The 230,686-nt window shown below is 57.4% G+C and carries 213 protein-coding genes, 5 tRNA genes and 1 pseudogene (2 of these 219 cut by a window edge); 99 read left to right on the plus strand and 120 right to left on the minus strand.

Annotation, left to right across the window (positions count from 1 at the left end; translation table 11 throughout):
- From GOW16_RS01985 to GOW16_RS02005, 5 genes are all read right to left on the minus strand, one after another.
- Positions 1–548, minus strand: partial view of a 2-hydroxyacid dehydrogenase gene (locus GOW16_RS01985; protein ID WP_170409730.1) — the 5' portion only. The gene continues 403 nt to the left of window position 1, outside the view; 548 of the gene's 951 nt are visible here — the first part of the coding sequence; it begins with the start codon at positions 546–548; its stop codon lies beyond the left edge, outside the window.
- Positions 548–886, minus strand: coding sequence for a tRNA-binding protein (locus GOW16_RS01990; protein ID WP_170409732.1), 339 nt, complete (start codon positions 884–886; stop codon positions 548–550). The genes GOW16_RS01985 and GOW16_RS01990 overlap by 1 nt, the downstream gene beginning before the upstream one ends.
- On the minus strand, positions 879–1,694 hold the full coding sequence (gene proC, locus GOW16_RS01995; protein WP_170409734.1) for a pyrroline-5-carboxylate reductase: 816 nt from the start codon (positions 1,692–1,694) through the stop codon (positions 879–881). Before proC ends, GOW16_RS01990 begins: the two co-directional genes overlap by 8 nt.
- A 36-nt stretch (positions 1,695–1,730) precedes the next feature.
- On the minus strand, positions 1,731–2,231 hold the full coding sequence (locus GOW16_RS02000; RefSeq protein ID WP_170409736.1) for a YbjN domain-containing protein: 501 nt from the start codon (positions 2,229–2,231) through the stop codon (positions 1,731–1,733).
- A 312-nt stretch (positions 2,232–2,543) separates the two neighbouring features.
- A complete protein-coding gene (locus GOW16_RS02005) occupies positions 2,544–2,792 on the minus strand; it encodes an accessory factor UbiK family protein (RefSeq protein ID WP_050604795.1) in 249 nt (82 codons plus the stop codon).
- Between the two features lie 97 nt (positions 2,793–2,889).
- On the opposite strand from GOW16_RS02005, the gene lgt reads away from it, so the two are divergent.
- The 4 genes from lgt to GOW16_RS02025 all read left to right on the plus strand — a co-directional run bounded on the left by lgt (position 2,890) and on the right by GOW16_RS02025 (position 7,112).
- On the plus strand, positions 2,890–3,777 hold the full coding sequence (lgt, locus tag GOW16_RS02010; RefSeq protein ID WP_170409738.1) for a prolipoprotein diacylglyceryl transferase: 888 nt from the start codon (positions 2,890–2,892) through the stop codon (positions 3,775–3,777).
- A complete protein-coding gene (locus tag GOW16_RS02015) occupies positions 3,774–4,841 on the plus strand; it encodes a class I SAM-dependent methyltransferase (protein WP_170409740.1) in 1,068 nt (355 codons plus the stop codon). Before lgt ends, GOW16_RS02015 begins: the two co-directional genes overlap by 4 nt.
- Positions 4,838–5,596, plus strand: a complete 759-nt coding sequence (gene pgeF / locus GOW16_RS02020; RefSeq protein WP_170409742.1) for a peptidoglycan editing factor PgeF — start codon at positions 4,838–4,840, stop codon at positions 5,594–5,596. The genes GOW16_RS02015 and pgeF overlap by 4 nt, the downstream gene beginning before the upstream one ends.
- A gap of 733 nt (positions 5,597–6,329) precedes the next feature.
- A complete protein-coding gene (locus GOW16_RS02025; RefSeq protein ID WP_170409744.1) occupies positions 6,330–7,112 on the plus strand; it encodes a Hint domain-containing protein in 783 nt (260 codons plus the stop codon).
- 116 nt (positions 7,113–7,228) lie between these two features.
- On the opposite strand, the gene GOW16_RS02030 is transcribed toward GOW16_RS02025, so the two are convergent.
- A complete protein-coding gene (locus tag GOW16_RS02030; protein ID WP_170409746.1) occupies positions 7,229–7,729 on the minus strand; it encodes an Lrp/AsnC family transcriptional regulator in 501 nt (166 codons plus the stop codon).
- A gap of 226 nt (positions 7,730–7,955) precedes the next feature.
- Between GOW16_RS02030 and trxB the strand changes: the two genes are divergently transcribed.
- The 5 genes from trxB (at position 7,956) to GOW16_RS02055 (ending at position 13,998) form a co-directional block, all read left to right on the plus strand.
- Positions 7,956–8,897: a thioredoxin-disulfide reductase gene (gene trxB, locus GOW16_RS02035; protein WP_170409748.1), complete on the plus strand. Its 942-nt coding sequence runs from the start codon at positions 7,956–7,958 to the stop codon at positions 8,895–8,897.
- 4 nt (positions 8,898–8,901) lie between these two features.
- Entirely contained in the window at positions 8,902–9,378 is a 477-nt protein-coding gene (locus GOW16_RS02040) for an RES family NAD+ phosphorylase (protein ID WP_170409750.1), read from the plus strand.
- A gap of 50 nt (positions 9,379–9,428) precedes the next feature.
- On the plus strand, positions 9,429–11,099 hold the full coding sequence (locus GOW16_RS02045) for an adenylate/guanylate cyclase domain-containing protein (RefSeq protein WP_170409752.1): 1,671 nt from the start codon (positions 9,429–9,431) through the stop codon (positions 11,097–11,099).
- A gap of 206 nt (positions 11,100–11,305) precedes the next feature.
- The gene (locus GOW16_RS02050; protein WP_170409753.1) at positions 11,306–13,024 is read left to right on the plus strand and encodes a bifunctional sulfate adenylyltransferase/adenylylsulfate kinase; all 1,719 of its coding nucleotides are present in this window, start codon (positions 11,306–11,308) and stop codon (positions 13,022–13,024) included.
- Positions 13,025–13,140: 116 nt separating this feature from the next.
- The gene (locus tag GOW16_RS02055) at positions 13,141–13,998 is read left to right on the plus strand and encodes a hypothetical protein (protein ID WP_170409755.1); all 858 of its coding nucleotides are present in this window, start codon (positions 13,141–13,143) and stop codon (positions 13,996–13,998) included.
- On the opposite strand, the gene GOW16_RS02060 is transcribed toward GOW16_RS02055, so the two are convergent.
- From GOW16_RS02060 to GOW16_RS02075, 4 genes are all read right to left on the minus strand, one after another.
- Complete coding sequence (locus GOW16_RS02060; RefSeq protein WP_170409757.1) at positions 13,995–14,864, minus strand: glycosyltransferase family 10 domain-containing protein; 870 nt, start codon at positions 14,862–14,864, stop codon at positions 13,995–13,997. The two genes, GOW16_RS02055 and GOW16_RS02060, sit on opposite strands and share 4 nt — an antisense overlap.
- The gene (locus GOW16_RS02065; RefSeq protein ID WP_170409759.1) at positions 14,861–15,748 is read right to left on the minus strand and encodes a PhzF family phenazine biosynthesis protein; all 888 of its coding nucleotides are present in this window, start codon (positions 15,746–15,748) and stop codon (positions 14,861–14,863) included. Before GOW16_RS02065 ends, GOW16_RS02060 begins: the two co-directional genes overlap by 4 nt.
- A gap of 97 nt (positions 15,749–15,845) precedes the next feature.
- Positions 15,846–16,070: a DUF1150 family protein gene (locus GOW16_RS02070; protein ID WP_170409761.1), complete on the minus strand. Its 225-nt coding sequence runs from the start codon at positions 16,068–16,070 to the stop codon at positions 15,846–15,848.
- A gap of 5 nt (positions 16,071–16,075) precedes the next feature.
- The gene (locus tag GOW16_RS02075; protein ID WP_058275530.1) at positions 16,076–16,489 is read right to left on the minus strand and encodes an Hsp20 family protein; all 414 of its coding nucleotides are present in this window, start codon (positions 16,487–16,489) and stop codon (positions 16,076–16,078) included.
- A 164-nt stretch (positions 16,490–16,653) separates the two neighbouring features.
- On the opposite strand from GOW16_RS02075, the gene GOW16_RS02080 reads away from it, so the two are divergent.
- From GOW16_RS02080 to GOW16_RS02095, 4 genes are all read left to right on the plus strand, one after another.
- Positions 16,654–16,878: a YdcH family protein gene (locus GOW16_RS02080; RefSeq protein ID WP_170409763.1), complete on the plus strand. Its 225-nt coding sequence runs from the start codon at positions 16,654–16,656 to the stop codon at positions 16,876–16,878.
- Between the two features lie 77 nt (positions 16,879–16,955).
- On the plus strand, positions 16,956–17,441 hold the full coding sequence (gene purE / locus GOW16_RS02085; protein WP_170409765.1) for a 5-(carboxyamino)imidazole ribonucleotide mutase: 486 nt from the start codon (positions 16,956–16,958) through the stop codon (positions 17,439–17,441).
- Positions 17,438–18,196, plus strand: coding sequence for an NAD(P)-binding domain-containing protein (locus tag GOW16_RS02090; RefSeq protein WP_170409766.1), 759 nt, complete (start codon positions 17,438–17,440; stop codon positions 18,194–18,196). Before purE ends, GOW16_RS02090 begins: the two co-directional genes overlap by 4 nt.
- Positions 18,196–19,263, plus strand: coding sequence for a 5-(carboxyamino)imidazole ribonucleotide synthase (locus GOW16_RS02095; protein WP_170409768.1), 1,068 nt, complete (start codon positions 18,196–18,198; stop codon positions 19,261–19,263). The genes GOW16_RS02090 and GOW16_RS02095 overlap by 1 nt, the downstream gene beginning before the upstream one ends.
- A 1-nt stretch (position 19,264) precedes the next feature.
- Here GOW16_RS02095 and GOW16_RS02100 read toward each other — a convergent pair whose 3' ends face one another.
- From GOW16_RS02100 to GOW16_RS02125, 6 genes are all read right to left on the minus strand, one after another.
- Entirely contained in the window at positions 19,265–20,416 is a 1,152-nt protein-coding gene (locus tag GOW16_RS02100; protein ID WP_170409770.1) for an alpha-D-ribose 1-methylphosphonate 5-triphosphate diphosphatase, read from the minus strand.
- A complete protein-coding gene (locus GOW16_RS02105; protein ID WP_170409772.1) occupies positions 20,413–21,186 on the minus strand; it encodes an alpha/beta fold hydrolase in 774 nt (257 codons plus the stop codon). Before GOW16_RS02105 ends, GOW16_RS02100 begins: the two co-directional genes overlap by 4 nt.
- Before the next feature lie 38 nt (positions 21,187–21,224).
- Positions 21,225–22,067, minus strand: coding sequence for a DMT family transporter (locus tag GOW16_RS02110; RefSeq protein WP_170410526.1), 843 nt, complete (start codon positions 22,065–22,067; stop codon positions 21,225–21,227).
- A 187-nt stretch (positions 22,068–22,254) separates the two neighbouring features.
- Complete coding sequence (groL, locus tag GOW16_RS02115; RefSeq protein ID WP_170409773.1) at positions 22,255–23,898, minus strand: chaperonin GroEL; 1,644 nt, start codon at positions 23,896–23,898, stop codon at positions 22,255–22,257.
- Positions 23,899–23,952: 54 nt separating this feature from the next.
- Positions 23,953–24,240, minus strand: coding sequence for a co-chaperone GroES (locus tag GOW16_RS02120; RefSeq protein WP_008757222.1), 288 nt, complete (start codon positions 24,238–24,240; stop codon positions 23,953–23,955).
- Positions 24,241–24,391: 151 nt separating this feature from the next.
- Positions 24,392–25,066 carry a DUF2161 domain-containing phosphodiesterase gene (locus GOW16_RS02125; protein ID WP_170409775.1) on the minus strand — a complete coding sequence of 225 codons (675 nt, stop codon included), beginning with the start codon at positions 25,064–25,066 and terminating at the stop codon, positions 24,392–24,394.
- Positions 25,067–25,181: 115 nt separating this feature from the next.
- Here GOW16_RS02125 and GOW16_RS02130 point away from each other — a divergent pair, with 115 nt between their 5' ends.
- The 7 genes from GOW16_RS02130 to GOW16_RS02160 all read left to right on the plus strand — a co-directional run bounded on the left by GOW16_RS02130 (position 25,182) and on the right by GOW16_RS02160 (position 31,552).
- The gene (locus tag GOW16_RS02130; RefSeq protein WP_170409777.1) at positions 25,182–26,162 is read left to right on the plus strand and encodes a TraB/GumN family protein; all 981 of its coding nucleotides are present in this window, start codon (positions 25,182–25,184) and stop codon (positions 26,160–26,162) included.
- Positions 26,163–26,268: 106 nt separating this feature from the next.
- A complete protein-coding gene (locus GOW16_RS02135) occupies positions 26,269–27,189 on the plus strand; it encodes a manganese-dependent inorganic pyrophosphatase (RefSeq protein ID WP_170409779.1) in 921 nt (306 codons plus the stop codon).
- Between the two features lie 336 nt (positions 27,190–27,525).
- Positions 27,526–28,401 carry an HAD family hydrolase gene (locus tag GOW16_RS02140; RefSeq protein ID WP_170410530.1) on the plus strand — a complete coding sequence of 292 codons (876 nt, stop codon included), beginning with the start codon at positions 27,526–27,528 and terminating at the stop codon, positions 28,399–28,401.
- 100 nt (positions 28,402–28,501) lie between these two features.
- On the plus strand, positions 28,502–28,945 hold the full coding sequence (locus tag GOW16_RS02145; RefSeq protein ID WP_170409780.1) for a MaoC family dehydratase: 444 nt from the start codon (positions 28,502–28,504) through the stop codon (positions 28,943–28,945).
- Between the two features lie 170 nt (positions 28,946–29,115).
- Complete coding sequence (locus tag GOW16_RS02150; protein WP_170409783.1) at positions 29,116–30,048, plus strand: bifunctional riboflavin kinase/FAD synthetase; 933 nt, start codon at positions 29,116–29,118, stop codon at positions 30,046–30,048.
- Entirely contained in the window at positions 30,045–30,518 is a 474-nt protein-coding gene (locus GOW16_RS02155) for a YcgN family cysteine cluster protein (protein ID WP_170409785.1), read from the plus strand. The genes GOW16_RS02150 and GOW16_RS02155 overlap by 4 nt, the downstream gene beginning before the upstream one ends.
- Positions 30,518–31,552, plus strand: coding sequence for a threonine aldolase family protein (locus GOW16_RS02160; protein ID WP_170409787.1), 1,035 nt, complete (start codon positions 30,518–30,520; stop codon positions 31,550–31,552). Before GOW16_RS02155 ends, GOW16_RS02160 begins: the two co-directional genes overlap by 1 nt.
- Here GOW16_RS02160 and GOW16_RS02165 read toward each other — a convergent pair.
- Positions 31,536–32,399, minus strand: a complete 864-nt coding sequence (locus GOW16_RS02165) for an alpha/beta fold hydrolase (protein ID WP_170409788.1) — start codon at positions 32,397–32,399, stop codon at positions 31,536–31,538. The genes GOW16_RS02160 and GOW16_RS02165 overlap by 17 nt on opposite strands.
- Positions 32,396–32,998, minus strand: coding sequence for a 2-hydroxychromene-2-carboxylate isomerase (locus GOW16_RS02170; protein ID WP_170409790.1), 603 nt, complete (start codon positions 32,996–32,998; stop codon positions 32,396–32,398). The genes GOW16_RS02165 and GOW16_RS02170 overlap by 4 nt, the downstream gene beginning before the upstream one ends.
- A gap of 108 nt (positions 32,999–33,106) precedes the next feature.
- Here GOW16_RS02170 and GOW16_RS02175 point away from each other — a divergent pair, with 108 nt between their 5' ends.
- Both GOW16_RS02175 and rpiB read left to right on the plus strand, forming a co-directional pair.
- Entirely contained in the window at positions 33,107–34,126 is a 1,020-nt protein-coding gene (locus GOW16_RS02175; RefSeq protein ID WP_170409792.1) for a ribose-phosphate pyrophosphokinase, read from the plus strand.
- 60 nt (positions 34,127–34,186) lie between these two features.
- Complete coding sequence (gene rpiB, locus GOW16_RS02180) at positions 34,187–34,636, plus strand: ribose 5-phosphate isomerase B (RefSeq protein WP_170409794.1); 450 nt, start codon at positions 34,187–34,189, stop codon at positions 34,634–34,636.
- A 55-nt stretch (positions 34,637–34,691) separates the two neighbouring features.
- Here rpiB and GOW16_RS02185 read toward each other — a convergent pair whose 3' ends face one another.
- From GOW16_RS02185 to GOW16_RS02215, 7 genes are all read right to left on the minus strand, one after another.
- The gene (locus GOW16_RS02185; protein WP_170409796.1) at positions 34,692–35,042 is read right to left on the minus strand and encodes an H-type lectin domain-containing protein; all 351 of its coding nucleotides are present in this window, start codon (positions 35,040–35,042) and stop codon (positions 34,692–34,694) included.
- Positions 35,043–35,158: 116 nt separating this feature from the next.
- On the minus strand, positions 35,159–35,569 hold the full coding sequence (locus tag GOW16_RS02190; protein ID WP_170409797.1) for a F0F1 ATP synthase subunit epsilon: 411 nt from the start codon (positions 35,567–35,569) through the stop codon (positions 35,159–35,161).
- Positions 35,570–35,581: 12 nt separating this feature from the next.
- Entirely contained in the window at positions 35,582–37,006 is a 1,425-nt protein-coding gene (gene atpD, locus GOW16_RS02195) for a F0F1 ATP synthase subunit beta (protein WP_170409798.1), read from the minus strand.
- A gap of 18 nt (positions 37,007–37,024) precedes the next feature.
- The gene (locus GOW16_RS02200) at positions 37,025–37,900 is read right to left on the minus strand and encodes a F0F1 ATP synthase subunit gamma (protein WP_170409799.1); all 876 of its coding nucleotides are present in this window, start codon (positions 37,898–37,900) and stop codon (positions 37,025–37,027) included.
- Positions 37,901–37,915: 15 nt separating this feature from the next.
- The gene (atpA, locus tag GOW16_RS02205) at positions 37,916–39,454 is read right to left on the minus strand and encodes a F0F1 ATP synthase subunit alpha (RefSeq protein ID WP_170409800.1); all 1,539 of its coding nucleotides are present in this window, start codon (positions 39,452–39,454) and stop codon (positions 37,916–37,918) included.
- Positions 39,455–40,015 carry a F0F1 ATP synthase subunit delta gene (locus GOW16_RS02210; RefSeq protein ID WP_170409801.1) on the minus strand — a complete coding sequence of 187 codons (561 nt, stop codon included), beginning with the start codon at positions 40,013–40,015 and terminating at the stop codon, positions 39,455–39,457.
- Between the two features lie 311 nt (positions 40,016–40,326).
- Complete coding sequence (locus GOW16_RS02215; RefSeq protein WP_170409802.1) at positions 40,327–41,061, minus strand: class I SAM-dependent methyltransferase; 735 nt, start codon at positions 41,059–41,061, stop codon at positions 40,327–40,329.
- Positions 41,062–41,122: 61 nt separating this feature from the next.
- Between GOW16_RS02215 and gloB the strand changes: the two genes are divergently transcribed.
- The 3 genes from gloB to GOW16_RS02230 all read left to right on the plus strand — a co-directional run bounded on the left by gloB (position 41,123) and on the right by GOW16_RS02230 (position 45,412).
- Positions 41,123–41,890, plus strand: coding sequence for a hydroxyacylglutathione hydrolase (gloB, locus tag GOW16_RS02220; RefSeq protein WP_170409803.1), 768 nt, complete (start codon positions 41,123–41,125; stop codon positions 41,888–41,890).
- A gap of 172 nt (positions 41,891–42,062) precedes the next feature.
- Positions 42,063–44,387, plus strand: coding sequence for an ATP-dependent Clp protease ATP-binding subunit ClpA (gene clpA, locus GOW16_RS02225; RefSeq protein ID WP_170409804.1), 2,325 nt, complete (start codon positions 42,063–42,065; stop codon positions 44,385–44,387).
- A gap of 137 nt (positions 44,388–44,524) precedes the next feature.
- Positions 44,525–45,412: a YHYH protein gene (locus GOW16_RS02230; RefSeq protein WP_170409805.1), complete on the plus strand. Its 888-nt coding sequence runs from the start codon at positions 44,525–44,527 to the stop codon at positions 45,410–45,412.
- A gap of 25 nt (positions 45,413–45,437) precedes the next feature.
- On the opposite strand, the gene GOW16_RS02235 is transcribed toward GOW16_RS02230, so the two are convergent.
- The 3 genes from GOW16_RS02235 to GOW16_RS02245 all read right to left on the minus strand — a co-directional run bounded on the left by GOW16_RS02235 (position 45,438) and on the right by GOW16_RS02245 (position 48,920).
- Positions 45,438–47,138 (minus strand): peptidoglycan -binding protein, encoded by a 1,701-nt coding sequence (locus tag GOW16_RS02235; RefSeq protein WP_170409806.1) that lies wholly within the window; start codon positions 47,136–47,138, stop codon positions 45,438–45,440.
- A 3-nt stretch (positions 47,139–47,141) separates the two neighbouring features.
- Complete coding sequence (locus tag GOW16_RS02240) at positions 47,142–48,320, minus strand: biopolymer transporter ExbB (RefSeq protein WP_170409807.1); 1,179 nt, start codon at positions 48,318–48,320, stop codon at positions 47,142–47,144.
- A 69-nt stretch (positions 48,321–48,389) separates the two neighbouring features.
- Complete coding sequence (locus GOW16_RS02245; protein ID WP_170409808.1) at positions 48,390–48,920, minus strand: gamma-glutamylcyclotransferase; 531 nt, start codon at positions 48,918–48,920, stop codon at positions 48,390–48,392.
- A 67-nt stretch (positions 48,921–48,987) separates the two neighbouring features.
- On the opposite strand from GOW16_RS02245, the gene GOW16_RS02250 reads away from it, so the two are divergent.
- Positions 48,988–49,989, plus strand: coding sequence for a DUF2125 domain-containing protein (locus GOW16_RS02250; protein ID WP_170409809.1), 1,002 nt, complete (start codon positions 48,988–48,990; stop codon positions 49,987–49,989).
- Here the strand turns inward: GOW16_RS02250 and GOW16_RS02255 are convergent.
- The 4 genes from GOW16_RS02255 to GOW16_RS02270 all read right to left on the minus strand — a co-directional run bounded on the left by GOW16_RS02255 (position 49,986) and on the right by GOW16_RS02270 (position 54,301).
- The gene (locus tag GOW16_RS02255; RefSeq protein ID WP_254429659.1) at positions 49,986–50,822 is read right to left on the minus strand and encodes an extensin-like domain-containing protein; all 837 of its coding nucleotides are present in this window, start codon (positions 50,820–50,822) and stop codon (positions 49,986–49,988) included. The two genes, GOW16_RS02250 and GOW16_RS02255, sit on opposite strands and share 4 nt — an antisense overlap.
- Positions 50,819–51,739, minus strand: coding sequence for a prephenate/arogenate dehydrogenase family protein (locus GOW16_RS02260; protein WP_170409810.1), 921 nt, complete (start codon positions 51,737–51,739; stop codon positions 50,819–50,821). The genes GOW16_RS02255 and GOW16_RS02260 overlap by 4 nt, the downstream gene beginning before the upstream one ends.
- Positions 51,736–52,821 carry a histidinol-phosphate transaminase gene (hisC, locus tag GOW16_RS02265; protein ID WP_170409811.1) on the minus strand — a complete coding sequence of 362 codons (1,086 nt, stop codon included), beginning with the start codon at positions 52,819–52,821 and terminating at the stop codon, positions 51,736–51,738. The genes GOW16_RS02260 and hisC overlap by 4 nt, the downstream gene beginning before the upstream one ends.
- Before the next feature lie 64 nt (positions 52,822–52,885).
- Entirely contained in the window at positions 52,886–54,301 is a 1,416-nt protein-coding gene (locus GOW16_RS02270; protein WP_170409812.1) for an aminotransferase class V-fold PLP-dependent enzyme, read from the minus strand.
- Positions 54,302–54,404: 103 nt separating this feature from the next.
- Here GOW16_RS02270 and GOW16_RS02275 point away from each other — a divergent pair, with 103 nt between their 5' ends.
- Positions 54,405–54,866 carry an Lrp/AsnC family transcriptional regulator gene (locus GOW16_RS02275; protein ID WP_170409813.1) on the plus strand — a complete coding sequence of 154 codons (462 nt, stop codon included), beginning with the start codon at positions 54,405–54,407 and terminating at the stop codon, positions 54,864–54,866.
- Positions 54,867–54,984: 118 nt separating this feature from the next.
- On the opposite strand, the gene rpsD is transcribed toward GOW16_RS02275, so the two are convergent.
- The 3 genes from rpsD to GOW16_RS02290 form a co-directional block, all read right to left on the minus strand.
- Positions 54,985–55,605: a 30S ribosomal protein S4 gene (gene rpsD, locus GOW16_RS02280; protein ID WP_058275494.1), complete on the minus strand. Its 621-nt coding sequence runs from the start codon at positions 55,603–55,605 to the stop codon at positions 54,985–54,987.
- 199 nt (positions 55,606–55,804) lie between these two features.
- The gene (locus GOW16_RS02285; RefSeq protein WP_170409814.1) at positions 55,805–56,305 is read right to left on the minus strand and encodes a hypothetical protein; all 501 of its coding nucleotides are present in this window, start codon (positions 56,303–56,305) and stop codon (positions 55,805–55,807) included.
- A 414-nt stretch (positions 56,306–56,719) separates the two neighbouring features.
- Positions 56,720–57,511 carry a hypothetical protein gene (locus GOW16_RS02290; protein WP_170409816.1) on the minus strand — a complete coding sequence of 264 codons (792 nt, stop codon included), beginning with the start codon at positions 57,509–57,511 and terminating at the stop codon, positions 56,720–56,722.
- A gap of 478 nt (positions 57,512–57,989) precedes the next feature.
- On the opposite strand from GOW16_RS02290, the gene GOW16_RS02295 reads away from it, so the two are divergent.
- From GOW16_RS02295 to GOW16_RS02305, 3 genes are read left to right on the plus strand one after another with little or no spacing between them, the layout of a single operon-like run.
- Positions 57,990–58,544, plus strand: coding sequence for an ImuA family protein (locus tag GOW16_RS02295; RefSeq protein ID WP_170409818.1), 555 nt, complete (start codon positions 57,990–57,992; stop codon positions 58,542–58,544).
- Complete coding sequence (locus tag GOW16_RS02300; protein WP_170409820.1) at positions 58,486–59,964, plus strand: Y-family DNA polymerase; 1,479 nt, start codon at positions 58,486–58,488, stop codon at positions 59,962–59,964. Before GOW16_RS02295 ends, GOW16_RS02300 begins: the two co-directional genes overlap by 59 nt.
- Positions 59,961–63,344 (plus strand): error-prone DNA polymerase, encoded by a 3,384-nt coding sequence (locus tag GOW16_RS02305; RefSeq protein WP_170409822.1) that lies wholly within the window; start codon positions 59,961–59,963, stop codon positions 63,342–63,344. The genes GOW16_RS02300 and GOW16_RS02305 overlap by 4 nt, the downstream gene beginning before the upstream one ends.
- Positions 63,345–63,604: 260 nt before the next feature.
- Here the strand turns inward: GOW16_RS02305 and GOW16_RS23140 are convergent.
- Both GOW16_RS23140 and GOW16_RS02315 read right to left on the minus strand, forming a co-directional pair.
- Positions 63,605–63,754 (minus strand): annotated as a pseudogene (locus tag GOW16_RS23140) (IS3 family transposase); the annotation flags it as partial.
- Positions 63,755–63,937: 183 nt separating this feature from the next.
- Positions 63,938–66,220 carry an adenosylcobalamin-dependent ribonucleoside-diphosphate reductase gene (locus GOW16_RS02315; RefSeq protein ID WP_170409825.1) on the minus strand — a complete coding sequence of 761 codons (2,283 nt, stop codon included), beginning with the start codon at positions 66,218–66,220 and terminating at the stop codon, positions 63,938–63,940.
- A gap of 115 nt (positions 66,221–66,335) precedes the next feature.
- On the opposite strand from GOW16_RS02315, the gene GOW16_RS02320 reads away from it, so the two are divergent.
- On the plus strand, positions 66,336–66,767 hold the full coding sequence (locus GOW16_RS02320; protein WP_170409827.1) for a DUF1489 family protein: 432 nt from the start codon (positions 66,336–66,338) through the stop codon (positions 66,765–66,767).
- Here GOW16_RS02320 and hisG read toward each other — a convergent pair whose 3' ends face one another.
- Genes hisG through hisS form a run of 3 tightly spaced genes read right to left on the minus strand, consistent with a single transcriptional unit; the run spans position 66,768 to position 70,033 of the window.
- Complete coding sequence (hisG, locus tag GOW16_RS02325) at positions 66,768–67,457, minus strand: ATP phosphoribosyltransferase (protein WP_170409828.1); 690 nt, start codon at positions 67,455–67,457, stop codon at positions 66,768–66,770.
- Entirely contained in the window at positions 67,454–68,542 is a 1,089-nt protein-coding gene (locus GOW16_RS02330; RefSeq protein WP_170409829.1) for an ATP phosphoribosyltransferase regulatory subunit, read from the minus strand. Before GOW16_RS02330 ends, hisG begins: the two co-directional genes overlap by 4 nt.
- 3 nt (positions 68,543–68,545) lie before the next feature.
- On the minus strand, positions 68,546–70,033 hold the full coding sequence (gene hisS / locus GOW16_RS02335; RefSeq protein ID WP_170409830.1) for a histidine--tRNA ligase: 1,488 nt from the start codon (positions 70,031–70,033) through the stop codon (positions 68,546–68,548).
- A 129-nt stretch (positions 70,034–70,162) separates the two neighbouring features.
- Between hisS and GOW16_RS02340 the strand changes: the two genes are divergently transcribed.
- Together GOW16_RS02340 and GOW16_RS02345 are read left to right on the plus strand one after the other, a co-directional pair.
- A complete protein-coding gene (locus GOW16_RS02340) occupies positions 70,163–70,357 on the plus strand; it encodes a SlyX family protein (RefSeq protein WP_170409831.1) in 195 nt (64 codons plus the stop codon).
- Positions 70,358–70,416: 59 nt separating this feature from the next.
- On the plus strand, positions 70,417–71,055 hold the full coding sequence (locus GOW16_RS02345) for an imm11 family protein (RefSeq protein ID WP_170409832.1): 639 nt from the start codon (positions 70,417–70,419) through the stop codon (positions 71,053–71,055).
- Positions 71,056–71,076: 21 nt separating this feature from the next.
- Here GOW16_RS02345 and GOW16_RS02350 read toward each other — a convergent pair whose 3' ends face one another.
- From GOW16_RS02350 to dnaE, 3 genes are all read right to left on the minus strand, one after another.
- Complete coding sequence (locus tag GOW16_RS02350) at positions 71,077–71,445, minus strand: hypothetical protein (RefSeq protein ID WP_254429660.1); 369 nt, start codon at positions 71,443–71,445, stop codon at positions 71,077–71,079.
- A 5-nt stretch (positions 71,446–71,450) separates the two neighbouring features.
- A complete protein-coding gene (locus tag GOW16_RS02355; protein ID WP_170409833.1) occupies positions 71,451–71,669 on the minus strand; it encodes a YMGG-like glycine zipper-containing protein in 219 nt (72 codons plus the stop codon).
- 85 nt (positions 71,670–71,754) lie between these two features.
- Positions 71,755–75,255, minus strand: coding sequence for a DNA polymerase III subunit alpha (gene dnaE, locus GOW16_RS02360; RefSeq protein WP_170409834.1), 3,501 nt, complete (start codon positions 75,253–75,255; stop codon positions 71,755–71,757).
- On the opposite strand from dnaE, the gene GOW16_RS02365 reads away from it, so the two are divergent.
- The 8 genes from GOW16_RS02365 to GOW16_RS02400 all read left to right on the plus strand — a co-directional run bounded on the left by GOW16_RS02365 (position 75,254) and on the right by GOW16_RS02400 (position 84,964).
- Positions 75,254–75,397 carry a hypothetical protein gene (locus tag GOW16_RS02365; protein WP_170409836.1) on the plus strand — a complete coding sequence of 48 codons (144 nt, stop codon included), beginning with the start codon at positions 75,254–75,256 and terminating at the stop codon, positions 75,395–75,397. The two genes, dnaE and GOW16_RS02365, sit on opposite strands and share 2 nt — an antisense overlap.
- A gap of 202 nt (positions 75,398–75,599) precedes the next feature.
- A complete protein-coding gene (gene xdhA / locus GOW16_RS02370; RefSeq protein WP_170409838.1) occupies positions 75,600–76,961 on the plus strand; it encodes a xanthine dehydrogenase small subunit in 1,362 nt (453 codons plus the stop codon).
- On the plus strand, positions 76,958–79,360 hold the full coding sequence (gene xdhB, locus GOW16_RS02375; protein ID WP_170409840.1) for a xanthine dehydrogenase molybdopterin binding subunit: 2,403 nt from the start codon (positions 76,958–76,960) through the stop codon (positions 79,358–79,360). The genes xdhA and xdhB overlap by 4 nt, the downstream gene beginning before the upstream one ends.
- Positions 79,360–80,295, plus strand: coding sequence for a xanthine dehydrogenase accessory protein XdhC (gene xdhC / locus GOW16_RS02380; RefSeq protein WP_170409841.1), 936 nt, complete (start codon positions 79,360–79,362; stop codon positions 80,293–80,295). Before xdhB ends, xdhC begins: the two co-directional genes overlap by 1 nt.
- The gene (locus GOW16_RS02385) at positions 80,292–81,809 is read left to right on the plus strand and encodes an ABC transporter ATP-binding protein (RefSeq protein WP_170409843.1); all 1,518 of its coding nucleotides are present in this window, start codon (positions 80,292–80,294) and stop codon (positions 81,807–81,809) included. Before xdhC ends, GOW16_RS02385 begins: the two co-directional genes overlap by 4 nt.
- 39 nt (positions 81,810–81,848) lie before the next feature.
- Positions 81,849–82,931, plus strand: coding sequence for an ABC transporter permease (locus GOW16_RS02390; RefSeq protein ID WP_170409845.1), 1,083 nt, complete (start codon positions 81,849–81,851; stop codon positions 82,929–82,931).
- A 3-nt stretch (positions 82,932–82,934) separates the two neighbouring features.
- The gene (locus GOW16_RS02395) at positions 82,935–83,855 is read left to right on the plus strand and encodes an ABC transporter permease (RefSeq protein ID WP_170409847.1); all 921 of its coding nucleotides are present in this window, start codon (positions 82,935–82,937) and stop codon (positions 83,853–83,855) included.
- A 35-nt stretch (positions 83,856–83,890) separates the two neighbouring features.
- Positions 83,891–84,964 carry a BMP family ABC transporter substrate-binding protein gene (locus GOW16_RS02400; RefSeq protein ID WP_170409848.1) on the plus strand — a complete coding sequence of 358 codons (1,074 nt, stop codon included), beginning with the start codon at positions 83,891–83,893 and terminating at the stop codon, positions 84,962–84,964.
- A 97-nt stretch (positions 84,965–85,061) separates the two neighbouring features.
- Here GOW16_RS02400 and GOW16_RS02405 read toward each other — a convergent pair whose 3' ends face one another.
- Genes GOW16_RS02405 through GOW16_RS02415 form a run of 3 tightly spaced genes read right to left on the minus strand, consistent with a single transcriptional unit; the run spans position 85,062 to position 87,342 of the window.
- Positions 85,062–85,712 carry a hypothetical protein gene (locus GOW16_RS02405; protein ID WP_170409850.1) on the minus strand — a complete coding sequence of 217 codons (651 nt, stop codon included), beginning with the start codon at positions 85,710–85,712 and terminating at the stop codon, positions 85,062–85,064.
- A gap of 13 nt (positions 85,713–85,725) precedes the next feature.
- Positions 85,726–86,958, minus strand: a complete 1,233-nt coding sequence (locus GOW16_RS02410) for an HlyD family secretion protein (RefSeq protein ID WP_170409852.1) — start codon at positions 86,956–86,958, stop codon at positions 85,726–85,728.
- A 3-nt stretch (positions 86,959–86,961) separates the two neighbouring features.
- Positions 86,962–87,342, minus strand: coding sequence for a hypothetical protein (locus GOW16_RS02415; RefSeq protein WP_170410536.1), 381 nt, complete (start codon positions 87,340–87,342; stop codon positions 86,962–86,964).
- A 204-nt stretch (positions 87,343–87,546) separates the two neighbouring features.
- Between GOW16_RS02415 and GOW16_RS02420 the strand changes: the two genes are divergently transcribed.
- From GOW16_RS02420 to GOW16_RS02430, 3 genes are all read left to right on the plus strand, one after another.
- Positions 87,547–88,614: an NAD(P)/FAD-dependent oxidoreductase gene (locus tag GOW16_RS02420; RefSeq protein ID WP_170409854.1), complete on the plus strand. Its 1,068-nt coding sequence runs from the start codon at positions 87,547–87,549 to the stop codon at positions 88,612–88,614.
- Positions 88,611–89,264, plus strand: a complete 654-nt coding sequence (locus GOW16_RS02425; protein WP_170409856.1) for a DUF938 domain-containing protein — start codon at positions 88,611–88,613, stop codon at positions 89,262–89,264. Before GOW16_RS02420 ends, GOW16_RS02425 begins: the two co-directional genes overlap by 4 nt.
- A gap of 68 nt (positions 89,265–89,332) precedes the next feature.
- Positions 89,333–89,668, plus strand: coding sequence for a carboxymuconolactone decarboxylase family protein (locus GOW16_RS02430; RefSeq protein WP_170409858.1), 336 nt, complete (start codon positions 89,333–89,335; stop codon positions 89,666–89,668).
- A gap of 38 nt (positions 89,669–89,706) precedes the next feature.
- Here GOW16_RS02430 and GOW16_RS02435 read toward each other — a convergent pair whose 3' ends face one another.
- The 5 genes from GOW16_RS02435 to GOW16_RS02455 form a co-directional block, all read right to left on the minus strand.
- Entirely contained in the window at positions 89,707–92,214 is a 2,508-nt protein-coding gene (locus GOW16_RS02435; RefSeq protein WP_170409859.1) for a GcvT family protein, read from the minus strand.
- A 136-nt stretch (positions 92,215–92,350) separates the two neighbouring features.
- A complete protein-coding gene (locus tag GOW16_RS02440; protein WP_170409861.1) occupies positions 92,351–93,598 on the minus strand; it encodes a hypothetical protein in 1,248 nt (415 codons plus the stop codon).
- A gap of 100 nt (positions 93,599–93,698) precedes the next feature.
- A complete protein-coding gene (locus GOW16_RS02445) occupies positions 93,699–95,105 on the minus strand; it encodes an FAD-binding oxidoreductase (RefSeq protein ID WP_170409863.1) in 1,407 nt (468 codons plus the stop codon).
- A 24-nt stretch (positions 95,106–95,129) separates the two neighbouring features.
- Positions 95,130–96,923 carry a gamma-glutamyltransferase gene (gene ggt, locus GOW16_RS02450; RefSeq protein ID WP_170409865.1) on the minus strand — a complete coding sequence of 598 codons (1,794 nt, stop codon included), beginning with the start codon at positions 96,921–96,923 and terminating at the stop codon, positions 95,130–95,132.
- A 67-nt stretch (positions 96,924–96,990) separates the two neighbouring features.
- Positions 96,991–97,977 carry a 2-hydroxyacid dehydrogenase gene (locus tag GOW16_RS02455; RefSeq protein ID WP_170410540.1) on the minus strand — a complete coding sequence of 329 codons (987 nt, stop codon included), beginning with the start codon at positions 97,975–97,977 and terminating at the stop codon, positions 96,991–96,993.
- Between the two features lie 192 nt (positions 97,978–98,169).
- On the opposite strand from GOW16_RS02455, the gene GOW16_RS02460 reads away from it, so the two are divergent.
- A complete protein-coding gene (locus tag GOW16_RS02460) occupies positions 98,170–98,637 on the plus strand; it encodes an SH3 domain-containing protein (protein WP_254429680.1) in 468 nt (155 codons plus the stop codon).
- 10 nt (positions 98,638–98,647) lie between these two features.
- Here GOW16_RS02460 and GOW16_RS02465 read toward each other — a convergent pair whose 3' ends face one another.
- The gene (locus GOW16_RS02465) at positions 98,648–99,556 is read right to left on the minus strand and encodes a haloalkane dehalogenase (protein WP_170409866.1); all 909 of its coding nucleotides are present in this window, start codon (positions 99,554–99,556) and stop codon (positions 98,648–98,650) included.
- 308 nt (positions 99,557–99,864) lie between these two features.
- On the opposite strand from GOW16_RS02465, the gene GOW16_RS02470 reads away from it, so the two are divergent.
- Positions 99,865–99,939 (plus strand) — tRNA-Gln (locus GOW16_RS02470).
- A 312-nt stretch (positions 99,940–100,251) separates the two neighbouring features.
- Here the strand turns inward: GOW16_RS02470 and GOW16_RS23035 are convergent.
- Positions 100,252–100,953, minus strand: a complete 702-nt coding sequence (locus tag GOW16_RS23035) for an endonuclease III domain-containing protein (protein ID WP_170409868.1) — start codon at positions 100,951–100,953, stop codon at positions 100,252–100,254.
- A 346-nt stretch (positions 100,954–101,299) separates the two neighbouring features.
- Between GOW16_RS23035 and GOW16_RS02480 the strand changes: the two genes are divergently transcribed.
- Both GOW16_RS02480 and GOW16_RS02485 read left to right on the plus strand, forming a co-directional pair.
- Positions 101,300–101,623 (plus strand): hypothetical protein, encoded by a 324-nt coding sequence (locus tag GOW16_RS02480; RefSeq protein ID WP_170409871.1) that lies wholly within the window; start codon positions 101,300–101,302, stop codon positions 101,621–101,623.
- Between the two features lie 113 nt (positions 101,624–101,736).
- Positions 101,737–102,489 (plus strand): outer membrane protein, encoded by a 753-nt coding sequence (locus GOW16_RS02485; RefSeq protein ID WP_170409872.1) that lies wholly within the window; start codon positions 101,737–101,739, stop codon positions 102,487–102,489.
- Positions 102,490–102,609: 120 nt separating this feature from the next.
- On the opposite strand, the gene comE is transcribed toward GOW16_RS02485, so the two are convergent.
- The 10 genes from comE to GOW16_RS02535 all read right to left on the minus strand — a co-directional run bounded on the left by comE (position 102,610) and on the right by GOW16_RS02535 (position 110,523).
- A complete protein-coding gene (gene comE, locus GOW16_RS02490) occupies positions 102,610–103,167 on the minus strand; it encodes a sulfopyruvate decarboxylase subunit beta (RefSeq protein ID WP_170409874.1) in 558 nt (185 codons plus the stop codon).
- On the minus strand, positions 103,164–103,670 hold the full coding sequence (gene comD, locus GOW16_RS02495) for a sulfopyruvate decarboxylase subunit alpha (RefSeq protein WP_170409876.1): 507 nt from the start codon (positions 103,668–103,670) through the stop codon (positions 103,164–103,166). Before comD ends, comE begins: the two co-directional genes overlap by 4 nt.
- A 48-nt stretch (positions 103,671–103,718) precedes the next feature.
- Positions 103,719–104,129 (minus strand): universal stress protein, encoded by a 411-nt coding sequence (locus GOW16_RS02500; protein WP_170409877.1) that lies wholly within the window; start codon positions 104,127–104,129, stop codon positions 103,719–103,721.
- A 22-nt stretch (positions 104,130–104,151) separates the two neighbouring features.
- Positions 104,152–105,132 carry a zinc-dependent alcohol dehydrogenase gene (locus GOW16_RS02505; RefSeq protein WP_170409879.1) on the minus strand — a complete coding sequence of 327 codons (981 nt, stop codon included), beginning with the start codon at positions 105,130–105,132 and terminating at the stop codon, positions 104,152–104,154.
- Positions 105,129–105,890: an SDR family NAD(P)-dependent oxidoreductase gene (locus GOW16_RS02510; protein WP_170409881.1), complete on the minus strand. Its 762-nt coding sequence runs from the start codon at positions 105,888–105,890 to the stop codon at positions 105,129–105,131. Before GOW16_RS02510 ends, GOW16_RS02505 begins: the two co-directional genes overlap by 4 nt.
- Complete coding sequence (hisD, locus tag GOW16_RS02515; RefSeq protein WP_170409884.1) at positions 105,883–107,190, minus strand: histidinol dehydrogenase; 1,308 nt, start codon at positions 107,188–107,190, stop codon at positions 105,883–105,885. The genes GOW16_RS02510 and hisD (GOW16_RS02515) overlap by 8 nt, the downstream gene beginning before the upstream one ends.
- 12 nt (positions 107,191–107,202) lie before the next feature.
- Positions 107,203–108,531, minus strand: coding sequence for a TRAP transporter large permease (locus tag GOW16_RS02520; protein ID WP_170409886.1), 1,329 nt, complete (start codon positions 108,529–108,531; stop codon positions 107,203–107,205).
- An 11-nt stretch (positions 108,532–108,542) separates the two neighbouring features.
- Positions 108,543–109,055, minus strand: coding sequence for a TRAP transporter small permease (locus GOW16_RS02525; protein WP_170409887.1), 513 nt, complete (start codon positions 109,053–109,055; stop codon positions 108,543–108,545).
- Between the two features lie 112 nt (positions 109,056–109,167).
- Positions 109,168–110,313, minus strand: coding sequence for a TRAP transporter substrate-binding protein (locus tag GOW16_RS02530; protein WP_170409889.1), 1,146 nt, complete (start codon positions 110,311–110,313; stop codon positions 109,168–109,170).
- A 24-nt stretch (positions 110,314–110,337) separates the two neighbouring features.
- Positions 110,338–110,523 carry a hypothetical protein gene (locus tag GOW16_RS02535; protein ID WP_170409891.1) on the minus strand — a complete coding sequence of 62 codons (186 nt, stop codon included), beginning with the start codon at positions 110,521–110,523 and terminating at the stop codon, positions 110,338–110,340.
- A 137-nt stretch (positions 110,524–110,660) separates the two neighbouring features.
- On the opposite strand from GOW16_RS02535, the gene GOW16_RS02540 reads away from it, so the two are divergent.
- Complete coding sequence (locus tag GOW16_RS02540) at positions 110,661–111,686, plus strand: LacI family DNA-binding transcriptional regulator (RefSeq protein ID WP_170409893.1); 1,026 nt, start codon at positions 110,661–110,663, stop codon at positions 111,684–111,686.
- Here the strand turns inward: GOW16_RS02540 and GOW16_RS02545 are convergent.
- Entirely contained in the window at positions 111,683–112,654 is a 972-nt protein-coding gene (locus tag GOW16_RS02545) for a LysR family transcriptional regulator (protein ID WP_170409895.1), read from the minus strand. The genes GOW16_RS02540 and GOW16_RS02545 overlap by 4 nt on opposite strands.
- A gap of 89 nt (positions 112,655–112,743) precedes the next feature.
- On the minus strand, positions 112,744–115,179 hold the full coding sequence (locus tag GOW16_RS02550; RefSeq protein WP_170409896.1) for a GcvT family protein: 2,436 nt from the start codon (positions 115,177–115,179) through the stop codon (positions 112,744–112,746).
- Between the two features lie 184 nt (positions 115,180–115,363).
- Here GOW16_RS02550 and GOW16_RS02555 point away from each other — a divergent pair, with 184 nt between their 5' ends.
- Positions 115,364–116,884 carry a trimethylamine methyltransferase family protein gene (locus GOW16_RS02555; RefSeq protein ID WP_170409898.1) on the plus strand — a complete coding sequence of 507 codons (1,521 nt, stop codon included), beginning with the start codon at positions 115,364–115,366 and terminating at the stop codon, positions 116,882–116,884.
- 40 nt (positions 116,885–116,924) lie between these two features.
- Positions 116,925–117,893 carry an agmatinase gene (locus tag GOW16_RS02560; protein WP_170409900.1) on the plus strand — a complete coding sequence of 323 codons (969 nt, stop codon included), beginning with the start codon at positions 116,925–116,927 and terminating at the stop codon, positions 117,891–117,893.
- Here GOW16_RS02560 and GOW16_RS02565 read toward each other — a convergent pair.
- The 5 genes from GOW16_RS02565 to GOW16_RS02585 all read right to left on the minus strand — a co-directional run bounded on the left by GOW16_RS02565 (position 117,890) and on the right by GOW16_RS02585 (position 123,696).
- A complete protein-coding gene (locus tag GOW16_RS02565; RefSeq protein ID WP_170409902.1) occupies positions 117,890–118,864 on the minus strand; it encodes an arginase family protein in 975 nt (324 codons plus the stop codon). The genes GOW16_RS02560 and GOW16_RS02565 overlap by 4 nt on opposite strands.
- Before the next feature lie 54 nt (positions 118,865–118,918).
- Positions 118,919–120,508, minus strand: a complete 1,590-nt coding sequence (locus GOW16_RS02570) for an ABC transporter permease (protein WP_170409904.1) — start codon at positions 120,506–120,508, stop codon at positions 118,919–118,921.
- On the minus strand, positions 120,501–121,538 hold the full coding sequence (locus tag GOW16_RS02575) for a quaternary amine ABC transporter ATP-binding protein (protein ID WP_170409906.1): 1,038 nt from the start codon (positions 121,536–121,538) through the stop codon (positions 120,501–120,503). The genes GOW16_RS02570 and GOW16_RS02575 overlap by 8 nt, the downstream gene beginning before the upstream one ends.
- Before the next feature lie 78 nt (positions 121,539–121,616).
- Positions 121,617–122,567: an ABC transporter substrate-binding protein gene (locus GOW16_RS02580; RefSeq protein ID WP_217354464.1), complete on the minus strand. Its 951-nt coding sequence runs from the start codon at positions 122,565–122,567 to the stop codon at positions 121,617–121,619.
- 256 nt (positions 122,568–122,823) lie between these two features.
- Positions 122,824–123,696, minus strand: coding sequence for a LysR family transcriptional regulator (locus GOW16_RS02585; protein ID WP_170409910.1), 873 nt, complete (start codon positions 123,694–123,696; stop codon positions 122,824–122,826).
- Positions 123,697–123,796: 100 nt separating this feature from the next.
- Between GOW16_RS02585 and GOW16_RS02590 the strand changes: the two genes are divergently transcribed.
- From GOW16_RS02590 to GOW16_RS02610, 5 genes are read left to right on the plus strand one after another with little or no spacing between them, the layout of a single operon-like run.
- Entirely contained in the window at positions 123,797–125,242 is a 1,446-nt protein-coding gene (locus GOW16_RS02590; RefSeq protein ID WP_170409912.1) for an aldehyde dehydrogenase family protein, read from the plus strand.
- Positions 125,242–126,219 (plus strand): membrane dipeptidase, encoded by a 978-nt coding sequence (locus tag GOW16_RS02595; protein ID WP_170409914.1) that lies wholly within the window; start codon positions 125,242–125,244, stop codon positions 126,217–126,219. The genes GOW16_RS02590 and GOW16_RS02595 overlap by 1 nt, the downstream gene beginning before the upstream one ends.
- A complete protein-coding gene (locus GOW16_RS02600; protein ID WP_170409916.1) occupies positions 126,216–127,901 on the plus strand; it encodes a hypothetical protein in 1,686 nt (561 codons plus the stop codon). Before GOW16_RS02595 ends, GOW16_RS02600 begins: the two co-directional genes overlap by 4 nt.
- Complete coding sequence (locus tag GOW16_RS02605) at positions 127,898–128,527, plus strand: DUF3726 domain-containing protein (RefSeq protein WP_170409918.1); 630 nt, start codon at positions 127,898–127,900, stop codon at positions 128,525–128,527. The genes GOW16_RS02600 and GOW16_RS02605 overlap by 4 nt, the downstream gene beginning before the upstream one ends.
- Positions 128,528–128,537: 10 nt before the next feature.
- Positions 128,538–129,560, plus strand: coding sequence for an Ldh family oxidoreductase (locus GOW16_RS02610; RefSeq protein WP_170409920.1), 1,023 nt, complete (start codon positions 128,538–128,540; stop codon positions 129,558–129,560).
- Positions 129,561–129,571: 11 nt separating this feature from the next.
- On the opposite strand, the gene GOW16_RS02615 is transcribed toward GOW16_RS02610, so the two are convergent.
- Positions 129,572–130,603 carry a LacI family DNA-binding transcriptional regulator gene (locus GOW16_RS02615; protein WP_170409922.1) on the minus strand — a complete coding sequence of 344 codons (1,032 nt, stop codon included), beginning with the start codon at positions 130,601–130,603 and terminating at the stop codon, positions 129,572–129,574.
- Between the two features lie 113 nt (positions 130,604–130,716).
- Here GOW16_RS02615 and GOW16_RS02620 point away from each other — a divergent pair, with 113 nt between their 5' ends.
- The 5 genes from GOW16_RS02620 to GOW16_RS02640 are packed head-to-tail and all read left to right on the plus strand — an operon-like array spanning position 130,717 to position 136,654.
- On the plus strand, positions 130,717–132,228 hold the full coding sequence (locus tag GOW16_RS02620; protein ID WP_170409924.1) for a tripartite tricarboxylate transporter permease: 1,512 nt from the start codon (positions 130,717–130,719) through the stop codon (positions 132,226–132,228).
- Positions 132,225–132,680: a tripartite tricarboxylate transporter TctB family protein gene (locus GOW16_RS02625; protein ID WP_170409926.1), complete on the plus strand. Its 456-nt coding sequence runs from the start codon at positions 132,225–132,227 to the stop codon at positions 132,678–132,680. The genes GOW16_RS02620 and GOW16_RS02625 overlap by 4 nt, the downstream gene beginning before the upstream one ends.
- A gap of 43 nt (positions 132,681–132,723) precedes the next feature.
- Positions 132,724–133,683 carry a tripartite tricarboxylate transporter substrate binding protein gene (locus tag GOW16_RS02630; RefSeq protein ID WP_170409928.1) on the plus strand — a complete coding sequence of 320 codons (960 nt, stop codon included), beginning with the start codon at positions 132,724–132,726 and terminating at the stop codon, positions 133,681–133,683.
- 56 nt (positions 133,684–133,739) lie between these two features.
- Positions 133,740–135,161 carry an acylating sulfoacetaldehyde dehydrogenase gene (sauS, locus tag GOW16_RS02635; RefSeq protein ID WP_170409930.1) on the plus strand — a complete coding sequence of 474 codons (1,422 nt, stop codon included), beginning with the start codon at positions 133,740–133,742 and terminating at the stop codon, positions 135,159–135,161.
- Positions 135,158–136,654, plus strand: coding sequence for a class I adenylate-forming enzyme family protein (locus GOW16_RS02640; protein ID WP_170409932.1), 1,497 nt, complete (start codon positions 135,158–135,160; stop codon positions 136,652–136,654). The genes sauS and GOW16_RS02640 overlap by 4 nt, the downstream gene beginning before the upstream one ends.
- A 61-nt stretch (positions 136,655–136,715) precedes the next feature.
- Here the strand turns inward: GOW16_RS02640 and GOW16_RS02645 are convergent, their stop codons facing one another.
- The 4 genes from GOW16_RS02645 to GOW16_RS02660 all read right to left on the minus strand — a co-directional run bounded on the left by GOW16_RS02645 (position 136,716) and on the right by GOW16_RS02660 (position 143,186).
- On the minus strand, positions 136,716–138,722 hold the full coding sequence (locus GOW16_RS02645; protein ID WP_170409934.1) for a DEAD/DEAH box helicase: 2,007 nt from the start codon (positions 138,720–138,722) through the stop codon (positions 136,716–136,718).
- A 559-nt stretch (positions 138,723–139,281) separates the two neighbouring features.
- A complete protein-coding gene (locus GOW16_RS02650; protein WP_170409936.1) occupies positions 139,282–141,135 on the minus strand; it encodes a hypothetical protein in 1,854 nt (617 codons plus the stop codon).
- Positions 141,136–141,416: 281 nt separating this feature from the next.
- Positions 141,417–141,809 (minus strand): hypothetical protein, encoded by a 393-nt coding sequence (locus GOW16_RS02655; protein WP_170409938.1) that lies wholly within the window; start codon positions 141,807–141,809, stop codon positions 141,417–141,419.
- Positions 141,810–141,869: 60 nt separating this feature from the next.
- Positions 141,870–143,186: a DEAD/DEAH box helicase family protein gene (locus GOW16_RS02660; RefSeq protein WP_170409940.1), complete on the minus strand. Its 1,317-nt coding sequence runs from the start codon at positions 143,184–143,186 to the stop codon at positions 141,870–141,872.
- A 1,410-nt stretch (positions 143,187–144,596) separates the two neighbouring features.
- Between GOW16_RS02660 and dcm the strand changes: the two genes are divergently transcribed.
- The 4 genes from dcm to GOW16_RS02680 are packed head-to-tail and all read left to right on the plus strand — an operon-like array spanning position 144,597 to position 150,671.
- Positions 144,597–145,940 carry a DNA cytosine methyltransferase gene (gene dcm, locus GOW16_RS02665; protein WP_170409942.1) on the plus strand — a complete coding sequence of 448 codons (1,344 nt, stop codon included), beginning with the start codon at positions 144,597–144,599 and terminating at the stop codon, positions 145,938–145,940.
- Position 145,941: 1 nt separating this feature from the next.
- The gene (locus GOW16_RS02670; RefSeq protein ID WP_170409944.1) at positions 145,942–147,525 is read left to right on the plus strand and encodes an ATP-binding protein; all 1,584 of its coding nucleotides are present in this window, start codon (positions 145,942–145,944) and stop codon (positions 147,523–147,525) included.
- The gene (locus GOW16_RS02675) at positions 147,518–149,728 is read left to right on the plus strand and encodes a Z1 domain-containing protein (protein ID WP_170409946.1); all 2,211 of its coding nucleotides are present in this window, start codon (positions 147,518–147,520) and stop codon (positions 149,726–149,728) included. The genes GOW16_RS02670 and GOW16_RS02675 overlap by 8 nt, the downstream gene beginning before the upstream one ends.
- Positions 149,715–150,671 (plus strand): PD-(D/E)XK motif protein, encoded by a 957-nt coding sequence (locus GOW16_RS02680; protein WP_170409948.1) that lies wholly within the window; start codon positions 149,715–149,717, stop codon positions 150,669–150,671. The genes GOW16_RS02675 and GOW16_RS02680 overlap by 14 nt, the downstream gene beginning before the upstream one ends.
- A gap of 121 nt (positions 150,672–150,792) precedes the next feature.
- On the opposite strand, the gene GOW16_RS02685 is transcribed toward GOW16_RS02680, so the two are convergent.
- The 18 genes from GOW16_RS02685 to GOW16_RS02770 all read right to left on the minus strand — a co-directional run bounded on the left by GOW16_RS02685 (position 150,793) and on the right by GOW16_RS02770 (position 162,332).
- On the minus strand, positions 150,793–152,136 hold the full coding sequence (locus GOW16_RS02685; RefSeq protein ID WP_170409950.1) for a tyrosine-type recombinase/integrase: 1,344 nt from the start codon (positions 152,134–152,136) through the stop codon (positions 150,793–150,795).
- Between the two features lie 90 nt (positions 152,137–152,226).
- Positions 152,227–152,301 (minus strand) — tRNA-Phe (locus GOW16_RS02690).
- A gap of 79 nt (positions 152,302–152,380) precedes the next feature.
- Positions 152,381–152,563, minus strand: a complete 183-nt coding sequence (locus GOW16_RS02695) for a DNA gyrase inhibitor YacG (RefSeq protein ID WP_170409952.1) — start codon at positions 152,561–152,563, stop codon at positions 152,381–152,383.
- The gene (locus GOW16_RS02700) at positions 152,560–153,582 is read right to left on the minus strand and encodes a ribonuclease E/G (protein WP_170409953.1); all 1,023 of its coding nucleotides are present in this window, start codon (positions 153,580–153,582) and stop codon (positions 152,560–152,562) included. The genes GOW16_RS02695 and GOW16_RS02700 overlap by 4 nt, the downstream gene beginning before the upstream one ends.
- Positions 153,579–154,157 (minus strand): Maf family protein, encoded by a 579-nt coding sequence (locus GOW16_RS02705; protein ID WP_170409955.1) that lies wholly within the window; start codon positions 154,155–154,157, stop codon positions 153,579–153,581. Before GOW16_RS02705 ends, GOW16_RS02700 begins: the two co-directional genes overlap by 4 nt.
- A gap of 11 nt (positions 154,158–154,168) precedes the next feature.
- A complete protein-coding gene (gene infA / locus GOW16_RS02710; protein ID WP_005978431.1) occupies positions 154,169–154,387 on the minus strand; it encodes a translation initiation factor IF-1 in 219 nt (72 codons plus the stop codon).
- Between the two features lie 91 nt (positions 154,388–154,478).
- Positions 154,479–155,354: a carbon-nitrogen hydrolase family protein gene (locus GOW16_RS02715; RefSeq protein WP_170409957.1), complete on the minus strand. Its 876-nt coding sequence runs from the start codon at positions 155,352–155,354 to the stop codon at positions 154,479–154,481.
- Positions 155,355–155,368: 14 nt separating this feature from the next.
- Positions 155,369–155,632 carry a hypothetical protein gene (locus GOW16_RS02720; protein ID WP_170409959.1) on the minus strand — a complete coding sequence of 88 codons (264 nt, stop codon included), beginning with the start codon at positions 155,630–155,632 and terminating at the stop codon, positions 155,369–155,371.
- Positions 155,629–156,222: a GNAT family N-acetyltransferase gene (locus GOW16_RS02725; protein ID WP_170409961.1), complete on the minus strand. Its 594-nt coding sequence runs from the start codon at positions 156,220–156,222 to the stop codon at positions 155,629–155,631. The genes GOW16_RS02720 and GOW16_RS02725 overlap by 4 nt, the downstream gene beginning before the upstream one ends.
- Positions 156,215–156,613 carry a ketosteroid isomerase-related protein gene (locus GOW16_RS02730; RefSeq protein ID WP_170409963.1) on the minus strand — a complete coding sequence of 133 codons (399 nt, stop codon included), beginning with the start codon at positions 156,611–156,613 and terminating at the stop codon, positions 156,215–156,217. Before GOW16_RS02730 ends, GOW16_RS02725 begins: the two co-directional genes overlap by 8 nt.
- Before the next feature lie 2 nt (positions 156,614–156,615).
- A complete protein-coding gene (locus GOW16_RS02735; protein WP_170409965.1) occupies positions 156,616–157,068 on the minus strand; it encodes a low molecular weight phosphatase family protein in 453 nt (150 codons plus the stop codon).
- A gap of 3 nt (positions 157,069–157,071) precedes the next feature.
- Positions 157,072–157,551, minus strand: a complete 480-nt coding sequence (locus GOW16_RS02740; protein WP_170409967.1) for a UPF0262 family protein — start codon at positions 157,549–157,551, stop codon at positions 157,072–157,074.
- Positions 157,552–157,636: 85 nt separating this feature from the next.
- The gene (locus GOW16_RS02745; protein ID WP_170409969.1) at positions 157,637–158,434 is read right to left on the minus strand and encodes a hypothetical protein; all 798 of its coding nucleotides are present in this window, start codon (positions 158,432–158,434) and stop codon (positions 157,637–157,639) included.
- 121 nt (positions 158,435–158,555) lie between these two features.
- Positions 158,556–159,857 carry a histidinol dehydrogenase gene (hisD, locus tag GOW16_RS02750; RefSeq protein WP_170409970.1) on the minus strand — a complete coding sequence of 434 codons (1,302 nt, stop codon included), beginning with the start codon at positions 159,855–159,857 and terminating at the stop codon, positions 158,556–158,558.
- Positions 159,858–159,917: 60 nt separating this feature from the next.
- Positions 159,918–160,385, minus strand: coding sequence for a GNAT family N-acetyltransferase (locus GOW16_RS02755; RefSeq protein WP_368039861.1), 468 nt, complete (start codon positions 160,383–160,385; stop codon positions 159,918–159,920).
- Positions 160,386–160,428: 43 nt separating this feature from the next.
- Positions 160,429–160,905, minus strand: a complete 477-nt coding sequence (locus GOW16_RS02760; RefSeq protein WP_170409973.1) for a DUF2948 family protein — start codon at positions 160,903–160,905, stop codon at positions 160,429–160,431.
- Positions 160,902–162,170: a UDP-N-acetylglucosamine 1-carboxyvinyltransferase gene (gene murA / locus GOW16_RS02765; protein ID WP_170409975.1), complete on the minus strand. Its 1,269-nt coding sequence runs from the start codon at positions 162,168–162,170 to the stop codon at positions 160,902–160,904. The genes GOW16_RS02760 and murA overlap by 4 nt, the downstream gene beginning before the upstream one ends.
- 6 nt (positions 162,171–162,176) lie before the next feature.
- Positions 162,177–162,332, minus strand: a complete 156-nt coding sequence (locus tag GOW16_RS02770; RefSeq protein ID WP_170409977.1) for a hypothetical protein — start codon at positions 162,330–162,332, stop codon at positions 162,177–162,179.
- Between the two features lie 83 nt (positions 162,333–162,415).
- Between GOW16_RS02770 and GOW16_RS02775 the strand changes: the two genes are divergently transcribed.
- Positions 162,416–162,490: transfer RNA gene (locus GOW16_RS02775), tRNA-Thr, on the plus strand.
- 154 nt (positions 162,491–162,644) lie between these two features.
- Here GOW16_RS02775 and GOW16_RS02780 read toward each other — a convergent pair.
- Both GOW16_RS02780 and GOW16_RS02785 read right to left on the minus strand, forming a co-directional pair.
- A complete protein-coding gene (locus GOW16_RS02780; RefSeq protein WP_170409979.1) occupies positions 162,645–163,148 on the minus strand; it encodes a hypothetical protein in 504 nt (167 codons plus the stop codon).
- A gap of 386 nt (positions 163,149–163,534) precedes the next feature.
- The gene (locus GOW16_RS02785; protein ID WP_170409981.1) at positions 163,535–164,485 is read right to left on the minus strand and encodes a GlxA family transcriptional regulator; all 951 of its coding nucleotides are present in this window, start codon (positions 164,483–164,485) and stop codon (positions 163,535–163,537) included.
- A 138-nt stretch (positions 164,486–164,623) separates the two neighbouring features.
- On the opposite strand from GOW16_RS02785, the gene GOW16_RS02790 reads away from it, so the two are divergent.
- From GOW16_RS02790 to GOW16_RS02805, 4 genes are read left to right on the plus strand one after another with little or no spacing between them, the layout of a single operon-like run.
- Positions 164,624–165,334: a GntR family transcriptional regulator gene (locus tag GOW16_RS02790; protein WP_170409983.1), complete on the plus strand. Its 711-nt coding sequence runs from the start codon at positions 164,624–164,626 to the stop codon at positions 165,332–165,334.
- A gap of 7 nt (positions 165,335–165,341) precedes the next feature.
- Complete coding sequence (locus GOW16_RS02795; protein WP_170409985.1) at positions 165,342–166,259, plus strand: dihydrodipicolinate synthase family protein; 918 nt, start codon at positions 165,342–165,344, stop codon at positions 166,257–166,259.
- Positions 166,260–166,262: 3 nt separating this feature from the next.
- A complete protein-coding gene (locus tag GOW16_RS02800; RefSeq protein ID WP_170409987.1) occupies positions 166,263–167,759 on the plus strand; it encodes an aldehyde dehydrogenase in 1,497 nt (498 codons plus the stop codon).
- Entirely contained in the window at positions 167,756–169,096 is a 1,341-nt protein-coding gene (locus GOW16_RS02805) for an NAD(P)/FAD-dependent oxidoreductase (protein ID WP_170409989.1), read from the plus strand. The genes GOW16_RS02800 and GOW16_RS02805 overlap by 4 nt, the downstream gene beginning before the upstream one ends.
- Positions 169,097–169,100: 4 nt before the next feature.
- On the opposite strand, the gene GOW16_RS02810 is transcribed toward GOW16_RS02805, so the two are convergent.
- The 5 genes from GOW16_RS02810 to GOW16_RS02830 form a co-directional block, all read right to left on the minus strand.
- Entirely contained in the window at positions 169,101–169,835 is a 735-nt protein-coding gene (locus GOW16_RS02810; RefSeq protein WP_170409990.1) for an SDR family NAD(P)-dependent oxidoreductase, read from the minus strand.
- Entirely contained in the window at positions 169,832–170,563 is a 732-nt protein-coding gene (locus GOW16_RS02815; protein ID WP_170409992.1) for an SDR family NAD(P)-dependent oxidoreductase, read from the minus strand. The genes GOW16_RS02810 and GOW16_RS02815 overlap by 4 nt, the downstream gene beginning before the upstream one ends.
- An 11-nt stretch (positions 170,564–170,574) precedes the next feature.
- A complete protein-coding gene (locus GOW16_RS02820; RefSeq protein ID WP_170409994.1) occupies positions 170,575–171,678 on the minus strand; it encodes a mandelate racemase/muconate lactonizing enzyme family protein in 1,104 nt (367 codons plus the stop codon).
- Between the two features lie 75 nt (positions 171,679–171,753).
- Positions 171,754–173,301 (minus strand): trimethylamine methyltransferase family protein, encoded by a 1,548-nt coding sequence (locus GOW16_RS02825; protein WP_170409997.1) that lies wholly within the window; start codon positions 173,299–173,301, stop codon positions 171,754–171,756.
- Between the two features lie 157 nt (positions 173,302–173,458).
- Complete coding sequence (locus GOW16_RS02830; protein ID WP_170409999.1) at positions 173,459–175,285, minus strand: BCCT family transporter; 1,827 nt, start codon at positions 175,283–175,285, stop codon at positions 173,459–173,461.
- 556 nt (positions 175,286–175,841) lie between these two features.
- Between GOW16_RS02830 and GOW16_RS02835 the strand changes: the two genes are divergently transcribed.
- The 7 genes from GOW16_RS02835 to GOW16_RS02865 all read left to right on the plus strand — a co-directional run bounded on the left by GOW16_RS02835 (position 175,842) and on the right by GOW16_RS02865 (position 183,542).
- The gene (locus GOW16_RS02835) at positions 175,842–176,747 is read left to right on the plus strand and encodes a LysR substrate-binding domain-containing protein (RefSeq protein WP_170410001.1); all 906 of its coding nucleotides are present in this window, start codon (positions 175,842–175,844) and stop codon (positions 176,745–176,747) included.
- A gap of 100 nt (positions 176,748–176,847) precedes the next feature.
- Entirely contained in the window at positions 176,848–178,002 is a 1,155-nt protein-coding gene (locus tag GOW16_RS02840; protein WP_170410003.1) for an aromatic ring-hydroxylating oxygenase subunit alpha, read from the plus strand.
- Between the two features lie 59 nt (positions 178,003–178,061).
- Positions 178,062–178,301 carry a hypothetical protein gene (locus GOW16_RS02845; protein WP_170410005.1) on the plus strand — a complete coding sequence of 80 codons (240 nt, stop codon included), beginning with the start codon at positions 178,062–178,064 and terminating at the stop codon, positions 178,299–178,301.
- A 110-nt stretch (positions 178,302–178,411) separates the two neighbouring features.
- Complete coding sequence (locus GOW16_RS02850; RefSeq protein WP_170410007.1) at positions 178,412–180,832, plus strand: GcvT family protein; 2,421 nt, start codon at positions 178,412–178,414, stop codon at positions 180,830–180,832.
- A gap of 103 nt (positions 180,833–180,935) precedes the next feature.
- A complete protein-coding gene (locus GOW16_RS02855) occupies positions 180,936–182,405 on the plus strand; it encodes a flavin-containing monooxygenase (RefSeq protein WP_170410009.1) in 1,470 nt (489 codons plus the stop codon).
- Between the two features lie 4 nt (positions 182,406–182,409).
- The gene (locus GOW16_RS02860; RefSeq protein WP_170410011.1) at positions 182,410–183,384 is read left to right on the plus strand and encodes an alpha/beta fold hydrolase; all 975 of its coding nucleotides are present in this window, start codon (positions 182,410–182,412) and stop codon (positions 183,382–183,384) included.
- Between the two features lie 81 nt (positions 183,385–183,465).
- Positions 183,466–183,542, plus strand: a tRNA-Met gene (locus GOW16_RS02865).
- A gap of 125 nt (positions 183,543–183,667) precedes the next feature.
- Here GOW16_RS02865 and GOW16_RS02870 read toward each other — a convergent pair.
- Positions 183,668–184,537, minus strand: coding sequence for a LysR family transcriptional regulator (locus tag GOW16_RS02870; protein ID WP_170410013.1), 870 nt, complete (start codon positions 184,535–184,537; stop codon positions 183,668–183,670).
- 97 nt (positions 184,538–184,634) lie between these two features.
- Here GOW16_RS02870 and glyA point away from each other — a divergent pair, with 97 nt between their 5' ends.
- On the plus strand, positions 184,635–185,942 hold the full coding sequence (gene glyA, locus GOW16_RS02875) for a serine hydroxymethyltransferase (RefSeq protein ID WP_170410015.1): 1,308 nt from the start codon (positions 184,635–184,637) through the stop codon (positions 185,940–185,942).
- 52 nt (positions 185,943–185,994) lie between these two features.
- Here glyA and GOW16_RS02880 read toward each other — a convergent pair whose 3' ends face one another.
- Positions 185,995–188,445: a GcvT family protein gene (locus GOW16_RS02880; RefSeq protein ID WP_170410017.1), complete on the minus strand. Its 2,451-nt coding sequence runs from the start codon at positions 188,443–188,445 to the stop codon at positions 185,995–185,997.
- Positions 188,446–188,525: 80 nt separating this feature from the next.
- A complete protein-coding gene (locus GOW16_RS02885) occupies positions 188,526–190,046 on the minus strand; it encodes a trimethylamine methyltransferase family protein (RefSeq protein ID WP_170410020.1) in 1,521 nt (506 codons plus the stop codon).
- Positions 190,047–190,139: 93 nt separating this feature from the next.
- Between GOW16_RS02885 and GOW16_RS02890 the strand changes: the two genes are divergently transcribed.
- Positions 190,140–191,039, plus strand: coding sequence for a LysR substrate-binding domain-containing protein (locus GOW16_RS02890; protein ID WP_170410022.1), 900 nt, complete (start codon positions 190,140–190,142; stop codon positions 191,037–191,039).
- Between the two features lie 108 nt (positions 191,040–191,147).
- Here the strand turns inward: GOW16_RS02890 and GOW16_RS02895 are convergent, their stop codons facing one another.
- Together GOW16_RS02895 and GOW16_RS02900 are read right to left on the minus strand one after the other, a co-directional pair.
- Positions 191,148–191,498, minus strand: coding sequence for a DUF1428 domain-containing protein (locus tag GOW16_RS02895; RefSeq protein WP_217354468.1), 351 nt, complete (start codon positions 191,496–191,498; stop codon positions 191,148–191,150).
- A gap of 148 nt (positions 191,499–191,646) precedes the next feature.
- Positions 191,647–192,180, minus strand: a complete 534-nt coding sequence (locus GOW16_RS02900; RefSeq protein ID WP_170410023.1) for a ZrgA family zinc uptake protein — start codon at positions 192,178–192,180, stop codon at positions 191,647–191,649.
- Between the two features lie 235 nt (positions 192,181–192,415).
- On the opposite strand from GOW16_RS02900, the gene GOW16_RS02905 reads away from it, so the two are divergent.
- The 10 genes from GOW16_RS02905 (at position 192,416) to speB (ending at position 203,497) form a co-directional block, all read left to right on the plus strand.
- Positions 192,416–193,684, plus strand: coding sequence for an imelysin family protein (locus GOW16_RS02905; RefSeq protein WP_170410026.1), 1,269 nt, complete (start codon positions 192,416–192,418; stop codon positions 193,682–193,684).
- Between the two features lie 140 nt (positions 193,685–193,824).
- Positions 193,825–194,118: a (2Fe-2S)-binding protein gene (locus GOW16_RS02910; RefSeq protein ID WP_170410028.1), complete on the plus strand. Its 294-nt coding sequence runs from the start codon at positions 193,825–193,827 to the stop codon at positions 194,116–194,118.
- Positions 194,066–194,551: a bacterioferritin gene (gene bfr, locus GOW16_RS02915; RefSeq protein ID WP_170410030.1), complete on the plus strand. Its 486-nt coding sequence runs from the start codon at positions 194,066–194,068 to the stop codon at positions 194,549–194,551. The genes GOW16_RS02910 and bfr overlap by 53 nt, the downstream gene beginning before the upstream one ends.
- The gene (locus tag GOW16_RS02920) at positions 194,511–196,058 is read left to right on the plus strand and encodes a di-heme oxidoreductase family protein (protein WP_170410032.1); all 1,548 of its coding nucleotides are present in this window, start codon (positions 194,511–194,513) and stop codon (positions 196,056–196,058) included. Before bfr ends, GOW16_RS02920 begins: the two co-directional genes overlap by 41 nt.
- A 3-nt stretch (positions 196,059–196,061) precedes the next feature.
- The gene (locus tag GOW16_RS02925) at positions 196,062–197,072 is read left to right on the plus strand and encodes an imelysin family protein (RefSeq protein WP_170410034.1); all 1,011 of its coding nucleotides are present in this window, start codon (positions 196,062–196,064) and stop codon (positions 197,070–197,072) included.
- Positions 197,073–197,075: 3 nt separating this feature from the next.
- Complete coding sequence (locus GOW16_RS02930) at positions 197,076–198,161, plus strand: DUF1513 domain-containing protein (protein ID WP_170410035.1); 1,086 nt, start codon at positions 197,076–197,078, stop codon at positions 198,159–198,161.
- A gap of 101 nt (positions 198,162–198,262) precedes the next feature.
- A complete protein-coding gene (gene speA / locus GOW16_RS02935; protein WP_170410037.1) occupies positions 198,263–200,152 on the plus strand; it encodes a biosynthetic arginine decarboxylase in 1,890 nt (629 codons plus the stop codon).
- Positions 200,153–200,174: 22 nt separating this feature from the next.
- Positions 200,175–201,398: a saccharopine dehydrogenase family protein gene (locus GOW16_RS02940; protein WP_170410038.1), complete on the plus strand. Its 1,224-nt coding sequence runs from the start codon at positions 200,175–200,177 to the stop codon at positions 201,396–201,398.
- Positions 201,399–201,488: 90 nt separating this feature from the next.
- Positions 201,489–202,658 carry a carboxynorspermidine decarboxylase gene (gene nspC / locus GOW16_RS02945; protein ID WP_170410039.1) on the plus strand — a complete coding sequence of 390 codons (1,170 nt, stop codon included), beginning with the start codon at positions 201,489–201,491 and terminating at the stop codon, positions 202,656–202,658.
- Positions 202,655–203,497 carry an agmatinase gene (gene speB / locus GOW16_RS02950; RefSeq protein WP_170410040.1) on the plus strand — a complete coding sequence of 281 codons (843 nt, stop codon included), beginning with the start codon at positions 202,655–202,657 and terminating at the stop codon, positions 203,495–203,497. The genes nspC and speB overlap by 4 nt, the downstream gene beginning before the upstream one ends.
- Here the strand turns inward: speB and GOW16_RS02955 are convergent.
- Positions 203,494–204,084: an HD domain-containing protein gene (locus tag GOW16_RS02955; RefSeq protein WP_170410041.1), complete on the minus strand. Its 591-nt coding sequence runs from the start codon at positions 204,082–204,084 to the stop codon at positions 203,494–203,496. The genes speB and GOW16_RS02955 overlap by 4 nt on opposite strands.
- A 100-nt stretch (positions 204,085–204,184) precedes the next feature.
- Between GOW16_RS02955 and GOW16_RS02960 the strand changes: the two genes are divergently transcribed.
- Positions 204,185–205,021 (plus strand): LysR family transcriptional regulator, encoded by an 837-nt coding sequence (locus GOW16_RS02960; protein ID WP_170410042.1) that lies wholly within the window; start codon positions 204,185–204,187, stop codon positions 205,019–205,021.
- Here GOW16_RS02960 and lptF read toward each other — a convergent pair.
- Positions 205,012–206,151: an LPS export ABC transporter permease LptF gene (gene lptF, locus GOW16_RS02965; RefSeq protein WP_170410043.1), complete on the minus strand. Its 1,140-nt coding sequence runs from the start codon at positions 206,149–206,151 to the stop codon at positions 205,012–205,014. The genes GOW16_RS02960 and lptF overlap by 10 nt on opposite strands.
- 692 nt (positions 206,152–206,843) lie before the next feature.
- Here lptF and GOW16_RS02970 point away from each other — a divergent pair.
- A complete protein-coding gene (locus tag GOW16_RS02970) occupies positions 206,844–206,984 on the plus strand; it encodes a hypothetical protein (RefSeq protein WP_174864297.1) in 141 nt (46 codons plus the stop codon).
- A gap of 150 nt (positions 206,985–207,134) precedes the next feature.
- Here the strand turns inward: GOW16_RS02970 and GOW16_RS02975 are convergent.
- A tRNA-Trp gene (locus GOW16_RS02975) sits at positions 207,135–207,210 on the minus strand.
- A 142-nt stretch (positions 207,211–207,352) separates the two neighbouring features.
- On the opposite strand from GOW16_RS02975, the gene GOW16_RS02980 reads away from it, so the two are divergent.
- Positions 207,353–208,057, plus strand: coding sequence for a lysophospholipid acyltransferase family protein (locus tag GOW16_RS02980; RefSeq protein ID WP_170410044.1), 705 nt, complete (start codon positions 207,353–207,355; stop codon positions 208,055–208,057).
- On the opposite strand, the gene GOW16_RS02985 is transcribed toward GOW16_RS02980, so the two are convergent.
- The 5 genes from GOW16_RS02985 to GOW16_RS03005 all read right to left on the minus strand — a co-directional run bounded on the left by GOW16_RS02985 (position 208,054) and on the right by GOW16_RS03005 (position 215,231).
- Complete coding sequence (locus tag GOW16_RS02985) at positions 208,054–208,299, minus strand: MoaD/ThiS family protein (RefSeq protein ID WP_170410045.1); 246 nt, start codon at positions 208,297–208,299, stop codon at positions 208,054–208,056. The genes GOW16_RS02980 and GOW16_RS02985 overlap by 4 nt on opposite strands.
- Positions 208,292–210,547: a xanthine dehydrogenase family protein molybdopterin-binding subunit gene (locus tag GOW16_RS02990; RefSeq protein ID WP_170410046.1), complete on the minus strand. Its 2,256-nt coding sequence runs from the start codon at positions 210,545–210,547 to the stop codon at positions 208,292–208,294. Before GOW16_RS02990 ends, GOW16_RS02985 begins: the two co-directional genes overlap by 8 nt.
- Entirely contained in the window at positions 210,547–211,026 is a 480-nt protein-coding gene (locus tag GOW16_RS02995) for a (2Fe-2S)-binding protein (protein ID WP_170410047.1), read from the minus strand. Before GOW16_RS02995 ends, GOW16_RS02990 begins: the two co-directional genes overlap by 1 nt.
- Positions 211,023–211,889 (minus strand): FAD binding domain-containing protein, encoded by an 867-nt coding sequence (locus GOW16_RS03000; RefSeq protein ID WP_170410048.1) that lies wholly within the window; start codon positions 211,887–211,889, stop codon positions 211,023–211,025. The genes GOW16_RS02995 and GOW16_RS03000 overlap by 4 nt, the downstream gene beginning before the upstream one ends.
- A gap of 129 nt (positions 211,890–212,018) precedes the next feature.
- The gene (locus GOW16_RS03005; RefSeq protein ID WP_170410050.1) at positions 212,019–215,231 is read right to left on the minus strand and encodes a reductive dehalogenase; all 3,213 of its coding nucleotides are present in this window, start codon (positions 215,229–215,231) and stop codon (positions 212,019–212,021) included.
- A 76-nt stretch (positions 215,232–215,307) separates the two neighbouring features.
- Between GOW16_RS03005 and GOW16_RS03010 the strand changes: the two genes are divergently transcribed.
- Positions 215,308–216,210, plus strand: coding sequence for a LysR family transcriptional regulator (locus GOW16_RS03010; protein ID WP_170410052.1), 903 nt, complete (start codon positions 215,308–215,310; stop codon positions 216,208–216,210).
- On the opposite strand, the gene gcvA is transcribed toward GOW16_RS03010, so the two are convergent.
- Positions 216,201–217,052, minus strand: a complete 852-nt coding sequence (gcvA, locus tag GOW16_RS03015) for a transcriptional regulator GcvA (protein WP_170410054.1) — start codon at positions 217,050–217,052, stop codon at positions 216,201–216,203. The genes GOW16_RS03010 and gcvA overlap by 10 nt on opposite strands.
- Positions 217,053–217,155: 103 nt before the next feature.
- Here gcvA and GOW16_RS03020 point away from each other — a divergent pair, with 103 nt between their 5' ends.
- A complete protein-coding gene (locus GOW16_RS03020; RefSeq protein WP_170410056.1) occupies positions 217,156–217,857 on the plus strand; it encodes an SDR family oxidoreductase in 702 nt (233 codons plus the stop codon).
- 2 nt (positions 217,858–217,859) lie between these two features.
- Here the strand turns inward: GOW16_RS03020 and GOW16_RS03025 are convergent, their stop codons facing one another.
- Genes GOW16_RS03025 through GOW16_RS03040 form a run of 4 tightly spaced genes read right to left on the minus strand, consistent with a single transcriptional unit; the run spans position 217,860 to position 223,585 of the window.
- Positions 217,860–219,131, minus strand: a complete 1,272-nt coding sequence (locus tag GOW16_RS03025) for an NAD(P)/FAD-dependent oxidoreductase (protein WP_170410058.1) — start codon at positions 219,129–219,131, stop codon at positions 217,860–217,862.
- 39 nt (positions 219,132–219,170) lie between these two features.
- Positions 219,171–220,205: an ACP S-malonyltransferase gene (locus GOW16_RS03030; protein WP_170410060.1), complete on the minus strand. Its 1,035-nt coding sequence runs from the start codon at positions 220,203–220,205 to the stop codon at positions 219,171–219,173.
- The gene (locus tag GOW16_RS03035; protein WP_170410062.1) at positions 220,202–222,394 is read right to left on the minus strand and encodes a dehydrogenase E1 component subunit alpha/beta; all 2,193 of its coding nucleotides are present in this window, start codon (positions 222,392–222,394) and stop codon (positions 220,202–220,204) included. The genes GOW16_RS03030 and GOW16_RS03035 overlap by 4 nt, the downstream gene beginning before the upstream one ends.
- Before the next feature lie 24 nt (positions 222,395–222,418).
- Positions 222,419–223,585, minus strand: a complete 1,167-nt coding sequence (locus tag GOW16_RS03040; protein WP_170410064.1) for a pyridoxal phosphate-dependent aminotransferase — start codon at positions 223,583–223,585, stop codon at positions 222,419–222,421.
- Between the two features lie 96 nt (positions 223,586–223,681).
- Here GOW16_RS03040 and GOW16_RS03045 point away from each other — a divergent pair, with 96 nt between their 5' ends.
- Entirely contained in the window at positions 223,682–224,572 is an 891-nt protein-coding gene (locus GOW16_RS03045) for a LysR substrate-binding domain-containing protein (RefSeq protein ID WP_170410066.1), read from the plus strand.
- A 159-nt stretch (positions 224,573–224,731) separates the two neighbouring features.
- Here GOW16_RS03045 and GOW16_RS03050 read toward each other — a convergent pair whose 3' ends face one another.
- Both GOW16_RS03050 and GOW16_RS03055 read right to left on the minus strand, forming a co-directional pair.
- Positions 224,732–225,889, minus strand: coding sequence for an acyl-CoA dehydrogenase family protein (locus GOW16_RS03050; protein WP_170410067.1), 1,158 nt, complete (start codon positions 225,887–225,889; stop codon positions 224,732–224,734).
- Between the two features lie 128 nt (positions 225,890–226,017).
- Complete coding sequence (locus GOW16_RS03055) at positions 226,018–226,581, minus strand: TetR/AcrR family transcriptional regulator (protein ID WP_170410069.1); 564 nt, start codon at positions 226,579–226,581, stop codon at positions 226,018–226,020.
- Between the two features lie 302 nt (positions 226,582–226,883).
- Here GOW16_RS03055 and GOW16_RS03060 point away from each other — a divergent pair, with 302 nt between their 5' ends.
- The 4 genes from GOW16_RS03060 to GOW16_RS03075 all read left to right on the plus strand — a co-directional run.
- Entirely contained in the window at positions 226,884–227,348 is a 465-nt protein-coding gene (locus GOW16_RS03060; protein ID WP_170410071.1) for a DUF1348 family protein, read from the plus strand.
- Positions 227,349–227,359: 11 nt separating this feature from the next.
- Complete coding sequence (locus tag GOW16_RS03065) at positions 227,360–227,995, plus strand: pyridoxamine 5'-phosphate oxidase family protein (protein ID WP_170410073.1); 636 nt, start codon at positions 227,360–227,362, stop codon at positions 227,993–227,995.
- Between the two features lie 27 nt (positions 227,996–228,022).
- Positions 228,023–228,184, plus strand: a complete 162-nt coding sequence (locus tag GOW16_RS03070) for a hypothetical protein (protein WP_170410074.1) — start codon at positions 228,023–228,025, stop codon at positions 228,182–228,184.
- A 102-nt stretch (positions 228,185–228,286) separates the two neighbouring features.
- Positions 228,287–230,686, plus strand: partial view of a heavy metal translocating P-type ATPase gene (locus tag GOW16_RS03075; RefSeq protein ID WP_170410076.1) — the 5' portion only. 81 nt of this gene lie beyond the right edge of the window; only the first 2,400 of its 2,481 coding nucleotides appear in the window; its start codon is at positions 228,287–228,289; the stop codon falls past the right edge of the window.

The following is a 230,686-nucleotide window of genomic DNA, read 5'->3' on the forward strand; positions in this document are numbered from 1 at the left end:
ACCTCTTTCGGACTGCGTGACTGATAGGCCACCTCCATTCCGAAACCGAAGTGGCACCGCCATGCAATGGCTTGGCCGATGCGCCCCATGCCTACGATACCAACGCGCTTGCCGGTCACGTGATGACCCAGCATCTGGGTTGGGTGCCAACCCTGCCAGTTGCCGGAGCGGACCAACCGTTCGCCTTCGCCCGCGCGGCGCGCGGTCGACAATAGCAAGGTCATTGCAATGTCGGCGGTGGCATCGGTAACAGCACCGGGAGTGTTAGACACCTCAATCCCTGCGGCCCGCGCAGCTGCGACATCGATATGATTGTACCCCACACCGAAGTTGGCCAGCAATTTGCAACGCGGCTGTGGCACTTCCGCGAAAATCTCCGGCGAAAACTGATCACCTAACGTCGGGACTACCACATCGAACTCGGCCAGTGCGCGCCGTATCTCTTCGGGCGACATCGGCAAGGTGCTCCTGCGGACCTCAACGTCGAACTCCTTCCGCGCGCGCGTCTCAACAGCGGCGGTCATAGGGCGTGCGATCAGAAGCTTCATCAGTGCATCCTTCCGCCGATGGGAACCTCGTCATCCGGTCCGATCAGAACGATCTCGCCATTATCATCCGGCAGGCCCAAGACCAGAACTTCGGACATGAACCGACCGATCTGGCGCGGGGGGAAATTGACGACAGCCATGACCTGTTTGCCCACCAATGTCGATGGATCGTAATGCGCGGTGACCTGAGCCGAGGTCTTACGCTCGCCAATTTCATCGCCAAAGTCGATCCACATCTTGATCGCGGGTTTACGAGCCTCCGGATATGGCTCGGCGCGGATGACCTTGCCAACGCGGATGTCGACCTTGAGAAAATCGTCGAATGAAATTTCACTCACGGGACAGCTCCTTGGATCGGTCAGTTGCGGCTTTGACCGCGCGGTGCAGCAGGTCAGGAAAGCCGAATTCTTCGTGCATCAGTACCTCAAGCGCGGCCTGCGTTGTACCATTGGGCGAAGTCACGTTTACGCGCAGTTGCGAGGGGTCTTCCTCGGCCGCTATAGCCAGCGCCCCTGCCCCTGCCACAGTCGACTTGGCCAGCTTCATCGCTAATTCATGCGGTAAGCCCTGCGCCTGTCCGGCAGCAGCCAGTGTTTCGATCAGGTGGAAAACATAGGCAGGACCCGAGCCGCTGAGCCCGGTCACTGCATCCATCTGCGCCTCGTCATCCAGACGCACGGTTTCACCAATCGCGGACAGCAGGTTTTCAGCTAGGGCAACATCAACCTCTGTGGCAAACCCGTTGCCGATCAGGGCGGTAATTCCTTGCCGGATCGCCGCCGGTGTGTTGGGCATCGCCCGCACGATAGCGGTGCCCTCGCCCAAAACGCCCTCAAAAGTCGCGATGGACGTACCTGCCGCGACCGACACAAACAGGCTGCCACCCCCTCCCAGAGCTTTGATCGCAGGCAGCGCGTCGCCCATCATCTGCGGTTTGACTGCCACCAGCACCACGGCGGGGGATTCGGGCAACGGAGTGTTGATATTGACGCCCTGCGCCTTCAGCCAGTCCGAGGGATACGGATCGATCACCCAGACGGCTGACGCAGGAAGGCCATGCTCTAACCATCCGGCGAGCATGGCCGATCCCATTTTACCGCAACCCAGAAGAACCAGCCCCTGTTCGGCGACGCGTGACATGTCCATGATTGCCCCTCTCCTCATCCGGTTCGGGGCAAAGCTTTACGCGCGGCCGTAGGCCTCTGCAATGGCGACCTGCATCGCATCCTCGGGATCGCGGTTGCCCCAAGTGACTAGCTGGATCGCGGGGTAATACCGCTCGGCGCTCAGAACCGCTGCGGTGATCATCGTGTCGATTTGTTCCGGACTAGCGGTCTGACCACCGGTCAGGACCAAACCGTACCGGTAAACCATCAGTTTCTGATTGGCCCAATAGGTGAACGCACCGGCCCAGCATTGATCATTCATCTTGTTGAGCAGCTCATACAGCTCGTTCTCGCGTTCGGCTGGAGGTTCCATTTCGAATGAGCATACCATGCGAAGTGTTTCGTCATAGTTGGACCAGGCCAAAGTGATCGAGTACGTACGCCACTGCCCCTCAACAGCCATAGCAATCTGATCATCCCCGATCCGGTCGAAATCCCAGTCGTGGTGTTCGGCAAGATGTTCAACAATGTCGATTGGATGAAGGTCTTCTTCGAGAAACTGTTCGGAAAGGGCCATAATGCCACCTCACTAATCTCTAGCCTTTTAGGGGCTGGCAGCGCCCCAGCGCTAGTTGCTTGCTCTACAAGCCGGGCTTCCCCAGTCTGCCTGTACTAAATATGGTGCGCCGCAGGCGAGGTTCTGGCAACCCTATTTATTGGGGATAACAGCAATAAGTTGTGGACAGCTGGCAACGGCGATCAAAATATTGACAGTTCACACAGCTTTGTCTTGATTAAATTCTGCAAGGCGTCAGAATACACAACACCGCACAATCCGAAGCCGGGTTGCGCGGCGGTTTTCTTTTTTCAAAATCTCAGATCTGCGGACTTATTTGTCCAGCTTGGCTTCCAGCGCCGCAATGCGCGCCTCAAGTGCGGCGTTCTCTTCGCGGGCTTTCTGGGCCATGGCACGCACGGCATCAAATTCCTCACGCGTGACGAAATCGCGGTCAGCCAGCCAGCGGTCGATCATCGACTTCATTGCATTCTCGGCCTCTTCCCGCGCGCCTTGGGCCACGCCCATGGCGTTGGTCATCAGTTGGGAAACGTCATCAAGAATCTTGTTACGGGTTTGCATGGCTTTACTCCGGTATCGCGGTTGGTCTCTATATGGGTAAAGATTGGCCCGGGCTCAAGGTTGACTTGCCCCGCAAACCCCGGGCAATGAGACGCACATGCAGGCTGTTCTGAATTTCCCCGACCTTTCGCCCGAAGTTTTCTCGATCTCGCTGTTCGGGATGGAGTTCGCACTAAGGTGGTATGCGCTGGCCTATATAGCCGGCATTCTGATCGCGTGGCGATTGGGTGCCATGGCGCTGAAACGCCCGGCGCTTTGGCTTGCAGATACGCCACCGATGAAGCCACAGCAGCTGGAGGATCTGATCACCTGGATCATCCTTGGCGTGATTCTGGGCGGGCGTCTGGGGTTCGTTCTGTTCTATCAACCAGGTTATTACCTGTCGCACCCGCTGGACATTCTGAAGATCTGGCAGGGCGGGATGGCCTTTCATGGGGGGCTGCTGGGGGTTGTTGTCGCGTCATACCTTTACGGGCGGCGGCATCAAATACCGGTTTTGTCCATGGCCGATCTGATTGCGCATGCTGTTCCACCCGGCTTGCTGCTGGGCCGACTGGCGAATTTCACGAATGCCGAACTTTGGGGACGACCCAGCGAGGTTCCGTGGGCGGTGATCTTTCCCGGCGCCGCCGCGCAAGACTGCCCCGGCGTTGTCGCCGGGATGTGTGCCCGTCATCCTTCGCAGCTGTACGAAGCCGCGTTGGAAGGGTTGTTGCTGGGTGCATTGTTGCTGTGGATGGCCTACCGGCGCAGGGCATTTCACAAGCCGGGCCTTGTGACCGGCATCTTTCTGGCAGGCTACGGGGCTTCGCGATTTCTTGTCGAGTTCTTTCGCCAGCCTGACGCGCAATTTGTCTCGCCCGGCAATCCGCTGGGGCTAGCGTGGCATGTTGGTGGGTACGGCCTGACGATGGGACAACTTCTGTCGTTGCCGATGATCGCGCTTGGCCTTTGGCTCGCGTTGCGCGCGCGATCGGCGCCATGAGTCTGAAGGATCACCTGCTAGCGCAAATCGCGCTGAACGGCCCGATGAGCGTGGCCGAATTCATGACCGAATGCCTCCTGAATCCCAAGTTCGGGTATTATTCAACCCACGATCCGCTGGGTGCACAGGGGGATTTCATCACAGCCCCGGAAATCAGCCAGATGTTCGGAGAGGTGATCGGGCTGAGTCTGGCGCAAAGCTGGTCAGATCAGGGAAAGCCGGACAAGTTCATTCTGGCCGAGTTGGGACCGGGGCGCGGCACCCTGATGGCAGATATCCTGCGCGCCACCGGCCGCGTGCCGGGCTTCCATGCGGCGGCCGAAATCGTTCTGTTCGAAGCCTCCCCAGCCTTGCGGGACAGGCAGGCCCAAACACTCAGCAATCACAATCCACGCTGGATCGATTCGCTTACCGACCTGCCCGAAGCTCCGCTGTTTCTGGTGGCGAACGAGTTCTTTGACGCCCTGCCGATCCGCCAGTTCCTACGTGAAGGTGAGGGCTGGCGCGAGCGTTTGATTGGCGCAGAGGGCGAATCGTTGACGTTTGGACTAGGGCCGAACACAAGCCAGGTTGCTCTTGCGGATCGCATAACCGACACTGAAGACGGTGATCTGGTTGAGCTCTGCCCGACCGCGATTCCGATTCTGACCGTGACAGCAGGCCGTATCGCGTCGCATGGTGGCGCTGCGCTGATCATTGATTACGGAGACTGGCACTCGCTGGGCGACACATTTCAAGCATTGCGATCACATGAACGTGTTGATCCTCTGCAGGCGCCGGGCCATGCGGATTTGACGGCGCATGTAGATTTCGAACCCCTTGCCCTGGCAGCACACGCAGCAGGTTGCGCTCATACAAAGCTGACACCTCAGGGCGTATTTCTGGAGCGGCTGGGTATTACGGCCCGCGCGCAGGCATTGGCGACGCCACTCGGCGGGTCTGAGCTTGAGACACTCATTGCTGCACATCGCCGGTTGACGCACCCCGAGGAAATGGGAAACCTGTTCAAAGTACTGGGCCTCTACCCTTCATATGCTGCACCTCCACCGGGACTGGAACCATGACTTTGGAAATTCTGACCTCGGACATCCTATCGCCTGTCCGCCACGGGTTCTTCAGCCGTCGGGGCGGTGCGTCTTCCGGTATTTTTGCGGGTTTAAACTGCGGCTATGGGTCTTCTGACCAAACCGAAGCAGTGACGGTGAACCGCCAGCGCGTCGCCGCCGCGATGGAGGTCGAATCGGACTCGTTGGTCGGCGTACATCAAGTGCATTCGCCGACTGTTCTGACGGTGGACGCACCGATAAATGGCGACAAACCCAAGGCAGATGCCGTTGTCACCGCGACACCCGGATTGGCGCTGACGATTCTCACGGCGGATTGCCAACCGGTCCTGTTCGCCGATTCTGACGCGAATGTGATCGGAGCCGCGCATGCTGGCTGGCGCGGTGCATTGGACGGCGTTTTGGAAGCAACCTTGGACGCAATGGAGGCATTGGGGGCACAACGAAAAAATACCGTCGCCGTCATTGGTCCAACAATTTCTCAAGGCGCCTATGAGGTTGGCCCCGACTTTCTGGATGAATTCGCGGCGGATTCGCCTGAGAATCTCAGGTTCTTTGCAAACGGTACTGGGGATCGGCTGCAGTTCGACCTGCCCGCCTTTGGGTTGCACAGGTTGCGACAAGCCGGAGTAGGTCAGGCCGAATGGACGCGGCACTGCACCTATTCTGACCCGGACAGGTTCTACTCCTATCGCCGCTCAACCCACGCAAACGAAGCCGATTACGGTCGCCTGATTTCCGCCATTAAATTGTAGGGCTCGCCCCAAATGTGGCAAATTCGCCGCTTTTTTGCCACATTTGTTGTGTCTGTTTGTATCGAGACATTTTGATTTTTATTGTCCGCACTCAGATGTTTATCAAATGATTTCTCAGTTGTGCGAGGCATTCCAAAAGAAGAGGACCTGCTGACCTTCAATAATGCTGCTTTAACCTCGGATCAGCCTTATCGGTGCCGCATTGACGCGTCACAGTGATCCGACACAGGAATTCGGGGTGTTCGCTCCCCGGGCACGAGCAGGAACAAAAACATGAAGGTCAAATCTCGCTTTCTCAGTGCCGTCGTTGCGGCCACTCGAGAGCAGGCACCGGAAATGCCGTGGAAACGGGTTTCCAGCTCTTCGGTCAGAGTTGCGCGCCGTTTGGCACGCCAACGTTGACCAACGCCCGCGGAACCAAGCTGCCGGTTCCAAGGGTCAAGACACACACCGGAGGGGTGCTCCGGGCCGGTGTGTGACCAACCGCTGAGTTTTCCAGCGGCTAGGTTCAGGGGCGTGTGTGCGTGGGTAATTTTCGCCTGCGTTGTAATGAGTTTGTCTGGGGGGTCAGTGCGTTGACCAAAGGAAAGCGGAAATTCATCGCGTTGCGACGCCGGGAAGGCGTGCGCCCTGAGGTCGCCATCTCATTAAAGACAAAAAATACGCCGGTCAGGTTGCCCTGTACGGAGGGCTCTACCCGTCTGAACGGTATTTTAGAAGGGACGGAATAAAAATGGCAATTCCACATTCCTTGGCCCGCGCAGCCCGAAATGCGGTCGACACTTCGGCCATGTTGCGCGAAATTCCGAGGACCAAAGCAAAACCAAAAGCGCAGTTGCGGCGCTATGAAGTCAGTACTTTGATGCCAAACGGAGATGTATCGCTAACGCGCCACATCGCCCCGGCTTTGCCCATGTTCGAAGACGCGTTCTGCGCTTTTACGCGCGGATCATTGGTGGAAACCGAACACGGCCCATTGGCGATCGAAGATCTGCTTCCGGGCGACTCGGTTCTGACACAGGATGGCGAACTGCAGACGGTCCTGTGGAAAGGGTCGGTGACATTGATTCCCGGACGCGAGGATTCGCGTGGCCGAACGCGCCCACTTACGCGGATCATGGCTGATACGTTTGGAATGCAAAAGCCGCTGTCGGGCGTGATCGCAGGACCCGCCGCGCGCTTGCTGGGCGCACCGGCGCATCTGCGCCATTTGCACGGTGGCGGTGAAATTCTGACCCCAGTCCATGAGTTCCAGGACGGCATGAGCGTTATCGAAACGCTGCCGCCGACACCGATTGAGCTGTTTCACATCTGCCTGAAACGCCATTCGGTCATCAAGGTCGACGGTCTGCAATTCGAATCCTACCATCCGGGCGTCAATGCCGTGCGTCAGGTCAGCCGATCGCTCAGGTCGATCTACCTGAACTTGTTTGCGCATATCGAATCGCTGAACGATTTCGGTCCGCTGGTTCTGCCGCGTGCAGGTGACGGTGAGGTAGATGCGCTTACGGCCTGAAAACAAAAACTAACTGCAGTGTGGGGGCATCATGCAGCTGATAATTAGTTGGGTTCTTTCTTTGACGGTCGCAGCTTTTCTGCCGCCGTCAAAGCCACATCAAAAGCGAATGATGTTCACGCCGTCCGGTTCATTCGTTCTTCGAGAACGTCAAACGGGACGCCGGGTTCGTCTTTTGCGCCGCGGATAACCAGTGATGTTTTCACGCTGGCCACGTTGGGCGTGGTTAGCAAATCACCCGTTAGAAACTGCTGGAAGCTGCTCAGGTCAGGGGCGACGCATTTCAGGATAAAGTCCACCTCGCCGTTCAACATGTGGCATTCCCGAACCAAAGGCCATTCGCGGCAGCGTTCCTCGAATGCGTTGAGTTCGGATTCCGCCTGACTTTCAAGCCCTACCATCGCAAAGACCTGAACTTCGAACCCCAGCTCGCGAGAGTTCACGTCGGCATGGTAGCCGCGGATAAGTCCGGATTCTTCCAACGTACGCACACGCCGCAGGCAAGGTGGTGCGGAAATACCGACCCGTTTTGCCAACTCGACATTTGTCATGCGCCCGTCTGCCTGCAATTCCGCTAGAATCTTGCGGTCAATCTCATCCAGTCGTATCGCGACCATGAAATGCTCCTGAATTTTCGGTTGTTATATCAGCACCCGACCAATGCGCAATTATCTTTCGCACTTGCGCAATATTCTATATTTTCAATGTTCTTTTTTTTGGCACCCTGCCGCAAATGCATAGCGGCCTGTCAAAAGGTTGGGGGTTTAAGCCCTGCGCGGTGGTCGCTATATCCATCCGTCAGGGGCCGCATGCCCCAATCAGGCAGATCGAGTTGGGGGTACTATGGCCGAAACACGACACACCAGGGTTCTGATCATCGGATCGGGACCGGCCGGTTACACGGCCGGCGTTTATGCCAGCCGCGCGATGCTGGAGCCCATTTTGGTTCAGGGCATCGAGCCGGGGGGGCAACTGACCACAACAACCGAAGTCGAAAACTGGCCCGGAGATACTGAGGTTCAAGGTCCAGACCTGATGGTGCGCATGCAAGATCATGCCAAGGCGATGGGCTGTGAGGTCATCGGTGACATAATCAACGATCTGGACGTCAGTAAACGCCCGTTCACCGCAACAGGCGACAGCGGAACCATCTACACCGCAGATGCGGTCATTCTGGCCACCGGCGCGCGCGCCAAGTGGCTGGGGCTGCCGTCGGAAGAGAAATTCAAGGGCTTTGGAGTTTCGGCGTGCGCCACCTGCGATGGTTTCTTCTATCGCGGGCAGGAAATCGTGGTGATCGGAGGCGGCAACACCGCCGTGGAAGAGGCGCTGTTTCTGACGAATTTTGCCAGCAAGGTCACGCTGATCCACCGTCGCGATGAACTGCGCGCCGAAAAGATCCTTCAGGACCGCCTGCTGAAGCATGAGAAAATCGAACCCCTGTGGTTCCACGAGTTGGACGAGGTGATCGGCACCGATGCCCCGCTGGGCGTTGAAGGTGCGCGCGTCAAGAACGTGAAGACCGGTGAGATCACCGAGATCCCCTGTAAGGGCGTATTTGTAGCGATCGGGCATGCACCGGCCAATGAACTGGTCAAAGACTCGCTGGAGACCCATATGGGTGGCTATGTGGTGACCAAGCCGGGTTCGACCGAAACCTCGGTGCCCGGTGTATTCGCGGCGGGCGATCTGACGGACCACATCTATCGCCAGGCGGTGACCAGCGCCGGCATGGGATGCATGGCCGCACTGGACGCCGAGCGCTTCCTGGCCGAGCAGGATTGATCTGATGCTGGAATTCTCCGGCTCGGTCTGGAGAATTCTGTTTCTATCACAAATGGACGCCCCTATGGCCCCTGCCCAGGCGCCAGAGGGGCGTTTTCATTACGCGGGGCAGACAGCAGTTTACGCCTCGCTAAGCGCAGAGGGCGCCGGGGTTGCCATTCGGCGATATGTCTCGGCGGGCGATCCGCCACGGGTCTTACAGCGGGCAATCGTGACAGGCGCAAAACTGGTCGACTTACGTGGACAGCGCGAGGCATCAATCGTTTGGCAGGACATTCACGCCAAACGGGGCACCTCGCCGACATGGCGGTTCTCGGACCGCGCGCGTGTCGCAGGCGCTGACGGGTTGATATACAGCTCGCGCTCGCGCCCCGACCTCAGCCATATCGTGCTGTTCGACTTGTCGCCGTCTCTGATCCGCGTGGACGGGCCGCCGACGGATTGGACACCGCCCTATCCACAACCACGGCTTGACCGCTAAGCCGCGGCGTATCAGACTCGGCCCAGACGTGGCGAATGCAGGTGAACTGATTGAAAACTGTTCTGTGGCAAGGCGGGTGGGCAACCCGGCTGAGGATCGGCAGCGGCCTGATCCTGTTTGCCTTTGCGTTCTTTCACTTTATCAACATCGGCCTGGGTCTGTTTCACACAGACTATTTGCATAACATGCAGGACGCCCGGCATGTGATCACGCGCCACAATGTCGGCAGCGTGCTTCTATATGCTGCTCTTTTGGTCCACGCAGGCCTGGCACTGCACTCGATCAGTCGCCGCCGGACTTTACGAATGTCGTTCAGCACCGGGTTGCAGATGATTTTGGGTTTGATGATCCCACTGCAGCTTATCTCGCACATCGTGCAAACGCGCTATGCGAACACGGTCTTCGATGTGAACGATGAAATGGGGTACATCATCGTACTGATGTGGCCCAGCTACGCGGTCTGGATGCAAAGCCTGCTTTTGTTGGTGGTGTGGGTGCATGGTTGTATCGGATTACACATGTGGCTGCGGCTGACCAACTGGTGGCCCAAGTTGGTGCCTTACCTGATTGGCGTGGCTGTGTTTGTCCCAACTTTTGCCCTTGCCGGAGTACTGACGGAGGGGCGCCGCATCTGGGCCGATTTTGCAGACCCGTTTTTGCGCGAACAGTATATCGAGCATTACAACTGGCCATCTCCGGAAGAATTCCAGGTTTTGTTCAGCGTAAAGGACAATGCCCTTATGGCGTTCTGGGTGGCTCTTGGCGCATCCCTGGCGGTATTCGCGATCCGTAAGCTCTGGCGTCGCCGACATTCTGTACGCGTTAAATACGTTCAAGGCCCTGAGGTTGTCGCCGAAAAAGGAATGACCTTGCTAGAAATATCCCAGGCCAACGGTATTCCTCACACGGCACTATGTGGTGGCAAAGGGCGCTGCACCACCTGCCGGGTGATTGTTGAGGATGGCGCAGATCAACTGCCTGAACCCGGCGAGGTCGAAGCCCGAAGCCTGGCCGCGGTCAGTGCCCCGAAAGGCGCCCGGCTGGCGTGCCAAATCCGCCCGATGGCTCCAATCACGGCGTTTCGCATGTTCCGCCCGGATGGCGGGCGACACCGGGCACATGCCAGTCAGGGTCAGGAACGACAACTGGCGGTGCTGTTTTTGGACATGCGTGGCTTCACCTCGCTCACCGCTGGTCAACTGCCCTATGACATTGTTTTCCTGCTGAACCGCTTTTTTGACGCCATTGTTCCCGCGATCACAGCCGAGGGCGGAGTAGTCGACAAATACATGGGCGACGGTTTACTGGCAGTGTTCGAAACCGCCGACGCCCAGAGTTCCGCACGTGCCGGGATGAGAGCGGCTGCGGAAATCAGCCTTGCCCTGCAGCATTTCAACCAGCAGTTGGAAACAGAAGGCAGCCCCCGAATTCGCATCGGAATGGGTCTGCATCTGGGCGATCTTGTTCTGGGTGAAATCGGTGCTGCAGGTCACGCCGCCCGCACGATCATCGGCGACACAGTGAATGTGGCCAGTAGATTGGAGGCCGAAACCAAAACACTGGGCTGCGAACTACTGGTCTCGGAAGAGTTGTTGCTGGCAGCAGGCTATGACGGCGATATGCGGCAGGTCCGATCGTTTGAACTGCGGGGTGTGGATCGCCCGATTCCCGCCCTGCCGGTCCTTACAGCTGCGGATTTGAACGCCAGTGTCGCAGCATAAGAACACTCGCCCTCAATTCAGTGAAATTGTTGCCCGCCCCAGGGACCAGCTTCGCAGATTGCCGCGCAAACCGGAATATCCTTCCATTCCGCAGAAAAACCGCGCATATCGTCCTTTGTTTCACCAAGGTATATGGACTTCACCCAAAAGCCGGGGCAAACGCCCCTAAATCAACGGCAAAGCAGCACTTCTACAAGAGTATTCCAATGACGATGTTAAGTAACCTGGCCCCGATCCCCGAACTGTTTGTCTCGTACGAGTCGGCGCAGAAACTGAAGGTGGAAGCCGCCGACCTGACCAGCTGGGACCTGAGCCCGCGCCAGATCTGCGATTTGGAATTGCTGATGAATGGCGGGTTTAACCCGCTCAAGGGATTTCTGAGCCAGGCGGACTACGACACTGTCGTTGAAAACATGCGGCTGGCCGACGGCACCCTATGGCCGATGCCCATCACTCTGGATGTGGACGAGGCGTTCGCCGACAAGATTGAGCTTGGCCAAGACATCGCTCTGCGCGATCAGGAAGGCGTCATTCTGGGCACCATGACCGTCACGGACCGCTGGACGCCCGACAAGGCGCGCGAGGCGGAAAAGGTATTTGGCGCCGATGACGAAGCGCACCCGGCGGTCAACTACCTGCATAACGTCGCGGGCAAGGTGTATCTGGGCGGCCCGGTGGTCGGTATTCAGCAGCCTGTGCACTACGACTTTCGCGCGCGCCGCGACACTCCGAACGAGCTGCGCGCTTATTTCCGCAAAGTTGGCTGGCGTCGCATCGTGGCATTCCAGACCCGTAACCCGCTGCACCGGGCGCATCAGGAGCTGACCTTCCGTGCCGCGAAGGAAGCCCAGGCCAACCTGCTGATCCATCCGGTCGTTGGCATGACCAAACCCGGCGATGTGGATCATTTCACCCGCGTGCGCTGCTATGAGGCCGTGCTGGACAAATACCCGGCCTCAACCACATCGATGTCGCTGCTGAACCTGGCAATGCGCATGGCTGGCCCGCGCGAGGCCGTCTGGCACGGGTTGATCCGCGCCAATCACGGCTGCACGCATTTCATCGTCGGCCGCGACCATGCAGGCCCGGGTAAGAACAGCCAAGGCGAAGATTTCTACGGCCCCTATGACGCGCAAGATCTGTTCCGTAAGTACCAGGACGAGATCGGCGTCGAGATGGTTGACTTCAAACACATGGTCTATGTGCAGGAACGCGCGCAATACGAGCCGAATGACGAAATCCTCGACAAGGACAACGTCACCATCCTGAACATCTCGGGCACCGAGCTGCGCCGTCGTTTGCGTGAAGGTCTTGAGATCCCGGAATGGTTCTCGTTCCCCGAAGTTGTGCAAGAGCTGCGCAGCCGCTTTCCACCGCGTTCGCGGCAAGGGTTCACCGTGTTCTTCACCGGCTTTTCGGGTTCCGGCAAATCGACCATCGCCAACGCCCTTATGGTCAAGCTGATGGAGATGGGCGACCGCCCCGTTACCTTGCTGGATGGCGACATCGTGCGGAAAAACCTGTCGTCCGAGCTGGGCTTTTCGAAGGAACACCGTGACCTGAACATCCGCCGCATCGGCTATGTGGCCAGCGAGATCACCAAGAATGGAGGCATCGCTATCTGTGCACCGATCGCGCCATATGCCACGACCCGACGCGCGGTTCGGGAAGAGATCGAACAATTCGGTGCCTTCTGCGAAGTACACGTTGCCACCAGCATTGAGGAATGCGAACGTCGCGACCGCAAAGGACTTTATAAGCTAGCCCGCGAAGGCAAGATAAAAGAGTTCACTGGTATCTCGGACCCTTACGACGTGCCTGAAAGCCCCGAGCTGAGCGTTGAGACCGAAAATGTCGAGGTCGACAACTGCGCCCATCAGGTTCTGCTAAAGCTGGAAAGCATGGGTCTGGTTGCAGCATCGTAGTCGCGGCGATCACAGACACTCAAAAGCGGCCTTTTGTGGCCGCTTTTTTTGTGCCGGATTGACAACCGCGCACCACCTTGGTGCAAATACAAGACCCGTTCAAACGCAAAGAGCCCATGACCCGCGACCTGCCTGCAATTGCCAGTTTCTGGTTCGGTTCAAATTTAAGCTGGCTCGAGGCGCTGTGCATTCAATCCTTTTTGGACAACGGTCACCGGTTTGTCCTGTATACCGTGCATGATGTCCAAGGCGTGCCCAGCGGTGTCGAGATGCAGCCCGCCGTTGATATCCTCTGGCCCCCGCCGTTTGACTTCCGACCGGAAGACCGATTGCGGGTGGCTGTGTTCTCGGACATCTTCCGGCTGCGACTTATGCAGAAAACCCCTTTTATCTGGGTCGACCTGGATGCCTATTGCGTCAAGCCATTCGATTTTTCTTCGTCCTACATTTTTGGCAGCTCGCAAGATGGGGCCTTTCCCAACGGCGTTCTGCGCCTGCCGGAAGATTCAGAGATACTGGCGTTGTGGATTGACTTTGTGACCTCGGCCAACCCGACCCAGCCCTGGCGCGGTGGGCGGCTGTTTCGACACAATCGCCGGCGCATCCGAAACGGAGAGACCTGGGGCATCGAAGCACTGCCCTGGGGCAGCTCGGGCCCCAAAGCACTGGAGCACTTCTTGCGTGAAACGGGCGAGGACAAGCATGCGATGAAGGCTGATGTGTTCTATCCCTTGTCCAAGGAACAGCTGTGGAAACTGCACGACCCGCGCATTTCAACAGACGAGATCGAACGCCATGGGGTGCATTCGGTCCATGTGTACGGGCATCAGAAAAAGTTCATGGCCAGCAAAACCGCCGGATTGCCAGTCAGAGGATCATACCTGCAGAGGCTTTGTCTTCGGCATGGGATCGACGCCTCGGCAAACCCAATCTTGCCTGTGGGATGGCTGACTCCGCAACCGTCGAACCATTAGGCCGCGTTTATCTGTTCCCGAAGGGTTCGCACCGCGCGGCCTTCGAAGTCACCAAACTCTGCCGCCTTGCTTTTCGCAGCCCTCAGGTGCGGCAGTCGTTCGGCATAGTCGTCGGCGGACAAGCCATTGATCGCGCGCCGAATGTCGGCCTCGGATTCACACAGGATCATACCGGATGTATCTATGAAGTCTCTGATATTCGGGCAGCCCCAGTAAATCGGAACCGTTGAACACAAGATTGCGTCTGTCAGTTTTTCCGAGAAATAGTTCTTCTCGCGCACATTCTCGATCACAACAGAGTAACGATAGGGTGCCAGCCCGTCTGATTTGCGATCAAAAGGCGTGTAGCCCCGCCCCATGATATCCACATCGGCATCCGTTTCTCGGACCCAGTCTATCACCGAATGGCGCAGCTGGTGGCCTTGCAGATCACGCTTGGCCGAGGCGATCAGCGAACAGGCTTTCGTCTTCTCAACATCCAAGTCACGCCAATCCGGCACCATCGTCACGCCATATGGCAGAAACACTGCATTCGGAAGGTTTTGCAGCAGCACATCGTGGAAAGTCATCACGCGAAAGAACCGCCGCCAAGTAAACCGCAGCATTTTGTCGTGTTTGGCGTGAATGGCCGAAGGTTCGCCCATCATTAACGAAATCCGAGCGCGGGTCCCTCGGCGCAGGCGCAGATGAACGGTTGAATTGGGGTACATAATCAGGTGGTCGGTACGCTCAAGATCGCCAACCGATTTGCCCGTCAGACGCTCGGGGCACCCTTCGGGCCAGATCAGATTGGCGACTGGAACCGAAGCCAGTCTTGGCCCCAACCGGTGCCCATAGGGCAGGATGGCGATCGCGGGTTCAGTCATGACAATTGCTCGGGCAAGTTGACCTGACCGCGCATTAACACAAAGCCACGACCCGCCACCTTGATGCCTGTCATTTCATCTGCAGGTCCGACGCGCGTCACAGTCGCCTGACCCGGGCGGCCCAGGTCATGGCCCTGTTCAGCTGTAAACGTATCCTTTGGCATCAAACCGTATTTCCAGAGATATGCCGCCATTGCTCCGGTCGCGGATCCGGTGAACGGATCCTCGGGAGGGCTGGGCGGCAACATCATCAGGCGCGAAAACGTATCTCCAGCCTCAGTCGCACCCTGGAGCGTCACAATATACGGCTCGGCCATGTCCGATCCAGAATACCCTCCGGCCTCAATGACCTTGCGAAGAGGTTCTTCAGTCAACTTTGCAGCACGCAGCGCTTCAAGATCGCGCAGAACAGTGACACAAAACGGCAACCCGGTTGAGACCATCTGAGGTGGCGAGATGATCGCATTTTCCGGCAGATTGATGGCAGCGGCAACAAGATCGGCAGGAACCATCGCACCAAATTGCGGTGCGATCTGTGTCATCTCAATCTCATCACCGTTGAGTTGGACCGATACGATCCCTGCCCCGGTTTCAAGCGTCAGAGACTCGCCCTGAAACAATCCACGCGCCCGCATCGCCGCGACAGTGGCAATGGTCGGATGTCCTGCAAAGGGAATTTCACGGCTGGCCAAAAAATAGCGCACTCGAACATCGGCCACATCGGACGGGCCGGTGAAGGTGCATTCAACCAACGAGGTCTCGCGCACATACGCGGTACAGACATCTTCTGGCAGCCCGGCACCACCATGAACCACGGCGCAACCGTTTCCGCCAAAGGCACGGTCGCTGAACGCGTCCACCCAGTCGAAATCAAACCAGCTCATTTATTGAAGCCTCCGCCCTGCGAACCTGTGTTGGTTCGCATATCTCACCCGAAGGGCGACGGATGTCACGGGAAAATCACGCGCTGTGGGGGCCGTCTCAGTGAACGGCCACCGGGGAAAAGTCATGTTCGCGCGCCAGAACAAAGGCCAGCTTGCGGTCTGCGACCAGTGCCAGCTGCTGGCCGTCGGAGTCATGTACTGCATAAAGCTGATCCAGATCACCGGCCTGTTCGCGCACTTCACGCGGCAAGTCAGCAACATCGACGGCTTTGACATAGACGATGCGGTCGCCTTCGGCGTTAATCTCAATCGGTGTATTCATTGCTCTTACCCCTTCCGTATATTGATTGTCTGCACCACGGTTTCCGGCACAGCGCGGGTCAGATCCACATGCAGCAGACCGTTTTCCATGATCGCCTCGCCCACCTCGACACCGTCCGCCAACACAAACATGCGCTGAAACTGACGTGCCGCGATGCCACGGTGCAGAAAGATGCGCCCCTCGCTATCGTCGCGTTGACGGCCCCGGATCACCAATTGGCGGTCCTCGATGGTAATCGACAGGTCTTCTTCCGCAAAACCGGCCACGGCCAGAGTGATGCGATAGGAAAAATCCGAGGTCTGTTCGATGTTATAGGGCGGGTATCCTTCGTTTCCGGCCTTTGCAGACCGTTCCAGAAGGCGTTCCAATTGCTCGAACCCCAATAGATGCGGGTATGAGCCAAGAGTAAGTTTTGACACGTATTTTCGTCCTTTATTGTCAAAGCGACGTGTGGTGCGGCCCCGTTCTGGCAACCGCGTATGATAGAATATGGGAATATGCAGGGATGTCCACAAGGTCTGGCCGGATAAACCCTGACACACTATCTTGTGTGGAAAGCACCACAATAAAGACCGAGTCGCCCATGAACGCGCCCACTGACATTTCGATGAAAACTGACGAAGTTCTTCGGGTCGAGCTGGAGGTTTTTCGCCGCCAGCACCGCGATCTGGACGAAGCGATCGAGGCGCTGCAGGCCACCGGCACATCAGATCAGCTGACGATCAAACGGCTGAAAAAGCAGAAACTGCGCCTCAAGGACATCATTCGTGTGATCGAAGACCGTTTGACCCCGGATATCATCGCCTAAAGCCCCTGTACCGCATTGCCAGATAGGCCGATTTGGCTATAGTGCGCGCTCTTTCGACAGGCAGAGGCGACAAGCGGATGAGCGATGTGAAAGTGGGGATCATCATGGGCAGCCAGTCGGACTGGCCCACGATGAAAGAAGCCGCGGATATTCTGGATGAACTGGGCATTGCGTATGAAAAGCGCATCGTCTCGGCGCATCGCACTCCGGATCGCCTGTGGGATTATGGCAAAACAGCCGTTCAGCGTGGCTTGGATGTGATTATCGCGGGTGCGGGCGGTGCTGCACATCTGCCCGGGATGATGGCCTCAAAGACGCGCGTGCCGGTGATCGGTGTGCCTGTTCAGACCCGTGCCCTGTCAGGCGTCGATTCGCTATACTCCATCGTGCAGATGCCCAAAGGATTTCCGGTGGCGACGATGGCTATCGGCGCGGCCGGTGGGGCCAATGCCGGGTTGATGGCGGCCGGCATCCTCGCCTTGCAGGACGCTGCATTGGCTGATCGGCTGGATGCCTGGCGCGAAGCTTTGTCTGCTTCTATCCCCGAGGAACCGCAGGGATGAGCCGTATCGGCTTTATCGGAACCGGACATATCGCAGCCCCCATTGCGCGTTTTCTTGCGGCCAAGGGGCACGAAATCGCCGTTACAGAGCGAAACGCCAAAGTCTCGGCTGATTTGAAGGCTGAACTTGGCGTAACGGTCACAAACCCACAAGCGGTTATCGACGCATCGGATATCGTTTTTCTTTGCCTACGCCCTCAGATCGCCCCGGAAGTTTTGGATAAGCTGAGTTTTCGCTCGGATCAGCAAATCGTATCGGTGATGGCAGCTGTATCGGCGGACCAGCTTGCATCCCTGTGCGCTCCGGCGACTGACTTCGTTCAAACGATCCCTTTGGGGTTCTTGCGACAAGGTGGATGCCCACTCGCCGCGTTTGGCAACGATGCCTTGCTGGCCGAATTGTTCGAACCCGAAAACCCGGTTGTAAAAGTCGCAACCGAGGCGGCGCTGAATGCGCATTTTGCGATCTGCGCGATGGTCCCGGGCATTCTGGACGTGATGGCAACAGGTGCCGAGTGGTTGGCCGAGCAGACAGGCGACGCGGATGCCTCTGAGTTCTACACAACACAGCTTTTGTCCGGATTCCTGCAGACGATGCAAACCGGGCAAGCCGGGCGTCTGGCCGAGGAACGGGACGCGCTGGCGACAGACGGAACACTCAGCCTGCAGATGACGCAGGCATTGCATGCGGGCAAAGCACATGATGCGCTGCGCTCGGCCCTGCAGGCGATTGGAAAAAGATTGGGGACAGACTGATGACGGACATGCTTTCTCCGGGGGCGCGGATTGGAATTCTGGGCGGTGGTCAATTGGGCCGGATGTTGTCCGTCGCGGCAGCCCGGTTGGGCTTTGTAACCCACATCTTTGAGCCAGGTGCCAACCCACCCGCCGGTCAGGTGGCGGATCGTGTGACCACTGCAGTCTATGACGACGCTGCGGCGCTGAAAGCGTTTGCCGAGTCGGTTGATGTCATCACCTATGAATTCGAGAACATCCCAACCGAAGCGTTGGACCTGTTGGAAGCAAATTGCCCGATCCACCCCGGACGCGAGGCACTGCGCGTCAGTCAGGACCGGTTGACCGAAAAGAACTTCCTTGCCGGGTTAGGTTTGAAGACGGCACCGTTCGCCGACATCACGGATCTAAACAGCCTGAAGGCAGCGATTGACCAGATCGGCACGCCGGCCATCCTGAAAACCCGCCGCTTTGGCTATGACGGCAAGGGACAGGCGCGGTTGCGCGGTCCCGAGGATGCCGAGGCTGCCCTGGCCGATATGGCAGGCGCGCCCGCAATCCTCGAAGGGTTCGTCAACTTCAGCCACGAGGTATCGGTCATCGCCGCCCGCGGTATCGACGGTCAGGTGGCCTGTTTCGACCCCGGCGAGAACGTGCACCGCGATGGCATCCTGCACACGACTACGGTCCCTGCCCGCCTCGCCCCGGCGCAGCGGACGGATGCGGTTCTGTTGGCTGCCAACATTCTGAACGCGCTGGACTATGTCGGTGTTATGGGAGTCGAGCTGTTCGTCACGTCGGAAGGTTTGATCGTGAATGAGGTTGCGCCAAGGGTGCATAACTCGGGCCACTGGACTCAGAATGGATGCGCGGTGGATCAGTTTGAGCAGCATATTCGCGCCGTAGCCGGTTGGCCGTTGGGCGATGGTCAACGCCACTCAGACGTGGTCATGGAGAACCTGATCGGCGACGATATGGACCGCGTGCCGGAATTGGCGCGGGAACGCGACGTGGCGCTTCATCTCTATGGCAAGGCTGAGGTCAAACCGGGCCGTAAGATGGCGCATTTCAACCGCATCACGCGGTAACTCAGCCCACGAACCGTGCGGCGATATCGCCGGACATGAAACTAACCCGCCCGCCAGCCAGCGTGGCGGCGACGCGGTGGGACCGAGCATCAAGGATCACTAGGTCTGCGCGTTGACCCGGGGCTAGAGTGCCCCGGTCCTGCAACCCAAGAACCCGTGCCGGACCTGAAGAGACCAACGCCCAGGCTCCGGCCAGATCCAACAGACCGGATTTGGCAAGCATCAAAGCCGCTCGCCTAGGACTGGGATAATGGTAATCCGAGGCCAGCGCATCACACAGCCCCATCGTGATCAAATCCAGCGCGCTGACATTGCCCTTATGCGACCCCCCACGCACCACGTTGGGAGAACCAAGGATGACGTGATCACCCGCAGCCCGTGCGGCCTCGGCTGCCTCTAGCGTTTCGGGAAATTCGGCAATCTGAGCACCTCTCGCACGCCAATTGGCACGAGTTTCGGCCGTTGCGTCGTCATGGCTGCCCATACGGACACCCTGCTCGGACAGCGCCGCACAGAGCGCGTCCAAGGCTGCGGGAACCTCATCCCGACGGGCATGCATGGACAGCAACATCTCAAAATGTGCGTCCGGATTGCGCCCGGCCTTAAGCGCCTGCCCCGTCAGTCGTGGCGGCTTGCGCCCCTCGGCCAACCGGTCATGCGGTAGGTGATCATTGAACACGACATAGGGCACCTGCCAATTGGCGATACGCTCAGGCAGGCTGGAGTATTCCTCCAACATGTGGGTTTCGAACCGCAACTGGGGCAACAGATCGGTCACGACGCGATCCTTGACCGATGTAATGGCATCGAACACCTGACCCGCAAATTCGGGGCCGCGCACGCCGCCTTCCCAACTCAGGAACTGGGCCAGAACCGCCGTGGTGATCCCGTTCGCAGCCAATTCAGCCTCGACCGACAGGATACCCTCATCCATCTGTTTCATCGCCCCGCGACGCGGCGCGATGTGGCGCTCGAACCCGTCACCGTGCAGGTCAATGATGCCGGGCAAGACAAGGTACCCGGTCAGGTCGATTGTTCGGCCTGGATGGTCCAGTTGCACGATCCCGTCGGAAATGGGCAAATCTGCACGCGTCATGCCCCGGTCCGGCAGCAGAACCTCTGCGCCGGAAAATGTCAGAGAGAGAGCGGTCATTGAGAGCGTTCCGAAGAGGGTTCCGAGCAATCCTGCCCGATGCAGATTTCGTCGATGATTTCCATCACCCCGTCCAGCCAAGTGATCTGCGGATCAAACTGCCCAAACTCAATGAAATGCAACGCCTGCGCCATTACGCGCGGGTTGTTCATCATGAAAGTGTGTGTCACCGGTAGGACGATATGATCCGCCATTCCTTCGACCTTGGTCGTTTCAACAGACACTTTCCCGTCATCCGAGCCATCAATCATCGAAGAAAACAGCGGGTTCAACGAATTCTCCCCTGCGATCACGCCCAGCTCAAAATCCACCGGCGGCAGTTGCCTCGGAATACCCTCGGGGCCCGTGCCCAGCGCCAAACCGGCCGGTCCATTCAGCATCCCGAACACCTCATACGCGCTAAGTTCGTCCACCAGCTGGCTGCCCTGATTGGGCGGGCCAAGCATGACCACGCGGCCCAGATTTTCAGGATGATTGTCTTGCAGCCAATAGCGCAACAGGATGCCGCCCATCGAATGCGCAACCACATTGACCCTATTGGCACCACAATCGGCAAACGCATCTGGCAGCGTCTGCGCAGCCAGTTCGGGAATAGGTAGGTCAGTGGAAGGGTACCCTGGACGCACCACAGTATATCCATGCGTTTTGAAGAGCTGCTCCATGACGGTAAATGACGCTTCGGTCCGCGCCAGCCCGTGTAGCAGGACCACGCATTTGGCCTGCGCTATGGCGGGAACAACGAGCAAAAAGAGGGCAAGCAGGTAACGCATAGCCGCCAGATAAGGCCTATCGCCCGACGAATAAACCCCTACCGCGGCGTCCTGCGCAGAACCGCCAGTGCAATTCCGCCCAATACCAGCCCGGCCCCAAGGATCAGGCGCAGGCTGGCAGCCTCACCCAATAAAATGACACCACCAACTATGGCAATGATCGGAACGCTGAGCTGAACAACAGCCGCCGTTGTGGGCGTCAATTCCCTTAGAACGTGATACCAAAGTGCATAACCCATCCCTGATGTGACCGCGCCGGACAAGGCTGCCAGCAGGTATCCATTCGTCGTCATGTGCCACACCCCTCCGGTCCCCAACAAGGCCAGCGTGGTCACAGGCAATGCCACGACGAAATTGGCGGCTGTGCCAGACAAGGCATCTGGTTCGGACTTGCCAACCAGCGAATAGATCGCCCAGCCAATCCCGGCGGCGATCATCAAGGCCGCCCCAACCGGATTGACCTGTATCGATCCGGACGGCCAAAGCACATAACCCAGCCCCAACAACGCAATTGCAGCTCCTGCGATCTGCCGGTTGGTGGGGATCGTGCCCTTCACTGATGTCACAGTGAACATCATGACCTGCACCACCCCGAACAGGATCAACGCGCCAAGTCCTGCGTCCAGCGTCAGATACGCGATCGAGAAACCGATCATATACAATGAAAGCGACCCTGCCCCGGCAATTCTGCGTCGGTCAAACAGAGGCAAATGGCCAGTCCTGGGAAGAACCAGCCCGGCCAGCATCACCGCCCCGGCAAGAACGCGCACCACGGCAAAGGCCGCGGGATCACTGGCGCCGCTGTCAATCGCCAAGCGGTTCAGGATTGAATTGGACGCAAAGGCGCACATCGTCAGGCACGTGAACAGGAACAGTTTCATATCAATCGCATAGCGGGTTACGCGCGTTTTGGACACTCACTTTCCTGCGGGGGTGGCCCATAAAACGAAACGGGGCCGCCCGAAGGCGACCCCGTCCCTAAGCACTAATGCTTCCCTCTCGGCAGCTTGGCCTTACAGCCAAGCGCCTGTCGGGACCGTCAGAATTCGCCACGGCGAATTCGACGTCTTACATCATGCCGCCCATGCCGCCCATGTCGGGCATGCCGCCGCCAGCAGGCGCGCCTTCTTTGGCGGGCTTGTCAGCAACCATTGCTTCGGTGGTGACCAACAGGCCAGCAACCGATGCCGCATCTTCCAGAGCGGTACGGACGACTTTGGCCGGGTCGATCACGCCGAACGAGAACATGTCGCCATATTCTTCGGTCTGGGCGTTGAAGCCGAATGCAGCGTCGTCGCTTTCGCGAACCTTGCCAGCAACAACCGCACCGTCAACACCTGCGTTCTCGGCGATCTGGCGCAGAGGCGCTTCGATTGCCTTGCGAACGATGTTGATGCCTGCGTCCTGATCGGCGTTTGCACCTTTCAGGTTTTCCAGCGCTTTGCCGGACTGAACCAGAGCAACACCACCGCCGACAACAACGCCTTCCTGAACGGCAGCGCGTGTTGCGTTCAGAGCATCGTCCACACGGTCCTTACGCTCTTTCACTTCAACTTCGGTCATGCCGCCGACGCGGATAACAGCAACACCGCCTGCCAGTTTGGCAACGCGCTCTTGCAGCTTCTCACGGTCGTAGTCCGACGAGGTTTCTTCGATCTGAGTACGGATCTGGGCAACGCGCGCTTCGATCTCGGCTTTCTCGCCCGCACCGTCGACGATGGTGGTTTCGTCTTTGGTGATTTCGATTTTCTTGGCGGTGCCCAGCATGTCCATGGTGACGGACTCGAGCTTCATGCCCAGATCTTCGCTGATGACCTGACCGCCGGTCAGGATTGCGATGTCCTGAAGCATGGCCTTGCGGCGATCGCCGAAGCCCGGTGCTTTGACAGCAGCAATTTTCAGGCCGCCGCGCAGCTTGTTGACAACCAAAGTTGCCAGCGCTTCGCCTTCAACATCCTCGGCAATGATCAGCAGCGGTTTTTGCGACTGGATCACCTGCTCGAGCAGCGGAACCATCGGCTGCAGCGAGGATAGTTTCTTTTCGTGCAGCAGGATCATGCAGTCGTCGAGTTCTGCGATCATCTTGTCTGCGTTGGTGACGAAGTAAGGCGACAGGTAGCCACGGTCGAACTGCATACCTTCGACAACGTCGGTCTCGGTTTCCAGACCTTTGTTCTCTTCGACAGTGATGACGCCTTCGTTGCCAACCTTCTGCATCGCGTCTGCGATCTGCTGGCCGATTTCGGCTTCGCCGTTGGCCGAGATGGTGCCAACCTGAGCAACTTCCGCCGAGTCTTTAACTTCGCGCGAGGCGTCTTTGATGCCTTCAACAACCTTGGCAGTTGCCAGGTCGATGCCGCGCTTCAGGTCCATCGGATTCAGGCCCGCTGCAACCTGCTTCAGACCTTCGCGAACGATTGCCTGTGCCAGAACGGTTGCGGTGGTGGTGCCGTCGCCGGCTTCGTCATTGGTGCGGCTGGCGACTTCTTTCACCATCTGCGCGCCCATGTTTTCGAACTTGTCTTCCAGTTCGATTTCCTTGGCAACCGAAACACCGTCTTTGGTGATGCGCGGTGCGCCGAAGGATTTGTCCAGAACCACGTTGCGGCCTTTGGGGCCCAGGGTCACTTTAACAGCATCGGCCAGGATGTTCACACCTGCCAGCATGCGGTTACGGGCATCGGTGTCGAACTTGACGTCCTTTGCAGCCATGTCGTTTCTCCTTGAGAAAATGTATTGGAGTGAAGATCAGAGGAAGCGGGTCGCTTACTCGATGATCCCCATGATGTCGCTTTCTTTCATCATCAGCAGCTCTTCGCCGCCGACGTTGACCTCGGTGCCCGACCATTTGCCGAACAGGATCTTGTCGCCAGCTTTAACAGCCATTGCGATCAGTTCGCCGCTGTCCTTGCGTGCGCCTTCGCCGGTTGCAACGACTTCGCCTTCGCTGGGCTTTTCTTTTGCGCTATCGGGAATGATCAGACCACCAGCGGTTTTTTCGTCGCTTTCGGTACGGCGAACCAGCACGCGGTCATGAAGCGGTTTCAATGCCATCTTTGCAGCTCCTTGGGCTCAAAGTTTATTATCCTCCCCTCGCCGGCTGGCGAGGCGTTAGCACTCAGGGGTACAGAGTGATAACGACGCATAGCTAGGGGGTCGGAAACTCCGAGTCAACAAGCTGTGAGGGATTTTTTTGCAGCCTGGATCAGTCGGCCTGTTCCCAGCTGTAGGCCCAGTGCTTTAATCCTTCCGCCCCCGCAGCGGACAGTGCGTAGACGCCCTTCTCGACCTTGTCGAACCACCCGTAGTGATTATCCCGCATCAAGCGCGTGGCTGCGGCCACGCCAGTGGACTGGGCGACCTCTGCCCCTTTTGTCGCGCCGCATTCAGCCAGATGCGCCGCACATTTCAGCGCGTCCTGCCGGTAGGCCGTGACGATCCCGTGCCGGGTGGCCCCGCCTGCGTTGGGATCACCCTCCAACCTGTCAAATTCGCGCAGCAGACGGACCGCTTTTGCCTTGTTTTTGCGGGGCGCATAAGGACCGGGGTCGCATTGCACCTCGACCGTTCTGTCGGCACGTACAGTGATCAATCCAAGACCTAACCTGCGGCACAGCGCAAGATTATCCTTCAACGCACGACGCGCAGTTCGTCCCTTGGGCTTGCACACACCAATATAGACCTGATCTGTCACCTTCAGCCGCGTGATCGCCTGATGAAACAGCGCCAATGAGAACCGCAGCTTGAGCTCGACAATCACAGGCTCATCGCCATCCCTAATAGCAACGATATCGGCGGCCCCCACCTCGCCTTTGACTGTGTAGCCCTGACGCTCGAACAGCGCCTTGATGGGGGGATATAAATCCTGCTCTCGGTCCATTTCGCCATGCTATGCAAATTTGCCGCGAACGCCAGACATCAGATGCACTTGGCTTGAACACATGACCGGGCCAAGGCAATGTCGCGGTCACACTTAAATTTCCGGGATGATCCTGATGCGCCTGATTGCACTGCTGATTTACTTCTTGCTGCCCGTCGCCGCACAGGCCGCATGCGAAGGGAGCGACCTGAGGCCGGATCTCAGCCCGGAGGCTAGGGCCGAACTGCAACAGACGGTCGCTGGCATCCCGTTTCCCGAAGGCAACCACTGGATAGCAACCAAGGGCGACACAGTCCTGCACCTTATCGGAACGCTGCACGCCAATGACGCGCGGATGGATGCGGTAGTCGAACGGCTAACTCCGACCCTCAGCGAGGCGGACGCGTTTTACTTCGAGGTTACACAGGAAGAAATGAATGCGTTCGAGCAGGATCTGGCGAAGGACATGAGCCCGGTAATGATCACCTCGGGACCCAGCCTGATTGATCTGATGTCCGAGGAGGACTGGTCTGCGCTGTCTCACGGGTTGTCCGAACGCGGCATTCCCGGCTGGATGGCTGCCAAAATGCGGCCCTGGTTTCTGAGTATGATGCTGGGCATTCCCCCCTGTATGATGCAGGATCCCAGTGCAAACTACGGGATGGACGCTCGTTTGGACGAACTGGCCGATGAGTTGGATATCCCGAAACACTCGCTGGAACAGATTGCCGATCTTATGAGCATGTTCGACAGCCACCCCATCGAAAAGCAGGTCCAGTCCCTTGTGCGGATGGCTGGCGCCATGGGCGGCAGCGAGGATCAACTGGCCACGATGGCGAACGCCTATTGGGAAGAGAAGCATGTCGAGATCATCCAGCTCGCCCGCATCCAGGGGTTGCAGGATTCGGGCCTGTCGCCTGAGGTTTTCGACGAGGAGTGGAATGACTTCGAGCAAAAACTTCTGGTCGAGCGCAACAGCAATTGGATGCAGAAAATTCTGAACATTCAGGATCAAACGGCCGTGATCGCGGTCGGTGCCGGGCATCTTGGGGGCGAACATGGGCTGCTGAACCAACTACAACAGTCCGGGTATACCTTGACCCGTGCCGCGTTCTGACTCACCTCGATTTCAGACCAACCGTCGCAGCGCATCTGCTGCCGGGTGACAAGCCCGGAAGACCGCCCTATAAGGCGCGCAAAATGATCATCCTCAGGACGCTGACATGACAACGCTCGTATTTGGCCACAAATCCCCCGACACCGATTCCACAGGTTCGCCGATCCTGTGGTCGTGGTATCTGAACGAAATCAAAGGCGAGAAGGCCGAGCCGGTTTTGCTGGGCGAGCCCAACACCGAAGCGGCATTCATGCTGCAGCGCTGGGACCTGCCCAAGCCGCGCATCATCGCGGATGTCGAAACCGACGCCCCGGTTGTTATCGTGGACACCAACAACCCGGCCGAGCTGCCCGCCAGCATCAACAACGCCGACATCCGCGCCATCATCGACCACCACAAGCTGGTTGGCGGTCTAGAAACCAAAGGCCCGATCGACATTACCGTGCGCCCGCTGGCCTGCACCGCGACCATCATGATGGACCTGATCGGCGACGATGCTGCCAATATGCCCGACGCCGTAAAAGGCGCGGCACTGACCTGCATCCTGTCGGACACGCTGGAATTCCGTTCGCCCACCACTACTGCGCATGACCGCAAAGTGGCTGAAAAACTGGCCGCCGATCTGGGCCTGGATGTGTCGGCCTATGCCGCTGACATGTTCGCAGCGAAATCGGACGTTTCGTCCTTCTCGGACGCCGAACTGATCCGCATGGACAGCAAGGAATACGAGGTCGACGGCACCAAGTTCCGCGTCTCGGTTCTGGAAACCACCGCTCCGGGCGTCGTTCTGGACCGCAAGGCAAGCCTAGCACGATCGATGACTGACGTGGCCAACGAAGATGGCGTTGATCAGGTTCTGCTTTTCGTCGTCGACATCCTGAACGAAGAAGCCACCCTGCTGGTACCCAACGATCTGGTCAAAGGCGTTGCAGAAAAGAGCTTTGGCGCTACCGTTGACGGCGATGCCGTAGTTCTGCCCGGTATCATGAGCCGGAAAAAGCAGATCATCCCGAACCTTAAGGTTTGAAGCCTGCACACTTCGTATCGGAAAGGCGCCTGACTGGGGCGCCTTTTTCTTTGCCGTCTATGTTTTACGCGAATGAGATCCGTTGGCAGTCTGACATCATTGACAGATGGCGAATTGGATCCCGGGTCCATGGTTGCGGCGCGGCTCCAGAACGGGCTCGGCGTGCAGGTCATCCTTGGGAACGGAAACCTCCAACATGCCCCCGATGCCGTGGCTATCTCGGAAGAAAGCCGACGGGCCACGGCGGTTATTTCGTCAAATTGCATTGCGGGATGGTCAACTGGTGAAAGCTTTGCCATAGCTGTCACAACGCCGATTTCAGATCCCGAGGCCCCCATGACCCAGATCATCCACACACTCTCCGAGATTTCAGACCGTTATAAAGCGCTGTTTGTTGACCTGTGGGGATGCGTCCACAATGGCATCACCGCCTACCCCGAAGCTGTTGCGGCTCTGCAGAATTACCGGGCAAATGGCGGGATTGTTGTGCTGGTCACCAACTCGCCCAAACCGCGTGCAGGTGTGGCGGAACAACTGGGGCAATTCAACGTCCCCGCAGATGCTTATGACACCATTGCCACCAGTGGGGACTCGGCACGGTCCGCGATGTTCCGCGGTGCGGTCGGAGAGAAAGTCTACTTCATAGGGGAATGGGAGCGCGACGCTGGCTTCTTTGAGCCGCTGAAGCTGCTGCATCATCCAATCCACATCGAACGCGTTCCGCTGGATGAGGCCGAAGGGATTGTTTGCTGCGGGCCGTTCGATCCAATGGCGGATCCGGCGGTCAATCGCCCTGACTTCCTCTATGCCAAGCAAAAGGGCCTCAAGCTGCTCTGCGCCAACCCCGACATTGTCGTGGATCGGGGCGAGATACGGGAATGGTGCGCAGGCGCGCTGGCGAAGCTGTATACCGAAATGGGCGGCGAGAGCCTGTATTTCGGAAAACCTCATCCCCCGATCTATGATCTGGCCAGGCGCAGGCTGCAGGAATTGGGTCACGACATCCCCGATGGCGACATTCTGGTGATCGGTGACGGACCGCACACGGACATTCTGGGTGGCATGGGTGAGGGAATTGATTCTCTGTTTATCTCGGGCGGACTGGCCGCGGCGGAAACAAAAACTGAGCACCACCCGCACCACGAATCCCTAAGTGATTATATTGCAAGGGAAAAGATAAACCCGACGTACACGATTGGCCGTTTGAGATAGTCAAAAAAGACTTGATTTTCTGCAACTGCGAAGTAATAAAGTTGCCAAACAGGGGCAACTTTAGTTGTTTTGTTGCCCATTGAACTCAAGTGAGGGCGACATGTTGGATAATCTTCCACGCGGCACGATCTGTATTGAAGACATCGAAATGGGCATGAGCCGTCACCTGCGCAAAGTGGTGACGGACGAAGATATCGAGATGTTCGCGCAGGTTTCAACGGATCGAAATCCGGTACATCTGGATGATGACTATGCACGCGACACGATCTTTGAAGGGCGCATCGCGCACGGAATGCTGACGGCGGGTCTGATCTCGGCCGTTATCGGTGAACAACTTCCGGGCCATGGCACGGTCTATATGGGCCAATCACTGAAGTTTCTGGCACCGGTGCGTCCCGGCGACATGGTCTATGCTGAGGTCAAGGTGATCGACATCGACTTTGCCAAGCGCCGTGTGAAACTGGATTGTTACTGTGCCGTCGATGGCAAGAAGGTGCTGGTGGGTGAAGCCATGGTTCTGGCTCCGTCGCGTAAATTCGACTGAGGCAAAGGCATCTGAATACATTCGAAGGGCGCCGGAAGCGGCGCCTTTTTTGTTGTGTGATCTTGGAATGACCATCGTACCGACCTGGATCGATACTTCAGCCCGCAGCAGTCAGCCATTACGCAAATCAGATGCTTGAACCCGGTCCTCAGTCCCGATAGGCAAGCTTCATGCAGATCATCCGGGATTTTCAGTTTGTCGAGCCAGAAGACCGCGGTGCCAGTGTGGCAATCGGGAATTTTGATGGCGTGCATGTCGGCCATCAATCGGTGATTGAACTGGCGCAACGCGTGGCTCCGGATGCACCGCTTGGTGTTCTGACCTTCGAACCGCATCCGCGCGAGTATTTTGCACCCGACGCCCCACCCTTTCGTCTTATGCGCGGAAACGCACGCGCGCACCGGTTGGAGAAACTGGGTGTAAAAAAGCTGTATGAGCTGCCTTTCAATGCCGCCCTTGCTGGCCTGACACCCGAAGAATTCGCCCGAAATGTCATCTGCGACGGGCTTGGCCTGTCACACGTAGTGGTCGGCGCGGACTTTTGTTTCGGCAAGGGGCGCAGTGGAACTGCCGAAGACATGGCTCGGTTCGGGCAGGAAATGGGGTTCGGCGTCACCATAGCGCCGCTGATGCAACGCTCTGATGACGTTGTCTCGTCAACCGCGATCCGCACTGCGTTATCCGATGGTCGCCCCCGCGACGCCGCAGCGATGCTAGGCCATTGGCACCGCGTGGAAGGCGAAGTGATCGGCGGCGAACAACGCGGACGCGAGCTGGGGTTCCCCACCGCCAATATGTCAATCGAGGGGCTGCATCCGCCGAAATTCGGTGTCTATGCCGTGCTGATCGATGTGCTCGATGGCCCCCATCAGGGCAGCTATCACGGTGCATCTTCGGTTGGCGTGCGGCCCATGTTCAACGGAGAGGTTCCGAACATCGAGACTTTCCTGTTCGACTTCTCGGGCGACCTGTATGGATCGACCCTGTCCGTCGGGTTGGTCGAATACCTGCGCCCCGAGATGACGTTTGACGGGCTGGATGCACTGATCGCGCAGATGGACGTCGATTGCGACAAGGCACGCACTCTGTTGGCCGCGCTATGACCGCCGATCCGATTGATCGCAAAGGTCTTGCCCCCCGGTTTTGGGAACGCAAACCGCTGACCAAAATGAACCAGCGCGAGTGGGAGGCGCTGTGCGACGGCTGCGGCAAGTGCTGCCTGAACAAGCTTGAGGACGAGGATACCGGCGAGGTCGCCCTGACCTGCGTCGCCTGCCGTCTGCTGGACGATGAAACCTGCCGCTGCACACAATATGACATCCGCCACCAATTCGTGCCGGAGTGTATCGTGATGAAGCCCAACAACATAGACGATCACGCTTATTGGTTGCCCCAGACCTGTGCCTATCGGTTGCTGTGGGAGGGAAAGCCACTTTACGACTGGCATCCGCTGATATCAGGTACGCCGGACAGCGTGCACGCTGCCAGAATGTCGGTTCAAGGGCGCACGGTGTCCGAGTTCGAAACCCCCATGGAAGAGTGGGAAGACTATATCATCGAGGAGCCCAACTGATGTACTTTGCCTCTGACAATTCCGGGCCGGTTCACCCTCAGGTCATGGCCGCTCTGAACGAGGCCAATCAGGGCTATCAAATGGCCTACGGCGCGGACACACTGATGAACGAAGTTCGGGATCGCATTCGCGGGGTCTTCGAAGCGCCGGGTTCCGCCGTCTATCTGGTGGCCACCGGGACGGCGGCGAACTCGCTGGCTCTGGCGACGCTCTCAAACCCATGGGAAACTGTGTTTTGTTCCCCCGTCGCGCATATCCACGAGGATGAGTGCAACGCGCCCGAGTTCTATAGTGGCGCAAAACTGACGCTGGTGCCGGGCGGGGACAAGATGGACCCCGAAGCGCTGCGCCGTTCCATTCTGGCTGAGGAAACACGTGGTGTGCACGGACCCCAGCGCGGGCCGGTGTCCATAACCCAGGTGACCGAGCGCGGGTCGGTTTATTCTCTGGCCGAGCTGCAGGCTTTGTGTGGGGTGGCGAAGGAATACGGCCTGCCGGTTCATCTGGATGGGGCGCGGTTTACGAACGCGCTTGTTACGCTCAATTGTTCTCCGGCCGAGATGACATGGAAAGCGGGTGTGGATGCGGTCAGTTTCGGCGGCACCAAGAACGGTCTGATGGGCGTCGAGGCAGTGGTTTTCTTTGACGAATCGAAAGCGTGGGAATTCGAGCTGCGGCGCAAGCGCGGTGCCCATCTGTTTTCCAAGCACCGCTATCTGTCCGCGCAAATGGCCGCGTATCTGCAGGACGATCTGTGGTTGCAGATGGCGCGACAAGCCAATGCGAACTGCGCACATCTGGCGGATGGTTTACGGGCCAAAGGAGCAACCTTTCTGCATGAACCGCAGGCCAATATGATCTTTGCACAGTTTTCCCGCGCGCGGCACAAGCAGTTGCACCAAGCCGGCGCGGTTTATCACCTGTGGGGTGCCGAGCTGGACGGCCCAGATGACGACGAAATCTTGGCTTGTCGACTGGTCTGCGACTGGTCGATCAGCACAGGCGATATCGACCAGTTCATCGGCTTGTTGTGATTTCAGGGGCGGCGGCAACCCTTACCCGAAACGTGGTTGAGGATGGGTCGCCCCAAAACTTTCTGATCACGGCGGCGGTCTGATCCGGGTGGGTGATTGGAACCATGTGGCCCGCCCCCGATATAATGCCCGTTCGAGCATTGGGCAGCCGCCGGGCAAGCCCCTCCCCAATCACAGGCATGACGGGATGCGTCTCGGATCCGCTCAAGATCAGAACCGGCATGGATGCGCTCTTCAGAACGTCGGTGTTCAACAGCCCCTTCTGATCAAGGAACAAAGCATTATCAACAGCAGGCACAACGTGAATACCGCGGATCATTCCCGCGCGGATTCGTTCGGGCAAATCAGGCCATCGCGGGCCATCCTGCGCACCCCACATCCGGTTGAACAACCGGGCGGCTTGTTCCATATCCCCCGCCGCGAATGCATCTGAAACAGGTTTGGCCTCGTCATCATGTTGCTTGACCAACTCCGGCGCATCCTGAACCGCAACCGCAAAGAATACAGGCTCAATCAAGACCGCACTGCGCACGAGCTCAGGAAACTCGACTGCCAGCCAAAGGGCCAGCATCCCGCCAAAGGAATGGCCGATCACGTCCATCGGTTCGGTTAGATGCGCGGCCGACAGCTCGGTCACGTGGTCGAAGAAATCCCCTTGCCCGTCCCAATTCGAACTGCGGCCATGGGACGGCATGTCAGGGGCCGCAAATGTCGCCTCGTCCCCCAATGCAGAGGCCAGCCCAGACCACGCGCCGGAATGCGCAATCGTGCAGTGCAGGGCGAGCACCTTGCGCGCGCCCTGCCCCAACGTTCTGACAAAGATGTCTGCTAAGGGGATGTCCCTCACCCTTTGATCACCGACAAATGGCGATCCAGATCATCCAACCGATCCTGCCCCCAGAACCGCTGATCATCTTCGGTGATGTAAAACGGCGCACCAAATACACCGCGGTCCACAGCCTCTTCCAGATTGGCGGCATAGGTTTCCGCACCCACCAAAAGGCCGCTATCGGCCAGACCTGGATCAAACCGCGCCTCTGTCAGGCAATCGCGGATCACGTCATCCTGGGCGATATCTTTTTCCTCGGCCCAACAAGCCCGAACGAAAGAGTGTACAAGTTTGCCAACATCACCTGATCCGTCCTTGATCGCCGCAATGATCGCGTAGGACGACGGTGCGGCATTGGTCGGCCAATGCGCGGGTTGCAGATTGAAATCCATCCCAAGATTTCGAGACTGACGTTGCAATTCCTGTGCCCGGTATTCGATGCGCGAGATGTGGCGGTCTTTGGGTGGAACGCCCCCCGTGCGCCCGAACAAGGCGACAATATCCAGCGGCTTGTAGTTGATCGTCGCGCCATGTTTCGCCGCGACCTCTTCCAACCGCATACCGGCCAAATAGGTATAGGGCGAGAGTGTCGCAAAAAAGTAGTCAATCTGGGCCATGTGCACTTTCTCCGCTGCGTTATCTTTGCTGGACGGTAAGGCCATGCTAAGCGGTGTCAACATCACGAATCTGTCACATTTGCCATTGCTGCCCGGGGACCTCAGCCGATGCCGACACTCAACGAACCCAAGCTTATCGCTGGGAACGCCAACCTTCCTCTTGCCGAATCCATCTCGCGCCACATGAGCCTATATCGCGGTGTCGATCAGAATCTGGTCGATGCGCGGGTAGAACGCTTTAATGACGGCGAGATTTTCGTCGAAGTGTTCGAAAACGTGCGCGGCGAGGATATGTTCATCGTCCAGCCGACGTCGAACCCGGCGAATGACAACCTGATGGAGCTGCTGATCATCGCCGATGCGCTGCGCCGATCGTCCGCACAGCGTATCACTGCCGTAATTCCCTATTTTGGCTACGCCCGTCAGGACCGCCGCACCAAGGCACGCACGCCGATCAGCGCCAAGCTGGTGGCCAACATGCTGACCGGCGCCGGGATCGAGCGGATCCTGACCATGGACCTGCACGCTGCGCAAATTCAGGGGTTTTTCGACATGCCGGTCGACAACCTCTATGCGTCGCCAATTTTTGCGTTGGATGTGAAGCACCAATTCCAGAACAATCTGGACGAACTTATGGTCGTCTCGCCCGACGTAGGCGGCGTGGCCCGTGCGCGCGAGCTCGCCAAGCGCATCAACGCGCCCCTGTCGATCGTGGACAAACGCCGCGAAAAAGCCGGTGAAGTGGCCGAGATGACCGTTATCGGCGATGTCAAAGACAAGATCTGCCTGATCGTGGACGACATGTGCGACACTGCCGGTACGCTATGCAAGGCGGCTCAGGTCCTGCTGGATAACGGTGCAAAAGAGGTTCACTCGTATATCACGCACGGCGTCATGAGCGGACCGGCCGTCGAACGCGTGACCAATTCGGTGATGAAGTCTCTGGTGCTGACCGACACAATCCAGCCAACCAAAGAGATCGCCAAAGCCAAAAACATCCGTATCGTTCCAACCGCGCCGATCTTTACACAGGCCATCTTGAACATCTGGAACGGGACAAGCGTGTCATCGTTGTTTGAGGACAAGACTCTGACGCCAATCTACGAGTCAATGTATCACATGGACTGACCAAGTCGGGCGGCGCAACAGCCGCCCTTTTTTGTCAACACAGCAAGGCAGGACATACCCGTGACAGCCTCAAAACGCATCGTTCTTTCCAGTGACCACGCGGCTATCGAGCTGCGCCAGGCGGTCGCCAATCATATCGCAGCAAATGGCTGGGAAGTCGTCGATATCGGACCCAAAACACCTGAAAGCACACATTATCCCGTCCACGGCAAAGCTGCCGCTCAGGCCGTTGCCTCGGGCGATTGCGACCTTGGGATCGTCCTATGCGGTACGGGTCAGGGCATCATGATGGCGGCCAACAAGGTTCCGGGCATTCGCTGTGGCGTGTGTTCTGACGCTTTCTCGGCCCGCATGATCCGCGCGCATAACAACGCCAACATGCTGTCGATTGGCGCTCGCGTCGTGGGTGAAGGTCAGGCCCTGGATATCGTAGATGCGTTTCTGGAGGCCGAGTTCGAAGGCGGTCGCCACGCAACTCGGGTGGACATGATCGAAGCGCAGGGCGACTAAAACGCTTTGCTATCTCACGACCTAGCATTGGACCCCATACAGGGGCCCTATAGCGTTAAGAGATGTCCCAATCGTCTTCGTTGGCCACCTCTCCGATGGCGGTCCAGGCAACCCTTATCCTGGCGATACGTGTGTCCGACCATGTGCGGAACACCGCACTGAAGCCCTCGGGTGTAATGTCTTCGGCGGTAACTTCGGCGCGCAAGGCGGAAGATGTATCTACATCCCACAGGGACACACCAATCTGAACCACCGGAATTGATCGGAACGGTTGGCTGAATGCAACGACCGACCGGCGCTGGCGCGGTCCTTCGCCCGTCCACATATCGCCGCCATCGGCGAATTCGGAAAAAATAACTGCCTCGCCTTGGTCGATACCAATCGGGTGGGTTTTAAACGTCTTCATTCACTTAGCATTATTGATAAACGCCCGGAGGTTAACCCGGTACTTCACTAAAACTCCACAAAAAAAACGGCCCCGAGCCAACGGGGCCGTTCATATACAATTGAACGCAAATAGCCTCACAGACTCATATGCGATCCAAGGGCTTCCATGTCGGCCAGCAGCTTGGCAGCATCGTCGACAATGGTCTGATCGTCGCCACCCTTGGCGGCCTCGTGCGAGGCGCGGGCGTCTTCGATCAGTTGGTCCAGATGCGCGCGTGTCACTTCTGCTACCGGAATAGCCTTTTCAGCCAGAACCGAAAGGCCGTCGCCGTTGATCTGAGCAAACCCGCCGGTGACCAGGTATTCGCTGGACCCTTCGGGTGCCTCAACCTTTAGCAGACCGGGGCGCAGCGTGGTGATGGTGGGGGCATGATCGGGCATTGCCGTCATGTCCCCGTCCGCGCCGGGAATCTGGACCGCGGTGGCCTCAAGCGAAGCAAGGCTCCGCTCGGGGCTGACGAGGTCGAATTGCATCGTGTTTGCCATCAGGTGTGCTCCTTAGGCGGCTTCTGCGGCCATCTTCTCGGCTTTGGCGATCACTTCGTCGATGCCGCCAACCATCAGGAAGGCCGCTTCGGGCAGGTGATCGTATTCGCCGGCCACAACGGCCTTGAACGACGCGATGGTCACATCCAGAGGAACCTGAACGCCGGGCGAGCCGGTGAAGACCTGCGCCACGTCGAACGGCTGCGACATGAAGCGTTCGATCTTACGCGCACGTGCCACGGTCAGTTTGTCCTCTTCCGACAGTTCGTCCATGCCAAGGATGGCGATGATATCCTGCAGCGACTTGTAGCGCTGGAGGATCTGCTGAACGTCGGTCGCAACCTTGTAGTGCTCTTCCCCAACGATGGCCGGGTCAAGCAGACGCGAGGTCGAGTCGAGCGGGTCAACCGCAGGGTAGATACCCTTTTCCGAGATCGCACGGTTAAGAACGGTGGTCGCGTCCAGGTGAGCAAACGAGGTTGCCGGCGCGGGGTCGGTAAGGTCGTCCGCAGGAACGTAGATGGCCTGCACCGAGGTGATCGAGCCCGACTTGGTCGAGGTAATGCGTTCCTGCAGGGCGCCCATGTCGGTGGCCAGCGTCGGCTGGTAGCCCACGGCTGACGGAATACGACCCAGCAGAGCCGAAACCTCGGAACCCGCCTGCGTAAAGCGGAAGATGTTGTCGACGAAGAACAGAACGTCAGTACCGGACTGGTCGCGGAACTGTTCCGCCAGGGTCAGACCGGTCAGAGCAACACGTGCACGCGCTCCCGGAGGTTCGTTCATCTGACCGTAAACCAGGGCCACCTGCGATTCCGACAGGTTGTCCGGCTTAATAACGTTCGATTCGATCATCTCGTGGTACAGGTCGTTCCCTTCACGGGTCCGTTCACCAACACCCGCGAACACCGAGAAGCCCGAGTGCACTTTTGCGATGTTGTTGATCAGTTCCATGATCAGAACGGTTTTACCAACGCCGGCACCGCCGAACAGGCCGATCTTACCGCCTTTGGCGTAAGGGGCCAGCAGGTCAACAACCTTGATGCCGGTGACCAGAACTTCCGACTCGGTCGACTGTTCATCAAAGGTCGGTGCAGGCTGGTGAATGGCACGCGCCTCAGTTGCCTCAACCGGACCTTTTTCGTCGATCGGCTCACCAACCACGTTCAGGATACGGCCCAGGGTGGCGTTACCAACCGGAACTGAGATCGGTGCGCCTGTGTCGGTCACGGCTTCGCCACGGACCAAACCTTCGGTCGCGTCCATCGCGATGGTGCGGACAGTGTTTTCACCCAGGTGCTGAGCAACTTCCAACACCAGGCGCTTGCCGTTGTTGGTGGTTTCCAGCGCGTTCAGAATTTCAGGCAGCTGATCTTCGAAGTGCACGTCGACGACGGCCCCGATGATCTGTGTGACTTTGCCTTTTGCATTCGCCATGTTTCGTCTCCGGTTATCTTACAGCGCTTCGGCGCCGGAAATAATTTCAATCAGCTCGTTGGTGATCACGGCCTGACGCGAGCGGTTGAACTGGATCGTCAGTTTGTCGATCATCTCACCCGCGTTGCGTGTTGCGTTGTCCATCGCGGACATCCGTGCACCCTGTTCCGAGGCTCCGTTTTCGAGCAGAGCCGAGAAGACTGCAGTCGCAACCCCCTTGGGCAGCAGGTCGGCCAGAATGGCCTCTTCGCTGGGCTCATAGTCGAACACGGCACCACTGTCGTCACCCTCGGTGTCCTCGAACGAGGCAGGGATGACCTGTTGTGCCGTCGGGATCTGGGTCACAACGTTGACGAACTTCGAATAGAAGATCGTGGCAACGTCAAACTCACCCCCGTCGAAGCGGGACAGAACGTCCTTAGCGATGTCCTGCGCGTTGGTGTACCCCAGACGCTTGACTTCGCTCAGGTCGACATGTCCAACGAACAGATCACCAAGATCACGCTTGAGGGCGTCGCGGCCCTTTTTGCCGACAGTCAAAACCTTGACCGTCTTGCCTTTCAGGCGCAGCTCTTCCGCTTTGACACGGGCCAGCTTGGCGATGCTCGAGTTGAAGCCGCCACACAGGCCGCGTTCAGCTGTCATGACAACCAGCAGGTGGACATCATCACTGCCCGTACCACGGAGCAGCTTGGGGGCGCTGTCGCTGCCCCCGACCGATGCCGCCAGCCCCGCCATCACGGCATTGAACCGTTCAGCATAGGGACGCGAGGCTTCGGCAGATTCCTGGGCGCGGCGCAATTTTGCAGCCGCGACCATCTGCATGGCCTTGGTGATCTTGCGGGTCGATTTGACCGACTCGATCCTGTTTTTAAGGTCCTTAAGATTTGGCATATGCCCGCCTCTCCCTTAAGCGAAGGTTGCGGCGTATTCGTCCAGCGCAGCCTTGATCTTGTCGGAAGCATCACCCTTGATCTTGGGATCTTCGTCGGTGATCCACTGAAGCAGGTCGGCGTGCTTGCCGCGCAGGTGCGCCAGCAGGCCAGCTTCATAACGGCCAACATCGGACACGTCGATCTTGTCGAGGTAGCCATTGGTACCGGCGAAGATGACGCAGACGATTTCAGCGTTGGTCAGCGGCGAATACTGCGGCTGTTTCATCAGCTCGGTCAGACGCGCACCACGGTTCAGCAACTGCTGGGTCGCGGCGTCGAGGTCGGAACCGAACTGCGCAAACGCAGCCATTTCGCGGTACTGAGCCAGTTCCAGCTTAACCGGACCGGCAACCGACTTCATCGAGTTGGTCTGAGCCGAGGAGCCCACACGCGAAACCGACAGACCAGTGTTCACAGCAGGACGGATGCCCTGATAGAACAGTTCGGTTTCAAGGAAGATCTGACCGTCGGTGATCGAGATCACGTTGGTTGGAATAAACGCCGAAACGTCACCGCCCTGAGTTTCGATAACCGGCAGAGCGGTCAGCGAGCCCGCACCGAAGTCTTCGTTCAGCTTCGCCGAACGTTCCAGCAGACGGGAGTGGAGGTAAAAAACGTCACCGGGATAGGCTTCACGTCCGGGCGGACGGCGCAGCAGCAGGGACATCTGACGATAAGACACAGCCTGTTTCGACAGGTCATCATAGATGATCAGCGCGTGGCGACCGTTGTCGCGGAAGTATTCGGCCATCGCGGTTGCGGCGTAAGGTGCCAGGAACTGCATCGGAGCCGGGTCGGACGCCGTTGCGGCCACAACGATCGAGTAGTCAATCGCGCCGGACTCTTCCAGTTTCTTCACCAGCTGCGCAACGGTCGAACGCTTTTGTCCGATCGCAACGTAAACGCAGTACAGTTTCTTCGACTCGTCGTCGCCTGCAGCGTCGTTGTAGGATTTCTGGTTCAGGATCGCGTCCAGAGCAACGGCGGTTTTACCGGTCTGACGGTCACCAATAATCAGCTCACGCTGGCCACGGCCAATCGGGATCATCGCGTCAACCGATTTCAGGCCGGTTGCCATCGGTTCGTGCACCGATTTACGCGGGATGATGCCGGGGGCTTTGACGTCTGCAACGCCACGCTTGGTTGCGTTGATCGGGCCTTTTCCGTCCAGCGGGTTGCCCAGACCGTCTACAACGCGGCCCAGCAGCTCGTCACCGATCGGAACGTCCACGATCGAGTTGGTACGCTTAACAGTGTCACCTTCTTTGATGTCACGGTCGGAACCGAAGATAACGACACCGACGTTGTCGCTCTCCAGGTTCAGGGCCATGCCCATGATGCCACCGGGGAATTCGACCATCTCACCGGCTTGCACGTTGTCCAGGCCGTATACACGGGCAATCCCGTCACCGACGCTCAGCACGCGGCCGATCTCGGCCACTTCGGCTTCCTGACCAAAATTCTTGATCTGGTCCTTCAGGATTGCAGAAATCTCTGCAGCTTGGATTCCCATTTATCCGACCTCTTTCATTGCATTCTGTAGGGAGTTCAGCTTCGAACGGATCGAACTATCGATCATTTTCGAGCCCACTTTAACGACAAGACCGCCGATGAGGCTTTCATCCACGGTCGCATTGATTGTCACGGTCTTGCCCACACGCTCGGACAGCGTTTTGGACAGTTTTTCCATTTGTGTCTTGGTCAGCGCCTTGGCCGACGCAACATCGGCGGTCACTTCACCCCGCTCATCAGCCAGCATGTCGCGCAGAACCTGCACCAGTTGCGGCACAACAAACAAACGGCGTTTCTGCGCCATCAGACCCAGCGTGTTGCGCAGGATGGCGTGCAAACCCATTTTGTCAGCGATTGCGGTAATGGCGCCTTCCTGTTCGGCGCGCGAAACCAGAGGCGATGCAATCAGGTCGCGCAGTTCGGCGCTGTCGCCCAATGCTGCTGCCAGATCGTTGATTCCGGTTTCCAGACCTGCGAGGTCGTTATTCTCTTTGGCGATCTCAAAGATCGCGGTGGCATAGCGCTCGGCGATGCCTGTGGAAATCGAAGCTGGTTCGGACACGTCCACCCTTCCGATATTTTGGGCCCCGAATTCGCGTTGCGGCAGCTACCCCGGGGGCGTGAAGAAACCCCGGCCAGACGGTCGGGGATCAAAATCACCGGGGGTCTAGCAGAGCCGAACCCAGCTAGCAATATATTATCACGGCAACAGGCTTATCCACAAAATGTTTGATTTCAGTCGCTTAAGGCGGGTGCGACCCTTTTATCCGACTTAAGCGGGCGAAAAATGTTACGAAAGTGTAGGTTTTTGCGATTCCTGTGTCCTTTTTCCCTCATTTTTTGCGATTTGAAGCGGGAAATGGGCCGCGCGGTTCAGGCTGGCTTCAGCAGCCCATCCAGCGCTTTGATTGGACGACGTTCCGCATCTTTGGTGACGCTGCCACTGGGCGGACGGATGTGTTTTGTCACCTCAACCATCAGTACACCGCCCGCCATAATCGTGGGTAGCCGTTGACCGGTCTTTTCGATTAGGTTTGCCGATTTCAACCAGAAACGGCGAAACGATGGTGGAAGGTAAAGCGCCGAGCAATGGCTTTCGGGGATAAAGTGATGCGCCTTGAGCTGGCTTTCTAGCTGCGAGGCGGAATAGGGTCGGCCAAAGCCGAACGGGGTCTTGTCGGTCCGCGACCACAACCCCGCCCGGTTGGGCACGATAAAGTACGCACGCCCCCCCGGCCCCAACACGCGCCAACACTCGCTCAACAGCTCGCTGGGCCGTTGCGAGGTCTCAAGCCCGTGCATCACGATAAGCTTATCGACGTGGCCGGTTTCAATCGGCCACAAGGTTTCTTCGGTCAGAACCGACACATTGGGCATACCAGCCGGCCAGGGCATGACACCTTGCGGGCCCGGCATCAGGCCAATGACGCGGCGGGCATCCGCAAGATAAGGACGCAGCAAAGGTACCGCGAAACCGAATCCTGCCACGGTTTGCCCTTTGGCCTCGGGCCAATGCTCAGTCAGACGCCCACGGATCGCCGCCTGCGCGGCACGACCCAGAGTGCTACGATAGTAGAAGTTCCTTAAATCCTGCACATCAAGATGCATTGCAGACACCCAGTCAATCGGCTTAGCTGGGCGCAGTCTAGCAACGAAAGGGCAAAAGACCATGCCTCTTGAGATCGTCACCATCCCATGTCTCAGCGATAACTACGCCTTTCTGGCGCATGATCCCGTTAGCGGCAACACCGCACTGGTCGACGCGCCTGAGGCAGGCCCCATTTTGGCCGAACTGGAAAAACGTGGCTGGGCTCTGACCCATGTTCTGCTGACCCATCACCATTGGGACCATGTCGATGGCCTGCCCACCATTTTGGAGAGCCACAAAGCCAAAGTGATTGGAGCGGCAGCAGATGCGCATCGCCTGCCTGCGCTGGATCAGCAGGTCAGCGATGGGGACACATTTGAATTCGGCGGTGAGCCGGTGAAGGTGCTGGACGTTTCCGGCCATACAATTGGCCATGTCGCCTATTATTTGCCGGGCAGCGCGGCGGTTTTCACAGCAGACAGCCTCATGGCATTGGGGTGTGGGCGCTTGTTCGAGGGTACAGCGCCTCAGATGTGGTCTTCTCTCAGCAAGCTGGCCGCCCTGCCCGACGACACACTCGTCTGTTCAGGGCATGAGTACACGCAGTCCAATGCAAAATTCGCTGTGACCGTCGATCCGGACAACGCTGCATTGCAGCAGCGTGTCGCCGATATCGATCGCGCCCGCGCCGCCGGAGAACCCACCGTGCCGTCATCTCTGGCGCTCGAAAAGGCTACAAACCCCTTCTTGCGAGCCGCTGACCCGTCGATACAGGCACATTTGGGCATGCAGAACGCGAAGCCCGCTGAAGTTTTTGCGGAAATCAGGGCTAGAAAAGACCGCTTCTAATACCCAAATTGCCTTCCTCACGGCCACGGTCACGTTAAATGTGACTGTCAAGAGTAAGAAAACCCTTGAAGCCGGGCCACGATCAACCAAACTCTAATAGTATGAGGACATGGTTGGATGGGGTACCGGCCGAAGCCTGCCCCTTTTCGACCCAAGACAGAGGAGCACCCGCGTGCCTTCATTCTCGAGCACATTAGAACAAGCCATCCACGCGGCCTTGGCGGCTGCGAATGAACGGCGTCACGAATTTGCCACGCTAGAGCATCTGCTTCTGGCGTTGCTTGAAGAACCCGACGCGATCCGTGTCATGAAAGCCTGCAGCGTCGATCTGGACGAACTGCGCAGCACCCTGGTCGAGTTCATTGACGAAGACCTTTCCAACCTGGTCACGGACATTGACGGTTCTGAGGCCGTGCCAACGGCCGCCTTCCAGCGCGTTATTCAGCGCGCAGCGATCCACGTCCAAAGTTCAGGCCGGACTGAAGTAACCGGCGCGAACGTGCTGGTTGCGATCTTCGCCGAACGCGAAAGCAATGCCGCCTATTTCCTGCAGGAACAGGATATGACCCGCTATGACGCCGTGAACTTCATCGCGCATGGTGTGGCCAAGGACCCCGCCTACGGCGAGAACCGCTCAGTTTCCGGCGCAGATCAGGTCGAAGAAGAGGTTCAATCCGGCTCTGCCGAGGGCGATCAGAAAGAAAGTGCGCTTGGAAAGTACTGCATTGATCTGAACGCGAAATCGCGTGCGGGCGATGTGGACCCGCTGATCGGTCGCGCCGATGAGGTCGAGCGTTGTATTCAGGTGCTATGCCGCCGTCGCAAGAACAACCCGCTGCTGGTGGGTGATCCGGGCGTGGGCAAAACGGCCATCGCGGAAGGTCTGGCGCACAAGATCGTCGGTGGCGAAGCGCCGGATGTGTTGTCTGAGACTACGATCTATTCCCTCGACATGGGCGCTCTGCTTGCAGGCACGCGTTATCGCGGTGACTTCGAGGAACGTCTGAAAGCGGTCGTGACCGAGCTGGAAGACCACCCCGACGCCGTGTTGTTCATCGATGAGATTCACACCGTGATTGGTGCCGGTGCCACTTCGGGCGGCGCGATGGACGCGTCGAACCTGCTGAAACCTGCCTTGCAGGGCGGCAAGCTGCGCACCATGGGCTCGACCACATATAAGGAGTTCCGTCAACATTTCGAAAAAGACCGCGCGCTCAGCCGCCGGTTCCAGAAGATCGACGTGAATGAACCTTCGGTCGAAGACAGCGTAAAAATCCTGCGCGGTCTCAAGCCCTACTTCGAAGAGCATCATGAGATCAAGTATACCGCTGACGCCATCAAGACTGCGGTAGAGCTGTCCGCTCGCTATATCAATGACCGCAAACTGCCCGACAAGGCCATCGACGTAATCGATGAGGCCGGAGCGGCGCAGCATCTCGTTGCAGAAAGCAAACGGCGCAAGACTATCGGGGTCAAGGAAATCGAGGCGGTCGTCGCCAAGATCGCCCGCATCCCGCCCAAGAACGTCACCAAGGACGATGCCGAGGTGCTGAAAGACCTCGAAGCCTCGTTGAAACGTGTGGTGTTTGGCCAGGATCTGGCGATCGAGGCACTGTCCAGCGCGATCAAATTGGCCCGTGCTGGTCTGCGTGAGCCCGAAAAACCCATCGGCAACTACCTGTTCGCCGGCCCGACTGGCGTGGGTAAAACCGAGGTCGCGAAACAGCTGGCAGATACACTGGGTGTGGAACTGCTGCGGTTCGACATGTCGGAATACATGGAGAAACACGCTGTTTCCCGTCTGATCGGTGCGCCTCCGGGCTATGTTGGGTTTGACCAAGGTGGCCTGCTGACGGATGGCGTCGACCAGCATCCGCATTGTGTACTGTTGCTGGACGAGATTGAGAAAGCGCACCCGGACGTGTTCAACATCCTGTTGCAGGTGATGGATCACGGTGAACTGACCGATCACAACGGTCGCACGGTGAATTTCCGCAACGTGGTTCTGATCATGACCTCGAACGCGGGTGCGCAGGAACAGGCCAAGGCCGCCATCGGCTTTGGCCGCGACCGCCGCGAGGGCGAGGATACCGCTGCCATCGAGCGGATGTTCACGCCGGAATTCCGCAACCGTCTGGATGCCGTGATATCCTTCGCGCCGCTGCCGAAAGAGGTCATCCTGCAGGTTGTCGAGAAATTCGTCCTGCAGCTTGAGGCGCAATTGCTGGATCGAAATGTGACCATCGACCTGACCCCCAAAGCCGCCGAATGGCTGGCGGACAAAGGGTATGACGATAAAATGGGTGCGCGTCCATTGGGCCGCGTCATTCAGGAACACATCAAGAAGCCTCTGGCCGAAGAGTTGCTGTTCGGCAAGCTGGCCAAAGGCGGCGTGGTTCGCGTTTCCGTCAAGAAGGGCGATTTGAACCTGCAAATCCTTGGTCCTGATCAACCACGTATTCCAGGCGACAAGCCTCCGCTTTTGACCGCGGATTAAGTCCGCTACCGCCCAACAAAATTAGTCGCCCGGTTTGTCCAACAGCCGGGCGATTTCATTTCCGCCGCAAACGATTTCGACGGAACAGCCATGCCTGTGCGTTTCAATATCACAGTTGAACCGCAAAGGAGATCTTGATGACCAGAACCGTCGCTGTTTGGAGTGTTGCTTTCGCTCTTTCCGCTGTTGCCGCCATTGCAACCGCCCAGCACAGATTTCGGTATCACGACGAAACAGAAACGCGACCGCTGCGCCTGCAGGCCGCAACGGTTGATCCAGGAAACAGCCACTCTGAGATCTCCGCGACCCACGACACTTTGCGCGTCTCGGCCAATGGGATCCCCGATCACCTTGTCGGGCGCTTTCCAAACCGGGGCAACCCGCACAGGATTTCCGAACAACGCATCAACCTGAAGGTGCCGACCAATCCGCAGTCCAATGGATCCACGACCCCGCTCGAAATGGGATGGAATTTTGGTGTGTCTCTGAACGGGGTCGTATTTGACCCGCTGGCTGCTGAATTCTGGCAGGGCAATCCCCGTTCGGGCTGGTCCTACAATGCGCTTGGGGGCGCGATTACGCTGGGGTTCGACGAGAACTATGCGCATGTTCAACCCAATGGAAAATACCATTACCACGGCATCCCCACGGGTTTTATTGAACTGCTGAACTATTCACCCAGCCGTCATTCACCGCTAATCGGATACGCCGCTGACGGCTTTCCGATCTATGCGATGACTGGTGTTGTGGACGGGGAAGTGACGCAAATGAAGTCTTCCTATCAGCTGAAAAGCGGCAATCGCCCCGGAGGGGAGAAGCCCAGCGGTAAACATGATGGCACGTTCAACGAAGACTATACCTATGTCGCGGGTGCCGGAAATCTGGATGAATGTAACGGAGCCTTTACGGTTTCGCCTGAATATCCATCGGGAACATATGCCTATTTCCTGACCGAAAGTTACCCGGTCATCCCGCGCTGCTTTGCTGGTAAGCCGGATAACAGCTTTCGGTTCGGTCGTCGCTGACCCGTACCTTTAACGAGTGCCTCGGTTACCTTTCGGTGAGTTTCAGCTCGATTCGGCGGTTTTGTGCCCGGGCCTCCGGGGTGTCCGCCGGGTTTACGGGCTGGAACTCACCAAACCCGTTTGCGGCCAGCCTGTTCGGCGGGATGCCCAGCGCATCGACCATGTAGCGCACCACTGACAAGGCACGGCCCTGGCTAAGCTCCCAGTTGTCGCGATAGCGCCCGGAACCGGCAAGTGGCACATTATCGGTGTGACCATCGACGCGGATCACCCAATTCAGACCCTCGGGGATTTCAGCCGCGACGCTGCGCAGGATATTGGCCACCTTGGCGACCTCCTGCTGTCCGACCGGTGACAAAACGGCCGAACCGGTGTCAAACAGAACTTCGGACGAGAACACAAATCGGTCGCCTTCTATGCGAACGCCTTCCTCATCCCCAAGCACGTCGCGCAGCCTTCCAAAGAACTCTGAGCGGTAGCGCTGCAGGTCTTCGGCCTGCGCTGCCAGTTCCTGATTTTGGCCAGACAAAGCTTCAGCCTCGGCTTCCAATCGGATTCGTTCAGCCTCTTCCAGAAGACGCCGTCGACGCTCTTCCGAGGCTGCGCGGGCCAAAGCCGCGTTCAGGTCCTGGCCCAGGGTCTGAATGCGAATGTCCGCAGCCGCATTGCGCTCTTCATAGTCGTCCAACAGGGCCTGCAACCCGCCAAGTTGTTGGCGGAGCGCTGCCATCTGCTGGTTTAACAATGCCGTTTCTCGCTGCGCTTTTGCGGAAATCGTTTTCTCGGCAGAAATCGTTTCACGAGCCACAGCCAATAGGTTCGCGCGTTCCTCGGCTAGCGAACGCTGCGTTTGAGCCTCAGCCTGTGCCTCGGTCTGTGCAGCCAAGGCGGCTTGTAGTTGCGCCTGCAGCTCATTCGTGTCCAGCGCACCAAATTGGCGCTCAAGCTCGGCCTTGGCCGCCTGTGCAGCGGCAAGCAGGGTCAGCGTATCCTCAGCTTCCTTGCGCTGCGCTTCCAGTGCCAATGTCATCGCCGTCAGCTCGGCATCTGCGTCCTGCAAACGGTTGCGCAGGTTTTCGGCGGCGGCGGCCTCGGCCAGTTTGGCGGCTTCTTCCGCGCCAAGCTGTTCTTCCAGTTCACTGATCCGGGTGGATTGCGCCGCATCGCTTTGTTCAAGGTCTGCAACCAAAGCCTCCAGCGCCTCGCGTTGGGCTGCCGCCAGCCGGGCGGCTTCAGCCTGTTCGTCGATCTCTGACCGGCTTTGCGCCAGTGCAAGGTTCAACGCCTCTTGGTCTTCCAGCAGTTTGGCCCGCTGAGCTTCCAATGTTGCGATTGCGCCGCGAGCCCGTTCCTGATCCGTCAGAAGCGCGGCGACCTGAGCTTCGAAATCCGTAATCCGCGCCTGAGACAGGGCCAAGTCTACTTCAGCCCGCGCCAGCGTATCCTCGGTTTGCGACAGGGTCGCGTTCAACGCCCCAAGGCGCGCCTCCAAACGGCTATTCTCCCGCTCTTCCAAACCCAATGCCCCGGCCAGCGCCGCGACTTCATCAGATAATGCGGTTAGTTCGTCTTCTTGCCCGGAAATGGTTTCACGTAACACGAACTGAACCACCATAAAGATGGTCAGAACAAAGGTCAGCACCATCAGCAACCCAGTGATCGCGTCAACAAAGCCCGGCCAAACCGAGCCCTGGAAACGCTGACCTGTGCGGCGGGACAGAGCCATAGATTACTCTCCTTCCGGAGCGGTGCGCACGGCGCCTCGGGGCAATGTCAGGGCTTTGACCAGCAATTCGATATCCTTGCGCAGCTCGCTCATGCTTTCCTGACGCCCGGCCGAGATTTCTTCGAGGATACGCAAAAGCTGAACGTCCATCGACCGCAGACGCATTCGGCTTTCGGCGTCAATTCCATCCCCTGTTCCCTGATCACGCATGTGATCCAGCAAGGCGTCTTGCCCAAGGGCCACGCGTTCCAATGCGGACGTCACCCCTTCGGATTCGGACTGGCGCACATTCATCTCACCGATCGCGTCAACCAATTGGCCCAGTTTGACCGAAACGGCAGCCCGGTCAGATTCCTGCGCCGAAAACAGGTCCTGCAGCGCGTCCATCTGTTCAGACATCGCGTCCAGAACAGGTGTGAGAACCGCAATCTCTGCGCCGCCTTCTTCTGCCGCGGCAAAGCCAACGCGGGTGATCGAGGACAACCATTCCTCAAGCTCGCGGTAAAACCGGTTTTGACCGTGTCCTGCGAACAGTTCCAACAGACCGACGATCAATGATCCCGCAAGACCAAGCAGTGATGAACCGAATGCCACCCCCATGCCTTGCAACTGGGCCTCAAGGCCCACCATCAGGCGGTTGAAAACGGCCAGTCCTTCTTCGCCTTCTTGGGGGTTCAGGCTGCGAATCGTGTCGACAATGGCCGGGACCGTGGTTGCCAACCCAAAGAACGTCCCCAAAAGACCCAAGTAGATCAGAACATTGGTGATATAGCGCGTGATCTCACGCTCTTCCTCAACGCGTTCAGCGACCGAATCCAGTATCGACCGAGTCGAACTGGAGCTGATCTGCGACCGCGCACCGCGTTCGCGCAGCAACGAGGCCAAAGGCGCCAGCAATTGCGGCGTGCGCGCGTCTTCGCGGACAACGCCGCCAACAAATGCCTCAATCCACCGGACTGAGCCAATCAGCTGTGTCACCTGATAGAAACAGGCGAAGACGCCGATAATAAATACCAGAATGATAAAACCGTTCAGGTAGGGATTGGCCTGAAACACCGGCATTACATAAGGCAGCGCCATGAAGACGCCCAAACCCGCCAACCCAATTGCGACCAACATCATCACAATCTGACGGATGGGATGCGAGAAATGGGGTCTCGCGCCCTGATGTGCCTGCGCCATGCGCGTGTTTCCCGGTTTTTGCCTGCTCTGGCCCGAATCTAGCCAAAATCCGCCGGTGACGCCAAGGATTTATGCTGTGATGCTGCGCACCCGTTGCGCTAACCACTCAAGATCGGGATCGCGCAGGTCGATCTCGGCCAGATGTTCCGCTGTATTGTACAGGTATTCCGTATTCGGACCACGCCCGCCAACCGCATGCGCAATGATCTGCGCCTGCTCTTCCAACGGCATGCCGCCGCAGTATTGGACGTGATCCGCGTCGATCACATAAGTCACGGCGGTGACCACCTCGCCAGTATTCAAATGCACATCCAGCATTTTCTCGACATAGGCGGACGAAATCAGCTCGCGCTCGCGCAAGTCATGCAAGGTGCGCTCTTCATGGCCGGCCTCGACCGCAAGTGCCAAGCCAGTGCAATTGGCATCGGCCTGTTCATCCAGCGCCAGCACTAGACCGGGGTGTTCTTCGGTTCCGCGGTGGTGAATTGAACTCATGCAGAATGACCGGGCATACCCATGCAGCGTGGCGTGTTCGCTGCGCGCCACCGGAAAGCCCGGATTCCACAGCAATGATCCATATCCGAAAACCCACATCGTCATAGCTCTGGTCCTTGCCCGTTTGGGCCTATAAACATCAATTTCAACGCGGGAAAAAGGGCCATCTGCCATGCGCGGTCTAATACGAGTAGTCATTTTCTTAATGGTTGTCTGGAGCGCCTATTGGTTCGTTGCCGGATTCGGATTGCGCAACGCAATCACCGCTTGGTTCGACAAGCAGCAGGAACAGGGTTGGCAGGCGGAGTTTTCTGATGTCTCGACGGCGGGATATCCGCTGAGCCATGTCACCCGCCTGAACAATCCTGCTTTGGCTGACCCGGTTAACGGCACCGCATGGAGTGCTGATTGGATCGAATTTCAAAGCCCAGCGATCTGGCCCGGTCGCCAAGTGCTGCGCTTCGCCGACACACCCCAGCGCCTGTCCTATTTTGATCAGACTGCAACAATCGAAGCCAACGACTTGCAAGCCGAGTTGCAACTCCAGCCCGGTGTGGCACTGGTGCTGGAAAAAATGGCTTTGACCGCTGGTCCGTGGTTGATCACCGATGACGCCGAAGCCCTGGCCGGAGGCGATACGTTGACATTGGTCATGGAGCAAACCTCCATCCCAGTGACCTATGCCATGGGTGCCCGCATCGATGGGTTTACGCCAGGGGACGGCCTGCGCGACCTGATGCGTTCGGCGACCACGTTGCCGCAGGCGTTTGAGACGCTGGAGGTGGACATGACAACCACGTTTAACAAGCCGTGGGATCGTACAGCGCTGGAACAAAGCAGACCACAGCCGGTAAAGATTGACCTGAAACTGGCGGAGATGAAGTGGGGAGCGTTGCGTCTGTTTGCAGCAGGCGAGCTCGATATTGACCACCAGGGTATCCCAACAGGCGAGATCGCAGTCAAAGCTGAAAACTGGCGCGATATGATTGCCATGGCCAATGCAGCAGGCGCCCTGCCCGATCAGGCCGTTGATCCGGTGACACGTGCGTTGAATTTCATGGCCGGGCTAGGCGGAAACCCAAATGCGCTGGATCTGCAATTGAACTTCCGCGACGGCTTCGTGGCACTTGGCCCCTTGCCGTTGGGCCCTGCCCCTCGCCTGATCTTGCGTTAACGGCAGTATGGCCCGCGACGGTGGCGGGCGGTATCCAGATGGAAATGATCCCGATGATACCGGTCCGCGTTTGGCCCCAATACAGTGCCAAACGGCCCGCACGCTTCGCGCCAGATCTTGACCAGTTGTTTTTGTGACGGGTTCTTGCGCCAACCGCTCAGGACCGTCACAACCTCTCCGTCGGCCATCTTGAAGGCCGAGATATCGATCGCGCGACCTTTTCCGTGTTCGGAAATGCGAGCGCCTTTGCGGTTGTTACGCGTCCGACACGCGTAGTGAGCGGCAACCTGCAATTGAACCACCGGCCCGCGTCGCTTGAACGTAGGCTTGACCGTTTTCTCCACCCACTTGTTCAACGCAATTGCTGTTCCACAATCCATCGTGGACGGGCGGCTGAGCGCTACGCCCGAGATCGAGGTGATCTGCACAGCGTCCTTGATTCCGCAAGCCTTGATCCTGCCCGGCACTTTGCCAACTGCTTTGCCCTGAATATCGATGTCTCCGCAAACGGAGCCTTTGCGCAGTTTGCGCTTTTTGAAGAAGGCCTCTTGTTCAAGGGCTTTGGGCCGCAGGTAAGGCATCAGCGACGTGTCCGGTCCCAGCAAAGGCAGATCCGTTGGCCGCGCCGCGACCGCCAAAACCTGTGGGGATGCGGGCCGCAATTCCGGGCGTATGGTCGCTGGAGGTAGTTTTGGCATTGCACTGCTGAGAACGGCCATTGCCGCCTGAGGCCGCGACATTGGTATCAGTGAACGTTCCAGTGAACCAGCCTGAGCCGACGCTGCGCAAAGCGCCGCAAACCCGATCAGAATGGTTCTCCAGCTGTGCATCATGGAGTCGTTTTTCCCCGTCCGAAATCAGGCGCATCCGTGTCCTGCCCGGCATCAATAATGCCACGGCGGATCGCGCGTGTACGGGTGAAATAGTCGAAAAGCTGCTCGCCGTCACCTGTTCTGATTGCGCGCTGCAAGGCGAACAGTTCTTCGGTGAAGCGGCCAAGGATCTCTAGCGTCGCATCCTTGTTTGTCAGGAAAACGTCGCGCCACATGGTCGGGTCCGAGGCCGCGATGCGGGTGAAGTCCCGAAATCCAGCCGCAGAATACTTGATCACCTCGGTATCGGTGACCCGGCGCAGATCATCCGCGACCCCAACCATCGTGTAGGCGATCAGGTGCGGCGCATGCGAGGTGACGGCCAGAACCAGGTCATGGTGATCCGCATCCATTTCATCGACATTTGACCCCATGCCTTCCCACAGCGCCCGCAAACGGGCAATCGCGTCCGGGTCCGATCCATCAACCGGCACCAACAGGCACCAGCGGTTGTCAAACAGCTCGGCGAAACCGGATTCCGGACCCGAATGTTCCGTTCCGGCCAGCGGGTGCGCGGGGATGAAATGCACACCTTCCGGGATCTCCGGTCCAACGGCCTGTATGACGTGGCGCTTGACTGAGCCGACATCGGTCACAGTCGCCCCGGGCTTCAGGACAGACGTAATGTCCTTTGCCACCGCGCCCATCGCGCCGACAGGAACACAGAGAACGACCAGATCCGCGCCCTCGACCGCTTCTTGCGCGGTATCGCAGACGCGATCACATAGGCCGATACGTCGGGCCGTGTCGCGGGTGGCCTCGGACCGGGCATAACCGGTCACTTCGCCCGCAAGCCCGGCGCGTTTGATCGCCCAAAACATGGATGAAGCGATCAGGCCCAGCCCGATCAAGGCCACACGGTCGTAAACTTGGCTCATGCGGCACCCCCTTTGAACGCAGTGATGGCCGCAATAACCCGGCGGCAAGCTTCTTCGTCGCCCACGGTGATCCGCAGAGCGTTTGGCAGGTTGTAGCCCGCCACGCGACGCACGATCAAACCCTGGGTCTTGAGATAGTCGTCACACGCCTCGGCCTGTGCCTGATTGGCAAAGCGGGCCAGGATGAAATTGGTGCAGGACGTGTCCGACGGCACGCCGATCTTGGCCAGTTCTTCCGACAACCACACCCGCAGCCGCGCATTTTCGGCCTGGCAGAAGGACAGGAATTCCACGTCATTCACCGCTGCCTCTGCAGCAGCCAACGCGGTCAAGGACAGGTTGAACGGCTGGCGCACCCGATTCAGCACGTCGATAATCGACTGCGCGGCATAGCCCCAACCGACACGCATTCCGCCCAGACCGTACACCTTGGAAAAGGTCCGCGTCATGATCACGTTGTCAAACCGGTCCACCAGCGATGCACCACCGTCGAACCCATCGACAAACTCGGCATAGGCCCCGTCGATCACCATCAGGCAGGTCTTAGGCAATGCTTCGGCCAGACGCAGCAATTCAGCCTCGGGGATCATGGTCGAGGTCGGGTTGCCTGGGTTTGTCACAAACACAATCCGCGTCCGGTCGTTCACGGCAGCCAAAATATTGTCGACATCCACGTGGCGGTCATGCTCGGCCACCATCACTGGGGTTGCACCAGCCATGCGGGCGATGATCGGGTACATCGAAAACCCGTGCTCGGTATAGATGACCTCATCCCCCGGGCCAGCATAGGCCTGAGCGATGAACTGCAGGACTTCGTCACTGCCAACGCCGCAGATAAGTCGTGCCGGGTCCAGCGCGTGACGCTCGCCGATTGCCGCGCGCAGGCTGGCGTGGTCGGTGCTGGGATAGCGATGAAGCGTTGCCGCGCTATCGCGCACCGCTTCGATCGCCTTGGGGCTTGGGCCAAACGGATTTTCGTTCGAACTGAGCTTGATCACGTGCTCGACCCCGGCCACATGCGACTGGCCGCCCTGATAGAGCGCGATGTCCATAATGCCGGGTTGCGGGGTGATCTTGTTCATAAGAGGCTCCGTTGTTGGAGCCTCTCATACCCGTCTCAACGCGTTGAGAAAAGCGGCAATTCCGTCACGCTGCTTTGAAGCGAGCCGTCGCCGGGTCGGCATTGTAATAGGGGGCGAATTCCTCGGTCCGGCGGGACAAGTCATTGACGCTGTCGATGATAAACTGAACCGTCTCTTCGCTCATCAGGTACGAGAAGTTCAGACGCACCCAACCCGGTTTCTTCATCTCTTCTCCTGCGGACAAAGCGGCATGCAATGCCTCCGAGGTCGGGCGATCGATACCCAACAATCGATGCGCATATGGTCCGGCGCAGGCACAGCCACCACGCGCCTGAATACCGTAGATATCGCTGAGCATCCGCGTAAACAGCTGCTGGTGTACCGGCCGACCGGAGTTGTCACGAACAAGGAAAGAATAGATCGGCAAACGGTGCGGATTGTCTGTGCCCAGCAAGGTCAGGTTTGGATTGTCGCCCCACCCTTTCAACGCTATTTCATTGTACCTGGCTTCGCGTTTGGCGATCTCATCTGTACCGGCGACGTCCTTGACGATGAAAGCCAGCGCCGCGCGGATATCCCCGATAACGTTGGGCGTTCCGGCTTCTTCACGTGTGGCGAGATCTTCGCTGTAGTCATGGCGCCAGGGCGAAACGAAACTGACCGTGCCACCACCGGGCCAACTGGGGGATGTGCGCTGGACGGCGCCCTGATTGACGATCAGCACTCCTGACGCACCTGGCCCGCCCGGAAACTTATGTGGCGACACGACAATGGCGTCCTTGCGCGCATCCTCTGGCCCCATGTCCATTGGCAGATACGGTCCGCCACCTGCATAATCCCAGATCGACATGGCCCCATGTGCCTTGAGCAACCGGGTGATCGGATCTGGATCAGTTATGATGCCGGTCACATTGGATGCCGCCGAGAAGGAACCGATGATCAGATCGGAACCGGCATTGTCCACCAACGCCTGTTCAAGCGCACCCAGATCGACGCCGCCTTCGGACGCTTCGGGTATTTCGATGACCCGCGCCTTACTTTCCCGCCAGGGCAAAATGTTGGAATGATGCTCGTATGGTCCAATCAGGACAACCGGCCGGTCAGCCCCCTCAATTCCCATCAAACTGACCAGCCGGTTAAGACCCGCAGTGGCACCGGACCCGGTGAAGATCACCGCGTCCTCTTCCTTTGCTCCAACAATGCGGGCTATTTCTGCGCGCGCTTCGCGGCGCAGACGGGTCATGTAAGACCCGCAATAGGAGGCCTCGGTGTGGCTGTTGGCATAGAAAGGCAGCACCTCATGGGCGACAAAATCCTCTACCTGCCGCAGCGCACGACCCGAAGCGACGTAATCCGCATAGACTAGCGGCACGTCCCCATTCAAACCGGGGATCAGAACATTCTCTCCGATCAGCCCATCGCGCAGGGTTGAATTGCGAGTGGTGGATTGGAGGTCTGCGCGAAATTTGGACAAGGTCATGAGTAAGTCTCCATATTGCACCATCAAATATGATTGAAACCTGATGCGGAAACTTCACCTTTCTTTGGATGGATTTCTCATATGTTGTGTCATATGCTTCGGTATGAGTGAAAAAATAGATCAGATTGACAAGCGCATCCTGCGTGAACTTCAAACAGACGCAACCTTGTCTCAGAGAGAGTTGGCCGATCGGGTCGGTCTGTCGCAAAACGCCTGTTGGCGCAGGCTGAAAGCTTTGAACGAGAATGGCGTCATTACCGGATCAACCGCGCGTATCGCCCGCGAGAAACTGGGGTTAAGCCTTGTGGTCTTTGTCATGCTGCGTACCCGGCACCATTCCGCGGAATGGCTGCAGGCTTTTCGCAGCCATGTCCTGACTATCCCCGAGGTAGTGGATTTTCATCGCATCGGTGGCGATTATGACTATCAGTTGAAAGTCGTAACACAGGATATGACATCATATGACAAGGTGTATCAGCGATTGATCGACAAGGTCGAACTGGACAGTGTGACGTCATATTTCGCCATGGAAGCGATTGCCGAAGCGCGTCCCTTGCCGATCTGATCCGCTCTTCATCTGGCTTTAAGTATCTTGGGGAAGCGCAACGCGCCGGGGCGAAGTCCCATATAAAAAGGCCACGCAAATTGCGTGGCCTCTTCGAAATTCAGTATGTCGGCGAAGATTAGTTCTTCGCGTAGAATTCAACAACCAGGTTCGGCTCCATGACGACCGGGTAAGGCACATCACCCAGGCCCGGTGCGCGCACGAAAGTGGCGGTCATTTTCGAATGATCGGCGTCGATGTAGTCAGGCACATCACGCTCGGCCAGAGCGGCAGCTTCCAGAACAACAGCCAGTTGCTTGGACTTGTCACGTACTTCGATCACGTCGCCTTCTTTGACCCGGTACGACGGGATGTTGACCCGCTTGCCGTTCACTTTGACGTGGCCGTGGTTCACGAACTGACGCGCGGCAAAAACAGTCGCAACAAATTTGGCGCGGTAGACGACTGCGTCCAGACGGCGTTCCAGCAGACCGATCAGGTTTTCACCTGTATCACCATTCACACGCACGGCTTCGGCGTAGATGCGGCGGAACTGCTTCTCTGTCAGGTCGCCATAGTAGCCTTTCAGCTTCTGCTTTGCGCGCAGCTGCAGACCGAAGTCCGACAGTTTGCCTTTGCGGCGCTGACCATGCTGGCCGGGGCCGTATTCACGGCGGTTGACCGGGGATTTCGGACGACCCCAGATGTTTTCGCCCATCCGGCGGTCGATTTTGTACTTGGCAGACGTGCGTTTGGTCACGGCTGATCTCCTTCTTTAGGTCGAAGCCCGATTGGGCCACTATGAAGGGCGTTGTCCTCTTGAGGTTTCCCTCATGACAGGTATCCCCTTGCGGGGGCCACCAACACCAATGAAGCCGCGCTTATATCCGCAGAACTGACGGAGTCAACACGGCTTGGGTATTTTAATGTATGCGAATGCAGTCAGCCTGATTGGAGCTTTAGTCCGCTGCGCTACGCGCGCGCGTAACCGCGTTTTCCCAACCGGCATCCATCGACGACCGCATTGGGAATGCTACAACTGTCCGGTCCGGCAGGATCGACTCGCTTTTGCTTTCAAACTCGGTGAACGCACAGACCCAGAATTCCTGATCACGTGCCGGATATCCGTTTTCGAAAACCAGCGTCGGGTCTGTTTCTCCGGCGATGGACAACAAAAGCGCTGTGTACGTCTGCGCACCATTGGTCAGAACGATACGACCCTGCGCCTCTTCCGCCAGATTCGGTGATGGCGCTATGCTGTTCAACACTCTTGATGCGTATTCTTCTGCCTGAGCTGACAGTATCAGCCCTTGTTCAGTCGGGTTGGCCAACGAAATCGCTTGTCCACGCCACGACCATGCGGCACCAACTTTCAAAAAAGACTGAGGCGCTGCCTCAAGTCCGTCTAACTCTGTCTGCGTCCACGAAATGGATGTACGACCGCTTTCCCCGGCTCTCATTGTACCCGCCTGTACCTTTCAACAAATCACTGCTCACTGGCATCTTCTTATCAGGGCAGATTCTGGCGGAAAAGAGACCTAAATGCAGCAATCACGAAAATGTTGCCGGCATGTCAAGTCAAACTGATACTAAAAGCGAGCGCTATGCAACCTCTGATTGCATAAATGTTTGGCGGCCTACGAACACCTCAAAATGGCCCAAAGAGATTCGCTGTGTAAAGCGTTGTTTTTAAGATCCAAATCGATTCCGGCGGTTTTGTGGCCCAGAGGCCAACAAATTTGAGTGGTTGTTATGAAATCTTAATGTTCCATCCCGTGAAATCAGGTGTAGACATGCGAATTGAACCACCCAATCTTTACGCTGGGGCAACTTCCCCAGACATAATCCCGGCCTGGCTGCGCCTTTGCTGCTATTCATGAAACAGCGCCATTCGTCCGTCTCAGGCTGTCCAGATAGGCACGTTTTGCGGCCTCAACTTCCTCATCACTGCAGAGCGATCGATTCAACTTCAAAAAGTAGCTTGCGCCCCCGGCCGGCTGGACGTTCCGGTTTTCAACGGCCGCGAGCCTATCAGACCTCACGTTCAAGATGGACAGCGCCTTGATCAGAGGGAAACTCTGCTCCTCCAGCCCGGTAACGTTGACAGATTCCACTTCGGCACGAGGCGAAACCGTTTCTTTCACCCGGCGCACCACTGCCTCAAGGTCCGCGCCCGGTTGCAACGCCTTGCTATATTGTGACAGGTCCTCGCGGATTCTGTGGCTGCGAAGGTTCTGCCAATACGTACTTCTGATCCAGTGATCGGCATTTCGGGTCGTGAACAGAAAGATAACTCGGTCTCCTTCCTCAGTCAGGCGTGAGACCTCATCCAACAAAACCTTGGCAAGAACGTGCGTTTGATCATACGACCAAACGCCCTTGCGGCCCGGGATCAAGCCCGAGAATTCTTCATTGGTTATCAGCAGGGGCTTGCCACGGTGGTCCGCGAATGGCTCAAGCGCCTTTCGGACCAGTCTCCCAAAATTCTGAAGCGTACGATCCTTAGGGGCGACCACATACCGCCGCGCGGCCAAACTGGCGGCTTGCAGGTCATCCGGCAAAAGAACGTTCACGCGATCTTTCAGGTATTCCCGATTTTTCGAGAGCGTCTTTTGCAGGGTTGTCGTGCCCGTCTTATGGAAGCCCTGATGGATTACGACCTTCACAATACTGCGTCCAGTTCGTCTATGGTCTGAGAACGGCTGAGCCACTCCAAATGTACCAACCCCGCGCGAGGCAGGATTGGCACCATCTTGAGATGTTCACGGATCAACCGGGCACCCTTGTGGCCCCATGACTTTGTGGCGCTCCATTTGACATTCCTTATCCGCACCAGAAAAACCTTTTTGTTTCAATGCACTCATATCACAATAGCACGGTATACTGACCAAAAATTTCGTAATGAACTACCTTCTTATGGAGCGACCGATTGCCTCGTCGCACCCCTTAAAAGGCAAATCCACACTCGGTTGCTCTAGAGACCGAACCGGCAATCTGAATAGAAGCACCTTATCAACGGTCCGGCGATCCGCCGTGTGCCGAAACGTTCCTGAAGGTCAGATGCGTGAGCAAAGTGATCTTTCACTGTAACTACGCCAGGGTTCGGTCTTGTTTGGCGTCTGTATTTCTCTCTACATTCTACCCATGCAGCATGCTGAGGCTCCATTTTTTCCGCCTGCCACTTCCCGCACACATGAGGTTTGTGGGGCGGGCGCATATGTGTGTGCCTTTGCGCTTGCCGCGCAATTGGGTGGTCATACGATGTGGGTCCGCGAAAACTGGGATACGACACAAATCAATCCAACTGGATTTGCCGATTTCGTGGAGCCTGCGGCACTGACAGTCTGCAATACAGGAAATCAATCCGAGACACTTGCAGGTGCAGAAGAGGCCTTGCGGTCTGGTGCTGTGTCGCTGGTTGTCATGTCGCTGAATAAGCCTTTGGGCTTGACCGAAGGGCGGCGATTGCAGCTGTCTGCGCGGGATGGACGATCCACCGGATTGGCCATTATTCCTGAAGGTATGGGCAGCAATGCAGCGGAAACGAGATGGCGTTGCACTCCTGCGTTTGATCCTGAAGACTCGACTCTGCAGCGGTGGGAGCTTATTAAGAACAAATCAGGAACACTGGGTGTCTGGCATGTTCGATGGGATGCAGCGTCGCGTCGTCTCACTACGGTTTCCCCGGCTCGCAAGTGACCGGGTTTTACGCCAGTGCCCAATCGACAGGCCTTTTGCGCTGACGCTGAAGCAGAAAAATGCCAACCGGATTTACTGCCTGAACGCCACCGCCACACAGCAAGGTCTGCATCAGGGGATGCCCTATGCGGATGCGCGGGCCTTTTGTCCAAACCTGCAAAGCCAAGTGGCGCAGCCTGAGCAGGACCAGCGGTTTTTGCGCACGCTCCGTCGCTGGGCGACACGTTACTGTCCATGGGTTGGGCTTGAGGGCAAGGATGGGTTGGTGATGGATATCACCGGTTCGGCGCATCTGTTTGGCGGAGAGGCGGCCATGCTGACCGACATGCGCATGCGCCTGATGCGCGCCGGGATTTCGACACAGATCGGTCTGGCAGATACGCGTGGGGCAGCTTGGGCATTAGCGCATTATGGCGAAGGTGTTGCCCCCAGCGGCGAGGCGCTGGCCACTCTAGCTGCCCTGCCAGTTGCGGCTTTGCGGATCGAAGACAGCATATCAATCGCGTTACAACGTCTGGGATTGCGCAGCATCGGCGATTTGGCAAGGGCCGCGCGTGCGCCGCTGACCCGCCGGTTTGGCCCCGGTCTTTTGCTGCGATTGGATCAGGCTTTGGGCACACAGCCCGAAGAGATTTCACCTTGTGCTGATCCACCTCATTATGCGGTGCGGATTACCCTGCCAGAACCGATCGGCTTGCTGTCGGATGTGATGGCAGGTGCCGAGCGGCTGCTTGTTCAGCTTTGTGCGAAATTGCAAACACAGGAGGTGGGTGCGCGGAGCTTGTGCATGACACTGCGCCGGGTGGATCAGGACCAGCAACAGGTCGAACTGCGTTTGGCACGCCCGCTACGTGATGCCCGGCGCATCCTGCCGCTTTTCGAGCGAGGACTGAGCGAGGTTTATGCCGGGTTCGGCATTGATCAGCTACGGCTGGAAGCCACGCAGGTAGAGGCCCTGCCGGTGCAACAGATCAGCCATGTTTCAGGTGGCGAAAAAGGCAAGCTGGACGATCTGATCTCGCGACTTGGCACGCGGATCGGATTGGAAAACATCCAGCGATTCCTACCCGCTGACAGCCATATCCCCGAACGCAGCTTTATCGTGGCGCCTGCGGCCTATTCGGACCCGGCCGGTAGTTGGATCAGTACACACCCGCGGCCAATCACTCTGTTCCCACCAGAGCCGATTGCCGCAACAGGCTCGCGTCCCCCTACGCGCTTTCGCTGGCGTCGGATGTCTCTCACCACAGGCCGCACCACCGGACCTGAGCGCATAGCCCCGGAATGGTGGCTTGAGGATGACAACTGGCGTTCCGGCATACGCGATTACTGGCGGGTGGAAACGCGTGAGGGGCGCAGGTTGTGGTTATTCTATACGCCGCAAAACCCCGGCTGGTTTGTACAGGGGGAGTTTGCATGATCGAAATCAATCGCACGCATCGCCCGGTTGAGGCGTTTCGGCGTGATATGTTGGAAATCCGTGTGCAGACGCAGGAGTACGCCGAGCTGTGCGTGACCACGAACTTCACTTTTCTGACTGGGGCATCGCATCCCGAAGAATTGGTGGTACGGGCGGCCGAGTTGGGCCTGTCAGCCATTGCCATTACAGACAACAATTCTTTGGCTGGTGTGGTGCGGGCGTGGTCTGCATTGAAAGAGCTGAAACATGAAGCGCAGGACAGTGTAAAAATACGATCCCAGCAGCGTATGGACAGCTCGTCCCGGCAGGTCCGGGATCAAGGCGGCCCCCTTACCAAGCCTGATGCGATCGTGTTGCCCAAGCTCATTGTAGGGTGCCGGTTGATCTTGCAGGACAGTCCAGTGGATTGGATTGCACTACCGCGTGACCGAGCCGCCTATCAACGTCTGACGCGCCTTTTGACCTTGGGAAAACGTCGAGCCGAGAAAGGGGAGTGCCTGCTTTACAGAAAAGATCTGTTTGCTGCCTGCAAAGGTATGATTCTGCTTGCTCTGCCACAAGGCAATTTGTCAGACGCCACAGAGGACATCCGTACTCTTGTCCGCCATTTCCCGGGCCATGTCTTTATGGGGGCCGCCCCCCGTTACGACGGCAGTGATCAGACCTATCTGCACGCCTGTGCGCAAGCGGCACAAAGAGCCTCTGCCCCGATGGTTGCGGTCGGGGATGTCCTGATGCACCGCGCCAATCGTCGCCAGCTTGCCGATGTGCTGACTTGTATGCGTGAACATATCACCATCGACCAGATCGGTACACGCGCCTTGCCTAATAGCGAACGCCGTCTCAAGGCCGGGCATGATATGGCGCGGGTGTTTCACGCGCATCCAGCCGCCTTACGCCGCACATTGGAAATTGCTGACAAATGCAGCTTCGATCTAAGCGAATTGTCCTATGAATATCCGCATGAAGACACCGATGAGGAGACACCGCAAAACCGTCTAGAACGACTGGCAAAAGAGGGTTTGACGCGACGCTACCCGGACGGCCCGCCAGATAGAGCCATCCAACTGATGAAAAAAGAATTGGCCGTGGTGAAGGAACTGAACTTCCCCGCCTATTTCCTGACCGTGCATGACATTGTCCAATTCGCCAAATCCAAGGGCATTTTATGCCAAGGGCGCGGCTCTGCCGCCAATTCCATCCTCTGTTATCTCTTGGGCATCACCGATGTCAGCCCAGACATGATCGCCATGGTATTCGAGCGCTTCGTGTCCAAACACCGAGGGGAACCGCCCGATATTGACGTCGATTTTGAACATGAGCGGCGCGAAGAGGTGATCCAGTGGATTTATAAGAAATACGGTCGCCACCGCGCCGGGCTTTGCGCCACCGTGATCCATTTCCGCACCCGTGCAGCCATACGTGAAGTGGGCAAGGTCATGGGGCTGAGTCAGGATGTGACCTCAGGCCTGTCCAGCCAGATATGGGGCATGACCAATGGCGGCGTTGATCTGGACCGCATCCGCGAACTTGGCCTTGACCCAAATGACCGCCGCTTGATGCAAACCATCCGCTTGATCGGTGAGATCATCGGCTTCCCGCGTCATCTCTCCCAACATGTTGGCGGCTTTGTTATCACACGTGGGCGGCTGGATGAATTGGCCCCAATTGAAAACGCGGCCATGGAAGATCGCACCGTGATTTGCTGGGACAAAGACGACATTGACGCTCTTGGCATCCTCAAGGTGGATGTGCTGGGGCTGGGCATGCTCAGCTGCATTCGCAAATCTTTTGAGTTGATGCAGGAACACGACAATATCAGCCATAGTATAGCCTCGGTGCCTCAAGGCGACATACCCACCTATGACATGCTGTGCAGGGCAGATGCGATTGGTGTCTTTCAGGTGGAAAGCCGGGCGCAGATGAATTTCCTGCCCCGGATGCGCCCCCAAAAATTCTATGATCTGGTGATCGAGGTCGCGATTGTCCGTCCGGGGCCCATTCAGGGCGATATGGTGAAACCCTATATCCGGCGGCGAAACGGTCAGGAAATCGCGGAACCTTTCGGCCCCGCGCTGGAAGAGGTCACTTCGCGCACGCTGGGTGTGCCATTGTTTCAGGAACAGGCCCTGCAAATCGCCGTGGTCGGCGCGGGCTTCACGCCCGAAGAGGCTGACCATCTACGCCGCTCTCTGGCGTCCTTCCGCCGGATGGGCACAATTGGAAAATACCGTGACAAGTTCATCGCAGGAATGTTGGACAATGGCTATTCTCAGGACGTGGCCGAACGCTGCTTTGGACAAATCGAAGGCTTTGCCGATTATGGTTTCCCCGAAAGCCATGCAGCAGCTTTTGCCATGCTGGCCTATGTGTCGGCCTGGCTGAAATGCCATCATCCGGCGGTCTTTGCCTGCGCGTTGCTCAATTCCCAACCCATGGGGTTTTATGCCCCGGCTCAGATTGTGCGTGATGTCCGTGAACATGGCGTTGAAACCCGCCCGATCTGCGTAAATCACTCCGATTGGGATAACACGCTGGAGCGTCGTCCAGATGGCACCTTGGCACTGAGATTGGGCTTTCGTCAAATCAAAGGGTTGAACGAGGAAGATGCAGGCTGGATCGTAGCAGCCCGAGGCAATGGCTATCCTGACCCAGAAGCATTGTGGCTCCGGGCGGGCCTACGCCCGGATGTATTGACACGCCTAGCCGAGGCCGATGCGTTCTCGGATATGGGGCTCACGCGTCGCGACGCATTATGGCAAGTCAAAGCCATCCAAAGCCCCAAGCCTTTACCCCTGTTCAATGACCCGATTGACGGGGAAAGCATTCATGAACCGCAGGTGCAATTGCCTGTCATGCAATTGGGTGAAGAGGTGGTGGAAGACTATGTCTCTACCCGCCTGACCCTGCGTGCCCACCCGATGGAGCTGCTGCGCCCTGCGCTTCCCGGCCTCGTCACACATGCGGCTTTGCAAAATGTTGCTCTGGGGCGCTACAGCGTCTGCGGCCTCGTCATCACCCGACAACGCCCCGGCACGGCCTCTGGCGTGATCTTCCTGACGCTTGAGGATGAAACCGGTGTCAGCAATGTTGTGGTCTGGCGCAATGTTTATGAGCGGTTCCGGCGTATTGTTATGGGGGCACGGCTTTTGCGTGTGACGGGCTATCTGCAACGTGAAGGCATCGTCGTACACCTGATCGCGCAGGACATTCAGGATATGTCACACAAGCTCTTCGAACTGGGTCACCCAGAGCCAGAAGCCCTGACCACCGAAGGCCCCCGCGCCGATGATACCCCCAAACAGTCGCGCTACCCCTCCCGCGCAATACATCCCCGCGACCAAGCAAAGCGCCTCTTTCCAAGTCGCGATTTTCATTGAAGGCGGAGATTCATGCAGTATGCAGAGTTTGGTGCTTTGGGCTCTTAGCCGACATTTTATGGGCGGAAAGCAATTAGCTTAACGAAGCATTGGTGTCCTGCAAATGCAGTATCGTGTTCAAAATTGATTTCACGAAGTACAAATCTAGCAAAAGCTACGATGAGTCTTCTGGTGTGAAAGCGATATATATCGGATTAAAACGTAGCGGGCAGGACCCACGCTTTTGGTTTGCCAAAAAAGCCTCGCAAACCGTGTACTAGGCGGCAATCTGATTTTCTGTCTTCGCCATTGAGGCCGTCCAGCAAGATCCTGACCTTCTGTTCCGCAGAGTACAGTATGCGCGTCGCGCGACGAATGTCTTTTACGACTTTCTCGCCGTGGCTCTGCTTGGTTCCGGGTTTCTGTCTCATCTCCACTTCTTGGTGGCCACGATGTACCAGCAGCGCTATCGCCATTCATCAACTCCGCTAGACAGGAGAAAGGCCCCGGTAGAAATCCCAGGCCGTTTTCTCACATCACCAGCCTAAAATGACCTATTGAAACGTTTAGGTCATGTCACGTGAAACGCCACACAGACTTATTCTGTGGAAGCTTCAGCCACATTTCGAATGACCGCAGCTACGGCACGTCATACATCCTTCGATCATCACCATGTCGAACTGGCCGCAGGACGGGCAAGCTTTGCCACGTGGCGCGTCCATATTGACGACCTGTGCTTGCGGGTCGGATTTGAGGCCCATGCCCTCGCCCTCGAGGAACCCGATATTGATCATGTGCTGTTCGATCACGCCACCAATAGCAGCCAGGATCGACGGGATATACTTACCCTGGACCCAAGCGCCGCCACGTGGGTCGAATACCGCCTTCAGTTCTTCCACAACAAATGACACGTCCCCACCCCGGCGGAACACGGCCGAGATCATGCGGGTCAGTGCAAGTGTCCAGGCATAATGCTCCATGTTCTTCGAGTTGATGAACACTTCGAACGGACGACGGCGGCCACCAATGACGATATCATTGATCGTCAGATAGATCGCGTGCTCGCTGTCGGGCCATTTCAACTTGTAGGTCGAACCTTCCAGAGACTGCGGCCGATCCAACGGTTCGGACATGTAGATCACATCGCCACCGTCAATTTCATGCGGTGCGTTTGCACTTTCTCCCGGCGCTTTGTCTTCACTTTCCGACACGGTCAGGACCGACCCCGTCACGTCGTTCGGACGATAGGTCGTGCACCCTTTACATCCCTGATCCCAAGCCTGCATGTAGACATCCTTGAAGGCGTCAAAGCTGATATCCTCGGGGCAATTGATCGTCTTCGAGATCGAGCTGTCGATCCATTTCTGTGCCGCCGCCTGCATCTTGACATGGTCGGACGGCGACAGCGTCTGAGCGTTGACGAAATAGTCTGGCAGCTCTTTGTCGCCAAACTTATCACGCCACATCTGCACGGCATAGTCCACCACTTCTTCTTCGGTGCGCGAGCCGTCTTTTTGCAGAACCTTACGGGTATAGGCATAGGCAAAGACCGGTTCGACCCCCGACGACACATTGCCTGCGTACAGCGAAATCGTCCCGGTCGGCGCAATTGACGTCAGCAAGGCGTTACGGATGCCGTGTTCGCGGATGGCGTCACGCACATCCTCATCCATCTGCTGCATCGTACCGCTGGCCAGGTATTTCTCGGCGTCAAACAAGGGGAATGCCCCCTTTTCCTTGGCCAAGTCGACCGACGCCAGATAAGCGGCGCGGGCGATCGCTTTCAACCAGCGCTCGGTCTGACGCGCCGCCTCGTCCGAACCATAGCGCAGACCTAGCATCAGCAGAGCATCCGCCAGCCCGGTCACACCCAGCCCGATACGGCGTTTGGCCTGCGCCTCAGCCGCCTGCTCGGGAAGTGGAAATTTCGACGCGTCCACGACGTTGTCCATCATGCGAACGGCTGTTGCGACCAACTCCTGCAGGGCGTCTTCGTCCAGATGGGCTGCGTCCTCGAACGGCTCAGCCACAAGACGGGCCAGGTTGATCGAACCCAACAGACAAGCGCCATAGGGCGGCAACGGCTGCTCGCCACACGGGTTCGTCGCCGCGATGGTTTCAACGTAACTCAGGTTGTTGGCCTTGTTGATCCGATCGATGAAGATCACGCCCGGTTCGGCATAATCATATGTGGCCTGCATGATCTTGTTCCACAGATCACGGGCCTGAACGGTGTGGTAAACCTTGTCGTCAAATACCAAATCCCACGGCCCATCAGCTTTGACGGCCTCCATGAACGGATCGGTCACCAGCACCGACATGTTGAACATGCGCAGACGTGCAGGATCGGATTTGGCGGTGATGAAGTGTTCGATATCCGGATGGTCACATCGCATAGTCGCCATCATCGCACCACGGCGTGAACCTGCGGACATAATCGTACGACACATCGCATCCCACACGTCCATAAAGCTCAGCGGTCCCGAGGCATCCGCGGCCACTCCATGCACATCCGCGCCACGTGGACGGATGGTCGAGAAATCATAGCCGATCCCCCCACCCTGCTGCATGGTCAGGGCTGCCTCTTTCAACATGTCAAAGATACCGCCCATGCTGTCCGGCACCGTGCCCATGACAAAGCAGTTGAACAGCGTCACGCGCCGCGCAGTGCCCGCGCCGGCGGTGATACGGCCCGCAGGCAAGTATTTGAAATCTTCCAGCGCTTCAAAAAACTTTTGCTCCCAATGCGCGGGGTCCTTTTCAACCTGCGCAAGATCGCGAGCGATACGCCGCCAGCTGTCCTCGACCGTTTGGTCAATGGGCGTGCCATCGGCTTTCTTGAAACGGTATTTCATGTCCCAGATCTGCTCGGCGATGGGGGCGGCAAAGCGGCTCATTGGTGATTCCCTGTCTTGAATGAGGTAAACAACCTAGCACCCACTACACCTTGATGAAAGCGAATACCGAGCTACAATATCAAGCAACATCTCGGGACGACTCTGTGGGAAAGCTGTGGATAAGTACGTAAACCTCATAAAACTTTCGGTCGGATCGGAAAGCGTCGATACGCTGATGGCCTGGCAGGACAGCCGCAAGCCGCTCTATGAGGACGGGTGCCCGCGACACGTCACCCGCATGTGGCCCAAACGCGAGGCTGAGATTCTGAACGGCGGATCAATCTATTGGGTGATCAAAGGTGTCGTTCAATGCCGCCAGAAGATCCTGCGCCTAGACGAAGTACGCGGCGAAGATGGTATCCGCCGATGCGCCATCGTGCTGGACCCCGAGGTGCACCGCACACAGAACGCCCTGAAGCGCCCGTTCCAGGGCTGGCGGTACCTTAAACCCGAAGATACGCCCGCCGATCTTCCCAAGGGACGGGCCGAGGATGATTCTCTGCCCGACGATCTGAACCGCGCGCTGGCGGATATTGGTGTGTTGTAATCAGCTCAGCCGATCAAGCAGTTCGGACAGAACCTCTTTTTCACCCGTATCATAGCTGGCAACACGACTGCGCCACAGCGTGGCCTGTGATTGCAGGATCAGGCCGTCCGACAGGATTTTTAGGTGGTTTGCGCGCAATGTCTCACCGGTCGAGGTGATATCGGCTATCGCCTCGGCGGTTTCGTTCATCACGGTGCCTTCGGTTGCGCCTTGACTATCGACCAGAGCGTAATCCGCAACACCCGCATCTGTCAGAAACTCGCGCACCAATCGGTGGTATTTGGTCGCAATGCGCAACCGGTGTCCGTGAGCTTTGCGGAACGCCGCCGCTGCGGCATCCAGATCGTCCAGGGTCTCGACATCGACCCAACAGGCAGGGGCCGCAATAATCAGATCAGCTTTGCCGAAGCCCAGCTCTGAAACTTCTTCGATCTGCTGCTCCCACCGCGGCAGTTTTTCGTGCACCAGATCCGTTCCGGTGACCCCCATATGAATGCGGCCCGCTGCCAGTTCGCGGGGAATTTCCCCGGCGGACAGTAGGATCAGCGAGACTCCGTTGATCCCTTCGACCTTGCCCGCGTATTCCCGATCCGATCCGCTGCGCGACAAGGTGATGCCACGCTTTTCGAACCATGCGAAGGTCTTGTCCATCAACCGACCCTTGGAGGGCACGCCCAGCTTCAGACTCATTGCGCGGCCTCCTCGATTTCGAGCATCAGGTCGGGACGCAATACGCCCCCAACAGCCGGAATTTCCGCCCCATTGCCCAATTGGCGTGTCAGCGCATCGTAACGCCCGCCGGTGGCGATCGGAGGCAAATCGGGGCGGCCTTCGGCATAAAACCCGAAGACAAACCCGTCATAATATTCCATTGACGTGCGCCCATAGGCGGCTTCGAAATCCAGCCGGTTCACATCGACACCACGCGCCTGTAGTGCGGCAATTCTTGCCTCGAGCCTGTCCAGCGCGGGTGTAATCTGAGGCAGGTCGACGGCCACATCCCGCAACTGCTCAAGCGCAAAAGGCATGGTTTCCCGCACCGCTAGCAAGGACTCCAGCCCCGCGAGTTCGTTATCCGAAATCGGTTGCGTCTCACGATCTTCGCGCAAGGCTTCGATACGCGCCTCGATCTCAGCGGCGCGGCGCTTGCCGATCATCGGGACTTCGAACGCCATGGGGTCTGCGGCCTCCAATAGCTTTGTACGGTGGTCCGGCTCGGGCTTGCGCCCGGCGAAACGGTCCAGCAGAACGCGAAAACGGCGCGGACGCCACAGGTGGCGCATCAATGCTACCTTGCGACGTTCCGTAGTGCGCAGGCCCTGAACCGCCGCCGTCAGAATGCCAATATCACCTGTCGCCGCCCGCAGGGGCAAGCCCCGCAGTTGCAGAGCAAACAGCGAAAACACCTCGGCGTCCGCGCCAGCGGGATCTTCGCGGTCAAAGACCTCATAACCGACCTGAATGTACTCATTGGACCGGTCTGGGTCATGTTCCTGCCGGCGAAAGACTTCGCCGGAATAGGTATAGCGTGCGGGTTCTGCCCCGTCTGTCATGTGCATCTGCACGACAGGAAGGGTGAAGTCGGGGCGCAACATCTGCTCGCCGCGCAATGCATCAGACGTCACATAGGCACGGGCACGAATGTCTTCACCGTACAAGTCCAACAGCGTTTCAGCCGGCTGCAGCAAAGGTGTATCCACGACCTGCGCGCCTGCCGCCTCGAACCGGATACGCATCATCGCGGCGCGGGCCTGTATCTGGGAACGGTTGGGCATAGGTCAGTCCTGACTGTCCAGAATTTCGCGCACTTTGGCGACCAGATCACCGCGCGGCACTTCGAACTGGCTGGGGCGCTCTTTCCATTCCTCCAGAGTGGCGCTTTCGGCGATCTTGGCACCCAGGATCAGGTCCTTGATCTGAACGATACTGTTGGCTTTTTCGTCACCCCCTTCGATCACCGCAATCGGAGAGTTCCGCTTGTCCGCATACTTCAGCTGATTGCCGAAGTTCTTGGGGTTGCCCAGATAAACTTCAGCTCGGATGCCGGCATTGCGCAGCTCGGCCACCATCGTCTGATAATCGCCCATCCGGTCGCGATCCATGACGGTGACGACCACAGGACCGGTGGCTTGCGCAGCGATCCGGCCCTTTTCGCGCAGGGCAGCCAACAGGCGGTCGACACCGATGGAGATACCGGTCGCAGGCACTTCCTGCCCAGTGAACCGCTTGACCAGATCGTCATAGCGACCACCGCCCGACACCGATCCAAACTGCCGCTTTCGACCCTTCTCGTCGAAGATTTCAAAGGTCAGCTCGGCCTCGTAGACCGGCCCGGTATAATACCCAAGACCACGGACGACCGACGGATCAATCTCGATCCGATCTGCGCCATATCCACCGGCGTCCAGCAGCGTGCCTATCTGCTCCAATTCGGCGATGCCGTCCGCTCCAATTTTGCTGTTGCCAACGGCGGCGCGAAGATTGGCCAGCGTACCAACCGTATCTGAAGCCTTGGAAGTCAGGAAGGCAATCACAGGCTCGGCTTGATCGTCGCTGAGGCCAACGCCGTCGATGAAAGCGCCGGAGGCATCCAGGCGGCCTTTAGTCAGCAACTCTCGCACGCCCTGCTCGCCCACCTTGTCGAACTTGTCGATAGTGCGCAGGACGTTGTCGCGGGCTGCGGCGTCCTCGCCCAAACCCATCGCCTCGAGCACACCGTTCAGAACCTTCCGGTTGTTTACTCGCACCAGATAATCGCCGCGGGGAATGCCGACCGTCTCCAAAGTATCTGACAGCATCGCGCAAATCTCGGCGTCAGCGGCCATCGAGGCCGTGCCCACCGTATCCGCATCACACTGATAGAACTGACGATACCGCCCCGGCCCCGGCTTTTCGTTCCGCCAGACCGGACCCATCGCATAGCGGCGATAGGGCGTCGGCAGGTCATTGCGGTGCTGCGCATAAACACGGGCCAAAGGCGCGGTCAGGTCGTAACGCAGGGCCATCCAGTCACCCTTGTCGTTCTCGTCAACCTCCTGCCACGCGAACACGCCTTCGTTCGGGCGATCTACGTCGGGCAGGAACTTGCCCAGCGCCTCGACAGTTTCAACCGCACTGCTTTCCAGAGCGTCAAACCCGTAACGATGATAGACGTCCGCAATAGCCCGCAGCATCTCGGTGCGCTGCGTGACTTCCTGGCCGAAATAGTCGCGGAACCCTTTTGGCGTAATGGCCTTGGGGCGGGGCTGTTTCTTTGGCTTGGCCATCGGGGGCGTCCTTCACGGGTCATGTTCCGCGCGCGGTCTATCCCATGCCCCGCATCGGGGCAAGGCGCGCTTTCGCTGGTCATGGGCTGTCGGGATCGCTATGACCGGCTCAGGACACAGGAGCCCCCAATGCAGCATCTGGAAGAACAGATCGCCCATCTGACCCGCACGGTCGAAGAACTGAACACGGTCGTCACCCGCCAGCAGGACGAGATTGATCGCCTGACCCGCCGGGTTGAGATGCTGATGCGCCGCGAAGGTGAACGCGAGCAGGAAGGCTCGGGCGGGATCGTTTTGGGCGACGAACGCCCGCCGCACTATTGAGTGCTCGGCTGATGGCGAATGATGTGAACGGTGACCTCTGCGTCTGGATTTCCACGACGGTGAATGACGGCACCGCAGTTCAAGCAGTGCTCCGTAAGGAGTTTGGGGACTGGCGTTTAAAACAAACTCCAGAACTGGTTGAGTGGTCAAAGAGGATGGTTCAGGAATCGTCTCTAGGCTGGAAGCGCGGGGAAGTCCTAACCAAAGAGCAGGTCGGCGATATTTGGCATTTCGATGCACATCCCGAATATGCCCCGCCTCCGTTCATCAGTGGCGGTGGCTATCCATTGGTTTCTGAGCCTGCCAAGGCTGTTCTTGAGCAATTCGACCTCGGGGAAACGGTTTTTCACTCGCTGACCATGATGGATCCAGGCGAAACCCGTCTGTCAACGCCTGAGCCGTATTATTTGCTGAATGTGGGTAACAAACGCGCCATGGGCAATTATGAAGCGCTTGGCCCGGAAGGTGATATTCGCGCGCCTCTAAATTGCCGAGGTGGTGGGATTAGGTATCTTCCAGTGATCGGGAAAGAAGACCAGTTGGTCGTCATACCAGAGGCGTTGAACGGCCCGGATATCTGGCTGGATCCTAAAGTGCCTTCACTACTGTTCCTGTCCGACCGCCTTGTTGCTGGCCTCAAGGCCGCCGGGATGGAAAAAGGTTGGGCTCTGGTTCGTTGTGCGGTGGGCACGCTTTAGCGCGCCCAAAATCACCGCAGGTCACAACCCCAGCGTCGATTTCACAGCATTATCGACCACTCCGCCCAAAAGCGCATCCTTATCTGCGGCGCATCCTTCCGACAGCGCGGCTATGAAGGCTTCGCGTAGCTGAGCCTTTTCCTCATCCGTGGCCGCATGATCTTCGATATTGATCTGGCGATTATGAAGAGACAGCGCTGTCATCTTTGCAACAACAGTCACGACAAATTCTTCGTCGCCATCCGCCTCTTCAGCAATCGAGGCGCAGGTATAGTGCATGACCGGCAGGGCATCCTGCACCATCTGTTCAGCTGCCTCATCGGCCGTTGCCAGACAAGGAGCCGCCAGAATTGCGGCGCAGGCGAAAATTCTAAGTTTGATAAACTGCATCACAATCACTTCCAGTTATGTCCGATGATGGCACCGGCCACGCCGCCAATCGCTGCACCCTTGCCGTCACCAATCAAGGCCCCGACGCCCGCGCCGATCAGCGCGCCTTCGATGGTTTTCTTTTTCTTCTTGTCGTCCGCCAGCGCAACCGACGCTGAAACCATCGCAAGCGATGCCACCGCTCCAAACAAAACTCTTCTGAAACTGAGACCCGCAATTGTCATATCTACACCCTCCCGCGGTATGACCCAAAGACATCTCTGTTAGGTCAGCCTAGCGGGGTGCTAACTGTCTGGCAACAAAGAGAGGTCAGATCTCTTCGACGGACAGAATACCTTCCAGTGATTTTATCGCACCTTTGATCTGCGGGTTGATTGGAAACTCCGCGCCCAGATCCATTTCGACATCCCCCGGCAGGCTTGGGTCCAACAACAACAGTTGGATCGGCCCGCGCGCCGCGCCTTTGGCCGCAGTTGCCGCATCCTCAAGTACCTTGGCGACGGTTGGAACCGCCTGCACTTCGTCAACAAAGATGCGCAACCCTGTCGCCCCGGCCTCCGCCACCAGTGAATCAGCAGGACCAACCGAGCGGCCCAACAGCTTGAGCTGATCCGCTTCCATTGTTGCTTCGGCGGTAAGCACCACCTGTGCTCCGGTTTCCAGATACTCTCGTGACTTTTCCAGCGTTTCTGAAAACAGCGTCACTTCATATGCACCGGTCGGGTCGGACATCTGGGCAAAGGCGAACCGATTTCCGCGTGCAGACTTACGCTCTTGCCGCCCGGCGACAACACCAGCCATTTTGGCGATAAATGGGCCAGAGCGCGCTTTTTCCGTCACCTCATCCAGCGTCAAAACCTGCTTGCGCCTCAGTGCCGGCATATAGTCATCCAGCGGGTGACCCGACAGATAGAAACCGATGGCTTTGAATTCCTCGCTCAAGCGTTCTGCCGGCAGCCAGTCCGGCGAGGAAGACAGGCGCGGTTCCGGCAAATCATCACCAGCCTCGCCGAAAAGCGACACCTGGTTCGAATTTTTCTGGTCATGGATCGCCGCAGAGTATTGCACCAGCGGATCGAGGCTTTCGAACACGCGGCGGCGGTTCTTGTTAAGCTGATCAAAGGCCCCTGCCCGCGCCAGCATCTCTAGCGGGCGTTTACCGACCTTTTTCAGGTCAACCCGACGGGCAAAGTCGAACAGGTTAACGAACGGCTTATCCCCACGCCCCTCAACCACAAGGTTCATCGCCTCGACACCCACGTTCTTTAGTGCCCCCAACGCGTAGACCAGTTGCCCATCAACCACATCGAATGTCGCCAAAGAGCGGTTCACGCAAGGCGGCACGTACGGCAATTCCAGGCCTTTGCGCACCTCTTCGAAATAGACGGCCAGCTTGTCGGTCAGGTGGATATCGCAGTTCATGACACCTGCCATGAACTCTACCGGGTGGTTCGCCTTCAGCCAGCCCGTCTGATAGCTGACCACCGCATAGGCCGCCGCGTGAGATTTGTTGAAACCGTAGTTGGCGAATTTGTCCAGCAGATTCCAGACCTCGGTCGCCTTGGCCTCATCCACGTCATTCTCGGCGGCGCCCTTGAGGAATTTGGGCCGTTCGGCGTCCATCGCCTCTTGGATTTTCTTACCCATCGCGCGACGCAGCAGATCAGCTCCGCCAAGACTGTAGCCCGCCATTTCCTGAGCGATCTGCATCACCTGTTCCTGATAGACGATGATGCCCTGCGTCTCGTCCAGGATATGGTCAATGGACGGGTGCAGCGTGTCCCGCTCGCTCAGCTTATTCTTGACCTCGCAAAACTTGGGGATGTTCTCCATCGGACCGGGGCGGTAGAGCGCGACGAGGGCAATAATGTCTTCGATGCAGTCCGGTTTCATACGCTTAAGCGCATCCATCATGCCCGAGGATTCCACCTGAAACACTGCCACGGTCTTGGCCGCTGAATACAGCTTGTACGTCGCCTCGTCATCCAGCGGGATGGCGTTGATCTGGTTCTCGGCCCCTTCGGCGGGTTCATACAGTTCTGTGCCGTCGGCAGCGACATGCAGGGGGCGTCCGGACTTGAAGATGATGTCCATCGCGTTCTGGATCACGGTCAGCGTTTTCAGGCCCAGAAAGTCGAACTTCACCAGCCCGGCCTGTTCCACCCATTTCATGTTGAACTGGGTCGCGGGCATGTCCGAGCGCGGATCCTGATAGAGTGGGACCAGCGCATCAAGCGGGCGGTCGCCGATGACCACACCCGCCGCGTGGGTCGACGCGTTCCGCAACAACCCTTCGACCTGTTGGCCGTAGGTCAGCAGGCGCTCCACAACCTCTTCGTTGCGCGCCTCTTCGCGCAGACGCGGTTCGTCCTTCAGCGCCTTTTCGATGGAAACGGGTTTGACGCCTTCCACCGGGATCATCTTGGACAGGCGATCCACTTGCCCATACGGCATCTGCAGAACGCGCCCAATGTCGCGCACGGCGGCCTTCGATAGCAACGCACCAAAGGTGATGATCTGCCCCACCTTGTCGCGGCCGTATTTCTGCTGAACATAACGGATAACTTCTTCCCGGCGATCCATGCAGAAGTCGATATCGAAGTCAGGCATCGACACACGTTCCGGGTTCAGGAACCGTTCGAACAGCAGCGAATAGCGCAGCGGATCAAGGTCAGTAATCGTTAGCGCATAGGCCACCAGAGACCCCGCGCCCGAGCCACGACCTGGCCCCACCGGGATGTCCTGATCCTTGGACCACTGAATAAAATCGGCAACAATCAGGAAGTAGCCGGGGAACCCCATGCCTTCGATGATGTCGAGCTCGAAGTCCAAGCGTTCCTGATATTCCTCTGGCGTTACTGCGTGCGGGATCACTGCCAGACGTTTTTGCAAACCATCATTCGCAATACGGCGCAGTTCGGCGACCTCGTCATCAGCGAATTTCGGCAGGATCGGATCGCGGCGATAGGCCATGAACGCACAGCGCTTGGCAATCTCGACCGTATTCTCAATGGCCTCTGGCAGATCGGCGAACAAGGTCGCCATCTCCTGCTGCGACTTGAAATAGTGCTGCGCGGTCAGGCGGCGGCGGCCTTCTTGCTGATCGACATAGGCCCCCTCCGAGATACAAATCAGCGCATCGTGCGCTTCGTACATATCTGTGGTCGGGAAATAGACGTCATTGGTAGCGACCAGAGGAAGGTTCTTGGCATAGGCCATTTCGACGTGGCCGCGCTCGGTCAGACGTTCCGCCTCTGGCTGACCACCGTCACCCGGATGACGTTGGAGTTCGATATAGAGGCGATCGGGAAACATAGCGGACAATCGATCCACCAAGGCCTCAGCCGCTGGTCGTTGTCCCTGTTGCAACAGCATCCCAACCGGACCATCCGGTCCACCTGACAGGCAGATCAACCCGTCAGATCGGTCCGCAAGTTCTTCCAACGTCACCTGCGGCAACTGCCCGCCCTTGTCCACGTAAAGGCACGAGCTGAGTTTCATCAGGTTCTCATACCCGACCTCGGACTGCGCCAACAGCACAAGCGGCGCGGGCGCTTTGGGCTTTTCTCCCGGCTGCGCCTGAACATAGGTCAGATCGACCTGACAGCCCATGATCGGCTGCACCCCGGCACCGCTGGCGGTGACCGAGAACTCTAACGCCGAGAACATGCTGTTGGTATCCGTCACTGCGACGGCAGGCATCTCCATCTTCTCGCACAGACCCGGCAGTTTTTTCAGCCGCACGGCGCCTTCCAGAAGGGAATATTCGGTGTGAACACGAAGGTGAATGAATCGAGGAGTACTGCTCATGACCGCCACGCTATCTCAGCCGGACGCCCGGCAAAAGCAGGAACCTTGGCTTCGGAACGCCAAAAAGATGCGCGCTGATTATTCGGCTTTTCCAGAAGGTGCTTCGGAGCCCGGTAGTAACCAAAGAGAAAAAGCGCTTTAGTTTCAAACGGGTGATCAATAAATGAACATAACAATCACGCAGCGCCAGTGCTCAATGGTGTATCACATAGGTAGTTTTTCTTGCCAGACAACCTGCGCTGTTTCTAACATCTGAAGGCAAGCTATTCGCCCGCTACTCTTTCTACGTCGCATCGAAGGAGGGCATCCGAGGGCGCAACCGGGTAAGGCGACGGGTTTCTCGTATGAATATCACGTTTCTTCTGAACGGAGAGACAGTGGAACTGGCGGATGTCAATCCGACAGCGACCCTGCTGGACTGGCTGCGCGAGGATCGCGGCCTGACCGGCACCAAGGAAGGCTGCAACGAAGGCGACTGCGGGGCCTGCACCGTCATGGTGACGGATGAAGGTGGCCACAAGGCGCTGAATTCCTGCATCCTGTTTCTGCCGCAACTGCATGGTAAGGCTGTACGCACGGTCGAAGGCGCCAGTGGCCCCAACGGCGAGGCGCACCCTGTCCAGCAGGCGATGGTGGATCTGCACGGCTCGCAATGCGGCTTCTGCACCCCGGGATTCGTCATGTCGATGGTTGCAAGTCACGCCAATGGTGCGACGGACCACGACACGCAACTTGCTGGCAATCTGTGCCGCTGCACCGGCTACGCGCCGATCATTCGCGCGGCTGAAGCCGCCGAGGAAGTCCCCGTGCCGGTTTGGGTGAAAGACAAACCTGTCGCGACGCGGGTAACACCGCGGATGTTGCCGGGGTCTTCGGATGAACTGGCAGAAGTTTATGCCAAACACCCGGATGCTACACTGGTTGCCGGCGCAACCGATGTCGGGCTTTGGGTCACAAAGCAGCTACGCGACCTTGATCCGGTGATTTTCCTAAACCGGTGCGATGATCTGAAAGAGATCACAATTTCGGATAACGAAGTCCGTTTCGGTGCGATGGTCGACATGAACCGCATGGGTGAAGCTCTGGCTGATCAGCATCCATCCTATGCCGAGATGATCCGCCGTTATGCCAGCGTTCAAGTGCGCCATGCGGCCACCGTTGGCGGCAACATCGCCAACGGCTCGCCCATTGGGGACAACCCACCCGCCCTGATCGCTCTGGGTGCTTCGTTGCACTTGCGCAAAGGCGATGAACGCCGTTCGGTCCCGCTGGAAGAATTTTTCCTCGACTACGGCAAACAAGACCGGGCACCCGGAGAATTCGTCGAGGCCGTCAGCTTCCCGCGACAGCAAGACCGTTTGAAAGCTTACAAGCTCAGCAAACGGTTCGATCAGGATATCTCGGCCGTATGTGGGTGCTTCAACATCACCGTGGCGGACGGCATGGTCGCTGATGCGCGTATCGCATTCGGTGGCATGGCTGGCATTCCAAAGCGCGCTTCGCATGTCGAAGCCGCACTGACAGGCAAACCCTGGACAAGCGAGACCGTTCAAGCCGCAATTCCCGCTTTTGACAATGACTTCACCCCAATGACCGACATGCGCGCCTCGGCCACGTACCGGTTGGAGACAGCCAAAGCTATGCTCGAACGGTACTTCCTTGAGGATCACGGCGAAGTAACAAACGTACTGGAGGTGTCAGCATGAGCGTGAACAAACCACTCCCTCACGACGCGGCGCCCCTGCATGTCTCTGGAACTGCGCGTTATGTGGATGACATTCCGACGCCCAAGGGGTCGTTGCATCTGGCCTTTGGTCTCAGCCCGATTGCCAAGGGCACGATCACCTCGATGGATCTGTCTTCTGTGAAAGCGGCTGATGGCGTTGTCATGGTGATGACCGCCGACGACCTGCCCTTTGCCAATGACGTCTCCCCATCCATCCATGACGAGCCGTTGCTGTCGGATGGCACGATCCATTACATCGGCCAACCGGTGTTCCTTGTAGTCGCCACCAGCCATTTGGCGGCACGCAAAGCGGCCCGCTTGGGCAAGATCAACTACGCCGAAGAAACGCCTATCCTGACGGTCGAAGAGGCGCTCGCCGCCGACAGTCGGTTCGAGGACGGCCCGCGCATTTACGCCAAAGGCGATGCAGATGCGGCTATCGCCGGTTCGAAGCATGCCATCGAGGGCAGCTTTGAGCTGGGGGGCCAGGAGCACTTCTATCTTGAAGGTCAGGCCGCTTTGGCCGTGCCCAATGAAGGCGCGGATATGCTGGTGCATAGCTCGACGCAGCACCCGACCGAGATTCAGCACAAGGTTGCGGACGCTCTAGGTGTCCCTATGCACGCGGTTCGGGTTGAAACGCGCCGTATGGGCGGCGGCTTTGGCGGCAAGGAAAGTCAGGGCAACGCTTTGGCTGTCTCGTGCGCTATCGCAGCACGTGCGACCGGCAAGGCCTGCAAGATGCGCTATGACCGCGACGATGACATGATCATCACCGGCAAGCGGCACGCATTCCGAATTGCTTACAAGGCCGGGTTTGATGAGAACGGCCATATTCAGGGCGTATCCTTCCTGCACCATGCCATTTGCGGCTGGGCGCAGGACCTGTCTCTGCCCGTCGCCGACCGTGCGATGCTGCATTCGGACAACGCCTATCTATTGCCCAATGCCCGGATCGAGAGCCACCGGTTGAAGACCAATACTCAATCGGCCACCGCCTATCGCGGATTTGGTGGTCCGCAGGGTATGGTCGGGATCGAACGTGTGATGGATCATGCCGCACATGAACTGGGCATAGACCCGGTCGAACTGCGTCGCAGGAACTACTATGAACCCGCGCACGTGGTTGCCGATCCTGTACTTGCGGAAAAGCCGCTGGGGCACGTCGACCCACATGAAGACCTGACCAGCCGCGGTGCGGTTGAGACGGGTGATGCGCCGGTGCGCCCCCTGCCCGCCGGTGGCAACACCACGCCGTACGGGATGGAGGTCAGTGACTTCGAACTGCACGGTATGACCGCCAAGTTGCTACAATCCAGCGACTACACCGCACGCAAGGCTGCCATTGAGAAGTGGAACGCCGAGAACAGTGTGATCAAGAAAGGCATCGCTTTTTCTCCGGTCAAGTTCGGTATTTCCTTCACGCTGACCCACCTGAACCAGGCGGGTGCGCTGGTGCACGTATATCAGGACGGCTCGGTCCACCTGAACCACGGAGGCACCGAGATGGGTCAGGGCTTGTTCCAAAAAGTCGCGCAGGTGGCTGCCTCTCGCTTTGGCATTCCGTTGGAGATGGTGAAAATCACCGCGACAGACACAGCCAAAGTGCCGAATACTTCGGCTACGGCCGCCTCTTCGGGCAGTGATTTGAACGGCATGGCGGTCAAAGCGGCCTGCGACACGATCCGCGACCGGATGGCCGACTATCTGGCGCATCGACATCAGGCCGATCCTTCGACGGTGACATTCTCGGACGGCCATGTCTCGGTCGGCGAAGAACGCTATACGTTCTCAGAAGCTGCGGCACTGGTCTATCAGGGCCGGGTCAGCCTGTCGGCAACCGGGTTCTACAAAACACCTAAGATCGAATGGGATCGGATCAAAGGCCGAGGCCGTCCGTTTTTCTACTTTGCCTATGGTGCGTCTATCACCGAAGTCGCCGTCGACACACTGACCGGCGAAAACCGCATTCTGCGTACCGATATCCTCCATGACGCAGGCGCATCATTGAACCCGGCTCTGGATATCGGCCAGGTCGAAGGTGCCTACGTGCAAGGTGCCGGTTGGTTGACTACGGAAGAACTGGTCTGGGATGGCAAGGGCAACCTGCGCACACATGCGCCATCCACCTACAAGATTCCGGCCTGTTCTGACCGGCCAGACGTTTTCAACGTCGCGCTGTGGGACGGTGAAAACCGCGAAGACACAATCTATCGCTCAAAGGCGGTCGGAGAGCCGCCGTTCATGCTGGGCATCTCCGCGTGGCTTGCCCTGTCGAATGCAGTGGCGGCCTGCGGGGACAGCTATCCGGCACTGGATGCGCCCGCCACGGCTGAGGAAATCTGGAAGGGTGTCCAGCGGGTAAAGGGAGGAACCTGATGGGATTTGACCTGGAGGCTTTGAGGGAGGCGGTCAAAACCCATGGGCGTGTGGCTCGGGTTGTCATCGCCGGAATTAAGGGATCGTCCCCCCGTGAAGTTGGCGCTGCAATGCTTGTCTGGGAGGATGGGCAAAGCGGCACGATTGGCGGAGGCACATTGGAGTATCAGGCGGCCGAGGCCGCGCGGACTCAGGTCGCAACTGCACGCCAAACTCATCACGCGCTCGGCCCCGATATGGGCCAGTGCTGCGGCGGTGCGGTAACCCTGCTGAGTGAAATCTATGACCAAAAAGCCGTCGACCGGTTAGATGATGCAGTTATTGCGCGATCGGCTTCCGGTGGTGAGATGCCACTGACGGTTAAGCGCCTGTTGTCGCAGGCCCGCGGTCAGGGCCTCGTGCCCGAGCCGCAGCTCATTGACGGTTGGATGGTCGAACCGGTTCATAAACCGACACGCAATCTGTGGATATGGGGCGCCGGTCACGTTGGCCGCGCATTGGTCGATGTTCTGTCGCCTTTGCCGGACCTGTCGATCACATGGGTCGATACCGGACCGGAGCGATTTCCGGATGACGTGCAAAAAGGCGTGACCACGGTTCCGGCCAGAAAACCGGCCGAGCTGGTTCGCCATGCGCCGCGGGATGCCGAGCATCTTGTGCTTACTTATTCACACAATTTGGATCTGGAACTGTGCAATCGCTTGCTTTTGCACGATTTCCGCTTTGCCGGACTAATCGGCTCGGCTACGAAATGGGCGCGGTTCCGGTCTCGGCTGGCTGCTTTGGGACATGCGCCCGAGCGGATTGGCCGGATCACCTGCCCAATCGGGGATCCAGCCTTGGGCAAACACCCACAGATGATCGCGGTCGGTGTCGCGGCGCAAATCTTGCGCCCTGCCCGGCAGACTGAAATAAAGAAGGACCTGAGCGCGTGACCACTCCACTTCTAAGCTTACAAGGGCTGACCAAAGCCTATCCCGGCGTCGTGGCCAATGATCAGGTGTCCTTTGACATCGGTGAGGGCGAGGTTCACGCCTTGCTGGGCGAAAACGGTGCTGGAAAATCCACTCTGGTGAAAATGATCTACGGCCTGGTGAAGCCAGACAGCGGCACCATGCTGCTGCGCGGCCAACCCTTTGCGCCGCCCGAACCACGGGCCGCTCGGGCCGACGGGATTGCGATGGTGTTCCAGCACTTCTCGCTGTTCGACGCGCTGAACGTGGCCGAGAACATTGCCTTGGGGATGGAGAACCCGCCAGCCATGGGCGATCTGGCTGCGCGTATCCGCGAAGTATCGGAAACCTACGGTCTGCCGCTGGATCCCTATCGCACCGTTGGCGATCTGTCCGCCGGAGAACGTCAGCGAGTCGAAATCATTCGCTGCCTTTTGCAGGATCCAAAGCTGCTGATCATGGACGAGCCGACCTCGGTCCTGACGCCACAGGAAGTCGATATCCTGTTTGAAACGCTGAATAAATTGCGGTCCGAGGGCACATCCATCCTGTATATCTCGCACAAGCTGGAAGAAATCCGCACGCTTTGCGACCACGCCACGATCTTGCGTCTGGGCAAAAATGTGGGCGAATGTGTTCCGTCTGAAACATCGGCTCGGGATATGGCCGAGATGATGGTGGGTTCCACCCTGCAAACACCCGAACGTTCTGGGCGTGAATTTGGTGAGGTTGCCCTGGATGTCAGCGGATTATCGGTTCCATCACCATCCGAGTTCGGAACAGCGTTGAAGAATGTCCACTTGACCGTCCGCAAGGGCGAGGTTCTGGGCGTCGGAGGTGTCGCGGGCAACGGACAAGACGAATTGCTGGGCGTTCTGTCGGGCGAGATCATCACAGCGCCGGACGCAATCAAGTTCAACGGCCAGCCGATCGGCAAACTGGGACCGACCGCGCGCCGCAAACTGGGCGTTCTGACAGCGCCCGAGGAACGTTTGGGCCACGCCGCTGCACCTGACATGAGCCTGACTGAAAACGCCTTGCTGACCGGCTCGGTCCGTGAAGGGCTTGAAAACAACGGGTTCCTCAAGTGGGCCGAAACCAAAAGCTTTGCCGAAAAAATCATCAGTGCCTTTGACGTTCGCACGCCCGGGCCTGAAAACGCCGCGCGATCACTGTCAGGGGGCAACCTGCAGAAATTCGTCATTGGACGCGAGGTCCTGCAAAACCCCGACGTGCTGGTCGTGAACCAACCGACTTGGGGTGTGGATGCGGCCGCTGCGGCGTCGATCCGCCAGGCCATTTTGGATTTGGCAGCAAAAGGCACCGCGGTCATCTGCATATCTCAGGATCTGGATGAGCTGATGGAGATATCAGACAGCTTTGCAGCGCTCAATGAGGGGCGGCTCAGCGCTCCGCGCACGACCACAGGCCTGACGGTCGACGAAATCGGCCTGATGATGGGTGGCGCGCATGGCATGGAGGTGGCCCATGTCTAAGACATTTCAAAAAAGAAGTGAAAACAGGGGGATGAGCGGATGATTGTGTTGGAGAAACGGCCTCAGCCGTCCAAGGCGTGGTCCTATGCCACTCCGTTGGTTGCGGTGCTGGCCACGATGATTTTCGGGGGCATCCTGTTCGCTATTTTGGGCAAGAACCCAATTCAAGCCATCGGCACCATCTTTTGGGAGCCTTTGTTCGGTGAATTCGCTTTCTACTATCGCCCGCAGTTGTTGGTGAAAGGCGCGCCGCTGGTCCTGATCGCGATTGGCCTGTCCTTGGGTTTCCGTGCCGGTATCTGGAATATCGGGGCCGAGGGCCAATACATTATGGGTGCCATCTTTGGCGCGGGTGCTGGTCTGGCCTTTTATCCGCTGGATGCCTGGTATGTCTTTCCGATCATGGTGATTGCCGGTGCGTTTGGCGGCTGGATATGGGCGATGATCCCGGCCTTCCTGAAGGTGCGATTTGGTACCAATGAAATCCTTGTCTCGCTGATGCTGGTTTATGTGGCCGAACAGTTCCTGGCCTCAGTGTCGCTGGGTTTGCTGAAAAACCCTGAAGGCCACGGCTTTCCCGGATCACGCAATTTGCAATCTTACGAAAGCGCTCATAACGCCGAGCTGATTGCAGGATCAGGTATGCACCTGGGCGTTGTTGCGGCATTTGTCGCGGTGATCTTTGCCTATGTTCTGCTGAACCGGCACATGCTGGGCTTTCACATTCGCCTGACCGGAGAAGCACCCCGCGCGGCAAAGTTCGCCGGTGTAAACCCCGCACGGTTGATCCTGTTTTGCCTGGGTTTGGCTGGTGCTTTGGCCGGATTGGCGGGCATGTTCGAAGTGTCCGGTCCCGCCGGCGTGGTCAGCATCGACTTTAATGTGGGCTATGGCTTTACCGCGATTATCGTGGCCTTTCTGGGCCGCCTGCACCCTCTGGGCATCTTGCTGGCCGGTGGCCTGATGGCACTGACCTATATCGGCGGTGAGATTGCACAGTCTCAGCTGGGCTTGCCTGCGGCCGCCATTCAGGTGTTTCAGGGAATGTTGCTGTTCTTCCTGCTCGCCTTCGACCTTTTGACCAACTACCGCATTCGTGCGGCCCGTAGCGAGGTAGCCTGAACCATGGACCTTTCAGCAATCAACCCAGTCCTTCTGGTGGCATCACTTATGGTCGCTGCAACCCCCTTGCTGCTGGCCGCGATCGGAGAGCTGGTCGTAGAGAAAGCCGGTGTTCTGAACCTCGGCGTTGAAGGCATGATGATCGTTGGCGCAATCAGCGGTTTCGCGATCTCGGTCGAAACCGGGTCGCCCTGGCTGGGCTTTATCGCGGCTGCCATTGGCGGCGCGGTGCTGTCGCTCCTGTTTGTCCTGCTGACACAGGTCGCGCTTGCCAACCAGGTCGCCAGTGGCCTTGCCTTGACGCTGTTTGGCCTCGGTTTCAGCGCTCTGCTTGGGCAAAGTTATGTGGGTATCAAGCCGCCCAGCATGGGGGACATCCACATCCCACTGATCAGCGACATTCCGGTGATCGGTCCGATCCTGTTCCAGCATGACCCGATCCTTTATGTCGGTATTGCTCTGACCGCGGCCGTCTGGGCCACGTTGAAATACACCCGCGTTGGCCTGATCTTGCGGGCCGTGGGTGAAAACCACGATGCCGCGCACGCGCTGGGCTACAAGGTCATCAAGATCCGTATCATGGCGATCCTGTTTGGTGGCGCCTGCGCGGGCCTTGGTGGAGCCTATATCAGCCTGATCCGCGTCCCGCAGTGGACCGAGGGCATGACCGCCGGTGTTGGCTGGATCGCTCTTGCGCTGGTGGTCTTTGCCAGCTGGAAGCCATGGCGCGCATTGCTGGGTGCGTATTTGTTTGGCGGAATCACAGTGTTGCAGCTAAATCTGCAGGCCGCGGGCGTTGCCATTCCGGTCGAGTATCTGGCAATGTCGCCCTACATCATCACGATCCTTGTGCTTGTGATCCTATCGGCCGACAAGAGCAGCGCACCTGCCTCACTGGGCCGCACCTTCCACGCCTCGCACTAGACGGGGCCAATTGAACCAACTTGGGGAGTAACCACATGAAATTCACTTCACTTCTGACAAGCGCCGCAGTGGCGCTGGGTCTGGCCACGGGGGCCATGGCCGAAGACAAGACCAAGGTCGGCTTCGTCTATGTCGGCCCCGTCGGCGACGGCGGCTGGACCTATGAACACAACAAAGGCCGACTGGCCGTCGAAGAGCACTTTGGTGACAAGGTCGAGACCGTGTTCGTTGAATCCGTTCCCGAAGGCCCGGACGCTGAACGTGTGATGACCCAGATGGCGCTGGAAGGTGCCGACCTGATCTTTACCACTTCGTTCGGCTATATGGACCCGACCATCAACGTGGCCAAGAAATTCCCGAACGTGAAGTTCGAGCACGCGACCGGCTACAAGACTGCCGACAACGTGTCCGTCTATTCAGCCCGCTTCTATGAAGGTCGTGCCGTTCAGGGCCACATCGCTGGTAAAATGACCGAGTCGAACATCATCGGTTACATCGGCTCGTACCCGATCCCCGAAGTGATCCGCGGCATCAACTCGGCCTATATCCACGCCAAAAAGGTAAACCCGGATGTCGAGTTCAAAATCGTATGGGCCTACACTTGGTTCGACCCTGCAAAGGAGGCCGATGCGGCCACCGTGCTGATTGAACAGGGTGCAGACGTCATCCTGCAGCACACCGACTCGACCGCGCCGCAGGCAGCCGCGCAAGAGGCAGGCAATGTGATCACCTTTGGTCAGGCCTCAGACATGAGCGAATACGCCCCCAAGCCGCGCGTATCCTCGATCATCGACAACTGGGCGCCCTACTACATCGCGCGCACCCAGGCCGTTATGGACGGGTCGTGGGAAACCGTGAACACATGGGACGGCATCAAGGAAGGCATGGTTGAGATCGGTGAGATTTCCGACGCCGTACCCGCCGACATCAAAGAAGAGGCACTGGCGATGAAAGCTGCCATGGCAGCAGGTGAATATCACCCCTTCACGGGCCCGATCAAAAAGCAGGACGGCAGCGACTGGCTGGCCGAGGGCGAAACTGCTGATGACGGTACGCTGGCGGGCATGAACTTCTATGTCGAAGGTCTGGAAGGCGAAATTCCGCAGTAAAGTTCAGTGCATCAAATCTGGAAAGGCCCGTAGAAATTGCGGGCCTTTTTTTGTGCATCCCTTGCGGGGCATATCTGATCAGCGTCGAAACCTGACCTTATACCTCTTTCAAAGCTCGGCGCAGTAGTGTCTTGCATCGCGCCGAAAGATAAGGGGAAACAGCTTCACCCCCAAGTCCGCGCCGTTTTAGGAAAACGGCCAGCGCATAGGCCCGAGAGGGCTGGGTCATATAGCCAAACCATCCGGCATCATCCGCTGCCTGCAACTGAAAAACCCCAAAGCCAGCGATGATACAACCGAGGTCTGTTGCCAGTTCATGCGCCTCGTATCCACCCGGAACATCATCCTCCAAACCTGCCAGACGCGCATGCATCAACTCGTGCGCGATGAGGTTGATGAATTGAAGCGGGCGGTGCATGATCTCCGGATCGTACCGAATGACTGACACACCATCGAATTTTTGGTGGGTTCCGGCCACAGCATCCAGCGACTGATAGTTATGGCGATACTCTGCAGGCAGCACATCTAAGGCCATCAACTCAACCGGTTGATCAAATGCCATATGTCTTTTGATGTTATCCAGAACCAGTTTCGCCGTGTTTTCGTCCGTACCACTCGGTGCGGTGAAGAATTCTTTTGTCGGGACGATTGGCATCGCCGGAGGTTCGAAGGTTTCGTCAAACCATTCGAAACACTCCAATATCCAACTGCTCAGATCCTCTGAGATGAGTGCCCGCGACCAAAACATGTCGTGATTCCCTTCAATGCCCGGTCAAAACCAGCGTATTCACCGGCATCAGGATCAGGCGCAGGCGCAAGCCCGCCGCATGGACGACACCAATCGTATCGATCACATGTAAAGCTGCCGCGTGCCAAAAGCCCAGGTCTTCATGTTCCAGCCGTTCGTGGTTGTCGGTGTAGACATTCGCCAGGCAATTGCTGCCCGGAGGAATGTCGTCCGCCATGTCTTCATACAACGGCTCCATATAGACCAGAATCGAGCCCGGCACCTTGTTGGCCTGTACATCGCGCAGCTCATCCGAAGGACGGATTTGGCCTGACGGGATGACGTCCTGAACCTCGACCACCACCATCGGGATCACCGTAAAGGGCTTGGTCATGCAGCCCAGCTCTCCGATCATGCCTGGCTTGATGACCTGAGCGGCCATCTGGTTGAATGCTGCCTGAAACCGGTTATGGCCCGAGCTCGACGGAACCAGAATGCCAGCAGGCCTGAGCAAGGGGCTGACATAGTCGCCCACCTGCAGGCCGAACTGTTCAACCCGACCGGTCACACCGGCGCTTACTACCGTTTTATCCAGCTCGGTCAGCGCAGCGTCCAGTTGGGCGTTTGCACTGGCCAGTTGCGCGGGAATCAGTTCTTCGATCTGTTGCGCCACGGCAGCCCGGCGAGAATTCGCGGCGGTCACCTGCGCCTCCCGCTCGGCAACCAAGTTTTCCAGGCGGTCGATTTCGGCCAGCCGCACAGCGCTGGAGCCTTCGTCCCGCAGGGTGGTGTTACGTTCCAGATCCTCAAGTGACTGATCCAATGCAGCACGCGCACCTGCGATGCCTGCATCGGCCTCGGCCAGATCGGTTTCGGCCACTTTCAGTGAGGCCTGAACCTGCGCGATCTGCGCATGCGCGGCTTCAACCTGTGCGGTCTGGGTGAAATCCTCGATCCGGAAAATCGGCTGGCCAGCTGTGACCAACTGGTTGTTGGTGACATAAACTTCGGACACGCGACCGCCGAGCTGCGGCAGGATCGTCACCGTGCGGAAATAGGATGCCGCCGTTTTGCTGGCGGGGTGGAAATAAAACAGGGTGGTGATCACGGTCAGCGCCAGAATGGCGCAGGTGGTCAGGCCCCAGCGCAGCTCATACCACATGGTGAACAGCGTGATTTCGTGGCCTATGCGTTTGCCCTGTACGTAACGACGGAACAAGTAATCTGGCAATACGGTGACCAGCGCGCACATCAGTGTTTCAAGCATCTCTTACTGCTCCTGCTGTGCGGTGGTTTGCGATGGGGCTGCAGGGGCAGGATCATCGCTGCGTTGATTGCCCAAGGATCGGATCGCATCGGCAATCGCGCGTAAGGGGGCCGCGACATCCGGGAACTGGAACCCGGCCACCAGAATGGCGGCGACCCAGAACAACCCGTTGTGAGTAAACAGCGCCAAAAGTGCCAAAATCCCTACGAGTTGAAACTGCGGATGATTGGATTCATGCGCAATCTTTTCGGGGATCGAATGCAAGGTAAAATAACCGACGCCAATCAACACAATCACCAGAACGGTAAAGATGAACATGAAGGTCAGCAAAAAGTCACTGCCATCAGCTTGTGTGACGTATGAGGGGATATGCCCCGTGGCCATTGGGTGTAGCTCTGCCGGTGTCACGTCTTCCTCCGATTCCGATGTTGGCGGCACTAAAATCAGGCCAATCTCTTTGGTTCAAGAATACATTGCGGAAATTACGCCTCTTTTCCAATAGTGTTACGCATGCGAAGCTCTGCGCATGAACAATAGTAGACCACAAATCCATGCCTTTTGGAGTAAACCCCTGACGGAGTTACAGACATGATCGATTTTTTGGTCATCGGGGGGGGCATCGCTGGTTTAAGCGCGGGCGCGCGCCTGTCTGAACATGGGCATGTCGTCGTACTCGAGGCCGAAGACGCGCTGGGATATCACACCTCTGGCCGATCGGCAGCTTTGTTTGAAAAGGGCTATGGACCGCCTTCCGTGAAGGCGCTGAATGCAGCGAGCGAGGGTTATCTGAGGTCGCACGGCTACCTATCGCCGCGCGGGTTGATGTTGATCGCCGGGCCTGATCAACGGGACGCGTTTCTTGAGGATCAGGCTGACCTTCGTCTGACAGCAATCCCGGTCGAGGAGGCCATATCGCGGGTTCCGATACTAAACCCTCAATCCGTTGGGTTTGCCGCGAATAGCGATTTTGCTTTCGACATTGATACCGACCGAATGATGCAGGGTTTCGCACGTGTGATCCGGACCAACGGTGGCTTGGTGCTGACCCGTCAAAAGGTAAAGCGCATCACCAAAGCCGGGCATTGGGTTGTCGAGGCGGCAGAGGTTTTCGAGGCCAAATCCCTTGTAAATGCCGCTGGTGCTTGGGTGGATGAGATTGCGACGTTGGCGAATGTTGCACCGATAGGCATAGAACCGCGTCGACGCTCAGTGGCTCGTATCCCTGCCCCTGCGGGACAAGACGTGACGGCTTGGCCCTTGATGCTTGGTGCCGGTGAGGGCTGGTACGCTAAGCCGGATGCCGGAAAGCTGATCGTTTCCCCCTGCGAGGCTGACCCAACCTTCCCCCATGACGCCTTTGCGGACGACATGGTGTTGGCCGAGGGGCTGGCGCGGTACGAAGAGATGGTGACAGAACCCGTCACACGTGTCGAAACGAACTGGGCCGGGCTTCGCAGCTTTGCGCCAGACGGTACGCTGGTCCTCGGCCCTGATCCGGCTGAACCCACGTTCATTTGGTCGGCCGCCCAAGGCGGGTATGGCTTTCAAACGGCACCAGCTGCATCGCAACTGGTGGCGGATTTGGCAATTGGCGCCCAATCCGAACTGGACGCATCCAGCATTTCGGCCCTCAGACCGGAAAGACTACGTGGATGACGAAACGCAAACTCCCTGCAAATGCCAGCGTCGCGACGGTATCCGATGGGCCAAAGATGGTCGCCCCGGCGGCCAGCAGGAATACCGATGCCTTGTGTGATTTGTTGGCACGGTTCGGCCCTTCGTCTGGTCGCGCGTTGGAGCTGGCCAGCGGTACGGGGCAACATGTTGCGGCCTTTGCCAACCGGTTGCCCGGCCTGAACTGGCAACCCACTGAGATTGAACCCGAACGGCGCGCATCAATCGACGCATACGCCGCAAACACCGAAAACATATCCTCTGCGATCGAGCTGAATGCGACTGCGTCTGGCTGGCATTCGCTGCACGGTGATCAGGACCTGATTGTGTTGATAAACCTGCTGCATCTGATCAGTTGGCCCGAGGCAAAGACCTTGGTCAGCGAAGCCGCAATGGCCCTGAACCCTGGTGGTCGCCTTGTTCTGTATGGGCCATTCATGCGCAAAGGTCGACTGATCAGCGAAGGCGATCAGAGCTTTCACACAGCGCTTATCCGGCAAGACCCAGAAATCGGGTACAAAGACGACGTCGAAATTCTGAAATTGCTGTGTCAATGCAACTTGGCTCTGGTTGAACCTGTTGAAATGCCAGCCAACAATCTGGCATTTGTCGCTGAAAAAAGAACCGCCTGATCGAAATCAAGGTCAGTCTGGATCCTCACTCATATTCAGCACTCGATATGTGTAAAGGATCCACACTGATGAAATGGCAAGAAAAACTCTCGGACACGCGCAAAAACCTGCGTAATCTCAATTCGGCGATCCCGGAAACCGCTCGCGCATTTGGCGCACTAGGCAAATCCGCCAAGGAAGGCGGCACGCTGGATTACAAGACAAAAGAATTCATCGCTTTGGGGATGTCCATCGCAGGCCGATGCGAGCCCTGCATTACCCTGCACACCGAAGCCTTGGTCAAAGTAGGGGCAAGCCGCGAGGAAGTGTCGGACGTTCTAGCCATGGCCATTCAAATGGGCGGAGGACCGTCTATGATGTATGCTGCCAAGGCGCTGGAATGTTTTGACGAGCTATCCGTTTAGCAAAAAAGGCCCCGGAGTTTTCCGGGGCCTTTGTTTGATCAACCGTCCTTGCGGATGGTTTCGTTCTTCGGATCGTAGGGGCTGTCGCAGGTCACGACCGCATCCCACAGCTGATCCTGAATTTTGACCTTCAGTTTGGTGCCTTCGACCGCCAGCTCGGGCTTCACATAGCCCATGCCGATGGATTTCTCGAACGCCACCGAGTAACCGCCCGAGGTCAAACGGCCCACACGCTCACCTTCTGGTGTGTACAGCGCCTCGCGGCCCCACGGATCGGCATCGTCCGGCCCGTCGATCAGCAGGGTGCAGCACTTCACGCGCACACCGGTCTCTTCCAGCTTGGCCTTGCCGTAGAAATCCTTCGACAGGTCAACAAAGCGCGGCAGATCGGCTTCCAGCGGGGTCGCGTCGCGGCCCAGTTCGGTGCCGAAGGCGCGATAGGATTTCTCCTGACGCAGCCAGTTCTGGGCGCGCGCGCCGACCAGCTTCATACCATGCTTCTCACCGGCTTTTTCCAGCAGGTCGAACAAATAGTTCTGCATCTCGATAGGGTGGTGCAATTCCCAACCCAATTCACCAGTGTAAGCCACACGGATTGCGTTGACAGGGCACATACCCAACTCGATTTGACGGGCCGACAGCCACGGGAAACGCTTGTTGGACAGCGCGGTTTCCGGATCGGCGTCCTTGATGACTTCTTTCAGGACATCACGCGACTTGGGTCCGGCAATGGCGAAGACGCCCCACTGAGTGGTCACGTCCTGGATCTCGATGTAACCGAACTCCTCCATCTTGTCCTCGGCCGCCTTGCGCAGGTAGTCGGCGTCATACTCGGTCCAGGCACCGGCAGAGACGATGTAGTAGTTGTTCTCACCATTGCGGACGATGGTGTATTCGGTGCGAGTGGTGCCGTGCGACGTCAGTGCGTAGGTCAGGTTGATGCGTCCGACCTTGGGCAGCTTGTTGCAGGTGAACCAATCCAGGAACTGGGTTGCACCGGGGCCTTTGACGACATGCTTGGTAAAGGCCGACGCGTCGATTAGCCCAACGCCTTCGCGGATCGCCTTGGCTTCTTCGACTGCATATTGCCACCAGCCACCGCGGCGGAACGAGCGGGCGTCATGGTCAAAGTTCTCGGGTGCATCCAGCGGACCGAAGTAGTTCGGGCGCTCCCAACCGTTGACCCAACCGAACTGAGCACCGCGCGCTTTCTGACGGTCGTACGCCGGAACGGTACGCAGCGGACGGCACGCTTCACGCTCTTCGTCGGGGTGGTGCAGAATGTAGACGTGCTCATAGCATTCTTCGTTCTTGCGCGCGGCGAACTCGGTGGTCATCCAGTTGCTGCTGTAGCGCTTGGGGTCCAACGAGGCCATGTCGATCTCGGCTTCGCCATCGACCATCATCTGCGCCAGATAGTAACCGGTGCCGCCGGCAGCGGTGATGCCGAACGAGAAGCCCTCGGCCAACCACATGTTGCGCAGCCCCGGGGCCGGACCAACCAGCGGGTTGCCATCGGGCGTGTAGCAGATCGGGCCATTGAAGTCGTCCTTCAGACCAGATTCGGCGCAGGAAGGCACACGTTCGGCCATCGCCATGTACTGATCTGCAATCCGATCCAGATCCAACGGGAACAGGTCCGCGCGGAAGCTGTCAGGCACGCCATGTTCGAACTGCGCGGGCGCGCCGTGTTCATAGATGCCCAGAATCCAGCCGCCGCGTTCCTCGCGGGCGTAAGATTCGTTGTCGGCATCACGGACAACAGGGTGTTCAGGGTTGCCCGCTTCGCGCCATTTGACCAGCTCAGGGTCTTTGTCCATGACGATGAAGGTATGCTCGACTGGGATCGCGGGCATCTTGATACCCAGCATCTTGGCCGTGCGCTGCGCATGGTTGCCCGATGCAGTCACGACATGTTCGGCGGTGATCACAACCTGCTCATCTGAAGGAATGAGGTTGCCACCCTTCTCGACCATCTTGGTGCAGGTGACTTCCCAGTGGGTGCCGTTCCAGTGGAACGCATCGGCCTGCATCTTGCGCACGATGTCTACACCGCGCTGACGGGCACCCTTGGCCATCGCCTGCGTTACGTCGGCGGGGTTAATATAGCCATCTTCGGTGTGATAGATCGCGCCCTTCAGATCCGAAGTTTCGATCAGCGGCCAGCGTTCCTTGATCTGCTCGGGGGTTAGCCACTCATAGGCAACGTCACAGGTCTCGGCGGTGGACGCGTAGAGCATGTACTCATCCATACGCTCCTGCGTCTGTGCCATACGCAGGTTGCCGACCACAGCGAAGCCCGCATTCAGACCGGTTTCTTCCTCAAGCTGCTTGTAGAAATCGACCGAGTACTTGTGGATGTGCGTCGTCGCGTAGGACATGTTGAACAGCGGCAGCAGGCCAGCCGCGTGCCAGGTCGAGCCCGATGTCAGCTCGTCCCGCTCGATCAGCATCACATCATCCCAACCCGCTTTGGCCAGGTGATATGCAATCGATGTGCCGACGGCACCACCGCCAACGACCAGTGCTTTGACTTGGGTTTTCATTACCGGGCGTCTCCCCTTGAATTCAGTTGACACCATATGGCGCATTTGAGGCGCCCGGCGCGACATTCATCCGACCAGTGATATAAAAAAAACGACCCGCGCGTGGCGCAGATCGTCAATTTTGGTGTGAAACGTTTCAGTTGCCCCCGACAGAGCACCGTTTGCTGCTGCCCAAGATCGCACAGGAGGACTTTTCCAAACCGCCCTTCCTGACCTTGATCTCACCCGACGGGGCAGCCTGAGGCTGGGGTTCACCCACACTGGAATTGACCTGGGACACTTTGCCCATCAGCTCTTTTATGAACCCTCCGATACCACCTATGCCGGCCACTTCGGTTTCCTCCTCGCTTAGCGCGGATTCAAGCAGCAGGTTCTGCGTGCGTATGTAAGACAATTGCGACAGTTCCTGATTTTCGAAAACCTCGCCGGTGGTGATGTCCATGACGCCGTCAGAGTTGAAGCCCGAACTGCTTAACGTGTTCGCCACCACTGCGGCCGCATCAAGATTTTTCAGCTTTTCCTGTCCCATCTTAAGCTGCGCCACTTGCATCGTTTCATACAGATCGTGCATTTCATTCGCGATCTCGGGCTGTCGGCTCAGGGGGACCTCGATCCCCTGACCAACGACAAGGGCCGGATGCGGTAGCATCGCGTTCAAGCTTGCATAGTCGACCAGGCCAAGAAACTCTCGGATCGTCGCATCACTGGCATCGGCGTGAAGACGGATGACCACCTCTTGGTCAAAGCCGATACGGCCAGTGAACGCGCGGTGGTCGGTTTTTTGGGTATCATCCAGCAGATTGCCCGTTGTTTCAATGAAGGCGACACCGTCGATCACGGCATATCCTTGTTCCGCCTTCATCCCATCCAAAAACGCACTCTGCGCGCTCAACGCCAGACCAGCCATTGTGTTTCGCGCCGCTTGCGGCTTGAGCGTGATATCCAGCCAGACCAGCTCATCCTCTTTTTCATAAACCGCGCCTGTTTCGTCCAGCTTTCGAAGTGCGCCCTCCCTGCCGACTGCGTTGAGCTTTTGCAATTCGGTCGGGTCGCTGATCGCACTGACAAGAGGTGTTGGCCCGAACTCTGCAAGAACCCTGGAGACCGCCTTGGTCTCGGCATCAGTCAGAGCATATTGCGCCCAACCCTCCGGTGGTTTCGGCAGGTAAGGTTTCGCGCCAGCGTCCCAATGCTTTTGACGCTCTCTCGCCGCTTGCTTTACCTCACGCTCTTTTTGGCTCTGGTCAAACCGCGTCGAGATGGTCTCAACATATCCGCTGAACGAAAGCGTGCCGTCTGACTTTTTATCCTGCTGATAGTAGTCAAGGCCCGCCACAACCAGGCACACAATTAGTGCAAACCCAATGAACCTTATCGCGTCCATTAATGACCTCAAATCAATAGCTGCTCATATTCGCAATTGATAAGGGCAGAATTGGGCACCCTTGTGGCTTTGAAACGAAATTCCCAAGGTTGCGCAGGTCCTACGTGTCCGACAGGATCTTTCCGGGGTTCATGATGTTATCCGGATCCAACGCCTTTTTGATGGCGGTCATATACGTGACGGCTGGTCCAAGCTCTTTAGCCAGATAGGGTTGTTTGCCCTGTCCGATACCATGTTCGCCGGTGCATGTGCCCCCCATCGAAATAGCCAGATCATTGAGCCACCCGACGAATTCGTCCGCTTTTTGGACCTCGTCTTCGTTTTCCATATCGATCAGCAGCAAACTGTGAAAATTGCCATCACCAACATGTCCGACAACCGGGGCCATAAGCCCCAACTCACGCGCCTTGTCCTGAGTTGTCGTGACGCATTCTGCCAGACGCGAGATCGGGACGCAGACGTCAGTGGAGATTCCTCGCGCGCCGGGACGCAACTGCAGGGAGGCCCAATACATATCATGCCGTGCTTGCCAGAGTTTGTTACGTTCCTCAGTCGTCGAGGTCGCCGCGAAATCCGTGCCGCCGAACTCTTCCGCGATCTGGCCAAAGGTCTCGGCCTGCTCGGCCGCACCACTTTCAGATCCGTGAAACTCGAGCAGCAGCAGCGGCGTGTCCGGCAGGCTCAGGCCTGAATAGGCATTGGCGGCCTTGACCGACAACTCATCCAACAGCTCGATGCGCGCCACCGGAACGCCATACTGGATCGTCATCATGACCGCCTGACAGGCCGCATCCACCGACGGGAAGGAACAACGGGCCGAGGTGATCGCCTCGGGGATGCCCTGCAGGCGCAAGGTGAGTTCGGTAATAATGCCCAAAGTCCCTTCGGCCCCGATCAGCAGCCGGGTCAGATCATAGCCGGCCGAGGATTTCTTGGCCCGGTGCCCGGTCCGGATGATCTGCCCATCCGGCATGACAGCCTCAAGGCTGAGAACATTGTCCTTCATCGTGCCATAGCGCACGGCATTGGTCCCGGACGCCCGCGTCGCGGCCATTCCGCCCAATGAGGCATTTGCGCCGGGATCAATGGGAAAAAACAGTCCCTTATCTCGCAGGTGGGTATTCAAGTCTTCGCGCGTCACACCCGGCTGCACAACGCAATCCAGATCACCCTGGTTTACGGCCAAGACTTTATCCATCTGGGTCAGGTCCACCGAAACACCACCGGCGGGTGCGTTCACATGGCCCTCCAACGACGTTCCGGTACCGAATGCAATTACCGGCACCTTGTATGTGGCGCAGGTTTTTACAATCTCGGAAACCTCTTGCGTTGAACGCGGAAAGACCACAGCGTCAGGAGATTGGTTTTCGATCCAAGTGGTCGTGTGGCCATGTTGTTCACGAATGGCCTGCCCCGTCTGCAACCGGTCACCAAATTTTTGCTTCAGGATGCCGACAGTTGCCTCGATCCCCACTTCGTTTCGCGGCAAAGCAACTGCCTGCACCATGTCAGTCTCCTATGGTCCGCTGGGCTATTCGCCCAACGCAATTCCTTCACGGCGCGGATCGGCACCGCCGACCAGCACTTCCCCAATCTCAATCGCGTGCAGGCCCGAGGTCAGGTCGCGAGGGTTCACTTCAAAACCCAGCTCAATCAGCGGATCCGAGAACCCTTCGGCTGCGGTGCCGGCTTCTACATCATATGTGCCAAAACGGTTGACGAGATGCGGCAGTGACAGGGCCTGCTGCACGTCCATGTCCCAATCCGCCCACGCGATGATCGACTTGGCAACGTAACCGATGATACGGCTGCCACCCGGCGATCCGATCGCCAGAACGGGCGCGCCGTCCTGCATCACAATTGTCGGGCTCATCGACGAACGAGGCCGTTTGCCCGGCTCCAGCCGGTTGGCAATTGGCACACCATCACTGTGCGTTTTGAACGAGAAATCCGTCAGTTCGTTATTCAGCAAAAACCCGTTCGTCATCAGGCGCGAGCCGAACCCGTTCTCGATGGTGGTCGTCATCGACAGAACATTACCGTACTGATCAACGATCGAGATATGCGAGGTCGACGGCAACTCGATCGAAACATCATCGGCCCAATTCGACGCGTGGTCGAACTCTGGATTGCCCGGCGCAATCTCTGTCAGCGCGGCTTCCCCTCCCAATAGAGCACCGCGGTCAGACAGATAGGCTGGGTCGACCAGACCCTGCGTCGGCATCGGGACAAAATCGTGATCAGCCATATAGCGACCGCGATCGGCAAAGGCCAAACGCGAGGCATCGCCGATCAGGCGCCACGCATTTGTATCTTCAGGCCCCAGTGCGGCAAGATCATATCCATCCAGCATGCCCAGTATCTGACCAACGGTCAAAGCCCCCGAGGACGGCGGCCCCATGCCACAAACTTCGTAGTCGCGATAGGTTGCGCAAACCGGTTCACGCTCGATCACCTGATATAGCGCCAGATCGACACCCGACAGAACGCCCGGATTGCCCGGAGCGCCGCGTACAGTGCTTACGATGCCGGCGGCGATTTCACCGCCATAAAAGCCGGCCGAGCCTTCGTCGGCCAAAACACGCAGAGTTTCGGCATAGGCCGGGTTGGTCAGGCGCTGCCCCTGCTCAAGTGGCTTACCGTCCGGCAGAAAGTACTCTGCAGTTGCAGGAAAGCGTGACAGGCGTTCGGCATCCTTTTCAACAAGGCTGGCAAGGCGCGGGGACACCAGAAAACCATCGTCTGCCAAAGTGATGCCATCGGTAAACAAGCTTGGCCATGGACTGCGGCCCCAGCGCCGGTGCGCCTCTTCCAATAAGGCGGGCGTACCAGGGGTACCCACCGACAAACCGCCGACAACCGCATCAAAGAATTTCAGCGGCTCGCCGTTTTCGTCATGAAACAGCCTGTGGTTCGCCTCAAGCGGCGCGGTCTCGCGCCCGTCCAGCGTGGTCAGCTTGCCTGTCGCGGCGTCATACCAGACCAGAAACGCACCGCCGCCAAGGCCGGATGACTGAGGCTCAACCAACCCAAGCACAACCTGAACCGCGACCATTGCATCGGCCGCCGAGCCGCCCGCACGCAGAACCTTTGCGCCTGCTTCAACCGCCAATGGATTTGCGGCAGCAACCATCCAGTTTTCAGACGTGACCGGCTGCCCTGCCATCTTTGCCTCAAGCGCGGCCACCACTTCTTCGGTCAGGCCTTGCACCTGCCCTTCGGAAGCACCCTCGGGCGCCACTGCATCCGCGGTTTCCTGAGCAAAGGATGGCCCTGCCAGCACCATCGCCGACACTATCACTCCTGAAATCAGACTTCGTTTCATCGTATCCTCCTGAAAATATGCGCGTGTAATATGGCCTCACCCGCATCAAATCGCGGGAAACGCCTGATCAAAGCATTGCGGGAACCACCTGATCCGGTGGCCGGTGACCGTCTTCGAAGGTCTTGATATTGATAATAACTTTCTCGCCCATTTCGATCCGGCCTTCCAGTGTGGCCGACCCCATATGAGGCAGCAGCACAACGTTCGGTAACTGCCGCAACCTGGGGTTCACATCCGTCCCATGTTCATAAACATCCAGACCTGCGCCGGCGATTTCACCCGAGCGTATCTGACGCGTCAGAGCGTTTTCGTCGATCACCTCACCCCTTGAGGTGTTTACGATCACGGCCGTCTGCTTCAACAATTTCAAACGCCGCGCGTTCATCAGATGGAAGGTCGATGGTGTCGACGGACAATGGATCGAGATCACATCCATCCGCGCCACCATCTGATCGAGACTTTCCCAGTAGGTCGCTTCCAGCTCTTGCTCGGTCTCGGGACGAAGCCTGCGACGGTTATGGTAATGCACCTGCATCCCAAATGCGCTGGCGCGGCGCGCCACTGCCTGGCCAATGCGTCCCATCCCCAAAATGCCTAAACGCCGGCCGCCAATGCGCCCGCCCAACAAAGCGTTTGGCGCCCAGCCGGCCCAATCGCCTTTCTGCATGACGGACAGACCTTCGGGAATTCGGCGAGTCACCGCAAGAATCAACGCCATGGTCATATCCGCCGTGTCGTCAGTCAGAACGCCTGGGGTATTGGACACCAGAATCCCTCGCTGACGCGCGGTCGCGACATCGATATTGTCAACACCTGCACCGTAGTTCGCAATCAGGCGCAGGTTTTCACCCGCCTGTCCCAGCAGACCACCGTCGACCGTGTCGGTCACGGTCGGCACCAGAACATCGGCTGTTTTCACGGCTTCAACCAGTTCTTCGCGGGTCATCGGGCTGTCATCGTCGCGCAATTGTACATCGAACAATTCGCTTAACCGGGTTTCAACCGCCTCGGGCAACCGTCGCGTAACGACAACACTCAGACGTTCTCTTGGCACCTCTGCACTCCCACTGCTTTGCAAACTTTCGCGCGCCATGTCATCGTGGCGCAGGATAAGGCGGGGCACAAGAACCCCATAGGCATTCAGTCGACCTTTTTTCGAAGCAAGATAAACAGGCACAAGAGCAGACAGTAAGTGAGTGGTTTTCTACCCGTAAAACGCCTTGTTTCGGCGGCATTCGCTGTTTTCCTGACCGTGTTCGGCGCCTTGGCCGCCAACGCGCAGGACAAGCGTGGCCCCGTCACCAATCTGCCCCTTCCACGGTTTGTCTCAATGAAAGCCGCCGAGGGCAATGTGCGCCGTGGCCCATCCCTGACCCATCGAATCGACTGGGTATTCAAACGGCGCGGAATGCCCTTGCAGATCACGGCGGAATACGGAAACTGGCGCAGGGTTCAAGACCGCGATGGAGCCGGAGGATGGGTCCACTATGCCCTGTTGTCGGGTGTTCGAACGGTGCTGGTCGACGCCGAATTGCTGCCCGTCTACACCAGCCCCGACCCGAATGCCCCTGTCAGCGCACAATTTGAATCGGGCGTTGTTGCGCGCCTTGGCACCTGTTCTCTGGACTGGTGCCAGATTTCTGCCGGCGGGTATCGCGGCTGGACTCAGAAGACGAATCTTTGGGGCGTCGATCCTGCTGAAATACGAGAGTAATCTTTGCGTTTCAGGACGTGCGCGCGATGAAATCGCAGGTCAGATTGACCAGTTCCTGACCAACATCCTCCTGCAGAAAATGCCCCGCATTCGGCAAGATGACATGAGGTTGCCCTGCAGCGCCCGGGCACAGTTTCTGGAATACTAAGTCAATCCCCGCCATGACTTTGTCATCAGCCCCGAAAACTGTGAGGACTGGCGTTTTCAGCCCCCGGATCACCTCCCACGCATTCCGGTTCGGTTCTGCGGATGGATCTTGTGGCGACGACGGGACCAGCATCGGAAACTGTCGCGCGCCGGCCTTATAGCTTTCATCCGGAAACGGCGCGTCATAGGCCGCTATCACGTCTTCGGACAAGTGCGAAACAGTTCCGCCTTTCAAGATACCCCCGGCCGGAAAAATAGGCACCTCCTGACTAAACTTGCGCCAGTTTTCGAACGCATCACCCATTGGCTGATCACCGGTCGGTAGCGCTGTGTTGGCGACAACGATGCGCGCAAACCTTTCGGGCATCTCGGCCCATAACCGTAATCCGATCAGCCCGCCCCAGTCCTGACAGACCAGAGTGATGTTGCGCAGATCCACCTTGCGCAGCCACTCACCCATCCAGCTTACGTGCCGCTCATAGGTAAAGTCATTTCGCTCAGTCGGTTTGTCGGATCGTCCGAATCCAATCAGGTCTGGAGCTATCGCGCGATGTCCCTGCGCGACGAATCCTGCAATCATGTGACGGTAAAGGTAGGACCAGCTGGGTTCGCCGTGCATCATCAATACGGGATCGGCCTCAGCCGACCCCTCATCCACATAATGTACCCGCAACTGGCTGCCTTCGGTGTCATCCACCTGCGTGTAGTTTGGTGCAAACCGGTAGTCGGAAAGTCCCTCGAACCGGGTATCCGGTGTGCGTAAAAACTTCATGCTTTTTCCTTCCAGAGTTTCTGCCCAGAATCGCACTGCGCGCACTTCAAACACCTAACGAACTGCGAAACAATGAGCTTTTGGCACACGCGTCAAAGCTTCAGGCCCCGCTCGTACACCACCTCATCGCAAACCCAGAGGTCATCTACGTCGATCAGATCACAGTAGGGTTGTACACATTTTCCATGAAAGCAAACCGCGCTCAGGCCTGAAAATCTGTCCTTCCGATTTTTTTCAAACCGCACTCATTTTTTTGTCGGAAAGGTCTTGAACCCACCGATCAACAATCGTAGACAGCGCCTCACCGTTGGGGTGTAGCCAAGTGGTAAGGCAGCGGTTTTTGGTACCGTGTATCGTAGGTTCGAATCCTACCACCCCAGCCACGATTTTCCCTAATATCACGCGCTGAATATTTGGAGCCTATTGCCGCGTGTTTTCGGCAGGCTATCATCCGGCTATACCAACTTTGATCAGCACAGAACGGCTGCTTTCTCCCAAAGTGGTGGCCGTGGAATGGCCGCTTCGGCTGGTTATCTGCCGAATGCTACCTCAGGTTTCTGGGCACACATCAGCGGCCATTACATCACGAGTGATCAGCGAACGGGAGGAAATCTAGGCGGTAACTTCACGATTTAACATAATGGCGCTTACAGACGTTGAACCGCCACACAACCCGTTGCGTCTCCGATTGCGGACTAACCCGACCTGACCGGAACATTCCTGCAAAGATCGCGTATAGGACATAGAGAGCATACTGGCCGGATTGGACGACACAATCTTTGGCCAAGCATTTTAACAAGCTGATGATGATCGTCGAAATCTCCTGCGTTCCAATCGTGGGGTAACAGTGGAACCAGTCGGTCATAAGCCTCCACGGTACTATCACACTGCCCGATCAGACCGAGGCGCTTGAGGACACGCAAATGGTGGGTGTCAAGAACAAGGGCAGGTTTTCTGAGCGTGCTAAAGTTTAGGACCGTTGCAGCTGTTTTTCGACCAACTCCCGGCAGCTGCTCCAACCAATAGAGTGCGGAACTCACCGAAAACGCCCCAAGAAAATCGAGCGTGAGCGCGCTTTGACATGCCGTGATTGCCTGAAGCGCCTCTTTAAGCCTCCGCGCCTTAACGTCGCAAAATGTGACGTCAGAGATTAAATACCGAATTTCAGTGGCAGGCGCATCCCGAAGGCGTTCCCAATCAACAAATCGCTGCCGAAGGCGGAGAAATGCGGCGGCCGAAACCTCTCCGCGGGTCTTCCCACCTATGAGCCCCATGACCAATTGCGACACCGGATCCAGCAGGAAATACAGCCTAGGTTGACCAAAACAGCAAAAAAGCCGCCTGTGAATTGTGATTAATCGGTTCGTGCGCTCGTCCGGCATCAAAAGCAACTGCATAGCGCGCAGTATAGACGAATTTAGAACAAATAGCGAACATTTAAACTCTCATACAATAGAAAAGAACATTTCCTTGGCAGTTCTACTCGCAATTTCGGAACCGCTGCCGAATGCGGTCGAAGCTTCGGTTTCGACGTATTGGCAGTGTCTTCTCTCCGAGGTCCAATGGTTCAAGTCCCCCGCAAACGTGTACGGGCTATCCCTTGACTTCTAGAGGCAGCTTTCGCCCGGCTTCCGAACGTAGCAATTCAACGTCAAATATAATAATGTTTCAATATGATAGTCGATCTGCGCCACAGGATCGACATTCTGAAGGAGAGGCTAGAATGAAACTCCGGTGTGTTTTTTGGTGGCGACAAGCTTTGCCGCCTTACCGGCGGGCACGCAGGAAAGTCCAATTCAACACGATGCAGAGTTCTTCATCCTCCAGACACAGCATGGCCCACAATGGGTCCTGGATGACGCGTTTGCAGCCCTCCGAGACTCGAACAACGGCAAGACACCAAAAATCGACAACATTTCGATCGGCGACATGGGTATCCCGGAGCAAAAAATCAGTCGTCACAGTGATACGCCGTGGCCGCTCGGGTCATCGAAGCCGCGTGAGATTTGGACAGAATTTAAATGGGTATCTGTATGGCAGGAAACATCATTTTCGCACTGGGCCTGATCGTTTCTCTGGGCACCGGGTTTCTTAGATTTCTTGGCGACATTTCGCAAAGGCCGCTGAATGAATAAGCAATCAGATCGGATTGCAGAACTGGAACAAGCGGAGGATCAATAATGGTCTTGAAGAGGGTAACAACAACCATCGCAATGGTCGTGATGTCCTGGATACCAATGACAACGGCCACTGTGGCCCAGCAGTCCGACTGGTCCTATGAAGCGACAATTTACCTGTTCATGCCTGAAACGCAGGTCACGCAGGAAACAGCTCGGGGCGCTCTTGATGGAACGCTCAGTTTCTCTGACGCCCTAAAAAACCTCGATCTGGCTTTCATGGGGGTCTTTGGAGCCTCCAACGAGCGCTGGTCATTGTTGGCCGACTACAATTATGTGGACGTTTCTTTCAGTAGCGACACACTCGGCTCGGTAAGTTCCGGTCTGGAAACCTCTCTGACAACTCAATTTTTCAGCGGCTATGTCGGCTACCGGGTCTATACCACCGATACATCGCAGGTGGACTTGCTGGGCGGTTTCCGATGGTTTCGCACACAGACGGATTTCACCGTCCTTCCGGGAACGGCCCCGGGCCGGTCCGTCAATGTCGATGAAAGCTGGACAGACCCCATCATCGGAGTCAGAGCCCGCGTCACCTTCAACGACAGATGGTCCGGTACCGGCTTCTTTGACTATGGTGGCTTCAGCAGCGATAGCGAAACCTGGCAAGTCTTGGTGACCGCAGACTATGAAATCAACGACAGGTGGGTGATCCGAGGCGGGTATCGTTACATCTCTTTTGATCACGAGATTGACGGCAACGATTTCACGTTTGAACAGTCGGGCCCATTGATAGGCGCAACCTACCGGTTCTGAGGTTGAGTTGACGAAAATCAAAAAAGTCGTCGAAGTTGCACAAAACCGAGCCTTACTCAGAAACGAAAAACGCCGCCCTGTAACAGGCGGCGCTGGTTGATGTATCGTAGGCGGGGTTGGTTAGGCCCCTTGAACAGCCTTCATAAAACGGTCGCGTATGACGACCGGATCCATGGTGATCGGAGGCATCTTGGCATTGCCGCTATCGCATTTACTGACGATGATCGTCATTTGCTTTGCATCCAAGGCCTCTTGCAATACCCGACCCGTTTCCTCGGCCTGGCACTCGACAACGCGATCACAACCGGCGGCCTCTGCCATTTTGGACAAAGAGGTTTTCTGCCCAGCATAGGTCGGTTGATCTCCGGTTGACCCGTAAGACCCATTATCGATGATCAGCAGGATGTAGTTATCAGCCACATTGTTGGCGATGGTCGGCAGCGTACCCAGGTTAGTCAGGATCGACCCGTCACCGTCGATTACGATGACCGGCTTCGGCTGCGACAAAGCCAGACCCAGGCCAATTGACGACGCCAGGCCCATGGTGCCCAGCATGTAGAAATTAGTAGGCTGGTCATCGATGGCGTGCAGTTCCTGGCTGGGGATGCCGATGTTGCAGACAACCAATTGATCCCGCAGGATTGGTGCGATTTCTTTCAGGATTTCAGAACGGATCATTGGTCGCCATAGCCTCCCCAGAAATTGGCGTCGGTCAGAATGGCAACAGGCTTGTTGCACATGAATGTGTATTTGAGGATCGCGTCAAGTTCCTCGACATCCGCCTGGTGATGGAAGTGGTAGGTCGGGATGTTGAGCTGCGCCAGCAGCGCTTTGGTATGGACCGCCATTTCAACCTGACAGGCGATGGGTTCACGCAATTCGCCCCGGTAGGAAATCAGCATTGGCAATGGCATCCGATAATACTGAATCAACGTGGCCAGCGTATTGATAGCCACGCCGATAGCTGTGTTCTGCATGATGATCGCGGGGCGTTTACCACCCATCCAGGCACCGGCGCACAAGCCCATGCCCTCATCCTCTTTGTTCGACGGGATGTGAAAGATGTCTTCATGCGCGTCGATTTCTTCAATGACACCCGCCAGTTGCTTGCACGGAACCGTAGTGACAAACGAGACATCGTTTGCCGCCAGATCGTCGGTGATCTTCTTGTCTATATTCATGTCCGATATGTTAGTCCTAATTGAGGCGCTTTGGGCGCGATTGACGGGTTAAAGCCTGCGGTGCACATGTACGGCGCAAGGCGCATGACGGACGACGCGCGAGGCAGTCGATCCCAGAAAATAGTCGCTGACGCCCGGTTTGTGGGAACCAATGACGATGCAGTCAAATTCATTCTGTGTCGCGAAATCGATCACCGTGCGGGCGGTGTGACCTTTGACAATCTCGGCTTGAACGCCTTCAAGACCAGAAACCTTTTCCCGCAGCAGGGTGCGGGCTGCGCGAAAGCCTTCAGCGACGACATCTTTGTCGAGATAAGCACTGACAGAGCCCTGAGGCATCTCGTAAACGTGCAGAGCCACAATCTCGGCCGCTTCTGCGGACAGGGCTTTGGCAATATCCAGGGTGTGTGGCGAAATCCCATGATCCAGCGCCATCGGTACGAGAATTTTTTTGTACATGAATACCTCCGTTTCTGCTGAACTAGACCCAAGGCGCGAGGATGATTTTCGGCGCGGCAACGGCACTCTTTCGCAAATCTCGAAAGGCGTCGGCTGCATCGGACAAGGCCCGTTCCTCAATCCAGTCCAATGGACCCAATCGGCCGTCAAATATCGCCTGCGCGGTTTTTCGAAAATCCTCGGCAGTATATGTATAGGTGCCGATAAACGTGATTTCCTGCAAGGTCATACGACGTATGTCCAATCCGCCAACATCCTCGCCCAGACCCACATGTACGATCACGCCGCCTGGCTGCACGTGATGAGACGCAGTCGCGCGGGTTGCAGAATACCCCACTGCATCGACGATCAGTGAAAATGTATCATCCGTGGCTTCGACAACATTGAAAGTGCCCAAACTTTCCAAATAGGCGCGCCGCACGTCATTCGGCTCAACAATGACAACATCATCGAAGTCGGCAGCCGCCAGCGCCAAAGCTGCAGCCACCCCAATTGCGCCACCGCCAATCACCAGCGCATCACGTGCCATTCCCTGATGCAGCGCCTCAAGCCCCAAACGAACTGCGTGCCAGCTAACCGCCAGTGGCTCAGCCAGGGCCGCTTGCTGAATCGTCACGTGGTCCGGCACCTCAACCAGATTTGCATCTGGCATGGCGACATATTGGGCAAAGGCCCCATCACGCGGCGGCATCGAGATAATCTGCCGACTGGGGCACAGGTTTTCCCGGCCTGCCTCACACGCCGGACAGACACCACAAGTCACCAGCGGGTTTATCGTCACACGCGTCCCGTCGCGAGATCCACCAACGATTGTGCCTGCGGCTTCGTGGCCAAGAACAAGCGGTGCCGGACGGCGCGCATCGTGGCCGAGATAAGCATGCATGTCCGAGCCGCATATCCCAACAGCTTCAACCCGGATCAGTTGCTCTCCGATATCGGGTGCGGCATCTGGGACATCCTCATAGACAAGGTGCTCAACCCCCTGATAAACAAGCGCTTTCATTTTGCTGTAAATCCCCCGTCAACCATCAGAACTTGCCCGGTGACATAGTCGGACGCCCTTGAACACAGGAACAGGATTGGCCCGTCGATATCCTCCATCCGCCCATTTCGGTTCATACAGGTTTGTGCCGCGTTGCGGCTTGCCCGGTCGGGGTCATCGAACACGGCCTGCGTCAGCTCGGTCGGGAAAAAACCCGGCCCGATAGCGTTTGCGGTAATGCCGTGAACAGACCAAGCCTCGGCCATAGCCCGTGTCAATTGTCCGATTCCGGCTTTGCTGGCACCATATGCGATACCGCCGGGAAAAGCGCGCGTCGTCTGGAGCGAGGCGAAATTCACGATCCGTCCCCATCCGCGTTCCTTCATCGCAGGCACCATGGCCTGACTCAGGAAGAACGGAGCGCTCAGGTTCAGCTCAAGGGTCTTGTCCCAGCCTTCGGTGCTCACACCATCGGCCATTTCGCGCGTGTTGATGCCCGCCGCGTGCACAATGATGTCAGGCGGGCCAAAACTGGCTGCGACATCTTTGGTAAGCGTGAGTACACGCGACCGGTCAGCCACGTTGGCGGCGACCGTCGCCACGCCATCTCCCCCTTCGGCCTGCAGGTCGTCCAACGCCTCACGTCGACGCGCAACGCCGACCACGCGCGCGCCCGCTGAGGCCAATACCAGCGCCACGCGACGGCCGAGGCCCGAGCTTGCGCCGGTCACGCACGCCACCCGCCCCGTCAGGTCAAATAGCGTGCGCGGATCATCCATCGGCGGTCAGGTCAAACTGTTCGTCGGGGAAATACTTGGCCAGGCGCACGTCTGCAGCCCGCGCATGCCCTTCCATGCCTTCCAGCCGGGAGATGCGGGCGGTCGCCTCAGCAATAGATTTCGACCCTTCCCGCGTCGCCCGCTGCCAGGTGACGATTTTCATGTATTTGTGGACGCTCAAGCCGCCGGTATAGCTGGCTGCGCCCGATGTCGGCAGAACGTGGTTCGTGCCGGTTGCCTTGTCACCATAAGATACGGTGGTTTCTTCACCCAGAAACAGCGAGCCATAGCAGGTCAGCCGACCCAGCCACCAATCCAGATCCTCGGCCTGAACGGTCAAATGTTCGGGCGCGTATTCGTCCGAGCATGCCGCCATTTCTTCGCGATCAGAACACACGATGACCTCAGCATAGTCACGCCATGCGGCCGCAGCGTTTTCCCGATTCAACTCTGGAAGAGAGTCAATCAATACCGGCACCAGTTCCATGACTTTCTGCGCAAGCGCGCGGTCATCGGTCACCAGCCAAACCGGAGAGTTATAGCCGTGTTCCGCCTGGCTCACCAGATCGGTGGCCACCACGTGCGCATCGGCAGAACCGTCCGCAAGGATCAGGCTGTCGGTCGGCCCGGCGATCATGTCAATACCGACCTTGCCATAGAGAATGCGCTTGGCCTCGGCCACGAACTGATTGCCCGGACCGACAAGGATATTTGCGCGCGGTAGACCGAACAAACCATAGGTCATGGCAGCCACACCCTGAACGCCACCCATGGCCAGAATGCTGTCTGCCCCGCAGATGTGGGCCGCGTAGACAATTGCGGGTGCAACGCCTTCGCCCGGACGCGGCGGCGAGCAGGCTGTGATGTGGCGACACCCGGCAACCTTAGCCGTGGTCACTGTCATGATTGCACTGGCGATATGGCTATAGCGCCCGCCAGGTACATAACAGCCAGCCGCGTCAACCGGGATGGCCTTCTGGCCAGCGACGAAGCCCGGGACAATTTCCATCTGCACGTCAGACACCGTGGCTTTCTGCGTCTCGGCGAACCGCCGCACGTTGTCGTGGGCAAAGCGAATATCCGCCTTGAGCCTTTCGGGAACAAGCGTGCAGGCGGTCTCGATCTCATCCGCCGTCATCAACACGTTGCCGTCAAACTTGTCGAATTTGACCGCGTATTCCAGCGCTTTGGCATCGCCGCCAGCCTCGATATCGGCAAGGATTGTCTTCACGGTGTCATGCACTTCCGAGGCATGAGATTGAGCTGTCAGGGTCGCTTTTTTCAGGTAGTCGCGAGGCATTTTCAGCAAGTCCTATTGGTAGATTTCAGGAAGCAAAGTGGTCGAAACCGCCGGTACGTATGCAATCAGAAGAACCACGATCAGCATAGTTAATACGAAGGGTACAGCGCGGGCCGCAATCTTCAGTATGGACTCACCTGTAATGCCAGATACGACAAACAGGTTTAGACCAAGCGGCGGTGTGATAAAGCCAACGCCCAAAGCGGTGATCATCATGATGCAGAACTGAATCTCGTTCATGCCGATATTGTCGGCCAGCGGTTTCAGGATCGGAGCAAGGATCACGATATTCGGTGTCGTTTCCATAACGCAGCCGGCGGCAATCAGAATGCCGATCATCAGCAGGATCAGCAGATATGGGTCGTCGGTCAACGAGGTAATCGAGGCGACAAACCCTTGCGGTACACCCATGATCGCCAGCGCCTCGGCCAGAGGAGCGGAAAAGGCGATGATCGGCAGGATGACTCCGTTCACCTTTGCCGAACTGACCAGCATCGACGGGAAATCCGCCAAAGTCAGCGTTCGCATGATGAAGCCTATGATGATTGTAACGACCACTGCGGTAGCCCCAGCCTCGGTCGGGGTCAGGCGGCCTGAGAAGATGCCGTAGAAGATAATTCCCGGTACAATAAAGGCGTACCACCCGGACTTCAGCGCCTTGCCCAGATTGGCCAGCCACTCGCCCATGGTCATCATCCCGCCACCCTCATAGGCATAAAGGCGGTTCATGATGATGTTAGTGATCAGGATCGACACCAGAATGGCCAGGCCCGGGATCAGGGCCGCCAGAAACAGGGTCGACGCAGAAATCCCCAGCACAAGACCGATGATGATATAGGCAATCGAGGGCGGGATCAGAATGCCGGTACAGGCCCCGGCCGCGACCAAGGCGCAGGCGTAGGGGCGCGGATACCCGCTCTCGACCAGACGGTTGATGGTCATGCGCCCTACCGCGGCCGCGCCCGCAGCATCCGAACCCGAGATCGCGGCAAACATGCCGCAAACCAGAACAGTGGCAGAACCAAAACCGCCCTTGGCGAAACAGGTCAGCGCCTCGGCCACGTCCAGAAATTTGCGCGACAAGCCGGTACGGACCAACACGTCCCCGGTCAGGATGAACAGCGGTACAGCGGTAAGTGCAAATGCGTCGATCCCGGTAAACAGGCTTTCGCCCACAAGGCTAAGCGGCAGGTCGCCGGACATGATCAACATGACGATGGCCGCAGACCCAATCGCCGCCCAGACCGGAACGGCCATGGCGATCAGCACAACGAACAGAATGACAGGCAGGTAGAAATCCCAGCCCAGCTCCACGGTTTGATTGAGAGTGTTCCAGAGCATCTCAGATCCCCTCAGTCAAACAGCTTGTCGCCTTCGAAGACGGGCGTACCATCGCGAAGGGATTTGAAATCACGCATAAACGATTGGATCAGGCGCCAGATCATCAGCGCAAACCCGGTGGGTACCGCCATCAGGAACCAGACTTTCGACACCCGGAGGCCATCAGTCACCGATCCGAACTTGGCCGAGACGTGAACCGCCTCGTATGACCAATAAAGCGCGACCACAGCGACCACGAACATCACCAGATCGCCAAAAATGTACAGTAACGCCTTGGGGCGCGGTCCGAGGTAATGCATGATCACGTCAATTCGGATATGCGCCCGTTCCTTGACCGCCGCCGCGGCACCTATCCAAGCCAGATAGATGAACGAATACCGAACAATTTCTTCTCCCCAGATCGAGGAGTAGGCAAAAATCTCGCGCCGCAGAACCTCGATGGCCATGGTGATGACCAGCATCACGTAGAACACCAGCAGCAGCCAGCGCTCGGCGTTGCGATCAATGTTTTGGAGTATGGTCATCGTGTTCCCTCGGCGACAGAACAGTCAGGCGCAGGCCTTCTGTTTCGGGCCCCTTCTGGCCTGACTGCTGTTGAGTGATTGCGGACAGCCAAAAGACGTCCGCCGGATTTGATCAGGCGTCGTGGACGTAATACTTGCCTTGCGTTCCGGCCGCCTCGACCAGTTTCTCGAAGGCGTCCATCGACCCGGCCAGCTCTGTCTTGAACGGATCCCAATCGGCGTTTTGATAGCCGCCAACGCTTTCCCATTCAGCCAGTTGATCGGCACTAAGCGAGTGGAACTCCACGCCCGCCTTGTTCAACTCGGCCATGGCATAAGCCCGGGCCGAGGGAACCTTGGACAGGTTCTGGTGGCTGGTCATCTCCGAGCCCCACATGATGCCTTCCTGAACGTCCGGCGGCATCGAATTGAACCATTCAAGGTTGCACGAATAGACCTGACTGTCTGGCACAGCCTGTGTAAAGGTCACGTGGCTGAGGATGTCTTTGAAGCCAAACACATAAAGCGCCCCCACGGACGGATCGAGTGCATCCGCAACGCCCTGCTTGATCGCTGACGGAGTCTCACCCCATGCAACCGGCGTCGGGTTCGCGCCGACCATTCGGTAATATTGCTGTAGCATTTTCGAGCCGGGAACACGGAACTTCACGCCGCTCATGTCCCCGGGGGTGATGATGGCATTACCGCCCTGACGCACGGCAACGACACGCGGGTCGATCACCACATAGAACAGCGCTTTGAACCCTGCTGCCTCGACTTTCGGGTGAACTTCGTTCTGCCATGTGTCCGAATGAACAAGGTTGGTGAACCGTTGGTTCGAACCGCACAGATACGGCATGTTGATAAGGTCAACGGTCGACGCGAACGGTGCGAAGTTGGACAGCGAATGCTGCGCCGCCTGAATCGTCCCGCCCTGCACCTTCTGCACCAAAGCACCACCGGCACCCAGCTGACCACCAGGCGCAAGCTTGACATAAACCTTCCCGTTCGTCGCGTTCTGGATGTTTTCTTTCAGATCAAGCTGCATGATCGGATAGCTACGAGACGCGCCCAGCACGTAAGCGGTCGCGACCGTCATGACATGATCGGCGGCTTTTTCACGCTCGCTTTCTTCTTTAGCTGTCTGCGCCACAGCTTCAGACGACCACAGGACGCCTCCGGCACCCGCAACAAGCGCAGCAGTGAATGAACCACTGGCACTGAGCTTCAGGAAATTGCGACGTTCGACGGACGCCAGTTCATTTCTGTCGTTTTTCATTTAGTGCCCTCCCAAGCAAAAAATTCAGCCGTCACTTTCTGCGTCGCGAGCGGCTTCCTTTTTCAGAATTGCGACAACGAACAGGATCGACGCCGCGAACAGAACCAACATCTCTCCGACATCACCAAGAAAGGCGCTGTTTGCAAAAGCTCCCAACGCCACGTTCGCAAAGTAGATGGCAAACACGATTGTGGACGCAGCCAGAAACATCTCTTGGACTCCCTTTAGATTCGGTCCGGCGTCATTTGTAAGCGCTTACATGCAAAATGCAAGCGCTTACATAATTGCTTTCCTCTGACGAAAGTTGAGTTTAGACTTATAGGCAAAAGCAAATTGCGAGTTTGGGAATGGCAAAACCTCGGTCGGCGCCGACGTTGGATGATGTGGCCAAAATGGCGGGTGTTTCGACCGCGACGGTGTCTCGTTGCCTCAACAATCCGGACCGCGTTGTCGACGCGACGCGCAAACGCGTCCTGTCCGCAGTTGATACGTTGGGCTATACACCAAACTTCGCAGCACGGGTCATGGCCGCCAAACGGTCGTTCACCATCGGGGCTATCATTCCGACGATGGAAAACGCGATCTTCGCGCGCGGTCTTCAGGCCTTTCAGGAAGAATTGCACCAGCGCGGTTATACATTGCTGGTTTCAAGTTCAGCCTACAAACCGGAAATCGAAGAAGAGCAAATCCGAACCCTGATTGCGCGTGGGGCCGATGGTTTGTTGCTGATCGGGCATGACCGCGATCCTAAAATCTACGATTTTCTGGCCCAGCGGGAAATCCCGGCTTTGGTCGCATGGTCCTATTTGTCGGATTCTCATTTGCCTTCAATCGGATTTGACAACCGCGCGGCGATGTTCGACCTCGCCGATCACGTCATTGGGCTGGGGCATTCTAAGCTCGGAGTGATCTCGGGCCACGTCGATGGCAATGATCGTGCCCGTCTCAGGGTTCAGGGCATTCGGGATGCGATCTCAGGCCGCGGGCTTGAGGCCAGCAATCTGAGTCTTATCGAAACGCCCTATGAGATTGAAAACGGTGCCAAGGCCTTCCGCAAACTGATGAGTGCCGACACGCCGCCAACTGCTATTTTGTGTGGCAATGACGTGCTGGCCGCGGGTGCCTTACGGCAGGCACAAGAGATGGGTCTGGACGTGCCCGGCGATGTATCGATCACAGGCTTCGACGATATCGAACTGGCCCGGATCGTTTCCCCGGCCCTGACAACCGTTCACGTCCCGCATCGGGAAATGGGGCGTAAAGCGGCCCTGCAACTGGTCGAGATGGTCGAGAACCAGACCGCCGGGGCAGGCGAACAACTGGCGACGCGAATAGTCAATCGACCCTCGCTTGGCAGGCCTGCGTCGGGCTAGGCCGCCTCGCCTTCCATTGTACGGAAGTCATCCTTCAACCAAGGATGCTTGGCGCACATCGGTCGCGTAAAATGCTGTCGGATCAGCTTCACCATAACTTTCTGGATCAGTTCCGAGGTCGTCACAGGGTATACCTCAGTGGTAAACAGCGACACGGTTCGCACGAAGTTTCTGCCGGGGAACGGCATCGCCTTGACGCTGTTGTGAAAACGCTGAGTGCGATGAAAACAGGCCGCCGTTGTGATCGCCCAACCGCTGCCCTGGGCCACCAAGCCGATGATTGACTGGTTGCACTCCAGTTCGAACCTGTTTGGCAGGCTGAACTTGCTGCGTGCCAATTGAATCTCGATCTGTTTCCCGATCACGTAGTCCCGGGAATACCGCAGCAAGGGCAGATCCGCGTCCGGGTGGAACAACTCTTCTGGTGACCCTTCAAAACTGTTGGGCAGCACGACCAGAAACGGGTCTCGCATCAACGGGTATTCGATCAATCCTTCGGTTCGTCCCGGTGGCCGGGTGGCCACGCCAACATCCAGTTTGTGTTCCTGCAGCTTGGCGAGAATTTCGTGGCTGGGGCGCGTATAGTGACGGAAATTGCAGCGCGGCAAAGCTTGCGCCAAAAACCGAACCATATCGGGCGCGATCTGGTTGTCGAAATCGTCAATCAGCGCCAATCGCAAATCGGTCGCGTGCTGCCAATTGCCCGTTCGGATTTCTGCTTCGCCCCGCTTTAGAACCGTCAAACCGTCGCGGACATAACGCGCAAACACTTCGCCCGCGGGTGTCAGCCCCATTGGCCTGCGCCCATGGTCGACCAACTCAATACCCAGCGCGCCTTCCAAACTGCGCAGGTGGTTCGAAACTGTACTGATCGATAGGCCAGTTTCGGACGCGACCTGTTGGATCGATCCGGATTTGGCAATCAATTGGAAGATTTCCAACCATCTCAGGCTTAACGATTTTGACATGGGTGCCGGTCATTGTTTCGATTTGTTCGAAACTAGCCAATCAAAGATTTTGCTTTACGGCAATGCTGAAAGTGGCTTCGAGTTCGGGCTTACCTCTTCATCCGGTCAAAGTCTGGGTCATATGGGCATGGTGGAATGACCGTTGCGCGCACACGCTGACCGCAACTGTCCAGATCCATTACGCTACCAATATCCGCGAAGGAGGGATCAACAAATGCATGTGCCAGGTTCATCCCGGTGCGGTGTCCCCATTCGCCCGACGTGACGGTTCCGACCACCTGATCCCCCTGCATCAAGGACGCTCCGGGATGTGCAGGACCGGAGGTTGAGGAGACCTGGAGAACAACGAGATTTTTGCGAGGCCCCTCTGATTGCCGTTTCAAAATCGCATCGCGCCCAACAAAATCGCCTTTATTCAATCTGACGAACCTGTCCAATCCAGTTTCAAACGGGTCAAACTCGGTGATCAGGTCTGCTTTCCAATGAAGGAAACTTTTCTCCATTCGCATCGACTCAACAGCCCGCGCCCCGAACAGTTTCAAACCGTGCGCCTCGCCCGCCTGCCGCAACGCGAGGTAAGCCGCGTAGAGCGAGGCGTTGGGCACGTGGATCTCATAGGCAAGTTCACCGGAAAAGCTGAGCTTCATGACCGTGGCGGGAGCGATGCCGACAAAGCACTCGCGCACATTGAGCCATGGGAAAGCCTCAGCCGACCAATCCCTGCGCGCGCAGGCCGATAGGACATCTCGCGCCTTCGGGCCAGCCAGGACCAAAATGGTCTGGTCGTTTGTCAGGCTGCGCAGATGAACGTCTTCATCGCCTTGCATGTGCTGACGCAGCCAAGCCATGTCATGGAATTCGCTTGCGGCGGCAGAGCCATACCAGACGCGCGCCGGTCCCCGATCACTGGCTGGTAGATTGGCGACCGTCGCCTCGGCCTTGACCATACCGTGATGGTTCAGCAGATAGCCCAGTCCAACACGCCCTTCGCGCCGGGTGACGAGACCGCAGAACATCCGATCAAGGAACGTATAACGATCCGCGCCGGTGATCTCGATCCGGTTGAACCCATTCACCTCGGCCAATCCGACACCCGTTTGCACATTCCGGACCTCTGCGGCGATCACGTCAAAGGTTTCGTCAAAACCGAAACGATGGGTCGGTTTGAACTCGGGCGAGGGTTTGATGTAATCCACCCTCTCCCACCCATTGACCACAGTGAACTCGGCCCCTTCGGACGCCAAAACCGGCGTCAGAGGCGTAGTTTTGGCGGGGCGGCCTGCGGGGCGATGTTCATGCGGAAAGTGGAACCGGAATTCGTTTTGATAGTCTTCGATGGCTTTGAGAGCGGTCAATTCCACATTGGCGTGGCCTGTAAATCTTCGGGGGTCGAGGCACCACGTATCGAAACATGCCTCACCATGCACGATCTGTTGAGCCAACAGCCACCCGTGCCCGCCCCCTTCGCCCAGCCCTGCGCGCAAACCGATGATGCAAAACGCGTTGCGTTTGCCCGGAATCGGTCCCACCAGTGGTGCCCCGTCGATTGTGTAGGTGATCGGCCCGTTGACCACCGTGTGAATGCCAACCTCCATCAGCGCGGGCATCCGCGCGAATGCGCCTTCCAGCACGTCCGTCACGCGCTCCAGATCGTCTGGGCAAAGGGCGTTCACAAAGTTCGGATCAATCCCATCCATGCCCCAGGTCTTGCAGTCCTGTTCATAAAACCCGAGCAACAGCCCGTTCTTTTCTTGCCGACAGTAATAATCACTGATCGGACAGCGCAGCAGCGGCATCCGGTGACCCGCATCACGGATCGCTTGAATCTCCTCGGTCAGAAAATACTGGTGCTCCATTGACGACACCGGATGATGGACGCCCATCATGGCGCCGACTTCGTTGACGCGATATCCGCAGGCGTTGACCACGATGTCGCAATCGATGTCACCATGCTCGGTCTGCACAGTCCAGGTGTCGTCACTGTGCTGCACCAGCCCCGTCACTGGCGTGTTGCGATAAACCTCTGCCCCCGCTTTGCGCGCCCTGCGCGCCAAAGCCTGACACAGCTGAGCGGGGTCAATATCTCCGTCCAGCGGATCCCACAGCCCGCCGACCAGGTTGTCGGTCGAAATCAAAGGGTGGCGGCGGGCGCATTCGTCCGCGTCGATCACCTCGAAATGCACATCCATACCCCGCGCCATGGATGCGAAGTGGCGATAGCCCTGCATCTGGCCTTCAGTATTGGCCAGACGTATCCCGCCATCTCCGTGGTGGTAGTTGATCGGATAATCCGGATCGTCAGCCAGTTCCTTGTACAGCCGGATCGAATGGGACTTCAGGCCCACCATCGTCTGGTTCATGCCAAAGTTCGTCACTTGCGCAGCCGAATGCCAGGTCGTGCCGGAGGTCAGTTCGTTCCTCTCGACCAGCACCACGTCGGTCCACCCCTCTTGCGTCAAGTGATAGAGGGTAGAACATCCGGCGATGCCGCCGCCGATCACAACGACTTTGGTGCGCGATTTCATTGGCTTTGCTCCGTTAGGTCCCGACCAAGTCTTGCGAAGGAATAGGTGTGGGCGACAACTGTCCTGATGTGGGTGCAAGAAAATCGAAACTGCGATTTCGGATTCTGAAAACCGCAATTCGCCTTTGATGCCGGGATGTTCCGACCTTTACGGTGCAGGCAAGCGAAGAAGGGGATTGAACCGGATGTCATCAGAAGGGGTCAAACGCAGCGGCCGAAAAGCGCGCCATGCCCAGCGTGCAGCCAAACCGGTCGTCGACCCCTGCCCGCCCGGCCAGAAGGGCGGCGCTTACAAACCTCTGAGCCAACGTGAGATCGAACAGATATACGACACCGCGCTGCGGCTGTTGGAGCATCTGGGCATGGGAAACGTGCCAGACAGACTAGCGGCAGACCTTAAGGCCGCAGGTGCGCAGGACGGCCAACAAGAGCGGTTGCTGTTCCCGCGTGAAATGGTTCGGCGCGCAATCGATACAGCCCCCAAAAGTTTCGTGTTCCATGGCCGGGACGAAAACCGCTCGATCACGGTTGGCGGCGACCGCGTGTATTTCGGCACCGGCGGTGCGGCCGTTCAAACTCTGGACATCGACAGCGGTTTCTATCGCCCCTCTACGCTGGAGGACCTGCACGACTTCACCCGTTTGCAGGACACGCTGGCCAATGTCAGCTGGTTCACCCGATGCTGCGTGGCAACGGATGTGCCTGATGTGTTCGATCTGGACGTCAACACCGCCTATGCGCTGGTGCGCAATACGACCAAACCGGTGGCAACATCGTTTACTCTGGCTGAACATGTCGGCCCCATTGTCGAGATGCTGGATATCGTCGCCGGAGGGCCGGGTGAATTCGCCAAACGCCCTTTTCTGAAAGCTCACATAAGCCCGGTGATATCGCCGTTGCGCTACGGGGAGGATGCGGTTGACGTTGTCTATGAATGCGTCGCCCACAACATTCCCATGTCGTGCATCACAGCGGCGCAGGCGGGTGCCACGGCCCCCGCAACTTTGGCCGGTTTTTTGGCACAATCGCTGGCCGAGACACTGGCGAGCCTTGTCATGGTCCACGCGATCAGGCCCGGCTTTCCGATGGTGTTTTCCAATTGGCCCTTCATCGTGGACCTCAGAACCGGATCCTTTGCCGGTGGCAGCGGAGAGACGGCTGTTCTGAATGCCGCTTCGGCACAGATCACGAACTGGCTGGGCCTGCCCTCGGGCGTGGCCGCATCGATGACCGATGCAAAGGCCATCGACGCACAATACGGTGTTGAAAAAGGCATGACCTCGCTTGCGGCAGCATTGGCCGGGGGAAACCTGATCTATGAAAGCTCGGGTATGACCGCGTCGCTACTGGGGGCAAGCTTCGAGGGGTTTGTGCTGGACAACGAAATGCACTCGCACACTTATCGCGCGCTGCGCGGGATTGAGGTGACCGAGGAAAATCTGGGCTTCGACGCCATCTGCCAATCCGTTTTGGGGGACGGGCATTTCCTGGGAAGCGCACAGACCTATGCGGCAATGGAACGGGATTACTATTATCCTGAACTCGCCGACCGTCAGGAACCTCGGACTTGGCAGGAAGATGGCGCCCGAGACGCCTGGTCATCCGCCCGCGACCACGCCAAAGAGGTTTTGGCCAGCCATCACCCGCAATACTTGACTCCAGAACAGGATGCTGAAATTCGCAAACGTTTCCGTATTCTGATCTAAGCCGTTAGGGTCAGTCGGGAATTCATCAAAGGACGAGCCTATGACCGATTCATTTTTTAAACCTGTATCGGCGATGGAACTCGCCCGGTTTGCCGGCATCCCTTCGTTCATGCGCCTGCCAAGCTTGAATCTGGACCACGAACGCATATCCGACGTCGAATTGGGTCTGATCGGCATCCCATGGGATGGCGGCACCACCAATCGCCCCGGCGCGCGGCATGGTCCGAGACAACTGCGGGACTTCTCCACAATGATCCGGGCGATGAACCCGGTCACAGGCGTCGCGCCGTTCTCAATGGTCAATTGCGCCGATCTTGGCGACGTGGCACCCAATCCCGTCGATATCCAAGACACTCTGAACCGGGTCACAGAGTTCTACGCAGACCTGCATTCAAAGGGCATCGTTCCGCTCACCGCTGGTGGGGATCACCTGATCACCCTGCCCGTTCTGCGCGCGCTTGCCTCTGAAGGTCCTGTTGGCCTGATCCAGTTTGACAGCCACACGGACCTGTTCGACGGTTATTTTGGCGGCCACAAGTTCACCCACGGGACTCCGTTCCGGCGCGCCGTCGAAGAAGGATTGGTCGATCCAAAGCGGTTCGTGCAGGTCGGTATCCGGGGCACCGCCTACAATACCGAGGACATCGAGTGGGGTGAGGCACAGGGTATCCGCATCATCCGTATCGAGGAACTGTTCGACCGGGGTATTAAGGATGTGATGGCCGAGGTACGCGGTATCGTTGGGCAAGCACCAACCTATTGCACCTATGACATCGACTTTGTTGACCCAACCTATGCGCCTGGCACCGGAACCCCGGAGATCGGCGGGCCAAACAGCTTTCAGGCGCAACAGGTCATTCGCCAGATGTCCGGCGTCAACCTGATTGGCGCGGATCTGGTTGAGGTGTCGCCCCCGTTTGATCCGAACGGAGGCACCGCGTGGCTGGGCATTTCGCTGATGTTCGAATTGCTGTGTGTTTTGGCTCAGGCCGTGGACGCACGGCGCTAGCTTACGTTTTCAGCAATCATCGAGATCATTTCAAACATCACCGCCGCTGCAGTCAGCGCGGTGATGTTGTTCGGACTGTCCTTTGTTGGCATCATACAAACGACATCCCCACCCACGATGTTCAGACCGCGCGCTGCGCGCAGAATGCCGACAGCCTCGTCAATATCGAACCCCTTTTCGCCCGGCTCCAAGTTGGACACCGCAGGCGCAACGGTCGGGTCAAGGCAATCCAGATCGAAGGTGATATAGACCGGGCGGTCTCCCAGCACCTCTTTGGTCTGGGCCACGACATCCTCCAACCCGCGCTGCCGGAACTCGCGCATGGTGACGATGTTGTAGCCATAGTCGTAGGACGGCTGCAGCCAGTCCAGACTGCGCGGGTGACCGCGCAGCCCGATCTGCATGGATCGCGTTGGGTCCACCTGTCCCTGATCGGCCAGATACGCGCCCCAATGTGCTGCCGATTTCTTGGCCCCCAAGAAATGATCAACCTTGGTGAATACGTCTGTGTGGGCATCCAGATGGAGGAAGCTAACAGGCTCTCCTCCCGCCAGTTTACCGCGCCCAAGCGCCTGAACGATGCCGCCGGTGATGGAATGGTCGCCGCCGATTGACACCGGGCGCGCACCGGCAGCATCGATGTCTTTGTAGAAGGCCGTAATCCGTTCGATGCAGTCTTCGTTATCGTTAGCGCGGGGAAACGGAACATCGCCGACATCTGCAATTCGCGCACTGTTCCACGGGTCGATTTCAAAAACCGAATGGACCCGCCGCTGTACGGCCGAAACATGCCGCAATGCACGAGGACCCAAATGCTGATCCCGTTCGGTTGTGCCGTTGCCCGTTGAATGTGGCACCCCGACCAACGCGATGTCCTGCCCATCCGGCCCCTGATTGGGGCATCGAAACAAAGTGGGCACTCCCCACCAATACAGATTGTCCATCATGGACTGTTCATAGCGGTCGGTCATATGCGTCTCCGATCAAAGAAAAACGCCCCCGATGGGAACCGGGGGCGTGTGCGTTCAGAGTTTTTCGTCTTCTCGGCGGAAGGCACCTTGCACGATGCGGTCCATGACCATGGCCAGGAAGAGGATGGCAAACCCACCTAGCAGGCCCGGACCCTTGGCGGCGTATTGCAATGCTTCGAGGATTTCCTTGCCCAGGCCACCGCCACCAATCAGTGAGATAATCACCACCATCGACAGGCACATCAGGATGGTCTGGTTCACGCCGGTCATGATCGATGGCAAGGCCAGCGGTATCTCGACATCCTTGAGTAGCTGCCATTTCGAGGCACCAAAGGCCACGGCGGCCTCTTTGATACTATCCGGAACCCCGCGCATTCCCAACGCGGTCAAACGAATAACCGGCGGCATCCCAAAGATGATCGTTGCCAGAATGCCCGGTGGATTGCCGGTGCCAAAGAAAGCGATGATCGGGATCAGGTACACAAACGCAGGCAATGTTTGCATCAGGTCCAAAACAGGCTCAGCTGCCCGATAGGCGCGCTTCGATTTGCCGAACCAGATCCCCAGCGGAATGCCGAACACGACACATAGCAACACGGCTGCGCCCACCAAGGCTACGGTTTCCATCGCCACATCCCAGTATCCGAGCAATGCGATATAGGCCAAAGAAGAGGCGGTGAAAATTGCCACTCTCGGACCCGCTGCGCGCCATGCCGTCACGCAGATCACCAGCATCACAACAGGCCAGGGTGAGCCGATCAGTGCCACCGTCAGCGCATCCAGAACCGATCGCACACCTGCCACGATACCATCGAACACATCCCCTCCGGCTGCGGCTGCGGCGTCAATCTGCGCCTCCATCCAGCTTGCCAGACTAGAGAACAGTGTGCCGTTGCCTTCCCCTAAAATCATCGCGGATACTTCCTGCTCGGGGAATGCATCCAGCAGTGGTAGTGAAGCGTTTACGGTAAACTTGTATACGATCAACGGCCCGATAGCGGCCACCAGAACGGCACCCAAAACCGTGTTACGGGTGGAACGGCCACTTTCGGTGCTGCGCGGATCAATTCGCCAGTTCGAGTACTGCTTTTCGTACACGCGGTCCGCGTAAAACCCTTGAACAAGCTTAAAGACCAACAGCATCAACAGACCAGTGACCATGATGCCCAAGGCTTCGGACTGAGCGGCAGCAGCTTTTTCAAAGCTGGAATCCGCGGCTTTCTGGATATTCGCCGCTAACTTGTTGAAACGGTCGATATCTGCCTTTTCTGTGGCCGCAGCCGCGCGTTCCAATAATTCATTCGCGCGGGCTTGCTGGCGCTCGGCCCGTTCGGCCAAATCAGCGCCGGGGTTGCCCCAGGCACCGCGACCGATCTGAACCCAGGCGATGATTTCCAGGATCAGGAAGGTCCAGAACATCCCCCAGATCGCGCGGGACGCAGACCAAAACGGTCCCAAAATAGCCGCCCAGATGTTGAAGGTATTGGGAATACCGCTGGTCGCGTCATGGATTTTGTGAAACGCGTTGACGTAGTAGTCACCGCTTGGCCCCACAAAGTCATGGATCGAACGGTCCAGCGCCTCGCGGTCGACTTCGATGTCTGAGGCTGCCGTGACTTTCACTTCTGTGGTTGCATCAGTCATTTTTGCCCCCCTGAATTCCGCGCAGCAGCCGTGGTTTTGTAACCACTCCGACATCAGCGCCAGCATCGGTGATGATGACCGGCAAGTCCGTATTGACGGCAAGGTCGATCAACTGATCCAGATCAGCCCCTTCATCCGCGCGCGGCGCGCCATCGGTCGGGCCAGAGTAGCTTTCGATCGGCTCCATGATTGAATGCGCCTTGACCAGTTTCAGTTTGGAAATGCCCTGTACGAACTCGCGCACATAGTCGTCTGCCGGGTTCATGACGATATCTTCGGGCGTGCCGATCTGAACAATGACACCGTCCTTCATAATGGCGATCCGATGGCCTATACGGATGGCCTCGTCCAGATCGTGCGTGATGAACAGCGTGGTCTTTTGCAGCTGCGCCACCAGCGCTTTGAACTGATCCTGCAGCTGCAGGCGGATCAGCGGATCGAGGGCCGAGAACGGCTCGTCCATCAACAGTATCTCGGGATCCGAGGCCAACGCGCGGGCAATCCCCACACGTTGCTGCATCCCACCCGACAATTCCTTGGGCAAGCGATCTTCATAACCGGTCAGATCCACCAGCCCCAATGCGTGGTCTGAAACTGCCCAGCGTTTCGATTTTGAAACCTTCCGGATTTCCAGCGGATAGGCAACGTTGTCTCGCACTGATCGGTGCGGCATCAGCGCAATATGCTGAAACACCATCCCGATCTGCATGGCACGGATGCGACGCAGCTCAGCCTCGGAAATCTTGGACACATCCTGCCCCAGAATTTCGATCTTTCCGGCAGTGGGTTCGATCAGGCGATTGACGTGCCGTACCAGCGTTGATTTGCCAGAGCCTGACAGGCCCATGATGCAGAAAATCTCACCCCTTGGCACTTCGAAGGACGCGCCCTGCACGCCAACGACACAATTGAATCTCTCCAGAACTTCAGGCTTTCCAATGCCTTCGTTCCGAACGGCTTCCATGGCTTCTTCGGCACGAGCGCCAAAGATCTTCCAGACATCCGTCAGTTTAACGACTGTTTCGGTCATTTTTGTCCCTTTGGTGCAAAACAGGCCGCCGGGGCTGTCCCGACGGCCTGCCAGAGTTTCAGTTCCGGTGGGCGTCAATCAATTTGACATCCAGCCCAGAACGGCATCTTCGTTCGCACCGACCCATTCTTCGGCATAGGCCAAAGGCTCCTTGCCTTCGATCACCAAGGCATAGGTCATCGCCGAAACCGTATCCGTATCCAGCTTCATATTGGCCAGCATGGTCGCCACTTCGGGGTATTCTTCCTCAAGTGACTTGGCGAAGTGCAAGTGCAGATAGGCAAGATCCCAGGCAACACCAGCCTCGGATTTTTCCAGCCAGTCCGGATCATCTGTTGGCTGCAGCACGTTCCACTTGGCCGCGTCATACGCTGGCTCTTCCAGAATCTGCATGTCATGCAGGGCAAACACATAGTGCGGCGTATAGCAGAACCCTACCCAAGGCTCACCAGCCTTGATCGCATTGTCGAGGTTTGCGTAGGCCACTGTCTCGTCGATTTCTGTCAGTTCGAATACCTGGTCATAACCATAGGATTTGGCCCGGATTTTCTCGACATTGGTCGACGCCCAACCCGGCGCACCGATCCAAAGCTCGCCCTGCCCGTCACCATTGCTGTCAAACAGCGCCGCATTGTCGGGATTTGTCAGGTCTTCAATGGATGTAATGCCATGTGCATCGGCTGTCGCCTTGTCGACGCACATGCCCTGAAAGGCTTCGACACCGTTTGCGTTGAACGTGACCGTGCCTTTATCTTTGACGTAAGTATCATGCAGGTTTTGCTGGTTCGGCATCCAGACTTCGGGATGGACGTGCATGGCACCAGAATCCATCGCCTCGAACACAATCGGGTTTGTGCCATTCTGAAGCTCAACCTCAAGGCCGAGGTTCTGTTCGATCGCAACTTTCAGGATATGAGCCGTTGCATTTACCGAAGGCCAGTTTGGCACACCGATCACGATATCAGCGGCAAGGGCGGGTCCGGCGATCACAGCGGATGCGCCTCCCAGTAACGTGGCAAGTTTGTTCATTTGTGTCTCCATGTTGGGCGTCTGCGGCGCTGTTTTTCTGTGCCCGTCGGCCGTGGTGCACCTTGCAAACAAAGTCGGAAAGCCGGTGCTTTCCCATGTTTTTGGCCGGTCGTACGATGTGCCGACCCGGCAAGAAAACTGAAACATGGTGACGCGCCACCCATCAAGTGTTACGTCCGACAAGCATTCAAATTCGATATTATCATAAAAATGTTTCGACTTTGTCGAAAGGTGGTCGGGCGCTCATAGGGCGCCATCAAGCAGCTCCCAGTTCCAGAATGTAAGCGACCGCCTCTTCGGTCAGATGCTTGAACCGTGCATGTTCATTTACATAAAGACAGACCTGGCGATGATCGGGCAAATCCGCGATTTCGCGAAACGACGTCTCCTCCGGCATGAAATTGGCGACCGATTGCGGCAACACCGTCACCCAGTCCCCTGTTTTGACCATCGTGATAATGGAATGGGTGTTGTGAACAGTGACGTCCGCCTGCGCTTCGGATGCTCGGAATTTTGGTGATTGTATCAGATCACACAACGCATTTCGAATAAATGGAAGCGCCAGGACTTCGTCAATTGTTGGCGAGGTTGGCTGTCTCATCAACGGATGAGCAGAGGCGCAAACCAGCCCGAACCTGTCTTCGAATAACGGCAGCGACCGCACTCCGTTCAGCGCATGCTGGCCCGAGGCGATGCCGATGTCCGCCTTGCCCTCTACCAGCGCGTCCAAAACCTGCTGCGTATCTGTATCGCGCAGTTCGACTTTTACGCCGGGAAACCGTTGTGTGACGTAAGCCAGAACTTTGGGAAAAATCAGCGCCGCGACTGATGGAACGGATGCGATACGCAAAAGCCCGTGTTCGGCGCTTGCAGCGGCCATGATATCCAGGACAGCCTGATCGAACTGGCGGACTTGCTTCAAAGCCACATCAAAAACTTGCAAACCCAGCGGCGAAAGCTGGTTTTTGCGCTCCCCTTCAAACAGCTTTTTGCCAAGGTGATCCTCAAACTGTTTGAGGGTCATAGACACAGCCGACTGGGTTCGGCCCAATCGGTCGGCTGCCTCGATCAGGTTGCCTGTCTGGGCAACGGTGCAAAAACACCGCAGGGTCTCGATCTTGATCGCCAAGCTTCACCTTTTTTGAAGTTTGCTCAATTTATTTGAGTTTGACTGATATCAACTCAAAAAGCCATTCTGCGCCAGACAATATCTTACTCTGGGGCGCATCGTGACAAAACTGAACCTGATCGCTGGCGAATGGCTGGCTGGCGAAACTGAGATCGAAAACCGCAACCCTTCGGACCTGAGCGATTTGGTCGGCATGTTCGCACAGGCCAGCGCGGATCAGCTGGACGCCACTCTGGATCAGGCGCGCATTGCACAGGCAGAATGGGAAGCCTACCTGCCCGAGCGCAAGCAGGCCGTTCTGATGAACATCGGCAACGAACTGATGTCGCGCGCCGAGGAGCTGGGCACCCTGCTCTCCCGCGAAGAAGGCAAACCACTGGCCGAGGGCAAAGGCGAGGTCTATCGCGCCGGTCAGTTCTTCACCTATTACGCCGCCGAATGCCTACGCCAGATCGGCGAGAATGCCGACAGCGTACGTCCCGGCGTTGAAATCGATGTGCGCCGCGAGGCCGTGGGTGTGGTGGCGATCATCAGCCCGTGGAACTTCCCCACTGCGACCGCGTCGTGGAAGATTGCTCCGGCGCTTTGCTACGGCAACGCAGTTGTTTGGAAACCGGCGAATATCACGCCCGCCTCTGCTGTGGCCTTGACCGAGATCATCGAGCGGCAGGACATCCCCAAAGGTCTGTTCAGCCTAGTCATGGGCTCTGGCCGGTCGATCGGACAGCGTTTGGTTGAAAGCCCCAAGGTCAACGCGATTTCCTTCACCGGTTCTGTTCCGGTTGGAAAGGGCATCGCCTCTGCCGCCATTCAGAACCTGACCAAGGTTCAGATGGAGATGGGGTCGAAGAACGCGCTGGCCGTGATGGATGATGCTGATCTGGATTTGGCCGTCACCCTGGCACTGGGCGGTGCCTTTGGTGGCACAGGTCAGAAATGCACCGCATCCTCGCGGCTTGTGGTTCATGCCGGTGTGCATGATGCATTCGTCGAAAAGCTCGTGGCAGGTGCGCAGGCCATGAAAGTCGGCCATGCTTTGAAAGACGGCGTTCAGATGGGACCGGTTGTCAGCGAGCAGCAGCTGAACGAAAACCTCGCCTATGTCGATCTGGGCAAATCCGAGGGCGCGGAACTGGCCTGCGGCGGGCAGCGGCTCGAGATGCCACACGACGGGTTCTACATGTCCCCCGGCGTGTTCCTGAACACCAGAAACGACATGCGCATCAACCGCGAAGAGATGTTCGCGCCGCTAACCAGCGTCATCAAGGTTGGCAGCTATGACGAAGCGCTGAGCGTGGTGAACGACACCAATTTCGGGCTGACCTCGGGCATCGTGACCCAAAGCCTCGCCCGCGCGACCCACTTCCGCCGCAACGCACGCACCGGTGTGGTCACGGTCAACCTGCCGACCGCAGGCACCGACTATCACGTACCCTTCGGCGGTCGCGGCGACAGCTCTTACGGGCCGCGTGAACAGGGCAAGGCGGCGGCCGAATTCTACACGACCGTCAAAACCGCCTATATCAGCGCCGGGACGCCAGTCTGATGCGCATCGACGGGCTGCAATACGCCAACTGGTCGGAGAAAATCTTCCGCCAACTGCGCGAAGGGGGCGTGGACGCGATCCACGTCACCATCTCGTATCACGAGAATTTCCGCGAAACGGTTCTGAACTTTGAAAAGTGGAACCGCTGGTTTGAGCAGTACCCAGACCTGATCATGAAAGGCCGTTGGGCCAGCGATATCGACATCGCCCGCCAAACCGGGCGGACGGCCGTGTTCTTTGGCTTTCAGAACCCCTCGCCCATCGAAGACGATATTGGTCTGGTAGAAATTCTGCATGATCTGGGCGCGCGGTTCATGCAGCTGACCTATAACAACCAGTCTTTGCTGGCGACCGGCTGTTACGAGGCCGAAGACACCGGCATCACCCGCATGGGCAAACAGGTTATCAAAGAGATGAACCGTGTTGGGCTGGTCGTCGACATGAGCCATTCGGCGGATCGCTCGACCATCGAAGCGGCCGAGATGTCCGAGCGTCCCATCGCCATCACGCACGCAAATCCGCACGAATGGTCGCCCGCCTTGCGTAACAAGCGCGACGCGGTAATCCGCGCGGTCACGGAAAACGGTGGGATGTTGGGCTTTTCGGTCTACCCTCATCACCTGAAGGACAAATCCGACTGCACGCTGGAGAGCTTTTGTGAGATGATCGCTCGCACCGCGGAGAAATACGGGGCTCAACATCTGGGGATCGGCACCGACCTGTGCCAGGATCAACCCGACAGCATTGTCGAGTGGATGCGCGTTGGTCGCTGGACCAAGGAAATCGACTATGGCGAAGGTTCAGCCAGCAATCCCGGCTTTCCACCGATGCCCAGCTGGTTCAAGGACAATCGCGACTTTGGCAATATCGAAGCCGGGCTGCGCGACGTTGGTATGAACGCCGACGAAATCTCCGGTATTATGGGCGGCAACTGGTACCGCTTTTTCGATCAGAACTTTGGACCACGAACCGCATGAACCACGTCAGTACTGATATCCCGCGACGCGATCCTGCGCAGGTTATGCGCCTGTCGCGGCTGGGCTCGCTGCATCAGTGCAGACTCAGCTTCATGCGGCAACTGACCCGGCGTATGGCCCGTGAGAATTGGACCTTTACCCGCACCGCATTTGACATCGACGAAAACGGTGTCGGCCACGCAGTCTACACAGCGCAGGGGCCGGATCACGCTTATTCGCTGGTTGCGTTTGCCCATGACCTGCCGCCCGAACAGCGGTCGGACCGGGTGATCGCTGAAGCGTGGGATGCCACCTTCGCGCTGTTCGATGGGATCCCGACGGAACAGGACATTCAACGCCTGTCCGAGAACGTGCCTTTGCAAGAAGCCGGTCGCGTAAGCGAAAGCGAGTTGTCGCTGTCCCGCGCCAACCGGTCCGTTCGCCTGTGGACGCACGTGGTCGACAGGCTGGCCGCAGGGCAACAGCCCGATCTGGAGCAGATTTACAAGGTCGGCTACCTGATGCGCACGACGGCTGTTTACGGATCGGGAAAGTTCGGTGCAGCTGACCGCGAAAAGATAGCAAACCGGCCCGAACTGAACGCCCCTTTCCAGGCAGAGATGCTGTCGGTGTATCTGACGCGCACCTTTGTCCGTGATCTGGTGCAACATGTGGCCCGCACCAAAGGCGGCGCGCAAACAGCGGACCTGGACCCAGAGATTGCGCGGTGGCTGGGCATCGGCAACTCGACCGGTCTGGGCATGGCCCCGTTCATCGTCAACCACCCGGTGCTGTTCAACAACTGGATCATGGCGCGCGAAGAAGCTCTGGCGCGCGTGCGATCCTTGCAAACGGCATCCGAGGATGAAGCTCGCCAATTCCGGAAAATCTATGATCGCAGCAAGCTGTCAATGTCGTGGTGGCGATCCGAGCATCCGGTCCAGATCGAAAAGCTGGCCTCGCTGAATGCCGATCTGGCGGCCATTTCCGACTATCTGGAACAGAATGATTTGACAGTGGACAAACCGTGGGACCGGTTGATCCGCTGGTCCGAAACTGCACTTGGCGAAGAGGGGCAGGAACTGCTGGCCTCGCTTGTTTTGGAACCCTATGGCGATCTGGTGGATGGCATTACCGGTTGTATGGCTGACGGGAATGCTCAGGCACAGGTTATCAACGGGGGCATGACCGTCGAACAGGTCCGCACCGCCATCCGGGACCGCTTTGACTGGGCGTTGGATCTGGATTGGTCGGCTGAAGCAAACTGCGCGCGTGCCTGGTACGTGTCCGAGGAAAAGCTGGAACCGCGATTGGGCGAACGGTTCGAGGAACCGATTGTCGCGTATGAACAACCCCTGGCTCCGGCAAGAGATGCCGCGTTAGCCTATGCGGACCTTGCCGATTGGGGCAGCGACAATCCGATAGCTGAGTTCCTTCTGCGCCATCCTGAACACCGCCATACGATCCGGCGCGCGCAGATCGGCCTGATCGCGCCATATGGCGAGCTTCGCGACAACACGATCAGCGCCAGCGTTATGCCCATAGACATGCTGCGCGCCAAGCTGTCCTTTTTCGGTGCGACGCATTTTGATCCGCGATCGGACCGTTGGGTGCGCATTTGCATGTATGCCGGCGCGCCCTACCCTGAAAACTTGAATACCAGCACTGCAGACTGGTGGGTTTACCCGGAGCTGCCGCAATGAACGTCTCATTGAATGAGGTCGAAGCCACCGCGAAACGGGCGGCCCGCGGTGCCGGATACAGTTGGGGACTGGCCGAGGAAGCCGCGAAGGCGACGCGCTGGCTGTGCGCACAGGGGCAAAACGGCACCAGAGCGCTGGCCCAACTGTTACAACTGGAATTGACGAGAGCACCAGCGCAACATACCCCACCCAATCTGAGTAGTGAATGGCAGAGCGACGACCAGCTCTGCCCATTGGCGACCGGCGCATTGCTGTCAGACTGCGCGCTGAGACTGAATTCGTCCCCTATTGAAATAAGAAACGTTGCCGTTCCCGAACTACTGCTTCCGTTTGCGGCCAACGCGGCGCGCTTACTGAAGACCTGTGTGAGCCTTGAGTATGATCAGGCGGTTGCAGAAACCGACGGCTATGACCTGTCTCTGACTGCCCTAATTCCGAACCATGCACATCAGGTTTTGGTGCGTCTTGGCGGCCAGGTTAACACCCCAGCCCCCCATCGAACTCGGGCGGACCCTGATCCGTCTGATTGGGACATACTGAACCAGTTCGCTCACCGCACATATGCCCCCGCCACCGAGGAATCCCGCCTGCTCGGGGCCGGAGCGGGTTTATCCGACAACGATTGAAGAGAGCCCAATGATTGAAACCCGTACGCTGACCCTTACCCAGATCGAAGACCTCGCCTTCCGTGCACTTGTTGCTGCAGGAACGTCCGAAGCCAACGCGCGACCGCTGGCTGTTGCTACCGCTGCGACCGAGGCCGATGGTGTGGCCAGCCACGGCCTGGCCTATATCCCGATCTATTGCGAACATGTTCAGTGTGGAAAAGTGGACGGCACGGCGCAGCCTGTTCTGACCCGCCCGCGTCCAGGTGTCGTTAATGTAGACGCTGCCACCGGCTTTGCCCACTCTGCAATTGATATGGGGTTCGAAGCCCTTGTCCCGGCCGCACGTGAACAGGGGATCGCTGCACTCTCTATCCGCAACAGCTATAACTGCGGGGTCCTTGGCTACCATACATACCGTTTGGCGCAGGCCGGGTTGGTGGGACTTGGGTTTACCAATGCGCCTGCTTCAATCGCCCCTTCGGGCGGCGCAAAACCCGTCGTGGGCACCAACCCCTTCTCAATAGCGGCTCCGGGTGCGGACGGTCAGCCCGCGCTGCTGATCGACCAAAGCGCCAGCACAATTGCCAAAAGCGAGGTCATGAAACACGCCCGCGAAGGCAAGCCGATCCCGGTTGGTTGGGCTCTGGACGCAGACGGCAACCCGACCACCGACCCCAATGTCGGCCTCAAGGGCTCGATGGCCCCGTCTGGTGGGTACAAGGGTGTTGGCGTAGCCTTGCTGACCGAAGTATTGGCCGCAGCTTTGACCGGGGCGACCCTTGGCATCAACGCTTCGCCGTTTTCAGGCACGGCTGGCGGACCGCCCAAAACCGGGCAATTCTTTATTGCGATTGACCCGGGCGTGACCTCTGGCGACGCATTTGCTTCGGGGATCAGCGAATTGGTCGAAGCGATCCGGGCACAGGACGGAGCGCATCTGCCCGGGGATGGACGCGGTAGCAAACGCGTTCAGGCGCAAACTGATGGCGTCGCTGTTAATACCGCGACACTGGATAAGATAGAGGCGATCATGGCCTTGCAGCGCGGGTAATCTGCGTAAATCTATGGGGTCACCAGCGAACGCGTCGTTTGTCTGATGACACATTCCAAGTCACAACGGATACTGAAATACTTGGGGTCATCGGACGTTATAAAGTCGGTGAATTTTTCACCGGCCAGCGCTCCGATTGTTTCCGCGGGAATGCGGATAGTCGTAAGGCCCGGCTCAACATCCGCGGAGCCCTTGAAATCTCCGATGCCAATAATTGATAGATCTTCCGGGACGCGCAAACCAAGCTTTTGGGCTGCAAACAACGCACCCTGCGCAATGACGTCATTACCACACAGCAAAGCCGTCGGGCGTTTTGACGTCGTCAGTAGCACCAAGGCTGCTTGCTTGGCCTGAGAAACACTGTAGGGCGCTTGGGTTTCATGTTCATCGGGTACCACAACCCCTACTTCACCTAGCGCATCATGCACGGCGGAAAGGCGGTTCTGTGCCCGGTCGTTTCCTTGTGTCTCTGGAAAGATCAGTCCGATGTCACGGTGCCCCAAATTCAGCAAGTGTTCCGTCGCCAACCTTCCCGCCAGATGATTGTCGGCACCTACACAAGGAAGTGGCGATTCCTCTGAGTAATTCCAAAGTGCAAGCGCTGGTATCTTTTGTTGTTTGATCAATCGGTTGGTGGCATCGGAATGTTCCAAACCAACCAGCGCGACACCGTCCACACGATGTTCAAGAAACTTGCGAACCATCGCGTATTCCCGGTTCAGGTCATAGCCATGCGACGCCAACAACAGACTGAACCCTGCCTTGTCGATCGAGTCCGAAAAGGCCTGAATGACCTCTGAGAAAATGGCGTGGTTGATTGTGGGCACGACAAGACCAATCGTTCCCGACCGTTTTCCATGCATCGTTTGGGCGGCGCGGTTGCGGATATAGCCCAGTCTCTGCACCGCCTTGTTGATCTTTTTGCGAGTCGCCGGGTTCACCAAATCGGGGTGATTGAAGGTGCGGGAAACCGTTGACGGCGACACTTTTGCAGCCTTTGCAACTGCCACAATATCGACCTTACCCTTTTGAAAAACAGTCATAATTTCACACCATTCGGCCTAATTTATGAAAACATTTGCAATACTATTTTCATCCCCTAACCTGAATTGTCAACAAAGGTAAAAGTGCGAACGGACGGGTTGGGAGGCCCTGAATGGAATTCATCTATTACTTCGGAGAAGTGTTCACACCGCTTTCGTTCATGTTGCTCTTGGGCGGCACAATCGGAGGGTTGATCCTTGGCGCAACGCCGGGACTGTCACCAACGATGGCAGTGGCTCTGCTGATCCCGTTCACCTTTCAACTTGAAGCGGCGCAGGGCTTGATCCTGCTGGGTGCGGCTTACACCTCGACCGTGGCCGGCGGGGCGGTCAGTGCAATTCTGCTGAAGATCCCCGGTGCTCCGGCCAATATTGCCACCACTCTGGACGGGCACACCATGGCAAAACAGGGTCAGGGCGCGCGCGCCCTGCAACTGTCGTTTTTGGCCTCGGCAGTGGGCGGCATCTTTGGCGTCCTGCTGCTGATCTTTCTGACACCGGTTCTCGCACAATGGGCGCTGGCCTTTGGCCCGTCCCACCTGTTCTGGCTGGCCATTCTGGGGGTGACGGTCATCGGCACCTTGGACTCCGCGTCCGTGGTCAAAGGTCTGCTGTCCGGCTGTATCGGATTGTGGCTGGCCACCATCGGGTTCGACGACATCATGGGTGCCCAGCGCTTTATCTTCCACCCTGCTCTCGGGGGCGGCATCAACATCATCGCCGCGTTGATTGGCCTGTTTGCGATCCCGCAGGTGCTGACCATGTTCGCCAAAGGCCGCCACAACACCGGTGCCGAGGTGATCGAAGTGCAGCGCCATTCGATCATGGCCGCGTTCAAGGAACTGTTCAGCCGCACGCGCGCGCTGAGTATCGGAACGCTGACGGGTTCGATCATTGGCCTGATCCCAGGCGTCGGCGGGCAGATCGCGGGTCTCGTCGCCTACGACCAAACCAAGAAGTTTTCGGCCGAGAAAGACAAGTTCGGCACAGGCCACTCCGAGGGAGTGATTGCCGCGGAATCCGCCAACAACGCGATGGTTGGCCCCTCGCTTGTCCCTTTGTTGACGCTGTCGATCCCCGGCAGCCCAACCGCCGCCGTGCTGTTGGGCGGATTGCTGATCCACGGGATTTTCCCGGGATCGGACTTGTTCGACAATCACCCGGACGTGGCGTGGACCTTCATCAACTCGATGCTGATCGGTCAGGTTCTGATGTGCATATTCGGCCTCTACGTCGCCGGTCTTGCAGCGCGTGTCGCACAGGTTCCCCAATCCGTGATGGCCGCTATCGTTTTGGCCTTGTCGGTCTTCGGCGCCTATTCAGTCCAAGGGTCAATGGGCGATGTCTATGTCATGGCATGCCTTGGTATCGGGATGTTCTTTCTGGAACGTTTCGGCTTTTCTGCCGCGCCGCTGGTGCTGGGTTTGATCCTCGGACCGATCGCCGAGGCCAACTTTATCCAGGGCGGAATGATCGCTGACGCCACTGTTGGCAAGGCCTCATACTTCATGACCGGTGGGTTGAACCTGTTCCTGATCGCCGTGGTGCTGGCCTCAATCGCCTACTCGGTCTGGATGGAGCTGCGCAGCCGCCGCTATACCACCAAAGAGGAGGCACAGGCATGAACCGATCACAACATATTTTCGGGTCAGGTCTCGTCTTTGCAGTTGGCCTGTGGGTCACATGGATTAGCTACACGCAACAGCCAGCTGAGGCGTTTCTGTTCCCACGATTGATTGCAACGGTCTTTGTTGTGCTGGCCGGGTGGACCTTTGGCAAAGCGGTCATGGGACTATCCAAAGTCGGCAATGGCGTGACGCGAACAATGTTCGTGAACATGCTGCCCGGTCTGATCATCACGCTGGTCTATGTTTTCTGGGCTGCCAAAACGCTGGGATTCTACACCGCAACAACCATCGCCTTCTTTATTCTTCTGTCGATCTACGACCCAGCCCCCCATTCCGAGGTCAAAATCTGGATCAAACGCGGGATCATCACGGCGGTCTTCGTGGCGGTGATGTATGGGCTCTTTGCCATGCTTTTGAACGTCTACACACCAAGAGAAATTCTGTTCTAACCGCTTGGGAAGCGGGTGAACTTAATCAGGGAGGAAACGCAAAATGAAACGATTGATTGCAGGGGCAGCAATGGCTCTGGCGGGCCTGACTGGCGCGGCAATGGCCGAGGAATACCCCGAACGACCGCTGATGATGATGGTCAGCTATGGCGCCGGTGGGGCGACCGACTTTCAGGCGCGGATCGTCACCATGACCGCCGGGAACGAGGATGCCCTGGGAATGCCCATCGCCATCATCAACAAGCCTGGTGCCGGCGGGCGCGTCGGTTGGAACTGGTTCGCCACACAAGCTGATCCGGACGGATACACATTGGCCGCATACAACGTGCCCCATTTCATCGCCCAATCCATCAAGGGCGGCGTCGAGTATTCCGCAGACAGCTTTGAACCTATCGCGAACTGGGGTGCAGACCCGGCTGTATTCGTGGTTGGTGCCGACAGTGAATTCAACTCGATGGAAGATGTCGTGGCCTTTGCCAAGGAAAACCCAGGCAAACTGACCGTATCCGGAGCGGGTCTTTTCGTGGGCCACCACATCGCGGCGCTGCAGATCGACAAGGCAGCCGGTACCAAGATGGCCTATATCCCGACCAAAGGCGGCGGGGCAGCGGCGATGAAGGCTGTTATCGCTGGTGAAGTCATGGGCGGCATCAACAACCTGTCCGATGCGTTCCGCGCGCAAGAGGCGGGCAACGTGAAGATCCTTGGCGTTGCCGATTTGGAGCGCAACGCGTTCCTGCCTGACGTTCCAACGATGATGGAACAGGGGCTGGACGTGGACAACTCTTCAGTCAACTTCCGGGGTGTGATGGTGCCCAAGGGAACACCTCCTGAGGTGATCGAGAAACTGGCAGCAACTGTGCCCGAGATGTTCGCCAATTCCCGCGTTGCCAAGAAGATGGAGGCGGGTGGATCGCCCATGCACATCATGACACGTGACGAAGTGATCGAGATGTGGGCACAGCGCCAGCAGACGCTGAACGAATTGCTGGCTGGCCTCTGAACGACCCACTACCGGGGCGGGTCAGGCCCGCCCCGAACAACACATCGAGGATGATCATGAACGCTCCGAACGACATAGCCCCCGAGATCGCCGAAGTAGACCGGATCGTGGCGCGAGCACGCAAGGCTCAGATCGCATATGAGGCTGCGGGCAGTCAGGCGCACTATGACAAGGCCGCACTGGCAGCGGGCTGGGCGATCATGGAACCCCAACGCAACCGGACCCTTGCGGAGTTGGCGGTTGAAACAACCGGGCTTGGCAATGTGCCCGACAAGATTACCAAAAACCACCGCAAGACCCTGGGTCTATTGCGCGACATTGCCGAGGCAAAGACATATGGCGTCATAAGCGACGATCCCGAAACAGGCATAACGGAAATCGCTCGTGCAATTGGTGTCGTTGGCGCGGTGGTTCCCTCGACCAATCCGGCCGCGACACCGGCCAACAACATCATTAATGCACTTAAAGGTGGCAACGCGATCGTCGTCGCCCCCTCTCCCAAGGGCGTTGCATCCTGTGAGAAACTGCTCAGCTACATTCACGCGGAATTCGACAGGCTGGGGCTGGACCGGGATCTGGTCCAGATGATCCCGGCGCCGGGATCAAAGGCCAAAACCCAACGGCTGATGGAAACCTCGGATCGTGTGATCTGCACCGGCAGCCAGAACAATGTCCACCGCGCCCAGTCCTGTGGCACACCCGCTGTCGCGGTTGGTGCGGGCAATGTCATCGTGATTGTCGATGAAACCGCCGATCTGACAGCGGCGGCGACCAAGATCACAGCGTCCAAGTGTTTTGACAACGCGACCTCATGCTCGTCCGAGAACGCAGTTGTGGTGGTGGATGCTGTCTACGACGACTTTGTCGCTGCAATGGCGACCGAGGGCGGTGCGCTTGTCCCCGCTTCAGATGCTGATGGCATCATTGCCAGGCTGTGGCCGGGCGGGCACCTGAACCGGTCAGTCATTGCGCAGGACTCCGACAAGATGCTTGAGGCGCTGGGGATGGCTGGGAAAGTCCCTGAAGGCACGAAATTTCTGGCAGTAGAAACCGACGGGATCGGCCCCGATCACCCCCTGTCCGGAGAAAAATTGAGCCGGATTCTGGCACTTTACCGGGCCTCGGACTACACCGCTGCCAAAGCCACCGCAATGCGCGTTCTGGCCCATCAGGGCGCCGGACATTCGGTCGGCATTCACACCAGCGACGACACACGCGCGGTTGAGTTGGGCCGCGAGCTACCCACCTGTCGGGTGATCGTCAATCAGGCGCATACCTTTGCCACCGGTGGTAGCTTCAATAATGGCATGCCCTTTTCCCTATCGATGGGATGCGGCAGCTGGGGTGGGAACTCAATCGATACCAACCTGCATTGGCGGCATTTCGTTCAGACCACCAAAATTGTGCGTGAAATACCCCCGCGCGAACCCGCGCTCGAAGATGTATTCGGCGCGTATTGGAGGGAGGCCGGCCAATGATGGAACCGCCAAAGGGAACGGTCCGCGACTGGCTGGACCTAAGGGCCGATCAGGGCGGAACCGGGTTCGTTTTTCCCGATGGCACTCAGGATCTGAGCTGGGCGGAACTGCGCAACTCGGCCCGAAACGTGGCAAGCATGTTGACCCGCCTAGGCGTGCAGAAAGGCGAAAGCGTCGCACTCGTCTATCCCAATTGCCGCGAGGCGCTGATCGCTTTGTTCGGCGTTCTCTACGGTGGGTTTCGGGCAACTATGATCAATCTTGTCGCGGGCGACAGTGCCGTGGCCTACGCCCTCGAACACAGCGGCGCGCGATTTGCCTTCGTGCACCCGGATCAAGCGGAATTGTTCAACCGAACAGCCGATTCTGCCGTAACTACGCCTTTACAGATCGAAGAAGCTGATAACTCGGATACCGAGCTTTATGATCTGGCGCCCGCAGACCATGCCCTGCTTATGTACACCTCGGGCACAACCGGTCGGCCCAAAGGTGTCGTTCATACGCATTCCAGCTTTTTGGCGGGCGGCTGGACCACCGCTGTCGCGCATGAACTGACAGATTCGGATCGCGGTTTCTGCGTCTTGCCGATCTACCATATCAACGGGCTTTGCGTGACGGTGATGGGAACCCTCGTCTCTGGCGGCTCCCTGGCCATGTGCGAACGGTTTTCGACCCGCCGGTTCTGGGACAATCTTGGTAAAACTCAGGCAACATGGTTTTCGGTTGTCCCGACCATCATCTCTCATCTGCTGCAATCTGACACCAACCCGGATGCCCAAACCCGCCAGAGTTTGCGGTTTGGGCGGTCTGCCTCTTCCGCGCTGGCGCCGGATGTACAACGCGCATTTGAAGACCGCTTCGAGGTTCCCATCGTCGAAACCATGGGGCTTACGGAAACTGCTGCGCAGATCCTGTCGAACCCACTCCCACCGGGCGTGCGCAAGATCGGCTCACCAGGCGTCGCGTACGGAAACGACGCCGCGATCCGGGATGTGAACCAGCAACCTGTCTCAAATGGAACAGAAGGTGAGTTGGTCATACGCGGACCGAATGTGATGCTTGAATACCTCAAAGACGCCGATGCGACCGCAGGCACTTTCACAACGGACGGTTGGCTACGCACCGGCGATCTGGCGCGTATGGACGAGGATGGATACGTCTATGTCACCGGCCGCCTGAAAGAACTGATCATCAAAGGCGGCGAAAACATCGCCCCGCGTGAGATTGACGAGGCGCTCTATTCCCATCCCGACGTTGTCGAAGCCGCAGCCTTTGCGCGCCCGTGCCGTAGCTATGGCGAGACAGTCGAGGCCGCGGTCAAAATCCGGGACGGGTCCGAACTGACACCGCTGACCCTTTTAGAGATTTGTAAGACCAAACTGGGGCGGTTCAAATCCCCTGACGAGGTTCACATTCTGCAGGACCTGCCGAAGGGGCCATCGGGCAAGATTCAGCGCAACCGGATTCTCGAAATCGTTGACGACCAATCCTAAGCGCCTGCAGCGCGAAAACTACGGGCGTGTGGCCCGGGTCAGTCCGGTGCAATGAACGGCCTCAGGTTTTGCGCCGTTTCGGCACGGCGTCTCCACCCTTGCCCGACTTTGCCGCTGCAGCCCGCGCACGGTTCTTTTTGCTGCTGGGTTTCCCCTTTGGCGGTGGCGGACCTTTGGTGGGTTTGCCACCGGGCTTTATGCGACCGTCATTGCTTTTACCGGCTGGCGCTTTGGGGGATTTCTTCTTAACACTTGTCGCCGAAAACTTAACGTCCGCTTCGCTTTTCGTGCCGGAAAGTGCCGAGCCCTGTTCTTTTGAGCGGGTCGGTTTGGAACGCTTTTCAGCCGGTTGTCGCGGCTTGCGTTCTTCGAGCTTGGGTTTGCGCTTGCGGGGCGCCGGTTCGTCGTTCCAATCAACGGGCGTCGTGTCCCCTTTGCGTGGACGCGGTTTACCTTTGGGCGCGCGGTTGGACTTTGGACGCTCAAACGCTGGCACGTCAGGTGCGCCATCCAAACGCACCACGTCTTTCGAACCTTCTATTTTCATGTCTGCGCCAACAGCCGCCAGAAAACCCTCAACGCTGGCTTCGCGGATCTCGACGTAGGACACGTCGTCGGCAATCCGGATCGCCCCGATATCGTCTTTGGTCAGATCGCCCGCCTTGCAGATCATTGGCAGTAAATGACGCGGCGACGCATTTTGCTTGCGGCCCTCAGACAGCGAAAACCAAACACTCGGGCCAAAGGCCGCGCGAGGTTTCGGGCGTTCTGCCGACACCGGGGCCAACTCTTCTGGCGCCGAGTGGCGCAATTTGTACTGACGAAGATACGCTGCCGCGATTTGTTCAGCGGTAAATCCTTCAACCAGATGCTGAACCGCCGCCCTTTCGCTTTCGGTAACTTCGACCTGCCAGTCATCCGAGGCGAACATCCGCGCCTGATCACGTTCATTCACCTCGTCAGCCGATGGCGCAACGCCCCACTCGGCCGTCAATTTCGCGAATTTCAGAATACGCTCGGTTTTTTTCCGTGACGACGGCTCGACCACCAACGCGCTGACGCCCTTTCGCCCGGCCCGGCCCGTTCGTCCGGATCTGTGCAAAAGCGTCTCGTGACTGTTGGGCAATTCGGCATGGACCACCAAGTCGAGGTTCGGCAAATCGATCCCTCGCGCCGCGACGTCCGTGGCCACACACACCCGGGCCCGCCCATCACGCATCGATTGCAAGGCGTTGGAACGTTCACTCTGCGTCAACTCACCCGACAAAGCCACAACCGAAAACCCGCGATTGGAAAGCCGCGTGGTCAGTCGTGAGACCATCGCGCGCGTGTTACAGAAAACGATGGCGTTGGGCGCTTCGTAAAACCTCAACACATTGATGATCGCATTGTCGCCATCACGCGGCGCCACCATCATCGCACGGTATTCAATATCCGCATGTTGAGTTTTCTCGCTGACAGTACTGACCCGCTCGGCGTCGCGCTGATAGCGTGTCGCAAGATTTGCAATGGCACGCGGCACAGTGGCTGAGAACAGCAGCGTTTGCCGCTCAGCCGGGGTTTCATCCAGAATGAACTCAAGATCCTCGCGAAATCCAAGGTCCAGCATTTCATCGGCTTCGTCCAGCACCACAGCGCGGATTGCGGTCAGATCAATGGACCCCCGCACGATATGGTCGCGTAACCGCCCTGGCGTTGCAACGACAATATGCGCCCCGCGCGCCAAAGCACGACGTTCATCCCGCATGTCCATACCGCCGACACACGAGGCCAAAAACGCACCAGCGTCAGAGTACAGCCAGCTCAGTTCGCGCTTGACCTGCATCGCCAATTCCCGCGTTGGCGCAACAACCAGAGCCAAAGGCGCGCCAGACACCCCAAAGGTCTCGTCATCGCCTAATATCTGTGGCGCTATCGCTAACCCGAACCCGATCGTTTTTCCTGATCCGGTTTGCGCCGACACCAACATATCGCGTCCTTCCAACCCGGGCTGAGTCACAGCCTGCTGGACTTGTGTCAAAGTATCATAGCCCTTGCGGGCAAGCGCATCTGCGATGGTCTGTTTCACGATGGTGTTCTTTGTGTCAGCCGGGGGATACGGGCCTTGCGGCATTGCAATCCGCGCATCTTCCTAGGTTAAAGATCGCCTCATACCGGGAGTCGCCGGCAATGTATAGCCGTGTCTTTTTTCGCGCCGCCAGAGCAACGTGACTTCATTGATGCCATTGCCAAACTTCCTGGATGCGTTCCGGTCCTTACCGAAACCTCACGATGCCATGATAGTCGCGGAATCTGTTGAGTTTTCCAAGCGGCTGGAACAGCAGAGTTTTTCCGTGACATGTCAACCAATAGTTTCATGACACGGCTTGAATTTAAGGTTTCTGCTAAGAAATCGATCAAACCTGATCAGCGCACACTTTCAACGGCTCATCAAGCTGGGATTAAGTGCAACCTTAATCGTTGTATTGTTGATTTAGTGGTGCCCGGGGGCAGCACCAATCAATCCCACTTCCATATTATTTTTGTTTTTATCAGATAGTTGCAGCTAACATAGCGAATTGCGCAAAATCTTGTGTGTCGTTCAAAACCCAAATTGTGTGTCGCGCCCTAACCAAAGCAAACTGGTTTCACTCCGCATCGTTTTGCACAACCGCTTGCTGCACGGCTTCAGCCTCGTGAACCTCTTCTAGTTGACGCAACTTCTTGGGGATAATGCGCTCCACCCTCAGGCGCTCGAAGCCCGTCAATGTGTCGCGACGTTTCTCAATTTCCCCCAACACACCCAACGCCCAATCGAGCTCAGAAGCCAGTTCATTTTGAGCACGATGCGGCTCTAGTCGATCCTCCAAGGCACTCTTGACCCATCGCCAATTCGGTCGCGGTGCGGCCAACCAAGCTTCCACAAATTCCGCGGGAGATATGGATTTAAAAACTGGTATCAGGGCATAAGGGCTATCGCGTCCCGCCGTATGACAAACCTGCCGATAGAACTCTATGCCATCTTTGGCAAGGACTCCCAGTAGATCTTTGACGATGGCTGGAAAGCTGGCTTCTAGAGCCTCTTCTCTGGCCGAAATAAGTCGGTCCCAAAGTGACTTGAACTGTTCCTGATACGTGGGACGAACCCAATAACCATATCCGCCGTATGCGCGGTCGAAGCTATCCCACCATCGCCAATCAAGCTCTCTGGGTGGAAGCTTACCAGCAGCCAGAAGATCTTCGATGTAATTTAGACACTCATCGCGCGTGGTGTCTAAGCATTGCTCCAAAATGCCTTCATCGGACATCATTAACTTGAGGGCGAACATATGTAACATCTCGCCTGAAGACGTGATCTCTCGATTCTCGAACTGCTTGTTCATGGTGTCTAGCGCAGACTCAAAAACTTCGTCCGGAAGCTCATCGAAGCTCGATACAAGCCGCCAAGGCGGGAGGTTCTTTGCCTCAACAAAATGCGGAGATCGTTCGATTGAGATGATGATCCGGTCTGAATCAAAAACCCCATGCTCAAACACATCCTCTAAGACCTGATCATCAAGAATTTGGTTTTCCAAATCGATCGTCGGATATCTGTCGTCAGCAGCAACTAATGGTGGTTGCTCAACCTCATCCTTGTCTTTAGCGGATTGACGCCTCATTTCGAAGCCCATGCGCTGTCCAGCACGGTTTTTTAGATCGTCTTGAGTAAGTCTCCCGAGTCGGGCCTCAATTCCGCAAGCGACAAACAACCCGACTGTCTCCGCCATGGCGTCGCCGTTCTCAAGTTGTTTTGGTCCTAGAGACTGATGCAGACGGGCTAGATCGAAGATGACGTGACGAAGCACGCGGAGTGACTTGCAATTAGATGCATGGAATATCTCAATGACCTCAGGCTTCATCGCAACAATGAAATCACGAGAAGCACCGTCTACATTCGCGACGAACGCTTCGAATGCTTCCGAGACCCTAGGGACAACCTTTGAAGTATGCCCCACGACCTTTTCTTTCGCCTGCCTATAGTCGGGGTGCTTTGCTTCGAGTCTTTTCTCATCAGCTATTAGAACTACTCGAAATCCCAAATGTTCAACATAGGTCGAACAAACGCCCATGAGTTGTTCCAAACTCATGCCACACCGTTCGAGATCATCAAAAATCAGTGTGCGATCAGGTTCCACATTTCGCCGCATGGTCGCATTCAGCCAATCAGCTGCAGCACCGCCGAGAGAGATGAGACCACCGACGTTCTCAGCAGCATCGCCAGCAGCGCCAATGAAATCGCCAAGTTTATTTAATGTAGGAGCATAAGCGGCATAGACAGCTGCATGTGCCTCACTGGGCGTCTGCAGCCCAAAAAGACTGACATAGTAGCAATCCTCTTTTTCGATGCACTGGCGAACTTGATGCGTCTTTCCAACTCCCCAGTCACCTGTCACAAGCACCGCATATCCGGGTTTTTGGAGTCCCTGATAGTAAGCCAAATACTCTTTGAGATGTTTCGTCATGCAAGGACCCTGTATGCTGAATGAGCTGAGATTAGACGGGCTTGTCCGATTCAGTGAAGGCACCTTTGGCGCTAAATTGGGGTGACCTCAAGTCCGAGTTCTCTATTGCATGCTCAGTGAACTTTGGTAATCCACCGAAATTTCTGAGCAGGCGCAGCACCCCCACCATGTTTCAAAAAGCGAGGGGCTCACGATAAGGCCAATTCTTCTCTTGAGAGCCGCATTCTTGTGCTACTCTTGGACTTCATCTCCGTTGCCTCTTTGGCTCGCCTGTAGGCCTCCTAAGGAGCCCGCTCGGAGGATGTAATGGGCCTAAACTTGTCCATGACAAGCAAGCCCTTGATGCCATAGAGGGCCATCAAAGAGAGAAGCGTTGCAAAAGAGAGGTCGTAACCCTCGTGGTGTTTGTAGCGTTTGCGAAGGACCGAGATGAATGCGACTAGGTCGGTGCGAACTCGGACGGTTCGGAAAGACCCATTTGGTCGTGTCACCTCCTCTCTCAGCTTGCCGTCTTCGTCCATCGCATCCACCATCTCATTTAGCGGAACGAAAGAGAGGATTAGGTCCCGCACTTCATTGGCGGGTTTGGCCTTGCGGTCTCGGCGCTTACCTCTCATCGGGTCTGATTGGCTTCCGTAAAACTCTCGCGCGGTCAGCCATTGCTTGTTTTCCATGGTGTTTCCTTTCTTTGCGTGCACCCACTTCCGGTAACCGGAAGGGGACTATGAATTGGGTTAGGCTGCTGCGTCGATGACGGCGAAGTTGTCATCACCTTCGATTGCGCTGTTGAGCCAATCCAAAAGGATGGCGCGCATACGTTTGTCGGGGACGGTCACGGTGATAGGTCTGCCGTCGCGGACGCGGGTTCGCCAGATGAACTGAACCATCTCACTCAGTGCATATGCGTCAGAGAAGTTCTGCCCGGAGACCCCCAGGAAATTCTGGACCATGGGGTTCGGAGACATCGAGTAGAGATAGATGACGTGACTTGCGTGCTTGTAGTCGTTGGTCCCTCGCGTTTTGTTCGGAAGCCAATGCACACCACCCTTGGTATAGTCCCTGCCGAATAATCGTGAGTGCTTCGCCCACTGGCCCGCATAGCGTCCTTTGCGGTCTTCGAACCATTTGTCGCGAGCGCAAGTGAGGATTATGTCCTCTCGCTTGATGCCCTTCCAACGTCGCTCGATGAGGTTCTTCAACGCTGAGCCGATGGACTTGCACGTCTTCTCGTTTGAGCGCCTCGTTTGCTTGGAGAACGACAGGCTCACATGTTGTGGGATCGATAGCGCTTCGATGGAAACCAGAGAGTGTGCCCTCTTAAGCCATGCGTGGGTCGCCTCGCGCTTCACTTCGAAGTCGGCCTTGGGGTTACCCTTAGCGATCATCTTAAGATAAGCGTGGATGTAGGTCCCCTCGCTGAGGAAGGTCATCACCGTCAAGGACCTCCCCGCCAAAAGGACTTGGTTTGGTGTAGCCACTGCGAAGACGCCTTTATCGTCCACGTGAAGCTGCCCTTGGACAGCTGGTCTGTAGATGTCGGGATGCAGTCGGCTTGAATAAGTAGGTTCTCCTTCGCTATCGAAGGTCTCACGTTGCCACTTTCGCCACTTGTCTGTCGGGATGACTTGCTTGGTCTCGGGACACACCCGCGCATATCCGCCACCTACGATGGCTTCCTCGAATGCTTCGGCGTCGATGGTGTTGATGCAGCTGACCGGGTTAGGGGCCTCGTCGATGATGATGTGGTAGTCGGCCATCAGGTGGGCCAAACGGAGCGTCATGAAGAAGAGCTTGTGAGTGATGGCCACGGACTGGCCCTCTTGGAGCATCTTTTCCAACTGGATGAGCTTTGGTCCTTTGCCTTCTATAGGCGCAGCGATTTCGACGCACTCAGGAGCATCATTCTGGAACCGTTCAATCTCGGTGAGGAGGGGCGTGACTAGGAGGTATTTCAGGTTGGGCTTTAGGGAGGCCAACATCTCTGTGGTTTTCCCCGTGCCGCAGGGTCTGTCGATGATGACGGTGTGTGTCGTTCGCTCAGGGTGAAGCATAGCGTTTCCTTGTGCTTGCTTAGTTCATGGGGCCATGATGGCCAGTGGAGTTGCGAGCCATTTGCCTCACCTCAGGAGTGAGAGGCTTGCAATGTTATGAAATTAAACAACTAATCGGACTCTTGCGGAGGCCTACCGTAAACCTGTTATTTGTTAAGGGGGCACCTTTAGGGGTCACCCAAGAGGGCGACATGAAGGGTTATGATGGAGGTGAAGGACTTCGCCGTGGCTGCATCAGCAGACAGGCATCAGGGGTGAACTGTGAAGGAGCATGTGTTGGCGGCATTGGAGTGTCTGAGACCGCGTTAACGAGTCACCAGCAGGTCGCCTTCACAAACCGCGATCATATCGGGCGATGCCCTTGGGAAGACCCAAGGAGATGGTATTCACCTCAACATTTCCAGTATCGCCAGACCCTAGAGTTGCTGTCTCGTCGTCGCTTAGCCGCCCCATGACGCCATTCCTTACCCAGCAGCCGTAACGGTGGACCGCTCAGGGGAGCCTTGAGTAACCCAAGGGCTTGATGATCTCGTGATGTGTGAGTGACCGAATGCTCCTTGGTTACTGATGCCGAAGGCTCATTGGTCTTCCCACGATGGGTGATGATGTTGCTGTCACATATTGGGATAAATCATTGAGCACCCCTCCGCACGCAGACGCTCAAATCAAAACGATACGGCCACGAAAGACAGCAACCCCTCACACTCTCGCTCAGGTGCCGTGTTAGGCTCCCGTTCGGTTCCGCGCGAGGGCTGGTCCACAAAAGCACACCAACGAGGCATGCCTTCGTGGCCATCACCCCTGATCGACCACGGTTTCTTATCTCTGGTATGTGGGTTGCGGACACACATTCGCCCTTAACTTTATGGTTGCGCGCTATTCGTGCAGGTTCAGTCGCCAAAAGAGCAAACTCCCTCTTGTGTCTAAGTTGTAGGCAGTGAGGGGTGGTCGCCACGAGAATGGCCGACTTCTTATATCTCAATAGGGTGGGTCAATCAGATTTGGGCTGGTGCGTTAAGGTCGCATGGTCCCCTTAGCGGGCACCATTAAGGCCGCAAAAATTGGGAACCTAGAAGCCCGCGCTCGCATCACGACACACGTGCGACACACAGGCCGGGTCCATCGGGGCCAAAGCCCGCTGCGTCACACATCCCTTCAAGCGAGCGGCTTATGTGCCTCTATGATAAATCGAATGGCCATGGAGGGGCTGGGGGGGGGGACGGGCCCACACGTCTATCTATCTGCGGCTGTCGAATTTTTGGGATAAGATTAAACGAGCTACCTCGCAAACACTAAGCTATCGACATCCTGCACAAGCACTGCAAGGCCGCAGGTCTTGCGTTGACAGTATCCACAGCATCTATATCGTGTGCGGAAAGGCATCAGAATGCTCGTCATACCTGTTGCTGAATGCACAATTCAACCATCGCGAGCGTCGCTACATTGGCCCAAATAAATTTCATAGATCTATTCGCAGGCTTAGGCGGGTTCCATCAAGCTCTCAATGCATGTGGTGGTGAATGTGTCTTCGCATCAGAGATCAATCCCGACCTAGCTACTCTCTATCAAAAGAACTATGGCGTAGAAGTTCATGGTGACATTCGCCAAACCGACGCATCTGAGATTCCCGATCACGACATTCTTTGTGCTGGGTTTCCATGTCAGCCATTTTCCAAAGCTGGTGACCAAAAGGGACTTCAATGTCCGCAGTGGGGCGACCTAATAGACTACGTTATCGCTATCCTCCGCGAGAAGAAGCCAAGGTTTTTTATTATCGAGAACGTCCCGAATCTTGTTCGCCATGATGGAGGGAAAACTTGGAAGACCATTTGTGAAAGGCTCCGGCGCCAAGGCTACGACGTTGACTACGCAAAACTGTCACCTCATATGTTCGGGGTTCCCCAAAAGCGTGAACGGGCCTTCATTGTTGGGGATAGGACAGGCCTTAAAGGCTTTGAATGGCCTCGGCCCGACAGAAATGTGCATCTGTCGATTTCTACAGTTTTGGAAGACGATCCACAGGACGCACTTTACCTGAGTGAGAGCCACGTAAATTATTTGTCGACGTGGCAAGAGTTCATTGCCGCTTTTCCCAAAGAGATTGATCTTCCGTCTTTTCCGATTTGGGCAATGGAATTTGGAGCTGACTACCCAACCGCAGGCAAAAGCCCACGTGAGATGGGCTATATGGGTATGGAGGAATACAAAGGAGCGTTCGGCACGCCTTTGAGAGGGTTGAACCCAGAACAAACTGAAGAAGAATTGCCAGGGTATGCCCGCACAAACCTTGCGGAGTTCCCCTCTTGGAAAGTGGATTTCATTGAGAAGAACAGGAATTTCTATTCTCTACACAAGAGTATCATCGACCCTTGGATTGAAAAAATTAAGTCGTTTCCACCCAGTTTTCAGAAGCTGGAATGGAACATAAAGGGTGGCGAACGAGACCTTTGGAAGCATGTCATTCAGTTTCGAGCAAGTGGTATTCGCATCAAGAGAGCGGAGACAGCCCCCTCGCTGATCGCCATGACAACAAGCCAAGTTCCAATCATTGGCTGGGAAAGGCGATACATGACACCGCGAGAATGCAGTCGACTTCAGAGTCTAGACATCCCTTTCCTTCCGAGCACCAAGAACGGTGCTTATAAGGCGTTTGGCAATGCCGTGAACGTTGAAGTCGTGAAACGAATTGCTGCCGCGCTTCTTAAAAGAGATGATACTACGGCTACCACAGTTCAGGCTGTCGCCGCTGAATGACATGACGCAATTGAACTCTGTAAATATTCGACCCGGCGTAAACGTTCTCTCAGTATTGCCGCACCTAAATTACAAGGCTTGGTTCGCGCTGGCCGAATTTGTCGACAACTCAATACAAAGCAGCATTGCCAACCGTAGGGAATTGGAAGCGGCATCGGATGGTAAATTCAGCCTACGAGTCGACATCCAATTCGACGGCGACGCCAATAGGATTGTCGTAACGGACAATGCTGCTGGCATTGCATTGGGCGACTATCAAAGGGCCTTTAGACCCGCTGAAATACCACCTGATGCCACAGGACTATCTGAGTTTGGGATGGGTATGAAAAGCGCAGCTTGCTGGTTCGCGCCTAAATGGAGCGTTCGATCAAGTGCGCTAGGAGAGAACGTAGAGCGCACGGTGTTTTTTGATATCGATCAGATCGTTCACGACAGCATCGAAGAACTCAATGTCGTGTCCTCAGTTTCTGCTGTCGAGAAGCACTACACCGAGATTCGACTAGAGGAAATCCGTCGCTTTCCAAAGGGCCGGACCGTTGGGAAAATTAAAGAGCATCTCGCCAGCATCTACAGGGTCTTTTTGAGATCAGGGCAGCTAGAACTCTTCGTTGATGAAGAACCATTGGTTTATGAAGAACCAAAGATCTTGGTTGCGTCTTCCTATCGAGACCCAGACGGCCCACAGGTCACTTGGAAGCGAGAAATCGATATTGATCTTGGACAAGGCAAGTCAGCAACTGGGTTTGTTGCCATCAGAGAAAAGGCCGACACCAGACTTGCAGGTCTAGCGTTGTTCAGGCGCAACCGATTGGTTTTTGGCAGTGCAGACGAGACCTATCGGCCACCTGATATCTTCAAGCGCCCAAACAGTTTCGAGTCTCAACGGATATTTGGCGAGATTCATTTGAAGGGTTTCAATGTTTCCCATACAAAAGATGGAGTTCAGTGGGGAGAAAATGAGGACGAATTTCTCCGGAAGCTTTATAAAATACTAAACGCTGAAGAACTTCCCATCATTAAGCAAACGCAGAAGTATCGCGCTCTTGAAGATGCGCGAAACGCCAGAAAAGTTGCTCGTAGTGTCGCTCCTGCAATCACCAAACAGTTTGATCGCAAGCCACTTGTAACCACGCAACCTACATTGCGCTTTGACGCTCCTCCCAAAACACCCGAGGTAATAGACGACAACCCACCTGATGTAGGTGAGAACCTTGACACAGTTGCTGAAGGTGAACGCGACGACTTCCAGTTTGAGTTTTTGTTCCGTGGCGCGCCATGGGTTGTCAAACTCGAGTTGTCTTATGCGGACAAAGACAGCGAATGGCTCTCCATTCAAAGCCGACCGTCAATCACAGCTCCGGAGCCCAGAGAGGTTCTTATAAGAGTAGCCATGCTCCACCCCTTCATGGCACAATTCCCGAACCTTGAGTCAGAAGGCTTTACAGCCGTTCTGAACATCGCTGCAACGATGGCACTCTCCGAAGTCATTGCAACTGAATTGGCCAATCATCACCCAGCCGCCATACGCACCTACTCCAACGAGATACTTAAGAACCTAGTGCCAAGGACTAACATTCATGGGTGAGGAAGGATTCATTCATATTCGTGACCGCGATATCGGAAACGGTTGGAACCCTGTCCAGGGACCCGCCCTTACTCGCCTACTCGAGTCGAACACTTCTTTGTCAGAAGACGAGAAGTCGCGGTTGGTTTCTGAGACCGTTTCAATCATGCGGCAGTGCGCTGACCCAAAATCAGCAGGCGACCACAATACCGGACTCATCATTGGCTACGTTCAGAGTGGGAAGACGCTTTCCTTCACCAGTCTCTCTGCCCTTGCACACGACAACGACTACCAAATCGTTCTTCTTCTCGCAGGCACGACTAACAATCTCGTTGAGCAGTCTTTCGACCGCCTGAAGAAAGACCTTGAAGTAGAAAAGAACAGGAACTGGAAGCTTTTCTCCACAAGGGACAAAGGCTTTCAATCGGCTGAGGTGGAAAGGGTCAAGAGCGAACTCGCCAAGTGGAAGAAAGGAAGCCCTAGATCGCGGACGGTGTTGATCGTCTCTATGAAGGAGCATCGCCACCTAAAACACTTGGCCACACTTCTCTCAGGCACTGACCTTTCAAACGTTCCGACACTGATCATCGATGATGAGGGCGATCAGGCAGGAATGAACACGAAGGCGCTTCAGCAGGAGGAAAGCACTACATACTCCCGCATCACCGAACTAAGGCGCATCTTTCCTCACCACAGTTACTTGCTCTACACTGCCACGCCGCAAGCACCACTGCTGATCAGCAAAATTGATACGCTGTCACCTGATTTTGGTGCGGTGCTAACCCCCGGGGCGGCGTATGTCGGGGGCAAGGAGTTCTTTGTAGAAAACTCCGACAATCATATCGAACTCATTCCTCAAACTGATGTTCCCGACAGGGACGAGCCGCCCGCGAGCCCGCCCAAAAGCTTACTAGATGCTCTCAGGTATTTCTTTTTGGGTGTCGCTATCGGGCTTCTCGAGGAAGATGATCAAGACGGCAACAACAGATCGATGATGATCCATCCGGCTGTCCCAAAAGCTGATCACCTGATGTTCAAACGATGGGCGCAGAACACACGGGACGAATGGGCTTTGATATTGGAGAACAACAATCACCCAAGCCACAGTGTTCTGATTTCGGAGTTTCAGTCGGTGTTTGAAGGCATTACCAAGACTTACCCCGTCGACTTCGGTTTTGATGAAATTGAACCACTTCTTTTCGACGCTGTTTCGGAAACCGTTATTGCCGAGCTCAACACTCGGGAGAAAAATAAGATTCCTACCATCGATTGGAAGGGTGACTACAGCTGGATTTTAGTTGGCGGAATTGGCCTTGATCGAGGTTTCACAGTCGAGGGTTTGACCGTCTCCTATATGCCTAGGTCTATCGGAATTGGTAATGCAGACAATATTCAACAGAGAGCTCGGTTCTTTGGCTACAAAAAAGCCTATTTGGGCCTCTGCCGGATTTACCTTACCGCCGAAAACATCGAAGCGTTTGAAGACTTCGTAACGCACGAAGAGTCTCTTCGCCAGTCGATAGCACATCATATTGAGAAAGGCGGAGACCTAAAGGACTGGAGACGAACTTGGTATCTGAGTGAGCGCCTACAACCAACACGTCGATCAGTCGTTCTACTGGACATGTTCCAATCGAAAGGACGCAAGGGTTGGATTTACCCTGACTTTCCCTATGAAGGCACCGATCTCGTCGCTGATAACAGAGAAGTTGTGAATAGTTTGCTGGATGAGTTCCCGTTGTGGGAGTATAAAGAAGAGGGATGGAATGACCGCCAAACAATCCCTGCTTTCAGCGACCAAATCCGCCTAGATGACATTATCCCTTTCGTTGGCCAAATTCGTTATCAGAACCCCAACGATAGCTTACAACACTCCTCAATTATGATTGGACTGGAGAGGTTAATAAGTGAGTATCCTGATATGAGGTGCCACTTTTACGCATTCTCAGGGCCATGGAGTGGTTCGGATGTCCGTCGAAGCCTGAACGACAAGAATCCACCGAAGATTAGGCAGCTATTTCAGGGTAGTAACGCTCGCACAAAATACCCGGGAGCCTCCAAGATTCATTCCGATGAGGTCGTTTCTTTCCATGTCCATCGCTATCATCTCGAAAACCACGAGAAAACGCGTATCCTCTTGGAAGACCTGCCAGTTTTAGCTGTTCATTTTCCAGAACACCTCGCCGAGCGCGTGTGGTTAGAGCGCACCGATGATGCTTTTTGAGGCATACCAAAGCCTTATTGGGCGCTTTCCCGAGGACTGTATTGGCCTATTCGGCTCGAAAGTCTCGTGGCAACAAGGCCTTTGGTTGGCACTGAACGAAGATGGCTTTCCACACGTCTTATTGGAGTCCTGTGGCAGCGACGGACAGCCAGACCTAGAGCTCAAGTCCGTTGCTGCACGCTTCGACTGTCCATGTGATTTTCGACTTCAAGATGGTAGTGAACTTGTCGGGAAATACACTCTGGTCAGTCTGCGAGACGATGATCCAGACTTAGTCCGAGTCTTCCTTCGCCTGCTCGAAGAGGCCCTTTTGACCAATGGCGACCATGGTTCTGCTGCGCATATCAGGCAGCATATCGTAGCGATCGCTGACATTTTTGCTCGGCAAAGCGATGACGTCCGAGATGTTTTGGGTCTTTGGGGAGAGCTTCATGTCATTCGAAGCTCCAAGGACAAGTTGGCAGCAGTAAAAGCGTGGTCTTCATCGCCACGTGCCCGCTATGACTTCGTGTCAAAAGACTTCGCGCTCGAAGTAAAGACTACCCTTAGAGCGGCGCGACAACACCGATTTTCTCTTGAGCAGCTACGTCCCCAAGAAGACTTAACGATCTTCATTGCCTCTATCGTTTTAGTTGAGCAGCAAGGAGGCGAGACGGCTTCAGAGTTGATGGACAGTATCTACGAAGCCATAGCCGAGCCAGAAATCCGATCTCAGTTCTATCAACATTGCATCCGGAAGGGAGGAGCCGATATCTACGGTTCTGCCCTTAGGCTTTCTACGCTACCCGACGGAAACTCGCTGCAGTTATTCAATGCGGAAACACTGCCGGTCCCGAGCTTTGGTCAAGACGCTCCGATCAAAAATGTCAGGTTCGATATCTTTATGGATAGCTGTCAGAGCATTCCACCAGAAATACACGCAGAGAAGATAAGTTTTGCATAGAAAGCAGGCTTTTGAGTGAAGCAGTAAAGGGACATCGAAGGCTTAGATGCCAAGCTATGGCCAATCGCGTCAGAGTTCGTCAAAGGCACTATCTTCATCTTCTCAACTCATCTGACTAAGTCTAGAGCCCCGAGAAAATGACCCATTTTTGGAACTCCTTTAGCCGCGCCTCGCGACCACCGTAGACGCTCTCAGCGATGGCTTGGTTGGCATGCCCTAGGAAACCTTGACGAACCTCTGTAGGCGCACCCGCTTCACGGAGTTTGTCGCTCACACGATGTCGAAGGCCGTGGACCGAAAACCGAGTATCCTTTGTCTCGGCTCTAAGGTTCTTCATTAAGACTGCGGAGAGAGCGTCGTTGCCGCGCTGACGAGCATATCGTTCGAATAAGGGTGTTTCATCTCCCAAATTGGCGAGCCCCTCAAGCGCCGCTTTCATAGCCTCCTGAGCTTTCTCAGTAAGTGGCACCGAGCGAACGCTCGATTTGGTTTTCAGGTTGCGCACCCCATTTGGTCTGATGAGAACGTGAGGCAGTTTGTGGTCGAGAAATACATCGCCAACCGTCAGTCCTGCGATCTCATTTAGCCGTGCTCCTGTGGCAGCTAGAATGGACCATATCAAGTGAAGTTCAGAGTTCCTTGCATTTTTCAAACGGATGTTGATTGAAGACACCAGATCATCTGGGAGCGGAAGCTTGGCGTCCAAGGCGAGAGCAGATTCCTTTGGCCAAGGAAGGCCGTGGAAAGGATTGTTTGCCGCGTCGATGTCCAATTCTGTTATGCCGTGATTGACGATGGCACGAACAATACCCGCCTCTTTTTTGGCAGTGCCTACGGCAAGAACTGACCCGTCACTCTTTTTGGATTTCAGTAGATGCTGCATATAGGTTCGACCGTGTTCTCTGGTCAGGTCAATCATAGCCATGTCCTGAAGTGAGCCGAGAGCGGCTTCCAAGCGGCTCGTGATGCGGCTCAGTCCTACGTCCTCACGACTTCCTTCGATCACGCGGTTGTCCTGTCGATAGAGCAGAATGGCGTCCTGAAGGGTTGGTTCTGGCGCACGCGCGGTGGGGTCAAGCAAAGCCTTCACGACCAATGGTTCGGGAGAGGCGGGCATCGTCTCCAAAATCAAGCGACCTGTTTCCGAGTCTTCCGGGTCCAATCCAAATACACCCTCACGAAGGCCCGCTGCGGCCAGCATCGCGTCATGCCAGCGTTGGTGAGTCGTCCTGTTGTTAGTTCCTGCTCGGTTGATTTCCGCGCGGGCATTTTCGACGATGCGCTCCCACTGTTCCATTAGGGCCTGATGCTCGATGGCGAACTTCACACCCTCGCGGTTTCTAAAGTGGACCTGAAGGTGCGGCTGCCCGATATGATCAGCGACATCTTTCGGGAATCTGCGGCGAAAGCGAAGCACACCGTTCGGTCTGCGGTCTACGTGCTTTATCTTCGCCTGAAGCGCCATTTGTGTGTCTCCATGTGTGTCGATTTGTGTGTCATGGAAAACACGCAAGCCTCTGTATATCAATGAAATTAATAGCTTACGTTGCGGAAATGGTGCCCGGGGGCGGAATCGAACCACCGACACGAGGATTTTCAATCCACTGCTCTACCCCTGAGCTACCCGGGCACGGGAACGGCGTTTGCCGTTGGGTGGAGGCCTTCTATGACTTGCTACAGGCAGTGTCCAGAGGCTTTTTCACATTTTTTCAATGTGGACGTTGTTGCTCTGCCTCGGGATCGGAAACTTCGGTTTCGACGTCCTCTTCCCGCTGCGATGGAACGGTATAAGACCCGTTCAGCCACTTGGCCAAATCAATGTCTGCGCATCGCTTCGAACAGAACGGACGAAACTTGATTACCGTCTCATCTCCGCATATCGGGCAGCTCATTTCAGCACCTCCGACAACGGGACACGGCCACGTTTGCGCTGTAGTTCGTAATGGCCTAGCGGGGTCCAGCCAGCAAGTGTGGTTTCGGTGGAATCCGCCTTGAACGCAGCGCGCAGTGAGGCCTCGAACCCGCGGCGATCCTTTTTGGGCATAGGCGCCAGATCCAACGTGATTTGCCCCCCCAAACCGCGAATACGCAGGGCACGGGCCAGCGCTTTGGCACAGGCGAAATTCGCCTTGGTTCCGGCCGCCAAAGACGTGTCGGAACCTGTGTTGACGTCTACAGCGACCAGAGCCCGGGTGGGCTGAATATAGAGGTGGCCGCCACCGGATAGTGGCTCGGAAATACCGCGTGCCGCGTCCAAAGCATCCAGCACGCCGTGCGTTTCGAAACTGTCGGTCTGTGTCACAACCTCAGCCGGGTCAGTCCAATCCCGCCAGGCCAGAACATGCGGCCCGTCACCTTCCAGCAGCAACTCTGGTTCGGTTCCCGGATCGTTCAGAACCTGATCCGCATGGGCCAGCATTGTTCCAATGTCCTCGGCAATTTCAGCCGCGTCTTCACCCTGACAACAAGACCGGAGAATCAAGCCGTAGTCGGTGCCCTCCATCGCCTCGTGCGCGATCTCAAGAAGACGGTCACGTTCGTCTTCGTCGCGGATGGTACGTGAGATATTCAAACCGGGCGCATCAGGCGTGACGATCGCATAGCGGCTTTTGAACAACACCCGATCGGTCACCGGCAACGCCTTACCGGCTTCGGCGTAGCCCGTTACCTGAACCAGCATCAGAGCACCGGGCGCGAGCCCCTTGACCTGCCGCAAGAAGGCCGGACCGTCAGGTGTGGTGAGGAACATACCACCCTGCCCTTTGACGGGCCGATCAGCCCGCGCACGATAGATCGTGCCCGGCGCTGGCGCGTCCGCAGAAATCAGGAAATCGTCCAACTGACCGTCGACCATAAGGGCCGCGGCTTCGCGATTTTCGATGTGATCCAGAACGATGGTTCGACCCTTCATGATGCCTCACGATATAGGGGAAAGCCGATGCCTTGCAAAAGGGCGGCGGTTTCGGACAGAGGTAAGCCAACGATGCCTGTAAACGATCCCGAAATCCACGGGATGAAGGCACCCGCTGGACCTTGAATGGCGTAAGCGCCCGCTTTGCCCTGCCAGTCTCCGGTCGCCAGATACGCGTTGACCTCAACGTCCGACAGGCGTTTGACCTTCACCTGAGACACCACATCACGTTGTAGAATACGATCTCCGCGTCGCACAGCGACCGAGGTGATGACGCGGTGCCGCCGACCGGACAAGGCATGCAGGAATTCAGCCGCCTGACCCGCATCTTTCGGTTTCCCGAGAATACGACGGCCCAGTGCAACAGTTGTATCCGCGCAAAGGGTTACGTCATCACAATCTGCCTGAACCGCCTGCACTTTTGCGCGTGTAATCCGATTGCAATACGGCACCGGAAGCTCGTCTTTCAGCGGTGTTTCGTCGATGTCAGGTGCGCGGATCGCATCGGGCTGCACGCCGAGCTGGGCCAGCAGGTCCAACCGCCTTGGGCTGCCCGATCCTAAGATAAACGCCATTTCGGCAGGCGTTACTTGAAGCGGTAGTTGATCCGACCCTTGGTCAGATCATAGGGGGTCATTTCGACCTGAACTTTATCGCCGGCCAGAACACGGATGCGGTTCTTGCGCATCTTGCCTGCCGTATGTGCGATGATCTCATGGCCGTTTTCCAGCTCGACCCGAAACGTCGCATTAGGCAGGAGTTCCTTCACGACACCGGGAAATTCGAGCGTATCTTCCTTGGCCATGTTGTCTCCACATTTAAGTTGCACTCGCAGAATCTGCGAGGATGTGCGCTTAAATGAGCCCATTTTGGGCTTATTTCAAGGGCGGAATCACCTAAAGGGCGGATATTGTGACCGATTCGACTCGGGGGCCTTGTTCTTCCCAGTGGGTTCGGTTCAGCACGTGGCCATCGGCGCGGACCTCGGCGATGGCAGACAGATCGATATCTGCATAGGTCCAACCGGGCTGGTTCAGGGTGCCTTCGGCCAGCACGCCGGTGGCCGGAAAGCCCTTGTCCGGCGGGCCAAAAATGCCGCCGGTGCCGGTATTCATATCCACAGCCTCGGACCATTCATTGTCACCCACCAGGGACGACATCACCGTAACGCATTGATTTTCCAATGCTCTGGACATCGCGCCAATGCGGACCCGCCAATAGCCTGACAACGCTTCGGTACAGGATGGGACAAGAATAAGATCCGCGTCGCTGAGGGCACGACCCAGCAATGGAAACTCGCTGTCATAGCAGATCAGCACGCCGATTTTGCCCAGCGCCGTGTCGAACAGTTTCAGCGGACCGCCGGGGGCGATGTCCCACGACTCGCGCTCGAACCGGGTCATGATCTGTTTGTCCTGATGGTCATGCTTGCCGTCGGGGGCATAAAACGCGGCCCGGTTCACCGGTCGGCCCGGACCATCGACAACCGGGGCTGATGCGCCCAGAATGTAAGTCTTGTACTCCTGCGCGAGGCGCTGGTGCAGATTTTGCACATCCTCCATCCGATCCGAAACGGCGTGGATTGAACGCTCCAGATCACCGGAAATCTGTGCGCCGTCCAGAGTCGACAGTTCCATCGCGCCATATTCCGGAAACACCAATAGCTCGGCTCCCTGCCCCGCAGCTTGAGAAACCCAGCGGTCCAGTTTGTCTTCGTACTGCGCCCAGCTGTCGAGCCAGTCGAGATTGTAGGCGGCAGTAGCGACTTTCATGACAAGCCTTTCGTTCATTGATAGCCCAAAGGATACCAGATCCCAGGCGATACCGGACCGCCCACATCCCGTCGAATGTGATTGGCATCCAACTTGGAAACACCCACGTTTTCTAAAATTTTGCCGATTGTAGAGAGGTTGTCGCCATCGAACAATTGCTCTTGAATGGTGCTTAAGGCTCGTTCATTGGACAATGCTGTTGCCCCTGCACCGTCCTCGACTCCGAACGGGTGGGTATCATTTTTCGAAGACTCGAAAGTAATCCAAGATCGTTTCACAAATTTCGCATCCAAAATTGCAACGGTTTTGCCGTCTCGCCTTCTTCCCCAATATCTTTCCACGAAAACTGCGCGACCACTCCGGGCAAGGGTTCGTATCCGCGCGCACGCCAGAAGGAGTCCAAAGGGCGATAGTTGTCTGGCCGCATCGGGTGATCAACAGGGCGCTGCACACTGCAAAAGGCGCATTTTTTGTAACCCAGCTTACGCGCGTGTGACTCACGTAGGTTAAAGAACTCATGGCCCACGCCCTGCCCCCGATAATCCGCCAAAAGCACGGATTCGGCGCAGTAGAAGATTTCCGCAAGGTCCAGCCCCGTGCCCTCAAAAGCAGCGGCAAAATCATCAGAGTGATCGGTCAGAGGCGCCCCTGTCGACGCCCCGATCAGGCGGTCACCGTCAAAAGCCCCCACAACGACCGCTTTTTCACTGTCGCGGTAGGATTGCAGGTATTTGCGTTCATATTCCAGATCGCCATCGTACAGATAGGGCCATGCATGAAATACCTTGATCCGCAGACGCGCAACGTCGTCCAAGGCATTTGACAGCGCCGCTCCGGTCAGGGGGCAGACAGCTGTGACCTCAGCCATTCGAAACCTGTTTGGTCCAGTCGGCAAGGTTGTAGAATGTGGTGACTCGGGTGATCTTACCGTCTCGCAGGTCAAAGAACGACCCGGCGGGCAAGCGATAGGTCTGACCGCTGGCCTCTGGCAAACCCTCATCCGTCTCCAGATAGGTGCCGTTCACGATGAACTCGGCCGCGGCGCGCGTACCGCCTTCGGCTTCGAATACCACGATTTCGGTCAGATTTTCCTTGTAGCAACGATTCATATGGGCGCAAAAGGCTGCAAATTTGTCCTTGCCCGTGCGGATCTGGCCTTCGTTCACGTGATGGGCGACGTCATCGGACAGGCAGTCCAGCATGCCGTCGACATCACCGGCATTGAAGGCGTCGAAATAGGTTCTGACGGTCTGGTTCATGTTCACTCCGTTGGTTCGCCCCAGCGGTCCTTCAGATGCTGAATGATCTGGTCGCGGGTCTGTCGGTAGTGAGTTAACTTGTCTGCGCGGCTTTCGCCCAGTCCAGTAGGGTCCATTATTGGCCAATAATCGACATCCAGGTGAAAAATTCGCGTCAGCTCCAGCGCCTGGCGCTGGCTAGCAGGCGACAATGAAACGATCAGATCGAATGAGCTGAGGTCATCGCCCCATTCCTGCATTTCATCAAACGAACGCGATCTGTGGCGGGACAGCTCAACACCGACTTCCTGGCAGACCGCGATGCAAAACCCGTCGATCTCAAGATCGTTTCGTACACCGGCGGACTGTACGTAGGTTCCGGTGCCATAGAACTTTTTCATGAGCCCTTCGGCCATAGGGGACCGAACCGCGTTATGGTCGCAACAGAATAAGACCGACTGCGGCAAAGGCTTCACGCGTCAGCCTCCGAAATGCAGCACGCAGATCAGCGTGAAGAGGCGACGGGCTGTATCGGTATCGATGTCAGCTTTACCGTCCAGTCGCTCCTGCAGGACCCGGCTGCCTTCGTTGTGGATGCCGCGACGGGCCATGTCGATGGTTTCGATCTGGCTTGGCGGCAGGGTTTTTACCGCATTGAAGTAGCTTTCGCAGATCTGAAAGTAATCTTTGACAACCTGCCGGAACGGACCCAGCGACAAATGAAACTCTGCTGCTTTTTCTTCGGTCTCGGTGGCGATGTCGAAAACCAGCCGCTTATCGCGGATCGACAACTGAACACGGTACGGTCCGTCGGGCACGACACGGTCATCACGCAGAGGCAGCGCAAAGCTGTTGTCTTCCAGCAGATCATAGATCGCAACCTTACGCTCCTGCTCGATCTCTGGAGTCGGCGGAGGCAGGTTTCGGTCGTCAAGTTCTATGTGCGAGATACGAGTCATTAGGTGCGGTCCGTTCAGATCGGGACAGACTTATCGCAACAAAATTGGATGGGCAACGCACCCAAAGCAATTCCTGACAATCTCACTACACAGGGTGATCGGAAGGGTCGATTCCGTGTTTAAGCAGCAACGTATCGACAAGCGAACCCCTGGCAATCTCGCGATCCAGAAAAATCTTCCTAAACCATGACCCAAAGAAATGTACCGACATCTTACTCTGCCAGTCCAGAAACTCGAGCGTAGACATATCCGGATCGTTCCAAAACTTTCTGTACCTCAGAGGGATCGCGTATAGCTCGGTGCGATCCGTATGCATGTCATGTTCCGGGGTGTCGTAAATGTGATGAAAGTACAAAGGTGGTCCAAAGGTCGAAAGCGGTAGGCTCCAGATCGTGGATCTGCCGAATATATCGACGTAGGTCTTTCGCCGATCCTCTTCCCACCACGGCGGAACAAGGTCACTGTTGAAAGCAAACTCACACATATTTTTCAGTGCGGGGCTGTCGCTTGGCAGGGCGACAACTCCATTCATCATACGTCGCCGCTTTAAATTCGCCTTCGGGAACAGGTAACCTTGCTTGGTCTCGAACGGTCGGTTGGCGTAGGCGTCCGCATCCACCCAGATGTAGTCGGTATCCCGCATGAGTTTCAGACGAAACAAATCCGCGTGTACGGCAACGGACCGGGTGATCGGATCGCGGTAAATCTCGGACGTGTCAAAAATTTCGCGAGCATCGCGTGCCTCGATGTAGCCCGGAATATCCTCTAGGTCCCCATAGTGGTAGACGATCGGCTTCTGGTCGACATCCGCGAAGGACTTCAGGCACAGGTGCTCAAGAAAACTAAATCGCTTGCCGATCCAAAGTGTTGCAACACGTTCCAAGTTTGGCTCCTTTGCGCCGGGTCTTGCTGCTAGGGCATCGTTGAACAACCGCTTATTTCAAGCCCAATCCCTGGAAACCCAAGCATGTTCACATCGGGTGTGTCCCTCTGGCCATAAACCTTCAGCCATTCAGGCGCTTCAACCGCGCGGTGACAGACAGCCCATGCGCTTCAAGGCTTTCGGACTGCGCCAGTTGCTCAGCGGCAGGCCCGATCGCGCGCAGGGCTTCCGGCGTCATATGGCTGATCGTTGTGCGTTTGACAAAATCCATCACACTCAGACCGGAAGAGAACCGGGCCGAACGCGCCGTCGGCAGCACGTGATTGGGGCCGCCTACATAGTCGCCAATAGCTTCTGGAGTGTACTGGCCCAGAAAGATCGCACCCGCGTGGACGGTCTTGGCGCTCAGCGCCACAGGGTCAGCTACGCATAACTCCAGGTGCTCGGGCGCGATGCGGTTAGAAAGCTCCGCTGCCTCGTCCAAATCGCGAACGGTCATGATCGCACCAAAATCGCGCCAACTGGCGCTCGCGATGGCGCGGCGTTGCAACGTCTCCAGACGTTCTTCGACGGCTTCAGCCACAGCCTGCCCGAACGCGGCGTCATCTGTGATCAGAAGAGACTGCGCGCTTTCGTCATGTTCTGCTTGGCTGAGCAGATCCAGTGCGATCCAATCGGGGTCGTTGTCTTTGTCGGCAATCACCAGAATTTCGGACGGTCCGGCGATCATATCGATACCAACCTTTCCGAACACACGACGCTTGGCAGCGGCGACGAAGGCGTTGCCAGGTCCGGTGATCTTGTCCACCGGTGCAATGCTGTCGGTTCCATAAGCCAGCGCGGCAATCGCTTGCGCGCCACCGATGCGATAGATCGTATCCACACCGGACAGCTGCGCTGCCAGCAAAACCAAAGGGTTCGCCTGCCCGTCCGGCGTCGGCACCGCGATGGCCAGACGCTCGACCCCCGCAACCTTGGCGGGGATCGCATTCATCAGCACCGATGAGGGATAAGAAGCCAGCCCGCCCGGAACATAGAGACCGGCAGCCGACACAGCGGACCAGCGCCAGCCCAGAGTCGCTCCTGCTTCATCTGTCCACTCCTGATCCTGTGGCATCTGCTTTTCGTGATACGCGCGGATGCGTTCAGCAGCCAATTCCAACGCGGCACGATCTTCGGCCGAGACCTGCTCTACGGCGGCGGCGATCTCATCCGCGCTGAAGGCCAATGTTTCGGGTGTCAGTTCCAGCCGATCAAACTTGGCGGTCAGTTCGATCACTGCCGCGTCACCCCGTTTTCGCACGTCTTCGATAATCTCAGCGACGACAGCATCCACATCCGGGCTGTCCTCGCGCTTGGCGGACAACAGCGTTTTGAAGGCGGTCTCGAACTCAGGCGACGTGGTGTCGAGGAAAACGGGCATGTTCAGGCACTCCGAGGCGTTTGAACGGGACATATCGCCCGGATGGGCGGGCCTCAACCCTCAGTCCTGTGGTTGCAACGATTTGCGCATTCTCAGACAGGACAAGTCATTGCGCTGACTACACCCTCCGGTGGTCTGCCAGCCATGGCGCAAATAGAAATCCTGCGCTGTTCGGGTCGCCTCAAGCCGTCCTTCGGTACATCCCGCAGAGATGAGTTCCTGTTCAAGTTCATTCAACAATGCCCCGCCAATACCGCGACCAGTGTGATCGGGATCGATGTACAAAAGCGTAATTTCTCCGGCGTCAGTCAATCCGCCGACCGCCGCAGGCTGGCCGTTGTTCTCGGCAATCCAGATATGTGCACCGTCCTTAATCCATCCTCTGATCGATGCCGGATCCTTGTTTGCGGTCCATTGCGCGATGGTTCGAGGATCATCCTGATGGTCGGCTTTGCAAAGCTCGGAAATCGACCGGATCAGAACACGGCTCAGGTCGAACACGTCGAATACGGTCGCACGGCGTAGCACCAGACCCCGTTGCGACTCGGTGAAGGCCTGCGATATGCCGCGCTTATTCCGGATGGTGCGGCGCCTGACCCGAAGGAGCCTGGTACGGTCGGGTCACATCTTTGAGTGTCGCATCCAGCGCTTCGACCGAAAGCCGAATTGCACCGTCACCCGCCAACGTCAACGTAATCTGCCCGGCACCGTCCTCACCCGCTTCGAAATCGACGGACAGCAGAGACATCACCATGTCCTTGTCGCTGCGGTCCACGCCCTGACTGGCTACGGACAAAACCGAGTCGAAGACCAAAACCGACTGCACCCTTTCAAATGGCCGGTCGCGACGCGCGGCCGCGTCCTTGTCTTCCCAGCGAAAGCGGTTCAACAGCAAACCAAAGCGACGTTCAGCGGGTCGCCACGTCATCTCGGTAATCGGGAAAACCGCGTCCTGCGCCAGGGTCGAGATCACCTGCAGGTCATCAGCATCCTCGGCCCCCAGGTTCAGTGGGGCTTCGCGTCCGTCTTCGAAACTTGCATCTGTCATTGGCCTTTGATCCGTTCAATCTTTGCGCCCACGCCTTCCAGCTTGCGCACCACATGTTCATATCCGCGGTCCAGATGATAGACCCGACTAACAGTCGTTTCCCCTTCAGCTGCCATACCCGCAAGAATCAGAGAAACCGAGGCCCGCAGGTCAGTAGCCATCACTGGCGCGCCCTTCAGGCGTTCGACACCGGTCACGGTCGCCGTACCGCCGTGTACTTCGATATTCGCGCCCATGCGCACCAGTTCAGGGGCATGCATGAAGCGGTTTTCAAAAATACGCTCTTCCAGAACCGAAGTTCCCTCGGCCGTGCACATCAGAGCCATCATCTGGGCTTGCAGATCGGTGGGGAAACCGGGGAACGGTTCGGTTACGACATCCACGGCGCTGACACGACCGTTCTTACGCGCGACCTTGAGACCGCTTCGCGTTTCTTCAACGTGAACACCCGCGGCATCCAGCTTTTTGGCAAAGGATTCGACCAAAGACATCCGGCCACCCAGCAGTTCGACCTCGCCACCGCACATCGCGGGGGCCAGCATATAGGTACCCAGTTCGATCCGGTCGGTCACCACCTGATGCGTCGCGCCGTGCAGGCGGTCAACGCCCTGAATCTCGATGGTCGAGGTCCCCTCGCCCGAGATTTGCGCGCCCATCTTACGCAGGCATTCGATCAGGTCGACGATTTCAGGCTCGCGCGCGGCGTTTTTCAGAACCGTGGTGCCCTTGGCCAGAGTGGCCGCCATAACGATGTTTTCGGTCGCGCCCACCGAGGCAAACCGCATCTCGTGCACCGCGCCTTTCAGACCTCCCGTAGCTTTGGCGTGCAGATAACCGTCTTTCAGATCAATTTCCGCGCCCAGCGCCTCAAGCCCTTCGACATGCAGGTCCATCGGACGCGCACCGATGGCGCAGCCACCCGGCAACGACACGACGGCTTGACCAAAACGCGCCAACAAAGGACCCAGCACCAAATTGGATGCCCGCATCTTGCGCACAATCTCATAGTCCGCCGTCTGGCTGGTCAGATCATGACTGGACATCGCCAGCACCTGACCGTCCTGCAACGAGGACACTTCGGCCCCTAGCGATTGCAAAAGCGCGGTCATTGTCTTGATGTCACTCAGCCGCGGCGCATTGGTCAGCGTCAGCGGTTCCTCGCTCAGCAATGTTGCGGGCATTAGCGTCAGGCATGCGTTCTTGGCCCCCGCAATCGGTATCTGACCGTTCAGCGGCCCGTTGCCCGTTACCAAAATCGAATCCATCTGCTCTTATCCCTCGTCCTTGCCGGTCTTGTCCTCGGAAGCTGCCCGCGCCTTGGCCTGCGCCTTGCGCCGCGCCATATTTGCCTTGAGCGCGGCCTTAAGCCGTTCTTCGCGCGCATCCCCGGATTTACCGTGTTTTTTGGGTGAATTTTTGTCTGCCATTGTCTTTCTCTACAGGAGACGAAAAAAACCGTCCAGACACCCTTGCGCCGCGTTTCGTTTGAGTCTAATCACCCGCCCACAGCGCTGCTGTAGCTCAGAGGTAGAGCACTCCCTTGGTAAGGGAGAGGTCGAGAGTTCAATTCTCTCCAGCAGCACCATCATCTGCTTTTGAAACAATGACGTGCGCCCAAACGCCCCGGACTTCAGCCGCGTAGAGTGCAGAAACGTGCATGAACAAACCGTGCAAGGCTGAAAGGTTCGGCACAAATCCCGTACAAAGAGAACGTGGTGTTCGCGAAATCCCCGAGCGGGTCAGATGCGCCGTTCCGAAGCCGCCAGCGCGCCGGCAAGTGAGTTATTGATCTCAGAGGGGATATCCCGTCCCTGCTGTTTCAACTTTGCTGCAACCCATCCTGCGGAATGCCCACGGCATCCGATCTTGTTTGAGCGAGCGGCGGCCGGTGTCGTCACTTCGTCGTTTGCCAAGGCCATGGACACCTCGACCTCAGAATCTGGCAGGGCCATTCTGACTGCGCTGAACACATCCATGGAAACCTGCAACGTCTGATGCTCAAGCCGGTGTGTGGCGTTGGTCAGTAAGCGCGTGCAGTAAGCCGAAAGAAAATACCAGCGGAATACCTGGAAAACTCGCCCCTTGGCACCGCCCGGTTCTGGCGCGCCGCCTGCAACAGAGGTCAGCTGGGAAAAGGCGGCCTTGGCCAATTCGGCCGCATCACAAATCTGACGTTCGCGGTTTGCACACGAGAAAGCGCCGCTGGGGCGACGGGGCTCGGTACTACCGGTTTCCAGGTGCATTGATATCCTCCATCGTCAAAATGTGATGAAGATATGAATTCTGACGGTATCGCTTGCATGCGAAAAGCGGTCAAAATCTCCCGATGTATAGTCTTTTTTGGCCAACTTCAGAGTCTGTCTATTCATTTCACTCAATAAGGTGGCCTGCTTTGCGCCTTTTGGTCAACGGGGGAAACGCTACAAATGTTAAGATTTTCGGCGAAATGCACACATATCTGACATGATCTTGTAATAGTTATGCCCATTTCGATATGTATGAATACTCAATCCTGCTGACCAGTTTACCAGTAAAGTTTTAACGAGGGGGTACGAAGCAGGACCAGGGGGTGAGCGCCTGTCCGGCCAGGCTCGCCTTGGGACAGAGACGCTCCCCCCGTCCTCGCTGGTCAATCAATTTTGTTCTTTTGGGCGTGCGGCGTCACGCCAAAGCTTGACCGGTACACCCGCGAGAAATGCCCCGGGTTCTCAAACCCGCAGGCCATAGCCACCTCGGTCACGGACGCTTCGGTCTGCAACAGCAGCTTCTGAGCGCGCTCAAGTCGCAACTCCATAAAGTACTTTTTGGGCGAGGTGTTGAGGTATTTGCCGAACAGCCTTTCCAGCTGACGTGTCGAAATGCCAAGATCCTCGGCGATTTGCGACGGGGATACCGGAGCCTCGATGCAATCCTGCATGGTGTGGATGGCCTTGGCGAGGTGCGCATTGCGCATCCCATTGCGCGATTGCAGCGAAACACGCTGTTTTGCCGTGGCATTGCGCACTGCGTTATAGACCATCTGGTCGGCCACGGCGATCGACAGCTCCTCGCCATGGTCGCGTTCAATCAGATGCAGCATCAGGTCCGCCGTCGCGGTGCCGCCCGAGGCGGTGATGTGTTTCTCATCCGCAACGAAGACGCTGCGCACAAGGTTCACTTCGGGAAAAGCCTCCATGAAGGCGTCATGGTATTCCCAGTGGATAGCCGCCTGCATCCCGTCCAGAAATCCAGCCTCGGCCAGCAACCATGCGCCCGAACACAATGCACCAATGGCCGTTCCCCGCGCACGTTCGCGTCGCAAGGTTGCAAGCAAATGGCGCGAGACATGGTTGCGCATATGAATGCCAGATAGCACAAACAGCTGGTCGGTTTTTGGCAAAGTGTCCAACCCGCCATGAACCAATGTCACCGACCCGTTGGAACAAACGGCCTGCGCGCCGTGTTCGGACACGAAGGCCCATTCATACAGATCTTCTCCACTGACGAGGTTGGCAATGCGCAGCGGTTCGACTGCGCAGGAAAAGGCGAGGTGCGAGAACTCCTCGATCAGGATGAAACTGATGCGGCGAGGTTGGCGCATAGGGTGTCCCATTCAGCTTGCCGTGGTCGACGGTTTATGCTGCACGATTTTTTTCTGTATACAAGTTGTATTTTGTTCGAATACACAGAACAAAACAAATAATTTGTACGATTCGCGCGGCGACCGCTGGAGGAACGGATGAAAGAGGACGCCAAAACCCGGAAAGCCGAGTTGATGGAGCATCTGAAGGTTTCGATCCTGACGCTGCGCCTTCAGCCGGGCACAGATCTGGACGAGGCGCATCTGTCCGACGTTTTCGGCCTGTCCCGCACACCATTGCGCGAAGTGTTCCGGCAATTGGCTGGTGAAGGCTATCTGGACCTGCGCACCAATCGCAGCGCCAGGGTGTCCGAGATGTCTTATACCACGCTGCGCGACTTCTTTCTGGCTGCGCCGATGGTGTATAGCGCAATCCTGCGATTAGCCGCCCTGAATGCAACCAAAACACAAATTGAAGACCTGAAAGATGCGCAGCAAGGGTTCAAGGCCGCGTTGCGGTCCGGATCTGCCGAAGATCGCGCACTGACCAACAACCGCTTTCACGATGTGACCGGAGAGATGTCGGGCAATGTTTACTTACTGCCGTCGTTCAACCGGCTACTGATCGACCATGCGCGGATTGGAATGACGTTCTACCGCCCAAAGACGGCTGAGATGTCGGGGAACCTGTCGCTGGCCAGTCAGCAGCATGACGCGATCATCGCGGCAATAGAGTCCCGCGATGATGGCGCCGCGGCCCAGTTGGCGGAAGATCACTGGAATCTGTCACGCGATCAGATCGAGATGTACGTGATGCCCGACGCGCTGGATGTCCCGATGGGCATCCCGCCCCTTTCGAAACCCGCATGAGGACGGAATGAACCCAATTTTCAGATTTGAGGGGATCTACACCCCTGTCGTCACACCCTACCACGCTGATGGCAGCGTGAATTGGGACGCTCTGGCGCAGGTGATCGAATACCTGATCGAAAACGGCGTGCACGGGATGATCTCGGGCGGATCGACGGGCGAGAATTATGCTCAGACCGTGGAAGAACGGCTGGAATTGGCCACTTTCACCCATAAGCAGTTGAAAGGCCGGTTGCCTCTGGTCGTCGGAACCGGAGCGATGCTGACACCGGATTCAATCGCGCTGGCCTCTGGCGCGCGAGAGGTCGGTGCCGATGCAATCTTGCTGGCCAGCCCTCCCTATTCTGTACCAACCGACCGGGAAAACGCGCTGAACGCGCTGGCCATCGACAAGGCCGCAGACCTGCCGGTGATGCTGTACAACTACCCGCACCGCACTGGTACTATGATGGGCGAGGAGTTCCTTGACCGCGTGGGTCGCAGCCGGAACTTTTGCGGCATCAAGGAAAGCTCAGGCGATATCAACCGGGTGCACCTGCTGGCGCGGGACTATCCGCATATCCAGCTGGGTTGCGGCATGGACGATCAGGCGTTGGAGTTCTTTGCCTGGGGTGCGCCGTTCTGGGTGTGCGGCGGGTCCAACTTTCTGCCAGCCGAACATGTCGCCTTGTACCAGGCCTGCGTGGTCGAAGGAGATTTCACCAAGGGCCGTCGGATCATGAGCGCTATGATGCCGTTGATGCGAGTGCTGGAACAGGGCGGCAAGTTCATCCAGACCATCAAGCATGGTGTCAATATGAACGGGATTGATGCAGGTGCGATGCGGCCTCCGCTGAAAGGTTTGAACAAGGACGACAAGCGCGCGCTGGAACAGGTGACGCGCGTGTTGAAAAAGACAATCGCAGATATCGTGGCGGAGGGCTAAGGCATGGAATTGCTGACACAGGACGAATATAAATCCATCGCCGCGGACCTGACCTTTCCAACCGGGGCCTTCATTGACGGCGCGTTCCGCCCGGCGATCTCGGGCGAGACTTTCGAAACAGTGAATCCCGCAACGGGTGAAAAACTTGCCGATATCGCGGCTTGCGCCGCGGCGGATGTCGATTTCGCGGTCGAGAAAGCGCGCGAAGCGTTTGATGATGGACGGTGGTCGAAACTGCACCCCTCGGACCGCAAAGACGTACTAATCCGCCTGTGCAAGCTGATAACCCGCAACGCCCGGGAACTGGCGGTGATGGAGAGCATCGACAGCGGCAAAACCATCTATGACTGCGAAACCGTGGACGTGCCTGAAACGATCCACTGCCTGAAATGGCACGCCGAAGCAATCGACAAGATCTACGATCAGGTTTCACCCGCCAGCGACGATCACATCGCCATGGTGGTGCGCGAACCGATTGGTGTTGTCGGACTGGTGCTGCCGTGGAACTTCCCGTTGCTGATGCTGGCGTGGAAGATCGGGCCTGCTCTGGCGGCGGGCTGTTCGGTGGTGGTGAAACCGGCGGCGGAAACCTCGCTGACCGCCTTGCGTCTGGCCGAACTGGCGATGGAGGCGGGTCTGCCGCGCGGCGTTCTGAACATCGTTCCGGGCGGCGGGGCCGAGGTCGGCGAACCTATCGGGCGTCATATGGATATCGACATGGTGTCCTTTACCGGCTCGACTGTCACGGGCAAGCGTTTCCTGACCTACTCGGCAGAAAGCAACGCCAAGGAAGTCGTGCTGGAGATGGGCGGCAAGAACCCCGCCATCGTGATGAACGACGCCGAGAACCTGGATCGGGTGGCCGCGCAAGTGGTCAATGGCGCGTTCTGGAATATGGGTGAGAACTGCTCCGCCAGTTCCCGTCTGATCGTGCACAAGGATGTGAAGGCGGAACTGCTGGAGCGTATCGAGCATCACGCCAAACAGTGGAATATCGGCGATCCCCTGAACCCGGAAACCCGCATGGGCGCGTTGGTCAGCGAAAGCCATTACAACAAGGTCTGCGGCTATCTGGGTCAGGCCAAGAACGTGGTGATCGGCGGCAAAGCTGACAAAGGCTTTGTCGAAGCCACAGTGGTCGAGGTTCCGGGCAACAACGATACGCTGGCACGTGAGGAAATCTTTGGCCCGGTCCTGTCGGTAATCGAAGTCTCGGGCTTTGACGAAGCCATCAAGATCGCCAATGACACCGATTATGGCCTCTGCGCATCTATCTTCACAGCCAACGCCAAACGTGCCATTCGCGGCGCGCGGGCGATCCGGGCGGGAACCGTCACGGTCAACAGCTTTGGCGAGGGTGATATCACGACACCATTCGGTGGCTACAAACAATCAGGCTTTGGCGGGCGCGATAACTCGGTGCATGCCCATGACCAGTACACCCAACTAAAAACAATCTGGATTGATCTGGCTGACGATGCGGATGAGGCGATCGATTGACGGCGTATACAGCAAAACGCCTTCCCCGGCAGACAGGTTCGGCGGGGTGGAATGCCATCCTGCCGCCTCAGACACCTCTGCCAAAGCTGGAGCAAAGCACCAACGCGGACATCACCATTGTCGGTGGCGGTTTTGTAGGGCTCAGCGCCGCGCGCAGGCTGCGTCAGCTTGAGCCAACGCTTAAGGTCGTTCTGCTGGAAGCCGGTCGCTTTGCCGAAGGGTCCGCCGGACGCAATTCAGGCTTCATGATTGATCTGCCGCACGATCTGGCGTCCGACAATTACGCCGGTGACGGGCTTGAAGCAGACCGGGCGACCATCGCCCTGAACCGCCGCGCCATCGCTTTCGCGACGGACGTTGCCCAAGATTGTCGCCTGTCTGATGAGATGTTCGATCCCTGCGGCAAGTTCAACGCGGCCGCCACTGGCAGCGGCGACAAGCACAATCGCGAATTTGCCGCGCATCTGAAACGATTGGGGGAACCCTGCACGCTCTATGATCGTCAGCAGATGCAGGAGATTACCGGCAGCCCGCATTACAGATCGGGTCTTTACGCGCCGGGCACGGTGATGATTCAGCCCGCAGGATATGTCCGAGCTCTGTCCTCCCATCTATCGTCGCAGGTCGATCTATTCGAAAACTCCCCGGTAATCGCTTTTGAAAAACAGGGGTCGGGTTGGTTGGTGAAAACGCCAGAGGCGCAGGTGGCCACGGGACGTATCATTCTGGCGAATAATGGCCACCTGGAGAGCTTTGGCTTCTACCAACGCAGGTTAATGCACATCTGCCTCTATGCATCGATAACAGAACCTCTGACACCGGGGCAGATCAAGACATTGGGTGGTCAGGCCCGCTGGTCGGTCACTCCGGCTGATCCGATGGGCACCTCGGTCCGAAGGGTCTCGGGCAGTTACGGTGACCGGATTCTGATCCGCTCCTGCTCCAGCTTTCATCCAACGATTGAAACCAGCCCGATGCGTTTGCGCAATGCGGGCTGGGTGCATGACCGGAAGTTCCGGGAACGGTTCCCGCATTTGCCCGACGTTCGGATGGAGCACCGCTGGGCCGGTATGCTGTGCCTCAGCCGGAACGGTTCGGCGGCGTTCGGGGAACTGGAGAGCGGCGTTTTCTCAGCTTGCTGCCAGAACGGTCTGGGCATCGCGCGCGGCACCCTGCAGGGCATGGGCGTCGCCGATTTGATTGCAAACGGGGGCTCAGAGATCGCCGACCATTTCCTTGCCCAACCGATGCCACCGCGCCTTCCACCCGAGCCGTTCGCGGCACTTGGGGCGAACAGCTACCTGATCTGGAAAGAATGGCGCTCGGGCAAGGAATGACCGGTCAGGGAAGGCTGAGTTTGGTCATGCGCCCTCCGTCCACCGTGTAAACCTGTCCGGTGATAAAGCTGGCGTCATCTGACGCCAAAAACGCGACCAGAGCGGCAACTTCGTCAGGGCGTCCGGTTCGGGCCATCGGGTGGATACGGCCGATGTCGCGGCGAAACGCACTTGGGTCCGGCTGCGCCTCGACGAAACCCATGTTCAGCTCGGTGTCGATCCACCCTGGGGCTACGGCGTTACATCGGATGCCATCCGCACCGTGATCGACAGCCACTGCGCTCGTCAGACCATGCAGGCCGGCTTTGGTTGCGCAATACGCGGCGTGCCCAGGATTGCTGCCCAGCCCTTCGATTGAGCCGATGTTGACGATGTTCCCTTGCACCTGCCTCAGGTGGGGCAATGCCGCCTTTATCAGCAAGAACGGGGCCGTAAGATTAACCGTCAGATTGCGCTGCCAGTCTTCCGGGCTCATCTCTTCGACCGAGGCTTCCTGCATCATACCCGCGTTGTTTACGAGGATGTCCAAGCGCCCTGCCCGCCCGATGACGTGATCGATCACAGATTGCGGGCTGTCTGGATTGCTGAAATCCGCCTTGATCCCCTCGTAATCCGGGTCCGTGCCGCGTTGTGCCGTGAACACCCGAGCGCCATCGTTGTGCAGCCGCTCAGCGATGGCCCGGCCAATGCCACTACGCCCGCCTGTGACCAGAGCGGTTTTGTCTCCAAATCGGGTCATGATACGGGTTTGCCTCCGTTCACTTCGAGCAACGCACCACAAACATAACGTGATGCGTCCGACGCCAGAAACAGGATTACATCCGCGATATCCTCAGGCTCGGCAATGCGCCCCAAAGGAACGGTCTGGCCAAGTTCGGCCACCGCTGTATCCGGATCGAAACCGCGTTTGGCAAACCCGGATCGCAGCATCGGGGTGTTTACCTCGTTCGGGCAAACGGCGTTAATGCGGATACCCTGATGGGCGTGATCCATCCCCATGCATTGGGTCAAAGACGCGATGGCCGCCTTTGTCATGCAATAGACTGCGTGCTTGGGACCGGGCCGTAATCCCCAACAGGAGGCCGTGTTAACAATGGTCCCACCCCCGGCTGACGCCATGATCGGGATCGCGGCGCGACAAATGCGGAACGGAGCCTCGACATTCACACCCATCGACAACGCCATGTCCTGATCGGTGGTCTCGGTAACCGCGCCGCGCGTGATGACGCCTGCGTTGTTGACGACAATATCCAGCCCGCCCAGCGCATCTGCCGCCCTTTGCGGCAGTGCATCGGTATAGACCGGATCCAGCAGATCGCCAGCCAGATGCGCCTCAGCCTCGATCCCTTCAGTCAAGCGGTCCGCAACGGCAACCCGCGCGCCAGCAGCACGCAAGCGGCGCACCAGTGAGATTCCGATCCCCCCAGCAGCACCCGTCACCAAGGCCGATTTTCCTGCAAATTCCATGACATGTTCCATCAGAAAGACGCGACCGCTGCGCCAAAACGGTTTTCATCTGGCACGACACCCAGCCCCGGACCGGTCGGAACCCGAATATGGCCGCCCTCAACGCGGATTCCATTCTCAGAGTCGTAATTGCCTTCGATGTACGGTGCAGCCAGCCAGACGCCCTCTAACAGATCAGGCCGAACTGTCGCGCCGATATGCGTGCAGGCAGCGGCGATGATGTCACCGCCCCAACTGTCATCGCAAGTATGGGGCAGGTTGCGCGCCTCGCACAGGTCGCGGAACGCGCGCATCGGGTGCAGACCACCGATACGGGTGACTTTCATGCCGAACCCATCCACCAAGCCTGTGCCAGCCGCTGTGACGGCGGTGTTCAGGCTGGTGCTGCTTTCATCCATGTAGATTGCATGGCTCACCTGAGAGCGGATCTTTTGCAGATCTTCGATCGTGTTACAGGGCTGTTCCATGACAAACGGGATGTCCGGGCATTCGCGGCTGACACGTAGCGCATCGCGTGTTGTCCAGCCTCGGTTTCCGTCCACAGCTAGGCGCATACCGGATCCGCCGATGACTTCCCACACTTTGCGGATGGTTTCGATATCAACCTCGACCGGTCGGCCGCCAACCTTGATTTGCAGTCGCAGATAGCCCTCTGCCAGTTTTTCCTTGGCCAGAGTGGCGATATCGTCCGGCGCCCCAACCCCTGTTGCATAATACGACGGAACCTTGTCCACTTCGGCACCGCCGAGCAGTTCCGAAACGCTGACCCCAAAATGCTTGCCCAGCAGGTCATGCGCTGCAATGTCGATGGCCGCTTTGGCATAGTTGTGGCCGTTTAGATGACCATCCATCCGACGGTGCAGCCCCAGCAGCGAAACCTCGGCGCCTAGCAACCCATTTGCCATTTGGGCCAGAGCGGCACGCGCACCAGCGGCGTGTGCCTCGGCATACGTGGGGCCAACCGGGCAAGTCTCTCCCCATCCGACCAATCCGTTGTCAGCCACCAACTTGACCAGTGTGGAGTCCAGCGCCCAAACCTCGGCGTTGGCCATTGTATATGGGCCGTTCTTGACCGGCAGATCGTGGCTATAGATGTGAATTTCGGTAATTTTCACTGCAGATATTCCGTCGTGTCTTGAAAGGAAAAAACCCGCCCTGTTGTCGGGCGGGCAAGTCTCGGGGAGATGATCCTAGTAACTCTGGTTCAACTCATCAGCTGCCGGGATCTCGCGCTCGCGCCGAGCGATGTAATCCAGCAATGCCTCGTTTTTCGCCTCGTCCAGTTTGGGTTCTTCATACTCAGCCAGCAATGCGCGCGCACGGTTCAGAGCGCGCTCTGTGATTTCGACGCTGCCTTCGGCCTGCCATTGTTCGATCGAGTTGTTGTCGAACATCTCGGGCATGAAAAACGCATTTTGGAAATTGTCCTGCGTGTGGGGATGACCCAGATAGTGCCCGCCGGGTCCGACATCGGGCACTGCTGCAAGAGCCTGATCAAAATCATTCCATTTTGGCCCCTCGGCCATACGATAGGCCATGGCGCATTGTTCGGCGTCAACGATGAACTTGGCGACGGAACAGTGCATCCCGGCCTCGTTCCACCCAGCCGAATGCCAGACATAGTTGGCACCAGCATGCATGACCGCCTGCAAGGTTGTGGCGGATTCATACCCAGCCTGAGCGTCAAAGGTTTTGGCCCCGCCCAGCGTGTTGGACGTACGCCAAGGCACATCATAATAACGTGCCATCTGGCCAATCATGAAATTCATCAAGCTGATCTCAGGCGTACCCGCCATCGGAGCACCGGACTTCATCGAGACGGTCGAAAGGTAGTGGCCATAGATCGCCGGTGCGCCTTTGCGAATGACCTGTGTGTAGGCCAGCGCACTCAGCGCCTCGGCATTCAACTGGGCGACAGTAGCTGGCACAGATGCGGGTGTGTTTGCCCCACCCAACACGAAGGGCGAGCACAAGACCGGCTGATTGCGACGACAGAAGGCTCGCATCGCACCCAGCATGGTTTCGTCCCAGACCAACGGTGAGTTTCCATTGCAATTGCCTGTAGTGACCGGATGATCCTCAAGGAACTCCTCTCCGAACAGGATGGCACACATGTCCATCACATCCTTGGCGTTTTTGGGCGAGGTCGTCATCCCCATGAACGTTTTGTCGGAATACTTCATCGACGAATAGGTAATGCGCAGGTGCCGTTGACTGATCGGATGGTCGTAGGGTTCCACGATATGATGGGCCGAAGAATGCAACGCAGGCATCATGTGGCTGAGCTTGTGGAACATCGCCAGATCGTCCAGCGTCGGGTTCCGACGAACATCATCAAGATCGCGCAAGAAAGGCGCACCGGTCATCGGTACAAAAATGGAATGCCTTCCGCCCAGCCGCACGTTCTTTTTCGGATCCCGCGCGTAATAGGTGAAATCGCTGGGGATTGTTGCAATCAACTCTCGGACCAGTCCCCGGTCCAAATAGACCAGTTCGCCGTCGACTTTGGCACCGGCCTTCTTCCAGTCTTCAAGCGCAATGGGGTCACGGAACTGAACGCCGACATTCTCAAGTATGTCCATCGAGGCATTGTCGATGCGTTCAACCTGAGTGCCGTCCATCACTTCGCACAAGGGAATGCCTCGGGTCAGGCCGGGCAGCATTTCAAAGTTCGGGGCGGTGCGCAGGGCGCGACGGGCAGAGCGTCCGCCCGAGCGCGTCGAAGTACGAATGTTCACGGGACAATCCTCCAATCTTGCTAACCAGACTGGCGGATTCGGCGGTGGTGTACCTCACTGATTGCGATATCTGCTTGCAGGAAGCGACACCGGCAACCCAAAACGAATAACGCCGCCCCGGCTGGGGCGGCGCCTGTTTTGTCACTTGGGCCAATGCTTATTCAGCAGCCTGCGTGCTAGCGTCCGTGTGCTTGTCACGCCGACCGTCACGGTAGAGCGCCTTTGCCAGGGACACCATCATCAGCCCCATAACCATGGTAAAGGGCAACGCACCGATGATCATTGCGTTACGCAGCGCGTCCATCGGATTGTTCTCGCCTGCCGCCAGGATCAGAGCACCGATCACAGCGGTCAGGATAACACCCCAGATGATGCGATGCTTGATGCCGGTTTCCTGGCTACCACCGGACATGATGGTGTTCATAACCAGAATACCCGAGTCCGCAGAGGTCACCAGGAAGGTCATGATCAGGATCACACACATGACGTTCAGCATGGACAGCAGCCCACCGTCGATCATGTAGGACAGTGTCACGAACAGTTTGTTGGTGTTCGATGCACCGATGATCGCACCTTCTGCGGCACCGGCCAGCTCCAGATCAATCGCAGTACCGCCCAGGATGGTCATCCACGCGAAGCACACCAGCGCCGGCGCGAACACGCAGCCCAGAATGAACTCGCGTACGGAACGACCCTTGGAGATGCGCGCCAGGAACAGACCAACAAACGGTGAGAACGCGATCCACCATGCCCAATAGAACGTGGTCCAGCCGGCTTGCCAGCCGAACTGACGACCTTGCTCACCCGCGGCATAGACTGCTGCCAGAGTGTCCTCACCCAGTTCGGCCGCAGCACCTTCGAGACCGCTTTTGAAGCCATCAAAACTGCCCCATGCGTTGGTTGCGCCACCCATCAAAGCGTCGGCATGTGCCTGTGCTTCCGCGGGCAGAGCTGCAGCGAAGGCCTCAGTTGACAGCGGACCGTATGCACCAAAGCTGAGCGACAGAAAGTGCAGCAGGTAATCAACCAGGGCTGTGCCATAGGTGGTCATGGCAAAGACGAACGAGCCAAAGATTACAAACGTGGCCAGCAGAATGATCGACAGGACAAGGTTCAGGTTTGACAGGTACTTAACACCACGTCCGACACCGGATACCGCCGAGATGATCGACAGGCCCATGATGACAACCAGACCCGCGATCAGGCCAACTTTGCTCGGGGTGGGAACTTCACCACCGAAATCCATGATCCATTCCATGCCGGTGATCGCATACACACCATCGATGAACTGGCTGACACCAAATCCGATGGTGACGGACACACCAAGGATCGTTGCAACAACGCCCAGAACGTCAACGACGTGGCCAAGGAAACCATTCATCAGGCGCCCGAACAGCGGAGTCAGAGCCGCGCGAATAGTCAGAGGCATGTCACGGGTATAGGCGTAGTAGGCCAGCGACAAGCCGGTCACCACGTAAATCGCCCAGGCATGGAAGCCATAATGCAGGAAGGTATACCGATACGCCGACTGAATGGATTCAGGATCGTTGCCCGCAACAGCACCACCTACAACCTCGGGGTTTGACCCCCACAGTCCCAGCGGTTCAGCAGTCGCAAAAACCATCAGGCCGACACCCAGACCCGCGCCAAACATCATCGAGAACCAGGAGAAGTTCGAAAACTCTGGCTTTTCACCTGCCGTTCCCATGATCCGCTTTCCGGTCGATGGAAGGGCTGCCACGACTACAAGGAAGACGACAAACAGGCCGACAATGACGATGTAGAAGCTGTTGAAAACTTCCAGAAGCTTGCCATTCCAGCTTCCAAGAGTGCTGTTGGCATTGGCCGGGAAGACAAGCGCCCATAGCACAAGGGCAACCATGATGCCCTTACTGATCAGCGCAATGGGCACGCTGTAGTTTTCATAGAAACCGGCATCCGCCGTTTCTATCTCTAAATCCGTAAAGGGTTCGGGTATCGACATGTTGCTCCTCCGTCGTGTCGTATCCATTGCGAAACTGTCTGCTCATTTTACGCCTTACACCGAACCGTTTCGGACAAAGGTGAAGGTGTTGCAGCAGACGTGCCGACTCTTTCTTGTTTCGTTTCCGTATCTCGGAAATGCGGCACAGCCGCTTTGTTTCACGCCGCCTGAGTTGCATTGAATTCAACGCACGGCCATTCAGGCGATACACAGTCTTACCAACCGGGAATGAGTTCCATGCCTCCTTTACGTTCCCTTTTGGTCTTTCCCGCCAGTCAGTTCGGGACATCGTTTGGTCGCAGGCCCGCTTTGAGACGTCGGAAAAATCCGCTCAGAAAGCCTGCAAAACACGACATTTGTTGGTAGAACTGACTATATTGGCACTCCGATCTAGTTTCGGCCAGAACCGACGCATTGACGAAAAATACGACATCTGCCGCTATCTTGAGTCAGAAAAACATCAAAACGGCCAGAGCGCTATAGCTTTCACCTTCAAAAAAACTAAAACTGAGTTGACAAAAACTAAACTAAATCGAATAGCGATTCACCAACGACCATGTCCAGACGCCACTACAACCTGCCGCCGCTGACAACCCTGTCGGCTTTTGAAGCCGCGGCCCGCCACCTAAGCTTTAAGAACGCCGCCGTTGAACTGTCTGTCACACCTGGCGCGGTCAGTCACCAGATCAAGGCCCTTGAAGGCGATCTGGACACACCTTTGTTCCAGCGTAAACATCGCGGAGTTGATCTGACCGAAGACGGCAAGGCTCTTTACGAGGCGCTGTCCTCATCCTTTGGGCGTATCTCAAAAACGCTGAGCACGATCCGCGACCGATCCACCGCCGGAAAGGTAACCGTGGGATCGACAACAGCAGTTGCTGCGTTGTGGCTATCGCCAGCCGTCATTCGGTTCTGGCGGGACATGCCCGAGGTCAATGTTGATCAGCTGTCGCAGGACCGACCTTTTCGTGACCGGCCCGACGTCGACTTTTTCATCCGCTATGGCCGGGATAGCGATCCCAACCTGTCGCATACCCCGTTGTTTCGCGACCACCTTGTTCCCGTCGGAAGCCCCGAGATGGCAGAGAGGCTGGGGGATGCCGGACTTGAAGACCTGACAGCTGAACGTTTGATCCATCTGGATTCAGAGGACCGCACGTGGACCACCTGGCCGGAATGGTTCCAGCAGTTGGGATACAACGGCGATGTTCCTGTTGAATCCCGTGTCAACAGCTACTCAGTCGCGCTGCAGCTTGCGCGTAAAGGTGCAGGATTGGCGCTGGGTTGGCAGCGGCTTATCCAACCAATGTTGCAATCAGGCAAATTGGCTCCGATCGGCACACATCAAGTGCCTGCGCCGAACCAGTTTTACCTAGTCGGACGCCCGGACGAAGAGCTTTCAGAAAGCGCCCGCGCCCTGAAGAACTGGATCGTTCAAGAGGTTCAGGAAGGCTCGGTTTAGGTGAAATCACTCACTGATGAGCTTTTCTGATATTGAGACTGTAAGGTTCGATCCGCCAATAGGGATAGTAAAGCATCCAGCAAAACCTCAGGAGAGCCCGATGAACAAGCATAGCGCGCTGTCTTCCGTTCTGGCCGATGTAAATGTCGCAAATGGCCTGCCGAACGAACACTATGTCGACCCGGCCGTTTTCAACGAAGAAAAACGATCTGTGCTGTATGCCAACTGGTCCGGCATCGGGTTCGGCAAGGACGTACCCGAAGAAGGCGACGCGAAGCCTGTCGATTTTCTGGGCATGCCGCTGCTGATCGTCCGGGACAAAGATGGCGAAGTTGGTGTTTTCCAGAACACCTGCCGCCACCGCGGAATGATCCTGGTGGACACCCCGCGCAAGATCGGCGGCGCAATCCGATGCCCTTATCACAGCTGGTGCTACAGCCTGAAAGGTGAGCTGCGCGCAACTCCGCATGTGGGTGGTCCGGGTCAGAACAAGCATCAGGATGTCAAACGCGAAGACCTGGGCCTGATGCGCGTCCGCTCTTATGTTTGGCGCGACGTGATCTTTGTGAATGTGGACGGCAATGCACCCGAATTCGAAGAAGTTCATGGTGCCCTGCTGGAACGGTGGAAAGAGTTCGAACAACCAGTCTTTCACGGGGGCGAGACGTCTTCGTTCAAGCTTGAGGTCAAGACCAACTGGAAACTGGCGGTCGAAAACTACTGCGAAAGCTACCACCTGCCCTGGGTACATCCCGGCCTGAACAGCTATTCTCGGTTGGAAGATCACTACAACATCGAAGAGCGCGGTCAGTATTCCGGGCAAGGCACATTGGTCTATCGCCAGTTGACGGATCAGGACGGCGCAACCTTCCCTGATTTCGAGGGGCTCAGCGACCAGTGGAACGAAGGCGCAGAGTATATTGCGGTTTATCCAAACGTTCTGCTGGGCGTGCAGCGTGACCACGCTTTTGCAATTGTGCTGGAACCGGTGGATCAGGAAAACACCGTCGAACACATCGAACTCTATTACGCAAAGAGCATCGAGGACACGCCCCAACATGACGGTCTGCGCGCCTCGAACGCGCAGCTATGGAAGACCGTATTCGAAGAGGATGTCTTTGTCGTCGAAGGCATGCAGAAGGGACGGCACGGGATGTTGTTCGACGGCGGACGGTTTTCACCCGCGATGGACGGGCCAACGCATAACTTCCACCATTGGGTCGCAACACAAGTCGAAAACGGTCGCGCTGACTAACCTTTTTGGGCCGGTCGGCCACAGCAAGGCCGATCGGTTGACCGTGGAAGGGCACGCCCATGGACAAACAGGAACTGGATCGCCTTTTGCTGGACGCGCATGATCGCAGTGACCATGCAGACCTGATCCGTTTGTACACGTTGGCCGCGGATGAGCGTGAGGCGGCGCACGACATCGACGCGGCTTGTTTCTACCTGACGCATGCCTTTGTTTTCGCTCTGGAATCCGGCGCAACCGAGGCTGATGCATTGAACCAGCGACTGGTCGCATATGGCCGGGCGCACAAGCTGGACTTCTGAGTTTAGCCTTAGATTATTTCCACTCAACCCAACGTGAAATTAATGTCCGTTGCCGGTGCCTTCGCGATGATGACACATGGCCACGGGACCAACTTTGATACGGCAGGCTCATGAAAACGAATGCACAGGCGGTTGTGATTGGCGGCGGAGTGATCGGGTGCTCGATCCTTTATCATTTGACCAAGCTGGGATGGTCAGATGTGATACTGCTGGAACGGGATGAGCTGACATCCGGCTCGACCTGGCATGCAGCGGCAAACATCCACGGGCTGCATGACAGCACCAATATCAGCCGAATTCAGCACTATACGATGAACCTGTACAAAGAGCTTGAGGCAGAAACCGGCCAAAGCTGCGGCGTGTTCCAGCCCGGTTCTCTGTATCTGGCACAGACCGAAGAGCGTGAGCATCAGCTGAAGCTGCAGGCCGCCAAAGCCAAGCTTTATGGCATGAACTTCTATGAGATCAGCATCGAAGAGGCACAGCGCCTGAACCCGCTGGTCAACTACGATGGCATCCGCTGCGTGATGTATGAACCCGACGGCGGCAACGTGGACCCGTCGGGCGTGACCAATGCCTATGCGGTGGGCGCGCGCCAACGCGGGGCCGAGATTCATCGCTTCACTCCGGTCACTGCGACCGATCAACAAGAAGATGGCACCTGGATCGTGAGAACTCCCAAAGGCGATATCCGCACCTCTTGGGTCGTCAATGCCGCCGGTCTGTGGGGGCGCGAAGTCGCCAAATTGGCCGGAATTGAGCTGCCCCTACAACCGACCGAGCATCAGTATTTCGTGACCGAAACCATGGCGGACGTGGCCGCGCACGGCACGCGCCTACCCTCGGTCAGTGACCGCGATGGTGAGTATTACCTGCGACAGGAAGGTCAGGGCCTGCTGGTCGGGGCCTATGAAAAAGACATGAAGTTCTGGGCCGAGGACGGAACGCCCCTGGACTTCGCGCATGACCTGTTCGCCGACGATCTGGAAAGGATCGAGGAGAACATGATGAACGCCATCGAACGCCTGCCCGCCGTGGGCGAGGCCGGAATCAAACGGGTCATAAATGGGCCGATGATCTGGTCGCCCGACAGCAACGTGCTGATGGGACCAGTGCCCGAGGTGGAGGGGTACTTCTGCTGCAACGGCATCATCCCCGGCTTTTCGCAATCCGGTGGCATGGGCCTGATGGCGGCGCAATGGATCATCGAGGGTGAAACACAATACGACATGTTCGCCTGGGATATGGCTCGGTTCGATGACTGGGCGACGAAAGAGTTCACCATGGCCCGCGTTCAGGACCAATACGCACATCGATTCGCCATCCATTTCCCGAACGAAGAACGCAGTGCAGGCCGCCCAGCGCGCACGCGCCCCATTTATGACACACAAGCGCAAATGGGCGCGGTGTTCGGTCTGAACACAGGGTGGGAGCACCCCTTGTGGTTCGCGGATACGCCGGGAACCAAAGACACAAACGGCTTCACCCGTCAGAACTGGTGGGGACCCGTGGGTGAGGAATGCCGGATGCTGCGCGAACGCGCGGGGATTATCGACATCTCGAACTTTGCCAAATACGTCTGCAAGGGTGCAGGGGCCGAAGACTGGCTGAACGCCGTGTTCGCCAACACCATGCCCAGGTCGGTCGGTCGGTCCTGTCTGACACCTCTGATCTCGAAACGCGGGGGCATAGCCGGGGACTTCACAGTAACCCGTGTGGCCGGGGACGAATTCTGGATTATCGGATCTGGAATGGCCGAGAGGTATCATAAACGGTTCTTCAGACAGGTCCCCTTGCCCGATGGCACCACCTTCGAAAGCCGGACCGAGGCCCTGTGCGGGTTCAACGTTGCCGGCCCGAAGTCTCGCGAGATCCTGCAGCGACTCACCAATACCTCGCTGGCCACCGAGGATTTTCCTTTCATGCGATCCGCGAAAATCGAGCTGGCCGGGATCGAAGTACTGGCGCTTCGCGTATCCTTCACCGGTGATCTTGGGTGGGAACTGCATTGCGCGACCGAAGATCAGGCCTCACTGTATGATGCGCTGATCGAGGCGGGCAGAGCATTCGGCGCAGGCCCTGTCGGCAGCCGGGCGCTGATGTCGTTGCGTGTGGAAAAAGGGTATGGGTCGTGGAGCCGCGAATACAGCCCCGAATACTGGCCGCATGAGGTTGGGCTGGACCGGTTGTGTAAGTTTGGCAAGGACTTCTTGAACAAGACAGCAGCCGAAGCAGCGCTACAAAACCCCGCGCGCGAACAGCTTGTCCTTTTGCATCTGGACGAGGCTGATACGGCCGCATCGAACGCGGACGCGACCGGTGGAGAGCCGATCTTCAAGGATGGTCAGGGGATCGGCCGCGTGACGTCCGGGACCTACGGATATTCGGTCGGGATGTCCCTCGCGCTTGGCTTTGTGAGCGGCGCCAAACCAGGCGACGCGGTCGAAGTGATGGTGCTGGGAAGATCACACAAGGCGACTATTATGTCCGAGCCGCCCTTTGACCCAAAAGGCGAAATACTGCGCCGCTAAGGGAAGCGTGAACGGCCCTTGACCCTACGGTAGGCTGTTCACAAATTTCCCAATGCCTATAGTCCGACCCAACCATATCGGTCGTTTTGGGAGGGACGGGCGCATGGAGCATCAAGCGGATATGCTTATCGTCGGCGCGGGTTTTTCTGGGCTGACGATGGCGATCGAGGCCCACAAACGCGGCATCAAGGACATTGCTATCCTTGAAAAAGCCGAGGATATCGGCGGAACGTGGCGTGAAAACACCTATCCCGGCGTCGCCTGCGATATCCCCTCGCATCTCTATTCCATGGCAACGCATTTGAACCCGGACTGGAGCCGGGCGTATGCGGGCGGTGCCGAGATTCAGGCCTACCTTAAAAAGGTCTGCGTCGAAGAGGGGATCTACGATCTGTGCCATTTCGGCCAGCAACTAAAATCTGCCCGGTGGGACGGCACTCGCTGGCAGGTAGAAACCGAAAGCGGGCAGCGCTGGTCGGCACGGTTTCTGGTCTCGGCCATAGGTGCGCTGCACCTGCCCAGTATCCCCGATATTCCGGGGGCGGACAGCTTTCCGGGGCCTTGCTTTCACTCTGCCGAGTGGGATCACGACGCAGCATTTGACGGGAAACGCATAGCGGTCGTGGGAACAGGTGCATCCGCTGTCCAGTTTGTTCCGGAGATTGCCAAGACCGCCGCCCACGTTACCGTGTTTCAACGCAGCGCACCCTATGTCCTGCCACGCCCGGATGGCCCAATCCCGCCTTGGATGCGCCGTCTGTACCGTCGCATCCCGCTGTTACCTCGTACACGCCGAAAACTGATTTACATGGTATTCGAATTCCGGCACCGCGTGTTCCGCGGCGAAAAGCGGATGGTGAACTTTGCCATGAAGATGTGGCGGCGGTCCCTGGAGAATGCGATCACTGACCCGGATCTGCGTATGCAACTGACGCCGGACTACAGGATTGGCTGCAAACGTATCCTCAGCTCAAACGATTGGTACCCGACACTGGCCCGTGAAAACGTGACGTTGGTCCCCAACGGTGTCGCATCAATAGAGGGTGATCAGATTGTTTCAGCGGATGGGCGCCGTATACAAACTGATATGCTGATATGGGGCACGGGGTTCCATGTGACAGACGTCGTAGAGCGTCTGGACATTACCGGTTCCGATGGCCTGACATTACGGCAGGCCTGGGCGGACGGAATGAAAGCGCATCTGGGCACCTCCATCGCAGGCTTTCCGAACTTCTTCATCCTTCTCGGGCCACATACCGGCCTTGGCCACAACTCGGTCGTCTTGATGATCGAGGCACAGGTTCTCCACATCGGCCGGGTGCTGGATCATATGGGTCGCAACGGGCTGAAGGCTGTAATGCCTTGCGCAGAAAAACAAGCCGCCTTCGAACGGGAAATGCGCGAACGGCACGAAGGCAGCGTTTGGCAGGTTGGCGGGTGCACCTCATGGTATCAGGATGCGCAAGGCCGGAACACGACGCTTTGGCCCGGAACCGTTTCCGAGTATGAAAAGCGCATGGCACAATCCGGGCTGGAACAATACCGACCTGCCCCTTTCACAAGCAAAGAGTAATGAGATGACGACGATCCTGATTATCGTGCTTTTGGTCGGCGGTTTCTTTGTCGGCATGAATCTGTGGACCCGACGGCTAACGCAACAGGGGCTGGAACGCGTGCCGCAGCTTGGCGAAATCGTCCACGTGACGGGCGGCAGCATTCACTATGTTGAAAAGGGCGACCCTGCCAAGCAATCAATCGTCATGATCCACGGGCTTGCCGGGCAGTTGCAACACTTCACCTATTCCTTGATGGATCTGCTGGCGGATGACTACCACGTCGTCGCTGTCGACCGTCCTGGCTGTGGCTATTCAACCCGCGATTCCGCCGATCTTGGGCGTTTGCAGGAACAGGCCCGCATGATTCAGGAATTTCTGGACACCAAAGGCATTTCAAATGCCGTTTTGGTCGGACACTCCTTGGGCGGAGCCGTGTCACTGGCCATGGCACTGGATAATCCTGAAAAAACCGGGGCGCTCGCCCTGCTTGCCCCGTTGACGCAAAAGCTGCCAGCAACGCCCCAAGTCTTCAAACCGCTGGAAATCCGCACCGAGTGGTTGCGCAACTTTATCGGCAATACGATCGCCGTTCCGATATCGGCCAAGACCGCCCCGCATACTCTGGGGGCTGTATTTGATCCGGAACCCGCGCCCGACGATTTTCTGGATCGCGCAGGAGGTGCGCTGGGGTTGCGCCCTTCGGCCTTCATAACCGCTTCGCAGGATGTTGTTGGGGTCGATGAAAGTATCGCAGCTCAGGTGGCTCGCTATACCGATCTGTCTGTACCCGGAGGCATTCTGTATGGCGCACAGGACGCTATTCTTTCACCCACTGCCAACGGAGCCCCCATGACCCGGTTCGGACTAAGCGACGAACAGATCGAGGCGCTGGGACACATGATTCCAATAACCGCACCCGATGCATGCGCGGCCTTTATTCATAGAATTGCTGATGCCGCGGGGAGCGACCGGCAGCCAGCAGCCAGAGCAGATTGACCGGAGTAAAATATTCCCGGTCCGGCAGTGTTTTCCCCCTTGACCCGCCCGGGCCCCTCGCTTAAATCGCCTCTCACTCATGGCGGAGTAGCTCAGTTGGTTAGAGCAGCGGAATCATAATCCGCGTGTCGGGGGTTCAAGTCCCTCCTCCGCTACCAAAATCCCCAATCACCTCATTGTTTTGCACACGTCGGCCAAAGCCTTTGTCGTGTTCTTTCATCGAAGCCACTCTTACAAAGCCTAGTTCTCTTTTTAGATCGAAAACGATCTCTGGTTCGCAAAACTAGCCTTCCCGCAGCAGTTCGACGATCTCATCCAACTCCGGACGTCGCCGTGACGGGTGCGGAAGGTTCATCAGCAACGCCCGGCCTGTTGCGCAAACCTGTGCCGACATTCGCACCAAATGCCCGGCCTTTAGGGCATGTTCAATCAGGCACTCATGCGCCATCAAGGCACCAGCCCCGGATTTTGCCTCTTCGACCGCAAGACCGTACAACGAGTATTTTGGCCCTTTGGTGGGGTCGCTGACATTTGTACCGGTAGCCTCAGACCATCGCCGCCAATCGTCATGCCATGTCTGGTCGTGCAGCAATGGCGTAGTTTCATAGTCGAAGCCCTCGGCCAGTTCCGGCGCGCAAACCGGGAACATGACGTCCTGCGCGATAACAATTTGATCGGTGGTTCCGTCAGGTTCGCCAATGAACACAGAAAGATCGAACAATTCACGCGACAATCGGGGCGGTGTTTCCATGGCCGTTACCGAAAACTTCAAACCCGGTCGAATACTCCGAATCCGCCCCAAGCGCGCCGGCAGCCAAAGCTGCGCGACCGAGGGCAATGCTGCGATATGGATCTCAACACTCGGGCTCAGGTTCCGCAAATTCTGTGTAGCAGCCGCAAGGTGATCGAAGGCCAGCGTGAATTCACCGGCCAGTTCACGCCCGGAAGCGGTCAACTCAACCCCTTGCGCGTTTCGCCGAAACAGCGGCAGGTCCGCCCAGGCTTCAACAGTTTTGATATGCTGCGAAATTGCGCCCGGCGTGACGCTCAACTCCTCTGCGGCAGCGACAAAGCCGCCCAGTCTTGCGGCCGCCTCAAAAGCTCGGAGTGCGTTGAGCGGTGGCCCTTTCGGGCGTCTTGGTAGAACAGCCATTGCCTTAGACTCAGTTTTTCTACGCCAAGAAATAGCAATTCTGAATTGCGATGTCGCCCCGATTGTTCAATCTGGTGACAAGCAGGAGGTAACATACATGACAATCACACCCCGAAACTGGGTCCCGGATCGTTGCGAAACCCGTGTTCAGGATATTGCCGCCAAGACGTCTCAGGCCACGTCAGATGAGCTGATCAAACGGATCGACGACCTTGCGACCCGAAACCGCGAAATCCACGAGCTAGAGTGCTTCAATCTAAACCCCGCAACCAACGTGATGAACCCAAGAGCAGAGGCCCTGTTGTCCTCCGGCATCGGATCCCGACCGTCGCTGGGGTACCCCGGTGACAAGTATGAAATGGGGCTGGAGGCCATTGAAGAGATAGAAGTGATTACCGCCGAGCTCTGCGCTGAGGTTTTTGATGCCAGATTCGCAGAAATCCGGGTGCCGTCGGGCGCAATTGCAAACCTCTATGGCTTCATGGCGACTTGCAAACCTGGCGATACTATCATCGCGCCGCCCGCCTCGATTGGCGGCCACGTCACTCATCACATTGCCGGATGTGCCGGTCTATTTGGTCTGCGCACTATTGACGCGCCAACGGACGGTGACGGCTTTACCGTCAACCTGGATCAGCTGCGCACACTGGCTCTGAAAGAACGGCCCAAATTGATCACCATTGGGGGCAGCCTGAACCTGTTCGAACATCCCGTAGCAGAGGTCCGACAGATCGCTGACGAAATCGAAGCCAAAGTCATGTTCGACGCTGCCCATCAATGCGGGATCATTGCAGGCAGAGCGTGGCGCAACCCTCTGGCCGAGGGCGCACATTTCATGACGATGAGCACATACAAAAGCCTGGGCGGACCCGCCGGAGGTCTGATCGTCTCCAACGATGCGGAAATTGCGGAAAAGCTCGACGCGATCGCATTTCCGGGCATGACGGCCAACTTTGACGCAGCCAAGTCTGCTGCGCTGGCCGTAACGATGCTGGATTGGCGGGACTTTGGCGCGCAATACGCAGCCGAGATGATCGCGATGGCGCAAGCGCTCGCTGAACGGTTGGATGCACATGGCGTTCCGGTCTTTGCCGGTCGGGAAGGGTTCACCAACTCTCACCAATTTGCCGTGTTGGCAGACCCCTATGGCGGTGGACAGTCCGCATCCAAGACGCTGCGCCGCGCTGGGTTTCTTGCATGCGGAATTGGCCTACCGGTGCCCGAAGTTGCGGGGGACATGAATGGTCTTCGGATCGGGACGCCTGAACTGGTCCGATGGGGGGTGACGTCACAAGACGCTGATCGGTTGGCTGCGTTGATAACCTCTGGATTGGCGGGCGTGGATATCGCGGCCGAGGTCGGTGAATGGCGGCGTAATTTTTCCGCTTTACATTTCGTGCATTGAAAACACATCGGGTGCCGCACGTGACGGCACCCGACAACCAGAGGCCAAGGCGTCACGCCCGCATGTTTGCACCATTCGCATCGTAGATCGGCGCGCCCAGCACCTCTGCGTCATAAAGATCGCCCAGGATTTCGACCTGCAGCTTTGTGCCGGGCACGGCACTTCCCTTCGCAACGTACCCCATGGCCATCGACTTCCCGACGCGGTGCCCGTAGCCGCCAGATGACACGTACCCCACGGCCTCGCCGTCCTTTAGTATTGCTTCGTCATTAGAGACATCGATCCCGTCCACGTCGATGGTCATAGTCACCAACTTGCGGGTGACGCCTTCTTCCCTGAATTTCATCGTGGCGTCCTTGCCAACAAAGTCCTTCTTCCAGTTGATGAAGGCATCCATGCCGCTTTCGACTGCGTTGAAGTCAGGCCGGAAATCCATGGTCCAAACACCCCAGCCTTTTTCCAGACGCAAGGACATCAGCGCACGTGCACCATACCAGCAATAGCCCAGATCGGCACCGGCCTCTTCAATCGCGTCGGCCAAGCGCAGCAGATATTGCGGACGGCAATAAATCTCGAACCCCAGCTCACCCGAGAAGGAAATCCGGTTCAGTATCACGGGCACTCCGCCGACGAAAGTCTGGCGCAGGTCGCGGAACTTCAGGACATCGGCACTCACGTCGTCGCGGGTAATACGAGCCAAAAGTTCACGCGAATTTGGCCCGGACAGCGCTATGCCATGCCAATCGTCCGAAACGTTGGCATAAGTCACATCGGCGGGCAAATCCTTTTCAAACCACCGACGATGCGCCTCCTGCATCGCGCCTGAGCCAAAAAGGATAAAGTGATCGTCGGCCAGACAAGCGACGGTCAGGTCCCCATAGAGGCGTCCTTTTTCCGTCAACATCGGGGTCAGGGTCAGACGACCCGGTTTAGGCACATAGCCCGCCAACGTCAGATCAAGAAATTCGCGCGCACCCGCACCTTTGAATTCGTGCTTGGCAAAATTAGCGATCTCGATCCCACCGACGGCCTCCTGCACGCCCTTGACCTCGCGCGCGACATAGTCGTGACTCCGGTTTCGTTCAAACGTGGGTGTTTCATACGCATCTTCGGGGCCATCAGCGAACCACAAGGCGTTTTCAAGACCAAACCCCTGCCCCATCACCGCGCCCTTGGCGACCAACCGGTCATAGAGCGCAGTTGTCTTCTGCATCCGCCCCTTAGGCAGGGTTTCATTCGGGAAAGTCATCACGAAACGACGTTCGTAATTCTCGGTCGATTTGATTGTGCCCCAGTCCGGAGTTGCAAACTCACCAAAGCGCGCCACATCCATGGCCCAGACATCGATCGACGGTTCACCGTCGATCATCCATTCGGCCATGGTCAGGCCCACGCCCCCGCCCTGACAGAAACCTGCCATGACGCCAACAGCGACCCAATAGTTCTTCATGCCCGGAACCGGGCCGATCATCGGATTGCCGTCGGGGCCAAAGGTAAATGGCCCGTTGATGATGTCCTTAATGCCGGCCTCGCCAATTGCCGGGATGCGTTCAAAGGACATCTCCAACCGGTCAGCCACGCGGTCCAGATCGGGCTGCAAAAGCTCATGCCCGAAATCCCACGGTGTTCCGTCAACCTTCCACGGCGTGCCTTTGGGCTCATAGGTTCCCAGCAGCATGCCCTGACGTTCCTGACGGAAATAGATGTTCGCCTCGTAGTCGATACCAGCGGGCAGGCGCGCGCCATGATTGGCCACGGCGTCGATCTTCTCGGTGATCAGATAGTGGTGCTCCATTGGCTGCACTGGTAGGTGAACGCCGGACATATGACCAACCTCGCGGGCCCAAAGACCACCGCAGTTCACCACATATTCGGCATTGATCTGGCCCTTGGGCGTGGTCAGATCCCAGCTGCCATCTGAGCGCTGGGTCATCGCAGTCACGCCGCAATGCGTGAAATACTGCGCCCCATGCACCTTGGCCGATTTGGCGAAAGCATAGGTCGCGCCTGAGGGGTCCAGATCACCGTCCTGATCATCCCATAGCGCCGCGTGATAATGTTTGGGGTCGATCAGCGGATGACGCTCTGCCACCTCTTTCGGGCTGATGAATTCCTGATGCAGCCCCATGTAGCGCGCCTTGGACCGCTCCCGCTTGAGGTAGTCGTACCAGTCCTTGGTCGAGGCCAGGTAGAACCCGCCGGTGATGTGCAGACCGACTGAATGCCCCGAGGTTTCCTCGATCTCTTTGTACAGGTCGATCGTATAGCTCTGCAGGCGCGAGATATTGGGGTCAGAACTGATCGTGTGGATCTGACCGGCGGCATGCCAGGATGAGCCGGACGTCAGCTCATCGCGTTCCAGCAGAACCACGTCCTTCCAGCCAAACTTGGCAAGGTGGAACAGAATCGAACAGCCAACGACACCGCCACCGATCACCACGACCTTAGCGTGGGACGGAAGCTTTTTGCTGCCGGTGCTTTCATCTTTTTGAATTTCGGGCATTTTGATCTCTCTTCAGTTCAATATTGGGCGGCGGAAATGGCCGGGATCAGGTTAATTTCAATGCCCACCGAACCGACGCCTTAGTACCAGGCATCAGGAATTTCCCCTTTGCGGCGCGCCACATAAGCGACCAGTTCTTCCCGCTTGGCTTCATCCATGGCCGGAGGCTCATATGCGTTCAGCATTTCATTCCAGCGTTCGTAAGCGCGGCGGCGCATGTCCTTGGAGCCACCCTCTTCCCAGCTTTCGACATTCTCGCTGTCGCTGAGTTTCGGTTCATAGAACGCTGTCTGGTAATTTCGCATTGTGTGCGCACAGCCGAGGAAATGGCCTCCGGCCTCAACCTCTCCGTAAGCGTCACGAGCGAATGCGTCATCGCTTGTATCCAGCCCTTGGCTCAGGACCTTCTGATAAGACCCAAGGCGATCCGCATCCATGATCAGCTTCTCGAATCCGGTGCACAGCCCACCCTCCAGCCAGCCTGCGGAATGCAGGACAAAATTCGCCCCGGCCAACATGGTTGAGTGCATCGAGTCCGCGGATTCATATGCCGCCTGAGCATCCTCAATCTTGGAGGCGGTCAACGACCCCCCGCAACGCAGCGGCAGCCCGGCGCGGCGCGCCAACTGGCCAATCGCGTAATTCGAGATCACAGGCTCGGGCATACCAAAGGTCGGCGCACCAGACTTCAGCGACATGGACGACAGGAAGTTGCCCAGCACAAATGGCGCGCCGGGACGTAGCAGTTGAACGTAGGCACAAACCATCATTGCCTCGGCCATGGCCTGTGCGACGCTGGCCGCCGTACTGACCGGCCCCATCGCCCCCGACAGGACAAAGGGCGCCACGATCATACCCTGACCGCGCGTGGAATAGACGCGCGCGGATTCGGTCACCACCCGGTCCACCAGCAAGGGAGAGTTGGTGTTGACGTTGCCCATGATGACACAGTTCTTTTCCATCACATCGGCGCCAAAGACGATCTCGGCCATCTCAACACTGTCCTGCGCGCGGCTCATCTCGGTTATGGCCCCCAGATGCGGCTTGTCGCTGAGCGTCATGTGGGCAAAAAGCATGTCCAAATGCCGTTTGCTGACGGGCACGTCGCACGGTTCGCAAGTGACAAAACCGCCGTGATGCAAGTTTGGGTGCAGATAAGTCAGCTTCACCAGCTGCTCGAACGCGGCCATGTCACCGTATCGCCGTCCCCCTTCCAGATCGCGAACGAAAGGCGCTCCATAGACCGGCGCGAACACCTGACTGCCGTCGCCGATCACGACTGAACGTTCAGAGTTGCGGGCAAGCTGCGTGAATTTTCTGGGTGCCTTTGCGCACAGGTCTCGGATCCAAGACGCGTCAGCGCGCACGATGTCCCCTTCGATCCTGGCACCCGCTCGACGCCACAGATCCAGCGCCTCGGGATCGTCACGGAAGGCAATCCCAACGTCTTCGAAAATCCAGTCGACCTGAGCCTCAAGCCGCACCAAATCCTCTTCGTTCAGCGGATTGAAATAACTCAATCTCCGCTGAATGTATGGCGATGCCGGGGCTCCGGTGGGGGCGCTTTGGCGGTCACGCGTTGCACGGGCGCGTCTGGCCATGAGTGATTCCTCGCTTCATTCTCCGGAAACATTACCGCGCAACACAGTGTTCGTGACGGTTGAAAAAGGTGATGGTTTAGATAAACACAAATTATGCATCAGCTCTGGAAAACGATCTCATCCTCAAAGCACTTAGTATATTTTGAGGCAGCTGCACGGTTACAGTCTATCACGCGCGCAGCCGATGAAATGAATGTGAAACAGCCTGCGGTCAGCGCTGCGATCAAGCAGCTGGAAGCCTCGCTGGGCGTACAGCTTTTTCACCGCGAACACAGGAAAATCGTTCTGACCTCGGCCGGGTCAAAGCTGTATTCCGACGTCTCGCGCTCATTCGATCAGATCCTCAGCTCGGTTAATGCAGTCCGGCAATTCACAAAGAATGACCACGTCACGCTCAACGCTTCGTCGGCGTTCAACTTTTTCTGGATGATGCCGAAACTGCAAGAATTCCACCAGTCGTTCCCCGATATCGACCTCAGGCTGCAATCCAGCGACCGGGAACCGGACATCGTTGCCGAGAACATCAGCCTTGCCATTCGGCGCGGCAAGGGATCGTGGGAAGGCTGCAATTCAGCGCTGATCGCAGAGGAAATCCTGTGCCCCGTCGCCAGCCCGGTGGAAATCGATGCACGAGGCCGACCCGGCAGCATTGAGGAATTACTGCAACATCGTTTGATCCACCTTGAGGAACCGACACGCGAACGCCCCGGCTGGACCCATTGGTTCGAAAGCTTCGGGATCACTCAGAAACCACCGGTGTCCGGGCTAAGGCTGAACGACTACGCGCTGGTATTGCAGGCGACACTTGCGGGCGAAGGATATGCGTTAGGCTGGAGCCATCTCACAACCCCGCTGGCGCGGCGCGGCCTGTTGACAACGATGGAGGATTGGCAATGGGAAACCGGCTATGGTTTCTATCTGGTCTGGTCTGACTACAAGCCACTGGTCGACAACGCGAAACGGGTGCGCGACTGGATGCTCAGCAAAGTCTGAGCGCCATTGAGAACGCAATACGGAATTTGCAAGCCGCAGAAAATCGCGAATTGTTGCAGAGTAGCGATCAAAAAATTCAGGACATCGACACTCAGGTGGGATTTCCAGTCAAATATCCGCCAGAACCTCGAATCCGCCGAATATTATTGTTTTTCCATTGACGGGCATGTCGCTCATGTCGCCCATATCCGGGTCCTGCATGGCGGCGGCAAAACCGGCCTCTTGCGTCGCTTGATCCGGCCATTCCTGCCAACCTGTAACAACCGTATCATCCGGGCCAGCCTGCACCGCAAGTGGGAACGACGTAACCTCACCGGGCGGCACGGCCGCGCCCCAGGATTCGACCACCCGCGTTGCGCCATGTTTGCGGAAGATATGCGCCATCCGCTTTGCCTGTAATTGATGTTCCGATTTCTTTGCAGTGGGAACCGCCCCTGCATATGCCATGATCCAAGCCACTCAACAGCCCTCCCAGAAAGCAGTCACACGCAACTCTAGCACAATTAGAGGCGCTGCCATACCGACCTCGTCGCAACGTGGTTGGCTAGCATGGTCTGTTTCCTGAATGGTCAGTCCACCCGAATATTCGGCACAGGATTTTGCTGTGTCACATCGATAGTTCTGGATGGCTCCGAGTTACATCGTAAGTGCGGCTTTCACCGGACCGCGCAACCCGAACGATCAGCTTCTGCGCATTTTCAAATCGGTCAAAATAGGCAAATCGAATGTTGTCCGACGCCGTAATATCCTCGCATTGAATCAGATAGTCTGCCAGAAACTCGCTATGTTGGTCTTCATCAGCAGCCTGTTCGGTACTGTCTTGCCCCAAACGCTCGCCCGACAGTGTGACGTTGGCTGAGGCAGTAAAGCACCCCGCCTCCTCTGGCAGCACAAACAACCCCAAAGGCTTGGAGAGATCAGAGATCGCAACTGCCACTTTCGCGCGATCGTCGTCGCTTTCGGCAGGGCCTTCAAACCCAATGATATCGGCGGCAGGCACGGTGAGGGATAATGAGAACGTCTGATCCGCAAACGCGATATCTACATACCCCGTACCATGTTCATGCACAGAGTCCTGTGCCTGCGACAGAGCCATCACAGGGAACAGTATCAGAGCAATGGCCGCAAACTTCCTAAACAAGGCACCATCCAACAAGGAATCACGCAGTCTATTCTAATGTGATTAAAAACCCTTGCAATCGCGGCTTCGACACGCCTGCCCCGCTATTTCTGGGGAATTGGTCTGAAAAGGTGCGGCATTCAATCCCGACAATAAAACTCAGGTTGACTTAATTTACTATTTCACTCAGTTTTTGCGCATGCGCGTCGCTGAGGCGGCGCTGGAGAGTTATTTCTGACAGGAAAGTGTCACCTACATGACCAAATACATTGTCGCCACAAGCGCCCTGACCCTTGGTATCGCAACTGCTGCACTTGCAGATGCCCCTGCAAAGATCGACGTTCTGAACACCTACGCGAACATCGCCGAAGCTAAATATGACGACAGCCTGATCGCCGCAAAGTCGCTGCAATCTGCTGTAAACGCATTGATCGCTGATCCGTCAGACGCCACTCTGAACGCTGCACGCGCCGCGTGGATTGCCGCACGTGTTCCTTATCAGCAGACCGAGGTTTACCGTTTCGGCAACGCAATCGTTGACGACTGGGAAGGCAAAGTAAACGCATGGCCGCTGGATGAAGGCCTGATCGATTATGTCGACGCAGCTTATGGCGGTCCGACGGACGAGAACGAATTCGCCGCACTGAACGTCATCGCCAACCCCAAGTTCGACTTGTCAGGCAACACAATCGACGCAAGCGAGATCACGCCGGAATTGCTGGGCGAGACCCTGCACGAGGCCGACGGGATCGAGGCAAACGTTGCCACAGGCTACCACGCAATCGAATTCCTGCTGTGGGGTCAGGACCTGAATGGACACGGCGCAGGTGCAGGCAACCGCCCCTATACCGACTATGTTCAGGGTGACGATTGCACCAACGGCAATTGCGACCGCCGCGCCCAATACCTGAGTGCCGCAACCGACCTGCTGGTCAGCGATCTGGAATGGATGGCGGCGCAATGGGCTGACGGCGGCGAAGCACGCGCGGCACTGACGGCCGATGAAACCGCGGGCGTCAGCGCCATTCTGACCGGAATGGGCTCTCTGTCCTACGGTGAGCAAGCGGGTGAACGTATGCGCCTTGGCCTGATGCTGAACGACCCCGAGGAGGAACACGATTGTTTCTCGGACAACACGCATAACAGCCATTACTACGATGGTCTGGGCGTACAGAACGTCTATCTCGGCAGCTACACCCGCATCGACGGCACCCCGGTCAGCGGCGCATCCCTGTCTGATCTGGTCATCGCCAGCGACCCGTCTCTGGACGCTGAGATGAAGGTAAAACTGGCCAACACCATGCAGGCTCTGGGACGTCTGAAGTCAACCGCAGAAGCCGGATTTGCCTATGACCAGATGCTTGAGCGCGGCAATGAAGGCGGCGAAGTTCTGATAATGGGCGGTGTGAACGGCCTGGTCGATCAGACCAAAACGATCGAGCGCATTGTGACCGCACTGGAACTCGACCAGATCGAGTTTGAAGGTTCGGACAGCCTGGATAACCCCGACGCGGTTTTCCACTAAAGCACCGTGTCCACACCGCACGGAGGCGGCAGGTTCTCGCCGCCTCCAAAACTTGTGAGGCACATGTGACGTGTTGCCTCTGGACGCCCCAAATATAACTTACTAATACAGTAAGAAATACAACTCAGAGCCCGATTGCCATGATCGTATGCCACTGCACAAATATCTCGGATCACGATATCCACGCGGCTATCGACTGGATGCGTACATCTGATCCTTACGCAGTCATCACCCCCGGCAAAATCTACCATGCCCTTGGAAAATCTGCAGATTGTGGCGGTTGCATGCCGCTTTTCCTAGACTCGATGCGTTCCAGCGATAAGTTGGAAGTCCCGATGCAGCTTCGCGCACTTCGCAGCGAGGTAACACAGGAGAATGCAGATGAAGGGCGACCCCAAGGTCATAGAATATCTAAACAAATCACTGCGGCATGAGCTAACGGCTGTCAGCCAGTATTGGCTTCATTACCGACTGCAGGAGGATTGGGGCCTCGGCCACATGGCCAAGAAAAGCCGCGAAGAATCTATTGAGGAAATGGGACATGCGGACAAGCTGATTGAGAGAATAATTTTTCTGGGCGGTCACCCGAATCTGCAACAGCTTGACCCATTGCGCATCGGCCAGACTCCGAAAGAGACACTGGAATGCGATCTGGCAGCAGAGGTCGATGCCCGGGCTTTGTACAAGGAAGCACGCGAATACTGTCAGAGCGCTGGCGACTACGTCACTATGTCTCTGTTTGAAGGATTGCTGGCGGATGAGGAAGGGCATATCGATTTCCTCGAAACGCAGCTCGACCTGCACGAAAGGATTGGCGAAGCCAATTATGCGCACCTTAACGCATCGAAAATGGACGAAGGCGAGTAAGCTTGCTCTTTTGCCGGTGGCCGTCCTTGCGGCCACCCAATCCCTGTCGGCAGAGCTGCGGGATCTTCACCTCAATTACCTTCCCAGAACTGAAGACGAACAAGCAAGGATTGCGCGGGTAACCGATGCACCTGACGATTTCAGGGCGCCACAGCGTTTTGAAGAGTTGTCCGCAGGTGCTGCGACAGTCCGGGCGCGTACCGACGCAGATGCTTTTTCGCAGCCCTCTGGCAACCTGAGTTTCGAGCAGGAGCTTGACTTCAAAGTCGGTAACGGCCTGTTCAAGAAAATCTGGGTGTCTTCTCCGTCATCCACATTGGCCTCAGATGGGTTGGGTCCGCTTTATAACGCACGATCCTGTCAACGCTGTCACATCAAGGACGGGCGCGGACATACGCCCAACGGCCCCGATGACAACGCAATTTCGATGTTCCTGCGCGTGTCTATCCCTGGAACTCCCGAGGACGGGTACGCCGAGATCGAAGACTACATCGCCACCCTTCCCGAACCGAATTACGGCGGGCAAATGCAGGATCTGGCCCTTCCCGGCCACCCGGCAGAATACACGCTGGACATCACTTACGAGGACGTTCCCGTCACTATGTCGGATGGAGAAGTCGTCACTTTGCGGCGTCCCACGTACGAAGCTGCCGATCTGGGTTATGGCTCTTTGCATCCTGACGCGATGATCAGCCCCCGCGTGGCTCCGCAGATGATCGGCCTGGGCTTGCTCGAGGCGATCCCGGTAGAAGACCTGCTGGCGAATGCGGACCCGGAAGATGTGGATGGCGACGGAATATCCGGCCGGCCTAACATCGTATGGGCAATTGAATATGATGCGCCAATGATGGGCCGGTTTGGCCATAAGGCGGGCATGCCGACAATTATGGAGCAATCCGCAGCGGCCTTTGCCGGGGACATCGGCATTTCCAATCCTCTCTACCCGGCTCCACACGGTGATTGCACCGATGCGCAAGCGGATTGCGTGAACGCGCCTCATGGCGATGGCGACGACCGAACCATTGAGATTGATCAGGTCGGTATGGATCTGGTCGCCTTCTACAGCCGAAATCTGGGTGTCCCGGCCCGGCGGGACGTGGACGACCCTGAAGTGCTGCGCGGCAAGCAGGTTTTTGACGATACAGGCTGTGCATCATGCCACACACCTTCTTTTGTGACGCACCGTATGGAAGACCGTCCCGAACACAGCTTCCAACTGATCTGGCCCTATACAGACTTGCTGTTGCACGACATGGGCGACGGGCTGGCCGACAACCGCCCCGAGGCGCGCGCCACAGGACGCGAATGGCGCACGCCGCCGCTGTGGGGGATCGGCCTGACCCATCAGGTGTCAGGTCATACGCAGTTTCTGCATGACGGGCGCGCGCGGTCACTGCTCGAGGCGATCCTGTGGCACGGAGGTGAGGCGCAGACTGCGCGCGATACCGTCGTCGGGATGCCTAAAGCCGACCGAGACGCCCTTATCAGATTTCTAGAGAGCCTCTGACCCATGCGCGCCCTAGCAATCGCCATTTTCCTGACATTGCCGCAGAGCGTATATGCGCAAGATCGCGGGCAGATCCTGTCCGACATCATCGCGGTCCACATCCTGCCCGGTTATGCCGCACTGTCAGAGTCCACAAACGCATTGGCCGAGGCGGCTCACACGGATTGCAGCCCGACGTCAGACCAGCTTCGCAGTGCATACCACGCCGCGTTTGACGACTGGATTTCGGTCAGCCATCTGCGCTTTGGCCCATCTGAAACAGAAGACCGCGCATTCGCATTGGCATTTTGGCCCGACACTAAGGGCTTTACGCCAAAAGCCCTGTCTGGCCTGATTGCGGTTGAGGACTCGGCCATCCAATCCCCTGACGCCTTTGCGGAGACTTCAGTGGCGGGACGCGGGTTTTTCGCCTTGGAACTGATGCTCTACGATCCAAGGTTCGCCGACCAAGGCAGCGCTGAATATCGCTGCGCGCTGATACAGGCCATCAGTTCGGATATCGACCGCAATGCCAGCGCAATTGACGCAGATTGGGCGACTTATGCACACGCGCTGGCAAACCCTGGCGAGACCAGCCCGTACCGGTCCGAAGACGAAGCCATGCAAGAGCTTTACAAGGCCCTGATAACAGGTTCGGAGTTCACGGCTGAAACCCGCATTGGCCGTCCTCTGGGTACGTTCGACCGCCCCCGCCCCAAACGCGCCGAGGCACGGCGTTCCGAACGTTCGCTGCGACATGTGGAGCTGTCTCTGACTGCCCTGCGCGACCTTGCCGAGCGCCTGTCGGCGGATCACCCGGACATCGCCGCCGATCTGGACAGCGCATTCACCGTCGCCATCGATCGGGCACAGTCACTGGACGATCCGTCATTTGCCGACGTGTCAACTCCGCAGGGACGGTTCCGCGTTGAGGCGCTACAACAATCCATCAACGATATCCGCGCCATTGCCTCGACCGAGCTTGGCCCCACGCTGGGCATCAATGCCGGGTTCAACTCACTGGACGGGGATTGAACCGTGACAAGCCGTCGAAGTTTTCTCGCTGGGTTGGCTGCCGCCAGCCTTGCGCCCTTGCGTGGATGGTCCGCTGTCGGCGCACCGGATTATCTGGCCGCCGCACTGTTCCCGGATGGAACTTTTCGGCTGGCCGGGCTGGATGCGGGCGGCGACATCCTGTTTGCCCTGCCGTTGCCCGCGCGCGGGCACGCGGCGGCGGCGCATCCGTACCAAGCGCAAGCGGTGGCGTTTGCACGCCGTCCGGGAACATTTGCAATCATCATCGACTGCGCGACCGGCACACAGACCGCTGTGTTAGAGGCTCCGAAGGGCCGCCATTTCTATGGGCACGGCGTGTTCTCAACTGATGGAACACGGCTGTTCACCACTGAAAACGATTTTGAGGCCGGTCAGGGCGTGATTGGTGTCTGGAACACGGATGACTACACACGAATTGGCGAGTTCGCTTCGGGCGGTGTTGGTCCCCATGACATGCGGCTGATGCCAGATGGTCGCACATTGGTTGTGGCAAATGGCGGGATCGAAACCCACCCCGAAACAGGAAGAACCAAGCTCAACCTGCCTGTGATGCAGCCGCGCCTGACCTACCTGGATCAAAATGGCCAGGTTCTTGAGCAGGTAGAGCTGCCACAAGACTTGCACAAAAACTCGATCCGCCATCTGGCCGTACGAGCCGATGGCCTGGTCGGGTTCGCGATGCAGTGGCAAGGGGATACGTCCCAACACCCACCCCTTTTGGGATTGCATCGCCCTGGTGAAAAACCTTGGCTCTTTAGCGCGCCCAACGCTGAACAAAGCACGCTGCAGGGGTATGCGGGCAGTATCGCCTTTTCAGGTGAGGGCGAAACGGTCGCCATAACCTGTCCGCGCGGCAATGCACTTCACCGATTTCGGGTGGCGGACGGGCAGCTTGATGGCGTTTTCCGACACGAGGACGTCTGCGGTCTTGGCACCGCACCAAACGGGTTTGTGTTCACAACCGGGGCTGGTGTCATCGGGCAATTGTCAAAGAACAAGGCCCAAATATCCGCACGACCTGATTGCCAATGGGACAACCACCTGATCCCAATTCGGACAGCTGCCTGAATTCGGCAATTCCCGCCACATAGATTACACTTGGAAGAATCAAAATGCTGCCGTATTGGCGGGCGCGAAACTGGCACCCTGACTTGCAAGGACTGACTTGATTGAAACACACGCCCGACGCACCGCATTCCATCTACGGAGTTGAGAAATGGGGCAAAGACCTCATCGAGGTGACGGAGCAGGGCGAGATCGGTCTGCGCAACCCCATGGCACCCGAGGCCGACGCAATCAGCCTGCCCGCAATTCTGCGTGACCTGGACGACCGAGGCATCAAGGCACCGATGGTGTTGCGCGTGTCTTCCTATCTGGAACATGAGATTTCACACCTGAACAAGAGCTTCCGCGATGCAATCTCACGTGTGGGCTACAAAGGCACTTATCGCGGCGTCTTCCCAATCAAGGTGAACCAGCAGGCACAAGTGGTCGACCGGATCGTCGAGTTCGGGAAACGATACAACTACGGGCTTGAAGCCGGATCCAAGCCCGAACTGGTGGTCGCCTTGGCCCATCGTTTGGCCAGCGAGGCGCTGATCGTCTGCAATGGTGTAAAGGATGCCGAGTTTATCCAACTGGCTATCCTCAGCCGCAAGATCGGCTTCAATACGGTCATCGTTCTGGAAAGCCCGAAAGAGGCTGAGACAGTGATCCAGGTCTACAACGAGCTGGGCATCGAACCTCTGATCGGCGTGCGGGTAAAACTGACCAACCAGATCAGCGGCAAGTGGGAAGAAAGCTCGGGCGATCGTTCTGCCTTTGGCATGAACACTGACCAACTGGTCGCCACGGTGGACAAGCTGAAAGCGGCGGGTTTGCTGCATTGTCTGAAGCTGCAGCATTCGCATCTGGGCTCTCAGGTGCAGGACGTCAACGACGTGCGCCGTGCGGTGGGTGAGGCCTGCCGGTACTACACCGAACTGACGCGCGAGGGCGTACCGCTGACCCATCTGGACCTCGGCGGCGGCATGGGCGTGGATTACACAGGCGAGAAGAAGGCCGCTGAGAACTCGATCAACTACACGGTCGAGGAATACTGCGCCAATGTCGTGGAAACCGTAGCCTATGCGATGGATGAAGCCGAGATGGACCACCCGACGCTGGTCACTGAAAGCGGTCGTGCAGTAGTGGCGACATCGTCGATGCTGGTGTTCAACGTGTTGGAAAGCACTCTGTATGACGCGCCTAACGGACCTGAGGTCGAACCCGACGATCACCATCTGGTCTCGGACCTCGCCGCCGTGCATGGATACTTGTCCAGCGATCGGTTGCAGGAATGCTGGAACGACGCCACCTTCTATCGCAACGAACTGCGCGCCCTGTTCCGCCGCGGCTATGTCGACCTGCGCCAGATGGCCCGCGCGGAACGAATTTATCTGTCTCTGATTGCGCGCCTCAAGGCATTGGCGGCAAGCGGCGAGCTGGAAACGGATGTGGACGACCAGCTTGAGAAAGTGGCCGATATCTACCACTGCAACTTCTCGCTATTCCAGTCGCTGCCGGATGTCTGGGCCATTGACCAGCTACACCCGATCGTGCCCTTGCAAGGCCTGAACCAGACGCCGGACCGCCGCGCAGTTCTGTCGGACATCACCTGCGACAGCGATGGCAAGATCGACCGGTTCATCCTCGCCGACGGCGTCTCGCCCAGCCTGCCGGTACATTCGCTGCCCGAAGATCAGGAATACCTCATGGGCGTCTTTTTTGTCGGCGCATATCAGGAAACACTGGGCGATCTGCACAACCTGTTCGGCGACACCAATGTCGTCACCATCGACTTACGCGCAGACGGCGGCTTTGACCTGCTGCACGAACAAGAGGGCGACACGATCAGTCAGGTCCTGTCCTATGTCGAATTCGACCCGCAGGATTGCGTCGCCGCGTTCCGTAAAATGGTGGACGAGGCGATTTCGACCGGTACTCTTATGGCTAAGGACCGCAAAACCCTGATGGGCGCCTATCGCGACTCGATCAACGGCTACACCTATTACGAATAACCCCAGAGAGGAGATCACCCCCATGGGCACTTTAAGTGGCAAAACACTGGTTGTCGGCGCGGGCGGCGTATCACACGCCGCCGTGCACAAGATGGCGATGAATTCGGACATCTTCACCGAAATCACTCTGGCCAGCCGCACGAAATCGAAATGCGACGCCATCGCAGCAGCTGTGAAAGAACGCGTGGGCGTTGATATCGCGACCGCAGAACTGGACGCCTACAAGGTCGAAGACACGGTCAAGCTGATCAAGGAGACCGGCGCGGAAATCCTTGTGAACCTCGCCCTGCCTTATCAGGATCTGGTTCTGATGGACGCGTGTCTTGAGGCCGGTATCCACTACCTCGACACTGCGAATTACGAACCCGAGGATGAAGCCAAGTTCGAATACCACTGGCAATGGGCCTATCAGGAACGCTTCAAAGAGGCCGGGCTGACCGCCATCCTAGGCTCGGGTTTTGATCCGGGCGTGACCAGCGTGTTTGCCACATGGCTGAAAAAGCACAAGCTGGACACCATTCGTCAGATCGACGTGCTGGACGCCAATGGCGGGTCCAACGATCAGGAATTCGCCACCAACTTCAACCCGGAAATCAACCTGCGCGAAGTGCTGGCCGAAGTGCGTCACTGGGAAAACGGCGCATGGCAACACAGCCCGGCGATGACCCACAAGGTCGAATTCGACTTCCCCGCCATCGGTCCCAAGAACATGTACCTGATGTATCACGAGGAACTGGAATCGCTCAGCACCCACTTCCCCGAGATCGAGCGCGCCCGCTTCTGGATGACCTTCGGCGACGCCTATATCACTCATGCCAAGGTGCTGGAAAATGTCGGCATGACCCGCATCGACCCGGTGATGCATGATGGCAAAGAGATCATCCCTATCCAGTTCCTGAAAACCCTGCTGCCCGATCCCGGCGATCTGGGCGCGGAAACCAAAGGCAAGGCTTGCATCGGCGACATCGCCACGGGTCAGGCCAAGGACGGCTCGGGCGAGAAGACCTACTACATCTACAACATCTGTGATCACGAGGAATGCTACCGCGAAGTCGGATCACAGGCCGTCAGCTACACCACCGGTGTCCCCGCCATGATCGGCGCGGCACAAGTACTGAATGGCAACTGGTCCGAACCCGGCGTGTGGAACATGGAGCAACTGGACCCGGACAACTTCATGGACATGCTGAACGAACACGGCTTGCCGTGGCAAGTCCACGAACTCGACGGTCCCGTCGAATTCTGATCCGCTTTAGCTTCATCTGGCAATAAATACCTCGGGGGGTCCGGGGGGGGCAGCGCCCCCCCGGCTTCTCCATAATCGGAGACGCCTGACATGTCCGACATGATGACCACCCAAGCCGGAGATGCCGGAGCCTTCCGCACCTTCGACCTCAACCGCGTACCTACACCTTGCTTCGTAGTTGACGAAAAGGCCGTCGAACGAAACCTGAGCATCCTCGCTGACGTTGGCTCCCGATCCGGTGCGCATGTGCTGAGCGCGCTCAAGGCGTTCTCGATGTTCTCACTTGCCCCGTTGGTCCGCCAACACCTCGGCGGCACTTGCGCCTCCGGTATCTTCGAAGCGCGGCTGGGTCGCGAGGAATATGGTGGCGAGGTCGCAACGTTCTGCGCCGGATACAAGGACGCCGATATCGACGAAATTCTGTTACTGTCCGACCACATCATCTTCAACTCACCGACGCAAAAGGATCGGTTCCTCGCCAAAGCTCAAGCCGCTGGTGTTCAGGTCGGACTGCGCATTAACCCGGAACACTCCGAAGGCGAGATTCCGAAATACGATCCCTGCGCGCCTTGTTCGCGTCTCGGGACGCCCGTCAGTCAGTTGACCGAAGACACACTGACCGATGTAGACGGCCTGCACATGCACACGCTTTGCGAACAGGGGTTTGAGCCGCTGCAGCGCACGTGGGACGCCGTTGAGCCAAAACTCAAACCCTTCTTCGGCCAGCTCAAATGGCTGAACTTTGGAGGTGGTCACCATATCACTCGTGACGACTATGATCGTGACGGGCTGGTTGCTTTCATCAAAACCATCCGCGAGACATACGGCATCGACGTCTACCTCGAACCCGGTGAGGCGGTCGCTCTGGATGCGGGCATTCTGGTGGGTGAAATCCTCGACCTGCCCACCAATGGCATGAAGCTCGCGATCACCGATATCTCGGCCACCTGCCACATGCCCGACGTGATTGAGGCCCCCTATCGCCCGGCCTTGATGGATGAGGCTGACGTAGGTCATACCTACCGCCTCGGCGGCCCATCCTGTCTGGCGGGCGATGTGATCGGTGACTACACATGGGACCAGCCGCTGGAGATCGGCCAACGCTTTGCCTTCCTCGATCAGGCGCATTACTCGATGGTCAAGACCAACACGTTCAACGGTGTTCCCCTGCCCACAATCGCGCTTTGGAACAGCGAAACGGACGAATTGAAAATCATCAAACAGTTCGGCTATGACGACTTCAAAGAGAGACTTTCATGAGCATTTTCCTCGATAGTGAGTTAACAGCCACCGAGCGCACCGAAGACGCCCGGTTCCGTGTAATCCCGGTTCCGCTGGAACGCACTGTCTCTTACGGGTCAGGCACCGCAAAAGGCCCCGAAGCGATCATCGAGGCCAGTAACGAGCTGGAACGGATAACCGGCCATGCCGAGCCCTGTGTCGAGGGTATCTTTACTGAACCTGAATTGAACTGTGACGCTGCCCTGCCCGAGGTTATGGAGCGTCTTGCCCAACGCACCGAGGCCGTAGTCCGCGCTGGCAAAGTCCCGGTGACGCTGGGTGGAGAGCATTCCCTCAGCTACGGAGCGGTTATGGGCGTGGCGCGTGCGCTGAACCAGCCGATCGGGATTGTCCAGATTGACGCCCATGCCGATTTGCGGAACGCCTATCAGGGCGAGAAACACAGCCATGCCTCGGTCATGCACCTGCTCGCCGAGGAAGGCGTTCGACTGGCTCAGTTCGGCGTCCGCGCCTTTTCCACCGAAGAGGCGCAAAGCCGCCTGAAAAACCACGTCTTCCACGTGGATGCTGAGGAACTGGTGACAGGCAACATCCACGCCGTTGACCTGCCCGAGGATTTCCCCGAACTGGTCTATGTCAGCTTTGATGTCGATGGTTTGGATCCGGCCCAAATGCCAGCCACCGGAACTCCGGTTCCTGGTGGACTGGGATACTATCAGGCTCTGCGGCTGGTCGAACATGCACTGATAGGACGCAAGTGCGTAGGCTTCGACGTGGTTGAACTTGCCCCCGACGGCAATGCCGCCTGGGACTTTACCGCAGCACAGATTGTCTATCGGCTGATGGCCGCCTGTTAGTCGCTAGCAGTCTCGTTTAGTTCCATGTGACCTTCGCCCTTGTTCAGCACGCGGCGCAGCATGGGTTCAAAGAACTCCAGCGGCTTGGTTGGATAGTCCGGGTCAAACGCCTTTTGATCGTACTCATGGCAGAAATAGCGGCAGTCCTCCCAATAGGGGCTGTCGCGATACTTGTCGCGGGCGTTGCGGTCGCCACCCAAATGATGATTGTAGTAATACCCCTGAAACACGCAGTGGTGTTTAAGAATCCAATGGGTTTTCTCGCTGACATAGGGCTTCATCATCGCGGCTGACAGCTCACCATGGTTGTAGGGCGACAGGATATCACCGGTGTCGTGGATCAGTGCAGCAACGACCAGTTCTTCGTCCGCGCCATCTTCATAAGCACGTGTCGCAGCCTGCAAGCTGTGCTGATAGCGGTTGACGGGATAAGGCGTCCACTCCTCGTCCAGAGAGCGGATCGCATCCAGAATACGGTCCGGAAGGGCGGCATTGTACGCCTCTTCATACTCCATGACGGCGTCCCAGTCGGCCTTGGTCGCCTCTTCAAAACTGGTCCAGGTGGGTTTGTGGCTTTTGTCCAGCATGATGCTTCCTCTGACTGATCTGCTGTCGCCAGCATAGCCAGAGGCAAAAGTTGAAAAAAATGAATTGATTTTATCAGATCAATCAAAAAATACTTTCGATATGCAGATCAAAGCCCTTGAGACATTCCTTTGTGTTGCAGACACCGGAGGCTTTCATGCCGCCGCGCGACAGCTCAACGTCACTCAGACTGCGGTCAGCGCCCGTATAAAGTTGATCGAAGAGGAAACCGGAAAGCCTCTGTTCACGCGCGGTGCTGGCGGCACAAACCTGACTGAGTTCGGACGCCAGTTTCGACCTTATGCAGAACAAGTGCTTTCGCTTTGGTCCTTTGCCTCTTGTGACTTGCCAAACCAATCACCACACCGGACCGCCTTGCGCCTTGGTGCGCAGCTAAGCATCTGGGATCCATTGCTGGTCGATCTGGCCATTCGATATGAACAGCTCCATGGCCAGTTGTTGCTAACCCTGAACTACGATCACGACCTCAATATGGTCGAAGCTGTTGCGACGCATGTGCTGGATGCGGCGCTCACCCACGAAAAGCCATTTGACCGACGCGTTCTGTTTCAGGAACTGGCGCCTGAGCGTTTGATGCTGGTCGAAACGCCCGGCGCTGGTGAGGAGCCAGTTTTCGTAAATCTCGAGCTAGGCGAGGTCTATCAGGACCACGTGCGATCTGCTGCCCGCAAAGCGTCGGCCCAGACGCTCTTCCTGGGCAATTGCATGATGGGCCTGCGTTACATTCTGCGGCGCGGCGGCACAGGTTACTTCCCCGAATATGTCATTCGGGATCAATTGCACGAAGGTACCCTGGCACCGGTTGCCAAAGCGATGGAACTGATGTTGCCCCTTTATCTTGTAACTAGACGGGACAGCGATGCTTTTGACGATGTCGTGACGTGCCTGACCGACCTGCGTTCGGCGGATCAGGCTTGAGATAAGGTCCCGTTCGCACCCCGCGATCGGGTGTGCAACAATGGCCGCCCGGCAATCAACAGGAATACACATGAAATCAGGACGCCGATAACCGCAGGCATATAAAGCAAAATCCACAGATTCGGATCATCAATCACGACCGGCGACACAAAGCCCCGGACGCCCTCCAGCAGGACCAAAATCGTGAAAGCTCCGAAAATCTGCGGCCATAGCCCAAAGCGCGAAAAGCTGCCCAGCATCAAGGTCGAAAACCCAGCCATCGCCACCGCAACACAAATGGCAATCCACGAGAAGCGCTGATGCAGCTCTTCGATCAACTCCCCTTCCGAGAAATGTTCGGTTGCCAGAATGTCACTCCGACCCTGGATCAACTCGATCGTCGGGATCGCCTCAAGTGTCCTCATGGCACTGGTATCGGAGCTTGTCAGTTCCGAGATGTCATAGGAAGCATCCGCAAAAAGCGTCGACGACAAAGTCCGTCCTTGCGGATCCAGGCGCAGTGCGATTCCGTCGACCATCACCAGATGAATGCCGGTGCCATTGTTGACCAAATAAGCCGTCTTGCTGGAATAGCTAACCGGGTCCTGTTCATTCCGACGATCCGAGACAAAAACCTCTGACAGGGTCCCGTCTAGATCAATTTCCCCGATATAGACCGTAACACCTTGAGCGGGATGCAGAAACTCACCCTCATTCAAAAGCTGGGCGGTGACATCCCCCGCAACTTCGGCCTGACGCTGCTCTAACTGCTCAACTGACGCGGGCCGCAGAAAGACACTGATCGCGGCCATCATCAGGCCGGTCATAACACCGAATACAAACACCGCGCGCGACAGCCTCCAGGGGCTGGTCCCAGTGGCCAGCATCACCGTCATCTCGCTTTCGCGGCTCAGGCGATTGGTGGCATAGACGGCGGCGGCAAACACTGCCATTGGCATCACGGTCCGTATCAGGGTCGGCAACGTCAATGCCGTGAACTCCAGGAACACCATCGCAGGCTGGCCGCCGCTGATCACGCGATCAAACAGGCTGACAGAACGGGTAATCCAGAAGACACCAACCAGAACCAAGGTGAAAAAGCCGAAGAGAATCAGCAACTGCCGCAGGAAGTAACCATCAAATCGCGACATGAACCCTCTTCCGCCTGTCTGTTGTGGGCAGGACCATATGCCATTCCAAAGGTCTAGGGAACCGGGATTGATCGAATTGCGGGCACCCGTTCCAGCGCATGACTAAACTAACATTAACCTCCACGAAACCCGAGGTTCAACACTGCCACCAATCTGATCGACAGGCACAGTCAGTCATACAGAGGTGGAGGATATGATCGCACTAGCAGACGTCATCATCGGAAACGGTGTCTTTTCGAACCTATTTGCGTCCGCGGAAGAAAAAAGATCCAAACGGGTAGAAAACGCCAACTTTAATCGTAATCGGTGCGAAACCAATAGGATGTTGGAAAAGGAAGTAAAGCATCTGGACCTTCGCAAGCATGATAGGCAAGAGATCATCTACCGGCACTGCTTCACCGGGTAACAAGCGGGCACAATCAGAACTTGGCGTTCAGCAGCGCCTGGTCTGTCCAGTGCGAGTTAGTGAGCAATGTGTGGGGCGCTCTAGCGACCACTCGGGCGAAAATCGGGTAAAATGCGAAAATTGACCAAGTTCAATTCACCTACACCGAGCTGAATGGGGGTCAGCACGATTTCTTTAACTCGCGTTGATAGTTTGATTGAAGAAATTTCCGCCAACAACGTTGTCCGCTCGAGGAGAACACAATAGACGAACCAGCCACGGGTTCAACGCCAGTTGGCGCAAGGCAGTGGCAAAGGCAGAGGTCACCGGCCTGACCTTTCACGATCTGCACGATACTGCGGTAACCATATTGGCCATCGCCGGATGCTCCGAAATTGAGATTGCTACAATTATCGGCCATAGCCTGAACGACGTTGGCGCGATTTAGGACGCCCACTAATTCAGCCGTGATGCGGAACTGGCAGAATCGGGAATTCGCAAGCTAGAACGGCACGAAATGGGAACAAAAACTCCCAACTAAGCCCCCAACTGGTCTAACTTAGTCTAAGCGAAAGCAGTGTAAGTGATTGATTTTAAATGGCAGGGGCAGCAGGGTTCGAACCCGCGACCTACGGTTTTGGAGACCGTCGCTCTACCAACTGAGCTATACCCCTAAGGTGGGCATCAGATATGCCAGCCACGCAGCGGACTCAAGAGGCTTTTTCAGATTCCGCGCGACTAATACGCAGCACAAACAAGTTGCGCACTGCGATGAGTTCTATAAGACACGGATTGGCCAGCAGAAGGACACCATCCGTGAGCATCCGCAAAAAGATAGCCGACAGCGACACTACCCTGAATTGGGTTGCGCGCCGCATCGCCAGCTATATCCGGATGGTTCATCGCAACACGCAATGGCAGCGTATCGGCTATGAGGAATTGGACCAGCTGGCCGAGCGGGGTGAGCCGGTCATCGTGGTGCTTTGGCATCAGCGGTTGGCGCAGTCGCCCTATTTCTTTCCTCTGGACAAGGGGCGGATCTGCTCGATTACCTCTTCGGCGCGGGCGGGCAGTATGGTGGGGCGCGTTCAGCAATTGTTCGGCATGGATACGATCGCCATGTCCAGCCATAAACGGCACGTCGCCCTGTCGCGCGAGGTTCTGGGCAAGATGAAACAGGGGATCTCAATCGGAATTGCGGCTGACGGGCCGCGCGGACCGGAACGGATCTCGTCGACAGTGCCACTGATCTGGGCGCGGACCTCTGGCAAGCGTGTGTTCGGGATCACATTTTCCGCGAAACATGGCCGCGAAGCAGGCACATGGGATCGTCTGTTGATGCCGCGCCCCTGGCGCAACGAAGGCGTGTTCCTGTGTCGGGAATGGACCGATCCCGTTCCGCGCAAGGCAACGGATGAGCAGATCGAAGCGCTGCGCCAAAGCCTGGAGAACCACATGAATGACCTCACAGCCGAAGCCGATCGTATGGTCGGTCGTGAACCGTGGTCGCCTGAGAGCTAACCGCCCCTCAACCGCTGCATCAAATAGACTTCGCTGCCCTTAGGGATCGGCTCGGTCAGCCCTGTGGCGATGACACGACCATCAATTGCAATTGACACACCGGCATCTATCGGACCTTGAAGTTGTGGGTGCGCGCGCACCAAAGCGCGCAGCAAGTCACCGGTGGTCTTGGCTTCCACCTCGACCACCTGCTGGCCCCCGGTCAAAGACCGGAGGCCGGACCAGAGGTGAACCTCAACCATTTTCCTTCAGCGCCGCCAGAATGCGTGGCGGTGACATTGGCAGCTGACGCATGCGCACGCCAGCCGCATGTGACACGGCGTTGGCGATGGCAGCCAAAGGCGGCACGATGCCAGTTTCGCCAACGCCCCGCACACCAAACGGGTGGCCGGGGTTGGGCACTTCAACAATTACCGTGTCGATCATCGGCAGGTCGCTGGCGACAGGAATACGGTAGTCGAGGAAGATCGAATTCTGCAGGCGACCATCCTCCCCATAGATATACTCCTCATTCAGCGCCCATCCGATGCCCTGCGCGGCACCGCCCTGATACTGGCCTTCCACATAGGTCGGGTGAATCGCCTTCCCTGCGTCCTGAATGACCGTGTAGCGGGTGATCGAGGTTTTGCCGGTCTCCGGATCAACCTCAGCATCGACGATATGGGTACCAAAGGACACGCCTGCCCCTTCGGGCGTTGCCTCGAAGTGGCCCGAGATCGGTCCGCCCGTCGAGCCCATGTGGGCTGTGATATCGGCCAACGGGCGCGGATCGAAATCACCGGCATTGGGGCCCGAGGGCACCGCGCAGCCGTTTTCCCATTTGACCGCGTCGGTCGGGATTCCCCAGCTGGCCGCCGCGCGTTCGCACAGTTTTTCGACCGCGTGTTTGGCTGCTTTGATGGTGGCCAGACCGGAGGCGTAGGTTACGCGCGAGCCGTGGCTGACATCGTTGTACCCCAACGTGGCCGTGTCGGCGATGGTGACACGGATGTTCTCGTACGGGATGCCCAGCACTTCGGCTGCCATCAGCGCCATCGATGCGCGCGAGCCGCCGATATCGGGTGTGCCGACCATCAACTGTGCTGAGCCGTCCTCGGACAAGGCCAGAGATACGCTCGTTTCACCGCCATGGTTGAACCAGAATCCGCAGGAGATTCCGCGTCCCTGCCCGGGCTTCAGCGGCGCCGAATAGTGCGGGTGCGCCTTGGCGGCCTCCAACGTTTCCACCAGACCGATCCGTTCATACCGTGGGCCATAGCTGGCCTTGGTGCCTTCGTGCGCGGCGTTTTTCAGACGTACATCGACCGGGTCGAGACCCAGCTTCTTGCACAGCTCGTCAATCACCGACTCGACCGCAAATGCTCCCATCGGTGCACCCGGCGCGCGATATGCAGCCTGTTTCGGGCGGTTGGCCATAACATCATAGCCGACCTGTTTGACGTTGGTCAGATTGTAGGGCGCAAAGGCGCACATGGCTGTCATGTCGCCGGGGGCACCGGGGAATGCACCACCCTGCAGGCGGAACACACCTTGCGCCGCTGAAATGGTGCCGTCCTTCTTCATCCCGATTTTGATGTCCATCGAGGCCGACGAAGTGGGGCCGGTTGCCCGGAACACCTCGGACCGGGTCATCACCAGTTTAACCGGACGGTTGGCCTTGCGGCTGAGTGCCAGTGCGACGGGTTCAATGAAGACAGTGGTTTTGCCACCAAATCCGCCGCCGATTTCCGAGGCCGTTACACGCAGCTGCGAGGTTTCGATGCCCAGCAGCGCCGCACAGGTCTTCTGAGCGATCCAGTGACCTTGCGTGGTACACCACAGCTCACCCTTGCCGTCATTGCCCAGCATCCCCAAACAGGCATGGGGTTCGATATAACCCTGATGGGTCGCCTCAGTGACAAAGCTGTCTTCGATGACCAGATCAGCCTCGGCAAAGCCAGCTTCGACATCGCCGTGCCCGCTTTCGTGGTAACGCACGACGTTCGGGTGCATCCCTTCCGGAACCGAATAATCCGCAGCGCCTTCGCGAATGACCGGAGCATCCGGGGCCATCGCCTTATCCACATCGGTGACGTGGGGCAGCACTTCGTATTCGACCTCGATCAGCTTGAGCGCATCGCGCGCTGCGAGGGCAGATGTGGCAGCAACAGCCGCAACGGCGTGACCGTCGTACAAAGCCTTTTCGCCCGCCATGACGTTTTCGAGAACGTTCCAGAACTCGCCCTCAAGCCCGGGCTTGAACGGAACGTCTGCAAAATCCGCGCGGGTCACGACGGCTTTGACTTCCTTATGCGCCTCGGCTTTCGACGTGTCGATTTTCACGATCCGCGCATGGGCGTGAGGCGAGCGCAGGATCGCGCCGTGCAACATACCGGGTGCCGACATATCGGCCCCGAATTTGGCGCGGCCCGTAACCTTGTCCAACCCATCGGGACGGTTCGGTCGCGTGCCAACAAAAGTGAATTCAGATTTGCGATCGTCGAGTGCCATTACGAAGCCTCCCGCAGTTCTTCGGCCGTTTCCATGACGGCGCGAATGATCTTGTCATAACCGGTGCAGCGGCAGAGGTTGCCCGCCAGCCAATACCGGGCTTCCTCTTCGGTCGGGTTAGGGTTCTTTTCCAGCAGCGACTTGGCCGCGACCAGAATGCCCGGAGTGCAGATGCCGCACTGCAGTGCTGCATGTTCAATGAACTTCTTCTGCAGCGGGTGCAGAACGTCGCCATCTGCGATGCCCTCGACAGTTTCGATCTGCTTGCCCTCGGCCTCAACGCCGAGCATCAGGCAGGAACAGACCAGACGGCCGTCAACCGAGACTGAACAGGCGCCGCAGTCACCAGTACCACATCCCTCTTTCGCGCCGGTCAAGTTCAGCTTGTCGCGCAAACAGTCCAGCAGGGTCTCCCGCGGATCGCACAGGTATTCGACAGTGTCGCCATTTACAGTGGTAGATACGTGGAACTTGCTCATGCTTGTTCTCCCTTCGCACGGGCATAGGCGATTTTCGCGGCACGCTTGGCCAGAACGCCTGCGACCTCGGTGCGGAATGCGATTGTGCCGCGTTTGTCGTCGATCGGGTTGCAGGCGGCGGATGCCGCAGCAGCCAGCGCATCCAGCGCGGCATCATCCAGCGTACTGCCGATTATGGCTTTAGCGCAGTCTTCGACCAGCAGCACGGTCGGGGCAACAGCACCCAATGAAACGCGAGCCTCGGTGACAGTATCGCCGTCCAGACGAAGGTTTACACCAACGCCGACAACGGCAATGTCCATTTCGGTGCGCGGAATAAACCGCAAATAGGCGTCTCCACCATTCTCGCCACGGGCGGGAATGTGGACGGCCGAGATCAGTTCACCTTTGGCCAACGATGTCTTGCCGGGACCGGTCGGGATATCTTCGACTGCAACCTCTCGGTCACCCTCCGGTCCAGTCACTGTAACGCTCACACCTGCAGCTACCATGGCGGGCACGGAATCCGCAGCAGGCGATCCGTTGCACAGGTTGCCAGTCAAGGTCGCGCGCCCCTGCACCTGAGTCGAACCGATCAGGTCCATCGCCTCGACCACGCCGGGCCAGTCCCGGCCCAGTTCAGCATGCTCGCTCATTTCCGCTCCGGTAGCAGCAACACCCAGCGTCCAGCTGCCATCGGCATTGCTGTTGATATCACTGACGCCATCAATCTTTTTGAGGTCGATCAGCGTGTCGGGCGTCACCAGTTCTGAGCGCAGCTGCACCAGAACATCGGTGCCGCCTGCCAGAAACCGTGTGATGCCCGTCGCGTTCGCGGCCAGAGCCGACGCCTCGGCAAAGCTGGCGGGGCTGTGATAATCCATGAAAATACCTCGCACCTGTTGATCAGGATTCACTGGGGTTCGCAGGGGACGTTAGTGCAGCAACCCCATGGCGTCCATGGCTGGAACGACCAATTTTTTTGATTTTCGAGGTCGTTTTCAGACCTCGGATCAGAGGTCGAGTTCGATCACACCGTCAGGTTCAGCCGCGCGGCTTTGACACAGGATGATCGCATCCTCGCGTTGCTTGTTTGACAGAACAAAATCACGGTGTTCGATATCTCCGGAAACCACACCGCATTTGCAAACCCCGCAAATGCCGTCAGAGCACTTTACGTCGACGTGAATCCCCGCCTCGTTCAGAACCTGAGCAGCGTCCTTGTCCTGAGGGACAGCGAGTTCCCTGCCGGACTTTGCCAGCTTCAGCGTAAAGGGATGGTTTTCGTATTCCGGTTGTTCAGGGACCGAGAAATACTCAAGATGCCGCGCCTCTTCGGGGAAACCCTGTCGCTCAGCCGCTGCAATGACTCCGTCCATGTACCGATCCGGTCCACAGGTATAAACGTGCCAGCCCGGCTGATAGCCGGACAGGACAGCATCAAGATCAGCGCGCGTGCCTTCATCCGAGAAATGGAAATGCACGTGATCGGCCCAGGGCGTCGCCGCCAGATCCTCCAGATAACCGGCACCGCCGCGCGTGCTGGCGGAGTAGTGCAACGCGAACGGCTTACCCAGCGCATGCAAGCGGTGCGCAAAGGCGATCATCGGGGTGATGCCGATCCCTCCTCCCATCAGGAAAGTCCTGGTTGCGGTTTCATCCAGTTCGAAATGGTTGATAGGTTTTGAGATGAAAACTTTGCGCCCTTCGTCGAAGATGCGATGCAGCAGGGCTGAACCGCCCCGTCCTTCATCCTCGCGCAGGACGCCGATCTGATAGACGGAACTGTCCGAAGGGTCGCCAGACATTGAATACTGGCGCAGGAATTCGGGTGCAACCAGCACGTCCAGATGTGCGCCCGCTGTCCATCCCGGCAGGGGCGCACCGTCCAGCGGTGAGAATTCATACTTCGTTACATCAGCAGTCATTTTGTCGACTTTGGTCACCGCAACACGCATCACCGGCGCGTCTCCGGCAATCTGGTAGCGATGGATAACTGAAATGTCGCCCGCAGTCTTACGGGTCTTGTATTCATCTGCACTGATCAACGCCTCGTAAGCCGCGATCCCTGCCTCGCGATCCATCGCAAAGGGATAGGGCCACGGATGCGGGGCCAGATAGGCGGGGTAAACGGCCAGAGTCTGATCCTCGTATTTCAGGTCCAGATCCGTTTGCAGGTCGCGCCGGTTCAGCGGATGTTGCGTCGGGCGATAGGCTCCGTCCGACTGCAATTCGATATCCCACCACCATTTTTTGATGTCGTTCAGGCCGCCATTGCCCACCGCGTCGTCCAGTTTCGCCAATGCTGGTGCTGCTTGAGGGATGTTCATCGCGGCCCACCGGAACGGGCGTTCCTTGAATATCCCTTCGAGGTTCCAAGGGCAGGTTTTCATGCAGCGTCCGCACATTGCGCCGCCGGGCGTGGTCACACGATAGGTTGCACATTTCTGGCTGTCGGATTTCCAGATCTCGTAGCCGTTGAACATCAACTTCGGCCCCGCGGTAATCGCCCCTGAGGGGCACTCCCGCGCGCACTTGTTGCAGCTTTCGCAAAAGGTCTGCAGGCCAAAATCAATCGGTTTGTCATGCTCGATTGGCATATCGGTCGTCACCGCACCGGACTTGAGCCTTGGGCCAAGGTAAGGGTTCAGAATGACCTCGCCGATTCGGCTGACCTCGCCCAACCCGGACAGCAATAAAAGCGGCGGTTGCAGCACCTCACCGTCCATGACCGTATGCGCCTTGGCCTTGTAACCGAGGTTGCGGATCTGCTGCGCGATTACACCGCCCAAAAGTGAAAACCGCAGGTAGGCGCGCATAGACTGGGCCACGCTGATCCAATCATCGCCGCTTGCGCCTTCCATCGTTTCATAACCCTGGTCGATGATCATGCTGATGGCCTGATCATGGGGCGGGTTGATCTCTTCCCCCGTCGCGTCGTGGGAATACCACGCCCATTCCGGGCAACGGCTTAGACCTACCGCGTCGACCCCAAGGAAGTAGGTCGCTGCCTTGATATTCGCGGCATTTCGGGCAGCATCGGTCGGACATGGACCATCCGCGCTGTCCCCGTCCTGCAACAACACAAATGCGCCTAATGAGCGGCGTTGCGCGAAACTGGGGGCGGCCTTGCGCACATAGTGCCCCCCCCTGGCTGCATCTTGCAGCGGTTTGCCCATATCCCCGAATTGTGCGCGGGCAAACATATCGGCACGTTTGGGAACACGGGCCACATTTTCTTCGTCGATATAGGTCGTCGGGTCCTCGACGCGCTTAAGCTTCTCGAATGGATGTGCCCCGTCCACGTAGCGTCGTTTGGCGTAAGCATCCCGGTTCAGGGCATTCTTGGCGAACCCCGTTCCCAGCCACCATGCAGGGCCTTGGGTGCGAAACCACGGTTGCTGCGCCATCGGCAGAAGGGGCCGATCATGTGCAATCTCCATCCCGGTCGAAACGACAGCCAACCCAAATCGCTTGCCTAGCCACGGCACGACGACGTCGCCATCCTCGATTGTGGCCAAGCCCGCTGCGACCGCCAGTTTACCCAGATCGACCTCGGAGGACATCGCCGTATGCGCCCGCGCATCGAACCCCAACAACCGGATATAATTGGCAATCACCACTGCATTTTCGGTCGCCAGCAAACAAGCCCGGTGGTCCTGCGCGTCCATGATCCAATCCGAGCCGGGCTCATCCCGGTTCGGATCACGGTTGTGTTCATAAAGAAAGACGATGGCGTGGCGATGCGTGTCCATCGGCTTGGGGGCCGCCTCCATACTTTCCTTAAGGTCGGCCATGATGACATCGATGCCCGACGCCAGCGTCTTGGTCTGGCGTGTCTTCAATGCATGGGCCAGACGGTCAATATCGGGGTTGCGACGTGGCTGGGACAGCACCGCCTCGGCCGGCAAAGGTCCGCACCCCATCATTGACGCGTCGTTGAAATAACCAAAAGCCTTCAGGTGATCGGCCCGCGCGATCGGATCAATCGGAATATCCGAGGGGACGGCATTCACGAACCCGTCGCGTATGGTGTCCATCATCGCCTGAAACTCACCCATCGCGTTGACAATGCTTTCGGGTTGTTCTGGCCGGTGAAAGCTAAGCATGGGCATGGGTTGAATAGCGGACAAGTCCGGCATCACGTTCTGGCGCACCAATCGCTCTAACGGGTACGGTCCCATGTGGACCGGCCGGTTCTTGTCCGAGAAAAAGCGGATCCCCATCGTGCGCCTCCAATTATCTAGATCTCACCTAATGCGGCATAGACAGTAAATCCATTCATGAATAATCATACATAGTATGAGCAAAATTGATTTCATGGATCTCGATGGCAAAGTCCTGAGGGTTTTCCTGACCATTCTCGAGGAAAACTCCGTGTCCAAAGCCGCGGACCGCCTTGGGGTGACACAATCGGCCATCAGCCACACCCTGTCCAAACTGCGGTCGGTTTTGGGCGATCCGCTGTTCGTGCGATCAGGTCAAGGTTTGACGCCCACCGAACGCGCCTTATCGTTGAAAGATCCTGTGCAGCACGTTCTGGACGGAATGCGCGCGCTGACCGAAGATCGACCATTCGATCCACTTTCCGAAGAGATGATCTTTCACATCGCCACGAACGACATGCCCAGGGAATTGATTTTCCCGCAGTTGCTGCAAACGGTTCGGGCAGAAGGCGTCCAGCTGGGGCTGGGGTTTATCCCCTCGGGCGTTCCTGACCCTGAGTTGTTGCGCAGTGACCGGTGTCAATTGATGCTAACGCCCTTGCCGCCGGATGGGCCGGACATCTTTCAAAAGCGCATCCTCAGCAGCCCGCTGATGATCTATTTTGACGGCACTCGGCGATTGCCTCCGGACAGTTGGGAGACCTACTGCGAAACCGAACATGTCGAGGTGCGTTTTTCGGACGGCCGTAGCTCACGCGCTGTCATGCGTGGTGTCGATCAAAACCAGATCAGGCCTCCTACCGTTACCCTTCCGCATTTCAATGCCATTACCTCGTTCGTGAAAGGCGGCGACTTGATTTCTACCGATACGGCGCTGATGAAACATGGTCCGCTACAAGCATTGGATTGTGCACCACTGCCATTCGCCTGCGAACCCGTCTCGATCTACATGGTCTGGCACCAGAGGTCGTCCAACGATCCGGCGCATCGCTGGTTACGTGACAGGATCGAGGCCATCGCAGGTACGCTTCAGGACTGAGACAGTAGCCAGTCTTTCATCACTGCGACCAAGGCAGGTTGGCGGGGTTGTTTGGGTGTCACGATGTAAAATCCCAGATCCTCGACCATCTCGTCAGGTATCGGACGAACCAACTGACCCGAGGCCACCTGGGCGGAAACCAGCGGTTCATTGGCCAACGCGACCCCTTGGCCAGAGACGGCTGCGTCGATGGCAAGGCTGGTTTGGCTGAAACTCATCGTTTTCGGCTTGCCTATGATGCCTGCCCGCTGCAGAAACAGGGGCCACAGCCCATGCGTGTCGTTCAGCAGAGTATGTTGTGTCAGATCAGCAGGCTTGGAAATGCCAGCCGCCATCTCTGGGCTGCAAACAGGAACGAAAGTAGTCGAGAACAAAGGTTCAGCGACCATGCCTGACCCGAACGGCGCGCGCCCTTGTCGGACGGCAATGTCGACGCCATCCCCCTGGAAATCCGCAAGCCTTTCCCGCGCGTCGACCTGGACGCTAATGTCCGGGTAATTACGGGTAAAGTCTTGAAGACGGGGAACCAGCCATTTCGAAGCGAAGCTGGGCGTGACAGAAATGGTGATTTGCCTGTCCTCCGATAGTTCCTCGACAGCGTCTTCGATCAGTCGGAAAGCCCGGCGCAAAGGCGTGTGAAACCTGCGTCCGGCCTCGGTCAGCGAAAGTCCGCGCGGCAGGCGGTCAAACAGTGTCACGGCCAACCGTTCCTCAAGCCCGCGCACTTGCTGCGCGACGGCCCCCTGAGTGACACCCAACTCTTCAGCAGCTAAGCGGAAGTTCAGGTGGCGCGCGGAGGCTTCGAAAGCCCGCAAGGCATTTAAAGGCGGAAGTGCTGCCATAACTTTATCCTGTAGTTTTTCTACAGCATAAGCGTAGCAATTCTGATTGGTCAATCTGACCACCAAAGCCCATCCTTATGCCGTCAATGAATGGAGAAATCACATGACCAAAGTGGCATTGATAACGGCGGGCGGCAGCGGAATGGGCGCGGATTCAGCCCGACGGTTGGCAGCAGACGGCTTTAAGGTTGGCATTCTGTCCTCGTCCGGCAAGGGCGAGGCGTTAGCGCACGAACTGGGCGGCGTTGGTGTGACGGGTTCAAACCAGTCGACGGATGATCTGCAAAAACTGGTGGATACTGCGATGGCCCATTGGGGACGCATCGACGTGCTGGTCAACTCGGCCGGGCATGGTCCACGTGCGCCCGTTCTGGAACTGACGGATGAGGATTGGCACACCGGTATGGACGTCTATTTCCTGAATGCCGTGCGACCGACCCGGTTGGTGACACCGGTTATGCAGGAACAAGGGGGCGGATCGATCATCAACATTTCGACCTTTGCAGCGTTCGAGCCCGATCCGGTCTTCCCAACCTCAGGCGTATTCCGCGCGGGCTTGGCAGCCTTCACCAAGCTGTTCTCGGACAAATACGCCGCCGACAATATCCGGATGAACAACGTCCTGCCCGGGTTCATAGACAGCCTGCCCGAAAAGGAAGAGTTCCGTGCACGCATCCCGTTGGGCCGCTACGGACGCAGCTATGATGAAATCGCCTCGGTCGTGGCAATGCTCGCGTCAGAGGGCGGCGGCTATATCACTGGTCAAAACATACGGGTGGATGGCGGCATCACCCGCGCGGTCTGACGTCAGAACCGCGCCTTGAAAAAATGCGTCAGCGCCGCGCCAGTTTCAAAATACGCGCGGCGCAGGACTTTCCAATTTTCCTGATATTCGACGACGGCAGGCACTGGTAACAGACCTGGGTCGTCCTGCAGCAAGCTCTCGGCAACAAGACGGCCAAAGACGGTGCCCGGTCCGATCCCACGCCCGGAATAGCCGTGGACGGATAAAGCATTGGGGCCAATCCGTGTGATCTTGGGGATGTGATCCGAAGTCATAGCGATGCGACCATGCCATCCTTCGACCAACGGCTGATCAGCCAGTTGTGGATACAGCTGAGCCAGCTTGCGTTTGACCCAGCTTTTGTGAATCGCACCGCCTGCCCGATCCAGATCACCCATGGCACCAATGATAAACCGCCCCTCATGATCCATTCTGAACGAGGTCATGATCAGGCCTGTGTCCCAACACCCCTCGCCGTCCGGTAAAATGCTGGCGCGAAGATTGTCTGACAACGGGGCTGTGGCGTATTGAAAGTAATAGACCGGCACATATGCGGGGGCTGATGCACTCAGATCGCTGTGATAGGCGTTAGTTGCCTGCACCACGGACTTTGCACGCACCGTGCGCTGCGATGTTTTTAGCACCCAGGTTCCATCGACATGTTCCATAGACCGAACCGGGCTTTGTGTGCAGATCAATGCACCGGCTTCGGCCGCTGCACGTGCCAGCCCCCGCACGTAGGCCAACGGATGAATTGTCCCCGCGCGAGGGTCAAACATGGCGCCATGAAATACCGCGCTTCCTGTACGTTGCTCGGTCAGTTCTGCAGAAAGCAACTCAACCGGTGCACCAGCAGCGCTGAGTTGCGCGTGTCGGGCCTGCAGATCCCTAAAACCCGCCGCAGAATGCGCACAATGCAGAGTTCCGTTTCGAACAGGTTCGCACTCTATGTCGTGCTGGTCGATCAAGCTGAACACTTCAGTTGGAGCAGCGGCCAGAAGGTCAATCAACTGGTTTCCGACCATGTCACCCAAATGCGCGCGAATCTCGGCGGGCGGCAACCACAGCCCTGCATTTGCCAACCCGACATTTCGACCCGAGCCGCCGTGACCAATCTCATGCGCCTCAAGCACGCAGACCGAGGCACCTGCTTTGGCTGCAGTCAGGGCCGCAGAACAGCCGGTGTAGCCACCGCCGATCACCGCCAGATCAACAGTGATGTCACTGGTCGAGATCGCGGGTTCGACGTGTTCACGGCATGTTTTCAGCCAAAGGGACTGGTTGTGGTCGCTCACTTCGCGCTCCTTGAAATTGCGCGGATCATCGGGGTGGCGCTAACCTGTTGCAAGGGCTCTTTGATCCTCGCGCCCCATTGCTATCAGGAAGGGACAGGCTTCCTGTTGGGCCTGAAACGCGGCCTTATCTGCCATGCCGCGCCAATTCGCCAGAAACAGGGACTGCGCGACTGCACCACCCAAGGTCGCGCCAGGACCGGTGACAATGAACAAATCCGGCGCAAACTCGTGCGCAGCAGTCTGGATCGCGCGGGTGAAGTCATACGGTTCGGTCACCTGATGGCCTAACGTATAGCCCCACAGCGCCTCTGTATCGGTAGCACCCGGCCACCAGATATTTCCACGACCGTCGATCAGGGGGCGTTCAGGCTGTCCGAACATTTCGGCACCTAGCTGAGCGCGCCCTTGGGCAGCGACCGGAGCCTGCAGGGACGTGTGAAACGCGGCGTGGTTCGGCAAGCGCATCGGAAAACGGTCCTGCACGGTAGGTTGCGACACCTCGAATGCCTTCAGCCCCTTTTCATTGCCTGCCAAAACCAGCATCCCACCCAAATCAATAGACAGCGCAAGATCATGTCCATCCATCGCGTTGATGCGTGCCACGTCCTCCAGCAGCCCAGCCTTGCGGACAGCGTCATCCGCCCAATCGTCGACGCCAAAGGGATAAACCAGCTGGCCACCGATCAGGTGATCCTGCATCAGCGTTCCCATCGTGTTCACAACACGAAACCCGTCCTGTGGCGACAAAGCCGCGGCGGCGGCCAGCGCGATGTACCACCCCATCGAGTTCCCGGTGACCGCAACCACCTCGATATCATCGGCCAGCGATTGTGCATCTGCCAGCGAAGCGGCGTAAATGAGCGGTGACGCAATATCGCCCTTTGAGTACTTGGAAACCGTGAACCGTGCCGCGCTATCCAGTGCGGTAACGGCCTCTTGCCCGGCTTCGGCGCGTATGGCGTCGAAACTCTGAAACATCTCAGTCCGCTGCGCGTGATGGCGATGCAAGTAGCCAAGCTCGGGCTTGTTGTAGGTCCCTCGACCGGGGCAAATGACAACAGCAGTGCGGGTCATGAGCGGCCTCCGGTCAGTTTCAGCGCAGCGGTGATAATCCCGCCTTTCGACGGCAGCGGGGCGGCATAGGCCGGGCCGGTTGCGATAAAGCAATCTTCGGCCACGACGCGCGCGGTTGAAGTCGTGGGGCTGCTTTCGGCGAAAAAGGCCATCAGCCCTTCGGACTGGCTGCCGGTGCGGCGGCACTCGTCAACGATCAGAACGTGTTTGCAGGACTTGGTTGCCTCACGCAACGCATCAACGGGAAGCGGTGCCAGCCAGCGCATGTCGATGATGCGGGTTTTCAGGCCTGCCGCCTCCAATTCGGGCAGAGCCTGTTTGGACAGGTAATGCCCGTTGCCATAGGTGACGATGGCCAGATCTGTCCCCTCGCCATGCACGCCAACCTCGCCCAACGCAATCCTCTGGTCGGGCGATGGATACCTCATCATCCAGCCTGAATCGTGAGCGTCGTGCAGATCACGCATTGGATAAAGGGCAATAGGTTCCAGAAAGACCACCACTCGCTGTTCTTCGCGCGCCAGTCGGATGCATTCACGCAGCATCTGCACCGCATCTGCGCCTGTCGACGGGCAGGCAATGATCACGCCCGGAATGTCGCGCAGGACCGCCAGTGAGTTGTCATTGTGGAAATGGCCGCCAAACCCCTTTTGGTACCCAAGCCCGGCGATGCGCAGCACCATCGGGTTGGTGAACTGCCCGTTCGAAAAGAACGGCAGGGTCGCGGCCTCACCCCTGATCTGGTCTTCGGCGTTGTGCAGATAGGCGAGGAACTGGATTTCCGGGATCGGAATGAACCCATTATGCCCCATGCCGATGGCCAGCCCCAGAATGGACTGCTCGTCCAGCAGTGTGTCGATTACCCGGTCCGGACCAAAGCGTTGCTGCAATTTCTGGGTCACGCCATAGACGCCGCCTTTGCGGCCAATATCTTCACCCATACAGACGATCTCGTCATGTTCCAGCATCAGATCGGTCAGCGCCCAATTGATCAGACGGCTCATGGGCTGCGGGTCATTCATAGCCCGCATGTCGCCGCCGAATACATTGGTGCGCGCTTCGGCACTGGGCCCATTGGTGGGCCTGCAGACGCGTTTCGGTGGGATCAGGCTGGCCACAACCTCGGTCGCATTCGCCAGATGCGGACGAGTCGCGGCTTCGGCTGCGATCCGGTCGGTACGAGCGCAGGTGTCTTCATAGATTTTCAACGCCTGTTCCGGCCCAAGCGCGCGCGCCTGTTCCAGCAAGCGCACCGAGTGCAGCAAGGGATCGTTTGCCTCATCCGCCTCAACTTCGGCTTTTGGCAGGTATGTGGTTGGTACATCGGCACCTGCATGACCGTAAAGGCGCACCGTTTTCAAATGCAGGAAAGCCGGTTTGCGGCGGGTGCGGACATACTCGGCAGCCTCCTTGGACACTACGTAGGTATCATAGATATCCAGACCATTGGCCTGAAAATACTTGATCCCCGGGCGATGCTCCATCGATGCCTGTATCCAGCCTTTTGGCGTCTTGACCGAGATTCCGATTCCGTTGTCTTCGCACACAAACAACAAGGGCAAGGGCGTCGATTGTACACTGGTCCAGCCTGCAGTGTTGATTGCGCCCTGCGCCGTAGAATGGTTGGCGGAAGCATCCCCGAAGGAACACATCGCGATCCCATCCAAAGGCAATTCGCGGTGTTCAGGGTCATGCCGTCGCGCCGCGCCCAGCGCATAGGCTGCACCCACAGCCTTGGGCAGATGGCTGGCAATCGTCGAAGTCTGCGGCGGGATCGTCAGCGCCTTTGAACCCAAAACCTTGTGCCGCCCGCCCGAAGTCGGATCCTCCGCCGAGCAGGCAAAGCTGAGCAACATGTCCCACGCGATCTGCTGGCCTGGAACCTGCTCGGCCCGGGCGATCTGGAATGCCGCATCGCGGTAGTGAAGAAAGGCGATATCGGTCGGACGCAACGCATGCGCCACGGCGGCCATCCCTTCGTGGCCGGACGAGCCGATGGTATAAAACCCCTGCCCCGCTTTCTGCATCGCCCGGCTGGTCCGATCCAGTGCACGGCTCAGCACTTGAGATCGGTACAACGAAACCGCATCGGTGTGGCTTAGACCCGGCTTCGGGCTCGGCCCTTGTGGAAAATCGCGATTAGCGACCCTAGTCAGGAAGTTTTCGTGAACGATCTGGGCGCGGTCCATTGGGTGTCTTCCGGTCTTAATTGGTTACAGTTTGGCTGTAGCGTCCGCGATACGGCGCATACCTTCTTGCAGACTTTCGGTGGCATAGGCAAAAGAAAGCCGCAAATGCCCCGGCATCCCAAACGCGCGTCCCGGTACCAACGCCACGCCCGCCTCATCCAGCAGAAAGCGACAGAATTCATGGTCGGTGGGCATTTTCGCATGAGTTTTAGGAAAGACATAAAACGCGCCATCCGGTACGGCACATTCCAAACCGGCAGCGTTCAGCCCTTCGACAACCAGATCGCGGCGCGCGCGCATAGCCTGACGGCGTGTCACCAACAGGTCCTGCAGTCCGGTGACAGCCTCCAAAGCTGCAGCCTGAGCAATTGAACAAGCACCAGATGTGATTTGCCCCTGCACAGCAACCATCGCCTTGATCAAAGCAACTGGCCCAATGCCCCACCCGATACGCCATCCCGTCATGGAATAGGCTTTGGACACACCGTTAACGGTTAACGTTCGATCCGCCAACTCGGGAACAGCCTGCACAAAAGGCGTGAAGGGCACAAATGACAGGTGTTGATATATCTCGTCAGAAATCACCGAAATCTGTGGGTGATTTTGCAAAACAACGCCCAGCGCCTGCAATTCAGCCTTGGAGTAGACAGCACCGGTTGGATTGGACGGCGAATTCAACATCAGCCAACGTGTGCGCGAGGTAATCGCAGCTTCCAATTGCCCCGGAGGCAGCTTGAACCTTTGCTCAGCCGGACAGCTGACGACCACGGGAACCCCACCGGCCAGCCTGACCATATCCGCATAGCTCGTCCAGAATGGCGCGGCCATGATCACTTCGTCACGAGGGTTCAAAGATGCCATCATCGCGCAGGACAAAACCTGCTTGGCTCCTGTCGAAACGATTACATTTTCGGGACGCGCGCCAGCTTCCGTCGCGATCGCTTCGCGCAACGCTGGCGTTCCTGCCGTTGCGGGGTACCGTGTCTGCCCGTCAACAGCTGCGCGATGGGCCGCCTCAACAACATGCTGTGGGGTCGGAAAATCAGGCTCTCCAGTGCTAAGCGCAATCACGTCGACACCCTGCGCGCGAAGGCGCGCGGCCTGCTCTGAGATACGAACGATCTCTGACAGCTCAATGCCGTCCAACCGGTCGGCGGGCTGAAACTCTTGAATACAGGTCGCTAGGGTCATTGGTTCACATCCACGCTGGAATCCACACCTCTGTATCGGGCTGGTGCACGGCGATTGCCAGTGATATTCCGTGTGAAAGGTATGAGGATTTATCATATGATTGCGCCCCGTCGGTTCTTACCCTCAATCCCCTCGCTACTGGCACTGGAGGCCGTTGATCGCCTCGGCAGCGCCTCAGCTGCGGCCGAAGAGCTGTCGCTGACCCAAAGCGCAATCAGTCGGCAGCTTAAGACCATGGAGGAACAACTGGGCGTTGCGCTTATCCAGCGTAACCGGATGCGACTGCACCTGACCCCCGCTGCCAAGGACTATGTTCTGGTGGCGCGTGCAGCGCTGAACCAGATTGCGCAAGCGTCATTGAAACTGAAGGCAAATCCAACCGGCGGATCGCTGAACCTGTCCATCCTGCCCGCCTTTGGAATGCACTGGCTGGCACCGCGCCTGCAGGATTTCGCCCGTCGCCACCCCGAAGTAACCGTGAACCTGAGCACATGCCTCAAGCCGTTTGATTTCGAGACCGAGCATTTTGATGCCGCCATTCACTTTGGTCAAAAGGACTGGCCAGGAGTAAACTACTTGCCGATCATGCGAGAAGATGTGGTTCCGGTCTGCGCGCCGGATCTGCTGCCCGAGCTCGACAAGGATTTGAGCTGGCTGATGAAGGCCCCATTGCTGCATCTTGAAACCCGGCCCGACGCTTGGGAGCGGTGGTTTGCCGAGCAAGGGCGTGACGCGTCGGGGATGCAGGGAATGCTGTTCGATCAGTTCTCAACCATGGTCCAGGCTACGATCCACGGGCTTGGCGCGGCGCTATTGCCCAGTTACCTGATTGAAGACGAACTAAAAACTGAAAGGTTGGTACCGGCTTGGAACGGCCCCCACATCAGCCTTGGGCAGTTCTATTTGGTCTGGCCAAAAACACGACCGGAATCCGAACCGTTACGGTCGTTTCGGATATGGCTGCAGGATCAGGTTGGTCCATTTTGACCTAACATTCGTGTGACGAGCTCTGCGCGACCTACGGCCTTGCGTCCTGCGGACGGCAGGGGGGCTGGGCAGGTGCGGGCTGTGCCGACACCCGCCCGCCCCAACGGGAGAAAACGTTTTACCCAAACGCTGACGACGGGCGGGAGCCCTTTTTCTACGTTATTTATCCAGCGAGCGGGCGATCAGTTCCTTCATGATCTCGTTTGTGCCGCCATAGATCATCTGAACGCGCGCATCTGCATAAAGCCGGGCGATTGGGTACTCCATCATGAACCCATATCCACCAAACAGCTGAAGGCATTCGTGCATGATTTCGTTCTGCACTTCTGACCCCCAGTATTTCACCATCGAAGCCTTCGCCGCATCCAATGTGCCAGCCTCAAGCTGCCCGACGCAATCGTTCACGAAACTGCGCAGGACCTCGGCCTTGGTTTTGCACTCGGCCAGCTTGAAACGCGTATTCTGGAAATCCATAACCCGCTGGCCAAAGGCCTTTCGTTCCTGCGTATACCGAACAGTCTCGGCAATCGCGAAGTCGATTGCGCCCAGCGCCATGATACCGATGGTCAGACGTTCCCAAGGCAGTTGCTTCATCATCTGATAAAAGCCTTGTCCCTCTTCCGGACCGATCAGATTGGTCATCGGAACCTTGACGTCTTCAAAGAACAACTCGGCCGTATCGTTGGCCTTCATCCCCAGTTTTTTCAGGTTGCGACCCCGGCGAAACCCGTCCGCGCCGTCAGTTTCGACGGCGATCAACGAAACGCCCTTGGCGCCTTCCGTTTTATCCGTCTTTGCGGCCACCAGGATCAAATCGGCGGATTGCCCGTTGGTGATAAAGATTTTGGATCCGTTCAGACGATAGGAATTCCCATCCTTGTCCGCGGTCGTACGAATGGACTGCACGTCCGACCCTGTTCCGGGCTCGGTCATGGCCAAAGCGCCAACCATTTCGCCGGATGCCAGTCTGGGCAGCCATTTCTGCTTTTGATCCTCGCTGCCATAGGCGTTCAGATAATGGATAACGATCGACTGAATGCCAAAGCCCCAGCCTGAGTCTCCACGCGCGGCCTGCCCGTACATCGTGACTGCATCAAACCCGATTCCGCCGCCGACGCCGCCATATTCCTCCGGGATCGCGCCAGCCATCAGCCCCATATCCCCAGCCTTGTTCCAGAAATCGCGGTCAACGACACCGTTTTCGTTCCAGCGTTCGATATTGGGAACAAGTTCGTCATCCATGAACCGGTTTGCCATCTCGGCAAACATCTGGTGTTCCTCGGTGACCCAGTTGGCGGTAGGCGTAAATAGCGACATGTAAGCTTCTCCCAAATCGAATTTCGACAAGGGTAGCTTTGGACATCCGGCAAACCAACCCATCCCACCGGATCGCAACGCAACGTCTTTTTCGCTCAAGACCCTGCATTCATAGGTTTAAACCCCGGTTAACCCAGGGCATTTTCCAGCAGGACCCGAGCCGCTGTCTTTGCGTCTTTCGCGGGATCGCAATTTTTGACCAAAACAGCAGTCACGATTGCGCCCTCTTGCAACAGCAGCAACTGACAGCCCAATGCCTTGGGATCGCGGGCGCCCGCTTTGCGCGCCAGATCGGTGAGGAACTCAAGCATCAGTTTCTTGTATGTCGCTGCGTGCACATGGATCGGGTGATCCTGTTCTTGATATTCTGCGCCCGCCTTGATGAACATGCATCCACGAAAGCTGTCTTCCTGGAACCATTCGCCTAGCACATCGAAACTCGCAATCAGCTGATCGGCGGGCGTATCGGCAAGCTCTTCAACCCGACACAGGAACCATTTTCGAAAGCTCTCATCCCGCAACTGCAGGGCCGCCAGGATCAAGTCTTCCTTCGAACGAAAATGCTTGTACATCGACGTTTTCGACACGCCCGTCTCAACCACCAGCTTGTCCATGCCCGTGGCGTGGAATCCGTCACGATAGAAGACCTGCAATGCCTTGCGGACCAGCTCGTCACGTTTGTTTGGGCGCATCCGTCAGCTCCTGTATGTACTGATCGGTACATAATGCACTGTGGCGACAGCTGCAACAACTGAAGCCTAACTTGCTGTTTTCATTAGGGCCTTTCTGGAGATTCAAATCCAGGATCAAAAAAACTACAAATCGGCACTTGATAAAGTTTACCGATCTGTACATGTTGAGGGAACAGTGTACCGATCAGTTAACACAGGAATACCCCAATGAGACGCCGTACCAGACCCTTCCCGCCCCAGTACGTTCCTCTTCTTTTCACCATCGCTTTGATGGCAGCTTCCTTGGCGTGAAAGACCCGCGCATGACCCGTCCTCCTCTGCCCCCGTTCACCCTGGAAACCGCAACACAAAAAGTTCGGATGGCCGAGAACGCCTGGAACAGTCGTGATGCGGACGCCGTGACGCTGGCCTATACCGATGACAGTCGGTGGCGAAATCGCGCAGAATTTCTGAGCGGTCACGCAGACATCCACGCTTTTCTGACACGCAAGTGGCACAAGGAGCTGGACTATCGACTGATCAAAGAACTGTGGGCGTTTTCCGGTGACCGCATTGCAGTTCGTTACGCATATGAATGGCGCGATGACAGCAGTCAGTGGTTTCGGTCTTATGGCAATGAAAACTGGCGATTTGCCGAAGATGGGCGAATGGCTGAACGTCACGCGTCGCTGAACGACCTGCCGATTTCTGAAACCGAACGTTTATTCTTCTGGCCGCATGGCCCCCGCCCGGACGATCACCCCGGTCTGTCCGATCTGCGCCTTTGAAAGGACACCTGATGCCCCGTGCCTTTTCTGAACTGACCTTCACCCCCGCCGTCCGTGCCCATCAGGAACGGATGGGCTCTGCAAAAACCTACGCCAAATTCATCGAAACCGGCCCGCAACAGGGCCATGAAATCGGTGAGCCTGAAAAAGCCTTTATCGAAGCGCGGGACGGGTTCTATCAATCCACCGTGTCCGAGACCGGCTGGCCATATGTGCAGTACCGTGGTGGCCCGATCGGGTTTCTCAAGGTTTTGGGACCGCGGACAATCGGGTATGCCGATTATTCGGGCAACAAACAGTACATCTCGCGCGGCAACTTGGATGGCAATGACCGGATTGCAATGATCCTGATGGATTACGCCAACCAGCGCCGCCTGAAAATTCTGGGCAGGGTCGAGTTCACGGAAGGCGCAACCGCAGCAGCCAGCCTTTATCCGGACGGTGCCGATGCCCCGGCTGAACGCGCCGCCATCATCCGGGTCGAAGGGCTGGACTGGAACTGCCCGCGCCACATCACGCCCCGTTTTACCGAAGCCGAGCTTCGGCCGCACTTGAACTCGCTGGGACAGCAGCTGGCACAACTTCAGGCCGAAAATGAAAAGTTGAAGCAACAGCTTAGTAAACAGTCCGGATCCAGCACCGCTTGATACACATCTCGAGTTAGGACTTTGCCCATGTCGCGATCTTCATTGAATATGGCCGCATTTATTCTTGTAGGCTTTGTGCTGATCACGGCCGCTGCCACGCTTGCATTCTTTGCTTCGCCCGAGGCCGTCAGATCCCCGCTGCCGGAAACCTACAACTCCCTCTTGTTGGAAGTGTTTGCGAACAGATGACACCATCGTGGCGGGTGCGGAAAGAAAATCCACGAAACCCCTTGACCTTCCCGTGACTGGAACCCCCATTTGAAGGGCAGATTAGACATCGGGACGAGTCGCATGGCTGCGCCGCAAACAACACACCTCAAAATCTCGGGCATGTCCTGCGCAGCTTGCGTGGGGCGCGTAGAAATCGCATTGCGAGACGTACCGGGGGTAACAGAGGCCTCGGTCAATTTTGCAACGGAGATGGCGCAGGTCACGCATCAGGGGCCGATCAACGCACTGACAAAAGCACTGAGCGACGCAGGATATCCGGCGGCCAGCAAGCAAACGACCCTGAAGATTGGTGGGATGAACTGCGCCTCGTGCGCGGCAAAGATCGAGAACGCACTGTCGGGTGATCCCGCTGTTGTCGATGCCCAGGTCAATCTTGCCACCGAAACCGCTGTGGTAACGTTTATCGACGGTGCCACCAACCCTCAGAAGTTGGCCGAATTGTCCGAAGCAGCCGGATACCCCGCACGCGTGGCGGACAGCATGACGGCTGAACCAACTGACCGCACGAAATCCGACGAAGCCCATGCGCTGACCCGCGCGACGATCTTGGCGGCGGTACTGGCCTTGCCTGTATTCATCCTGGAAATGGGCGGGCACATGATCCCGGCCTTTCACCATTGGGTCCACGCCACAATCGGCACACAAACCAGCCACCTCATCCAGTTCGCACTGACCTCAGCCATACTGACTGGCCCCGGACGCGTGTTCTATGCCAAAGGGATCCCGTCGCTGATGCGCGGATCGCCCGATATGAATGCGTTGGTCGCCCTGGGAACGGGGGCCGCGTACTTGTTTTCGGTGACCGCAACTTTCGCTCCGCAATTTCTGCCGCAAGGTAGCGCCAATGTGTATTTCGAGGCCGCCTCGGTGATCGTGGTCCTCATCCTGCTGGGCCGTGTCATGGAAGCGCGCGCCAAGGGACGGACCGGTGCGGCGATCCGCAAGCTTGTCGGCTTGCAACCCAAGACAGCCCGCGTCGAACAGGACGGCACGTTCCTTGATCGACCCATCGCGGATATCGCGGTGGGCGATATCCTGCAAATTCGCCCCGGCGAACGCGTTCCGGTGGATGCCGAAGTGCTGGAAGGTACCTCGTATGTAGACGAAAGCAAGATCACCGGCGAACCGGTGCCGGTGGGCAAATCGCCCTCGGATCAAGTCGTTGGCGGTACGGTGAACGGCACCGGAGCATTGCGGGTGCGCGCAACGCGCGTTGGTGCCGACACGGTGCTGGCGCAGGTCATTCAAATGGTCGAACAGGCGCAGGGGGCGAAGCTGCCGATTCAAGGACTGGTCGACCGCATCACCGCAAGGTTCGTTCCTGTCGTTATTGTCGTGGCCCTGCTGACGATTGCAGTTTGGTTGATCGTTGGACCCAAGCCAGCCTTGCCAATGGCGCTTGTCGCCGGGGTCTCGGTCCTGATTATCGCCTGTCCCTGCGCCATGGGTCTTGCGACACCGACTTCGATCATGGTGGGTACTGGCCGCGCGGCAGAGTTGGGTGTTCTGTTCCGCAAAGGCGATGCCTTGCAGCAGTTGCAGCAGGCCAAAGTGGTCGCACTGGACAAAACCGGGACACTGACACTGGGGCGGCCGGAACTGGAGAGCGTAACGACCGCAAACGGCTTTGATCGCGACTTTGTTCTGCGCTTGTCAGCAGCCGTCGAGGCGCGTTCCGAGCATCCGATTGCCACTGCCATCACACGTGCCGGACCATCCGAATTGCCCGAAGTGAAGGAATTCGAGTCTCTCACCGGACTGGGAGTTCGGGCTGTGGTCGACGGGCGCAGCCTGTTGATCGGCTCGGCCAAGCTGATGAGGCAGAAAGACATCGTTGTCTCGGATCTGATGGCCGAGGCCGACCAGCGCGCTACTGAAGGGGCAACCCCCCTGTTCATTGCCATCGATGGTCAGGCGGCGGCGATGCTTGCGGTCGCGGACCCGATCAAACCGGGCACAGCACAGGCGTTGGAACGGTTGCACGAGAAGGGCCTGACGCTGGCGATGGTCACGGGCGATAATGCCCGAACAGCACAGGCGCTGGCCGACAAGCTGGGTATTGATCATGTCACGACCGAAGTTCTGCCCGACGGCAAACTGGCCGCGATCAATGACCTGCGCGACAAATTCGGCGCGCTGGCTTTTGTCGGCGATGGCATCAATGATGCCCCGGCACTGGCTTCGGCAGATATCGGTATCGCCATCGGAACCGGCACTGACGTGGCGATTGAAACCGCTGACGTTGTGCTGATGTCTGGTGATTTGCGCGGTGTCGTCAATGCGGTTGAAATCAGCCGCAGGACAATGCGTAACATCAAGCAGAACCTGGGCTGGGCCTTTGGCTATAACATCCTGCTTATTCCGGTTGCAGCTGGCGTTCTTTATCCGTTTGGCGGCCACCTTCTGTCCCCGGCCCTTGCTGCAGGGGCCATGGCATTGTCGAGCGTCTTTGTCGTCTCG

The organism is Ruegeria atlantica, assembly GCF_013033965.1.
GTDB classification, from domain to species: domain Bacteria; phylum Pseudomonadota; class Alphaproteobacteria; order Rhodobacterales; family Rhodobacteraceae; genus Ruegeria; species Ruegeria atlantica_D.

What these genes read in the sequence shown, in the direction of transcription:
- GOW16_RS02835 (WP_170410001.1), top strand. Translation starts at nt 175,842, where the DNA reads ATGTCCAGACGCCACTACAACCTGCCGCCGCTGACAACCCTGTCGGCT.
- GOW16_RS02315 (WP_170409825.1), bottom strand. Translation starts at nt 66,220, where the DNA reads ATGAGCCGCTTTGCCGCCCCCATCGCCGAGCAGATCTGGGACATGAAA.
- GOW16_RS02625 (WP_170409926.1), top strand. Translation starts at nt 132,225, where the DNA reads ATGAACCGATCACAACATATTTTCGGGTCAGGTCTCGTCTTTGCAGTT.
- GOW16_RS02050 (WP_170409753.1), top strand. Translation starts at nt 11,306, where the DNA reads ATGACGATGTTAAGTAACCTGGCCCCGATCCCCGAACTGTTTGTCTCG.
- GOW16_RS02785 (WP_170409981.1), bottom strand. Translation starts at nt 164,485, where the DNA reads ATGCGCCAACCTCGCCGCATCAGTTTCATCCTGATCGAGGAGTTCTCG.
- GOW16_RS02845 (WP_170410005.1), top strand. Translation starts at nt 178,062, where the DNA reads ATGGACAAACAGGAACTGGATCGCCTTTTGCTGGACGCGCATGATCGC.
- GOW16_RS02395 (WP_170409847.1), top strand. Translation starts at nt 82,935, where the DNA reads ATGGACCTTTCAGCAATCAACCCAGTCCTTCTGGTGGCATCACTTATG.
- GOW16_RS02055 (WP_170409755.1), top strand. Translation starts at nt 13,141, where the DNA reads ATGACCCGCGACCTGCCTGCAATTGCCAGTTTCTGGTTCGGTTCAAAT.
- GOW16_RS02405 (WP_170409850.1), bottom strand. Translation starts at nt 85,712, where the DNA reads ATGTTTTGGTCGCGGGCACTCATCTCAGAGGATCTGAGCAGTTGGATA.
- GOW16_RS02040 (WP_170409750.1), top strand. Translation starts at nt 8,902, where the DNA reads ATGCTGGAATTCTCCGGCTCGGTCTGGAGAATTCTGTTTCTATCACAA.
- gcvA (WP_170410054.1), bottom strand. Translation starts at nt 217,052, where the DNA reads ATGGCAGCACTTCCGCCTTTAAATGCCTTGCGGGCTTTCGAAGCCTCC.
- GOW16_RS03055 (WP_170410069.1), bottom strand. Translation starts at nt 226,581, where the DNA reads ATGCGCCCAAACAAACGTGACGAGCTGGTCCGCAAGGCATTGCAGGTC.
- GOW16_RS02065 (WP_170409759.1), bottom strand. Translation starts at nt 15,748, where the DNA reads ATGAGCTGGTTTGATTTCGACTGGGTGGACGCGTTCAGCGACCGTGCC.
- GOW16_RS02860 (WP_170410011.1), top strand. Translation starts at nt 182,410, where the DNA reads ATGACGACGATCCTGATTATCGTGCTTTTGGTCGGCGGTTTCTTTGTC.
- GOW16_RS02255 (WP_254429659.1), bottom strand. Translation starts at nt 50,822, where the DNA reads ATGATGCACAGCTGGAGAACCATTCTGATCGGGTTTGCGGCGCTTTGC.
- GOW16_RS03070 (WP_170410074.1), top strand. Translation starts at nt 228,023, where the DNA reads ATGTCGCGATCTTCATTGAATATGGCCGCATTTATTCTTGTAGGCTTT.
- GOW16_RS02630 (WP_170409928.1), top strand. Translation starts at nt 132,724, where the DNA reads ATGAAACGATTGATTGCAGGGGCAGCAATGGCTCTGGCGGGCCTGACT.
- GOW16_RS02130 (WP_170409777.1), top strand. Translation starts at nt 25,182, where the DNA reads ATGCGCCTGATTGCACTGCTGATTTACTTCTTGCTGCCCGTCGCCGCA.
- GOW16_RS02905 (WP_170410026.1), top strand. Translation starts at nt 192,416, where the DNA reads ATGACCAAATACATTGTCGCCACAAGCGCCCTGACCCTTGGTATCGCA.
- GOW16_RS02090 (WP_170409766.1), top strand. Translation starts at nt 17,438, where the DNA reads ATGAGCCGTATCGGCTTTATCGGAACCGGACATATCGCAGCCCCCATT.
- GOW16_RS02890 (WP_170410022.1), top strand. Translation starts at nt 190,140, where the DNA reads ATGCATCAGCTCTGGAAAACGATCTCATCCTCAAAGCACTTAGTATAT.
- GOW16_RS02560 (WP_170409900.1), top strand. Translation starts at nt 116,925, where the DNA reads ATGACCGATTCATTTTTTAAACCTGTATCGGCGATGGAACTCGCCCGG.
- GOW16_RS02355 (WP_170409833.1), bottom strand. Translation starts at nt 71,669, where the DNA reads ATGACAATTGCGGGTCTCAGTTTCAGAAGAGTTTTGTTTGGAGCGGTG.
- GOW16_RS02795 (WP_170409985.1), top strand. Translation starts at nt 165,342, where the DNA reads ATGAACCCAATTTTCAGATTTGAGGGGATCTACACCCCTGTCGTCACA.
- GOW16_RS02155 (WP_170409785.1), top strand. Translation starts at nt 30,045, where the DNA reads ATGACCGCCGATCCGATTGATCGCAAAGGTCTTGCCCCCCGGTTTTGG.
- GOW16_RS02120 (WP_008757222.1), bottom strand. Translation starts at nt 24,240, where the DNA reads ATGGCATTGAAACCGCTTCATGACCGCGTGCTGGTTCGCCGTACCGAA.
- glyA (WP_170410015.1), top strand. Translation starts at nt 184,635, where the DNA reads ATGACAATCACACCCCGAAACTGGGTCCCGGATCGTTGCGAAACCCGT.
- GOW16_RS02425 (WP_170409856.1), top strand. Translation starts at nt 88,611, where the DNA reads ATGACGAAACGCAAACTCCCTGCAAATGCCAGCGTCGCGACGGTATCC.
- GOW16_RS02530 (WP_170409889.1), bottom strand. Translation starts at nt 110,313, where the DNA reads ATGAAAAACGACAGAAATGAACTGGCGTCCGTCGAACGTCGCAATTTC.
- GOW16_RS02100 (WP_170409770.1), bottom strand. Translation starts at nt 20,416, where the DNA reads ATGACCGCTCTCTCTCTGACATTTTCCGGCGCAGAGGTTCTGCTGCCG.
- groL (WP_170409773.1), bottom strand. Translation starts at nt 23,898, where the DNA reads ATGGCTGCAAAGGACGTCAAGTTCGACACCGATGCCCGTAACCGCATG.
- ggt (WP_170409865.1), bottom strand. Translation starts at nt 96,923, where the DNA reads ATGAAACGAAGTCTGATTTCAGGAGTGATAGTGTCGGCGATGGTGCTG.
- GOW16_RS02415 (WP_170410536.1), bottom strand. Translation starts at nt 87,342, where the DNA reads ATGGCCACGGGGCATATCCCCTCATACGTCACACAAGCTGATGGCAGT.
- GOW16_RS02030 (WP_170409746.1), bottom strand. Translation starts at nt 7,729, where the DNA reads ATGGTCGCGATACGACTGGATGAGATTGACCGCAAGATTCTAGCGGAA.
- GOW16_RS02695 (WP_170409952.1), bottom strand. Translation starts at nt 152,563, where the DNA reads ATGAGCTGCCCGATATGCGGAGATGAGACGGTAATCAAGTTTCGTCCG.
- GOW16_RS02525 (WP_170409887.1), bottom strand. Translation starts at nt 109,055, where the DNA reads ATGACCATACTCCAAAACATTGATCGCAACGCCGAGCGCTGGCTGCTG.
- GOW16_RS02800 (WP_170409987.1), top strand. Translation starts at nt 166,263, where the DNA reads ATGGAATTGCTGACACAGGACGAATATAAATCCATCGCCGCGGACCTG.
- GOW16_RS02285 (WP_170409814.1), bottom strand. Translation starts at nt 56,305, where the DNA reads ATGAGAGCCGGGGAAAGCGGTCGTACATCCATTTCGTGGACGCAGACA.
- GOW16_RS02245 (WP_170409808.1), bottom strand. Translation starts at nt 48,920, where the DNA reads ATGACGATGTGGGTTTTCGGATATGGATCATTGCTGTGGAATCCGGGC.
- GOW16_RS02885 (WP_170410020.1), bottom strand. Translation starts at nt 190,046, where the DNA reads ATGGCCAGACGCGCCCGTGCAACGCGTGACCGCCAAAGCGCCCCCACC.
- GOW16_RS02080 (WP_170409763.1), top strand. Translation starts at nt 16,654, where the DNA reads ATGAACGCGCCCACTGACATTTCGATGAAAACTGACGAAGTTCTTCGG.
- GOW16_RS02190 (WP_170409797.1), bottom strand. Translation starts at nt 35,569, where the DNA reads ATGGCAAACACGATGCAATTCGACCTCGTCAGCCCCGAGCGGAGCCTT.
- GOW16_RS02770 (WP_170409977.1), bottom strand. Translation starts at nt 162,332, where the DNA reads ATGGCAGACAAAAATTCACCCAAAAAACACGGTAAATCCGGGGATGCG.
- GOW16_RS02780 (WP_170409979.1), bottom strand. Translation starts at nt 163,148, where the DNA reads ATGCACCTGGAAACCGGTAGTACCGAGCCCCGTCGCCCCAGCGGCGCT.
- GOW16_RS02390 (WP_170409845.1), top strand. Translation starts at nt 81,849, where the DNA reads ATGATTGTGTTGGAGAAACGGCCTCAGCCGTCCAAGGCGTGGTCCTAT.
- GOW16_RS03020 (WP_170410056.1), top strand. Translation starts at nt 217,156, where the DNA reads ATGACCAAAGTGGCATTGATAACGGCGGGCGGCAGCGGAATGGGCGCG.
- proC (WP_170409734.1), bottom strand. Translation starts at nt 1,694, where the DNA reads ATGGACATGTCACGCGTCGCCGAACAGGGGCTGGTTCTTCTGGGTTGC.
- GOW16_RS02740 (WP_170409967.1), bottom strand. Translation starts at nt 157,551, where the DNA reads ATGACTCGTATCTCGCACATAGAACTTGACGACCGAAACCTGCCTCCG.
- GOW16_RS02540 (WP_170409893.1), top strand. Translation starts at nt 110,661, where the DNA reads ATGGCAAAACCTCGGTCGGCGCCGACGTTGGATGATGTGGCCAAAATG.
- GOW16_RS02925 (WP_170410034.1), top strand. Translation starts at nt 196,062, where the DNA reads ATGCGCGCCCTAGCAATCGCCATTTTCCTGACATTGCCGCAGAGCGTA.
- GOW16_RS02465 (WP_170409866.1), bottom strand. Translation starts at nt 99,556, where the DNA reads ATGAAGTTTTTACGCACACCGGATACCCGGTTCGAGGGACTTTCCGAC.
- GOW16_RS02575 (WP_170409906.1), bottom strand. Translation starts at nt 121,538, where the DNA reads ATGACCGAAACAGTCGTTAAACTGACGGATGTCTGGAAGATCTTTGGC.
- GOW16_RS02240 (WP_170409807.1), bottom strand. Translation starts at nt 48,320, where the DNA reads ATGGCGCAGGCACATCAGGGCGCGAGACCCCATTTCTCGCATCCCATC.
- GOW16_RS02295 (WP_170409818.1), top strand. Translation starts at nt 57,990, where the DNA reads ATGCAGCATGCTGAGGCTCCATTTTTTCCGCCTGCCACTTCCCGCACA.
- GOW16_RS02485 (WP_170409872.1), top strand. Translation starts at nt 101,737, where the DNA reads ATGGTCTTGAAGAGGGTAACAACAACCATCGCAATGGTCGTGATGTCC.
- GOW16_RS02260 (WP_170409810.1), bottom strand. Translation starts at nt 51,739, where the DNA reads ATGAGCCAAGTTTACGACCGTGTGGCCTTGATCGGGCTGGGCCTGATC.
- GOW16_RS02725 (WP_170409961.1), bottom strand. Translation starts at nt 156,222, where the DNA reads ATGGCTGAGGTCACAGCTGTCTGCCCCCTGACCGGAGCGGCGCTGTCA.
- hisD (WP_170409970.1), bottom strand. Translation starts at nt 159,857, where the DNA reads ATGCCCGTTTTCCTCGACACCACGTCGCCTGAGTTCGAGACCGCCTTC.
- GOW16_RS02830 (WP_170409999.1), bottom strand. Translation starts at nt 175,285, where the DNA reads ATGTCGATACCCGAACCCTTTACGGATTTAGAGATAGAAACGGCGGAT.
- GOW16_RS02955 (WP_170410041.1), bottom strand. Translation starts at nt 204,084, where the DNA reads ATGCTGGACAAAAGCCACAAACCCACCTGGACCAGTTTTGAAGAGGCG.
- GOW16_RS02340 (WP_170409831.1), top strand. Translation starts at nt 70,163, where the DNA reads ATGCAGCATCTGGAAGAACAGATCGCCCATCTGACCCGCACGGTCGAA.
- GOW16_RS02730 (WP_170409963.1), bottom strand. Translation starts at nt 156,613, where the DNA reads ATGAACCAGACCGTCAGAACCTATTTCGACGCCTTCAATGCCGGTGAT.
- GOW16_RS02350 (WP_254429660.1), bottom strand. Translation starts at nt 71,445, where the DNA reads ATGCAGTTTATCAAACTTAGAATTTTCGCCTGCGCCGCAATTCTGGCG.
- GOW16_RS03040 (WP_170410064.1), bottom strand. Translation starts at nt 223,585, where the DNA reads ATGACCCTAGCGACCTGTATTCAAGAGTTTCAGCCCGCCGACCGGTTG.
- GOW16_RS02135 (WP_170409779.1), top strand. Translation starts at nt 26,269, where the DNA reads ATGACAACGCTCGTATTTGGCCACAAATCCCCCGACACCGATTCCACA.
- pgeF (WP_170409742.1), top strand. Translation starts at nt 4,838, where the DNA reads ATGACTTTGGAAATTCTGACCTCGGACATCCTATCGCCTGTCCGCCAC.
- GOW16_RS02500 (WP_170409877.1), bottom strand. Translation starts at nt 104,129, where the DNA reads ATGTACAAAAAAATTCTCGTACCGATGGCGCTGGATCATGGGATTTCG.
- GOW16_RS02230 (WP_170409805.1), top strand. Translation starts at nt 44,525, where the DNA reads ATGACCAGAACCGTCGCTGTTTGGAGTGTTGCTTTCGCTCTTTCCGCT.
- GOW16_RS02410 (WP_170409852.1), bottom strand. Translation starts at nt 86,958, where the DNA reads ATGCTTGAAACACTGATGTGCGCGCTGGTCACCGTATTGCCAGATTAC.
- GOW16_RS02790 (WP_170409983.1), top strand. Translation starts at nt 164,624, where the DNA reads ATGAAAGAGGACGCCAAAACCCGGAAAGCCGAGTTGATGGAGCATCTG.
- GOW16_RS02300 (WP_170409820.1), top strand. Translation starts at nt 58,486, where the DNA reads ATGTTCGATGGGATGCAGCGTCGCGTCGTCTCACTACGGTTTCCCCGG.
- hisG (WP_170409828.1), bottom strand. Translation starts at nt 67,457, where the DNA reads ATGAGTCTGAAGCTGGGCGTGCCCTCCAAGGGTCGGTTGATGGACAAG.
- GOW16_RS02215 (WP_170409802.1), bottom strand. Translation starts at nt 41,061, where the DNA reads ATGCATCTTGATGTGCAGGATTTAAGGAACTTCTACTATCGTAGCACT.
- GOW16_RS02920 (WP_170410032.1), top strand. Translation starts at nt 194,511, where the DNA reads ATGCGCACCTTAACGCATCGAAAATGGACGAAGGCGAGTAAGCTTGCT.
- lgt (WP_170409738.1), top strand. Translation starts at nt 2,890, where the DNA reads ATGCAGGCTGTTCTGAATTTCCCCGACCTTTCGCCCGAAGTTTTCTCG.
- GOW16_RS03005 (WP_170410050.1), bottom strand. Translation starts at nt 215,231, where the DNA reads ATGGGGATCCGCTTTTTCTCGGACAAGAACCGGCCGGTCCACATGGGA.
- GOW16_RS02110 (WP_170410526.1), bottom strand. Translation starts at nt 22,067, where the DNA reads ATGAAACTGTTCCTGTTCACGTGCCTGACGATGTGCGCCTTTGCGTCC.
- GOW16_RS02855 (WP_170410009.1), top strand. Translation starts at nt 180,936, where the DNA reads ATGGAGCATCAAGCGGATATGCTTATCGTCGGCGCGGGTTTTTCTGGG.
- GOW16_RS02700 (WP_170409953.1), bottom strand. Translation starts at nt 153,582, where the DNA reads ATGAAGGGTCGAACCATCGTTCTGGATCACATCGAAAATCGCGAAGCC.
- nspC (WP_170410039.1), top strand. Translation starts at nt 201,489, where the DNA reads ATGTCCGACATGATGACCACCCAAGCCGGAGATGCCGGAGCCTTCCGC.
- GOW16_RS02940 (WP_170410038.1), top strand. Translation starts at nt 200,175, where the DNA reads ATGGGCACTTTAAGTGGCAAAACACTGGTTGTCGGCGCGGGCGGCGTA.
- GOW16_RS02910 (WP_170410028.1), top strand. Translation starts at nt 193,825, where the DNA reads ATGATCGTATGCCACTGCACAAATATCTCGGATCACGATATCCACGCG.
- GOW16_RS02420 (WP_170409854.1), top strand. Translation starts at nt 87,547, where the DNA reads ATGATCGATTTTTTGGTCATCGGGGGGGGCATCGCTGGTTTAAGCGCG.
- GOW16_RS02840 (WP_170410003.1), top strand. Translation starts at nt 176,848, where the DNA reads ATGAACAAGCATAGCGCGCTGTCTTCCGTTCTGGCCGATGTAAATGTC.
- GOW16_RS03065 (WP_170410073.1), top strand. Translation starts at nt 227,360, where the DNA reads ATGCCCCGTGCCTTTTCTGAACTGACCTTCACCCCCGCCGTCCGTGCC.
- GOW16_RS03000 (WP_170410048.1), bottom strand. Translation starts at nt 211,889, where the DNA reads ATGGATTATCACAGCCCCGCCAGCTTTGCCGAGGCGTCGGCTCTGGCC.
- GOW16_RS02685 (WP_170409950.1), bottom strand. Translation starts at nt 152,136, where the DNA reads ATGGCGCTTCAGGCGAAGATAAAGCACGTAGACCGCAGACCGAACGGT.
- xdhB (WP_170409840.1), top strand. Translation starts at nt 76,958, where the DNA reads ATGAGCGTGAACAAACCACTCCCTCACGACGCGGCGCCCCTGCATGTC.
- GOW16_RS02595 (WP_170409914.1), top strand. Translation starts at nt 125,242, where the DNA reads ATGCGCATCGACGGGCTGCAATACGCCAACTGGTCGGAGAAAATCTTC.
- GOW16_RS02580 (WP_217354464.1), bottom strand. Translation starts at nt 122,567, where the DNA reads ATGAACAAACTTGCCACGTTACTGGGAGGCGCATCCGCTGTGATCGCC.
- GOW16_RS02605 (WP_170409918.1), top strand. Translation starts at nt 127,898, where the DNA reads ATGAACGTCTCATTGAATGAGGTCGAAGCCACCGCGAAACGGGCGGCC.
- comE (WP_170409874.1), bottom strand. Translation starts at nt 103,167, where the DNA reads ATGATCCGTTCTGAAATCCTGAAAGAAATCGCACCAATCCTGCGGGAT.
- infA (WP_005978431.1), bottom strand. Translation starts at nt 154,387, where the DNA reads ATGGCCAAGGAAGATACGCTCGAATTTCCCGGTGTCGTGAAGGAACTC.
- GOW16_RS02535 (WP_170409891.1), bottom strand. Translation starts at nt 110,523, where the DNA reads ATGTTTCTGGCTGCGTCCACAATCGTGTTTGCCATCTACTTTGCGAAC.
- GOW16_RS02990 (WP_170410046.1), bottom strand. Translation starts at nt 210,547, where the DNA reads ATGGCACTCGACGATCGCAAATCTGAATTCACTTTTGTTGGCACGCGA.
- GOW16_RS03035 (WP_170410062.1), bottom strand. Translation starts at nt 222,394, where the DNA reads ATGGACCGCGCCCAGATCGTTCACGAAAACTTCCTGACTAGGGTCGCT.
- GOW16_RS02275 (WP_170409813.1), top strand. Translation starts at nt 54,405, where the DNA reads ATGAGTGAAAAAATAGATCAGATTGACAAGCGCATCCTGCGTGAACTT.
- GOW16_RS02150 (WP_170409783.1), top strand. Translation starts at nt 29,116, where the DNA reads ATGCAGATCATCCGGGATTTTCAGTTTGTCGAGCCAGAAGACCGCGGT.
- hisC (WP_170409811.1), bottom strand. Translation starts at nt 52,821, where the DNA reads ATGAACAAGATCACCCCGCAACCCGGCATTATGGACATCGCGCTCTAT.
- atpD (WP_170409798.1), bottom strand. Translation starts at nt 37,006, where the DNA reads ATGGCGAATGCAAAAGGCAAAGTCACACAGATCATCGGGGCCGTCGTC.
- GOW16_RS02330 (WP_170409829.1), bottom strand. Translation starts at nt 68,542, where the DNA reads ATGCCCAACCGTTCCCAGATACAGGCCCGCGCCGCGATGATGCGTATC.
- GOW16_RS02600 (WP_170409916.1), top strand. Translation starts at nt 126,216, where the DNA reads ATGAACCACGTCAGTACTGATATCCCGCGACGCGATCCTGCGCAGGTT.
- GOW16_RS02005 (WP_050604795.1), bottom strand. Translation starts at nt 2,792, where the DNA reads ATGCAAACCCGTAACAAGATTCTTGATGACGTTTCCCAACTGATGACC.
- GOW16_RS02305 (WP_170409822.1), top strand. Translation starts at nt 59,961, where the DNA reads ATGATCGAAATCAATCGCACGCATCGCCCGGTTGAGGCGTTTCGGCGT.
- xdhA (WP_170409838.1), top strand. Translation starts at nt 75,600, where the DNA reads ATGAATATCACGTTTCTTCTGAACGGAGAGACAGTGGAACTGGCGGAT.
- GOW16_RS02985 (WP_170410045.1), bottom strand. Translation starts at nt 208,299, where the DNA reads ATGGTTGAGGTTCACCTCTGGTCCGGCCTCCGGTCTTTGACCGGGGGC.
- GOW16_RS02445 (WP_170409863.1), bottom strand. Translation starts at nt 95,105, where the DNA reads ATGGTGCAGGCAGTTGCTTTGCCGCGAAACGAAGTGGGGATCGAGGCA.
- GOW16_RS02570 (WP_170409904.1), bottom strand. Translation starts at nt 120,508, where the DNA reads ATGACTGATGCAACCACAGAAGTGAAAGTCACGGCAGCCTCAGACATC.
- GOW16_RS23035 (WP_170409868.1), bottom strand. Translation starts at nt 100,953, where the DNA reads ATGCAGTTGCTTTTGATGCCGGACGAGCGCACGAACCGATTAATCACA.
- GOW16_RS02145 (WP_170409780.1), top strand. Translation starts at nt 28,502, where the DNA reads ATGTTGGATAATCTTCCACGCGGCACGATCTGTATTGAAGACATCGAA.
- GOW16_RS02235 (WP_170409806.1), bottom strand. Translation starts at nt 47,138, where the DNA reads ATGGCTCTGTCCCGCCGCACAGGTCAGCGTTTCCAGGGCTCGGTTTGG.
- GOW16_RS02200 (WP_170409799.1), bottom strand. Translation starts at nt 37,900, where the DNA reads ATGCCAAATCTTAAGGACCTTAAAAACAGGATCGAGTCGGTCAAATCG.
- GOW16_RS02140 (WP_170410530.1), top strand. Translation starts at nt 27,526, where the DNA reads ATGACCCAGATCATCCACACACTCTCCGAGATTTCAGACCGTTATAAA.
- GOW16_RS02620 (WP_170409924.1), top strand. Translation starts at nt 130,717, where the DNA reads ATGGAATTCATCTATTACTTCGGAGAAGTGTTCACACCGCTTTCGTTC.
- dnaE (WP_170409834.1), bottom strand. Translation starts at nt 75,255, where the DNA reads ATGAGCAGTACTCCTCGATTCATTCACCTTCGTGTTCACACCGAATAT.
- speB (WP_170410040.1), top strand. Translation starts at nt 202,655, where the DNA reads ATGAGCATTTTCCTCGATAGTGAGTTAACAGCCACCGAGCGCACCGAA.
- GOW16_RS02760 (WP_170409973.1), bottom strand. Translation starts at nt 160,905, where the DNA reads ATGACAGATGCAAGTTTCGAAGACGGACGCGAAGCCCCACTGAACCTG.
- hisD (WP_170409884.1), bottom strand. Translation starts at nt 107,190, where the DNA reads ATGCCTCGCGACTACCTGAAAAAAGCGACCCTGACAGCTCAATCTCAT.
- GOW16_RS02025 (WP_170409744.1), top strand. Translation starts at nt 6,330, where the DNA reads ATGGCAATTCCACATTCCTTGGCCCGCGCAGCCCGAAATGCGGTCGAC.
- GOW16_RS02000 (WP_170409736.1), bottom strand. Translation starts at nt 2,231, where the DNA reads ATGGCCCTTTCCGAACAGTTTCTCGAAGAAGACCTTCATCCAATCGAC.
- purE (WP_170409765.1), top strand. Translation starts at nt 16,956, where the DNA reads ATGAGCGATGTGAAAGTGGGGATCATCATGGGCAGCCAGTCGGACTGG.
- GOW16_RS02545 (WP_170409895.1), bottom strand. Translation starts at nt 112,654, where the DNA reads ATGTCAAAATCGTTAAGCCTGAGATGGTTGGAAATCTTCCAATTGATT.
- GOW16_RS02870 (WP_170410013.1), bottom strand. Translation starts at nt 184,537, where the DNA reads ATGGCTGTTCTACCAAGACGCCCGAAAGGGCCACCGCTCAACGCACTC.
- GOW16_RS02815 (WP_170409992.1), bottom strand. Translation starts at nt 170,563, where the DNA reads ATGGAATTTGCAGGAAAATCGGCCTTGGTGACGGGTGCTGCTGGGGGG.
- GOW16_RS02650 (WP_170409936.1), bottom strand. Translation starts at nt 141,135, where the DNA reads ATGACGAAACATCTCAAAGAGTATTTGGCTTACTATCAGGGACTCCAA.
- xdhC (WP_170409841.1), top strand. Translation starts at nt 79,360, where the DNA reads ATGGGATTTGACCTGGAGGCTTTGAGGGAGGCGGTCAAAACCCATGGG.
- GOW16_RS03030 (WP_170410060.1), bottom strand. Translation starts at nt 220,205, where the DNA reads ATGACCCGCACTGCTGTTGTCATTTGCCCCGGTCGAGGGACCTACAAC.
- GOW16_RS02095 (WP_170409768.1), top strand. Translation starts at nt 18,196, where the DNA reads ATGACGGACATGCTTTCTCCGGGGGCGCGGATTGGAATTCTGGGCGGT.
- GOW16_RS03045 (WP_170410066.1), top strand. Translation starts at nt 223,682, where the DNA reads ATGATTGCGCCCCGTCGGTTCTTACCCTCAATCCCCTCGCTACTGGCA.
- dcm (WP_170409942.1), top strand. Translation starts at nt 144,597, where the DNA reads ATGCACAATTCAACCATCGCGAGCGTCGCTACATTGGCCCAAATAAAT.
- GOW16_RS02715 (WP_170409957.1), bottom strand. Translation starts at nt 155,354, where the DNA reads ATGAAAGTCGCTACTGCCGCCTACAATCTCGACTGGCTCGACAGCTGG.
- GOW16_RS02565 (WP_170409902.1), bottom strand. Translation starts at nt 118,864, where the DNA reads ATGACCGACCGCTATGAACAGTCCATGATGGACAATCTGTATTGGTGG.
- GOW16_RS02960 (WP_170410042.1), top strand. Translation starts at nt 204,185, where the DNA reads ATGCAGATCAAAGCCCTTGAGACATTCCTTTGTGTTGCAGACACCGGA.
- sauS (WP_170409930.1), top strand. Translation starts at nt 133,740, where the DNA reads ATGAACGCTCCGAACGACATAGCCCCCGAGATCGCCGAAGTAGACCGG.
- gloB (WP_170409803.1), top strand. Translation starts at nt 41,123, where the DNA reads ATGCCTCTTGAGATCGTCACCATCCCATGTCTCAGCGATAACTACGCC.
- GOW16_RS02250 (WP_170409809.1), top strand. Translation starts at nt 48,988, where the DNA reads ATGCGCGGTCTAATACGAGTAGTCATTTTCTTAATGGTTGTCTGGAGC.
- GOW16_RS03050 (WP_170410067.1), bottom strand. Translation starts at nt 225,889, where the DNA reads ATGTCGCTATTTACGCCTACCGCCAACTGGGTCACCGAGGAACACCAG.
- bfr (WP_170410030.1), top strand. Translation starts at nt 194,066, where the DNA reads ATGAAGGGCGACCCCAAGGTCATAGAATATCTAAACAAATCACTGCGG.
- atpA (WP_170409800.1), bottom strand. Translation starts at nt 39,454, where the DNA reads ATGGGAATCCAAGCTGCAGAGATTTCTGCAATCCTGAAGGACCAGATC.
- murA (WP_170409975.1), bottom strand. Translation starts at nt 162,170, where the DNA reads ATGGATTCGATTTTGGTAACGGGCAACGGGCCGCTGAACGGTCAGATA.
- GOW16_RS02880 (WP_170410017.1), bottom strand. Translation starts at nt 188,445, where the DNA reads ATGCCCGAAATTCAAAAAGATGAAAGCACCGGCAGCAAAAAGCTTCCG.
- trxB (WP_170409748.1), top strand. Translation starts at nt 7,956, where the DNA reads ATGGCCGAAACACGACACACCAGGGTTCTGATCATCGGATCGGGACCG.
- GOW16_RS02670 (WP_170409944.1), top strand. Translation starts at nt 145,942, where the DNA reads ATGACGCAATTGAACTCTGTAAATATTCGACCCGGCGTAAACGTTCTC.
- GOW16_RS02505 (WP_170409879.1), bottom strand. Translation starts at nt 105,132, where the DNA reads ATGAAAGCGCTTGTTTATCAGGGGGTTGAGCACCTTGTCTATGAGGAT.
- GOW16_RS02125 (WP_170409775.1), bottom strand. Translation starts at nt 25,066, where the DNA reads ATGGACCGAGAGCAGGATTTATATCCCCCCATCAAGGCGCTGTTCGAG.
- GOW16_RS02430 (WP_170409858.1), top strand. Translation starts at nt 89,333, where the DNA reads ATGAAATGGCAAGAAAAACTCTCGGACACGCGCAAAAACCTGCGTAAT.
- GOW16_RS02365 (WP_170409836.1), top strand. Translation starts at nt 75,254, where the DNA reads ATGACCGCCACGCTATCTCAGCCGGACGCCCGGCAAAAGCAGGAACCT.
- GOW16_RS02105 (WP_170409772.1), bottom strand. Translation starts at nt 21,186, where the DNA reads ATGCGTTACCTGCTTGCCCTCTTTTTGCTCGTTGTTCCCGCCATAGCG.
- GOW16_RS02615 (WP_170409922.1), bottom strand. Translation starts at nt 130,603, where the DNA reads ATGACTGTTTTTCAAAAGGGTAAGGTCGATATTGTGGCAGTTGCAAAG.
- GOW16_RS02070 (WP_170409761.1), bottom strand. Translation starts at nt 16,070, where the DNA reads ATGAATACACCGATTGAGATTAACGCCGAAGGCGACCGCATCGTCTAT.
- GOW16_RS02810 (WP_170409990.1), bottom strand. Translation starts at nt 169,835, where the DNA reads ATGACCCGATTTGGAGACAAAACCGCTCTGGTCACAGGCGGGCGTAGT.
- GOW16_RS02995 (WP_170410047.1), bottom strand. Translation starts at nt 211,026, where the DNA reads ATGAGCAAGTTCCACGTATCTACCACTGTAAATGGCGACACTGTCGAA.
- GOW16_RS02435 (WP_170409859.1), bottom strand. Translation starts at nt 92,214, where the DNA reads ATGAAAACCCAAGTCAAAGCACTGGTCGTTGGCGGTGGTGCCGTCGGC.
- GOW16_RS02655 (WP_170409938.1), bottom strand. Translation starts at nt 141,809, where the DNA reads ATGGAAAACAAGCAATGGCTGACCGCGCGAGAGTTTTACGGAAGCCAA.
- GOW16_RS02640 (WP_170409932.1), top strand. Translation starts at nt 135,158, where the DNA reads ATGATGGAACCGCCAAAGGGAACGGTCCGCGACTGGCTGGACCTAAGG.
- GOW16_RS02510 (WP_170409881.1), bottom strand. Translation starts at nt 105,890, where the DNA reads ATGGATGATCCGCGCACGCTATTTGACCTGACGGGGCGGGTGGCGTGC.
- lptF (WP_170410043.1), bottom strand. Translation starts at nt 206,151, where the DNA reads ATGTCGCGATTTGATGGTTACTTCCTGCGGCAGTTGCTGATTCTCTTC.
- GOW16_RS02185 (WP_170409796.1), bottom strand. Translation starts at nt 35,042, where the DNA reads ATGAAGACGTTTAAAACCCACCCGATTGGTATCGACCAAGGCGAGGCA.
- GOW16_RS03010 (WP_170410052.1), top strand. Translation starts at nt 215,308, where the DNA reads ATGAGCAAAATTGATTTCATGGATCTCGATGGCAAAGTCCTGAGGGTT.
- GOW16_RS02440 (WP_170409861.1), bottom strand. Translation starts at nt 93,598, where the DNA reads ATGGACGCGATAAGGTTCATTGGGTTTGCACTAATTGTGTGCCTGGTT.
- GOW16_RS02850 (WP_170410007.1), top strand. Translation starts at nt 178,412, where the DNA reads ATGAAAACGAATGCACAGGCGGTTGTGATTGGCGGCGGAGTGATCGGG.
- GOW16_RS02400 (WP_170409848.1), top strand. Translation starts at nt 83,891, where the DNA reads ATGAAATTCACTTCACTTCTGACAAGCGCCGCAGTGGCGCTGGGTCTG.
- GOW16_RS02660 (WP_170409940.1), bottom strand. Translation starts at nt 143,186, where the DNA reads ATGCTTCACCCTGAGCGAACGACACACACCGTCATCATCGACAGACCC.
- GOW16_RS02680 (WP_170409948.1), top strand. Translation starts at nt 149,715, where the DNA reads ATGATGCTTTTTGAGGCATACCAAAGCCTTATTGGGCGCTTTCCCGAG.
- GOW16_RS02175 (WP_170409792.1), top strand. Translation starts at nt 33,107, where the DNA reads ATGCCGACACTCAACGAACCCAAGCTTATCGCTGGGAACGCCAACCTT.
- GOW16_RS02170 (WP_170409790.1), bottom strand. Translation starts at nt 32,998, where the DNA reads ATGGCCCAGATTGACTACTTTTTTGCGACACTCTCGCCCTATACCTAT.
- GOW16_RS02610 (WP_170409920.1), top strand. Translation starts at nt 128,538, where the DNA reads ATGATTGAAACCCGTACGCTGACCCTTACCCAGATCGAAGACCTCGCC.
- GOW16_RS02705 (WP_170409955.1), bottom strand. Translation starts at nt 154,157, where the DNA reads ATGGCGTTTATCTTAGGATCGGGCAGCCCAAGGCGGTTGGACCTGCTG.
- comD (WP_170409876.1), bottom strand. Translation starts at nt 103,670, where the DNA reads ATGAATATAGACAAGAAGATCACCGACGATCTGGCGGCAAACGATGTC.
- GOW16_RS02060 (WP_170409757.1), bottom strand. Translation starts at nt 14,864, where the DNA reads ATGACTGAACCCGCGATCGCCATCCTGCCCTATGGGCACCGGTTGGGG.
- GOW16_RS02555 (WP_170409898.1), top strand. Translation starts at nt 115,364, where the DNA reads ATGTCATCAGAAGGGGTCAAACGCAGCGGCCGAAAAGCGCGCCATGCC.
- GOW16_RS02160 (WP_170409787.1), top strand. Translation starts at nt 30,518, where the DNA reads ATGTACTTTGCCTCTGACAATTCCGGGCCGGTTCACCCTCAGGTCATG.
- hisS (WP_170409830.1), bottom strand. Translation starts at nt 70,033, where the DNA reads ATGGCCAAGCCAAAGAAACAGCCCCGCCCCAAGGCCATTACGCCAAAA.
- GOW16_RS03060 (WP_170410071.1), top strand. Translation starts at nt 226,884, where the DNA reads ATGACCCGTCCTCCTCTGCCCCCGTTCACCCTGGAAACCGCAACACAA.
- GOW16_RS02015 (WP_170409740.1), top strand. Translation starts at nt 3,774, where the DNA reads ATGAGTCTGAAGGATCACCTGCTAGCGCAAATCGCGCTGAACGGCCCG.
- GOW16_RS02520 (WP_170409886.1), bottom strand. Translation starts at nt 108,531, where the DNA reads ATGCTCTGGAACACTCTCAATCAAACCGTGGAGCTGGGCTGGGATTTC.
- GOW16_RS02270 (WP_170409812.1), bottom strand. Translation starts at nt 54,301, where the DNA reads ATGACCTTGTCCAAATTTCGCGCAGACCTCCAATCCACCACTCGCAAT.
- GOW16_RS02675 (WP_170409946.1), top strand. Translation starts at nt 147,518, where the DNA reads ATGGGTGAGGAAGGATTCATTCATATTCGTGACCGCGATATCGGAAAC.
- GOW16_RS02550 (WP_170409896.1), bottom strand. Translation starts at nt 115,179, where the DNA reads ATGAAATCGCGCACCAAAGTCGTTGTGATCGGCGGCGGCATCGCCGGA.